We start from the raw sequence: 176,535 nt of genomic DNA, 5'->3' as shown, positions 1-176,535 counted from the left end.
CTAACGCCAACAGCCGTCCGACGGGGGACACCACCGGCTACCTGGCAAACCCGAAGGAGGTGTGAGATGGGAAGTGGATGGCATGAATGGCCGCTGATGATCTTCACCGTTTTCGGGCAGTGCGTGGCCGGCGCGTTAATCGTGATGGGCTTCGTCTGGCTTAAGGAAAATGATGACAAGGCCAGAATGCGCATCGTGCGCAGCCTGTTTTTTCTCTGGCTGGTAATGGGTATTGGGTTTATGGCTTCGGTGCTGCATCTTGGCTCCCCGCTGCGTGCCTTCAACTCGCTTAACCGCGTGGGCGCGTCAGCGCTGAGTAATGAGATCGCGGCGGGTTCGCTCTTCTTTGCCGTGGGCGGTTTCTGGTGGCTGGTGTCGGTTATCGGTAAAATGCCCCCAGCTTTGGGCAAAATCTGGCTGGTTGTCAGCCAGCTTCTGGGTATCGTTTTTGTCTGGGCGATGACCCGGGTCTATCAGATAGAGACTGTCCCGACCTGGTATACGGGTTACACCACGCTGAGCTTCTTCCTGACGATGGTCCTTGCTGGTCCTCTGCTGGCCGCGCTGCTGCTACGCGTCGCAAACGTGACATTCAAAGGTACTCTTGCCGCGTCTGTCAGCGTACTGGCAATTATCGTCTGCGTGGCGGTCGTCGTGTTGCAAAGCAATACGCTGGGGACGATACAGAGTTCCATCCAGCAGGCCAGCGCCCTGCTGCCAGATTATGGTTCGCTTCAGGTATGGCGCATCGCGTTGCTGGCGGCGGGTTTAGGCTGCTGGATCTGCCCGCTTATTCGTCGTCAGGAGCCAAAAACGCTCGGCCTGTTTGCAGGTGTCGTTCTGGTGGCGCTGGGTGAACTGATTGGCCGTGGGCTATTTTATGGTCTGCATATGACCGCAGGGTTAGCAATTGCAGGTTAACACAGGTGCGCGGGGCTACCCGCGCGCAAGTAAGGAAAGTTGTAATGAATGATGTCTCACACCGCGAATCGTTCGCGTTCAGCGCCCGGGTACTGGGCGCGCTGTTTTATTTCGCCCCAGACAGCGAGCAGACCGCGCCGCTGGTGAGTGCCCTGACCGCAGGTGACTGGGTTCAGGACTGGCCGCTGGCGGAGGAAAACCTGCTGCCTGTCGCCAGTATGTTTAAGACCCCATCGGATGAAGTGTTGAAAGACGCCTGGCAGCGTCTGTTTATTGGCCCGTATGCCCTGCCCGCCCCTCCGTGGGGCTCGGTCTGGCTTGATCGCGAGTCAGTGCTGTTTGGCGATTCGACCCTCGCGTTGCGTCAGTGGATGCGTGAAAACCATATCGCCTTTGAGATGCAGCAGAATGAGCCTGAAGATCATTTCGGAACGTTGCTGATGCTGGCGGCATGGCTTGCCGAGAACGGTCGCGAAACAGAACGCGACCAGCTTCTGGCCTGGCATCTGCTGCCATGGAGCACGCGTTTCCTTAGCGTATTCGTTGAAAACGCGGCCCATCCGTTCTACACCGCGCTGGGTAAACTTGCCCAGCTGACGCTGGCGGAATGGCAGTCCACTTTGCTGATCCCGATTGCCGAAAAAACGCTGTACCGATAACAGCACCTGGCTTGTCCACCCGTTGTGCAGGCCAGGCTCGCACATTTTTGCTGCAACACAACGTCACAACTGCTATACTGTATATAATTACAGTATATGGGGGTGCACAATGGCTGTTGAAACAAAATTTGTTGTCGTAAGAAAAGGTGAAGAGAAAATGACTTTTGCCAGTAAGAAAGAGGCTGACGCTCACGACAAACTGCTCGATATGGCAGAAGCGTTCACTGACTGGCTGTTGCAAAGCGGAATGCAGATGGATGAAACGCAGGCGGAGAACCTTGGTCTGTATCTCGCCGAGCAGAAAGAGTCCGTGCAGCATATCCTGCGTACCAGCAAGCTTCCCGAGCTCAATGCTGCAACGGATAAAACAGCATCAGATGCGGATAGCAGCAAAAAAATCCGGGCCGTCAAAGCCGCCTGATCGTCAGAACGACTCATCACCTGTCATGCCGCCGCGGGCCGGAAACGGCTCGCGGCTTCATCATGCATTATTTCGATCTTCTCGAAAACAATGCGATTGAACATTTTAATCTGTTCTGGCGTAAAATTTGGTTACAGCATTTCCTCTCGTCAGACGTATGTTAAAAACACGTGAATCACACGTTCGGCGCCTCTGAATGGTGTGGTAAATTATCACATAACTCTTGCAACTCGTTGATCATCCTGGCTACATGGAAGCCATCACAAACAGAATGATGGACCTGAACGGCGAAAGGCAACAAGACTTTTTCATCCTGGTTATAGTATTTTCCAAACGTGAACATGGGCGCAAAAAAATTCCGCATGTTAGCGACGTTGACGTTAAAACTGCTAAAACTGACCCACGGAATATCAGATATGAAAAATATATTCTCCCGGGACTCTTCTTTGGGCCAGTAGGCAAGATTATCACCATAGCGAGAAACGTCTTCTGCATAAACGTTCTGAAAGTGATGAATATTCCCGTCGAAGTGACTCCATAATGATGAAAACGTCTCCGTCTCTTTATGGAAAAGGGTATAGCTGGGATGCACCTCATTCCATATTACAAGCTCATTATCCTTCATGGCCATACGGAATTCCGGATGCCGGTTTACGACGTGAGAAATAAGGGAAATAATCGCAGGATAAAATTTCCAGCCAACCTCTTTGATATGCTTTAGCAGCACGGTAATGTCCAGCTGAACCGTTTGGTTAAATGTAGATTGAGCAAAGCCCTGAAATACTTCAAAGTGTTCCTTTCTTGCCCAACGTGATAAGTCAACTACCGTATATTCTGGCGTTATTTTTGTCATTTCAGAGCCTTAGTTGAGCTGCGCTATATAAAATAGTAGCGTATCACAAACGCAGGGGCTGTATAGACCGTAGCGAAGAGGCACCCTAAATTTTCAGCGTATCAATCACCGCTCTCAGCGCCGGGGATACGTTGCGGTGTGGATAATAGAGGTACAGTCCGTCCATCCGCAGGCTGTAGCGCTGTAAGACGCGTATAAGCGTGCCACGCTCCAGATCGTCAGCCACCAGCTCAACCGGGACATAGGCCAGCCCGAGTCCCAGCCGGGCCGCTTCGGCCTCCATGTAGCTGTCGGAAAAGGCCCATTGCCCCTCCGGGCGGTGAGTCACTCGCTTCCCATCCTGCACAAGCTCCCATTGATAGTGGTTACCGTCGGCGAACTGGTAGGCAATGCAGGGATGAGCATCCAGATCGGCGGGCGTCTGCGGAAAACCATAGCGCCGAAAATGCGCCGGAGCGGCAACCACAGCCATCTCCATATCGGGCGTGATGCGCACGGCAATCATCCGGCCCCAGCCGGACGCCAGCGTCGAATGAAAATATTCACCAAACTGTCCGCCGTGCTGCTATGCGCATCATTAAGTTGAGTTAAAACAATGAATTAGTAAGAAACACGAAATCCTGACGCCCGCGTTTCGATGGTGACAACCTGAGATAAGACCTTCGCCGAGAGCGATAAAGTCGACCACCGCAAGGTGACGTTCGAGAACCGATACGGGATCACCCTGGCTGGCGATCTGTACATTCCCAGGAACAGCGGCGACCAGATGCTGGCTTCTCTTCTCGTCGTTGTGAATTACATCTATGTCTACACTGAATCAAATCCCATCCCGCTCCAGCGAGCATGCATACTGGGCCGGTATTTATGCCCGCCAGTCTGCTCGCGTCATCAGCAATAAAGCATTATATTAACAAGGTTATTTTCTTTAATTACAAAACCTCGCACTCCTCCCGTTGAAATAATAATTAAGCAATATCCTGGTCAGCCAGCGACATCGCTTTGTTAGCTTGAGCGTTCAGGCAAAGCTCAAACCGGAGGTATTCTTTGCTGATTAAATTAAAGAAAGAACGAACGCATCAGGAGGATCGTCGTCTTGCCCTCTGGCTGGCGACCTCCGCGGGACTGCTGAATGCCATTGCGCTGGGCGCGTTCGGCTTTTTTCCCTCGCATATGACGGGCAATACCTCGCAGCTATCCAGCGAAGTTTCCTCCACCGATCTCAGCGATATTCTTTTCTTCGGCACCATTATTCTTTCGTTTGTCTCAGGTGCCATCGCTGCGCGGATTATTGTTATCTGGGGGATTATCCATAACATCAGGCTGGTATTCAGCCAGGTTCTGTTTGTTGAAGGGCTATTACTGGCAGGGGTATCCCTGTACGAAATGTATTTTCACTCCTTTGCCACGAATCAGGAGATTATTATTTTCCTGTGCGGGTTGATGGGAATTCATAATTCCACCTCCACTCAGCTATCCGGTGGACGGGTAAGATCCACACACATCACCGGCACGCTGACCGATGCGGGCATTTCGCTGGCCTCCGTTATGGTCGCCATGATGCGCCGGGATTATTCCAAAGATACGGCCGCGCAAAAGAGTCAGCTCAAAACCCATTTAACTACCCTTTTCTCCTTTATCAGCGGAGGTATCGCGGGGCTGATCCTGTTCAGAGAGTTTGGATTCCACGCGATGCTGGCGCTGGGCCTGCTGCTGGTAGTCGTCGCCGCCTTCTCTATCGTCCGCATCTCGTGGCGGGTACGAAAAGTGCGCGCCGCGCTTAGTCGACAGGTTTAATCAGCACGCCTTACGTGACATTGTCACGTAAGGCGTGCTTCTTTAAGACTATTCTGCCTGCCCACTGACAGCCCTTATGCCATAAGGCTTCACCCAGGTTGTCACTAATTTCATAGGGTTACTGTTTTACCCCCTTCGCTGGAACCCTTCCGTTTCGCTTGCTATAGGTGAAGTACCCCTGCCGAAACATGGCATAACAACAGGCAACCGGTGGTTGCTATAACGCATGCGCACAGGGAGACACACCGCAATGCACCCATTACTTAAACGTTCGCTGCTTTTTGTCGGCGCGATTATCGTGGTTCTCGCTCTCCTCACCTGGGGAATTGGACTGGAGACGATTAAGGCGCGCCAGGTTGACCTGATCTACCTCGGGCAACAGCACCTGATTCTGGTCTTTTCATCAATGTTCTTTGCCCTGCTGGTGGGCATTCCAAGCGGTATTTTGCTGAGCCGTCCAGCCGCGCGTGGTATCGCCGAATATGTGATGCAAATCTTTAACGTGGGTAACACCCTGCCGCCGCTGGCCGTTCTGGCGCTGGCGATGGTGGTGATTGGCATCGGTGATAAACCGGCCATTATCGCCCTCTTTCTGGCCTCTCTGCTGCCGATTGTGCGTAACACCTATGCCGGGCTGTGCTCTGTTCCCGCGTCGTTGCTGGAAGCGGCAAACGGTATCGGCATGACCAAATGGCAGCGCCTGCGTCAGGTTGAGATCCCTAACGCGTGGCCGGTGATGCTTTCTGGTATTCGCATTGCCACTGCGATTAACGTCGGTACCGCACCGCTGGCATTCCTGATTGGCGCCAGCAGCTACGGCGAGCTGATTTTCCCTGGGATCTATCTGAATGACTTTCCGACGCTGATCCTGGGCGCGGCGGCCACCGCCCTGTTCGCCCTGATTCTGGATACGCTGCTGGCGGCACTGGGTCGACTACTGAGCCCGCATCTCGCGCGATAATTATAACAAGGAGCTTCTATGAGACTGTTTTCCGGCCTGACGGCGCTATGCGCCGCCGCGCTCTTCACCAGCCAGGCGCTCGCCGCGCCGCTGATCCTGGCAACCAAGAGCTTTACCGAGCAGCACATTCTCTCGGCCATGACCGTGCAGTATCTGCAAAAGAAAGGGTTTCAGGTGCAGCCGCAGACCAATATTGCAACGGTGATTTCCCGTAACGCGATGATCAACAGGCAGATTGATATGACCTGGGAGTACACCGGCACGTCGCTGATCATCTTCAACCACATCAACAAACGCATGTCGCCACAGGAGTCATACGAGACGGTGAAACGCCTCGACGCGAAGCACGGTCTGGTGTGGCTTAAACCTGCCGATATGAACAATACCTATGCCTTTGCCATGCAGCGCAAGCGCGCCGAGGCTGAACATATCAATACCATGTCTGAGATGGTGGCAAAGATTGAGCAGATCCGTAAAACCGATCCGGATAACAACTGGCTGCTGGGCCTTGACCTGGAATTTGCCGGACGCAGCGACGGGATGAAACCGTTGCAGGCGGCCTACAAGATGGAGCTGGACCGCCCGCAGATCCGCCAGATGGATCCGGGCCTGGTCTATAACGCGGTGCGCGACGGGTTTGTCGATGCGGGGCTGATCTACACCACCGACGGGCGCGTAAAGGGCTTCGATCTTAAAGTGCTGGAAGACGATAAAGGCTTCTTCCCGAGTTATGCCGTGACGCCAGTTGTTCGAAAAGACACGCTGGAGGCTAACCCGGGGCTGGAGGAGGCGCTGAACACCCTCTCAGCCCAGCTCAATAACGACGTTATCACCGACCTGAATAAGAAGGTGGATATCGACCATCAGTCACCGCAGCAGGTCGCCCGTGATTTCCTGCGTAGCAAACAGTTGCTGTAGGAGGCGCTATGGAGACGATTCACTATATTCTCGACAACTGGGACTATCTCTTAACCCTGACGCTGCAACACCTGTGGCTGGTGGCACTCGCCGTCGGCCTGGCGATTATTATTGGCGTGCCGCTGGGCATTTTAATTGTCCGCCATAAATGGCTGGCAACGCCGGTGCTGGGGATTGCCACCATTGTGCTCACCATCCCGTCAATTGCGCTTTTCGGCCTGATGATCCCGCTCTTTTCGCTGATCGGTCAGGGCATTGGCGCCCTGCCCGCGATTACTGCGGTGTTCCTCTATTCGCTGCTGCCGATTGTGCGTAACACCCATACGGCGCTCGACAGCCTGCCCCCCGGCCTGCGAGAAGCGGGACGCGGCATCGGCATGACCTTCTGGCAGCGTCTGCGCTGGGTGGAAATCCCGATGGCGCTGCCGGTGATTTTTGGCGGCATCCGCACCGCCGTGGTAATGAACATCGGCGTCATGGCGATTGCCGCCGTGATCGGTGCGGGCGGGCTGGGCCTGCTGCTGCTTAACGGTATTGGCGGGAGTGATATTCGTATGTTGATTGCGGGCGCGCTGATGATTTGTCTTTTAGCGATTGTGCTCGACTGGTTGCTGCACCGTTTGCAGGTGGTACTGACTCCGAAGGGGATTCGATAATGATAAAACTGGAAAACCTCACCAAACAATTTTCACAGAAACACGGCCAGACGTTTAAGGCCGTCGACAACGTCAACCTGAACGTGCCTGAAGGGGAAATGTGCGTGCTGCTCGGCCCGTCCGGCTGCGGGAAAACCACTACCCTGAAGATGATCAACCGTCTCATTACGCCAAGTAGCGGGACAATCCTGATTAACGGCGAAGACACCAGCGGAATGGACACCGTGACCCTGCGCCGCAACATTGGCTACGTGATCCAGCAGATTGGCCTGTTCCCGAACATGACCATCGAAGAGAACATTACCGTCGTGCCGCGCATGCTGGGCTGGGACAAGGCACGCTGTAAATCCCGTGCCGAAGAGCTGATGGATATGGTGGCAATGGATCCGCATAAATTCCTTCACCGCTATCCGCGCGAAATGTCCGGCGGGCAGCAGCAGCGTATCGGCGTCATCCGCGCGCTGGCAGCCGATCCTCCGGTCCTGCTGATGGATGAACCGTTCGGTGCAGTCGACCCGATCAACCGTGAGGTGATCCAGAACCAATTCCTTGAGATGCAGCGCAAGCTGAAAAAGACCGTGATGCTGGTGAGCCACGATATTGACGAAGCGCTGAAGCTGGGCGACCGTATTGCCGTCTTCCGTCAGGGGCGTATCGTGCAGTGCGCCAGCCCGGACGAGCTGCTGGCGAAACCCGCGAATGAGTTTGTTGGCTCGTTTGTTGGTCAGGACCGGACGTTGAAACGCCTGCTGCTGGTATCGGCGGGCGACGTCACCGACCAGCAGCCTACCATTACGGTACGCGAATCGACGCCGCTGCCGGAGGCCTTCGCCACCATGGATGACAACGATATTCGCGCCATTACCGTGGTTGATGAGCACGGCAAACCGCTCGGCTTTGTGAAGCGCCGCGAAGCGCGTAACGCCAGCGGCAGCTGCGGGGATATTCTGCATCCGTTCCGTATGACCGGTAAGGCCGAGGATAACCTGCGCGTGGTGCTTTCTCGCCTGTATGAGAGCAACACCAGCTGGATGCCGATTGTGGACGAGGACGGACGCTATAACGGCGAGATATCCCAGGATTATATTGCGGAGTATTTGAGTTCAGGGCGTACGCGCCGGGCATTAAATATTCATAGCGAGAGTTAAGCATTCAGGCCGGGTACTGCCCGGCCATTTTCCGCACGCATACCTTTTGCTAACCTCCCGATTTCCCGCCACAATATTGTATCGTCCCCGTTAAATCACGACTTCATGCAACGTCTTCACGCTTACCCCGACATCCGCGCGATGTTTCGCCGTCTCCTGATTGCTACCGTCACCGGCGTGCTGGCGGCGCTGGCCGTTGCGGTGTTCCGCCACAGCATGTATCTGCTGGAGTGGCTATTTCTCAGCAACGAAAGCGGAAGTCTGGTGAACGCCGCAGCCGCGTTATCGCCCTGGCGGCGGGCGCTGACGCCTGCGCTAGGTGGTCTGGCCGCGGGAGTGCTACTGTGGGGATGGCAGCGCATGACGGCACAACGTCCCCACGCCCCGACCGATTATATGGAAGCGCTGGAAACAGGTGACGGCCAGTTTGATTACGGCGCCAGCCTGGTGAAATCCCTCGCGTCGTTGCTGGTGGTCGCCAGCGGCAGCGCCATCGGCCGTGAAGGTGCCATGATCCTGCTCGCCGCCCTCGCCGCCTCCTTTTTTGCACAACGTTGTACGCCAAAATCCGAATGGAAACTGTGGATCGCCTGCGGTGCCGCCGCCGGGATGGCCAGCGCCTATCATGCGCCGCTGGCGGGCAGCCTGTTTATCGCAGAGATCCTGTTTGGCACGCTGATGCTGGCCTCCCTCGGCCCGGTGGTGATTGCCGCTGTAGTGGCCCTGCTGACCACGCGCCTGTTAAGTCCCGGCGCGAATACGCTATATGATGTCCATCTCAGCGAGATGCTTACGGCGGTGGATTATTTCCTGATCGTTGGCGTGGGTCTGCTGGCTGGCGTTTGCGGCCCGCTGCTGATGTGGCTGATGGCGGCCAGCCACAGGCTGTTTCTGCGTCTCAAACTCTCACCGCCGTGGCAGCTGGCGCTGGGTGGTCTGATCGTCGGGCTGCTGTCGCTGCTGACGCCGAAAGTATGGGGGAATGGCTATAGCGTGGTTCAGGCGTTTTTGCAGTCGCCGCCGCTGCTGTCGGTGATTGCTGGCGTCTTTATTTGCAAGCTGCTGGCGGTACTGGCAAGCAGCGGGTCCGGCGCGCCGGGAGGCGTGTTCACGCCAACCTTGTTCGTTGGTATGGCAACGGGAATGCTGTTTGCGCAGATCTTTGCGCTGTGGTTTCCTGGCTCTGAGACGGCGATCCTGCTTGGGCTGGCGGGAATGGCGACGCTGCTCGCCGCCACAACGCATGCGCCAATCATGTCGGCCTTGATGGTCTGTGAGATGACCGGGCAGTATTTTTTACTTCCCGGTTTGCTGGTTGCCTGTGTTGTGGCGTCGGTATTGTCGAGAACGCTACGCTACGACTCGATCTACGGCCAGCATACCGCCGAAAGCCGAGAGATCGATATAGTGCGCTAATTCGCGCTGCTCTGCGCGGGGCAGATAAGGCAGTTCGCCTACCAGCGGGCCAGGCAGCTTTTTGCTCAGCACGTCGATGATTTCAGCGTAGTGCGCAAGGCCCGGGTTAATACGATTCGCCACCCAACCAATCAGCGGCAGGCCGTCATTAGCGATAGCCTGCGCCGTCAGCAAGGCATGGTTGATGCACCCTTCCTGGATGCCCACGACCATAATCACCGGCAATTGCTCCTGCACCACCCATTCGGAAAGGGGACGTAAATCGTTCATCAGGCTGCGCCAGCCACCGGTCCCTTCAACGACAACGTGGTCAAGCTTTTCACTCAGATTTGCCAGGCCATCAGAAAGCAGGCTGTAGTTGATAAGCCCACTGTGAGCGACGCTGCTTTCCTCTTCGCTTAACGCGATAGGATTGACGGCATCATAAGGCAGTTCCAGAGACGAGACGCTTTGCAGAACCAGGGCGTCCTTATTGCGCAGCCCTTCTGGCGTCTCTTTACTGCCTTTTGCAACCGGCTTGTATCCTGCAACGCGTTTACCGCTTGCCGCCAGGGCCTGGAGTAACGCGCGGGATACGACTGTCTTCCCGACAGACGTATCCGTACCAGTGATAAAGAAACGCTTAAGCATGACTCATTCCACCTCTTGGGTATGCTTCAAAATATAAACCAGGTAAATAATTCAGTGGGGAAAGTCTACGGGATGCGTGCGCTACCGGGCTTGAGATAGCGCAATTTTTCGTACATCTCTGGAAAAGAGTTAGCCCTGTAGCAAACGAATCAGTAACGAGCCGTTGTACATCGCATCTTTTACCAGCGCGGCGCCGGCCATCGTGCCCTGGTTGGAAAATTGCGTACTTTCGACCACGATGTTTTTACTGTACGCGGGAAGCGCCTGCTGATTGATGCAGGCGGAAATCGCCGGAAAGAGGATATCCGCCGCCTGGCTGAGCGGGGAGCCGATCAGTATTTTTTGCGGGTTAAACAGGTTCACCATAATGGCCAGAATGCGCCCGACATTATTGCCCACGCCGGTAATAATGTCCTTCGCCAGCAGATCGCCCTGCCTTGCCGCTGCGCACAGTGCCTCGACGCTCAACGGTTGACCGTGCAGCGTGGAGCTCATCGACTGGCTGAGCCGCACTTGCGCCAGCTCCAGCACGCTTTCGACGCTGGCAATCGTCTCCAGACAGCCATGGTTACCGCAGTAGCAGCGTTTTCCGTACGGATCGACCTGCGTATGGCCGATCTCCACCAGGCTACTGCTGCCAGCATGCAACAGACGCCCGTCGGTGATCACACCAGCGCCAACGTTATGATCAATCACCACCTGAATTACGTCGCGCGCGCCCCGGGAGGCACCAAACAATGCCTCCGCCATCGTCCAGGCGCTGATATCATGCTGAATGTAGACCGGCACACCGGTGTGGTTTTCCAGCACGTCGCCCAGCGGCATCTCTTTGACGTTTTCATAAAACGGCATGCGGTGAACAATGCCATTTTCGGTATCAATAATTCCCGGCAGGGTGATCGCAATCGCCGTTAAACGTTCAAGACGCTGCTGGTGACGAATAAAGAACTGGTCGATGTGGGTCAGAATGGCATCGAGAAGTGGTTGCTCTGCATTAAGCGGGAGTTCCAGCCGGTCCTCCACCACCAGCTTGCTGCTGAGGTCGCGCAGCGCGAGGAAGATTTCCCCGCGGCTAATCCGCAGCGACAGGTAGTGCCAGGCTTCCGTTTCCACCACCAGCCCTACCGCCGGACGGCCACGGCTGCCCGGCTCCTGAATTTCTGTCTCCTGAACCAGATGGGCTTCCAGCATTTCGCGGACAATCTTGGTAATACTGGCGGGTGCCAGTTGTGCCAGGCGAGAAAGATCGATACGCGAAACCGGACCAAGCTGATCAATCAGGCGATAAACGGCACCCGCGTTGGTCTGCTTGATCTGATCGATATGCCCTGGCTGACTATCAGCAACCACCTCGTACTCCCTTATTTTCGAGCTTCGAAATAAACTGAGGGCTATGGTGAAGCACTTCAATGGCTGACGTCAAATTTTTACTTAGCCATGTGATTTACTGCACATTTTCGCCCACTTTTCCCTATAAATAATGCCCGCGAGAAGCGGTAATTAATTGTTCTTTGAAACGCTGTGCCGCATGGCTCTGTTCATGATGTTTAGACCACACCAGCCACATCTCTGAGACTGCATCCTGCTCGGCTATCTTCACCCAGCGCATTTCCGCCAGTTGTACCCGTTTAAATGAGGCCGGGAGAATCGATACGCCAAGCCCTGCGGCAACGAGACCAATGATCGTCATGGCTTCCCCCACCTCCTGCGCGATAGTCGGGACAAGGCCATATCGCCGCATCAAACCAAGAATATCGTCATACAACCCGGTACCCACCTGTGGGTCAAAAAAGACAAACGGCTCTTTCGCCAGTTCAGCCAGCGAGACGCTGTGCTGCGCGGCGAGCGGATGATCCCGGGGGATCATCGCCATCAGCGGTTCGCGGAGGATCACCTGCCACGCCAGGGTATCAGGCAACTGCGTGTTACGCATCAGCCCCAGGTCGAGCGATCCTTCGTTAAGCGGCGATATCTGCTCCCGGGTATTTATTTCGCGCGTCTGAATATGCACATCCGGAAAGTTACGGCGAAACGAGGATAGCGTTTGTGAAACAGCGCTGATAAAGGGGGCCGATGAGGTAAACCCGATGCGCAGCTCCCCCGTCTCCCCAAGATAAAGCCGTTCCGCTCTGGCGGCGGCGTCCTCCACCATACTCAGGATCTGCCGGCTATCGGCGAGAAACTGTTTTCCCGCCGCCGTCAGGCTCACGCTGCGGTTGGTTCGCGCCAGCAGACGCGCCCCGACCTGCTGCTCCAGGATCTGTATCTGCTGGCTTAGCGGTGGCTGAGAGATATTCAGCCTTGCCGCCGCACGACCAAAATGCAGCTCTTCGGCGACGGCGACAAAATAGCGTAGATGGCGCAGCTCGATATTCATATTTTTAAAGTATCATTTGAGATTATTAATATATTAGACAGAATATTTACATTTTCCTACCCTAATCTTGTGGTCATACCCGTCACCAGAAACCACGGGGATGTTTAAGCAAGGATTATGTGTGAGCCGTACAACGACCGTTGATATCGCGCCGGCCAGCGACATTGATGATTTACCCGCAGCACCGCAGCCGGTTCAGTTTATTAAACGTGGTACCCCCCAGTTTATGCGCGTCACGCTGGCGCTCTTCTCAGCGGGTCTCGCCACTTTCGCCCTGCTCTACTGCGTTCAGCCGATCCTGCCGGTCCTGTCGCATGAATTTGGCGTGTCGCCAGCCAGCAGCAGTATTTCGCTCTCCATTTCAACCGGGATGCTGGCGATCGGTCTGCTGTTCACCGGGCCACTTTCGGATGCCATCGGGCGTAAGCAGGTTATGGTAACGGCGTTAATGCTGGCCTCCGTGTGTACCTTGTTGTCCACCATGATGACCAGCTGGCACGGCATTCTGATCATGCGCGCGCTGATTGGGTTATCCCTGAGCGGCGTGGCGGCGGTCGGGATGACCTATCTCAGCGAGGAGATCCACCCGAGCTTCGTGGCCTTCTCCATGGGGCTGTATATTAGCGGGAACTCTATCGGCGGGATGAGCGGACGCCTGCTCAGCGGTGTGTTTACTGATTTCTTTAACTGGCGCATTGCGCTGGCCGTTATCGGCTGCTTCGCCCTCGCTTCGGCGCTGATGTTCTGGAAAATCCTGCCGGAATCGCGCCATTTCCGCCCGACCTCCCTGCGTCCGAAAACGTTATTTATCAACTTTCGCCTGCACTGGCGCGATCAAGGGCTGCCCCGTTTGTTCCTGACCGGTTTCCTGCTGATGGGCTCGTTCGTGACGCTGTTCAACTACATTGGCTATCGTCTGATGCTTTCACCGTGGCATCTTAGCCAGGCATTAGTGGGTTTGCTCTCTGTGGCATATCTCACCGGGACATGGAGTTCGCCAAAAGCGGGCGCCATGACCGCGCGCTTCGGCCGTGGTCCGGTGATGCTGGTAACCACCGCCGTGATGCTGTTCGGACTGCTGATGACGCTTTTCTCTTCCCTGTGGCTGATTTTTGCCGGAATGCTGCTCTTCTCTGCGGGCTTCTTTGCCGCGCATTCCGTTGCCAGCAGCTGGATTGGCCCACGCGCGCGCCGCGCTAAAGGTCAGGCTTCGTCACTGTATCTGTTCAGTTACTATCTTGGTTCCAGCATAGCCGGTACGCTCGGCGGGGTGTTCTGGCATAACTACGGCTGGAACGGCGTGGGCGGATTTATCGCGCTGATGCTGTGCGCGGCACTGCTGGTGGGCGCGAGCCTGCATAAACGACTGCATTAACATTCAGCCCTCTTCGTGTTTAAATCGAGCCGATGCTAATTTTTGTCATCGGCTGATTCAGACACGAGGACTTCATGAAAAACAATAACTATCAACAACTCACCCGCACCTTCCAGCGCCTCTCCCGCTTCTCTCACCTCTCCTCCATCGCCAGCTGGGACATGTTTACCATGATGCCGCCAGGCGGCAGCGCCGCGCGCGGTGAAGCGCTGGCGGAGATGAGCGTCCTGCAACATCAGATCCTGACCGATAAAAAAGTGGGTGAATGTCTGGCGGCGGCGGCAGACGAAGATCTGAACGACGTTGAGCTGGCCAACCTGCGTGAAATGACGCGCTACTACCAGCAGGCAACTTTACTGCCGGAATCGCTGGTGGAGGCCAAATCGCTGGCGGGCAGCAGGTGTGAACACGCGTGGCGCACTCAGCGTCCGGCCAACGACTGGCAGGGCTTTTCAGCCAACCTGAAAGAGGTGGTGAAACTCAGTCGTGAAGAAGCCCGCCTGCGCGCTGAGGCTAAAGGCTGCACGCCTTACGACGCGCTGCTGGATATCTTTGAACCCGACATGACCAGCGCTCGCCTGGATGTGCTGTTCGGCGATCTGAAGTCCTGGCTACCGGAGTTGCTGGCAAAGGTTGTGGAAAAACAGGCTCAACGATCGTTCGTTCCGCCACAGGGTCCCTTCCCGACCGCCACGCAGCGCGAGCTGGGCCTGGAAGCGATGAAAATGCTTGGCTTCGATTTTAACGGCGGTCGTCTGGACGTTAGCGCCCACCCGTTCTGCGGCGGCGTGCCGGAAGATGTGCGTATCACCACGCGTTACGATGAAGATGAACTGCTCAGCGCGCTTTTCGGCGTGATCCACGAAACCGGACATGCCCGCTACGAGCAAAACCTTCCGCGAGCATGGGCCGGTCAGCCCGTTGCGCTGGCGCGCTCTACGGCGATCCATGAATCCCAGAGCTTGTTCTTTGAAATGCAGCTAGGCCGCAGCGACGCTTTCCTGAAGCATCTGCTTCCGGCGGTTCATGCCCGTTTCGGCAGCCAGGCGGCATTCAGCGAAGAGAATTTCATTGCCTGGAACCAGCGCGTGAAGCCGGGCTACATCCGCGTTGATGCGGATGAAGTGAGCTATCCGGCGCATGTGGTGCTGCGCTATGAGATCGAGCGCGCGCTAATCAATGGCGAAATTGAAGTCGATGATATTCCCGCGTTATGGGATGAGAAAATGCAGGCCTGGCTTGGGTTATCCACCAAAGATAACTATCGCAACGGCTGTATGCAGGATATCCACTGGACCGACGGCGGTTTTGGCTACTTCCCGTCTTACACGCTGGGGGCAATGTATGCGGCACAGCTGTTCCATGCCGCCAAAACTGCGCTGCCCGGGTTGCAGATATCCATTGCCGGGGGCGATTTCTCAGCACTGTTTGACTGGCTGCGTCAGAATATCTGGCAGCACGGCAGCCGTTTCAGCACATCGCAGCTCATCACCCAGGCCACGGGCGAAGACCTGAATATCCGCTACTTCCGCGAACACCTGACGTCCCGCTATCTGTAACCGAACGCGCCGGGGGTCCACCCCGGCGTTGTACATACGGTTACACGCCGATACCAATCACTCACGGAAACCCCGAATTTACAGGGATATAGTTATTTCAACGGCCCCGCAGTGGGGTTAAATGAAAAACCAAATTCGAGGGTATGAAAATGAAAAAAGTATTAGCTCTGGTTGTTGCCGCTGCTATGGGTCTGTCTTCCGCTGCATTCGCGGCTGAAACTACCGCCACCGCAGCGCCTGCGGCTTCCACCGCTGCTCCGGCCAAAACGGTTCACCATAAAAAACATCACAAAGCGGCTAAACCAGCGGCAGAACAGAAAGCGCAGGCCGCTAAAAAGCACCACAAAAAAGCGGCTAAACCAGCGGTAGAGCAGAAAGCACAGGCGGCTAAAAAGCATCACAAAAAAGCAGCAAAACACGAAGCGGCTAAACCTGCTGCACAGCCAGCAGCGTAAGAGTACAAGCTTAACCGTGCCCTTCGGGGCACGTTGGTAAACCGGCGCTGAACGGGTTTGCGGTCAGCGCCGTTTTTTTATCCGGAGGGCGTATGCTGCGGCGCTATCGGTTTGAGTTCATTCTTATCCTGCTAATTTTATGCGCGCTCATCGCCAGCCACTTTTATCTTTCCTGAATGTAGCACGCTGATTTTACTCCCACTTTCTCGCCGTCGCGTCTATAGTATTTTTATAGGGATCACTTTTAATAATCATAATTACCCCCCACCAGAGTGTGATATGCGTAAATCTGTTGTGTTGTTACTGGGAACGTTTAGCCTTTTTGCTGGCTTTTCACATGCGGATGATGGCGACGATGACGCCATTAGCGCCAAAGAGGTAAAGACGCTGTTTTTTGGTCATGACGATCGTACGCGTGTCACCGATCCTACCGAATCGCCCTGGGATGCCATCGGGCAACTGGAAACCGCCAGCGGCAATTTATGTACTGCAACCCTCATTACGCCACGCCTTGCGCTGACGGCGGGTCATTGCCTGTTAATGCCGCCTGAAGGCAAACCGGATAAAGCGATCGCCCTGCGCTTTGTGTCGCAAAAAGGAATATGGCGCTACGAAATTCACGGTATTGAGGGGCGGGTGGATCCGTCGCTTGGCAAACGCCTGAAACCGGATGGTGATGGCTGGATTGTGCCGCCCGGGGCGGCCTCCTGGGATTTCGGGCTGATCGTTTTACGTTATCCGCCGTCCGGGATCACCCCGCTGCCGCTCTTTGATGGCGATAAAGCCGCGCTCACCGCCGCCCTGAAAGCCGCCGATCGAAAAGTAACGCAGTCAGGCTACCCTGTTGATCACCTCGATTCGCTGTACACCCATACGGACTGCGTGGTGACGGGTTGGGCGCAAAACAGCGTGCTGTCGCATCAGTGCGATACGCTACCGGGTGATAGCGGATCGCCGCTGATGTTAAAAACCGATAACGGCTGGCAGCTGATTGGCGTTCAAAGTTCTGCGCCAGCGGCGAAAGACCGCTGGCGCGCCGATAACCGGGCGTTGTCGGTGACCGGTTTTCGCGACCGGCTGGAAGCCCTGGCGCAGCAGTAGGTCACTCAGGCCAGTTTAATCATGATCATGCCGGCGAGCAGTAATACCAGCCCTATCCAGCCTTTATTGTTTAAACGCTGCCCGAACATAATCCAGCCTGCCGCCAGGGTGGCGGCAATACCGAAGCCACCCCACAGCGCATAGGCCACGGACAGATCGATGCCTTTCACCGCCTGCGACAGGGCGCTAAACGCCCCCAGAACCGCGGCAATCGATAACAGGCCGTAGGCTTTGCGACGAAAACCGTCGGAGAACTTCAGAAAGACGTTCGCAATAATTTCCAGAACGATGGCGAAAGCCAGCCAGGCCGCGTGGATCCATTCAAACTGCTGCATGGGTCTGCTCCTTCTGCTGTTTTGCCGGTTTGCGTGTACCCGATTTAATCAGCACGATACCCGCGACCAGGGTCGTCAGCCCGGCAATTTTCATTGTCGTCAGGGTTTCATCAAATAACATGACGCTAAACAGCGTAATCAATAAAATACCAACACCTTCCCACAATGCGTATGCCACGCCCAGCGCGATTTTTTTAACCGCGAAAGAGAGGAAAATATAGGAAAGCGTAATCATGACCAGCATCAAAATAAAACCGGTGCTGCCATCACTCACGCTCGCCCATTTCATCGACAAGGTGCCGGTAATTTCAGCGACGATCGCCAGAGCTAATAAAATCCAGTAAAACATGTTTTTTCTCCTGCTTAAGAATATAATCCATCGAGGCTCACTGCGGACAGCAAACCAAAAAATTGGGAATTAAATCAGTTAGCTAAGCGCATAGCGCCAGCTCAGGCAGAAGACGTGACTATAGGGCGGAACGCCAGTGTTGCTCACCAGAAAGCAGGCAGAGGGAGGTTGAAAACAGAGCAGAGTTGTTCGTAAAATACGTCCTGAACAAATTGTCCATAAAATTACAATTATCCGCGGTGTTGCTTCTCGTCTTTGCGGATGAAAATTGTCCTCGGTAGTTGAACACGCCTGATTTGTATCATAAGCCAGGAATTTACTCAAAGCCTTTTCATTTCTTTACCCAGTCTGTTTGATTTTGGTTAGTTTTTTTAATCCGCTTTCCCCTCTATTATAAATAAAAAACTGTTCAGGAACGTCCATGGCCAAACCTATTATCACCCTCAACGGGCTTAAGATCGTCATCATGCTGGGCATGCTGGTGATCATTCTGACCGGCGTTCGTTTTGCGGCCGATATCATCGTGCCTTTTATCCTGGCGCTTTTTATCGCGGTGATCCTCAATCCACTGGTGCAGCGAATGGTGCGTCTGCGCATCCCGCGTGTGCTGGCGATAAGCCTGCTTATCAGTATTATTATCGTTGCGATGGTGCTGTTAGTCGCCTATCTGGGAACCTCCCTGAACGAGCTGGCGCGGACGCTACCGACATACCGCTCTTCCCTGGCGACCCCGCTGCTGCAAATTGAACCCTGGCTGCAACGCGCGGGTATCGAAGTCTCGGTTGAGGAACTGCTTAAATACATCGATCCGAATGCCGCCATGACGATTGTCACCAGCCTGCTGGCACAACTCTCCAACGCCATGACCTCAATTTTCCTGCTGTTCCTGACGGTTGTGTTTATGCTGCTGGAAGTTCCACAGCTGCCTGCAAAGCTCCAGCACATCATGGTGCGTCCGGTAGAGGGAATGGGCGCCATTCAGCGCGCGCTCGACAGCGTTTCACGCTATCTGGTGCTGAAAACGGCCATCAGCCTGGTGACGGGATTAGTGGTCTGGGGGATGCTCGCCGCGCTGGATGTGCGTTTTGCCTTCGTCTGGGGGCTGCTGGCCTTTGCGCTCAACTATATTCCTAACATCGGCTCCGTGCTGGCGGCGATCCCCCCTATCCTTCAGGTGCTGGTTTTCAGCGGTTTGTATGATGCCCTGATTCTGCTGGCAGGCTATCTGGTGATTAACCTTGTCTTCGGGAACATTCTTGAACCACGGATAATGGGGCGCGGGCTGGGGCTTTCAACCCTTGTAGTGTTCCTGTCCCTGATTTTCTGGGGCTGGCTGCTCGGGCCTGTCGGCATGCTGCTCTCCGTTCCGCTGACAATTATTGTCAAAATTGGCCTCGAGCAGACCGCCGGTGGACAAAGTATCGCTGTACTGCTGAGCGACATGAGCCATAAGGCCGATTAATTGTCCATCGACAGCATGGGCTTGCCCGTTCTTCCCGCTTCGCGATAGTTGCCTACTGCCCGCTGCCATTCCGACAGCGGGTAGAGGGTGACATCGCTGCACTGACTGGCGCGCAGTTTAGGCCAGATGCGCCGAAACTCCGCCTGCCACGCCTCAGCGCTCAGCGCGTCCAGATAGTTACGAATGTGAAACCACGCCACGCGCGGCAACGGCCGCTGCTGCCGGAAGGTCTGCCCGGAGAGCAGCCCGTAGCAGACAAAGGTGCCGGTTTCGGGCATCACGCTCAGGATCGTCTCCGCCAGGCTGCCGCCCGTGGCGTCGTACACCACGTCTGCGCGCGCGGCGGCAGCGTTGACGGCGGCCATATCGTGTTGCGCAATCGGGACGATCCCCTTTTCAGCCAGACGTTGAGCGTGCACGGGCGAGCGATGGATCCCGTAAACCGCCTCTGCACCCGCCTGGCGTGCCCATTGCCCGAGCAGAACGGCGCAGTCAGAACCGGCAGCGGTGAGCAGCACCGTTTTCCCGACCGGAGGATAGCGGTCCAGCATCATCTGTGCGGCAAGCGGATTGATATACGCCCGCGCGGCAAGAAGCGAGTCGACGTCGTCCGGGACGGGAACCGCATACGCCGCCGGGCAGTCGACATAGCGCTGCCAGGTTCCCTGCCCCCGTAACGGCAGGACCCGCTTGCCCAGCAGCGCCGGATAAGCGGCGGGCGTTTCGGTCACTATTCCGACCCCTTCATAACCGGCTATCGCAGGCAGCGGCGTGCGATGGCGATATGCCCCGGTGATGGGGATGAGATCGGAGGCGTTCACCGGAGAAAAAAGCATGCGCACACGTATCTCTCCCGGCTGTCGCGGGGACAATGGTGTGGTTTCCGCTTGCAGTACCGATTCAGGCTCACCAAACCGGCGATACCAGAGGGCCAGATTACGCATTGCGATCGCGCCATCCCATTTCCGGTGCGACATGTTTCAGGATGGACTCGATCACATGTGCGTTGTATTCCACGCCCAGCTGATTCGGCACGGTAAGCAACAGCGTATCCGCTTCCGCGATCGCTTCATCCTTTTTCAACTGTTCAATCAGCTTGTCTGGCTCTGCGGCATAGCTGCGTCCGAAAATGGCCCGCGTTTTCTCATCCAGATAACCCACGCTGTCGCTCTCATTGCGGCTTGAACCGAAATACATCCGGTCGCGTTCGTCCATCAGGGCAAAAATACTGCGGCTGACCGAAACGCGTGGCTGACGGGTATGCCCTGCCTCAGCCCAGGCCTGTCGGTAGGCACGGATCTGTTTTGCCTGCTGAATATGGAACGGCTCGCCGGTTTCATCATCTTTCAGCGTTGAGCTTTGCAGGTTCATCCCCAGTTTTGCCGCCCATACTGCCGTTGCATTAGAGCCAGCCCCCCACCAGATACGATCGCGTAAGCCTTCTGAATGCGGCTCCAGACGCAACAATCCCGGCGGGTTTGGGAACATCGGCTGTGGGTTAGGCTTCGCAAACCCTTCACCGCGTAATACATCAAGCAGTACCTCAGTGTGGCGGCGCGCCATATCAGATTCGGTTTCCCCTTCCTGCGGCACGTAACCAAAATAACGCCAGCCATCAATCACCTGCTCCGGGGAACCCCGGCTGATACCAAGCTGTAATCGCCCGCCGGAGATGAGGTCTGCCGCGCCAGCATCTTCCGCCATATACAGCGGATTTTCATACCGCATGTCGATCACGCCCGTCCCGATTTCGATACGTTTGGTTTTCGCGCCTATTGCCGCCAGCAAGGGGAATGGCGAACTGAGCTGGCGGGCAAAGTGGTGCACACGGAAATAAGCCCCGTCCGCGCCCAGCTCTTCAGCTGCGACCGCCAGATCGATGGACTGTAGCAGCGTGTCAGCCGCGGTTCGCGTGCCGGACTGGGGTGACGGCGTCCAGTGACCAAACGACAAAAATCCAATCTTTTTCATAGTGGAGTATCCTGATAAAGCATTGCGTTATCCCTACTCTACGCATTAACGGATGAGAATAAATGGTGATTATTTAACGGAATGCTTCAAATAAACTGACAGAAATACGCAAATCGCAGGCTGCCTTCCCTCAGAGGAGGCATTCTCCTGACATCTCATAATGGGATATAGTGTGAACTATTCTCTTTTTAACAGGTAACATCAGCAATGGCTCTGATCCCCAAAAACTACGCACGGCTGGAAAGCGGCTACCGTGAAAAAGCGCTAAAAATCTACCCCTGGGTTTGTGGACGCTGCTCGCGTGAGTTTGTTTATTCAAATCTTCGTGAACTCACGGTTCACCATATCGACCACGATCACACCAATAACCCGGAAGATGGCAGTAACTGGGAGCTGTTGTGCCTGTTTTGTCACGATCACGAGCACTCAAAGTACACCGAAGCGGATCAGTATGGCACCACCGTTGTCGCGGGTGAGGATGCGCAAAAAGACGTGGGTGTCGCCACGTTTAACCCCTTTGCCGATCTCAAGGCGATGATGGACAAGAAGAAGTAATATCGACGGCTTCACTGCCCATACCTGCCGTATGGGCACTTATATTCCTTAAACATTTCATTAAATACCCTTTCCGCCAGATTTGCCTCGCCGCCATTCTGGACATAACCCTCGCCCTCCTGCACCCGTACGACGTCACTCCTCGTTCCCCCTTGATCTTTGCTATCAATATACAATACTGTATATAAATACAGTATTTATTAACGGTGATCATAATGCAGTTTTTCACCCCACCTGGCGATACCAGAGCGAGCTGACCATGTTTGCACTGTGTGATGTGAACGCTTTCTATGCTTCCTGTGAAACGGTTTTTCGCCCGGACCTGAAGGGACGACCGGTGGTCGTGTTGTCCAATAACGATGGGTGCGTCATCTCTCGCTCCGCTGAAGCCAAACCCTTTGTGAAAATGGGTGAACCGTACTTCAAACAGAAAGATCGCTTCAGGCATCATGGCGTGGTTTGTTTCAGCAGTAATTATGAACTTTACGCGGATATGTCCAACCGGGTAATGAACACGCTTGAAGAGATGTCGCCTCGTAGCGAAATATACTCCATTGATGAGATCTTTTGCGATCTTACCGGGGTGCGTAATTGTCGCGATCTTTCCGATTTTGGGCATGAAATGAGAGCGACCGTACTGCAACGCACCCATCTGACCGTCGGGGTGGGCATCGCACCCACAAAGACGCTGGCGAAACTGGCAAATCACGCGGCAAAACGCTGGCAGCGCCAGACGGGAGGCGTTGTTGATTTATCCAATGTGGATCGTCAGAGAAAGCTGATGGCGGCGCTACCCGTCGAAGACGTTTGGGGGGTAGGACGTCGCATAGCGAAGAAGCTTGAGATGATGGGGATTAAGACCGTCCTGCAACTGGCAGACACCGATATCCGGTTCATAAGAAAACATTTCAATGTCGTGCTGGAGAGAACGGTGCGTGAATTACGGGGCGAACCGTGTCTTGAACTGGAAGAGTTTGCCCCGGTAAAGCAAGAAATCGTCTGTTCGCGCTCGTTTGGCGAACGCATCACCGAATATGACGATGTACGCCAGGCCATCTGTAGTTATGCCGCCCGGGCAGCAGAAAAACTTCGCAATGAGCATCAGCATTGCCGCTTTATCTCCGTATTTGTTAAAACCTCGCCCTTCGCGCTTAACGAGCCATATTATGGCAATAGCGCGTCGGTAAAACTGCTCACCCCAACCCAGGATAGCCGGGATATTATCGGCGCATCAGTTCGTTGTCTGGATGCGGTCTGGAAGAACGGCCATCGGTACCAGAAAGCCGGAGTGATGCTGGGAGATTTTTATAGCCAGGGCGTCGCGCAACTTAATCTGTTTGACGACAACGCCCCCAGGAAAAACAGCCAAAAGTTAATGGATGTATTAGACCATCTGAATGCTGAAAATGGCCGTGGCACGCTTTACTTCGCGGGACAGGGTATTCAGCAGCCGTGGCAGATGAAACGGGAAATGCTTTCACCCCGCTACACAACCCGCTTTGCGGATCTCCTCACTGTTAAGTGATATTAACAATTGCTGCTAAGTTGTAAATTTCTCCTTGCCGGACCGGACAAATCGGTTATCGTGCCAGGCAACTTTCACAGCAATAAAAGACAGTGGGATGCGCTATGGCGATTTTTGATGGTCACAATGACCTGTTGCTTAATTTATGGCTTCACCATCGCCAGGATCCGGTAACGGCCTTCTTCTCCGGCATTGAAAACGGACACCTCGATTATCCGCGCATGCAGCAAGGCGGATTTTCCGGCGGGCTGTTCGCGCTGTTCGTGCCGCCGCAGGAGTATATCGCCCGCATGGCGCCACAATACGCCTGCGAGCCGTGGCAGCCGGTCGACATTCTCTGGCAGCAGCTGACGATCCTTAAGCAGCTTGTCGCCCACTCCGACGGCCGGGCGCGATTGTGCCTGAGCGCGGCGGATATCGAACGCTGCCGTCAGGATAAGGTGCTGGCGATGGTAGCGCATATTGAGGGCGCGGGCGGTTTTGACGGCGAGGGAGGCGATCTACAGGCTTTCTATGCCGCCGGGGTGCGTAGCATTGGGCCTTTCTGGAACATTGCTAACCGTTTTGGCACCGGCGTTAACGGGGCGTTTCCCGGCAGCCCGGACAGCGGCCCAGGGCTTACCGCAGAGGGTATCGCCCTCATTAAGCACGCTAACGCCCTGAACATGCTGATTGACGTTTCGCATATGAATGAAAAGGCGTTCTGGGATACCGCTCGTCATTCCTCATCACCGCTGGTCGCCACCCACTCCAACGCCCATACGCTGTGCCCGCAACCGCGCAATCTGACCGATCGGCAGCTGCTGGCTATCCGCGACAGCGGCGGCGTGGCTGGCGTCAATTTCGGCAACGCGTTTCTGCGCGCCGACGGTAAACGCGATAGCGATACCCCGCTGAGCACGATTGTTCGCCATATCGACTATCTTATTAACATCATGGGTGACGATCATGTCGCGCTGGGCTCCGATTTTGACGGCATTACGTTGCCTGATGATTTACACGATGTGAGTGGTTTACCACGGCTAATCAGCGCGTTGCGTGACAGCGGCTATGATCAATTTGTGCTGAATAAGCTGCTGTGGGGTAACTGGCAAAAGGTATTGCAAAATGTTTGGCAACAATAGGTTACGTTGTAAACATTAAGTTAATTCCTTACATCTTTCGGGTTGAGCTTTGCCCTCCTGTGACGCATTATTTGATGACCATCACAAAACTGGCACAAACAATGGCGTTGGTGCTGCATTTTTAAAGAGGAAAAAACGATGTGGAAGAAACCTGCTTTTATTGATTTACGTCTTGGCCTGGAAGTGACCCTGTACATTTCCAACCGCTAATCGCTCTGCCCGCCATCCGTGCGGGCATTTTTGTTTGACTACCTGGCCCATCTTCATGTTTATAAAAGTCCTCGGTTCCGCCGCTGGCGGTGGTTTCCCCCAGTGGAACTGTAACTGCGCCAACTGTCAGGGTTTGCGCGACGGTACCCTTCAGGCGACCCCTCGCACCCAGTCGTCGATCATCGTCAGCGATAACGGCAAAGAGTGGGTGCTGTGTAACGCCTCCCCCGATATCAGCCAGCAGATTGCCCATACGCCAGAACTGAATAAGAAAGAGGTTCTGCGCGGCACGCATATTGGCGGCATTATTCTCACCGATAGCCAGATTGACCACACCACCGGGCTGCTCAGCCTGCGCGAGGGGTGCCCACATCAGGTATGGTGTACGCCGGAGGTGCATGAAGATCTTTCCAGCGGATTCCCGATTTTTACCATGCTCCGGCACTGGAACGGTGGCCTGATTCACCACCCGATCGCGCCGCTCACCGCCTTTAGCGTGGAAGCCTGCCCTGATTTGCAGTTTACCGCTGTCCCCATCGCCAGTAACGCACCGCCCTATTCGCCGTGGCGCGACCGCCCGCTGCCGGGGCATAACGTGGCGCTGTTTATCGAAAACCGCCGCAACGGTCAGACGCTGTTCTACGCACCGGGTCTCGGTGAACCCGATGACGCTATCCTGCCGTGGCTCAAAAAGGCGGACTGTCTGCTGATTGACGGCACCGTCTGGCAGGACGATGAACTCCAGGCCACCGGCGTCGGGCGCAATACCGGCCGCGACATGGGCCATCTGGCGCTCGGCGATGAACACGGCATGATGGCGCTGCTGGCCTCGCTGCCGGCAAAGCGCAAGATTCTGATCCACATTAATAACACCAACCCGATCCTTAACGAGCAGTCGCCGCAGCGTCACGCCCTTGCGCAGCAGGGAATAGAAGTGAGCTGGGACGGGATGAACATCACGCTTCAGGACTAACTATGCACATTCGCGAAACGCTCTCGCCGCAAGAGTTTGAGCACGCCCTTCGGGCGAAAGGCGCCTACTATCATATTCACCATCCGTACCATATCGCGATGCATAACGGCGAGGCCAGCCGCGAGCAGATCCAGGGCTGGGTGGCGAACCGGTTTTACTACCAGACGACGATCCCACTGAAAGACGCGGCAATTATGGCGAACTGCCCGGATCCGCACACGCGTCGCAAATGGGTGCAGCGGATCCTCGATCACGACGGCAGCAACGGTCATGACGGCGGTATCGAAGCCTGGCTACAGCTGGGCGAAGCCGTGGGGCTCAGCCGCGAGGACTTAATCAGCGAACGCCACGTGCTGCCCGGCGTCCGTTTCGCCGTCGACGCTTACGTTAACTTCGCCCGCCGCGCCAACTGGCAGGAGGCTGCATGCAGTTCGCTCACCGAACTGTTCGCCCCGCAAATCCATCAGTCGCGTCTCGACAGCTGGCCACAGCACTACCCGTGGATCAAAGAGGAAGGCTATTTTTATTTCCGCAGCCGCCTCAGCCAGGCCAGCCGCGACGTTGAACATGGTCTGGAGCTGGCGAAGCGTTATTGCGATAGCGCGGAAAAGCAGAATCGGATGCTGGAGATCCTTCAGTTCAAACTCGATATCCTGTGGTCGATGCTCGACGCGATGACCATGGCCTACGCGCTACAGCGTCCGCCTTATCACACGGTCACCGACAAAGCGGCCTGGCACACAACCCGACTGGTATAAGCATGCAAAAAAACTCCATCGTCGCCTTTCGTCGCGGCTATCGCCTGCAATGGGAAGCCGCTCAGGACAGCCATGTCATCCTCTATCCGGAAGGCATGGCTAAACTCAATGAGACCGCCGCCGCGATCCTCGAACTGGTCGATGGCCAACGCGACGCGGCGGCCATCATTGCCATACTCAACGAACGGTTCCCGGAAGCCGGCGGCGTGGATGACGACGTCGTAGAATTCCTGCAAATCGCTTATCAACAGAAGTGGGTTATTTTCCGTGAGCCAGAATAAACCTGCCGTCAATCCACCGCTGTGGCTGCTGGCGGAGCTGACCTATCGCTGTCCGCTACAGTGTCCTTACTGCTCTAACCCGCTGGACTTCGCCCGGCAGGATCAGGAGCTGACCACTGAACAGTGGATTGAGGTTTTCCGCCAGGCGCGGGCGATGGGCAGCGTGCAGATAGGTTTTTCCGGCGGCGAACCGTTGACGCGTAAGGATCTGCCGGAGCTGATCCGCGCCGCCCGCGATCTCGGTTTTTATACCAACCTGATCACCTCGGGAATTGGCCTGACGGAAAGCAAGCTCGACGCATTCAGCGAGGCCGGTCTGGACCATATCCAGATTAGCTTCCAGGCCAGCGATGAAGTGCTCAACGCTGCGCTGGCGGGGAATAAAAAAGCCTTCCAGCAGAAGCTGGCGATGGCCAAAGCGGTTAAAGCGCGCGATTACCCGATGGTGCTGAATTTCGTCCTGCACCGGCATAATATCGATCAGATCGATAAAATCATCGAACTGTGCATCGAGCTGGACGCCGACGACGTAGAACTTGCCACCTGCCAGTTCTACGGTTGGGCGTTCCTTAATCGTCAGGGGCTTCTGCCGACGCGGGAACAGATTGCCCGCGCGGAACGCGTGGTTGCCGAATATCGGCAAAAAATGGCCGCCAGCGGCAATCTGACCAACCTGCTGTTCGTCACCCCCGATTATTACGAAGAGCGGCCAAAAGGCTGTATGGGCGGCTGGGGGGCGATTTTCCTCAGCGTGACCCCGGAAGGCACGGCGCTGCCCTGCCACAGCGCGCGCCAGCTGCCGGTGGATTTCCCGTCGGTGCTTGAGCAGAGTCTGGAATCCATCTGGTATGACTCTTTCGGCTTCAACCGCTATCGCGGGTTTGACTGGATGCCGGAGCCGTGCCGCTCCTGCGATGAAAAAGAGAAAGACTTCGGCGGCTGCCGCTGCCAGGCCTTTATGCTCACCGGGAATGCGGATAACGCCGATCCGGTGTGCAGCAAATCGCCGCATCATCATAAAATCCTCGAGGCGCGACGCGAAGCAGCCTGTAGTGATATGAAGATCGGTCAGCTTCAGTTTCGCAACCGAACCCGTTCTCAGCTTATCTATAAAACCCGGGAACTGTAACGATAATGACCATCCGCATCGTGGAACTGGCAGGCGGTTTACGCGCAACGCTGGTGCATCAGCCGCAGGCGACACGCGCGGCGGCGCTGGCGCGCGTGAGTGCCGGAAGCCATCACGAGCCACCACGCTTCGCCGGTCTTGCGCATTTGCTTGAGCACCTGCTGTTCCGCGGTAGCGAGCGCTATCGGGGCGATGATCGACTCATGGCCTGGGTCCAGCGCCAGGGCGGCAACGTCAATGCCACCACGCTGGCTCGCCACAGCGCTTTTTTCTTCGACGTTGCCGCCGATAACCTGTCCGACGGCGTCGCGCGACTGCGGGATATGTTGCAGGCGCCACTGCTTTCCCGGCAGGACATCCAGCGCGAAGTGGCGGTCATTGATGCGGAAAACCGGCTTATCCAGCAGCATGATCCCGCCCGGCGCGAAGCCGCGGCGCGCCACGCGATGGAACAACCGGAGGTTTTTCGCCGTTTTCAGGTGGGTAGCCATGATTCTCTGGGGCAAGACACGGGATCGCTGCACGCCGCGTTGCGCGGATTTCATCGCCGCTATTATGGGGCCAGACACCTGCAATTGTGGCTACAGGGACCGCAAACGCTGGATGCGTTAGCCGAGCTTGCCCATACGTTTGCGACAGGTTTTGCTTCAGGTGGCGTGCCTGAAGCCGCCCCCCCGTTACGCCTTAGCGCTGAAGCAGATTATCAGCTGGCAGTGACGGAGCGACCCGCGCTGTGGCGCTGTCCGTTGCTCCGAAAAAGTGACAACGTCACCTTGCTTCGGGAATTTTTGCTGGACGAGGCCCCCGGAAGCCTGATTGACGGGCTGCGGGCGCGCGGGCTGGCAGAAGAGGTATCGCTGGACTGGCTTTATCAGGATGACGATTACGGCTGGCTGGCGCTAACGCTTGACGGCGAACGGCCCGAGGCCATAGACGCGCAAATCACGCGCTGGCTGCGGGCCCTACAGCAAACGACACAAGAGCAACAGCGGCATTATTATCGGCTGGCACAGCAGCGCTTTAGCGCCCTGTCGGCCCTTGACCAGCTTCGCCAGCGGGCGTTTGGTTTTGCGCCCGGCGCGGCGCCGGTTGATTTTTCCGCCTTCTGTGCCGACTTACTGGCGGCGCCCACCTCATATCTGGCCTGCAAAAAAATGGAAGCCGCCGGGACAATTTCCAGCCAGGGATTTGCCCTGCCGCTTAGCCACTGGCGTCGCCAACCGGTTGCGGATGAGAGCCCCATCGCGTTTTCCTTCTACCCGCAGGCTGCCCAATATTCTGCCCCAGCCCTGACGCCAGAAGCCGTTCCGCTGCTGCATTTACCGGCGCAGGCACAACCGCCGACGTTGATCCTCCGCAAGCCTTTTTATTCGCGCGTAAGCGAGTCACAGGGGGTGGCGATCGGCAAACAATTACGCCCTCTTCTGGCTGAAATGCGCCATATCGGCGGCAGCGGCGAGTGGCAAACGGTTGACGGTAGCTGGCAGCTAACCCTGCGGCTTCCTGACGCCGTGGTGATGGCGGAACCCATCATCGGGGCGATAATCGATCGCCTCTCCCGCCCCACACCGGCTATTACGCCTGCGCCAGATGGCATTGCGATCCGTCAGTTGCTTAAGCAATTGCCTGAACGACTGGCATCGGAACCGTCACGGAATGGCTGGCTGGCGGCGTTAGCTGGCGGCAGCGCCGGACACGCGCACGGGTTAGCCCGGCAGCTTGGCCTGCTCCGGGCGCCGGTTAACGCTAAGCCGTTGCCGTTAAGCGATTGTCCCGGCGGGGTCGAACACATTCCGCACGCCAGCGCGGATTCGGCGCTGCTGGTGTTTATTCCCCTGCCGCCGGGTGCGTCGCTCGCCGCGCTGCGGCTGCTGGCGTTATGCTGCGAACCGCGATTTTTCCAGCGCCTGCGCGTGGAACAGCAGATTGGCTACGTGGTCAGCTGTCGTTATCAGCGTATTGCCGATCGCGATGGCCTGCTGCTGGCGTTACAGTCGCCTGATCGTTCTCCCGTGAACCTGTTGGGTTGCTGCAAACCATTTTTGCGAGAGCTGACGCTGTGCGATGAATCCGAGTTCAGCCTATTGCGACAGCAGCTGGCGACGCAGATCCGCTCACCGATGGATGCCAGCGCCACGGCAGTGGCCGCCCTGCGCCAGCGCTATGGTTTGCCGGTGTTAACGCCGCAGGCTATTGATGCCCTGCAACCTGACGAGATAGTCGCGCTATGGCGCGAGATGACTCGCCGTCGCCGACGCTGGCGGGTGCTTTTCACGGGCTGACCGGAACCGCAGCTTTCTTCCTGTGCGTGGTTTTTAGTCAAAAAAAAGCCCCGTACTACGACGGGGCCAGGCTGCTTATTTCGCTGTTATTTATCCAGCGCGTAGGCAATCACGTAGTCACCACGATCCGGCGACTGTCGTGCACCGCCGGCAGAGATCAGAATGTACTGTTTGCCGGTTTTCGGTGATACATAGCTGATAGGTCCGCCCTGGCTACCCACCGGGAGACGCGCTTTCCACACTTCTTCCCCCGTAGAGGAATCAAAGGCGCGCAGGTAGTAATCCTGGGTTCCCGCAATGAAGACCAGACCGCCCTGCGTGGCCAGCGTACCGCCCAGCGTCGGCATACCGACAGGCATCTGCATACGCATTTTTACCCCAAACGGACCGGTATCCTGAACGGTACCGACCGGCACCTGCCAGACGATTTTCTGTGTTTTCAGGTCAATCGCAGAGAGAGAGCCAAACGGTGGTTTCTGGCACGGAATACCCAGCGGTGACATGAAACGGTTTTTGTTGACCGAATACGGCGTTCCTTTCATCGGAACAGCGCCCATACCGGCGTTCACGGCTTCACCGCCCGTGTTTGCCACTGCGCTTTGCGGATCTTGTTTAATCAGCTGGACCCACAGACCCAGACGCATGTCGTTGACGAAGATGTACTGGTTGTTCGGATCCGTGGACAGACTACCCCAGTTCATTCCCCCCAGCGAGCCCGGGAAGCTCAGGGAAATATCGGTTCCCGGCATCGTGTACAGACCGTCATAACGCATTGATTTGAAGCTGATACGACAGGCCAGCTGGTCAAACGGCGTCGCCCCCCACATATCCGATTCTTTCAGGGTTTCCGCGCCAATCTGCGGCATCCCCACAGAGCGCGGCTGCGTTGCCGGGTACTGTTCACGTGGAATATCCGCTGGTTTTACCGGAACCTCTTTCACTTCAGTGAGCGGTTTACCCGTCAGGCGATCAAGAACATAAATTTGCCCCGCTTTGGTGCCCACCACCACCGCGGGCTTGTTGCCCTCTTTTGTCGGGAAATCAACCAGGCTCGGCTGCATCGGGATATCGAAATCCCAGAGGTCGTTATGCACGGTCTGGTATACCCACTTCTCTTTCCCGGTAGTCGCATCCAGCGCGAGGATTGAGGTGGCGTATTTATGATCTTCCGGAATACGGTCAGCGCCCCACAGGTCGACGGAGGAACTCCCCATCGGGATAAACACGGTATTCATCGACGCATCCCAGGACATAGGGGCCCAGGAGTTTGCAGAGCTACGTTTGTAGTGTTCGCCCGGCTTCAGAACATAGTTCGGATCCGGATTACGCGGGTCGAACGCCCAGCGCAGCTGGCCGGTGATCACGTCATAACCACGTATAACACCTCCCGGCATATCGGTGCTGACGTTATCCGCAACGCGGCCACCAACGACAACCGTCGTACCCGCCAGCGTCGGGGCCGACGTCAGCACGTAGGTGGGATCTGACGCGTCGCCCATCCCTTCATGCAGGTTAACGCTGCCGTTAGTACCGAAGTCCGGGCAGAATTTGCCGTTATCGGCGTCTAACGCGATCAGCTTACCGTCAATGGTATTCATCAGGATACGGCGCTGGCATGCAGCGCCCGGTGCGACCTGCGCTGGCAGAACCGGCGTGGAGCCCGCTACCGTTGGCTGTGCCAGCGGTTTGGTGGCATCAAAGTATGCCAGGCCACGGCAGCGCATCCAGATTGCAGACTTGGCGTTGATTTCCGCTTTCCAGATCTCTTTCCCGCTATCGGCATCCACGGCGATCACGTTGTTATGCGGCGTACAGAGGAAGACACGATCGCCAACCTGTAGCGGCGTTTGCTGATCTTCTGCGCCATTGCCGTCCGGACTTTCCGGTACGTCACCGGTATGGTAGGTCCAGACCGGTTTCAGGTTTTTCACGTTGTCACGGGTTATCTGGTCCAGCGCCACAAAGCGACTACCGCCGGCCGTATTACCGTAGTGATCCCAGTTCTGCTGTTTCGCATCATCTTTTACCGGTACCAGCGGACGTTTTTCACCGCTAAACGGCACGGTCGGATGGGGTTGAAACATCTGAACAAAGGTGACGCCCATGGCGATAATAAGGACCGCGCAGACCCCCAGGGCCCCTTTTGCGCAGGACGGTTTTCCTTCACGTTTACGCAATGCAGGCCAGGTGGCAGCTGCCAGCACCATCAGCCCGGCGGGTACCATTAAACGGGAAACCAGCGGCCAGAAGTCGAGCCCGGCATCGAAAAATGCCCAAATCAGGGTGCCAAGAAACACCAGGGCAAACAGCCCCACGGCAGAGGACTTGCGGCGGAAGAACTGAATCGCAGAGAGCAGAGTGATAACCCCGGCGATGAGAAAATACCAACTCCCCCCCAGGGAAACCAGTTTAAAACCGCCGATAGCAAAAAAGAGCCCCGTTACAAGAAGTATCACACCCACCAGCAGGCACCACGGGCCTAACCAGCCGGATGAGCGGGGATTATTGTCTGACATAAAAATGAATCTCCTGATTACTTTATAACAGCAGGGTTTTATTGACTGCCACGATGCTAAAACCCTGCGTAACATCAATTGTTCGTGTGCGAATCATAAATTAAAATTATAATGTAGACAAAATGTATTCTGTCGGAAGAAAAGAAAACTCACTAAAGTGCAGGAACATAACAAAATAAAAAAAATGGGATATCACTCTGTAATTCGCCAATACCAGAATATTTGACCAGTCAGTTCCGGCTTATGCGATGAATATCAGGTTTGCCGACAAGACAGCCCAGGTGCCGTAAGATTTTTGCATGATGAGAATTAACTTATTGCCTATTAATTAAGCTTCACAAACACGATCAGCTCGCGGATTTCACGATATACGTCACTACACCAAAGATATCGAGCGTATCGTCGCTGCCGACAATAATCGGTGAATAGGCGCTGTTCATGGGGTTGAGTTGAATATTGGGACGCAGCTGGAGGCGCTTCACGGTAAATTCGCCCTCTACCGCCGCAATCACGATATCGCCATGCTCAGGCTTGCGGGAACTGTCCACCACCAGCAAATCACCGTTATTGATCCCCCCTTCTATCATCGAGTCACCGGCGGCTTTGACAAAGTAAGTGGAGCTGGGATGGGCCACTAATAACTCGTTTAAATCGATACGCCGCTCTACATAATCCGCTGCCGGGCTGGGGAAGCCGCACTGTACTAAGTCGCTGAAAAGTGGAATAGCAACGATTTCACGCAACTCTGCGGGTCTTAAAAAGATCATGATAAACACCTCCATACTGTTTTTATATACAGTAGTTTTAACTGAGGTATCGATCAAGCCATGTCAGCGTAAGCGGCTGGCTACGCCTTAACCGCTTCGCTTATAACCCCCTATAGCAATGAAGATTATTTGTTTTGTAAATTTTTACGCACAGACAAGCGTAACGCGTCATAAAACATCACTACGCAATGACTTTCAAATGACTATAAAAACAAAACAAAGTAACCACAAATCACTCCACATACACTATACGTTGACTTTATATTTAGACTAGCGCATATTTTACAGCACAAATTAACAAGACAATTTTTGGAGGACGTTTTCTATGCCCGCCCGTGATTATCCCGATAAGCGTGTTGCTCGCGGTGTCGCAAAGGAGGCCGAACTCAGGATGTTAAGTGCGCGCATCGATCCTGCGCTGATGGAGTACATCCGCATTACTGCGTATGAAACACGGAAAAGTAAGCAGGAAATCGTGGCGGAAGCGTTAGCGCTTCACCGCCAAAGAAGTCAGATTGGATCATAAACAGCAAAAGCCCGAAAAATCCTCCGGGCTTTTGCTGGTATCGGGATTACCCCACCAGAGAATTTAACGTCTCCAGCGCCTCAGGCGGCAATACCAGATCGACTGCCGCCAGGTTTTCACGCAGATGCGCCACCGATGAGGTTCCCGGGATCAAGAGGATATTTGGCGAGCGTTGCAGCAGCCATGCCAGCGCCACCTGCATCGGCGTCGCGCCCAGTGAATCCGCCACCGCCTGTAGTCCGGAAGATTGCAGTGGCGTGAAACCACCCAGCGGGAAGAACGGCACCCAGGCAATCCCCTGCTGCGCCAGCGAATCAACCAGCGCATCGTCACCGCGATTCACAACGTTGTACATGTTCTGTACGCACACCACGGAAACCATCTTATGCGCTTCAGCAACCTGCGAAGCGGTGACGTTGCTCAGCCCAATATGACGAACCAGCCCCTGCTGTTGCAGCTCCGCAAGGGTGCTCAGCGGCGCGGCAATCGAGCCTTCCGCCGGTCCGTGGGCGCTAAACATGATCCGCAGGTTAACCACGTCCAGCACATCCCGCTTCAGGTTACGCAGGTTATCATGCACCGCCTGCGTCAGCTCCTGCGCGGAAAACGCCGGCAGCCAGGAGGCATCCTCGCCGCGTCGGGCTCCGATCTTGGTCACAATCGTAAGGTCGTCCCGGTACGGATGAAGCGCCTCGCAGATAAGCTGGTTGGTCACATGAGGTCCGTAAAAATCGCTGGTATCAATGTGATTCACACCCAACGCCACCGCTTCACGCAGCACCGCCAGCGCCGCATTTTTATCTTTTGGCGGACCAAAAACGCCAGGCCCGGCAAGCTGCATCGCGCCATAGCCAAATCGTTTAACCGTACGCGTTCCGAGCGTGAACGTTCCGCTTTTATCTATGCTGCTCATGCTGACCTTCCTCATAAAAATGATCCGGATTTACAACAGGTTCCGCAACGAAACCATTAGTTAAGCAATAGTAAAATTAAAGTTTAAATTCGCTACGACGATAGTATTGATGTAACCCTGCCTCTTCTCTTACGGATGACCGCCATGCTGAAAAATCTGCACGTGATTACCGGTATTATCTTTGCCCTCACCATATTCTGTCTGCTGCAAGTTGTCACGGGAGGGTTGTTCTACTCTGCCGTTAACAACGATCGTCACAACTTTCAGAACTCCGGGTTACTCAATGCCCAACAGGAAAGCCTGAGCGACAGCGTTAACACGCTGGTGAAAACGCGCGTTACCGTTACCCGCGTGGCGATCCGCTACCTGAAAAACCAGCGCGATCCGGCCTCTCTCGCGGCGATCAACACGCTGCTGGGCACCGCCAACGGTTCGCTGGCCAAAGCCGAAGACTATTACAAAAACTGGCAGGCTATTCCGCAGGTGAAGGGCCAGCATGCCGCGCTCACCGAAGAGATGCAGAAAGCCTGGAAGCAAATGCACGAGGTGATGCGCTTGTCCATTGAGTATCTGCGCGCCGATAACTATCAGGCCTATGGCGACCTGGACGCCCAGCAGGCGCAGGATGAGATGGAGGCGGTCTATACCCGCTGGCGCGCTGAAAACAACGTTCTGCTGAAAGCCGCCGCCGAAGAGAACCAGAGCAGCTTTACCCAGATGCAGTGGACGCTGGCGGCGATCTTCCTGACCGTGATCGCCGTGCTGGTGGTGATCTGGCAGGGTTTACAGCACCTGCTCCTGAAACCGCTCAACGCCATCATGAACCATATTCGCACCATCGCGAGCGGCGATCTGACGCAAAATGTCGCGATTACCGGGCGCAACGAGATGGGCCAGCTGGCTGCTGGTCTGCACGAGATGCAGCAGTCGCTGGTGAGCACCGTCAGCGCCGTGCGCGGCAGCACAGATTCTATCTACACGGGCGCAGGAGAAATTGCCGCCGGAAGTAACGACCTTTCCGCCCGAACCGAGCAGCAGGCAGCCTCGCTGGAAGAGACCGCCGCCAGCATGGAAGAGCTGACTGCCACGGTGAAACAGAACTCGGATAACGCCCGCCAGGCGACGCTGCTGGCGAAGAATGCGTCTGAAACCGCCGCACGCGGCGGTCAGGTGGTGGATAACGTGGTGCGTACCATGAATGACATTGCCGACAGTTCTCAGCAAATTGCGCATATCACCGGCGTTATCGATAGTATTGCCTTCCAGACCAATATTCTCGCGCTCAACGCGGCGGTTGAAGCCGCCCGTGCCGGGGAACAAGGTCGCGGCTTTGCGGTCGTGGCAGGTGAAGTACGGACGCTGGCCAGCCGCAGCGCGCAGGCGGCAAAAGAGATCAAAGGGCTTATCGAGAACTCTGTCAGCCGGGTGAATACCGGCTCGGAACAGGTGAGCGAGGCGGGTGCGACCATGAAAGAGATCGTCGCGGCCGTGACGCGCGTAACCGATATTATGGCTGAGATTTCCTCGGCGTCTGACGAGCAGAGCCGCGGTATAGAGCAGGTCAGCCTGGCGGTCTCGCAGATGGACAGCGTCACGCAGCAAAACGCCGCGCTGGTACAGGAGTCGGCAACGGCGGCGGCGGCGCTGGAAGATCAGTCTGAACAGCTGCGTCAGGCCGTGGCGGCATTCCGGCTGAACGCTCAGGCATCGCCGGCGGCTCGCCCTAAAAACGTGAAAACGCCCGTACTGCTGCGCCCGTCAGCGGCAGGCGCGAATACAGCTGACGCGAACTGGGAAACCTTCTGAGTGACAGGCGGGCATATCGCCCGCCTTCATGATTAGCGGCTGCGCTTGGCGTGGCGTTCCCAGTTATCTCGCTTCGCATCCTCTGACTTACGCAACGAGACATAGCATGCTCCGCTGCCGCCGTGATGCGGCTGCGCTTCGCAAAAGGCCTGTACTTCGTCGAACTCGGTCAACCAGCGCGCAAGATAGCTGCGCACTACGTTAGGGTGCGACTGCTGTTCACGCCCTTTACCATGCACGATGATCAGGTTGCGTAGCCCGTCACGTCCGGCCTGGCGAATAAAGGAATAGACCAGCTGGCGGCATTGCTCCGCAGGCTGGCGTAACAGCGTTAAGCTGGCCTGACGGGAATATTTGCCGGAACGCAGCTTATCAAATACCCCCTGCTGTACCCCTTCACGCTGGAACATCAGCGGCTCGTCAAGGGGCAACAGTTCCAGAAACCCCAGCGTCAGAAAGTTATCGAGCTGCTCAGTATCTATTTCCTGACGCGCCCGCGTGTTGCGGCTCTGCTGCCAGTGAATATCCGCGCAGCGTTTGAGCGGCTGGACATCCTCCATGGCGTCAAGAAAAAGTGATTTGTCGTCAGGGTTCATGGAAATCCTCCGGCTACATCTGAGTGATGTACTATACCTGCGCCCGTTGCGGGTCTCAATCACCCGGGCACGGGTACAAATAATGGCTTAAGGAACAGATAATCGCAGACGCAATAAATTTAATCTAACCTTAACTTAAATTTCAGCCGTAATTAATTAAATAAATACGTTAAAAAATCGTGAAATCAATCACTCAACGTCCTTCTCTTTTAAGAAAAAGCTGTTATAACTTAATAAACCTGCCCAATGGATAATGCATGTAGGATCCGCGAAAGGATGCACGACTGTGTGTTCTGTGGAGTCTGTCTGATGTCGGGCAGACTCTATTTTTTATTGTTGTTATTTTTATTAAATTAATTTCCTGGCCTCTCTTCGAAACTGCGTGATTAATGATTCGGCAAGCGGTGTCTGGCGAGAATCACGACGCTGAATTAAATAATATGCCGCTTTAGGCAGGGTTTCGACAACCGGCAGCATTATCAGACGGTGCGCCAGAAGCGGATCGCAGCCCAGCTCCTGCGGTAAAATGCTGATGAAATCGCTTTGTGCGACGAGGCTAATACAGGAGGAAAAGGTCTCACAGACAACGCCAATTCGCGGTATTTGAGAGCGATGGTTAAAAGTATCCTGCAACTGCTTATAATAACTTCCCCGGGGCGTAGGCATCGTCCAGTTATATTGCAGAAGCTCATTAATTGAGGTCGCCCCTGTCGCCGGATGTCCTGCCCGACAAAATACGGCAAAAGGCTTTTCGAACAGCTTTTCAAACGTAAATTCGTGATCGTACGGCCCCTGATAATAGGTATTGATGGTAAAGTCCAGCTCACCCTGACGTAATTCATTAATCATCGACACCAGCTGGCCTTCCATAATCCGAACGTTGACCTGAGGATGCTGCGCATGAAAACGCGTAATGACGGCTGGCATCAGGCTGCGTGAAATGCTGGCTCCCATCCCAATATTGATCTGCCCGGCGAGTTCGCCCTGCCGCTGGCGGATGTCATCCTGCGCCGCGCGTAGCTCTTCCAGAATCAAATTAGCGCGGTGATAAAATCCTTCCCCGCACTCGGTCAGCGCGACGCCTTTACTCCTGCGCACAAACAGCTGGGCCGCCATACCCTCCTCCAGCTCTTTAATGGATTTGGTCAGCGCGGGCTGCGAAAGATTAAGCGTCCGGCTGGCGCCGCGAATACTGCCCTGTCGCGCCACCTCGACAAACGCCCTGATTTGATGAAATTTAATCTGAAATGACATAACGCAACCGATAACCGTTGTTTATCAGAGTAAAGAAACTGTCATCTACTTTAATGGAAACGGATGTGCGAGGGTAATTCCTGAACGGTTAAAACTGTGAAAAAACGATTAGTGATAAGTAAAAACTATCACAGCGTGAAGCAGTTCACATATTTTAATGATGACAGGAAAAGATATGAACGCACTGGCGCAGTACATCCAGACATTAGCCCCACAACTGAGCGCATGGCGTCGCGATTTCCACCATTTCGCGGAATCCGGTTGGGTGGAGTTTCGCACTGCGGCAAAAGTGGCGGAGATCCTCGCCTCACTGGGTTACGAGCTGGCGATGGGTCGCGACGTGGTCGACGCCGAAAGCCGTATGGGACTGCCCGATGACGCCACCCTTTCGCGAGAGTTTGCCCGCGCCCGGGCGCAGGGCGCGCCGGAGAAATGGCTGGCGCCGTTTGAGGGCGGGTTCACCGGCATTGTCGCGACCCTGAATACCGGCCGCCCGGGCCCAACCCTGGCGTTTCGCGTGGACATGGACGCCCTTGATTTAAGCGAAGCGCTCGACGACAGCCATCGCCCGTTCCGCGACGGGTTTGCCTCCTGCAATCCGGGAATGATGCACGCCTGTGGCCACGACGGGCATACCACCATTGGTCTGGGGCTCGCGCAGGTGCTTAAGCAGTATGAAGCGCAGCTCAACGGCACCATCAAACTGATCTTCCAGCCTGCCGAAGAGGGTACGCGCGGCGCGCGCGCTATGGTCGCCGCAGGCGCGCTGGACGGCGTAGACTACTTTACCGCCATTCATATCGGAACCGGCGTTCCGGAAGGGACAGTGATCTGCGGCAGCGATAACTTCATGGCGACCACCAAATTTGACGTGCGCTTTACCGGAGTCGCCGCACACGCTGGCGGTAAACCGGAAGAGGGCCGTAACGCCCTGCTTGCTGCTGCCCAGGCCGCTATCGCGCTGCATGGCATCGCGCCACACAGCGAAGGCGCGTCCCGGGTTAACGTCGGGGTCATGCAGGCGGGCAGCGGACGCAACGTGGTTCCGGCTGATGCGTTACTTAAGGTTGAAACCCGCGGCGAAAGCGAGGCCATTAATCAGTATGTCTTTGAGCGCGCGCAGGCGGTAATTACCGGCGCGGCGGCGCTCTATGGCGTAACAGCCGGGATAAACCTGATGGGGGCGGCGACCTCCAGCGTCCCTTCCCCGGCCTGGGTCGATTATCTGCGCGAGCAGGCAAGCCAGGTGCCCGGTGTGACTCATGCCATTAATAAGGTCAAAGCGCCTGCGGGCTCCGAAGACGCCACGCTAATGATGGCCCGCGTGCAGCAGAACGGCGGCATGGCCTCGTATATGGTTTTCGGCACCCAGCTGAGCGCCGGACATCACAACGAAAAATTCGATTTTGATGAGCAGGTGATGAACGTTGCCATCGAAACGCTGGCGCGAACTGCGCTTAATTTCCCGTGGACGCGAGGTGTGTAATGCAGGAGAACTACGCTTTTATCGCTGATGCCATCGACACGCGATGTCAGACGTTTACCGATATTGCCGACGACATCTGGGATCATCCCGAAACGCGCTTTGAAGAGTTCTGGTCCGCCGAACGCCTCGCCAGCGCGCTGGAAGCCGAGGGCTTTACCCTGACGCGGGAAGCCGGAGGCATTCCCAACGCCTTTATTGCCAGCTACGGCAGCGGCAAGCCCGTTATCGCCCTTCTGGGCGAATACGATGCCCTGGCCGGGCTAAGCCAGCAGGCACACTGCGCGACGGCGCAATCCGCCACCCCGGGGGCGAACGGCCACGGCTGCGGGCATAACCTCTTAGGCACGGCTGCCTTTGCCGGGGCGGTGGCGGTGAAAAGCTGGCTGGAACAGCACGGCGGCAGCGGAACGGTGCGTTTTTACGGCTGTCCCGGCGAGGAAGGCGGCTCCGGTAAAACCTTTATGGTGCGTGAAGGATTATTTGACGACGTGGACGCTGCCGTGACATGGCACCCGGAAGCCTTTGCCGGGATGTTTAACGTCAGCACGCTGGCCAATATTCAGGCCGCCTGGCGGTTTAAGGGGATCGCCGCCCATGCCGCTAACTCCCCACATCTGGGACGCAGCGCGCTGGATGCCGTGACGTTGATGACCACCGGCACAAACTTCCTCAACGAACACATCATTGAAAAAGCGCGCGTTCATTACGCCATCACCGATACCGGCGGAATTTCGCCTAACGTGGTGCAGGCCCAGGCCGAGGTGCTGTACCTGATCCGCGCCCCGGAGATGGCCGATGCGCAGCAGATCTACGCGCGCATCGAGAAAATCGCCCAGGGCGCGGCGATGATGACCGAAACCACCGTCGAGTGCCGCTTTGATAAAGCCTGCTCCAGCTATCTGCCGAACCGAACGCTCGAAGCGGCGATGTACCGCGCATTGCAGCATTACGGCACGCCGGCCTGGACGGAAGAGGAACGCGAATTTGCCCGTAAAATCCGCGCTACGCTCACGGCAAACGATCTGCAAAACAGCCTGAAAAACATTGCCGCAACGGGGGCCGAAGAGGGAAAAGCGTTTGCCCGACGCCATCAGGAGACGTTGCTGGTGGATGAAGTTGCCCCTTATGCCATCACCGATAACGTGCTGGCAGGCTCCACCGATGTGGGGGATGTCAGCTGGAAGATGCCTGTCGCACAGTGCTTTAGCCCCTGTTTTACCGTGGGCACCCCGCTGCATACCTGGCAATTAGTGGCGCAGGGGCGTACCTCTATTGCCCATAAAGGCATGTTGCTGGCCGGAAAAGTGATGGGCGCGACCGCGCTGCATCTGCTTCAGGATGCCGACCTGTTGCGAAAATGCCGGGAAGAGTTCGAACAACACATAACAGAAAAACCGTACGAGTGTCCGATCCCGCAGGGCGTGACACCGTCACCTTTAAAATAAAAAAACACAACACAACAACACAACAACAGTCCCGAGGAACGCCCATGAGTATGTCTTCCATACCTTCGCATTCCCCATCCGGTAAGCTCTATGGCTGGGTTGAAAGGATCGGCAATAAAGTGCCGCACCCTTTCCTGCTTTTTATCTATTTAATTGTCATCCTGATGGTCGCGACGGCCGTGCTGTCCGCCTTTGAGGTGAGCGTGCGCAGCCCGGCCGACGGCAGCATGGTGGCAGTGAAAAACCTGCTCAGCGTTGAAGGGTTGCACTGGTTTTTGCCGAACGTGATTAAAAACTTCAGCGGTTTTGCGCCGCTGGGCGCCATCCTGGCGCTGGTGTTAGGCGCGGGACTGGCCGAGCGCGTGGGTCTCCTGCCCGCGCTGATGGTCAAAATGGCCTCGCACGTCAGCGCGCGTTATGCCAGCTATATGGTGCTGTTTATTGCCTTCTTCAGCCATATCTCGTCCGACGCGGCACTGGTGATCATGCCGCCGATGGGGGCGCTGATTTTCCTCGCCGTTGGTCGTCATCCTGTTGCGGGCCTGCTGTCGGCGATTGCGGGCGTCGGCTGTGGGTTTACCGCTAACCTGCTTATCGTGACCACCGATGTGCTGCTCTCCGGCATCAGCACAGAGGCAGCCAGCACCATCGATGCGACCATGCACGTCAGCGTGATCGACAACTGGTACTTTATGGCCAGTTCAGTGATTGTCCTGACGATTGTCGGGGGTCTGATTACCGATAAAATCATTGAGCCGCGCCTGGGTAAATGGGAAGGCCGGAGCGATGAAAAGCTGGAGACGCTGAGCAAAGAGCAGCAGTTCGGCCTGCGCGTAGCCGGGATCGTCTCGCTGGCGTTCATTGCGGTGGTGGCGCTGATGGTGGTACCGGAAAATGGCGTGCTGCGCGATCCGATCAAACACACCGTACTGCCCTCGCCGTTTATTCAGGGCATTGTGCCGCTGATAATTCTCTTCTTCTTCGTCGTTTCGCTCGCGTACGGCATCGCCACCGGCAAAATCCGCCGTCAGGGAGATCTGCCGCACCTGATGATCGAGCCGATGAAGGAGATGGCGGGTTTTATCGTGATGGTGTTCCCGCTGGCGCAGTTTGTCGCCATGTTTAACTGGAGCAACATGGGCAAGTTTATGGCCGTGAGCCTGACGGACGCGCTGGAGGCGGCGGGGTTGAGCGGTGTTCCGGCGTTTGTCGGCCTGGCGCTGCTGTCGTCCCTGCTGTGCATGTTTATTGCCAGCGGGTCGGCTATCTGGTCGATTCTGGCGCCCATCTTTGTCCCCATGTTTATGATGCTCGGCTTCCATCCGGCGTTCGCCCAGATCCTGTTCCGTGTCGCCGATTCCTCGGTGATCCCGCTGGCGCCCGTGTCACCCTTCGTTCCGCTGTTTTTAGGCTTCCTGCAACGCTACAGACCGGAGGCTAAGCTGGGTACCTACTATTCGCTGGTTCTGCCCTATCCGCTTATCTTCTTAGGGGTATGGCTGGTGATGCTGGTGGCGTGGTATCTTGTCGGCCTGCCGATTGGACCGGGTGTTTACCCGAGGCTGAACTAAGGAGTACTGATGCTGAGATTACTCGAAGATAAGATTGCGACGCCGCTGGGGCCGCTGTGGGTTATCGCGGATGAAGCGTTCAATCTGCGCGCGGTTGAATGGGAAGAGCACAGCGACCGGATGGTTGAGCTGCTCAACATCCATTATCGCGCCGAGGGATACGAGCGTGTTACTGCCCGTAATCCTAGCGGGCTGAGCGATAAACTGACGGCCTACTTCGAGGGCGATCTCAGCATTATTAATACCCTGCCAACCGCCACGGCGGGCACCCCTTTCCAGCGCGAGGTGTGGCAGGCGCTGCGTAATATTCCCTGCGGGCAGGTGATGCACTACGGTCAGCTGGCAGAACAGCTTGGTCGTGCCGGCGCGGCGCGCGCGGTCGGTGCGGCAAATGGCTCTAACCCCGTCAGCATTGTGGTGCCTTGCCATCGCGTGATTGGGCGCAACGGCACCCTCACCGGCTATGCCGGGGGCGTACAGCGCAAAGAGTGGCTGCTGCGTCACGAAGGGTATTTTCTGCTGTAATTCCCAGGCTTTTTGTGCTTAATTTTCTTCCTGTTAGGTTCATAATCCTTAATCATTCTGTGGAATTTCAAGGAGATGGCAACACGCTGCCGTCTCTTGTCTTTATTGGGGGTTTGCCAGACTTACGTCCTTACCAAAAAGATGTTAAAATTGACCAATATCAATTAAGGCTTGAGCAAACCTATGATCCCGGAAAAGCGAATTATACGACGCATTCAGTCTGGCGGTTGTGCTATCCATTGCCAGGATTGCAGCATCAGCCAGCTCTGTATCCCGTTTACTCTGAATGAGCACGAACTCGATCAGCTTGACAATATCATCGAGCGCAAAAAGCCTATTCAGAAAGGGCAGACGCTGTTTAAGGCGGGAGACGAACTGAAGTCGCTCTATGCTATCCGTTCTGGCACCATCAAAAGCTACACCATTACCGAACAGGGCGACGAGCAGATCACCGGCTTCCATCTGGCAGGCGATTTAGTCGGCTTTGACGCCATCGGCAGTGGCCATCACCCGAGCTTTGCTCAGGCGCTGGAAACCTCTATGGTCTGCGAAATTCCGTTTGAGACGCTGGACGATCTGTCCGGTAAGATGCCGAACCTGCGTCAGCAGATGATGCGTCTGATGAGCGGTGAGATCAAAGGCGATCAGGATATGATCCTGCTGCTTTCTAAGAAGAATGCCGAAGAGCGTCTGGCCGCCTTTATCTATAACCTCTCCCGCCGTTTCGCGGAACGTGGCTTCTCCCCGCGTGAATTCCGTCTGACCATGACGCGCGGTGATATTGGTAACTATCTGGGCCTGACCGTGGAAACCATCAGCCGTCTGCTGGGTCGCTTCCAGAAGAGCGGAATGCTGGCGGTTAAAGGTAAGTATATCACCATCGAAAACGGTGAAGCGCTGGCCATTCTGGCGGGTCACTCACGTAACGTGGCATAACTCTCCCGGATATCTTATGCCAGGTCGATAAATTTTCATGATTATTGATCTGGCAAAAACTTCCCCCCTGTTTCATTCAAGATATATAGGTTACTCTTTTACTTACAGACTGTGGTGACAGTAGTAAGGAGACCTGTATGGCAAAGTATCAAAACATGCTGGTGGCTATCGATCCTAATCAGGACGATCAGCCGGCATTACGACGTGCTGTGTATTTACATCAACGGATTGGTGGCAAAATTAAAGCCTTTTTGCCGATTTATGACTTCTCATACGAGATGACCACCCTTCTGTCGCCTGACGAGCGCACCGCTATGCGTCAGGGAGTGATCAGCCAGCGTACCGCGTGGATCCGCGAGCAGGCGAAGTATTACCTGGAAGCGGGCGTACCGATTGATATTAAAGTAGTCTGGCACAACCGCCCCTTCGAAGCCATTATTCAGGAAGTGGTGGCCGGTGGGCATGACCTGCTGCTGAAAATGGCGCACCAGCATGACAAACTGGAATCCGTGATTTTCACTCCAACAGACTGGCACCTGCTGCGCAAATGCCCTTGTCCGGTATGGATGGTGAAAGATCAGCCGTGGCCTGAGGGCGGGAAAGCCGTCGTGGCGGTCAATCTGGCCAGCGAAGAGGATTATCACAATTCGCTGAACGAGAAACTGGTGAAGGAGACGCTTCAGCTTGCCGACCAGGTTAACCATACTGAAGTCCATCTGGTGGGCGCCTATCCGGTTACGCCAATCAATATCGCCATCGAGCTGCCTGAATTTGACCCGAGCGTGTATAACGATGCGATTCGCGGTCAGCATCTGCTGGCCATGAAAGCGCTGCGCCAGAAATTCAGTATCGATGAGAACATGACCCACGTAGAAAAAGGGTTACCGGAAGAGGTTATTCCGGATCTGGCGGAGCATTTGCAGGCCGGGATTGTGGTGCTGGGCACCATCGGCCGGACCGGTATTTCTGCCGCGTTCCTGGGAAATACCGCCGAGCAGGTGATCGACCATCTGCGCTGCGACCTTCTGGTCATCAAACCGGATCAATATCAGACGCCGGTTGAGCTGGACGATGAGGAAGACGATTGACCCCAAAATGAAAGCCCGCCGGTAACGGCGGGCTTTTTTTATTGCGCTTCGCTCAACCGTTGCGCAGATGCCTCGTCGCCGGCATTCATCCAGGGCGCGTGCAGAACCATGCTCGGTAGCGCCAGCTTGATCTCCTGCTGGTTCAGCCCCTCCAGGATACGAATATTGATCTCCTGCTGAATATCCATGTACTTGTTGTAATCCGCCGTATTAACAATATGAACCACCTCGAAGGTCAGGCGATCGCGATCGAAGCCCAGGAAATGGGCGCGGTCAAACTTCGTTTCCCCGACGTCGGTAATGATCTGTTTGACCATCTCACCCACTGAACGCAGTTTTTCCGGCGCCGTGTCGCTGGCGACTCCGAAGGTAAAAACAATCCGCCGCGTTTGCATCCGCTTATAGTTATGCAGCGTCTGTTGCAGCAGGATGGCGTTCCCGCAGACAATCTGCTCCCCGCTCAGGCTGCGGATACGGGTGGTTTTCAGACCAATGTGCTCTACCGTCCCGGCGACATCGTTAAACACCACAAAATCGCCGATTTCGAACGGCTTATCAAAACCGATGGAGAGCGATGCAAACACGTCGCTCAGGATCGTTTGCACCGCGAGGGCGATAGCAATACCCCCTACCCCAAGGCTGGCAACCAGAGCAGTGATGTTGACGCCCGCGTTAGCAAGAATAGACAGCAGCATCACTGACCAGACAATGGCACGGAGGATAAGCCCCGTGATCACCAGCGTCACCGGGTTTTTATGGCTTCCCGGCGCCAGCATGACGTGACGAAGCCACGACACCACCCCCTGATCCATCCACAGCGCCACCTGGATAGCGAAGACCAGGAACCAGGCGTGGCTCACGGTACCAAAGAGATGATCCGGTAAGTCGACGAAACGCAGGCTGAACAACAGCGCCACGACAAAAAGCAGGACGCGGCTGGTGCGGTTAAGCATATCCGTCAGGATAAAGCGCATCCGGTTGGTGCTGGGGTGCTTGTCGCCCCAGGTGGTGATCCCTTTCTTAACGAAGGCGATCAGGCGCGTCAGCAGCCAGTACACCAGCAGAGTCACAAAGACCACCGTGGCGACGCCGATCCAGAAAGACGGCGTCATCATCAGCTCGATGATGTCGAAGCGGGACAAAAATCGCATTACACCTCCTCGTATTACACAAAGGGTAAAGTATAGACAGAGGAGAAAAGCTGGCCGCAGAAATAAGAAAACCGCCCCAGGGGGCGGTTTGTCAGGATGAAGCGAAATTACAGCGCTTTCAGGATCGCATCCACGCTGGCCTTGGCGTCGCCAAACAGCATGTGGGTGTTATCTTTAAAGAACAGCGGGTTCTGCACGCCAGCATAGCCGGTGTTCATAGAGCGTTTGAAGACAATAACGTTCTGCGCCTTCCACACTTCGAGAACAGGCATACCCGCAATCGGACTACGCGGATCGTCCTGCGCCGCCGGGTTAACGGTGTCGTTGGCGCCAATCACCAGCACGGTGTCGGTGTCGGCGAAATCATCGTTGATCTCGTCCATTTCCAGCACGATGTCGTAAGGCACCTTCGCTTCCGCCAGCAGCACGTTCATGTGGCCTGGCAGACGCCCCGCCACCGGGTGAATACCAAAGCGAACCTTGATACCGCGCGCGCGGAGTTTCTCGGTGATTTCCGCCACCGGATACTGCGCCTGCGCCACCGCCATGCCATAGCCTGGGGTGATGATGACGGAATGCGAGTTTTTCAGCATCTCTGCGGTGTCTTCCGCGCTGATTTCACGGTGTTCACCCACTTCCTCATCAGAACCGGTTGATGAACCGTCAGAACCGAAGCCACCCGCGATGACGCTGATAAACGAACGGTTCATCGCCTTACACATGATGTAAGACAGGATCGCACCGGAAGAACCGACCAGCGCACCGGTGACAATCAGCAGGTCGTTGCTCAGCATAAAGCCTGCCGCCGCCGCCGCCCAACCGGAGTAGGAGTTCAGCATGGAAACGACTACCGGCATATCTGCTCCGCCGATAGACGCCACCAGATGCCAGCCGAACGCCAGCGCGATGATGGTCATCACCAGTAACGCCAGCACCTGCAAGCCTACGCTTTCGGTACGCACGAAGACCACCAGCAGCACAAAGGAAACGACCAGCGCCGCCAGATTCAGCTTGTGGCGGTTAGGCAGCATCAGCGGTTTGGAAGAGATCTTCCCGCGCAGCTTGCCGAACGCCACAATCGACCCGGTGAAGGTCACCGCACCGATGAAGATGCCGAGGAACACTTCGGTCAGATGGATGTTCACCAGAATCGGCTCCAGGCCCGGTTCGTGGTACAGGTAGCTGTTGAAGCCCACCAGCACCGCCGCCAGACCCACGAAGCTGTGCAGAATAGCAACCAGCTCCGGCATCTCGGTCATTTCAACGCGTTTCGCCAGACGAATACCAATCGCGCCGCCGATGATCATCGCCACCAGGATCCACGCCACGTTGCCGGTGTCCGGCCCAAAGATGGTGGCAATCAGCGCAATCGCCATACCGGCGATACCGAAGTTATTTCCCTGCTGAGACGTTTCGTGTTTGGAAAGCCCCGCCAGACTGAAAATAAACAGGATTGCAGCAACAATGTATGCGGCTGTAACTAATCCTCCAGACATATGCTACCCCTTAGCCTTTACGAAACATTTTCAGCATGCGCTGAGTCACGGTGAAACCACCGAAAATATTGATACTGGCGATCAGCACCGCAATGAAGCTCAGGAAGCTGATCCAGCCGCCATGACCAATTTGCAGCAATGCCCCGACCACGATAATCCCGGAGATGGCATTGGTGACCGACATCAGCGGGGTATGCAGCGCATGGGAAACGTTCCACACGACGTAGTAACCCACCACGCAGGAGAGCGCGAAGACGGTGAAGTGGCCAAGGAACTCTTTTGGCGCGACGTCCGCCAGCCAGCCAAACAGGATTATGACCAGCGCCATGATGGCGTATTTGCGCCACGGCGACGCAGGTTTTGCTGGCTCCGCGGGCTCTGGTGCCGCTTTCGGCGCAGCCTGAGGTTGAGCGGAAACCTGAATCGGCGGTGCAGGCCAGGTGATTTCCCCTTCACGCACCACGGTAACGCCACGCACCACCACATCATCAAAATCAACGGTAATGTTGCCGTCTTTCTCTTTGCAGAGCAGCTTCAGCAGGTTAACGAGGTTCGTGCCGTACAGCTGAGAGGACTGGGTTGGCAGACGCCCTGGCAGGTCGGTATAACCGATCACCTTCACGCCGTTCGCGGTCGTCGTGACCTGATTTGGCACGGTATACTCACAGTTACCGCCGTTTTGCGCCGCCAGATCGACTATAACGCTGCCCGGCTGCATGGAATCCACCATCTCACGGGTGATCAGCTTCGGCGCCGGTTTACCCGGAATAAGCGCGGTGGTGACAATGATGTCCACCTCTTTTGCCTGCGCCGCAAAGAGCGCCATTTCCGCCTTAATAAAGGCTTCAGACATGACCTTCGCGTAACCATCACCGCTGCCCGCTTCTTCCTTGAAGTCCAGCTCAAGGAATTCGGCGCCCATACTCTGCACCTGCTCCTTCACTTCCGGCCGGGTATCAAACGCGCGAACAATAGCGCCCAGGCTGTTTGCGGCCCCGATAGCGGCAAGACCTGCCACACCGGCACCAATCACCATCACCTTCGCCGGTGGAACTTTACCTGCCGCCGTAATCTGACCGGTAAAGAAGCGACCAAACTCATGCGCAGCTTCGACAATGGCGCGATAGCCGGCAATGTTCGCCATGGAGCTCAGCGCATCCAGAGACTGCGCGCGCGAAATACGCGGCACGGAGTCCATCGCCATCACGGTGACACCGCGTGCCGCCAGCTTCTCCATCAACTCCGGGTTTTGGGCTGGCCAGACAAAGCTCACCAGCGTAGTGCCCGCGTTCAGCAGTTCAATTTCACTCTCTTCCGGTGCGTTTACCTTCAGAATGATGGGTGATTGCCAGACCTCAGCACCGTCCACGACGTCCGCGCCAGCCTGAGTAAAGGCCTCGTCATCGAAACTCGCCAGTGTGCCCGCGCCGCTTTCAATCGCGACGGTAAAACCCAGTTTAAGCAGTTGCTCCACCGTTTTTGGTGTTGCCGCTACGCGGGTTTCATTGGCTAACCGTTCTTTTGGTACCCCAATACGCATAGTTTTCCCTTCCATCGGTTTTTGATGATGGTTTGTCGATAATTGCCCGCGGTTTGTATCAATTTTCACCATCGAGATAACGACGGAGAATGATTAACCCCGGAAAATAAAACAGTAACAAACTTTCTATAACCTACTGAAAATAGCGCCCGTGATCTACCGCCAGAAAACACTATTTCTTACTTTATCTGTGAAAAATAAGCGATCGGGGTTACTGACAGAGATATTTACCTTAAATTCGCCTTCAGGACCGATAAATCGCGCAAGCGAAGCGGTAAAAACATGATATAGCGCCATATTAGAACAACTCATTAACATTAAATTAACTTGTAAAAGTCATATGCTTAATCAGTTTTGCTTGTGAAACGCCTGTTTTTTCCACATATCACAAAATGTTATCGAATCAGGTCCTTTGGTGAGCACAGGCTGTGAAAAATGCCGCAGACAGCGACGGGTGTTAAATGCCATAATCGGGACCGTCTCAAATTAACAACAACACCAGTACATGGTTTGCGCAAGGCGAAGGATTATTTTTATGAAGCTTAAGAACACACTCCTGGCGTCCGCACTTCTTTCCGCGACCGCCCTGTCTGCGAATGCCGCGACAGAGTTGACGCCGGAGCAAGCGGCAGCGTTAAAACCTTTTGACCATACGGTCATTGTGGGTCGCTATAACTCTATTGGCGATGCCGTCGCCGCCGCATCAAAAGCCGCCGATAAAAACGGCGCTGCCTCGTTTTACGTTGTTGACCAGTCCGATCAGGGCAACAGCGGCAACCAGCGCGTGACGATTGCGCTGTACAAAGAGAATGCCCCAAAAGCAGATGAACAGAAAAACCGCGTGATTAACGGCATTGTTGAACTGCCGAAAGATCAGGCTGTTCAGCTGGAACCGTATGACACCGTGACCGTTCAGGGCTTCTACCGCAGCCAGCCTGAAGTTAACGATGCCATCACCAAAGCCGCGAGAGAAAAAGGCGCTTACGCGTTCTATATCGTGCGTCAGGTTGATGCCAACCAGGGCGGAAACCAGCGCATCACCGCCTTCATCTATAAGCAAGATGCGAAAAAACGCGTAGTACAAAGCCCGGATGCCATTCCAGCGGATTCAGATGCGGGACGTGCCGCGTTAGCGAAAGGCGGTGAAGAAGCGAAGAAAGTGGAAATTCCGGGCGTTGCAACCTCGGCGGCACCAAGCGCTGAAGTGGGTCGTTTCTTTGAAACCCAATCCACCAAAGGCGGTCGTTATACCGTTACGTTACCAGACGGCACGAAAATTGAAGAGCTGAACAAAGCCACTGCCGCGCAGATGGTTCCGTTCGACAGCATCAAGTTTACGGGCAACTATGGCAACATGACGGAAATCTCCTATCAGGTGGCGAAGCGTGCTGCGAAGAAAGGCGCGAAGTATTACCACATCACCCGTCAGTGGCAGGAACGTGGTAACAACCTGACCATCAGCGCCGATCTGTACAAGTAACAAAACGGTTTCATAAAGGCGGCGCAGTGCCGCCTTTTTTGTTACTTTTTTTCTGATTTCTGCCACACGTCATTGCATGCATCCTTCACACTCCGTAAAATCCCGCGCCTTAGCGTGATCCACCATTTTTATGCGCCTTAGCGAAATAATTATTCTGGATTTGGACTTTTCATAACAGGAAGCCAATGGAAAAGAAACTTGGCCTGAGTGCGTTAACTGCACTTGTATTAAGCTCAATGCTGGGCGCGGGCGTATTCAGTTTGCCGCAGAACATGGCGGCCGTCGCCAGCCCGGCCGCATTACTGATTGGCTGGGGCATTACCGGTGTCGGGATTTTGCTGCTGGCATTTGCCATGCTGCTGCTGACCCGTATCCGACCGGATCTGGACGGCGGAATATTCACTTACGCCCGGGAAGGTTTCGGCGAGCTGATCGGCTTCTGCTCCGCCTGGGGTTACTGGCTGTGCGCGGTGATCGCCAACGTCTCCTATCTGGTTATCGTCTTCTCAGCGCTCAGCTTCTTTACCGATACGCCCGAACTGCGCCTGTTTGGCGACGGTAATACCTGGCAGTCCATCGTCGGCGCCTCGGTACTGCTGTGGATTGTTCACTGGCTGATTTTGCGCGGCGTCCAGACCGCGGCCAGCATTAACCTCGTGGCAACGCTGGCCAAGCTGGTGCCGCTTGGCCTGTTCGTCGTGCTGGCCTTCCTCGCCTTCCGTCTCGATGTCTTTACGCTCGATTTCAGCGGCATTGCGCTGGGCGTTCCCGTCTGGGAACAGGTGAAAAATACCATGCTGATCACCCTGTGGGTGTTCATCGGCGTTGAAGGTGCCGTCGTAGTCTCTGCCCGCGCGCGTAACAAGCGCGACGTGGGACGCGCCACGCTGCTGGCCGTACTGGCGGCGCTGGGCGTTTATCTGCTGGTGACGCTGTTGTCGCTCGGCGTGGTGGCACGCCCTGAACTGGCGGAAATGCGTAACCCGTCCATGGCCGGGCTGATGGTGAAAATGTTGGGTCCCTGGGGAGACGTGATTATCGCGGCGGGTCTGATTGTCTCCGTTTGCGGCGCCTATCTGAGCTGGACCATTATGGCAGCGGAAGTGCCGTTCCTGGCCGCCACGCATAAAGCGTTCCCGCGCCTGTTTGCCCGTCAGAACAAAAACAGTGCGCCATCGGCCTCTTTGTGGCTCACCAACATCAGCGTGCAGGTCTGTCTGGTGCTGATCTGGCTCACAGGATCGGACTATAACACGCTGCTGACCATCGCCTCCGAGATGATTCTGGTACCCTATTTCTTAGTGGGCGCATATCTGTTAAAAATTGCGACCCGCCCGGCACACTATGCGGTAGGTGTCGGCGCCTGTATTTACGGTCTATGGTTGTTGTATGCTTCCGGACCGATGCATCTGCTGCTGTCCGTGGTGCTCTACGCACCGGGCCTGCTGGTGTTTATCTACGCTCGCCGTACGCATCAGCTTGATAATGCCCTTAAGCGCCGCGAAATGGCGTTGATAGGTTTGCTGTTAGTCGCTGCCGTACCGGCAACGTGGATGTTAATGGGATAGCGTCGCCTGTCCCATTGTTGAACTGAAAAGGAGATTACGATGGGACACACGCAGCAACGCCCAATATTGATCACTGGCGCAGGCCGTCGCATCGGCCTCGCCCTCGCCCATCACTTTCTCAACCTTCGCCATCCGGTTATCGTCAGTTACCGCACGGAATATCCCTCCATTGAAGGTCTACGAAATGCCGGAGCAGTCTGCATTCAGGCGGATTTCTCCACGGATGAAGGTATACTCGCCTTCGCGGACAAAGTGAAATCGACCACCCACGGGCTGCGGGCGGTTATTCACAACGCCAGTACCTGGCTTCCCGAAAAAGCAGGACATTCACTCAGCGAAACGCTCGCCTGCATGATGCAGATCCACGTTAATGCGCCTTATCTGCTCAACCATGCCCTACAGGATCTGCTGCGCGGACACGGTCATGCCGCAGGCGACATTATCCATTTCACCGATTACGTGGTAGAGCGAGGAAGCGACAAACACATCGCCTATGCGGCCAGCAAAGCCGCCCTGGATAATATGACCCGCTCTTTCGCACGCAAGCTGGCGCCCGAGGTAAAGGTCAACGCGATTGCTCCGGCGATGATTTTATTTAACGAAGGCGATGATGCCGAGTATCGTCAGCAGGCGCTCAACAAGTCGTTAATGAAAATTGCGCCCGGTGAGAAAGAGGTGATCGACCTGATCGATTATCTGCTGACCAGCTGTTACGTCACGGGCCGAACGTTTGCCGTGGACGGTGGCCGCCCGCTGCGCTAGTGAAAGCGGCTCCAGAAGAAGATAAGCACCCAGGCGCTGAGGCTCCAACAGACCACCGCCCCGCCCAGCGCCAGGGGCAGACGCAGAAAACCGGTGAAGTACCACAGCGACAGCAGATAGATAAAATACGGGATGATCGACCACATCCCGAACACAATGGTGGCGCGCAGCGCCTCAATACCCCGCTCAGAGGCCACAATATAGTGCGCGATTAACGCAAAGGTGGGAAACAGCGGGATCAGCCCGGCAATGTAGTAGTTCTTCGTTTTAGCCAGCACCCCAATCAGCAGCACGACCAGCGCACCCAGCGTGGCTTTTATCACCAGCCCCATTCTTTTCCCTTAACAATCAAATAACATTCCCGTGCAGGATAACGGAAGTCCGGCTAATTTTGAAAGATTAATGGAAGGTTAAGATTGCGCGGTGTATGTTGACGTTTTTTGCGATGACAGACGTTGTATGAATAAGATTGTTTATGTTGAAGATGAACCCGAGGTGGGACAACTGATCGCCGCTTATCTGGGTAAACATGATATGGAAGTGGTTGTCGAGCCTCGTGGCGATCGCGCTGAAGACGTCGTGACCCGCGAAAATCCGGACCTGGTGTTGCTGGACATCATGCTGCCCGGAAAAGATGGTATGACGCTATGCCGGGATCTGCGCACGAAGTGGGACGGTCCGATCGTGCTGCTGACCTCTCTCGACAGCGATATGAATCATATTCTGTCGCTTGAGATGGGCGCGAATGACTACATCCTGAAAACCACGCCGCCGGCAGTCCTGCTTGCCCGTTTGCGCCTCCATCTGCGTCAGCGTGCCAGCGGCGCGGAGCGTGAAGCGTCTGCCCCCTCTTTAACGCCGCACAAAGCGATGCGCTTCGGCACGCTTTCTATCGACCCGGTCAACCGACAGGTTATGCTTTCCGGGGAGCTGATTGCGCTCTCAACCGCAGATTTTGACCTGCTGTGGGAGCTGGCAACCCATGCCGGTCAAATTATGGACCGGGATGCATTACTGAAAAATCTGCGCGGCGTAAGTTACGACGGAATGGATCGTAGCGTTGATGTGGCGATTTCGCGTCTGCGTAAAAAACTGCTGGATAACGCCACGGAACCTTACCGCATTAAAACCGTACGCAATAAGGGCTATCTGTTTGCACCGCACGCCTGGGAAACCTGAAAAAAGGAACAAAACAGGAATATTCGAAAAATAACTCACGATGCATCGGAATTTTTATCAGTACCCGTCGAAAGTTATCGATTATATGCATCGTCAGTTATAAAATACCACTTGTTCTCATTCCTTCCTTGTATGCTATTTCGCTGGGCATTTTTCGCCTAAACAAAAGTATTCCTAATGTATTTCAGTGCTGTAGTACAATATATATTCAGCAGTGCAGGCGCCATCATCGATCAAAAATCCGTCACTTAAAAGCACATTGGGCTAAAAATAATCTTTACAATTGCTTTAATCATTATCTTATCCTTTTGAAAACAAAGGGGATAGTGGCGAACGTATAAATAATATCGATCTTTTTCAATAGCTTACGTGTTTGCAGATATCTAATTCTCATGCTAAACCTTATACTCTCTCAATTATTTAATGAAAGAGGTATAGCAATGTCATGGAGAGTCATTAGCTCGGTAATTTGTCCTAACACGGGAATCGTTTATTCAAGCATCTTGGGCCTCAAGTTCTTGAAACTCATTATTTGGTATGAAAGCGATGTCTATTTGTACCCCGGTGACAGAATATATCCGACAAAAAATGGCGTCTTCATTAATGGTGTGTTCAAGCCTATATCGATATATAACATATCACCTTATAACGAGATGTTGTGGAGTGAAATTAAAAACAAGATGGCATGCCCATACAACCGAAACCAGCAAGAAGAGATATGCACATACGCGGTGCATTGCAACGCGCGGAAATGCCCGCATGGGTTTACCACGAATCCACTGATTGTCAGCACAGCTAAATCCAGACATTAACGAAGTTCGATAATGCTCAGGTTACAACGCTAATTATTTCTGTCGCACCGTTTGTGCCGGATCCCTCTCGCTGGTTAACGCGATTAAATAAAGCCACCCGCAGGTGGCCTTTGTCATTGTTATTACGGATCAATAATACGCAATCGTAAATAAACGCGTTTAACTGAAACGTAAACGGATTTTCCGGGCATTGATGGAATAAAGCGATGCCGCGCTGAAATACCTCTCGACAATTACCCTTTTCAACTCATCATGCCTGACTTGCGCCCATGGCGACCCTGCTGGTAAAAGACGTGTAGTGAAGCCCCTGTTTCGGTGAGATTAATGAAAAAGCTGTTTGTGCAGTTTTACCTTCTGCTGTTTGTCTGCTTTCTGGTGATGACCATGCTGGTCGGGCTGGTCTACAAATTCACCGCAGAGCGCGCGGGCAGACAATCCCTCGACGATCTGATGAAAAGCTCGCTCTACCTGATGCGTAGCGAGTTGCGAGAAATACCACCTCATGACTGGGCGCGCACGTTAAAAGAGCTGGATCTGAATCTGTCGTTTGATCTGCGTATCGAACCCATGAAGGATTTTGATTTAGCGCCGCCTGCGATGCAGCGTCTGCGCGATGGAGACATCGTCGCGCTGGACGAGAAATATACCTTCATTCAGCGTATTCCGCGCAGCCATTATGTCCTGGCCGTCGGGCCGGTGCCCTATCTCTATTACCTGCACCAGATGCGCCTGCTGGATCTCGCCCTGCTGGGCTTTATTGCCATCTCGCTCGCTTTCCCTGTATTCATCTGGATGCGACCGCACTGGCAGGACATGCTGAAACTGGAATCCGCCGCACAGCGTTTTGGGGAGGGTCATTTAACTGAACGCATACATTTCGACAGTGGTTCCAGTTTTGACCGGCTCGGTATTGCCTTTAACCAGATGGCCGATAACATCAACGCCCTGATTGCCAGCAAGAAGCAGCTGATCGATGGCATTGCGCATGAACTGCGCACTCCGCTGGTACGCCTGCGTTATCGCCTGGAGATGAGCGAGAACCTCACCGGGGCGGAATCGCAGGCGCTCAATCGGGATATTGGCCAGCTTGAAGCGCTGATTGAAGAGCTGCTGACCTATGCCCGCCTCGATCGGCCTCAGACGGAGTTGCACCTCAGTACACCGGATCTCCCCGTCTGGCTACAGACGCATATTAACGATATGCAGAGCGTTAACCCTCAGCGAAAACTGCTGACAGCCATTACCCCCGGCGCGTACGGCGCACTGGACATGCGCCTGATGGAACGCGTGCTGGATAATCTGATGAACAACGCCATGCGCTACAGCGAAACGACGCTGCGCATAGGTTTAGATTTGCAGGGAAGCCAGGCGATTCTGTGTGTGGAAGACGATGGCCCCGGCATTGAGCCGGCGGAGCGTGAAAAAGTTTTTGAGCCGTTTGTGCGCCTCGATCCCAGCCGCGACCGGGCTACCGGCGGCTGTGGTCTGGGGCTGGCTATTGTCCGTTCTATTGCCCAGGCGATGGGCGGTTCGGTTCGCTGCGAAGCGAGCGAGCTGGGTGGGGCCCGGTTCGTCTTTAGCTGGCCGATCTATCACAACATTCCCCTTCCCGTACCTGCCTGACCTAAACCGCACGCTGGCCTGACCCGGCGTGTTGTGCTATATCAATAGTATGTTGTAACTAATTAAGGGCTGCCATGACAACTTACGATCTCATCGAAAGGCTTAACACCACATTTCGGGAAATAGAGCAGGCGTTACTGACCCTCACGGGGCAACTTCAGGACTGCCGCCTGCTGGCCGCCCGCGTCTTTTCCCTGCCCGAGGTGGCAAAAGGCGCAGAACACGACCCGCTGAACACCATTGAGGTGACGCAGCATGTTGGCAAGGCGGCGCTGGAAATGACGTTGCAGCACTATCGTCGCCTTTTCATCCAGCAGCAGTCCGAAAATCGCAGCAGTAAGGCCGCCGTTCGCCTGCCCGGCGTCATCTGCCTGCAAACGGATGCCGCAACGCGTGAAGGAATTGAGGCGCAGATTACGCATATCAATACGCTGAAAGCCGCCTTTGAGAGGATTGTAACCGTTGAGTCCGGGCTGGCACCGGCTGCCCGTTTTGAATGGGTGCATCGCCAGCTTCCGGGGCTGATCACCCTGAATGCCTACCGCACGCTGACGGTACTGCGCCATCCCGCCACGCTGCGCTTCGGCTGGGCCAACAAGCACATCATTAAAAATTTCGCGCGGGACGAGATCCTGGCGCAGCTGGAAAAAAGCCTGAAATCGCCGCGAACGGTCGCCCCGTGGTCGCGGGAACAGTGGATTGAACGGCTGGAGCAGGAGTACCACAGCATTGCCTCCCTGCCAGCTGATACCCGTCTTAAAATAAAGCGTCCGGTGAAGGTGCAGCCTATCGCCCGTGTCTGGTATGCCGGTCAACAAAAGCAGGTGCAATACGCCTGCCCGACGCCGCTGATTGCGCTCTATGATGCCGATCAGGGTGCGGTGGTGCCGGATATCGGGGAACTGCTGAACTACGATGCTGAAAACGTTCAGCATCGCTATAAACCCCAGGCGCAGCCGCTACAGCTGATTATTCCGCGGCTGCACCTGTATGTGGCGCAGTGATTATCTGAGGCTGCCCACCATCGCTTCCGGTCGGACCCAGGCATCAAACTCGGCGTCCGTCAGGTAGCCCAGCGCCAGCGCAGAGGCTTTCAGGGTAAGCCCCTCTTTGTGCGCTTTTTTAGCGATTTCGGCCGCTTTGTCATAACCAATATGGGTGTTCAGCGCCGTTACCAGCATCAGAGACTCATTCAGCAGCTGGCTGATTCGCTCGCGATTAGGCTCAATGCCCACCGCGCAGTGCTCGTTAAAGCTCTCCATGCCATCGGCCAGCAGACGAATCGATTGCAGTACGTTGTGGATCACCATCGGACGATAGACGTTAAGCTCGAAGTTACCCGACGCGCCGCCCATGTTAACCGCCACGTCATTACCCATCACCTGACAGCACAGCATGGTCATGGCTTCGCACTGCGTCGGGTTCACTTTGCCCGGCATAATGGAGCTGCCCGGCTCGTTTTCCGGAATGCTGATTTCGCCGATGCCGCAGCGCGGGCCGGAGGCCAGCCAGCGCACGTCGTTGGCGATTTTCATCAGCGAGGCCGCCAGCCCTTTCAGCGCGCCATGGGTATGCACCAGGGCATCACAGGTCGCCAGCGCTTCGAATTTATTCGGAGCGGTAACAAACGGCTGCCCGGTAATCTTCGCGAGCTCTTCGGCCACGCGCACCGCGTACTCGGGATGGGTGTTTAAGCCAGTGCCCACCGCCGTCCCGCCGAGCGCCAGCTCCGCCAGATGCGGCAGGCTGTTGTCGATATGCTTAAGGTTGTGCTCCAGCATCGCCACCCAGCCGGAGATCTCCTGGCCGAGCGTCAGCGGCGTGGCGTCCTGAAGGTGCGTACGACCAATTTTAACGATGTCGCGGAAGGCCTGCGCTTTCTCGTTAAGCGTAGATTTAAGCACGTTGAGCTGCGGGATAAGCTGCTCGCGGATTGCGATGACGGCCGCCACGTGCATGGCCGTCGGGAACACGTCGTTGGAACTCTGGCTTTTGTTCACGTCATCGTTCGGGTGGATCTTGCGCTCCATGCCGCGTAGGCCGCCAAGCAGCTCGCTTGCGCGGTTCGCCAGCACCTCGTTCATGTTCATGTTGCTCTGGGTGCCTGAGCCGGTCTGCCAGATGGCAAGGGGGAATTCGTCGGGATGTTTGCCCGCCAGCACTTCGTCGGCGGCATTGATGATGGCGGTGGCTTTATCGGCATCCAGCAGGCCCAGATCCTGATTGACTTTGGCGGCAGCGCGTTTGGTCAACGCCAGCGCCTGGATTAGCGAGACGGGCATTTTCTCTGTCGAAATGCGGAAATGCTCCAGCGAACGCTGGGTTTGTGCGCCCCATAGCTTGTCGGCCGGGACGTCGATGGCGCCCATGGAGTCTTTCTCGCGGCGATGCATTGTCATTACTTACTCCTTGATAACAAAGATGGGATTGCTCACATGCTTAAGAGATAAGTATTGATGACTTCTGAGAAACGTTATGGCGCTTTGTGCGCTCTTTTTGATGTCGGGTGGTGGCTGCGCCTTACCCGACCTACGAGAATGTAGGCCGGGTAAGCGTCAGCGCCACCCGGCAATTTACAGAATTACTTCACACACGCCGAACACTGGGAAGACTGGATCTGTTTGAAGAAGTCGTTACCTTTGTCATCCACGAGGATGAACGCCGGGAAGTCTTCCACTTCAATTTTCCAGATCGCTTCCATACCCAGTTCCGGGTACTCCACGCACTCAAGGCTCTTGATACTGCCCTGCGCCAGCACCGCCGCCGGGCCACCGATGCTACCGAGGTAGAAGCCGCCGTGCTTGTGGCACGCGTCCGTCACCTGCTGGCTGCGGTTGCCTTTCGCCAGCATGATCATGCTGCCGCCGTTGGCCTGCAACTGGTCGACGTAGGAGTCCATACGGCCCGCCGTGGTTGGGCCTAACGAGCCGGAAGCATATCCATCAGGCGTTTTTGCCGGACCTGCGTAGTAGATCGGGTGATCTTTAATGTACTGCGGCAGCCCTTCGCCGTTGTCCAGGCGCTCTTTCAGCTTCGCATGGGCGATGTCGCGGCCCACGATAATCGTCCCGTTCAGGGAAAGGCGCGTCGAGACCGGATACTGCGAAAGCTGCGCCAGAATCTCTTTCATCGGACGATTCAGGTCCACGCGAACCGCTTCCCCCTCGCCCGCTTTACGCAGTTCTTCAGGGATGTATTTGCCCGGGTTGTTCTCCAGCTTCTCGATCCAGATGCCGTCGCGGTTGATCTTCGCTTTGATGTTACGGTCCGCTGAACAGGAAACGCCCATCCCCACCGGACAGGAAGCACCGTGGCGCGGCAGGCGGATCACGCGAATGTCATGCGCGAAGTATTTGCCGCCAAACTGCGCGCCCAGCCCCAGGTTCTGCGCTTCGGCCAGCAGTTCCTGCTCAAGCTGCACGTCGCGGAACGCCTGACCATGTTCGTTACCTTCCGTTGGCAGGCCATCGTAGTATTTGGTTGAGGCCAGCTTAACGGTTTTCAGGGTGCTTTCGGCAGACGTACCGCCAATCACAAATGCGATATGGTACGGCGGGCAGGCCGCGGTGCCGAGGGTACGCATCTTCTCGACCAGGTAGTTCTTCAGCTTGCCCGGGGTAAGCAGCGCTTTGGTTTCCTGGTAAAGATAGGTTTTGTTGGCTGAACCGCCGCCTTTGGCGATGCAGAGGAATTTGTACTCGTCACCGTCGACGCTGTAGAGGTCAATCTGCGCAGGCAGGTTAGTGCCGGTGTTCACCTCTTTGTACATATCCAGCGCCGCGTTTTGCGAATAGCGCAGGTTGTCTTCGGTGTAGGTATTGTAAACGCCGCGCGCCAGCGCCGCTTCGTCACCGCCGCCGGTCCAGACGCGCTGGCCTTTTTTACCGGTGATAATCGCCGTGCCGGTGTCCTGGCAGGTCGGCAAAATGCCTTTCGCCGCGATATCAGAGTTACGCAGGAATTGCAGGGCAACGTACTTATCGTTCTCGCTGGCTTCCGGGTCGCTCAGGATATCAGCAACCTGCTGCTGATGCGCCGGACGGAGCATAAAGGAAGCATCATGGAAGGCTTGCTGCGCCAGCAACGTCAGCGCCTGCGGGTCAACTTTGAGGATCTCCTGCCCTTCAAACTCAGAGACAGTAACGTAATCGCGGGTTAAAAGATAATACTCGGTCTGATCCTGACTTAGGGGGAAAGGATCCTGATAATGGAAGGGTTTATTCGACATTGTTCTCTCACTTACTGCTTCGGTCTGTTTATTCAGGGCAGATGTTCCGCTGCCCGGCTTAAAAGCGAGTCAGCTTATCCTACACAATTTTTTAACAAAAACTGAGACTAGTACGACTTTTTACATCCGCAGGTTACTTCCATTCGGTTTATTGCTTTAATACGCGGAGTTAATTCCACATATGAATCAGGGCTTGATAATGCAAAAACTCATCAACTCAGTGCAAAACTACGCCTGGGGAAGTAAAACTGCGTTAACGGATCTCTACGGTATCGCCAACCCGGACAACCTGCCGATGGCAGAGCTGTGGATGGGCGCACACCCGAAGAGCAGCTCAAAAATTGAAGATGCCAGCGGTCAGGTTCGTAGCCTGCGTGACGTCATCGACGCCGACAAAGCCGCACTGCTCGGCGATAAAGTGGCGAATCGTTTTGGTGAGCTGCCGTTTCTGTTCAAGGTATTGTGCGCCGACCAGCCGCTCTCCATTCAGGTTCACCCGAACAAAAAAGCCTCTGAACTGGGCTTTGCCAAAGAAAATGCCGCCGGTATTCCGTTAGACGCCGCAGAGCGTAACTACAAAGATCCTAACCACAAGCCGGAACTGGTTTTCGCCCTCACCCCTTTTCTGGCGATGAATGCCTTCCGCGAGTTTTCCGAGATCATCTCCCTGCTGCAACCGGTCGCCGGGGCTCACAACGCGATCGCCCACTTCCTGGAAAACCCGAACGCAGAAGCCTTGAGCGAGCTGTTTGCCAGCCTGCTGAATATGCAGGGCGAGGAAAAATCACACGCGCTGGCGGTGCTGAAAGCCGCGCTGAACAGCCAGCAGGGTGAGCCATGGGACACCATTCGCGTAATTTCCGCGTTTTATCCGGACGACAGCGGTCTCTTCTCTCCGCTTCTGCTGAACGTGGTGAAGCTCAACCCGGGCGAAGCGATGTTCCTGTTCGCTGAAACCCCGCACGCCTACCTCAACGGCGTGGCACTGGAGGTGATGGCTAACTCCGATAACGTACTGCGCGCGGGCCTGACGCCAAAATACATCGACATCCCTGAGCTGGTTGCCAACGTGAAGTTTGTGGCGAAACCTGCTGCGGAGCTGCTTACTCAGCCGGTGAAAAACGGCGCAGAGCTGGACTTCCCGATTCCGGTTGACGATTTTGCCTTCTCCCTGCACGACCTCAGCGCAGACGAAACCGCCATTGCACAGGAGAGCGCCGCGATCCTGTTCTGTGTGGAAGGCGAAGCGACGTTGCACAAAGATAGCGAGCGTCTGGTGCTCAAACCGGGTGAATCCGCCTTTGTCGCAGCAAACGAGTCGCCTGTCCGGGTGAGCGGCACCGGTCGCCTGGCGCGTGTTTTTAATAAGCTTTAGGGACTTACTGAATTTTTTAACAACTCTTGCTAAGCTAGTAACAGGCGTTGTAACACCAGGCGGTTTTAACCGCCTGGTTTCATTTTAGGGATAATCGCAATGAAAAAATCGGTCGTAGCGGTAGGAGTGATTGTTGCTTTAGGCGTGATCTGGACGGGTGCTTCCTGGTATACCGGGAAACAGCTGGAAAGCCGTCTGGCAGAGATGATGACGCAGGCAAACAGCGAGATTAAGCGCAGCGCGCCTGAAGCAGGTCTGGAGCTGAGCTATCAGAACTACCAGCGTGGCGTGTTTACCAGCCATATGCAGGTGGTGGTGAAGCCGGTTGCGGGTAATCAGAACGCCTGGCTGAAACCGGGCCAGAGCGTGGTGCTGGATGAAGTGGTCAGCCACGGTCCGTTCCCGCTGGCGCAGTTGAAAAAGTTTAACCTGATCCCCTCTATGGCATCCGCCAGAACCGTACTGGTGAATAACGAGGTGACGAAGCCGATTTTCGATATGGCGAAAAATGAGTCGCCGTTTGAGATCAATACCCGCATCAGCTATGCCGGTGATACGCATTCCGACATCGACCTGAAAGCCCTGAATTACGAACAAGGCACTGATAAAGTCGCCTTCAGCGGCGGTAATTTCCAGCTTGATGCCGATCGCGACGGCAAGAATGTCTCCCTGACCGGCGATGCCGCCAGCGGCCTGGTGAATTCAGTCAATGAATATAACCAGAAGGTGCAGCTTACCTTCAACAACCTGAAAGCCAGCGGCAATAGCCGTATGACTGATTTTGATGAGCGTATCGGCGACCAGAAACTGAGCCTCGATAAGATCGCCATTGCGATCGAAGGCAAAGAGATGGCGGTGCTTGAAGGCATGGATCTGGACGGTAAGTCTGACGTGTCCAAAGACGGTAAAAGCATCAACACCCAGCTGGATTACAGCTTGAAAAGCCTGAAAGTACAGAATCAGGATCTGGGTACCGGTAAGTTGTCCCTGAAAATCGGCAACATTGACGGCCAGGCGTGGCACGAATTCAGTCAGAAATACAGTAAAGAGAGCCAGGCTCTGCTGACCGATGCCGCCCTGCAACAGAACCCACAGGCTTACCAGCAGCAGGCGATGACGGTGCTGTTTAATAACCTGCCGATCCTGCTGAAGGGCGAGCCGGTGATTACCGTTGCGCCCCTGAGCTGGAAAAACGGCAAAGGCGAAACCAACTTCAACCTGTCGCTGTTCCTGAAGGATCCGGCAGCCACGACCGGCGAGCCGCAGACCCTGGCGCAGGAAGTTGACCGCAGCGTGAAATCGCTCGACAGCAAGCTGACCATCCCGATGGATATGGCAACCGAGTTCATGACGCAGATTGCGAAACTCGAAGGGTATGGTGAAGAAGATGCAGGTAAACTGGCAAACCAACAGGTGAAAGGCCTGGCGGCGATGGGCCAGATGTTCCGCATCACGAAGGTGGAAGACAACACCATTTCCACCAGCCTGCAATATGCTAATGGCCAGGTGACGCTCAACGGCGACAAAATGCCGCTGGAAGAGTTTGTCGGTATGTTTGGTATGCCGACGCTGGGCATGCCTGAACCGGCCGAACCGGCTGCGCCGCCGGCAGTACCGCAGCAGTAAACGAAAAACCCCTCGCATGAGGGGTTTTTTATTGCCGGGTGGCGCTGACGCTTACCCGGCCTCCGATCCTGAGCCGTTGTAGGCCCGTGCAAGCAAAGCGTTTACTTCACCGTCACTAAGCGCGCAGCCACAATCTGATGCCCGGCCTGCACGTCCGTATTTTCAATGCGCTGCATAATTCGTTCTGCCAGGGTGTACCCCATTTCACGAGCCGGCGTCGTCGCCCAGACGATGGGGAGATCGTCTAACGCATTTTCACCGACATCTGCAAACGCCCCCAGCGCCACCTGATGGCCGAAGAACGTTTCTACCCCGCCCTCACCGCTCTGGCGTCCGGCGCGGATCAAACCGAACCACGCCCCCATCGCAATAACGTCGTTATAGCAAATCACCGCGCTGATCGTCGGGCTGTTGCGAAGCAGCGTGCCGATGGCTTCCGCGGCTTTTTTCTGTCTGGATTCACACTCCACCACCCATTCGCTGTGAAACGGCAGGCCATATTTGATGAGCGTGGAGCAGTAACCGCCCACCCGCTCGGCACGCGTCAGGGACGAGCTTTTACCGCCGAGCCAGGCGATGCGCTGATGGCCGCGATGAATAAGATGCTCGGTCAGCATTTGCGCGGCCTGCATGTTATCTGGCCGAAGGGTATCGGCTTCGTCGAGATAGCTGGCGCGCGACGCAAACACCAGCGGTACGCCTTTCTGCGCCGCGCGCTCACACAATGCACTGCCCACGCCGGACGCGCCGGCCACGATCACCCCATCCACCCCTTGCGTCAGCAGCAAATCCAGCCTGGAGAGCAGTTGCTCCGGTTCGCGCCCACCGTGGAGCAGGAAAACCATTCGCCCCTGCGCTTCAAGCGCCTCGGTCAGCCCGGCGGTCAGTTCTGCATAAAACGGCGACGCGAGATCGCGAACGATCAGCCCTATCACCCCGCTTTGCCCACCGCGCAGCGCCGACGCCTGGCGATTACGCACAAAGCCCAACTGCTCAACGGCCTCGTTGACGCGCTGACCCGTTGCAGGAGAGATGCGCCCCTTCCCGCTTAATACCAGCGAAACGGTGCTGACGGAAACCCCCGCCGCCAGCGCGACATCGTTGATGGTGATCTTTTTCGCTACAGCCATGTGGTGGCGTGACTCCTTGATAATGAGATCGCTAAAACGTTTTATCAATACGTTATCTTTATACTACCAGTAAAAGCCTGAGAATGTGATTTAGCGCGCACTAAAGTTTGATAAAACGTTTTATCTTCTCGCCCCATCGAGGTCGTTAAATCTCTTTCTACCATTTAAGGAGTCGTTTTATGACGACGAAAGCAGCACAAAAAATATCGCTGTGGGAGTTTTTCCAGCAACTGGGTAAAACCTTTATGCTGCCCGTGGCGCTTCTCTCTTTTTGCGGGATTATGCTGGGGATCGGCAGCTCGTTAAGCAGTCATGACGTCATTACTCTGATCCCTTTCCTGGGAAATCCGGTACTTCAGGCGATCTTCATCTGGATGAGCAAGGTCGGGTCGTTTGCCTTTAGCTTCCTGCCGGTAATGTTCTGTATCGCCATTCCTCTGGGTCTGGCGCGCGAAAACAAAGGCGTGGCGGCGTTTGCGGGCTTCGTTGGCTATGCGGTCATGAACCTTGCGGTTAACTTCTGGCTGACCGCCAAAGGGATCCTGCCGACGACCGACGCGGCGGTACTGAAAGCCAATAACATTCAGAGCGTGATTGGTATTCAGTCCATCGATACCGGGATCCTTGGAGCCGTGATCGCGGGGGTGATTATCTGGATGCTGCACGAGCGCTTCCACAACATCCGCCTGCCCGATGCGCTGGCCTTCTTCGGCGGGACCCGCTTTGTGCCAATCATTACGCTGGTTGTGATGGGTCTGTTTGGTCTGATCATCCCTCTGATTTGGCCGATTTTTGCCATGGGGATCACCGGGATTGGCCGCATTATCAACGGCGCGGGTGATTTCGGCCCGATGATTTTCGGTACGGGTGAACGTCTGCTGCTACCGTTTGGTTTACAGCACATCCTGGTTGCCCTGATCCGCTTTACGGAAGCAGGCGGCACCATGGACGTTTGCGGTCATTCCGTTAGCGGCGCGCTGACCATCTTCCAGGCCCAGCTGAGCTGCCCGACCACTCACGGCTTCTCTGAAAGTGCGACGCGTTTCCTTTCTCAGGGTAAAATGCCTGCCTTCCTCGGCGGCCTGCCGGGTGCTGCGCTGGCGATGTACCACTGTGCCCGTCCGGAAAATCGTCATAAAATTAAAGGCCTGCTGATCTCCGGCGTTATTGCCTGCGTGGTGGGCGGTACGACAGAACCTATCGAGTTCCTGTTCCTGTTCGTGGCACCGGTACTGTACCTCATCCACGCCGTACTGACGGGCCTGGGCTTTACCGTGATGGCTGTGCTCGGTGTGACCATCGGTAACACCGACGGTAACGTGATTGACTTCGTGGTATTCGGTATCCTGCACGGCCTGTCCACCAAGTGGTATCTGGTGCCGGTTGTGGCCGCCATCTGGTTCGCGGTTTACTACGGGATCTTCCGCTTCGCCATCACCCGCTTCAACCTGAAAACGCCTGGCCGCGATACCGATACGGCCACCAGCGTTGAACAGGCGGTGGCCGGTACCGTTGGGAAATCCGGATATAACACGCCGGCTATTCTGGCGGCGCTGGGCGGTGCGGATAATATTACCTCTCTGGATAACTGCATCACCCGCCTGCGTTTGTCGGTGGCGGACATGTCCAAAGTGGATACCAACGCACTTAAAGCTAACCGGGCTATTGGCGTAGTACAGTTAAATCAGCACAATTTGCAGGTCGTCATTGGCCCGCAGGTACAGTCAGTGAAGGATGAGCTGGCAACCCTGATGCGAACCGTCGAAGCCTGATGCCTCGCCCCCCCTCGTCATGAGGGGGTTTTACTTTACGGAGCACCGTCATGTTTGATTTTTCAACCGTCGTGGATCGACACGGCACCTGGTGTACCCAGTGGGATTATGTCGCTGACCGTTTTGGCGCTGCCGACCTGCTGCCCTTCACCATCTCTGATATGGATTTCGCCACCGCCCCCTGCATTACCGATGCGCTGCACCAGCGAATAAACCACGGGGTGTTTGGTTACAGTCGCTGGAAAAATGACGAATTTCTGGCCGCCGTGGCGCACTGGTTCCGGCAACGCTTTAACAGTCAGATTGATACCGAAACCGTGGTGTATGGGCCGTCGGTCATTTATATGGTCTCGGAGCTGATCCGCATCTGGTCCTCGCCTGGCGACGGCGTGGTGATCCATACCCCGGCTTATGATGCGTTTTACAAAGCGGTCGACGGCAACCAGCGTAACGTTGTTTCCGTGCCGATGCAGAAAACAGCGCACGGCTGGGACGGCAATATGGCCGCGCTGGAAGCGGCGCTGGCAAAACCGGAAAACACGATTCTGCTGCTGTGTAGCCCGCAAAACCCGACCGGCAAAGTCTGGACGCGGGACGAGCTGGCCACAATGGCGGCGCTTTGCAGACGATACGATGTGGCGGTAATCAGCGACGAAATTCATATGGATATGGTATGGGGAACGCATCGCCATACGCCCTGGAATGAGGTGGCGAGTGGCAAATGGGCGCTGCTGACCTCGGGTTCCAAAAGCTTCAACATTCCGGCGCTGACGGGCGCCTGGGGGCTTATCGCCGATGACGCCAGCCGTAACGCCTATCTGAATGCATTAAAAGGTAGGGACGGACTCTCTTCCCCTTCCGTGCTGGCGCTGACCGCGCATATTGCTGCTTACCGACAGGGCGAACCCTGGCTGGACGCGCTGCGGACCTATCTCGAAGAGAATCTGCGGTATGTTGCTCGCGAATTAAACAGTGCTTTTCCGACACTCAACTGGCAACCGCCCGAGGCAACCTATCTGGCCTGGGTCGATCTCAGCCCGCTTGGCATTGATGACAAGACGCTGCAAAACGTGCTGATTGAACAGCAAAAAGTGGCCATCATGCCGGGATATACCTATGGAGCCGAAGGGAAAGGCTACGTTCGTCTGAACGCGGGTTGCCCCCGTAGTAAGCTTGAACAGGGCGTTCAGCGCCTCATCGCGGGCATCAACACGCTGCTGTAAATTATTTGCGCAACGGAATATTCCCTTGCGCAAATAGCTTTTTACCCCGTTTTGTTTTTATAATATGGCGCACTTTAACCAGCAAAGAGTGCGACCATGATTGATACACGCCTGCCTTTAACTGATATTCACCGCCACCTCGACGGAAACATTCGTGCCCAAACCATTCTCGATCTTGGTCGCCAGTTCAATTTAACCCTCCCTGCCGAAACGCTTGAAACCCTGATCCCCCATGTTCAGGTCACGTCGAACGAACCGGATCTGGTGAGCTTTCTGAGCAAGCTCGATTGGGGCGTGAAGATGCTGGCCTCGGTCGATGCCTGTCGCCGTGTCGCCTTTGAAAACATCGAAGATGCCGCGCGCAACGGCCTGCACTATGTCGAACTGCGTTTCTCCCCGGGCTATATGGCGATGACCCACAATCTCCCCGTAGCGGGCGTGGTTGAAGCGGTCATTGAAGGCGTGCGTGAAGGCTGCAAAACCTTTGACGTTCAGGCGCGTTTGATCGGCATTATGAGCCGTACCTTCGGTGAAGCGGCCTGTCTTCAGGAGCTGGAAGCATTACTGGCGCATCGCGACCAGATCACCGCCATCGACCTCGCCGGTGACGAGCTGGGCTTCCCGGGCAGCCTGTTCCTGTCTCATTTCAACCGCGCACGTGATGCAGGATGGCATATTACCGTTCATGCAGGCGAAGCCGCGGGGCCGGAAAGCATCTGGCAGGCCATTCGTGAACTGGGTGCGGAACGTATTGGTCACGGCGTGAAAGCCATTGAAGATCGCGCGCTGATGGATTTCCTCGCCGAACAACGTATTGGAATCGAATCCTGCCTGACCTCCAATATTCAGACCAGTACAGTGGCATCGCTGGCGCAACACCCGCTGAAAACCTTCCTTGAACACGGGGTGCTGGCTTCACTGAACACGGACGATCCGGCGGTTCAGGGCGTGGATATTATTCACGAATACAACATCGCCGCGCCGCAGGCCGGGCTGAGCCGCGAGCAGATCCGTCAGGCGCAAATCAACGGGCTGGAGATCGCCTTCCTGACGCCTGAAGAGAAACAGGCGCTGCGCGATAAAGTTGCTCAGTAGTCCTCTTTACTGCCGGGTGGCGCTGCGCTTACCCGGCCTACAAAAGCGTTTGGCACTTATGCCAGACAGAGCGTTGCGCGATGTTTGGCAGATTCGATCCCCAGCTCAATGAGCTCCATAATCTGGATTGCCTGGCTTGCGGGAACCGGATTTTCACCTGAACCGTTCAGTGCGTCACGAATGGCGGCGTAATACGCCGGATAGTTCCCCGGCAGGGTCAATACCGTCTCTTCAACCAGCGCCTCACCCTCCGCACGCGTCACCACCCCGTCGCGCATGTCGTAGCCCCAGTCCTCCTGCGGTAAGCGTTCGCCATTTTTGAGGCGCTCTTCCTGCGGATCCAGGCCGAACTTCACATAGCTGCCGCGCGCCCCATGAATGATATAGCGGGCCGATTCCGCCGCCGCAAGCATTGTCCCGTGCAGCACAATGCGCCGCTGCGGATAACTCAAAATGGCATGGAAATAGTCGGTGGTCTGCGCCCCCGGCCTGAGCTGCGCTAAATCGACCGTCATGCTTACGGGCAGACCAAACAGATGAACGGCCTGATCGAGAAGATGCGGCGCTAAGTCATACCAGATGCCGCTGCCCGGTCCCGCCTGCTCGCGCCAGCGATCTCGCACCTGCGGACGATAACGATCGAAGTGCGACTCAAAAAAGGCAATTTCGCCGAGCGTGCCTTCGTTGAGCAGCGCTTTGACCGTCAGGAAATCGCTGTCCCAGCGCCGGTTGTGAAAGACCGATAATAACCGACCAAGACTTCGCGCCAGCGCATCCAGCTCGCGCGCCTGTGACAACGTCACGGTGAAGGGCTTATCGACAACAACATGTTTGCCTGCCTCCAGCGCCGCTTTCGCCAGGGGGAAATGAGTGTCGTTAGGGGTAGGAATGACAATAAGGTCAATATTAGGATCGTTAAACAGATGCTTAGGCTCCGTTACCACCGGCACGGCTGGCCAGTCGGCGCGGACCTTAGTCTCATCGCTGCTTGTGATGGCCGCCAGTTCCATTCCCGGCGTGCCGGCAACCAGCGGTGCATGAAAGGTTTTGCTTGCGTACCCGTAGCCAATAAGACCGACGCGGATGTTTTCACTCATCGTTTGCCCCCTCGCTGTGCGCTTATTTATCACTGGCCTTGTGCTTAACGCACACATTAATAATGTGCCCTGTGAGTTAAAATAGCATTTCACGACAGCGTTTTTTGTTACCTCGCATTAAAGTGCGCATAGGGGGCCGGGGAATCGTTCCCAAAGCGCTTGCTCTGAAGAAAAGGGCGCTGTAACATTTGTCATCTGTATTTATGGATAAATTACAAACACAAATTATGACGTCAATAATTAATCGAATCATTGAATTAGCGGGATGGATTGTCCTTGGGGTTTCAGTCGTGTTGCTCGGCATTGCCAGCCATATCGATAACTACCAGCCGCCGGAGCCTGTGACTGTCGCACAACAAAAGTAAGCCGTGTCGTCATAAAGCGTGACACATTACGTCATGGAACATATTGCCAGCCGTAATGAACGGGGTTACCCTTCTCTTTCAGGCATCTCCTGATGCCTGATTCTTCGCAAAGAAAACTCCTAATTTCGTCGCGTTACCCGAGTGGACAGTTTACGTCTTTATTAATCCGTTTATTATTCGAACGCATTACCTTTATGGGTATTACCCTTTTATATGGAAACTTATTAATATGACAGTTCAGGACTATTTATTAAAATTTCGCAAGATCAATTCCCTTGAAAGCCTGGAAAAACTGTTTGACCATCTGAACTACACGCTGTCGGATAATCAGGACATCATCAATATGTACCGCGCTGCTGACCATCGTCGCGCCGAACTGGTCTCTGGCGGTCGTCTGTTCAATGTGGGGGAAGTGCCTAAATCCGTATGGCGTTACGTTGTATAAGAAAGTAGCCTTCGGCGTGAAATGTTATATACTCTCCGCCCTGCAAATTTCTGTATAACATTTCGCGCAGACTATGGGAGAGCGTATGACCGCATTGCCTGGAGAGAGAATTGGGGGCTGGTTAATCGCCCCGCTGGCATGGCTGCTGGTGGCATTATTAAGCGCTTCACTGGCGCTGTTGCTTTACACCACCGCACTGGTTACGCCTCATGCTATCCAGACACTGATGTCCCAGAGTGCGCTCAATATTGCGACGTGGTTTGTGTCGTTCGTTTTCGCGATCGCGATGTGGTACTACACGCTGTGGCTGACTATCGCCTTCTTCAAACGCCGCAAAAGCGTGCCAAAGCATTACATTATCTGGCTGCTGGTCTCCGTGCTGCTGGCTGTCAAAGCGTTCGCTTTCTCGCCTGTGTCTGACGCGCTGGCGGTTCGCCAGTTACTGTTTCCGCTACTGGCGACGGCGCTTCTGGTCCCTTATTTCAAGCGTTCGACGCGCGTTAAGAAGACCTTTGTCAACCCGTAATAACCTTACAGTTAACCTGTTGTGGCCTGTTGTCGTTTATCCGATAATAGGCGGCTATTTTATTTCAGGCTAAATAATGACCGATTACTTACTGCTCTTTGTCGGAACTGTGCTGGTGAATAACTTCGTACTGGTGAAGTTCCTTGGCCTGTGCCCGTTTATGGGCGTCTCCAAAAAGCTGGAGACGGCAATGGGCATGGGGCTGGCAACCACCTTCGTGATGACGATGGCCTCCATTTGCGCATGGCTGATTGATACCTGGATCCTAATCCCGCTCGACATGCTCTACCTGCGCACTTTGGCCTTTATTCTGGTCATTGCGGTCGTGGTGCAATTTACCGAAATGGTGGTGCGGAAAACCAGCCCTGCCCTGTATCGCCTGTTGGGTATTTTTCTGCCCCTCATCACCACTAACTGTGCGGTGCTGGGCGTGGCGCTACTGAATATCAACCTTGGGCATAATTTCCTGCAATCGGCGCTGTATGGTTTTTCCGCCGCGGTCGGTTTTTCTTTTGTTATGGTCCTGTTCGCCTCGATTCGCGAGCGTCTGGCCGCGGCGGATATTCCCGCGCCGTTTCGCGGTAACGCCATCGCTCTGGTGACCGCAGGTTTAATGTCTCTGGCCTTTATGGGCTTTAGTGGTCTGGTGAAGTTGTAATGAGTGCTATCTGGATTGCCATCGCGTCCATCAGCGTGCTGGGACTCGTCTTTGGCATCATTCTGGGTTACGCCTCCCGCCGGTTTGCGGTGGAGGACGATCCGGTGGTTGAAAAAATTGATGAACTTTTACCCCAGAGCCAGTGCGGGCAGTGCGGCTACCCTGGCTGCCGCCCTTACGCTGAGGCGGTGGGCGTGCAGGGAGAAAAGATCAACCGCTGCGCGCCGGGTGGCGAAGCGGTCATGCTTAAAATAGCTGCCCTGCTGAACGTCGATCCCCAGCCTGTCGACGGCGATGAACAGGCCCAGGAGCCTGTTCGTGCCCTTGCTGTTATCGACGAAGCCAACTGCATTGGCTGCACAAAATGTATTCAGGCGTGTCCTGTTGACGCCATTGTGGGCGCAACGCGCGCGATGCATACCGTTGTGGCGGATCTGTGCACCGGCTGTAATCTCTGCGTGGCGCCCTGCCCGACGCAGTGTATAGAACTGCGCCCGGTTGAAACGACTACCGAAAACTGGAAGTGGGACCTTCAGACCATTCCGGTTCGCAATATTCCTGTGGAACAACATGCTTAAGTTATTTTCTGCCTTCAGAAAAGAGAAGATCTGGGATTTCGACGGCGGCATTCATCCGCCTGAGATGAAATCGCAGTCTAACGGCACGCCGCTGCGCCAGATCCCGCTGGCGACCCGTTACGTTATGCCCCTGAAACAGCATATCGGCGCGGAAGGCGAATTGTGCGTGAAAGAAGGCGATAGCGTTCTTCGCGGCCAGCCGCTGACCTTTGGTCGCGGACGGATGTTGCCGATACATGCCCCGACTTCCGGTAAGGTGGTGGCTGTTGCCCCCCATACCGTTGCCCATCCGTCGGCGTTGTCTGAGCTGAGCGTGATCATTGAAGCCGATGGTGAAGACCGCTGGATCGAGCGTGACGGCTGGAGCGACTACCGTTCCCACAGCCGTGAAGCGCTGATTGAACGCATTCATCAGTTCGGCGTGGCGGGTCTGGGGGGCGCAGGCTTCCCGACCGGCGCTAAGCTTCACGGCGGCGGCGATAAAATCGAAACGCTGATCATCAATGCCGCCGAGTGCGAACCGTACATCACCGCCGATGACCGTCTGATGCAGGACTGTGCCGCGCAGGTGGTGGAAGGTATTCGCATTCTTGCGCATATCCTGCAACCCCGCGAAGTGCTGATCGGTATTGAGGACAATAAACCGCAGGCCATTTCGATGCTGCGTGCGGTTCTGGCGGACAGCCATGATATCGCCCTGCGCGTGATCCCGACCAAATATCCGTCCGGCGGGGCAAAACAGCTGACGCAGATCCTGACCGGCAAACAGGTCCCCCACGGAGGCCGTTCGTCCGACATCGGCGTGCTGATGCAAAACGTGGGGACCGCCTACGCGGTGAAACGTGCGGTGATTGACGGCGAGCCATTGACCGAGCGCGTCGTCACACTGACCGGCGAGTCCGTCTCCCGTCCCGGCAACATCTGGGCGCGTCTGGGTACGCCGGTGCGTCATCTGCTGGAACAGGCTGGCTTCTGCCCGGGTAGCGATCAACTGGTCATTATGGGCGGCCCGCTGATGGGCTTTACCCTGCCGTGGCTTGATGTGCCGGTGGTGAAGATTACCAACTGCCTGCTTGCCCCTTCCCTGACGGAGATGGGCGAAACGCAGGAAGAGAAAGGTTGCATACGCTGTAGCGCCTGTGCGGACGCATGCCCGGCAGATTTACTGCCGCAGCAGTTGTACTGGTACAGCAAAGGCCAGCTGCACGATAAAGCCCAGGCGCATAACCTGGCTGACTGTATTGAATGCGGTGCCTGCGCCTGGGTCTGCCCAAGCAATATTCCGCTGGTGCAGTATTTCCGTCAGGAGAAAGCTGAAATCTACGCCATCTCCATGGAAGAAAAACGTGCCGCTGAAGCGAAGGCCCGCTTTGAAGCGCGCCAGGCGCGACTGGAGCGCGAGAAACAAGCCCGTCAGGAACGCCATAAGCAGGCTGCCGTGCAGCCTGCGGCGAAAGATCAGGATGCCATTAACGCAGCCCTGGCCCGCGTACGCGAGAAGAAAGCCACCGCCGCCCAGACGGTTGTGATCGCTCCGGGAGAAAAACCGGACAACAGCGAAGCGATTGCAGCCCGCGAAGCGCGGAAAGCCGAAGCACGCGCGCGTCAGGCGGAGAAAGCGCAAAACGCCAAACCGGAAGCCGACATCGACCCGCGTAAAGCGGCGGTGGAAGCGGCTATTGCCAGGGCAAAAGCCCGCAAAGCCGGTCAGCAGACAGTGGTGGTTGAACAGGAAGCGACGGATCCGCGCAAGGCGGCCGTTGAAGCCGCTATCGCCCGCGCCAAAGCACGTAAAGCGGCACAGCTACAACCTGCCGAAGAGAGTGAAGCCCCTGTCGATCCGCGTAAAGCCGCCGTTGAAGCGGCCATCGCCCGTGCCAAAGCACGAAAAGCGGCACAGCAGGACGAACTGCCTGCGGCCGCTAATGACGATCCACGCAAAGCCGCAGTCGCCGCCGCGATTGCGCGCGTTCAGGCAAAGAAAGCCGCGCAGCAAGCCGTTAACGAGGATTAAATGGTTTTCAGAATTGCAAGTTCCCCTTATACCCATAACCAGCGCCAGACATCGCGTATTATGATGCTGGTGTGCCTGGCCGCGCTGCCAGGTATTGCCGTACAGTGTTGGTTTTTCGGCTGGGGTACGCTTTTCCAGTTAGTTCTGGGTTGCGCCAGTGCCGTCGCAGCGGAAGCCGCGATCCTGAAGCTGCGCAAAATGGAGGTGACTCGCATCCTGAGCGATAACTCCGCCCTGTTGACCGGCCTGTTGCTGGCCATCAGCATTCCCCCGTTCGCCCCGTGGTGGATGGTGATATTGGGAACGGTGTTTGCGGTGATCATCGCCAAACAGCTGTACGGCGGGCTGGGCCATAACCCGTTTAACCCGGCGATGATTGGCTACGTAGTACTGCTGATCTCCTTCCCGGTACAGATGACCAGCTGGCTGCCGCCGCATGAGATCGCCGCCACGGTGCCCGGCTTTATGGATGCCCTGCACGTTATCTTTACCGGCCACACCGCGCTGGGCGCAGATATGAACGCGCTTCGCATGGGCGTGGACGGCATCAGTCAGGCCACTCCGCTCGATACCTTCAAAACCTCCCTGCGTGCCGGACAAAGCGTGGAGCAGGTGATGAAATCGTCTATTTACAGCGGCGTACTGGCAGGTGCTGGCTGGCAGTGGGTCAATCTGGCCTACCTGTTGGGTGGCGCGTTCCTGCTGCAACAGAAGGCGATCCGCTGGCATATTCCGGTGAGCTTCCTGGTGACGCTGGCCGTCTGCTCGACGCTCGGCTGGGTTATCTCACCTGAGTCACTGGCCAGCCCGCAGCTCCATCTGCTCTCCGGCGCGACCATGCTCGGGGCATTCTTTATTCTGACCGATCCGGTCACCGCCTCTACCACCAACCGTGGTCGTCTGATTTTCGGCGCGCTGGCAGGCTTGCTGGTCTGGCTTATTCGCAGCTTTGGCGGCTATCCGGACGGCGTGGCATTTGCCGTGCTGCTGGCTAACATCACCGTTCCGCTCATCGACTACTACACGCGTCCACGCGTGTACGGTCATCGCTAAGGGTCGCGCCATGCTCAAGACAATGCAAAAACACGGCGTCACGCTGGCGATCTTCGCCGCCGCCCTCACCGGGCTGACCGCGCTGGTAAATGAACTGACGAAAACCACCATTGCAGAGCAGGCAATGAAGCAGCAAAAAGCGCTGTTCGATCAGGTGATCCCATCCGATCTCTACGATAATGACCTGCAAAAAAGCTGCTTTGTCGTGCAGGCTCCGCAGCTTGGTAAAGGACCCCATCGCGTTTATATTGCCCGCAAGGGCGATAACCCCGTGGGCGCCGTCATGGAAGCCACCGCGCCGGACGGTTACTCCGGTGCGATTCAGCTGCTGGTGGGCAGCGATTTTTCCGGCACCGTACTGGGTACGCGCGTGACGGAACATCACGAAACGCCGGGCCTTGGCGACAAAATTGAAACACGCTTAAGCGACTGGATCTTACACTTCGCCGGAAAGATGATTCATGGCGAGGACGATCCTGCTTTCGCGGTGAAAAAAGATGGCGGCGAATTTGACCAGTTCACGGGCGCCACGATTACCCCGCGCGCGGTGGTCAACGCCGTAAAGCGCGCCGGGCTGTATGCCGAAACGCTGCCCGCGCAGATCAATCATCTTTCCACCTGTGAGGAGTGACCATGAGCCAGGTTAAAGAGGTTATCGTCCAGGGTCTCTGGAAGAACAACTCCGCGCTGGTGCAGCTGCTTGGGCTATGTCCGCTGCTGGCGGTGACGTCTACCGCCACCAACGCGCTCGGGCTGGGGCTGGCGACCACGCTGGTGCTGACCCTGACTAACTTTTCCATTTCTGTTTTGCGCCGCTGGACGCCGTCAGAAATCCGTATTCCGATTTATGTCATGATCATTGCGTCGGTGGTCAGCGTCGTGCAAATGCTGATTAACGCCTACGCATTTGGCCTGTACCAGTCGCTCGGGATCTTCATTCCGCTTATCGTGACTAACTGTATTGTCGTAGGCCGCGCTGAAGCCTTCGCGGTGAAAAACAATCCGGCCATATCCGCGCTGGATGGGTTTTCCATCGGCATGGGCGCGACTGCCGCCATGTTCGTCCTCGGCTCTCTGCGTGAAATTTTGGGCAACGGTACGCTCTTCGACGGTGCGGACGCGCTGCTTGGCGGCTGGGCGAAGTCGCTGCGTATTGAGGTGTTCCATACGGACACTCCGTTCCTGCTGGCCATGCTACCTCCTGGCGCCTTCATTGGCCTTGGGATGATGCTGGCGTTAAAATACCTGATTGATGAAAAACGTAAACGCCGCGCCGCTGAACGCAGCGTACAGGAAGGGATCCCCGAGAAAGCAGTATGAATAAAGAGAAACGCATTGCGATCCTGACGCGCCTGTGCGATGAGAATCCTCATCCAACGACAGAGCTGAACTTTAACTCGCCGTTTGAACTGTTGATCGCGGTGCTGCTCTCTGCACAGGCGACGGACGTGAGCGTCAATAAAGCCACTGCCTTGCTCTACCCTGTCGCCAATACGCCGCAGGCCATGCTGGAGCTGGGCGTTGAAGGTGTGAAATCCTATATCAAGACCATTGGCCTGTTTAACAGCAAGGCCGAAAACGTCATTAAGACCTGCCGGATCCTGCTGGAGAAGCACGGCGGTGAAGTCCCTGAAGATCGCGCCGCGCTGGAAGCGTTGCCGGGCGTCGGGCGTAAAACGGCAAATGTGGTGCTGAACACGGCGTTTGGCTGGCCGACCATCGCCGTGGATACCCATATCTTCCGCGTCTCAAATCGCACCCGTTTCGCGCCGGGTAAAAACGTGGAAGAGGTTGAAGAGAAGCTGTTAAAAGTCGTTCCTGCGGAATTTAAGGTGGACTGCCACCACTGGCTGATCCTGCACGGACGGTATACCTGTATTGCCCGTAAGCCACGCTGCGGTTCCTGCATTATCGAAGATCTCTGCGAATACAAAGAAAAAGTCTATCCCTGAGCGTAAACCACCTTACTTCTTACCTGTTCAAGCCCTTAGAATTAACAAGGGCTCTGATATCTTCTCGATTGACCATAAATTGCCCTCTCTTTCTCCTTTACGCATTGTCGATTCTTCGGTCATTTAACACTCAAACAGGTTAATAGTTTTTTCATCACCAAAAATTTCTATACATCTGTGATCGCGATCACTCTGATAACCTGATGTTGGATTTTTGTTGTTAAAACCCGCCCAACCCCTTTGTCAGACAAGATTTCGTCTATTCAACACCGCACATAAGACCAGTCATTTTTCAGAACATGGGCTATATCACTGCCAATCACCCGAAATAGCAGAACATATCGCCATACAGCCATTAAACAGGGTCGATCACAGTCAAAAAAACCACTAATTTTCAACCAATGAAATTTAAAGCTGCATAACATTTGCGTGAACCGATGATTATACCGCCAGAGTTATATGTAACAGATTATTACAAACGTATTGCCAGATGGGGCTGGATAGTGAACATTACCCGCCGTTTCCCCTCCCAATATAACTATAAAGCGGATGTACTACGGTCATCACGCTATGAACACCCCCGTTAATATGGGATGTAAAAAAAGAGGTATATGTGTCTACTGCAAACAATAAACCAACAGATGAGAGCGTAAGTCTTAACGCTTTCAAACAGCCTAAAGCGTTCTATCTCATTTTCTCTATCGAATTATGGGAACGTTTTGGCTACTACGGCCTGCAAGGGATCATGGCGGTTTACCTGGTTAAACAGCTGGGTATGTCTGAAGCCGATTCCATCACGCTATTCTCTTCCTTCAGCGCCCTGGTGTATGGCCTCGTCGCTATCGGCGGCTGGTTAGGCGATAAAGTCCTCGGTACTAAACGAGTCATTATGCTGGGCGCCGTTGTTCTGGCGATTGGCTATGGGCTGGTTGCCTGGTCCGGGCACGATGCAGGTGTGGTTTACATGGGCATGGCTACCATCGCGGTAGGTAACGGCCTCTTCAAGGCGAACCCATCTTCCCTGCTCTCTACCTGCTACAGCAAAGATGACCCACGTCTGGACGGTGCATTTACCATGTACTACATGTCCATCAACATCGGCTCCTTCTTCTCTATGCTGGCAACCCCATGGCTGGCCGCAAAATTCGGCTGGAGCGTAGCGTTTGCGCTGAGCTTCGTGGGTATGCTGATCACCGTTGTGAACTTCCTGTTCTGCCGTAGCTGGGTTAAAGACTATGGTTCAAAACCAGACTTCGAACCCGTGCACATGGGCAAACTGCTGGCAACCATCGTCGGCATCGTGATCCTGGCCGCTGTCGCCACCTGGCTGCTGCATAACCAGGGCGTTGCACGTGCCGTACTGGGCGTGGTTGCGCTGGGTATCGTGATTATCTTCGCGAAAGAAGCCTTCGCGATGCAGGGTGCGGCACGTCGTAAGATGATTGTGGCGTTCATTCTGATGCTGGAAGCGATCATCTTCTTCGTTCTGTACAGCCAGATGCCAACGTCTCTGAACTTCTTCGCTATCCGCAACGTTGAGCACTCCATCCTCGGTATCGCGTTCGAGCCGGAGCAGTATCAGGCACTGAACCCGTTCTGGATCATGATTGGTAGCCCGATTCTGGCCGCTATCTATAACAAGATGGGCGACCGTCTGCCAATGCCGCACAAGTTCGCTATCGGTATGGTGCTGTGCTCTGGCGCATTCCTGGTGCTGCCGCTGGGGACGAAATTCGCGACCGACGCGGGTATCGTTTCTGTTAACTGGCTGATCCTGAGCTATGCGCTGCAATCCATCGGTGAACTGATGATCTCCGGTCTGGGTCTGGCGATGGTTGCGCAGCTGGTCCCTCAGCGTCTGATGGGCTTCATCATGGGTAGCTGGTTCCTGACTACCGCTGGCGCGGCCATCATCGCAGGTAAGATTGCGAACCTGATGGCGGTACCAGACAACGTTACCGACCCGCTGGTTTCCCTGAATGTCTACGGCACCGTGTTCATGCAAATTGGTATCGCGACCGCCGTGATTGCCGTACTGATGCTGCTGACCGCACCTAAACTGAATCGTATGACGCAGGACGACGACAAATCCGCTAAAGCGATTAAAACCGCGAACGCGTAATGTCATCGGGAAACGACTGAACAGAAGCCGCTAATTGATTAGCGGCTTTTTTTTTATCCGAACGCGCACTAACATAGCTGGAACCTCAGCAAAAAGGAGTTACCGATGAAACTGTTCTATAAACCGGGCGCCTGCTCTCTTGCTTCCCATATTACGCTTCGCGAGAGCGGTAAAGATTTCACGCTGGACGGCGTTGACCTGATGAAAAAGCGCCTGGAAAACGGGGATGACTTTTTTGCGATTAACCCAAAAGGGCAGGTTCCGGCCCTGCTGCTGGATGATGGCACCCTGCTGACCGAAGGGGTGGCGATTATGCAATTCCTGGCGGACAACGTACCGGATCGTCAGCTCCTTGCCCCCACCGGCAGCATTGCGCGTTATAAGACGCTGGAGTGGCTGAACTATATTGCCACCGAACTGCACAAAGGCTTTACGCCCCTGTTCCGCCCGGACACGCCAGAAGAGTACAAACCTACCGTGCGCGCGCTGCTGGAGAAAAAGTTGCAGTACGTTAACGACGCGCTGAAAGACGACCAGTGGATCTGTGGCTCGCGTTTCACTATCGCCGATGCCTATCTGTTTACCGTTCTGCGCTGGGCGCGCGCGGTTAAGTTGAACATGGAAGGATTAGACCATGTCGCATCGTATATGACGCGCGTGGCGGAGCGTCCTGCGGTGGCGGCGGCGCTGAAAGCGGAAGGGTTGAATTAACGGAGCGGCCTGAGGAGCCGGGTGGCGCTGACGCTTACCCGGCCTACAAATTCCGTAGGCCCGCGCAAGCGCAGCGCCGCCGGGCAGTGTCTATAGCTGCGTTGCGCTAAAATAGTGCTCCGGCTTCGCGATGCGATCCTGTGCCGCGACGACCTGGAGCTCATATTCCTGCATCGTCTTCGTCGCAATCATGATTTCATAAACGGCTGCGGTGACGTGCTCCAGCGCATCGCGCAGGCTCGCACCCTGCAATAGCTTCACCAGCAGCAAACCGCTGGTCACATCCCCGACCCCGACAGGCTGACGTGTACCGAAATCCACCAGCGGTCGACTGATATGCCAGGCTTCATCCTTCGTCACCAGCAGCATCTCAAAACGGTCCTGGCTCAACCCTGCGCATGCCAGGTGTTTCACCAGCACAATCTCTGGCCCCTGGGCGATCAGCTCGCGAGAGGCGCTTACAGCCTCTTCTACGCTGTTGACCGGATGCTCGCACAGGATCTCCAGTTCAATCAGGTTGGGGGCAATAATATCGCTGGCGGGCAATGCATGACGGACATGAAACTCCGCAACGCCCGGCGCTACGATGCAGCCTTTTTCAGGATGTCCCATCACCGGATCGCAGAAATATTTCGCCGCGGGGTTTGCCGCTTTCACCTGGCGCACAATGCCGAGGATATGTTCCCCCTGCTCCGCCGAACCCAGATAGCCGCTCAGTACGGCATCGCAGCGTTTAAGCTGGTCGATATCCGCAATCCCCTGAACGATTTCCGTCAGATGCGACGGCGGCATTACGCAGCCGGTCCATTTACCGTACTGGGTGTGATTCGAAAACTGGACGGTATTAAGGGGCCAGACGTTAACGCCGAGGCGGCGCATCGGGAATTCCGCAGCGCTGTTGCCAGCATGTCCAAACACAACGTGGGACTGAATGGCGAGGATGTTCTTCATGTTGTACTTACCAAACCCTGTCAAAACAAAAGGGGCGTGGTTTCCCACGCCCCTGCATACTTTTAATTACTTCCAGCAGACCAGGCAGTAATTTTTCTTACCGCGACGCAGCAGCGTGTAGCGACCATAGAGACGGTCGTTCTCGGTAAAGGTATATTCCGGATCGGCCTGTTTTTCGCCATTAATGGTGATCGCGTTAGAGGCGATGGTTTTACGCGCCTGACCGCGAGACGGCTGGAGCTCGGAGTCCACCAGCGCCTGCATCAGATCGGCGCCTTTTTCCATCTCCACCATCGGTACGCCATCCTGCGCCAGCTGTTCGAAATCCGCTTCGCTTAAATCGCTCAGGGTCCCGTTGAACAGGCTCGCCGTAATGCGTTTCGCCGCCGCCAGACCTTCTTCGCCGTGAACCAGTTTGGTTACTTCGTCCGCCAGCACGTACTGGGCGCGTGGTGCTTTACCGCTGTTCTTGTCTTCTTCTTCCAGCGCATTGATTTCTTCGATATTCATAAAGGTGAAGAACTTCAGGAAGCGATAAACGTCGGCATCCGCCGTGTTGATCCAGAACTGGTAGAATTTATACGGGCTGGTTTTCTTCGGATCCAGCCATACCGCGCCGCCTTCGGTCTTACCGAACTTGGTACCGTCTGCTTTGGTGATCAACGGCACGGTCAGACCAAACACCTGATTCTGGTGGAGGCGACGGGTCAGATCGATACCGGAGGTGATGTTACCCCACTGGTCGGAACCGCCAATTTGCAGAGATACGCCGTGCAGCTTGTTCAGGCAGGCGAAGTCATACCCCTGCAACAGGTTGTAGGAGAACTCGGTGAAAGAGATACCTTGGTCGTCACGGTTAAGACGCTGCTTCACTGCTTCTTTGTTAATCATCTGGTTAACAGAGAAGTGTTTGCCGATGTCACGCAGGAACGTCAGCACGTTCATGCCACCAAACCAGTCGTAGTTGTTCGCCGCAATCGCAGAGTTATCACCGCAGTCGAAATCCAGGAACGGTGCAACCTGTTTACGGATCTTATCCACCCACTCCTGCACGGTGTCTTCGGTATTCAGCTTACGCTCAGCGGCTTTGAAACTTGGGTCGCCAATCAGACCGGTCGCGCCGCCAACCAGAGCGACAGGCTTATGGCCGGCCATCTGGAAGCGTTTCAGGCATAACAATGGAACAAGATGCCCCAAATGCAAGCTGTCAGCGGTGGGATCGAAGCCGCAATAGAGCGCGATCGGGCCTTGCGCCAGTCGCTCTGCTAACGCTTCCTCGTCCGTCACCTGGGCCACGAGGCCCCGCTCTTGCAATTGTTTAATCAAGTTACTGCTTGCCATCAAATTCTCCATGTATAAACGACTGCACCTTTGCCGGTACACGACTTTTCGCCTGATGCGAAAGGACCATAGAATAAAGCGCCAGCGCGGTGTGCGCTAGCGCTTAAATCAACAAATTTTGGGGATTACGGTGCCAGTCTGTCGATTTTCCAGCCACCGTTGTCGCGCTGGTATAAAAAGCGGTCGTGGAGACGGTGTTCACCGCCCTGCCAGAATTCCATCTGCTCAATGGGGATGCGGAACCCGCCCCAGAAACTCGGCAGCGGTACTTCACCCTGCTGAAACTTCTGTTTGAGTTCGAGGAATTTACTCTCCAGCACGCCGCGGGCTGAGATTCGGCTGGACTGTTTAGAGACCCAGGCACCGATCTGACTGTCGCGCGGGCGGCTGTGGAAATATTTCACCACTTCAAGCGTAGAGAGGCGCTCCGCCGTGCCGGTAACCATCACCTGGCGCTCAAGCATATGCCACGGGAAGAGCAGGCTAATACGCGGATTATTTTCAAGGTGATGCGCTTTACGACTGCCCAGGTTGGTGTAGAACACCAGCCCTTTCTCGTCATAATGCTTGAGAAGAACGATGCGTTGATACGGCTGACCATTTTCATCAACCGTGGCAACGACCATTGCCGTCGGGTCAGCCAGTTTCGCTTCGCAGGCCTGCTTCAGCCAGCGTTCAAAAAGCACCAGCGGTTCGGCGGGAAGATCCTGGCGTCGCAGACCGCCTTTGGTGTATTCACGGCGCAGATGCGCAATTTGCTGTATTTCGTCGTTATCTGACATGGCGTTAGCTGAAAGTGAGATTGGGTGGCGCTATTGTGCGCGCCCCCTTCAAAAATCTCAACGCTTCGGATTTTGAAGCTGACAATTGTTCAGCACAATGCGGTCACGCTTGTAGACGGTGGCGCTGTCGCCTTTCGACCAGTAGACGTAGATCCCGTCTGAGTAGCGCGCTCCGGAGGCCGACATTCCCTGCTTCAGCGTCAACAACTTATTGTCATAAACAAAGCTGGCTTCCTGACGCGGGTTGTTCAGCTTCACCGTCAGCGGTTTTTCATCACAACGATATTCCAGCGTATCGGTTTGCATACGCTCAACGAACTGGTTATAGACGCTGCATCCGGTCATAAGAAAAGGTACAGCAATGAGAAGAAGTTTTTTCATGGGTAGATTCCGAAGACTATCCTGGTCCTGGAGGGCCTAACCGCCCTCCTGTTTTTCCCTATTTTACGGGTTACGCCTCCCGCTGAATTTCAGTTAACTCTGATTATGGCGCGGGTTTGCGGGGAAAATGGCCCCGAGGACGCTCGCCTCCCGCGCACCGGTTACGGAGGGTAAATTACCCGGCAGACCGGCAACCGTACGCCAGGCAAGCCAGGCGAAGGCCAGCGCTTCCATATCGTCTCCGCTGATCCCGGCTTCATCAGTGGTCGTGACTTCGGTGCCCGGCAGCAAGGCGGCGAGGCGTGCCATCACCAGCGGGTTTCGGCTTCCGCCTCCGCATACCAGCAAGCGCTCACACCCGCCGCTCAGCAACACCTGTTCAGAGATCGACACCGCGGTGAGCTCCGTCAGCGTAGCCTGCACATCCTGAGGCGCAAGGCCGGGGAAGCGCGCCAGCTGACGTTCAAGCCAGCCGTAGTTGAAATATTCCCGCCCCGTGCTTTTTGGCGCAGGCAGAGCAAAGAAAGGATCGCTTAACAGGGTTTGCAGCAAGGGAAGGATCACTTTCCCCTGGCTGGCCCACTGCGCGTCTTTGTCATAGGCTTTACCGCTCTGACGCCAAATCCAGGCATCCATCAGCATATTACCGGGTCCGGTATCGTACCCCCGCACGGGCTGCCCGGGAATAAGCATCGACAGGTTGGCGATCCCGCCGATGTTCAGAACCATCCTGCGCTCTACCGGGTGCGCCAGCAGCGCCTGATGAAATGCCGGAACCAGCGGCGCCCCCTGCCCGCCGAGGGCCATATCACGACGACGGAAATCACCCACCACCGTTACGCCGGTTTTTGCCACAATCTGGTTGTTATCGCCAATTTGCATCGTGTGCGGCGCCTCGCCGACAGGTTCATGCCAGACGGTCTGCCCATGGCAGCCTATTGCCACGATATCCTGCGGGTGGAGTCTTTCCTGCTGCATCAGGGCCAGTACCGCATCAGCAAACAGCGCCCCCAGACGCACATCCAGTTGGCCCAGTTGGGAAAGCGTCAGCTGTTGCCCCTGGCAGATGTTCAGGATCTCTTCTTTTAACGAGACCGGAATTGGCCAGGTCAGGCTTGCCTGCTGCGCCACCATGTTTTCATCAATGGCGGCCAGAACGACATCCACACCGTCAAGACTGGTACCAGACATCACACCGATATAGCGACCCGATTTCATGCGCTTTCCTTACGTTACATGGGCTAAGTGCAACCACTCCATCATAAATAACGCGGCTTTGCTATGCGGTGATAATAATTTTTAACAATCTCAGACCTGTAGCACAGGCGATGTTTGTTTATGTCCCGTTAAGCCCTGTTCAGGTAAAATTTATTTATTCGGCATGCAAAGATATGAACTGTGGTCAGGAATGCCATATAATTTAGCCATGACGGATGCCCCAACCGGGCGTTTTTTGGTGAACAGGAGAGTCAAATGATTTTACGTGTACTGGGCGTTTCGCTGATTGGTTTAACACTGGCGGGTTGTGTGAATGACAGTTCACTCTCCGGCGACGTATATAGTGCTTCTGAAGCTAAACAGGTACAGAACGTGACATACGGTACTATCGTTAATGCCCGTCCTGTTCAGATTCAGGGTGGCGATGACACGAACGTGGTGGGCGCAATCGGCGGTGCTGTGCTGGGTGGTTTCCTGGGTAATACCATTGGCGGCGGCACCGGACGTTCTCTGGCGACCGCAGCGGGCGCAGTTGCAGGCGGCGTAGCGGGTCAGGGCGTTCAGGGTGCGATGAACAAAACTCAGGGCGTTGAGCTGGAAATCCGCAAAGACGATGGCAGCACTATTATGGTTGTGCAGAAACAGGGTAACACCCGCTTCTCTGCTGGCCAGCGTGTTGTTCTTGCAAGCAACGGCAGCCAGGTCACCGTCTCCCCGCGTTAATATCCTGATGGATGTGGTCTTTCAGACCGCATCCATTTACCAAAATCATCATTTCCAATAATATATTGGCACAATATATTCACATGGTGAATTATTCATTTCACCCGTTCTTGTCCGTGCGCAAAGTATTTTTTATTTCCCTCGCTTAGACTCTTCGCAATCTCTTTTTCCTTTTTTAATTTTTAAATTCTCTATGCTTGCGATCTGTCGATTTGTAAAGAACCGCTTTGTGGCCTTCGCGCTTGGGTGTATTGTTATCATTGCCGTATTACAAGGTTTTTTTATAAAACTTGTTGAATGGGTTCCTTCGTTTTCACCTTTGTTTTTCCCTACGCTGACGATATTTCTTCTGGTGTTCCATCTGTTTATTGCCTGTTTTATGGCAATGAAATACTGGTGCGACAAAAGGCGATTATATCTTGTTCCCATTGCCCTGGCCTTTGCCGGTTCGGCGTTACTGATGGTGGGGACACTGGCCAGCTTCCCGGCCTGGCTTGATCTCTATCAGTTCAACGAAGCGAACTATAACGACGCCATGATTTTCTACATGTTCCGCCACTTTTTAATGGCGGTGCTGATGATCGTCGCAGCATTACTGTATACCCTGCGCAATTCTGCGCTCTCACGAAGCGCCCATGTTGGTATCGTTGTCGGCGCCTCGCTCTTTACGGGCTGTATGCTTGGGCTGGCATTGTTCTATTCCAGCCATTCAACCCTGCTCACACTGGACCTGGTGGATAATGAAACCCGACAGTTTATGGTTCTCTGGAGCCAGGCGATCAATATCATTTTGATCGTCCTGTGGGTAGTAACGTTAATCACCCTGTTGGCCATTACCCGCGTGAGGAATTTGTTTTGGGTCGGCGGCAATTTTTTATGTGTCTGTTATATCGTCACTCTGCTCATGCTATTGTTAGGCGGACACGCTGAAGATATTTCATGGTACCGGGCACGGTTATTCGAAACTGTCGCTACGTTAATGATTATTTTCATCTTACTTTCCGACGTATTTAATTTGTATCGTGACTCGCATGTAAAATATCAGCAGTCTTATCAAAATTCCATCCGCGACCCCCTCACCCGTCTTTATAATCGCAGCTATTTCTATGATTCATTAAATCACGCGCTAAACACGGCCACGGTGACACATCCGGTGTCGGTGGTCGTGAGCGATCTTGACCGTTTTAAACGCATTAACGACTGCTACGGTCATTTGCAGGGGGATAGGGTTTTACAGTTTGTCTCAAACCTGTTGACCGATTCGGTGCGACCGCAGGATATCGCGGCGCGGATCGGCGGCGAAGAGTTTGTGCTCATGCTGACAAATACACCGTCCGATGTCGCGCATCAGGTTGCCGAACGTATTCGCCTCAAGTTGAGCGGGTTTGACAAGGCCAGCAGCGGTGGGCAGCTTCCGGAACCGATTACCATTAGTATGGGAGTATTAACCGCTACCTCGCCGGAAACCAGCGCTGAAACCTGTGTGGAAAGCGCGGATAAAGCCATGTACGAGGCAAAAGAGACGGGCCGCAACCGGGTGGTGGTGTTCAGAACATGACAAAGGCCTTGCACGAGCAAGGCCAGTGAACAACGTCAGTCGCGCGACTGTAAATCGTGGATGTTTTGCTCAAGACGGGCGATGAGTCCGATCAGCATCTCCAGCTCAGCGGGTGAAATACCGGCCAGGATCTCCCCTCGCGTTTTACTGATGACGGTTTCCATCTCAGTAATAATCGGGGCCGCTTTTTCCGTCAATTTGATCCGCTTGGCGCGACGGTCGCTGGCGCAGGTTTGTCGGGAGATGAGTCCCTTCTCTTCCAGCTGGTCAAGGGTACGCACCAGGGAAGGCTGTTCAATACCAATCGCTTTTGCCAGTTGGATCTGTGACTGATCGGGCGGAAGCTGATGGATGTTGTGCAGCGTAACCCAGTGCGTCTGTGTGAGTTCCAGAGGTTTCAGGCGATGGTCAATCAGAGCACGCCAGATGCGTACCAACCTTGCCAGATCAGAACCTAATGGCGATTCCAATTTCATCTCCTTATAATTAGCTTGCTAAGTGATTATAGTGATTTTAGAATAGTTTGCAGTATTTGTATTGCCAAAACAAATGCAATCACGGTATTCATCATTCCTTAAAGGATGATTTACACTGAACGGTAATGCGCCATCGCATTGAAATCTGCCATTGTGGCCCTCATTCCACCGCAAAGGATCGCTGCTTGTGACGTTGTTTTCCTTCTCCGCAGGGTTGCCCCTCCAGGATCTGATTGTTGGCGCATCGGTCTACTTTCCGCCACTGTTTAAAGCCGTGATGGTCGGTTTTGTGATCTGGCTCATTGCGCATCGTCTGCTGCGCGACTGGATGTATTCCGGTGAAATCTGGCACCCGATGTTAATGGATCTCTCCCTGTTTACCCTCTCCGTCTGTCTTGGCCTTGCCGTGTTAACCGTGTGGTGAGAATAGCATTGAAAACGTTAAAATATTTTTCCACTCTTTTCGTCTTAGCGCTGGCGCTTATCGCCGGCTGGTGGCTCTGGAATTATTACATGCAGTCGCCCTGGACGCGTGACGGCAAGATCCGCGCAGAACAGGTCAGCATCACGCCACAGGTGTCCGGCAGTATCAGCGCGCTGCTGGTGAAGGACAACCAGTTCGTTCATGCGGGTGATGTGTTATTCCGCATCGACGAGACCCCTTTTCACATTGCGGTGCTCAATGCCCAGGCGCAGCTCGCAAAAGCTCAATCCGATCTGGCAAAAGCCAATAACGAAGCCGAACGTCGCCGACATCTGTCGAGGAATTACATCTCTGCGGAAGATCTCGATACCGCCAATATCAATGTAAAAGCCATGCAGGCCAGCCTGAAGGTTGCAGAGGCAACGCTGAAACAGGCCGAGTGGCAACTGACCCAGACCGTTGTCAAAGCTCCGGTGGATGGATGGATCACGAGCCTGTCGACCCGTGTGGGGGATTACGCCACCACAGGCCAGCCGGTCTTTGCCCTGGTCGACAGCCGCTCTTTCTATGTTGTAGGTTATTTTGAAGAGACCAAGCTGCGCCATATCCGCGAGGGAGCGCCTGCCCGAATCACGCTTTACAGCGGCGCAGAAACGTTACAGGGTCACGTTAGCAGCATAGGTCGGGCAATTTACGATCAGAGCGTGGAAACCGATTCTGGCCTGGTGCCCGACATCAAACCCAACGTACCGTGGGTGCGTCTGGCTCAGCGGGTGCCTGTTCGCGTCGAGTTTGATCAACTGCCGAAAGACATTACCCTGGTCTCTGGCACAACCTGCACCGTCGCCATCGGATCGCGATGATGAACCTGGGAGCTCTCTCCTGGCGCAATACGCCGTGGATAAAAGCGACACGGCCGCAGTGGCGTTACGCGCTGCGTAACGGCATCGCCATGTGCCTTGCGCTTACGGTTGCCTATTATCTGAATCTGGATGAGCCTTACTGGGCGATGACCTCTGCGGCGGTCGTCAGCTTCCCTACCGTCGGGGGCGTTATCAGTAAAAGCCTCGGGCGCGTGGCAGGTAGCCTGCTGGGGGCAACCGCCGCACTGCTTCTTGCCGGCCATACTCTGAACGATCCCTGGCTCTTTTTGTTAAGCATGTCGGCATGGCTGGGGCTGTGTACCTGGGCCTGCGCTCATTTTACCAATAACGTTGCCTATGCGTTTCAACTGGCGGGTTACACCGCGGCCATTATCGCCTTTCCGGTCGTCAACGTGCTGGATACCACCGAGCTGTGGGATATCGCCCAGGCACGCGTGTGTGAAGTGATGGTCGGCATTCTGTGCGGGGGCGTCATGATGATGATCCTGCCCAGTACCTCAGATGGCACTACGCTTATCACCGCCCTTAAAACGATGCACGCACGTTTGCTGGAACATGCCAGCCTGCTCTGGCAGCCTGACAGCAGCGATGACATCCGCCTCGCGCACGAAAAGGTCATCGGCCAGATCCTGACCATGAACCTGTTGCGCATCCAGGCTTTCTGGAGCCACTACCGTTTTCGTCGCCAGAACACGCTTCTGAACTATTTACTGCACCAGCAATTGCGGATGACGAGCGCGATCTCGAGCCTTCGTCGGATGTTGCTGAACTGGCCTGCACCGCCAGCCCATACCCGGGAGATTATCGAGGCGCTGCTCGCTGCCCTTGCGCGTTCGGATGCCGATATTTATACCGTGGCCCGCATTATCGCGCCGCTCGCCCCAGCGGATGAATATGACTACCGGCATCGCGCCTTCTGGCAGCGTCTGAACTATTTCTGCCGCCTGTATCTGCGCAGCAGCCGCTGGTTAAAAGCCGTCGAGAATGCCACGCCCGTCACCGAATTTTCCGTTCCCGGTAGTCCTGCTCTGGCGCGGCATACCGACGCAATGGAGGCGCTGTGGAGCGGTTTTCGTACGTTTTGCGCGTTGACGGCCGTAGGCGCATGGGCCATCACCACGCAATGGGATGCGGGCAGTGCGGCCCTGACGCTTGCGGCAATCAGCTGCGTGCTCTATTCCGTCGCCGCTTCCCCCTTTAACTCCCTGACGCTTCTGCTGCGTACGCTGGTGCTGCTGTCGCTGTTCAGCTTCGTGGTGAAATTTGGTTTGATGGTGCAGATAACCGACCTCTGGCAATTTCTGCTGTTTCTCTTCCCGCTATTAACCACCATGCAGTTGCTCAAACTGCAAATGCCTAAACTGGCCGGTCTGTGGGGTCAGTTAATTGTTTTTATGGGCTCATTTATCTCTGTAACGAATCCACCGGTTTACGATTACGCTGATTTTCTCAACGACAACCTGGCGAAGATCCTCGGCGTGGGGCTGGCGTGGCTGGCTTTCGCCGTGCTACGCCCGGGCTCGGACGCGCGTAAAAGCCGCAGGCATATTCGGGAGTTGCGCAGGGGTTTTGTCGATCAGCTGAGCCGCAGGCCGCATCTGCGCGAAAGCGAGTATGAATCGCTGGTTTACCATCATGTCAGCCAGCTGAACAACAGCCAGGATTCACTCTCCCGTCGCTGGCTACTGCGCTGGGGCGTGGTGCTGCTAAACTGTTCGCACGTGGTGTGGCAGCTGCGCGCCTGGGAGACGCGTTCCGATCCGCTGTCGCAGGTCCGTGATAACTGTATTTCCATGCTCCGCGATGTGATGAGCGAGCGCGGGGTGCAGCAGCGCCCCCTGAGCGTCACGCTCGCCGAGCTTCAGCGTATTTGCGACACGCTGGCGCACCATCATCAGCCTGCGGCCCGCGATCTGGCATCCATTATCTGGCGGCTGCACTGCTCCCTGTCACAGCTTGAACAGGCGCCGCCACCCGGAACGATTGGCGATCAGATCACCCCGCAGGCATAGCGCGCCCCGCCGCCGCCAAGCGGTTCAGGTTGATCGGACATGTTATCGCCGCCCACGTGGACCATCAGCGCCTTGCCTTTGACCTCGTCAAGCTTTTTGAGTCGTGGCGCCACAACCGGATCGGTGGCTTTACCATCGTTATTTACCACCAGCACCGGCAGATCGCCGAGGTGCCCCATCCCTTCCGGGCCTTCATGCTTACCGGAGTTCTGCGGGTCGAGATGCCCCCCTGCGGCTTCCGCAGCTGTTGGTTTCCCCTCTTTCATCGCGGGTTGACAGCTGCCTTTAGCATGAACGTGAAAACCATGTTCGCCGGGTGGAAGAGCCTTGAGATCGGGAGCAAATTCCAGCCCTTTATCGGTTTCGGTGATTTTCACCGTCCCGATGGACTGACCTACCCCCTGAGAAGTGACGAGATTCATTTCAACGTCCTCGCTGGCTGCCTGCGCCCCTGCGCAAACAACCAGCGTGACCATTGCCAGAGCAAAACGCTTCATATGACCTCCACGGGTTATTTTTTGCACCTTAAGTCTATACCAGAGGCGCAGATTTCACCGGAAAGTCAGGTTCAGGCGTGCTCAGGGTACGTCGTAGCCCAGCGCCGCCTTACGAATGCGGAACCACTGCTGACGCGTCATATCCAGCTCCTCAGCAACAAGCGCAGCGCGGACACGCTCAATTTTGCCGGAGCCAATAATTGGCAGCGGTTTAGACGGCAGGCGCAGGATCCAGGCGTAAACCACCTGCTCGATACTCTCCGCATTCAGTTCGCGCGCCACCGTTTCAAGCTCGTTACGCAGCGGCTGGAATGCCTCATCGTTAAACAGACGGCCGCCTCCCAGGCAAGACCATGCCATTGGACGGATGCGCAGCTGTTGCAGTTGGTCGAGCGTGCCATCCAGCAGCAGCGGCTGATGAACAGGCGAGATCTCCACCTGATTCGTCGCCAGCGTAAACGGCAGGCGAGACTGCAATAGCGCAAACTGTGCCGGGGTGAAGTTAGACACGCCAAAATGGCGCACTTTGCCGCTCTGGTGCAGCGTCAGGAAGGCTTCCGCGACCTCATCCGCATCCATCAACGGATCGGGACGGTGGATCAGCAGCAGGTCGATACGATCGGTGGCCAGGTTGACCAGTGACTGCTCGGCGCTTTTAACGATATGCGCGCTGTCAGTGATGTAATGTCCAAGCGCATGCTCCGGTTTTGCTGTGGTGGCAATACCGCATTTGGTCACAATCTCCATTCGTTCACGCAGCCCCGGCGCACGCTTCAGCGCTTCGCCAAAGGCGGCCTCGCACTGATAGCCGCCATAAATATCAGCATGATCGACGGTGGTGATCCCGAGATCGAGATGCTCTTCTATAAAGTCCGCCAGCTGGACCGGAGACATATTCCAGTCCATGAGGCGCCAGTAGCCCATAACGAATCGGGAGAATTCCGGGCCCTGTGGGGCAAGGGTAATACGCTGAACCATAACATTTTCCTCAAGGAAGTCATGTCACCAGTATACGCAATTACCCTGCTAAAACAGTGAAGGTTGCTGAGGTTCTTCGGGTTCAACCGCTTTGTTTGCACGAATTTTACGCAGCAGACGCTGTCGGCAAAGCCGTAAGACCTCCTGCTTTTGCGCGTCGCTGAAATTTTGCCAGTTAAAACGTTCATCGCGCGTGCGCATGCAGCCACGACAGTATCCTCGTTCATCAACCTGGCAAATACCCCGGCACGGGCTCTGGACAGGGAAAAATTCCAGTTGCTCTGCCACACCTACCTCCAGAACGTCATTATTCCCTACAGTGAAGACCCTAAATGGCTTGCATGCAAGGATGTCTGCCACAAACAGGACATTAAGGTTTCGCTAATCTTCCCTTCTTATACTCGCCGCATTGATATAACGAATGGTCTGCTCATCATGTGGTTCGCAAAAAAGTTACACTGTAACGATATAAAATTTACTCTGGGCTGTGCACTTTTCTTTACCGTACTGAATGCACTGTTTATCCAGCGCAGCTGGTCAATTATTGCGCCTGCGCATCTGCACGATGTCCTGTTTGCTGCCAGCGTGCCGCTGGTACTGTTCTGCGGCTGGGTGATTGTCTTCAGCCTGTTAAATATCCCCTATATTCGTAAGCCGCTCCTGATTGTCCTGACCCTGGGATGTGCCGCCGCGACCTGGTTTATGTATACCTATGGCGCGGTTATCGATCAGAACATGATTGTGAACGTGTTCGAGACTAATTCTCAGGAAGCGACAGCCCTGGTGACGCCGCAGATGATCCTGTGGCTGGTCGTAGCGGGTCTGGTTCCATCTGTTGTGTTAGCCCTGACGCGCATTCGCACCGGAAAATGGTGGTATGCCCTCCTGACGCGCTTCGCCGCTATGCTGGGTGCGCTGCTGGTGATCATCCTGGTCGCGTCAGTGTTCTATAAAGACTATGCTTCGCTGTTCCGCAATAACAAAAGCATCGTAAAAATGGTCACCCCGGCGAATTACGTGAGCGCCGTGGTGAAATACAGCAAAATGCGCTGGTTTGCCGGCGACCAGACGCTGGTCCGCATTGGCGAAGATGCTCATAAAGGCGCGCTGATTGCCAGCCAACGCAAGAAAACCGTGCTGGTTGTGGTGGTGGGCGAAGCCTCCCGCGCTGCAAACTACTCGTTAAATGGTTACCCGCGTGAAACCAACCCCGAGCTGAAAAAGCAGGATGTCATCAACTTCCCGCGGGCCTCCTCCTGTGGCACGGAAACCGCTGTTTCCGTCCCCTGCATGTTCTCCGGCATGACGCGGAAAAAATATGACGCGGACCTCGCCCATCATCAGGAAGGTCTGCTTGATGTGCTTAACCACGCCGGGTTCAACCTGCTGTGGCGCGACAACGACGGCGGATGTAAAGGCGCCTGCGACCGCGTGCCGCACACGGACATGACCCAGTGGAAACTGGATCAGCTCTGTAAGGACAAATCCTGTATCGACGACGTTAACCTGTACCGCCTGGACAACGTGCTGGATGGAATAAAGCTGGATACGGTTCTGGTTATTCACCTGATGGGCAGCCACGGTCCGGCTTATTACAAACGCTACCCTGATAGCTTCCGCAAGTTCACCCCAACCTGCGATACCAATGAAATTCAGGATTGCGATCATCAGTCGCTGATCAATACCTATGACAACACGATTCTGTATACCGACAGCGTCGTCAGCCGAACCATCGACGCACTGAAAGCCCGGCAGGCCAACATGAACACGGCGCTCATTTACCTCTCCGATCACGGTGAATCGCTGGGCGAAAGCGGAATTTACCTGCACGGTACGCCGTATATGCTGGCCCCGGAGCAGCAAACGCATATTCCTTTTATGTTCTGGCTCTCCCCGGATTATGCGAAAAACTTCGGCGTAAACATGGATTGCCTGCGTGACCATGCCGCAAAAGAGGCGGTTTCACAGGACAATTTATTCGCCACCGTTCTGGGCATGATGGACGTGAAATCAGCGGTTTATCAGCCGCAGCTGGATATTCTGTCGCAGTGTCGTCGCTAAGCGGGCTTGCATTAGACCGAACGGTCTATTAGAGTAAGGGCATGAGCAGACACACTGAACACGATACACGAGAACATTTGCTGGCTACCGGCGAGCGCCTTTGCATGCATCGCGGGTTTACCGGGATGGGGCTTAGCGAGTTGTTAAAAACCGCTGAAGTACCTAAGGGATCGTTTTATCACTATTTTCGTTCCAAAGAGGCGTTCGGCGTTGCCATGCTGGAGCGGCACTACGCCAGCTACCATCAGCGCCTGGCAGCCCACTTCGCCAGCGGTGAAGGTGACTACCGGGATCGTGTTCTGAACTACTATCAGGAAACGCTAACGCAGTTCTGTCAGCAGGGCATCATCAGCGGCTGCCTGACGGTAAAACTGTCTGCCGAAGTGTGCGATCTCTCCGAAGATATGCGCACCGCCATGGATAAAGGGGCCAGCGGCGTGATTGCCCTGCTGGCTCAGGCGCTGGAGAGCGGGCGCAATGAAAAAACGCTCTCCTTCTCCGGCGATCCGCTCACGCAGGCACAGGTGCTCTATTCCCTCTGGTTAGGCGCCAACCTGCAAGCAAAAATGTCTCGCAGCGCCGTGCCGCTCGAAAGCGCGCTGGCGCACGTGAAAAACTGTATAACCGCGCCTGGCGTGTAGCCCGCGTTTTTATTTACCCTTTTACTAGTCGACTGGTCTACTCAGGAGCCATTATGTCCGCTGAAAAGCTGTTTACCCCACTGAAAGTGGGTGCCGTTACTGCCCCAAACCGCGTGTTTATGGCCCCACTCACCCGTCTGCGCAGCATCGAGCCGGGCGATATCCCAACGCCATTGATGGGTGAGTATTATCGTCAGCGCGCCAGCGCGGGCCTGATTATTTCCGAAGCCACGCAGATTTCTGCCCAGGCAAAAGGCTACGCCGGTGCGCCGGGTCTGCACAGCCCGGAACAGATCGCCGCGTGGAAAAAAATCACCGCAGGTGTTCATGCTGAAGATGGCCGTATTGCGGTTCAGCTGTGGCACACCGGTCGTATCTCACACAGCAGCATCCAGCCTGGCGGTCAGGCGCCGGTTTCTGCTTCTGCCCTGAACGCCAATACCCGCACTTCCCTGCGCGATGAAAACGGTAATGCGATCCGCGTTGACACCACCACGCCACGCGCGCTGGAGCTAGACGAGATCCCGGGTATTGTGAATGATTTCCGTCAGGCCGTCGCCAACGCTCGTGAAGCGGGCTTCGACCTGGTTGAGCTGCACTCTGCGCACGGTTACCTGCTGCATCAGTTCCTGTCCCCTTCTTCCAACCAGCGTACCGACCAGTACGGCGGCAGCGTTGAAAACCGCGCGCGTCTGGTGCTTGAAGTGGTGGATGCTGTCTGTAATGAGTGGAGCGCAGACCGCATTGGTATTCGTGTCTCCCCGATCGGTACTTTCCAGAACGTCGACAACGGTCCGAACGAAGAAGCAGACGCGCTGTATCTGATTGAAGAGCTGGCGAAACGTGGTATCGCCTATCTGCACATGTCCGAGCCGGACTGGGCAGGCGGCAAGCCTTATAGTGAAGCCTTCCGCCAGAAAGTGCGCGAGCGCTTCCACGGCGTGATTATCGGGGCGGGCGCGTATACGGCAGAGAAAGCTGAAGATCTGATCGGGAAAGGCCTGATCGACGCCGTGGCCTTTGGCCGTGACTACATTGCTAACCCGGATCTGGTTGCCCGTTTGCAGAAGAAAGCCGAACTGAACCCGCAGCGCCCTGAAAGTTTCTATGGCGGCGGCGCGGAAGGTTATACCGACTACCCTTCACTGTAATCCCGCTTTGTACATTGATAGCGGCGACCTTTCGCCGCTATACTAAAACATCGTTTCTGTTCAAAAAGATAATCCATTCCACTGGTTAATGAGGAAATTATGCGCCTACTTCACACCATGCTGCGCGTTGGCGACCTGCAACGTTCCATCGATTTCTACACTAACGTTCTGGGCATGAAGCTGCTGCGCACCAGCGAAAATCCGGAATATAAATACTCTCTGGCGTTTGTCGGTTACGGCCCGGAATCTGATGAAGCGGTCATCGAGCTGACCTACAACTGGGGCGTGGACAGCTATGAGCTGGGTACGGCTTACGGACACATCGCGCTGGAAGTGGATAACGCCGCCGAAGCCTGCGAACGTATCCGCAGCAATGGCGGTAACGTCACCCGTGAAGCCGGTCCGGTTAAAGGCGGTACCACCGTCATTGCGTTTGTGGAAGATCCGGACGGTTATAAAATCGAACTGATTGAAGCCAAAGACGCTGGTCGCGGTCTGGGCAATTGATCCCGCAGGGCGCACTATGCGCCCGTTGTTTTGCTGCATCCCCTCTCAAAATTTGCCATAATGCGCACTGCTTTTTCCCCCTTGTAAGAGACCCTGATGTCCGATAACGCTCAATTTACCGGTCTGTGCGACCGTTTTCGTGGTTTTTATCCCGTTGTCATTGATGTTGAAACAGCCGGATTTAACGCTAAAACCGATGCGCTGCTTGAGATTGCCGCCATCACGCTGAAGATGGATGAACAGGGCTGGCTTGTACCGGACACCACGCTGCATTTCCACGTTGAACCCTTTGAAGGGGCAAACTTACAGCCAGAGGCGCTGGCCTTTAACGGTATCGATCCGACAAACCCGCTGCGCGGGGCGGTAAGCGAATACGAGGCGCTGCACGCCATATTCAAAATGGTGCGCAAAGGCATGAAAGAGAATGACTGTAGCCGCGCCATCATGGTAGCCCACAACGCTACGTTCGATCACAGCTTCACCATGGCTGCCGCCGAGCGCGCCTCGCTGAAGCGTAATCCATTCCATCCGTTTGTGACCTTCGACACCGCCGCGCTGAGCGGCCTGGCGCTGGGGCAAACCGTGCTCTCGAAAGCCTGCATCACGGCGGGTATTGCGTTTGACGGTACCCAGGCGCATTCCGCGTTATACGATACCGAGCGTACGGCGGAGCTGTTCTGTGAGATCGTCAACCGCTGGAAACGTCTGGGCGGCTGGCCGCTGCCGATGGGCGACGAGGCCGATCTTCAATCGTAGGTTGGGTTATCAACAGCCCCACAGGACAAAAAAAAGCGACCAACATAATGTGGTCGCTTTTTTATAGCCGCAGAAAACTTATTCTGCGTCCGGCTCTTCGGTTTTATACTTCGCCGCAGTCTCTTTGATCAGCTGTTGCAGTTCGCCGCGCTGATACATTTCAATCAGGATATCGCATCCGCCAACCAGTTCACCATCAACCCACAGCTGTGGGAAGGTCGGCCAGTTTGCGTATTTTGGCAATTCAGCGCGAATGTCCGGGTTTTGCAGGATATCAACGTAAGCAAAACGCTCACCACAGGCGGACAGCGCCTGAACCGCTTGCGCGGAGAAGCCGCAGCTTGGCAGCTTCGGAGAACCTTTCATGTACAGGAGAATCGGGTTTTCAGCGATCTGGCGCTGAATTTTTTCAATAGTGGTGCTCATGTCTTGCTTCCTTTAACTTCTGTTACGGCATCAGTCTGACATTGTAGCGGGTCAGGCCGACATCGGAAAATAACATTTTTGTCACGTCTAATTATTTTATCGCTTATCGCATAAAGTTGCATTGCTAATGTCGTTTATCGCCAGACGGGGTGCGGTTTTGCTTAAGGAGCGAACAGGAGTGCGTCAGAATGGTGAATTTTTTTGCACTTGCTAACGAAACATAATTTTTGAATGAAAAATGCTATTAACTTCTTCTGATTTTATGGATTAGAATCGACAGGTTTTGTAAATCTCACGCGGGTATGCATTGTGGCCTGCATTTATCAGGGGACTGCCCAGTGGCGCGGATAACTAAAATCTCGATGACGCTCTGTGCTTTACTGTTTACCACACTCTCATTTACGCCAGCGGCGAACGCCTCTGAACAGGCGCGGCATTCTGCTGTACAAAAAACGCATCTGGCAAAATCCACAGAACGTAAGAAAAAAACCACCAGTAAAACAGTAAAGAAGAAAACCACCGCTCAGACCAAAAAGACCGCCTCCAGTAAAACCAAAACTCTCCGTTCCGGCACGCACAAAACCACCCGAACAACCGCCAGCCTGGTGAATGAAAAATGCACCGTCCGCAAAGGCCATAAAACGAAATGCGCAAAAGTGACGAAGCTGGCTGACGTGCATAAAGCGCGTATGCAGAAAGCGCAAAAAACGGCGATGAACAAACTGATGGGGCAAATAGGTAAGCCGTATCGCTGGGGTGGCACCTCTCCGCGCACCGGTTTTGACTGTAGTGGGCTGGTTTATTATGCCTATAAAGATCTGGTGAAGTTTCGCATTCCACGCACCGCCAATGAGATGTACCATCTGCGCGACGCCGCCCCTGTAAACCGTGGCGAACTGCAAAATGGCGACCTGGTGTTCTTCCGCACCCAGGGACGCGGTACGGCCGATCACGTTGGGGTGTATGTGGGTAACGGTAAATTTATCCAGTCACCGCGCAGCGGTCAGGACATTCAGATCACCTCTCTCAGCGAAGATTACTGGGTGCGCCACTATGTGGGTGCGCGCCGCGTGATGACGCCAAAAACCATCCGCTAGCCCCTGCCCTGCCGCCTCTGTGGCAGGGTAAGTTCCTCTTTTGCATACCCTTTCAATTTGCTATTCTGTCCTTGTTGTCTATAGGGTTATTGGCAACGTATAAAACTATAAGGAGAGAAGCAATGTCGTTCGAATTACCTGCACTACCGTATGCAAAAGACGCCCTGGCCCCGCATATTTCCGCGGAAACCCTGGAGTACCATTACGGCAAGCATCACCAGACCTATGTCACCAACCTGAATAACCTGATCAAGGGCACCGATTTTGAAGGCAAAACGCTGGAAGAGATCGTGCGCAGTTCAGACGGCGGCGTATTCAACAACGCCGCACAGGTGTGGAACCACACCTTCTACTGGCACTGCCTGGCCCCGAATGCAGGCGGAGAACCTGACGGTGAGCTGGCGGCAGCGATTAACGCCGCGTTCGGCAGTTTCGCGGATTTTAAAGCGAAGTTTACTGACGCAGCCGTTAAAAACTTTGGCTCCGGCTGGACCTGGCTGGTAAAAGAGGCTGATGGCAAACTGGCTATCGTTTCCACTTCTAATGCGGGTACCCCTCTGACCACCAGCGCCACGCCGCTGATGACCGTGGACGTATGGGAACACGCCTATTACATTGATTACCGTAATGCGCGCCCGAACTACCTGGAACACTTCTGGGCACTGGTTAACTGGGAATTTGTTGCGAAGAACTTCGCCGCGTAAGAGACACGCAGAAGGGGCAGCCCTTCTGCGTTTTTGTTTATTCCGCCGTACACACCGCTTGAGGCTGTTTACGACCAGACATTATCACCAGCAGCAGGCCGAGTGCGGCAATGATCGCCCCCATCACCGGCACAAAGCTGTAACCCAAACCACCGGAGATCACCGCCCCGCCCGCTGCGGCCCCCAGCGCATTGCCCAGGTTAAACGCACCGATATTCACCGATGAAGAGAGCCCCGGCGCTTCGTGTGCAACGCGCATTACGCGCATCTGCAACGGTGGCACCACGGCAAAGGTTGCGGCGCCCCACACCACCATGGCAATCGCGGCACCCACTTCGTTACGCGCCAGCCACGGAATCGCCACCATGATGACAATCAGCAGCGTTAAAAAACCTTTCAGCGTCCCACTCACGGAGCGGTCGGCAAATTTCCCGCCGAGATAGTTGCCAATCGAGAACCCGACACCAATCAGCACCAGCATCGCGGTAACAAAGAGTGGCGTTGCGTGGGTTATGTCGTGCAGCACCGGGGAGATATAGGTGTAGAGCGTAAACATCGCCCCGGCCCCCAGCACCGTGGTGAGCAGCGCGGACAACACCTGAGGACGCATCAGCACCGCCAGCTCTTTACGTACTTCCGGACGTTCTCCAGCACTTCCTTTCGGCAGTGAGAAGAACAGCGCAACCATCGCGACCACGCCCAGTCCGGCGGTTGCGAGGAAAGACATACGCCAGCCGATGGCTTCTCCCAGCCAGGTGGCGGCGGGAACGCCGCCGATATTAGCGATGGTGAGGCCCATAAACATAGTGGCTACCGCGCTGGCCTGCTTATGTTTTGGCACCACGCTGGCAGCAACAACCGAGCCCAGTCCGAAGAAGGCGCCATGGTTGAGGCTGGTAAGAATGCGCGAAAGCATCAGAGTGGTGTAATCGGGCGAAATCGCGGAAAACACATTGCCGAGAGTGAAAATCGCCATCAGGAAAATCAGCGCATTGCGGCGCGCACGGTGCGAAAGCAGCAGCGTCATGAGCGGCGCGCCCACCATCACGCCGATCGCGTAGGCGCTAATTAACATACCGGCCGCAGGGATAGATACGTCCACCCCCCGGGCGATAACAGGCAATAACCCCATCGGGGAGAATTCAGTGGTGCCAATCCCAAAGGCGCCAATCGCCAGGGCCAGCAGGGGAAAATTGATTTTCATGAAGAGACTCCGGATACCGTGCCATAACCCGGCACAGAACTAAGAAGTCAAAAGCATGACATCAATCACAAAAAATGAGAAGTTAACATTTTGGCAAAAGATTTTTGCCGGAGAGGTAACAATAGCGGCAAGAGAGGGAGAAGGTTCTCCCTCCGCCTGAATCAGTGCAGTGCAGCGGTTAAACCACCGGCAACAATCAGAGCAAGAACAACAATGGTGGTAAACAGCGAAAACTTCAGATCGGTACTCATCAATTTTTCTCCTTTTATTCACCCTACGAAAAGTGAGCTTGCTCATTTTTACACAGTTCAGGTCAAAAATCTTCCAGGATTTAAACGGATATCCACTTTACCTCTTCCCCTTTTCATCAAGATAGGACAAAATTCCACGCTAAATTTATTAGCGTACCGGCCACTGACCCCCTCCTGACGTCCTGTGTCGTTTTCCCGGCGTGTCGCAACTCATGTTTGCGTAATAAGGGTGAGAGAAGGCAAACGTTTACCTTCAATTTTTTCAGGAGCTTAGGATATGGTCTGGAGTGACATTTAATGGCAACAATTAAAGACGTAGCAAAACGCGCAAACGTTTCCACTACAACCGTATCACATGTTATTAACAAAACGCGTTTCGTCGCTGAAGAGACGCGTAATGCCGTCTGGGCGGCAATCAAAGAACTGCACTACTCGCCAAGTGCCGTCGCCCGCAGCCTGAAGGTTAATCACACCAAATCGATTGGCCTGCTGGCCACCAGCAGTGAAGCGGCCTATTTTGCTGAAATCATCGAAGCCGTTGAAAAAAACTGCTTCCAGAAAGGCTATACCCTGATTCTGGGCAATGCGTGGAACAACATTGAAAAACAGCGCGCTTACCTGTCAATGATGGCGCAAAAGCGCGTCGACGGCCTGCTGGTAATGTGTTCTGAATACCCTGAGTCGGTCCTTTCCATGCTGGAAGAGTATCGCCACATTCCGATGGTGGTCATGGACTGGGGCGAGGCGCGCGCAGACTTCACCGACTCCGTTATTGATAACGCCTTTGAAGGCGGCTACATGGCGGGGCGTTATCTGGTAGAACGCGGTCATCGTGAAATTGGCGTGATCCCGGGTCCTCTGGAGCGTAACACCGGTGCTGGCCGTCTGGCCGGTTTCATGAAAGCGATGGAAGAGGCGCTGATCACCGTGCCGGAAAACTGGATTGTTCAGGGCGACTTCGAGCCGGAGTCAGGCTATCGCGCCATGCAGCAGATCGTCTCCCAGCCGCATCGCCCTACCGCGGTGTTCTGCGGCGGTGACATCATGGCGATGGGCGCGCTATGCGCGGCAGATGAACTTGGCCTGCGCGTCCCCCAGGATATCTCGGTGATCGGCTATGACAACGTGCGCAACGCCCGCTTCTTTACCCCGGCGCTGACCACCATTCACCAGCCGAAAGATTCGCTGGGTGAAACGGCCTTCAACATGCTGCTGGACAGGATCGTCAACAAGCGTGAACAGTCCCAGTCCATTGAAGTTCACCCGCGCCTGATAGAACGCCGTTCCGTTGCGGACGGTCCGTTCCGCGACTACCGTCGTTAATCACTTTCCGGGGCCAGCTATGCTGGTTCCCGCAACCACTCCCGGTTCAGCGTTTCGCTGTCTCCCAGATAATCCAGCAGCCAGGCCATCGCGGGCGAGACGTCGTTTTGCTGCCACGTCAGACAGCATGCGGCATCCGGGAAGGGGTTTTCCAGCGTCAGAGCGACCCACTCTCCCGCGTCGATGCGCGGGCGCGCAAAATGTACCGGCACCATGCCAACGCACAGCCCCGCGCTCAGACAGGTGGCTGACGACTCCCAGTCCGGCGCGACCACGCGGCGCTGATTATCCAGCAACCAGGTAATGCGCTTGGGCAGCGAGCGGGAGGTATCTTCCAGCACCAGCGAGGGCCAGTTGCGTAATGTGTCATCGCTCAGCGGCCCTTCCAGCGCTGCCAGCGGGTGATCGCGCGCGACCACGCAGGTCCAGCTCAGCATGCCCATGTCGCGAAACGCGTAGCGCCCACCAACCGGGATCGCCTGGGTTGCACCAATCGCCATCTCCGCCCTGCCGTCCGCCAGCGCATCCCAGACGCCGTTGAACACTTCCTGCGAAACACGCAGTTCGACGTCGGAAAAATGACGATAGAAATCGACGATCATCTGCCGGGTCCGCTCCGGCTTAACAATGTTATCCACCGCGATAGCGAGATGCCCGCGCCAGCCGTTGGCGATCTGCTGGCACTGCTCACGGGTGATCTGCATTTTTTTGATGACAGACCGCCCTTCCTTCAAAAACCACGCTCCGGCAGGCGTGAGCTCCACGTCGCGATGACGCCGCTCGAACAGCGGCACCGCCAGCCACGCTTCCAGCTGACGCACCGTGTAACTGATCGCCGAGGGAACGCGATGCAGCTCCTGGGCAGCGCCGGTAAAGCTGCCGTTACGCGCCACGGCATCAACCACTTCAAGGGAATAATCTGACCACATCTTTAGCCTGCAAATTTTTTGAATGCACCCGCCAAATATTAGCGTTTCACAAGCCGCTTTGCACTCCCTACACTCTGCGCCAACGTACACCTGCCTCCTCAGGAGAAAAAAAGTGCAACCCAGGAAAGGATTTTTAGTCTGGCTCGGCGGCTTAAGCGTGCTGGGCTTTTTGGCGACCGATATGTATCTGCCCGCGTTCGCCGCGATGCAGGAAGATTTGCAAACCCCTGCCGCCGCCATCAGCGCCAGTTTGAGTTTGTTCCTCGCCGGTTTTGCTTTTGCGCAATTGCTGTGGGGGCCGCTCTCGGATCGTTTTGGCCGTAAACCCGTCCTGTTGTTGGGGCTGGCGATTTTTGCCGCAGGCTGTCTGGGCATGCTGTGGGTCCGCGATGCCGCCTGGCTGCTGGCGCTGCGCTTTATTCAAGCGGTCGGTGTCTGTGCCGCTGCGGTGACCTGGCAGGCGCTGGTAACCGATTACTACCCCGCCTCGCGCACTAACCGCATATTCGCCACCATTATGCCCCTGGTCGGCCTGTCGCCGGCGCTTGCCCCGTTACTGGGCAGCTGGATCCTGGCGCATTTCGACTGGCAGGCCATTTTCGCCACGCTCTTTGCTATTACGCTGGTCCTGATGCTGCCCGCGTTCGGGCTTAAACCGGCGCATAAAAAAGAGACGCATCCGGACGCGAAGCCCATCACCTTTACCTCTTTAGTGCGGTCGAAAGCCTATCGCGGTAACGTGCTGATTTATGCCGCCTGCTCTGCCAGCTTCTTTGCCTGGCTGACCGGTTCGCCGTTCATTCTGCATGACATGGGCTACAGCCCGGCGGCTATCGGCCTGAGCTATGTACCACAGACCATCGCCTTCCTGGTGGGTGGCTATGGCTGTCGCGCCGCGCTGCAAAAATGGGAAGGCCAACAGATGCTGCCCTGGCTGCTGGTGCTGTATGCGCTAAGCGTGATTGCGACCTGGGCTGTCGGCTTTATTCCCGGCGCCGGGCTTGCAGAAATTTTGATTCCGTTCTGCGTCATGGCGATCGCTAACGGGGCCATCTACCCTATCGTTGTAGCCCAGGCGTTGCGTCCATTTCCGCAGGCGACAGGCCGCGCTGCCGCGCTGCAAAATACCCTGCAACTTGGCCTGTGCTTCCTGGCAAGTCTCGTGGTCTCTGCGTTGATTGCAACCCCGCTGCTCACCACTACCAGCGTGATGCTGATCACCGTTGCGCTGGCGGGATTGGGTTATCGCATGCAGTCCTCCGCGCTTCGCGAGCAGAATGACAATGCACAAACCGAAACGTCGCACGCCTGATTGCGCGGGAAACTATGTTAAAAACCAGTGATTAGGTAGCTAACAATTTTCTGTTGAATCACCAAATTTTGCGGCCTATACTGAATTTGGTTCGATTAAATACGATAAATATTAAGTGTTAACGGGAGCCGGAGCGCTCCCGTTTTACCATGGAAGGCATTTCGGCAAGGGTTATCTCCCTTCCTCTGTTCTACGTCGGATATTAGCCTCGCGGGCATTTACCGTGAGATTTCTCACAAACCAAAAAAGCGTCTACGCTGTTTTAAGGTTCTGATCACAGCAAGGTGATGGAGAAGCTATGAGTTCATCGTGTATAGAAGAAGTCAGCGTTCCGGACGATAACTGGTCCCGGATCGTCAGTGAACTGTTGGGACGTGCGGGCATTACGATTAATGGCTCATCCCCCTCCGATCCCCAGATAAAGCATCCCGATTTTTTCAAACGCGTGTTACAGGAGGGATCGTTAGGGCTGGGTGAAAGCTATATGGACGGCTGGTGGGAGTGTGAGCGGCTGGATATGTTCTTCTCCAGCGTATTACGCGCCGGTCTTGAAAAACAGCTCCCTCGTCATTTCAAAGATACCTTACGTATCGCCTCCGCCCGCCTGTTCAATCTGCAAAGTAAAAAACGGGCATGGATCGTCGGTAAAGAGCATTACGACCTTGGTAACGATTTGTTCAGCCGTATGCTCGATCCTTTAATGCAGTACTCCTGCGGATACTGGAAAAAAGCGACGACCCTGGAAGAGGCGCAGCAGGATAAGCTGCAACTGATCTGCGATAAATTGCAGTTACAGCCCGGTATGCGTGTGTTGGACATCGGCTGTGGCTGGGGTGGTCTTGCCTGGTTTATGGCGAAAAATTACGGCGTCAGCGTAGTCGGCGTCACGATTTCGGCTGAACAGCAGAAGATGGCGCAGGAACGCTGTCTGGGACTGGATGTTGATATTCGGCTTCAGGACTACCGCGACCTGAATGAGCAGTTCGATCGTATTGTTTCCGTAGGTATGTTCGAGCACGTGGGGCCGAAGAACTACAAGACCTACTTTGAGGTCGCCGATCGTAACCTGAAGCCTGACGGAATTTTCCTGCTACACACCATCGGCTCTAAGCGCACCGATAACAATGTGGACCCCTGGATCAACAAATATATCTTCCCGAATGGCTGTTTACCCTCTGTTCGCCAGATTGCGAACGCCAGCGAACCGCATTTTATTGTGGAAGACTGGCATAACTTCGGCGCAGATTACGACACGACTCTGATGGCCTGGCATGAACGTTTCCAGGCTGCATGGCCTGAAATCGCCGACAACTATTCGGAACGATTCAAACGGATGTTTAGCTATTATCTGAATGCCTGTGCGGGCGCGTTCCGTGCGCGGGATATACAGCTGTGGCAGGTGGTGTTTAGTCGTGGGATTGAGCACGGCTTGCGGGTGGCTCGCTGAAAAATTAACCCCGGTTTCCCGGGGTTAATTTTTATTCTTCTTCCACGGTCTTTATTATCGCCGCCTCTTTCGCCGCCAGCACGCGCTCAACGGTATCCACGACCGCCTGGGTCTGCGGATCAATTTCGATATTTACGCGCTGCCCCAATTTTTTTGCGCCAAGCGTAGTACGTTGCAGCGTTTCAGGAATTAAATGCACGCAAAAACGCGTTGGCGTCACTTCACCGACGGTCAGACTAATCCCATCGATGCCAATAAATCCTTTATAAAGGATGTATTTCATTAATGACGGATCCTGCACCTTGAACCAGATTTGACGGTTATTTTCCGAGGTCACGATTTTCGCCACTTCTGCGGTGGTCATAATATGGCCCGACATCAGATGCCCACCAATCTCATCGCTGAATTTCGCCGCGCGTTCAACGTTGATGATATCTCCTACCACCAGCTCACCCAGGTTAGTGATGCGCAGCGTCTCTTTCATTAAATCAAAGCTAATCTGATTACCGTTAATTTCGGTCACCGTCAGGCAGCAGCCGTTATGCGCTATCGACGCCCCGGTTTCAATGCCGTCGAGCATATATTCAGGCAGCTCAACCACGTGAGTGCGGAAATTCGGTTTTTCATCAATGGACACCACTTTGGCAGTGCCCTGCACAATACCAGTAAACATGCTTACAGCTCCTGTTCATTCCGAACGGCGATGACACCGTATAATCCCACCACAATAACAGTTGAAAAAACAGGTTGCCAGTGATGCGCAATTTCTGGCGATTTTTTCACTAGATAATTAGTTAAACCCCGCTACAATAGCTGGCATCCCTCTGTTTTTTCTTCTTGCTGCCAGTAACGGCGGCCTTTTTAGTCTCTCAAATAACTACAATACAAAGGTGTTCACGTGCAGAAGTATATGATCGAAGCGCGTCAGTTATTGGCACTGGCCATACCGGTGATCGTCGCGCAGGTAGCCCAAACCGCAATGGGATTTGTGGATACGGTAATGGCCGGTGGTTACAGCGCCACCGATATGGCCGCCGTGGCGATCGGAACCTCAATCTGGCTCCCGGCCATTCTGTTTGGTCACGGCCTGCTGCTGGCGCTAACGCCCGTCATCGCACAGCTTAACGGCTCCGGTCGACGTGACCGCGTGGCCCATCAGGTGCGCCAGGGCTTCTGGCTGGCCGGGTTCGTCTCCGTCCTGATTATGATCGTCCTGTGGAACGCCGGGTATATTATTCGCGCCATGCATAATATCGACCCGGCGCTGGCGGATAAGGCGGTCGGTTATCTGCGCGCCCTGCTCTGGGGCGCGCCCGGCTATCTGTTCTTCCAGGTGGCACGTAACCAGTGTGAAGGGCTGGCAAAAACCAAGCCGGGCATGGTGATGGGCTTTATCGGCTTGCTGGTGAACATTCCCGTGAACTATATCTTCATTTACGGTCATTTTGGCATGCCGGAACTCGGCGGCGTGGGCTGCGGCGTGGCGACGGCAGCGGTGTACTGGGTGATGTTCGGAAGCATGCTCACCTACTTTAAGCATGCGCGATCCATGCGCGACATTCGCAACGACACCACCTTTAGCACGCCTGACTGGTCGATGTTGACCCGCCTGACACAGCTGGGTCTGCCCATTGCGCTGGCGCTGTTCTTTGAAGTGACGCTGTTTGCCGTCGTCGCCCTGCTGGTCTCGCCGTTAGGGATTATTGATGTGGCAGGCCACCAGATCGCGCTGAACTTCAGCTCTTTGATGTTTGTTCTGCCGATGTCGCTGGCGGCTGCGGTGACGATTCGCGTGGGCTTCCGTCTGGGGCAAGGTTCTACGCTGGATGCGCAAACGGCTGCCCGCACCGGGCTGGGCGTCGGCGTCTGCATGGCGGTCTGTACCGCCCTCTTTACCGTGCTGTTGCGTGAGCAAATTGCCCTGCTCTATAACGACAACCCGGAGGTAGTGACTCTGGCCTCGCACCTGATGCTGCTGGCGGCCATTTATCAGATATCTGACTCCATCCAGGTTATTGGCAGCGGCGTGCTGCGTGGGTATAAAGATACGCGTTCCATCTTCTTTATCACCTTTATCGCTTACTGGGTGCTGGGTCTGCCGAGTGGTTACATTCTGGCGCTCACGGATCTGGTGGTGGATCGCATGGGGCCAGCCGGATTCTGGATGGGCTTTATCATCGGCTTAACGTCTGCGGCCATTATGATGATGCTGCGCATGCGTTTCCTGCAACGTCAGCCCTCTACGGTTATTTTGCAGCGCGCTGCACGTTAATGACCCTGTAGCCGCCGGCTGGCGGCTACTTTCTCTTCACTTTGCGCGGTAATGAAGCAATCGCGTGAAATCAGAGAGAAAAATGCATTTTCCCTCTTGCCACCTTGGTGCTGTGCCGCTAATATTCGTCCCCGTTGTCACCGACAACACAATGCGTTCATAGCTCAGTTGGTTAGAGCACCACCTTGACATGGTGGGGGTCGTTGGTTCGAGTCCAATTGAACGCACCATCTTGCGTCTGTAGCTCAGTTGGTTAGAGCACCACCTTGACATGGTGGGGGTCGATGGTTCGAGTCCATTCAGACGCACCAATCTGTTTTCTCTCACATTTCATTCCCGTTCAGCCTCATGCAGAGGCAGCAAACCTTTTAAGCACATCGAAAGTGACCTCCAGCCCGCGCGTACAGGGAAAAGCGGAATGGCATAAGCCATTTTTATCCGTCCAGGCAAAGCATTGACGACTTCAAAAAATGGAGCTGGAGGCGGTCCTGGTACAATAGCAAGAGGTCGTTACAGCATTCGCGACTTAAATAGCCAGTGGCCAGAAAAGCGCCCCATCAGGTTAGCAAAACGCCCGGCGTTTGCCGGGCGTGAAAACAACGTCAGTCAACGATTACGGCTTATGTTCAATCGCCGGGTTGTTGTTGATAGCGATGCGCTGCGGTTTCTCTTCTTCCGGGATATCCTGGTGTAATTCAATTGCCAGTAAGCCGTTTTCCAGCGAAGCGCCGGTCACTTTCACATGCTCCGGCAGACTATAGCTGGCCCGGAAGTCGCTGCGGCTGATACCCCGATGGATCCACCCTTCTTCGCCGTTTTCGGTTTTCTCCTCTTCACGTTTACCGCTGATATTCAGCTGACCGCCAACGGTTTCAATTTCCAGTTCGCTCTCTTTCCAGCCCGGCACGCTGAGCGTCAGTTCATAGCGGTTATCGCCCAGCCGCCGGATATTGTAAGAAGGCGTGGAGGGCAACGGCGTACTGCCGGTTAGCTGGCTAAAAAGGCGATCGATACGGTTAAAACGGTCCGCAAACAGAGAGTCGGAGAGATCGTTCAACACGGGAAAGGTTCTGAGAGTCATCATGTACCTCCTGAACAGTAAAAAAGAATATTCAAAAAGTTCATGTCTTATGGGCAGGTGTTCCTTACCCGCTTTCTATATGAGGTTATCGCAAAATATTTCAACCTCAGGAGCCTGCAAAAATGTAGCTGGAACTTAAAAAAGCAACGGGCCGTTAAGCCCGTTGTTCGTTACATCATCGCAGTTCTATTACTCTCGCCCGCTCAGCCTGCTTTCGGTAGTGGTCATATCGCTCCCGGAACCATGCCTGCTGTTTATTACTCATATTGCCGGTCACGGCATCGATATCAACTGGCTGGCCCAGGGCGTACATACGGGCAAAACTGCGTGCCAGAAAATCAAAATTCTTTAATGCGTTTATATCTTGTCGCTTCATTAGCATATCCCTTCAGTCGCTGTGGTTACTGTTCAAGGTCATATGCTTTTCTGATCTCAGTATCCGCCTGAAAAAGATCGATTTTTGAGCGATGTGTGCGCATCCATCTGCCAGTGTTCACATTTCAGGAGCGACAAAACTCTTCAGCCCTGGTCATGATTTTCCCTCCCTTTTATCACTCATGCAGAAAACCTAAACGCCAGCCATGCAGTAAGTTCGCCACGTATCCGGAAGGTGCGAACGGCGTGCTTTAATGCCAATCGCCAGTATTGAAATACCGCCCATTTTCATCACTTACCTGGACTGGCTCAAACAGCAGAATGCGGCCCGCCTTGCCCGCTATAACGTCGACAGTGAGAAGCTGCACGACCGGCAATTTCTGCCCCGTATTCTGCTGGGTGAATATTTCCACGACCGGTTTCTCGCTGTCGCTGCCGAGGCGAAAAAGGCTGGGTTTCATATCGAGGTTCACCCCAACGCAGAAGTCACTGATATTAAGGCTGATGCAGACGGCGTGGCCCTTTCAGTAAACAATGCCCCTTTCTCAAGGCGGTTTGATCTTGCGGTTGTTGCCACCGGCCACGTCTGGCCTGATGAAGATGAAACCACCCGCGCATATTTCCCAAGCCCATGGTCAGGGCTGATGGACGCGGAGATCCGAGCCTGTGAGGTGGGGATCATGGGTACATCCCTCAGCGGGCTGGACGCTGCAATGGCGGTTGTGATGCAGCATGGCCGGTTTAGCGGGAAGCAGTTCGTTGTCAATAAAGGCAGCGAAGGGCTAAAAATCATGCTGATGTCCCGCACGGGCGTTCTGCCGGAGGCCGATTTTTACTGCCCTATCCCTTATGAACCACTGTCGGTGTTAACGGATTGTGTGGTGGCAAGCGAAATCGACAAAGGCGCGGGTGGGCTGCTTGACCGCATCTTTGCGCTGATGGTGAAAGAGCTTGAGCTGGCCGATCCGCGATGGTGTCAGGCGATAGCGCTCGGCACGCTGAATGCCGACACGCTCCGTGATGCCTGGTTTGAGGATCGTAAAAAGCATGGTCCTTTCACCTGGGCCGAAGCGAATCTGAAAGAAGTGGAGCGCAACAAGCGCGAAAAACGCACCGTTGCCTGGCGCTATACCGTGCTTCGTCTGCATGAAGTGGTACAGGCCATCGTCCCTTCACTCAATGAGCATGACAGAGAGCGGTTTAAATCCGGGCTGGAGCGTGTGTTCATCGATAATTATGCCGCCATTCCACCGCAGTCTATCCGCCGGTTACTGGCGCTGCGCGAGGCAGGGATCATTAGCGTGGTCGCACTCGGTGATGATTACGACCTGGATATCGGCAGCGATCAGACCGTCATCACCACGGCAAAAAAAAGTTACCGCTTCGACGTGTTTATCGACGCGCGCGGACAAAAGCCGCTCAGAAACAAGGACATTCCCTTTCCCACCCTGCGTAAACAGCTTGCGGGAACCGGCGATGACGTCCTGGACGTGGGGGAAGACTATACGTTGCTGGCGCCTGCATCACTGCGGGGGCGTATCGCTTTTGGGGCAATCCCCTGGCTGATGCACGATCATCCGTTTGTTCAGGGTTTGTCTGAGTGCGCTGAAATTGGTAAAGCGATGGCGAAAGCGGCTGGAAAACCTGCGTCGGGCGTGCGAAGGAAGTTACCTTACATGGAGTTTTAACAGGGCTTCCCTGCCCTGCGGTGTCGGATTACTCGAAGAAGACTTCCGGGTTTTCCGACAACGACACGAACGATTTAGTGTTCTTGTCCAGGGCAAGGATTTTGCCGCTTTCGATGTCATATACCCAGCCGTGCAGGCGAATGGCATTGTTGCGCAGGCCTACCGCCACCGACGGATGGGTCTTGATGTTGCTCAGCTGCGCAAAGACGTTTTCCTGCACCATCGCATTCACTTTATCGATTGGCTTATCCCAGGTTTTCTTCTCCACCACCGCTTTTGCCGCATCAGAATAGCGCAGCCAGTGGGAAACGGCCGGCATCGGCTCCAGATCGGCGTTGTCAGCAATCGCCTTCATCGCGCCGCAGTTGGAGTGGCCGCAAATAACGATATCGGTCACGCCCAGGGCCACGACCGCATATTCGATGGTCGCAGAGACACCGCCAGGCTCCGGCCCGAACGGAGGCACAATGTTGCCCGCGTTTCGAATGACAAAGAGCTGTCCTGGCTCCTGTTGCGTAACCAGTTCCGGAACCAGACGGCTGTCGGAGCAGGAGATAAACAGCGCTTTGGGATTCTGACTGGACGCTAAACTACGAAAAAGCTCTTTACGTTGCGGGAAAATCTCTTTTTGAAAGCTGAGAAAACCTTCAATGATATGTTGCATAGCCATTTCTCTTTTATCTGTTTTAGTTTAGGTATGATCGCGATCACACTCGTAAAATTTAACCACCGCGTCTTAGCGGAGACAAGCAATATATTTCTGGCCCGACCGCTGCACGATCTCATCTGCGTTCACCGGGATGTTCTGCCCTTCAAAGGCCCCGTACAGGCGCTGGTACGTTTTCCCGGTCAGTCGGCCGATCACCGACTCAACGGTGCGGGCAGGCAGCGGCAGCATATTCGGATAACTCCACATAAACGACACGGCGTCTTTTCCGGGTGTAACCTGCAAAATATCACCGGCCAGCAGCACACCGTCGCCTGACTGCCAGTGCAGCACCGTGCCGCCTGCAAAATGCCCGCCAAGCCTTAGCAGAGTCACCAAAGGCATAATCTCCAGGGCGTCCTCCTCCCAGAAGCGTATCGCCGGGCTGTCACGCATCACCCACTGCCGATCGCTGGCGTGGAGGTAGATCGGCGCGTTAAACGCGGCGGCCCACTCCTGCATGGTGGTGTAGTAATGCGGGTGCGAAATCGCGATCGCGCTGATGCCCCCGAGCGCGTCAACTAACGCTCTGGTCGCCGGGTCAAGATTGGCGATGCAGTCCCACAGAACATTGCCCTGTGGCGTACGCAGCAGAAGCGCGCGCTGGTTGATGGCAAAAGCGGGAACGGTTTTGATGCTGAACAGCTGCGGCTCCAGCTGTTGCCATTTGTTGGTGTGCGTGGTCGTAAGGCTGTCGAAGTCCGTCCATGCCTGGCCCGTCACCGGGACATACTGGCGCTCATCGTCGCAAATCGGGCAGTTTTTGGGCTGTTCATCGTAAGCGGTACCGCAGGTTTTACAGAGTGTAATCATCGGCTTTCCTCAGCAATAAAGCACTGAGTATGGCAGGGATTATCCATATGTGCTGAGGGGTGCCTGGCCCGCTTTTTTTGACTTATACTGTGCCAGTATCAAAAACTGAATAACGCAGGTGGCACATGGAAATTGATCTCGATAACTTAGTCTTTAACGGGCTGGATGAAGCAGAAGAGCGCAACGCGGAACGTCTCGACGATGCGGATAAAAAAGCCCAGGCGATTGTCGCCGATGACGACTGCGGCGATGCCTGCAAGATCTGAAGAAAAAGCACCGGGCTCCCCGGTGCTTTTTTTATGGATGCCTTTTGCTACCCGATATCAGATCTCCGGCGTTTTGCTAAACCCGGTCAGCATCAGAATCAGGCTTTGTGGAGATGACCCCGTCTCAAACTGATAGTGATTTCCCTGACGATCGCCACCGATATACCACGAAATTTCGGTCTTCCCTTCTGCCAGCGCCTTACGCACCGCTTTATCCACGTCCACCATCCGGTATTCGCGGGAGTGGTTCAGGTAAAGCACCGCATCCGAGCGGTAGTTGCAGGACGGTCGTGAATGCCAGCTTACGGTGGCCGGATCCCAGTCGTTACTCGCCGGATAGAAGAAGATTTGATCCGCGCCGTTGGTTTCCACTTTCCCGCCAAAAATTCTTACGCGGTATTTAAACTGGGCAGGATCCTGTCCGGCAGGCAGCGGTGGAATGTGGAACTTCACCAGCGACAATGTTTCGCTGTTTTTCGTGCGTCCACCGTTCTTCCAGTTATCCTGCACCAGTAAGACCTGGGGATCGGGCTGTGAAAGTGCGGGTTCCATGCTGCTGAGCCAGACGTTGGCCTTCGCTTTTGAATAACCATACGGCACGGTGGTGCCGCAATCCATTCCGCGGTTCATGCACAGGTCGGTCATAAAGCGCGCGGCATCTTCCGTCCAGCCGTTCATGAAGTCAGCATGTGCCGTATACAGGCTACCCCACCGCTCTTCACGCTCACTGCCATGCATGATGGGGTCGAGGGAAAGCTGGACTTTACTGGTATCCAGAGAGCTAATTGTCGGGAGCACGTACGCAATATTCATGTTCACCGTCGGGATCTTCACCGGGAAGGCGGACGGACACTGTCCTTTCGTATCGTAGGTGGCGTTAGCCAGGCCGTGGGCGGGCTTCAGGTTGACCCCGTCCCAGCAGTTCGGGAACTGAATGCCGATATTAAACTGCACGGCATCCTTCGCCTTGCGTAAGCCGCAGACTTCACCCGTTCTGGTGGTGTAACCCTTGCCATTGGCGCATAAAAAGGTGATATGCGGATTTTGCGCGGTGCCGTGGTGATCGCCCGCCAGCAGCGACAGCCCCGCCGGGAACGGGTGCAGCGGCCAGGCGTCAACGTTCGATGCTTGATAATAGGTTTTTTGATAGGCGGGTTTGACCACCGTTCCGTCCGGCAATTTTAGCGACGGAGCCCAGTAGGCCGAGCTGTCTGCTTTGTTATCGCAGGTGGTCTTTTCCTGGGTACGCAGCGATTCACAGCTGGAGTAAGCATCCGTATGCACGTTACCAAAAAAATCGTGCAGCATAGCCTCGTTGGGCATGCCGAACATCATAATGGCATCATCGCCGAGGGTGTGGGAATAACTGCATACAACATGTGCCTGTGGACCAGCGTGTGCCGCCTGCATGGTAAGCAGAAGTGCGGTGGCAGAAAGCGCGGGGGTTAATACTGTCCGTTTCATTATTATCTCCATCTGTGAAAGGAGATAGTGGTAACAAAACGGCCATCAATTACCGAGGATTAGCCTGGGTATTTTTCCCTTCATCCTCGCTTTACAGGCACCACGCACAACTCATTCCAGTACATTTCGCGCGTCCGGCGCAGTTCAGCGTGACGTTTTATCATGGAACCACTCCGGGTCGATGTTGGCTACGTCCACGCCATACAGGCTGGCGACAGGCAGTATTGACTCAAGAACACGTTGCGCGCTGTTCTCCGCATTCGCTGGTCGGGGCGCAAAAAACCGCCGTAACGTGCTTATCCATTTTTTCATCGTCATTACCCTTCTCGCTTAACCTGTCCTCAGTTAAACACCCAAATTGCGCCGGGGGGAAATATCAAAATCCACTGTCGATGTGCAGGATCTGCAAATAGCGCCCCACCGTCTGCTCTCTTCTTTAACACCTTGTTCACTCATGCTTTTTTTCTCATAGCAAAGAACGATTTCTTATTTGGCGATAGCTTTCCCTTATGGGAGCGTAACGGGGTAAAACAAAAACAACGGGATGGCGTATGACTATGGCTGCAAAAATGAAAGGGTTTAAAAAACGGGCGCAGGTTCTGGGATTAGTGGCAGCCTGGGGCCTGGTTTCAGCGCAGGCGCAGGCCGATCGGCTGGCGGATATCAAGGCAGCAGGCGTGGTGAAAGTGGCCACATTTGATGCTAATCCACCCTTTGGCTCGATTGATGCCAAAACGCATGAGATCGTGGGTTACGATGTGGACTTCGCCAAAGCGCTGGCGAAATCGCTCGGCGTCAAGCTTGAACTGGTCGCCACCAATCCGGCTAACCGCATTCCGCTGCTACAGTCCGGAAAAGCGGATCTCATCGTGGCGGATATCACCATCACCCCGGAACGCGCACAGGTCATTGATTTCTCGACGCCTTACTTCGTCACCGGCCAGCAGTTCCTGGTCCCGGTAAAATCACCGGACAAGCTTGATGACTATAGCCGGGCACGCATTGGCGCCGTAAAAGGTACGACGGGTGAACAGGCGCTGCACCAGCGTTTTCCGCAGTCCCGCGTCCTCTCTTACGATGACATCCCGCTGGCGCTGACGGCACTGCGCAATGGCAACGTGCAGGCCATTACCCAGGACAGCACCATTCTGGCTGGTCTGCTGGCGCAGGCGCCGGATAAAGCCGACTTCAAAATCCTGCCCGACCTGCTCAGTAAAGAAGAGATTGGCGTGGGGGTGAAAAAGGGTGAAACGGCGCTGCTGAAAGCCGTTAACGATGAGCTGGTTAACCTGGAGAAAAACGGCCAGGCGGCAAAAATCTATGACGTCTGGTTCGGTCCAGGCACCCCTGCTCCACAGCCTCGTAACTTTAAAATAGAAGCCCGGTAATATGCTCTCAGGTTTATTTTCGCACTCCGCGGCCAATGCCGCGGATTTTTCACGTCTGGAACAGGCCAGCGTTGAGTTTCGCCATGTGGACAAACGCTACGGCGACCATCCGGTTTTAACCGACATTAATCTCACCATCATGCCGGGTGAAGTGGTTGCCATTCTCGGCCCTTCGGGTTCCGGAAAATCGACCCTGATTCGGCTTATCAACCAGCTTGAAAGCCTGAGCGGCGGGGAGATTCTGGTCGACCACAAGCCGACCGGACAGCTTTCCGGCAGCAGGCTACGTCAGTTACGCAGCCGCGTCGGGTTTGTGTTCCAGCAGTTCAATCTCTATGCCCACCTTACCGCCAGCCAGAACATCACCCTGGCACTGGAGCACGTTCACGGCTGGAAACACCTGCCCGCCCAGGAGCGCGCGCTGGCGCTGCTGGAGAAGGTCGGCATGCTGGAGAAGGCGCACCGCTACCCTGCTGAACTTTCCGGCGGACAACAGCAGCGCGTGGCGATTGCCCGCGCTCTGGCCTCGTCGCCGCAAATCATTCTCTTTGACGAGCCAACGTCGGCACTCGACCCGGAGATGATTGGCGAAGTGCTGTTGGTGATGAAAGCCCTTGCCCACAGCGGGATCACCATGATTGTCGTCACCCATGAGATGCAGTTCGCCCGGGAAATTGCCGATCGAATCGTCTTTATCGACGGTGGACACATTCTGGAAACCACGCCCCCGGCGCAATTTTTCAACCAACCGTCGCATCCGCGTGCGAGGCGGTTCCTGCAAAAAGTGCTGGATCCGCTGCATCAGGAGCAACCGTAATGCCCGCTCTGGACTGGCAGGGGGTGCTGGCCGGACAGCCCCTGCACTGGCTCCTCTCCGGATTTCTCACCACTCTGTGGGTGACGCTGGCGGGGATTATGCTGGCCAGCCTGCTCACCTTGTTCTTTATGCTTTTGCGGCTTTCCGGGGGACGTTTCGGGACATTGATCGTCAGCGGCTGGGTATCGCTGTTTCGCAATACGCCGCTGCTGGTACAGCTGCTGTTCTGGTATTTCGCCGCCTGGAACGGGTTGCCGCAGGGGCTGCGTGACGCGGTGAACGCAGACCACAGCTGGTCCATTCTGCCCGGTGACGTCTGGTGGTTTACGCCTGAATTTTTATGCTCCACCTGGGGGTTAGGCGTATTTACCTCGGCGTTTTTAATTGAAGAAGTCGAATTGGGGCTCCGTTCCGTACCTGCCGGGCAACGGGAGGCGGCGCTCGCCCAGGGATTTTCCTCATGGCGTCTGTTTCGCTACATTCTTCTGCCACAGGGGCTCGCTAACGCCTGGCAACCCGTCGTTGGCCAGTACCTTAACCTGATGAAGCTCTCCTCACTCGCGAGCGGAATTGGCTTCGCCGAACTGACCTACCAGGTCCGCCAGATAGAAAGTTACAACGCCCATGCCCTGGAAGCCTTTACCGTCGGTACGGTGCTCTACTTACTTACCGGGATGGTGACGGGGAGCGTGCTGGTGCGCCTCGGCCCCCATTCAGGGAGGAAAAATCATGATCCCCGGATTTAACGTTATTGTCGAAAACCTGGATTATCTGCTTTGGGGACGTGCGATTGCGGGAGAACCCGGCGGCGTACTGCTCTCACTGCTGATGGCCGCTGGCGCCGCCGCGCTTGCCCTGCCCGGCGGGATTGTGCTGGCATGCGTCGCCTGGCGCTATCCCGGCGTGGTGCGCAGTGCGCTGTTTGCGTGGGCAGAGTTGATTCGCGGGATCCCCCTGATCTTCGTAATATTCTGGATGTGGTATCTGCTGCCGCTGATAACCGGCAGGGATCTCCCTGGCGCGACGACCGTCACGCTGGCGCTGGCCTGGTTTACCGCGGCTGCGGTGATGCATTCGGTATTAGCCGGACTGAGAGCCCTACCGTCGGGCCAGAATGAGGCCGCGCTTTCTCAAGGGTTCAGTACGCAGCAAACGCTGTGGCGCGTGCTGCTGCCGCAGGCGCTGAGAAATATTCTGCCGTCGCTGGTGGGGATTTTTATCAGCCTGCTGAAGGATACGTCGTTGGCGTTTATCGTGAACGTTCCTGAACTGACCACGGTGGCGGGACAGGTCAACAACCGGGTGCAAATTTACCCGGCGGCCATTTTTATCTTTACGGGTGTGATCTATTACCTGCTCTGCTGCTCGCTTGAGCTGCTCGCGAAGCGCTGGCGCGTTAGCCGGCCAGCGCTTTAACCACCGTTTCCATCGCTTTGGTGGTCAACTCACTGCGCTTAACGCGCTGGTTCGCCAGCGCGGTACGCAGTACGCCCGCAATGACAATATGTTTCGGCTCCTGCCCTAAATCACGCATTTCGAGAACGACCTTGCCTACCACCCGACACATCTCCTGGTACAGCGCTTCGTCTTTGGTCACATTGCCCATTGCCATCACTCCGTTGCCCTAAACCGTCAGCTTAAATCATTCGTCGGCTGGATACAAAAAAGAAGCCCGGCGTGTTGTTCGCCGGGCTTCGTCTGGAAAATCAGTCGATTAGTTGTTAACCGGGATGACTGCGCCTTTGTATTTGGTGCGGATCCAGTCCTGAATCTCTTTGGAGTGCAGCACGTTCACCAGCGCGACGATATCCTTCTTCTTCTCGTCACCGCGATGAACGGTAATGATGTTGGCGTACGGGTTATTCTCACCGCTTTCAACCGCAATTGGATCGTGGACCGGATCCAGGCCAGCATCAATCGCGTAGTTGGCGTTGATCACCACCGCAGCACCTTCGTCGTTGTTGTACATCTGCGGCAGCAGAGACGCTTCGACGTTAGGGGTAAATTGCAGCTTTTTCGGGTTCTCCACGATATCGCTGATGCGCGCGGTCACTTTATCGATGCCCGGCTTCAGCTTGATCACGCCCTCTTTTTCGAAGATAGAGAGAATACGCCCTTCCTCGGAAACCGCATCACGCATGATGATTTTGCCGCCTTCCGGCAGATCCTTCAGCGATTTGTATTTTTTTGAATAGATACCGATCGGCTCAATGTGGATTGCGCCCGCACTGACAAAATCATAATCCTTATCGCCCGCGTGATCTTTCAGCACGCTGTTCAGGTAAGGGATGTGCTGGAAATAGTTGGCGTCAATGTCATGCCCCGCCAGCGCAGTGTTTGGCAGTATGTAGTCCTGGAAGGGTTTAATCTCCAGATCGATCCCCTGCTTCGCCAGAATCGGCTTAGCCTGCTCCAGAATTTCCGCGTGGGGGGTATTGGACGCCCCCACGGTGAGCGTGTCCGCCCAGGAGGCAAAGCTCAGGGCGCTCAGGGTTGCGGCGGCGATCAGTGTCAGTGTCTTTTTCATGATGTGGTTCCTGTGTGTATTTATTAGCGTTTATCTAACAGTGAAGTAATGGCATCGCCGCAGAACTGGATAATGAACACGATGATCAGAATGGTCACCGTTGCCACCAGCGTGACGTCACCATGGTTGCGCTGGAAACCTTCCAGATAAGCCAGATTTCCCAAACCGCCGGCACCTATCACCCCTGCCATTGCGCTGTAGCTCACCAGCGCAATCAGCGTCACCGTCATACCTGAAACCAGTGCGGGTGAGGATTCCGGCAATAAAACCCGAAACACTAACGTGCTCAGCCGCGCGCCCATCGAACGCGTGGCCTCAATGACCCCTTTGTCCACTTCTCGCAGGGCAATCTCGACCAGACGGGCGTAGAACGGCGCCGCGCCCACAATCAGGGCGGGCAGCGCGGCGTTAGCGCCAAGAATGGTCCCCACAACGGTCTTGGTGAACGGGATCAGCAGAACAATGAGAATAATGAACGGAATCGAGCGGAACACGTTCACCACAATCGACATCACGCTGTAGACCGTGCGGTTGTGGAATAACCCGCCGCGGGCGGTTAGAAACAGCGCCAGACCGAGCGCGATCCCCAAAACAAACGTCGCCACGCCGGAAAGCGCAGTCATGTAGAGCGTCTCCTGGGTTGCAGCCCAAAGTTGATCCCACTTCAGGTGCGGAAAGAGTTGTTCAGCCATGCTTGATTACCTCGCCTTCAATATCGCTTTGCTTCAGGTCGGCGAGGATATTGTTCAGTTGTTCATCCGATGCCACCACGTGCACCCAGAGCTGGCCGAAAACACCGTGGGCGGTTTGCGTCATTTTGCCGTGCAGAATGTTAAACGGCAGGCCGTAGCGCAGGGTTAGTTCACCGACGATCGGCCTGTGCGTGCTGTGCCCGGTGAAGGTCAGCCTGATTACCGTGCCTTCCAGATCGTTTGCCAGTTCGGTATTGAAGGTCTCTTCCTCCGCGTACTGGCTCACCTGGCGGACAAACTGCCGGGTGATCGGCTGCTGCGGATGCGTAAACACGCTCAGTACGTCCCCCTCTTCCACCACCTTACCGTTCTCCATAACCGCCACGCGGTCGCAGATTTTGCGCACCACGTGCATCTCATGCGTAATGAGTACGATGGTCAGGTTAAAGCGACGGTTAATGTCCAGGAGCAGATCGAGGATCTGATCGGTGGTTTGTGGATCCAGCGCCGAGGTGGCTTCATCACACAGCAGTACGTCCGGATGATTGGCCAGCGCGCGGGCAATGCCCACACGCTGTTTTTGCCCGCCGCTCAGCTGCGACGGGTAAGCATTCTCGCGTCCCTTCAGGCCGACCAGCTCCACCAGCTCGGCAACGCGAGCCTGAATTTGCGCTTTTGGCACACCGGCAATTTGCATTGAAAAGGCGATGTTTTCCTTCACCGTGCGCGACCAGAGCAAATTAAAGTGCTGGAACACCATGCTGATTTTCAGGCGTGCCTGACGCAGCGCTTCTCCCTTCGCGGCGGAGATATCCTGACCGTTAATGGTGACGCTGCCGGCGCTGGGCTTTTCCAGACCGTTCAGCAGACGGATCAGCGTACTTTTCCCGGCCCCGCTGTAACCGATGATCCCGTAAATCTGTCCCTGTTCTATCGTCAAGTTGACGTTATCAACGGCTGTCAGCGCCAGCTTCCCGTTGTCAAAGACCTTCGAAATATTGCTGAGTACGATCATTCTTATTCGTTATCCGTTACGCATATAGCGGTTTAGCAGTATGGATGTCCAAAAGATAGTAAACAGCCGTTATCAGCTTTTAAATGACCAAAAAAGAATTTCTTATAATTCTGCGGAATAAGCAGCGAACTGGCGGGTGAAAAAGCATTTAGATGAATATCAGCAATAATTATCTGCCATTTGCATATCAGGTCACACTCACCCGGCGAAATCGGTTAATTTTGCAGCACTTTATGCGGATTTAGCCATCCTCACATCCGGACAACTTTACGTCTTGCTGTCTTTCCATCTGAAAACACAAGGATTATTCCTTTCTGTTCTTAAACCTGGTGAAACGTTCTTTATTGAGAAAATTTCATGGTTCTATCATCCGGTCATCACCTCTTCACAGGACATGACCATGACGCTTTACCACTCCGTCACCGAACTGATTGGCCGTACGCCGCTCATCCAGCTGCACAAGCTGGACACCGGCCCCTGCTCGCTGTTTCTGAAGCTGGAAAACCAGAATCCCGGCGGCTCGATTAAAGACCGCGTCGCGCTGTCGATGATTAACGAAGCCGAGCGTACGGGCCAGCTAAGGCCCGGCGGCACCATTATTGAAGCTACGGCGGGGAACACCGGCCTGGGGCTGGCGTTGATTGCGGCGCAGAAGGGCTACTCGCTGATCCTGGTGGTGCCGGACAAAATGAGCCGCGAGAAGATTTTCCACCTGCGCGCGTTAGGGGCGCAGGTCGTGCTGACCCGCTCGGATGTGAACAAAGGGCATCCGGCCTATTATCAGGATTATGCCCTGCGGCTGGCGAATGAACTGCCAGGCGCGTTTTATATCGACCAGTTCAGTAACGCGGCCAATCCGCTGGCGCATCGCACCACTACCGCACCGGAACTGTTTGAACAGCTTGACGGCCAGATCGATGCCATCGTCGTCGGCGTGGGGTCCGGCGGTACGCTGGGCGGCTTACAGGCGTGGTTTGCAGAACATTCGCCGCAGACGGAATTTGTGCTTGCCGATCCGGCCGGGTCGGTACTGGCGGACCAGGTTGAGACCGGACGCTATCACGATGCCGGCTCGTGGCTGGTTGAAGGGATTGGCGAAGACTTTATTCCTCCGCTGGCGCACATCGAGGGGGTTAACCGCGCCTGGCGCATTACCGATCGCGAGGCGTTCACCACCGCCCGCGATCTGCTAAAAACGGAAGGGATCCTGGCAGGCTCCTCCACCGGCACGCTGCTGGCGGCAGCGCTGAAATATTGCCAGGCGCAGACTACGCCAAAACGTGTGGTCACCTTCGCCTGCGACAGCGGCAATAAATACCTCTCGAAGATGTTCAATGACGACTGGATGCGCCAGCAGGGGCTGATTTCGCGTCCGCAGGCAGGCGATCTCTCGGACTATATTGCCCTGCGCCACGATGAAGGCGCGACGGTGACTGCCGCCCCGGACGACACGCTTTCTACCGTGCTGGCCCGCATGCGCCTGTACGACATCTCTCAACTGCCGGTGCTCGATGACAACAAGGTCGTCGGCATCATCGACGAGTGGGACCTGCTGCGACACATCGGGGGAGATGCCGATCGCTTCTCCCTCCCCGTGACGGCGGCCATGACGCGTCAGGTTGAATATCTGGATAAGCAGGCCCCGGAGAGCGCCCTGTACGCCATCTTTGACCGTGGCCTGGTGGCGATTATTTATGACGAAAACCGCTTTCTGGGTTTGATCACACGCAGTGACGTACTCACCGCCTGGCGTAACCGCCTGACAAAATAAAAGGAGCAAAAGATGAAAAACCTGGCCACCCTCAGCGTTCACAGTGGTGAGTATCACGACCCGCACGGCGCCGTGATGCCGCCAATTTACGCCACGTCGACGTTTGCGCAACCGGCACCGGGTGAACATACCGGCTACGAATACTCCCGGAGCGGCAACCCAACCCGCCATGCGCTGGAGACCGCCATCGCCGAACTGGAAGGCGGCACGCGCGGGTACGCCTTCGCGTCAGGGCTGGCGGCCATTTCCACCGTGCTCGAACTGCTGGATAAAGACAGCCATATCGTCGCCATTGACGACGTGTATGGCGGTACGTATCGCCTGATCGAAAACGTGCGCAAGCGCAGCACCGGGTTACAGGTGAGCTGGGTTAAGCCGGACGATGTAGCCGGACTTGAGGCCGCCATTCGCCCGGACACGCGCATGATCTGGGTGGAAACGCCAACGAACCCGCTGCTGAAACTGGCCGACCTGGAGGCCATCGCGGACATTGCCCGGCGCCATAATGCGATCAGCGTGGCGGATAATACCTTCGCCTCCCCGGTCATTCACCGGCCGCTGGAGGCGGGGTTCGACATAGTGGTCCACTCCGCCACCAAATATCTCAACGGTCATTCAGACGTGGTTGCCGGGCTGGCTGTTGTGGGGTCGAATAAGGATCTGGCGGAGCGTCTGGGCTATCTGCAAAACGCGATTGGCGGCGTTCTGGATCCGTTCAGCAGCTTCCTGACGCTGCGGGGCATTCGCACCCTCTCACTGCGCGTTGAGAAGCACAGCGCCAATGCGCTGGCGATTGCGCAATGGCTGGAGCAGCATCCGCAGGTAGACAGCGTGTTCTATCCCGGGCTGGCATCACATCCCCAGTATGCGCTGGCCCGCAGACAAATGGCGCTGCCGGGCGGCATGATCTCCGTTGTGATTAAAGGCGATGCGCAGCGCGCGACAGAGGTGATCCGTCATCTTACGCTCTTTACCCTGGCGGAAAGCCTTGGCGGTGTGGAGAGTCTGGTGAGCCAGCCCTACAGCATGACCCACGCCTCCATTCCACTGGCGCAGCGTCTTGCAAACGGCATTGTGCCGCAGCTTATCCGCCTGTCGGTGGGGATTGAAGATGCGAAGGATCTGATCGCCGACCTTAAACAAGCGCTGAAAAAGTGAGCAAAAAACGGCGGGCGTTGCGCCTGCCGTCATAAGATGACATTAGGCCTTAACGCCTTGATAACAAACTTATGTGAATCTGCACAGATTGTTTTTGAAACGCTGTTTCCATTTTCCTTTTTACTGTAAATCAGCGTATAATGCGCGCCAAATCCCTGGTGAATGGTTTCAGCGCTTGGAATACAAAAAACAACGTACAACTTCTCCTCTCCTTCGTTGGGCTGGCACTCAGGCACACTTTCTTCTGCACGCTCATTTGATGTCACCTATTCTTAGTGCGTGTCATATACTCTTTCGCAACACAGGTTTGACTCCGCGGCGGTGCGCCCCCGGAGCGAGATTTCCATATCCTTCCCAACTTAAAGACTAAGACTGTCATGAAAAAGACGAAAATTGTTTGTACTATCGGCCCGAAAACCGAATCCGAAGAGATGCTGAGCAAAATGCTGGATGCCGGCATGAACGTGATGCGTCTGAACTTCTCCCACGGCGACTATGCTGAACACGGCCAGCGTATCCAGAACTTGCGCAACGTGATGAGCAAGACCGGGAAAAAAGCGGCAATCCTGCTCGACACCAAAGGTCCTGAAATCCGCACTATCAAACTGGAAGGCGGTAACGACGTTTCCCTGAAAGCGGGCCAGACCTTCACCTTCACCACCGACAAATCCGTTGTGGGTAATAACGAAATCGTTGCCGTGACCTACGAAGGCTTCACCAGCGACCTGTCTGTTGGCAACACCGTGCTGGTAGATGACGGCCTGATCGGCATGGAAGTGACCGCTATCGAAGGTAACAAAGTTATCTGTAAAGTGCTGAACAACGGCGATCTGGGCGAAAACAAAGGCGTCAACCTGCCGGGTGTGTCCATTGCTCTGCCAGCGCTGGCTGAAAAAGACAAACAAGACCTGATCTTCGGCTGCGAACAAGGCGTGGACTTCGTTGCTGCCTCCTTTATCCGTAAACGTTCTGACGTGGTTGAGATCCGTGAGCACCTGAAAGCGCACGGCGGCGAGAACATCCAGATCATCTCCAAGATCGAAAACCAGGAAGGCCTGAACAACTTCGACGAAATCCTCGAAGCGTCTGACGGTATCATGGTAGCGCGTGGCGACCTGGGCGTTGAAATCCCGGTTGAAGAAGTGATCTTCGCGCAGAAGATGATGATCGAGAAATGTGTTCGCGCGCGTAAAGTGGTTATCACCGCAACGCAGATGCTGGACTCCATGATCAAAAACCCACGCCCTACCCGCGCTGAAGCAGGCGACGTTGCGAACGCCATCCTCGACGGTACCGATGCCGTTATGCTGTCTGGCGAATCTGCAAAAGGGAAATACCCTCTGGAAGCGGTCAGCATCATGGCGACCATCTGTGAGCGTACCGACCGCGTGATGAAAAGCCGTCTGGATTACAACAACGACAGCCGTAAACTGCGCATCACCGAAGCCGTGTGCCGTGGTGCGGTAGAAACCGCCGAGAAACTGGAAGCCCCGCTGATTGTCGTGGCGACCCAGGGCGGTAAATCTGCGCGTGCCGTGCGTAAATACTTCCCGGATGCGACCATTCTGGCGCTGACCACCAACGAAACCACCGCGCGTCAGCTGGTGCTGAGCAAAGGCGTAATCCCACACCTGGTGAAAGAGATTGCCTCTACCGATGATTTCTATCGTCTGGGTAAAGAAGTGGCTCTGGAACTGGTTGATTGTGGCCTGGCTCAGAAAGGCGACGTGGTGGTTATGGTTTCTGGCGCGCTGGTTCCAAGCGGCACCACCAACACGGCATCTGTCCACGTGCTGTAATATTTCACGAACAAATTATTGTTTTGTTAAAAAGCGTCCTTCGGGGCGCTTTTTTATTCCCGCCTTTAACCAGAACTATTCAAAAAGCAAATCGGGTTTTTCTATTTAATCGCGATTTATCTAAGATGAATCCGATGAAAAATGCCTTTTTTAACATAGCTTTTTCGTCAAAATTGCCGATTTCGTTGCTTCTTTGAGCGAACGATCAAAAATAGGCGTAATCCCATCAAAAAAATATTCTCAACCCAAAAAACTTTGTGTAATACTTGTAACGCTACATGGAGATTAACTCAATCTAGAGGGTATTAATAATGAATCGTACTAAACTGGTACTGGGCGCGGTAATCCTGGGTTCTACTCTGCTGGCAGGTTGCTCCAGCAACGCTAAAATCGATCAGCTGTCTTCTGACGTTCAGACTCTGAACGCTAAAGTTGACCAGCTGAGCAACGACGTGAACGCAATGCGTTCCGACGTTCAGGCTGCTAAAGACGACGCAGCTCGCGCTAACCAGCGTCTGGACAACCAGGCTACTAAATACCGTAAGTAATAGTACCTGTTAATAAAATGGCGCACATTGTGCGCCATTTTTTTTGCCTTCGTCAAACCTCTACTGAAGCGCTTTCTCTCCCTCGTCTTCCGCCACCGCCGCTGAGACACGACTGTTCTGAACCGACAGGACAGAATTGCTGGCTGACGAACCATTGCCTGTTGAAACGGCAACCGGGATCCCGGCTCTGCGCGCCAGGGCTTTATCGATAAGCGTTTTATCGCTACCTGACTCCGCTGCAAAAGCGGTAAACGCCGCCGAGTGCGTGAACGGCACCGTCTGTGGGTTTTCGCCCTCTGCCTGCGCCAGCGGCCTGTGCACTTCGATATAACGTTTGCCGTCCGGCTCGATGGAGAACTTCACCGGCTCATTGATAATCTGCACCCGCGTGCCGACGCGCACTTGCTCAAACAACGCTTTGATATCCGGCGCGTTCATCCGCATACAGCCCGAGCTGACCCGCAGCCCTACGCTGTCCGGCGCGCTGGTGCCATGAATAAGATATTCCCCATTCCCGATACCCAGACGAAGCGCAAAGCGCCCCAGCGGGTTATTTGGCCCTGCGGGTACCACAGGCGGCAGTTTAATTCCCTGGGCCAGTGAGCGCGCTCTGATGCCCGCTGTGGGGGTCCAGGTAGGGTTAGGGATTTTCTGACTCACACGGGTGGTGCTGACCGGTGTTTCCAGCCCAAGCTGACCAATACCCAGCGGATAGACCTGCACGATATTTTTGCCAGGCGGATAGAAGTAAAGACGCAGCTCCGCCAGATTCACCACAATGCCCTCACGCTCGGTGTCCGGCAGTAGCATCTGGGAAGGGATCGTAATGACCGTTCCTGGCGCAGGATTCACCGGTGCAATGGTATTATTGGTTTCAAGGATGAGCTGTGCGGCGGTATTAAACCGACGAGCGATAGACTGAAGTTTATTGTCCCCTTCCTGAATGGTGTATGTCTGGTTTTGCCCAATCAGGCGGCTGCCTGCGGGCGGTAAAGGATAATCAACCGCCCTGGCTGAATTAACAGCACTGAGCGAACCAAGGAGTAATAGAGTTATTAGAGACGCGCGCTTCATGCTGAGATTCCTTATTCACTGACCAAACGTCAGAAAGCTGAAAAACCAGCGAGGTGGAAACCACCCCGCGAAACAGAATGAATGCTGTTCTGTCAGTTTAGCTAAGGATTGCGGCTTTGGCGCGTATGGCGCGGATCATCGCTTCCAGTCCCTGTGATCGGGACGGGGTGAGGTGTTGGGTTAAGGCCATTTTTTCAAACCACGGGCGAACGTCAAAGGCGACAATATCCTGCGCCGACATCTGGTGATAAAGAATAAATACGACGGCAATAAGCCCCTTCACAATGGCGGCATCGCTGTCACCCTGTAATTGAATTACGCCTTCATCCGTCTGCTGCATCAGGATCCAGACCTGGCTCTGGCAGCCCTGAATGATGTTGTCCGGGTTATGCGCCTCTTCGCTGAGCGGCGGCAGGCGCTGACCCAGTTCGATGATATAAAGGTATTTCTCTTCCCAGTTCGCGCAACGCCCAAAGTTGCGCAGCAATTTATCTCTGTCCGGCAAATCTGCCATCTCTCGCCTCTCCGTTAGCCAAGCAGCTGGTGAATACGTTTTAGTCCCGCCACCAGTCTGTCGACCTCTTCCGTTGTGTTGTACATCACCAGCGATGCGCGGCACATAGCCGGTACCTGATAATACGCCATCAGCGGCATCGCGCAGTGATGCCCGGTACGTACGGCGACGCCGTAATTATCAAGGAAACTGCCCACATCATAGGCGTGATGCTTGCCGAGGTTGAAGGCTATCACACCCAGACGGTCAGCAGGGCCATATAAGGTCAGGTCCGGGACGCTGACCAGCTCCTGCAAGGCGTAATGCATCAGCAGCTGTTCGTACTCCTGAATCGCCGCCAGCCCCGTTTCAGAGACGTAGCTAATGGCCGCGCCCAGCCCGATGATCCCGCCCGTGTTGGGCGTACCCGCCTCGAAGCGCCAGGGCGCACGGGCGTAGGTTGTGCCGTCCGTCAGGCTGACGGTGGCGATCATTGACCCGCCCCCTTCCCACGGCGGCATGGCCTGGAGAATGTCCTCTTTCACATACAACACGCCGATGCCCGTCGGGCCATACAGCTTGTGCCCGGAGAAGACGTAGAAATCGCAGTCCAGGGCCTGAACGTCAACCGCATGGTGCATCACCGCCTGGGCACCATCAATCAACACTTTCGCACCAACCTGATGGGCTTTGTCGACGATCAGCGCCACCGGATTTTCCGTGCCCAGCACGTTTGAAACGTGGGTCACCGCCACCAGCCGCGTTCTGTCGTCCAGCAGAGCGTCCAGCTTTTCCAGCTGGAGCGTGCCGTCTTCATTCAGGGGGATCACCCGCAGTTGCGCCCCCACACGCTCGCAGAGCATCTGCCAGGGCACGATGTTGGCGTGGTGCTCCATCTGGGTGATGATGATGTTATCCCCCGCGTGCACCTGCGCATTGCCCCAGCTGTTAGCCACCAGGTTGATCCCTTCGGTGGTGCCACGCACGAACACCAGCTCTTCCGGCGAACGCGCGTTGAGGAAGGCTGCAACCTGCGTGCGCACGTTTTCCATGCGCTGGGTCGCCTCGGCGCTCAGGGTGTGGATCCCACGATGTACCGCCGCATAACCGTGGCGGTAAAACTCGGCTTCCGCATCCACCACCTGATTCGGTTTTTGCGCGCTGGCCGCACTGTCGAGATAGGCCAGCGGCAGACCGTTCACTTCACGGGTCAGTACCGGAAAATCTGCCCGGACTTTCTCTACGGGAAATGTCATGCTTCGCCTCCAGGCAGTCGCTGACCGATACGGGCCAGCACCTGCTGTTTAAGTCCGCCATCGGGCAGCGCTTCCGTCAGCTCAGCCGCAAAGGCGTAAATAATCATCTTTTGCGCGGCCTGCTGGTCTATCCCGCGCGAGCGCAAGTAGAACATCTGCTCATCGTCAATACGCCCGACCGTCGCGCCGTGGCTGCATTTCACGTCGTCCGCATAGATTTCCAGCTGTGGTTTGGTGTCCACCTCTGCCAGACGTCCCAGCAAGAGGTTATTGTTGGTCATCTGCCCGTCAGTTTTGATGGCGTGCTGCGCCACGTTTATCAGGCCGTTAAACACCGCACGTCCTTTGTCGCTGACGATGGTTTTGTGCAGCTGACGGCTGTTGCAGTAGCCTTTGTTATGCTCAAGCCAGGTGCGCGTGTCGCACACTTCTGACTTCACCGGCATCGCCAGGCTGTTAATACGCAGCGTAGTGTTTTCACCGTTCAGCTGGGTGCTGGTATTGTGGCGCAGCACCGCGCCGCCAAGCAGGAAGCTATGGCTGTACGCCGCGGCATCCTGGCCCAGCAGAATATCGTTGTGGGCGAAGTGGTGACTGAGCGGATTCTCAAACGCCAGCTTGATGTGGTGCAGCTGGGCATTGGCCGCCACGTTCATCGTCAGACGCGAACCGGTAAAATGACGGGTGTCGTTAAGGCTGACGTAATGCTCGATCACCGTCGCCTCCGCCCCTTCTGCCAGCTCAAGATGGTGGCGATAGTGGGCGGTGTTAATCTCATCACCCGCAACGCCCTGGGTGATATGCATCAGCAGCAGCGGTTTCGCCGGACGCTGGTTACGTTTAACGCGAATATGGGTGACAGATTGCGACAGGCTCTCTGTCAGGTGCAGGAAGACTTCAGGCTGAACGGGCGCGTTCAGCGACTGACGTTCATCGTTAATGACGATATCGAACCCGCTCTCCTGTACGCTGTCGCTGAGTTCCTCACGAAACTGCCCGTCTACAAACACCAGACGCACGGCATCCACACTCAGCGCCAGCACATCGCGCTGACCGGGGCTGACCTGCGCCAGACGGGTGACAAACTCGCCGTTCAGCAGGCCATCCAGCGGGGTATATTTCCAGTTCTCATGTTTACGCGTCGGTAAACCGAGACGCAGCATCTGCTGGAGATGGTGCTGAGCCTGTTCAGAGCGCGCTCCAGCCTGCGCTTCAAACAGCCGGTGCCACTGCTGAAGTGCATTACTGCTGTTCGGTAAGCCAGCCATAACCCTGCTCCTCCAGTTGTTTAACCAGCGTAAAGTCACCGGATTTCACAATGCGTCCCTGGTAAAGCACGTGGACATAGTCCGGTTTGATGTAGTCCAGAATTCGCTGGTAATGTGTCACGATGATAAATGAGCGGTTGCCGTCACGCAGGGAGTTCACCCCGTCGGCAACGATCTTCAGGGCATCGATATCCAGCCCTGAATCGGTCTCATCGAGAATGCACAGCGCTGGCTCCAGAACCGCCATTTGCAGAATATCGTTACGTTTCTTCTCACCGCCGGAGAAACCCACGTTTACCGAGCGGGTCAGCAGATCTTCCGGCATTTTCAGCAGCTTGATCTTCTCTTCCATCAGATCCTGGAAGTCAAAGCGATCCAGCGCCTCAAGGCCGCGATACTTGCGCACCGCGTTCAGCGCGGTTTGCAGAAAGAACTGGTTGCTGACGCCCGGAATTTCCACCGGATACTGGAAGGCCATAAAGATGCCCTCGCCGGCACGCTCTTCCGGCGACATCTCCAGCAGATCTTTGCCGTTAAACTCAACGGAGCCGCTGGTAACTTCATAATCTTCGCGTCCTGCCAGCGTCGCTGAAAGCGTACTTTTCCCGGAGCCGTTTGGCCCCATGATGGCGTGAACTTCACCGGGTTTGACGTCAAAATTGAGGCCACGCAGGATCTCTTTCTCTTCCACGCTAACCTGTAAATCTTTAATGCTTAACATGTGCTTTCCTTAACCGACGCTGTGTTCAAGACTAATGGCGAGGAGTTTCTGGGCTTCAACGGCAAATTCCAGCGGCAGTTCAGAGAACACGTCCTTACAGAAGCCGTTAACGATCATTGAAATCGCATCTTCTTCACTGATCCCGCGTTGCAGGCAGTAGAAAAGCTGATCTTCACCAATACGTGACGTAGTTGCCTCATGCTCAAGCTGGGCGCTGTTATTGCGGCATTCGACATACGGGAAGGTATGCGCCCCGCAGTCCGCGCCAATCAGCATGGAGTCACACTGGGTGAAGTTACGCGCGTTGGTTGCCGTCGGCATGATTTTCACCAGCCCGCGATAGCTGTTCTGGCTGTGACCGGCAGAGATCCCTTTGGAGATGATGGTCGATTTGGTGTTTTTACCGATGTGGATCATCTTGGTGCCGGTATCGGCCTGCTGATGACCGCTGGTCAGCGCCACGGAGTAAAACTCACCGATGGAGTTGTCGCCGCGCAGAATACAGCTCGGGTATTTCCAGGTAATGGCGGAGCCGGTTTCTGACTGCGTCCAGGACATTTTGCTGTTTTCGCCTTCGCACAGCGCACGCTTGGTGACGAAGTTCAGAATACCGCCGGTGTTACCATCGCCCGGGAACCAGTTCTGTACCGTAGAGTACTTCACTTCCGCATCTTTATGGATGATGACCTCCACCACCGCCGCGTGCAGCTGGTAGCTGTCGCGCACAGGAGCGGAGCACCCTTCGATGTAGCTAACGTAGCTGCCTTCATCGGCCACCAGGATGGTGCGTTCAAACTGGCCGGTTTTTTCCGCGTTGATGCGGAAATAGGTCGAGAGCTCCATCGGGCAGCGCACGCCTTTCGGCACGTAGATAAAGGTACCGTCTGACGCCACCGCCGCATTCAGTGCCGCGAAGAAGTTATCGTTACTGGGTACCACGGTGCCAATGTACTTTTTCACCAGCTCCGGGTGATCGTGAATGGCTTCCCCGAAGGAGCAGAAAATAATCCCCTGCTCCGCCAGTTTTTCACGGTAGGTGGTTGCCACCGAGACGGAGTCAAAAATGGCGTCTACCGCCACCTCTTTGCCTTCGCGCACGGGCACGCCGAGCTGATTAAACGCCTCTTCCACCTCTTTACTCAGGAAGCTGTTCTCGGCACCGGTTTGCTGTACCGCGCCGGGTTGCGAGGCACAGGTATCATCACAGCTGCCGCAGGAGGGCGCGGAGTAGTAGCTGTAATCCTGATAGTTCAGCTTATCGTAATGCGCTTTCAGCCAGTGGGGTTCTTCCATCTCCAGCCACGCGCGGAATGCGCTCAGGCGAAACTCCAGCATCCACTCCGGCTCGTTACGTTTCGCCGAAATGGCGCGCACGACCTCTTCGTTGATGCCTTTCGCCAGTTCATCGGTTTGCAGCTGCGTGAAGAAACCCTCTTTATAGTTGAGGTGTCCGCCGCTCCAGGTGTTTACATCACTCGTTGCTTCAGTATTACGAGACATAGTACCGCCTATACCCCAAAGCTTTCGCCGCAGCCGCATTCGTTCTGGGCTTTCGGGTTATGAAATTTGAATAACTGGTTTAAACCTTCCCGAACGTAGTCGACTTCGGTTCCATCGATAAACGGCATCGCCTGTAGTGCGACGTATAACTTTGCACCGTCGGTTTCAAAGACCAGATCGTCCTTTTCAGGTTCGGTTACGGTATCCAGCACGTAGCCAAATCCCGCGCAGCCAGTCTGCTTAACGCCTAAGCGTACGCCGAGGATGTCGGGATTTTTTGCCACCAGCTCATGAATATGCGCCGCCGCCGCGGGCGTCAGCGTTAAGCCACGCCAGGCAAAATCGGCCGGATTGAAGGTTTCTGAATGCAGTTCCATAGGTCCACCTCATCTGATAAGCCACCAGGGCATAACACCATGTTAGTGATAACGATTATCACTTCAACCCCCTGCGAGCAGGGGCTTTGGGCTAAACCGCCCTTTTTGGCTACTTTCATTAAGCATAGACCCTGTAACGGGATGCGGATGGGATGGTTAGATTTGTTCAATGCATTGATAAATAATGCATTTCATAAGAAAGGCGGTAAGGTGGCGGGCAATGATAAAAATTGTATTGGAAATACCTATTTTTAAGATAGCTAAAGTACACCCAGGCGCCATATACATTTTTTACGTATGCCTCCCCCTTAAGACAGGTTCTTTTTAATCCTTTTTTGCCTTACCTGGGCGCGCATAAAGACGTTTGATGGATAAGTTAACCATTATTTATCAGTCTGATAGTGGTTAAATTCCGATCATGATTAATTACATAAACTCATCCCTTTTCGGCGTAATGTTTCCCTTGTTAACCATTTATTCAATAAGGGATTAAATTATGTGGAGTGCCCATAAAGCCGCAGTTCATGCTCGCCAGCATGCAGGTCAGTATAGCCAGAAAAGATGTGCAGAATTTGTTTCGAAATCCATTCGCGCCGGCGGTGCTAATCTACAGAACACGCATTATGCTAAGGATATGAAAAGCAATTTAATTCTGGCGGGTTTCCACCAGGTTTACGGTGAGCCTGTTGAGGGCGATGTGGCGGTGATCCAGCCCACTGCGCACCACCCATATGGCCACGCTTGCATCTATGGTGGGAACGGCGTCTGGTACTCTGATTTTGTTCAGCGAACAATGTATCCGGGAAAGGAATACCGGGAATTAAAGCCAGCATATGCAATTTACAGGCATGACTGACATGAAAAAAATAATTCTGGCGATCCTGCTTCTGCCCACTCTCGCATCCGCTGCACAGAAGTTCCCCCCTGAGGTATCCGCTGCCCTTCAGTTTAATAAGTGGTACATCTCGCAAATTATTATCGGGAAAGAGCCCCTGAAAAACTATGAAGCGCTGAGGCCATATGTAACCCGCGAAACTATCAGCAAACTCAAAGCCATGGATAAGCTGGATCCAGATGAATATGACGTGCCTGACGTCGATATGTTCATCAAGGCTCAGGGATATGAAGATGACTGGGACATCGTCAGTGCGCGGGCGCTGGATTACGATGCCGCCTGTATGCAGGTTTATATCTCATTCGGGAAAAAGCGGGATCACACCGTGATTGACTGCATGGTCAAGGAAGATGGCGCGTGGAAAGTTGAATCCGTGGCTAGCATGAATATTTCAGACAACCTGATGATGGAATAAACCGACGATATGACAGGGGTACTGATGCTATGCATCTTCGCGGATACCCCTGTCGTATCGCCAGAAGGCAAAATCCCGCACTGGCGGTTTACCGTTGGCCCCCTTAACATCAGTGATGGATCGAAACGGCGAAACCCTGTTCACGCCAGTGGTCGAGCTGCTCCTGTTGACGAGGCGTAGGCGCTTTACCGGTCCAGACGAAGATTTTTTGCCCGGGGAAGAGTTCCGGACGCGGAGAATCAATCGGCTCAGCCAGCACGTCGATATGCCAGCCTTTGTAGGCAAGACGGGCCGCTTCCAGCCACAAATGCGTACGGTCGTCGCACTCCCACCCAATCAGCAGCGCATCCTTACCTGCTTTTTTTCGCGACTCACCCAGGCTTGCAACGGCAAACTCAATCAGGACACCGTCCAGCAGGCTCGCCATGTGACGCACCGTATTCTGGTCCTGGTTCATTCGCTGCCGCACAGGGGTGATGATGTTATCTATCAGAACATCCATCGCATGGTCACGGCGGAACTCGCCGATTTTAGCGCGCAGTTTTGCCGGGCTGGCATAGCGCAGAACGGTTAACATCTCTTCCTGAAACGATGCCCAGTTCCCCTGAGTCATCACTTCTGTATTTTCAAGAAGCGCTTTTACTTTACCGACCGAAACACCCGTTTTCATCAGGCGTTTGATCTCTTCGATACGCAGGATATCTTCATCGTCAAACTGACGATGGCCCCCTTCGCTTCGCTGCGGCTTCAACAATCCATAACGGCGCTGCCAGGCACGCAACGTAACGGGGTTGATACCGCATCGTTCGGCCACTTCGCCGATACTGTAATAGGCCATTAACTCCCTCACGCACAATACTTCCATACCTAACCAAACCAACCTTATCAGATTGTACAAATCATTTGTATAACTAACTCCTCGTTCTGAGACAAGTGAATGGCTCAAAGAACCACTCACTCGTTAATATATTGTTGTATAAATTTAGCCGTACGTACAGGTCACTTTTAACAGTTACGTACAGGTTTTTTATAAATCGTACTTTTTCTCGGGCCAGGCAATCGCCGGAATGCCCCCCAGACGCGGGCTGGCGAAAAGGTGACCCTGGAACTGAGAAATCCCGGCAGATTCCAGCCACATCCACTCTTCAGCTAGCTCTACGCCTACCGCACAGAACAGAATTTCCAGGGAGGCGCAGCATTTAATGATTGACTGAATGATTGCCTGACGCGGGCCGCTCTTGTGCACGTTAGCAATCAAATCACGGTTGATCTTGATTCTGTCCGGCTGGAACTGGGCCAGCAGTTGCAGACCGGCGAATCCCGCGCCAAAGTGATCGATGGCCACGCTGATCCCGGCGCTTTTAAGCTGTCTGACCGCGCTGGTGAACTCTTCGAAGCGCGAGATCGCCTCGCTCTCGGTGAACTCGACCACAATTTGCTCCGGCACAAAACCGTTCGCCTCAATTGCCGTCAGTAAAAAATCGACGGCGCCAGGAACATTGACCAGCGTCATCGGCAACAGATTAATGGACAACGTTTGAGTCTGTAGGCCCAGCGCGCTGGCCATCGACAAAGCCACCTGCTTACTCTTCAGATCCGATTCGTACAGCGCCTCACGCGACAGGTTGGCAAAGTAGCTTTCCGGGGACTCACCGGACGGCGTGCGGATCAGGGCTTCCCAGGAAACCACCTGCTGCATAAACGGATCGACGATAGGTTGAAATGCGAAACTACAGTCCGCGCCCTTTGCCACTACCGTTGGCTGGGAGGATAATGGCGTGTTTTCGGTGACAAACTCCCAGGCGTCAGCCGGAGGCAGCTCAAAGTAGTTGGCTTTTTCAGTGGCCTCAACGAAGGTGCGGAAAAATTGTAGGGCGCGATCGTTATAGGTCAGCTGATAGCGGGTTGTGCCTTTATCGAGTACCTTTTGTAGCACTTCGTCGGTGTCGTACTGACGAAGGTCAAAGAGCTCCATACCTACGTTGCCAAAACGTCTTGAAGGCCCGTGATCGCTTAATAATTCGACCACGTTGTGATGCCGTGGGTCACGGCAGATGAGCTGATAGATCTCCTTAACGTTATCAGCGGGCCCTTCAAGTAACTGAAAGAAGTGTGTGCCGTTAAACAGCAAAATCCCCGTCACATCGAACTGGCGATTTCTACAATTTGCAGCAGCGACCATGTCTTCCAGCGCTTTCACTGGAACGTCCTCGCAGATATGACTGCGGTAAATAATGGTTGTGAGCATGCTAATCCTGAAGATTGAGGGGGTGACCACGAAAACACGTGGGGAGAACTCTGTTATAGCACATTAATTACCCAATAAATAATTTACATCTCAACAATTTACATGACTTCTTTGCGCCTTTTCCGGGCTTGTACAACTCTGCAACGCCACTTCGAATTGTACAATATATTTTGTGAATTTAGCAGTAAGCTGTATACATATAACCATATGATAAATATATACTTTATCAAATATATTATAAAATATTTAAAAAATTGTACATTTTTAATGTACAGATTTGAAAATTATGTATACCTTAAATGTAACGTTACTGATTACGAAAATTTACAGGAGCGAAACATGCAGCAGAACGGACACCTCGCAGACACAGCAACAGCAATTGCGCAGTACTTCGAAAAAGCCGCGCTTCCAACCCAACAGGAAACATTGGGTCAGGTTGTTGTTGAAATCCTTAGCGACGGGCGGAATCTGAATCGCAAATCGCTCTGCACAAAACTGTTAAGTCGCCTTGAAAAGGCCAATGGCCCGGAAGAGGAGCATCATTATCACATGCTTCTTGGCCTGCTCTTCGAACGTTAATGTTATGAACAGCAGTGATGCGGACAGACTGATCGACCAGCTTATTGGAGAAGCCGCTCTTTCACTTTTGAAGGAGCGCGGTCCTGTAACGACCGAGGGTTTGGTTCAGCGTCTGCGTAACATGCAAGCCTGTGAGACGGATCCCCAGCGGCGGGAGACATTAGCGAGGGTGATAGCTGAAATCAGCTCTGGCACGGTCGCTTTTAAAGGTCGCAGAACCGCACAAGGACGAATTCAGAGAGAGGGATCTCTCAAAAATAACCGAGACAATGTAGTGCCGTTATTTGGAAATGGAAAACCGTCCGATCCCAAAAAGATACATTGACTACAACTTTACAGCTACGGTGAGAACAAATGAGACAAAATATTCAGCTTCAACCCGAATACCACTCCGCCTTTTTAGATAGCGCGTTGTCGGAGTATTTCCGTCACGCAGGCGATCGCTTTGCTGAAGAGTCTGCCATTTTTTCGACTGCGGTTCGTTGTGTTCTTGCTTCCGAAGGTCATCTGACCAACAAAGCGATCATTCTCTGGCTGATCCAGACGCTGGAATCCACCGACGATGTCGTTAAGGCGGATGTGATCCGCAAGACGCTGGAAATTGTCGTCGGTTACACCATGGACGATCTTTAACGCCTCACTCTTCCCATCTCTTCGGATAGCGTGTCATCGTCAATTCTGACGAACGGACTGACGATGACACGCCCTCTCTCCCCTAACGCCCTGTTAATCAAGCACGCCGAATTTGGCATGGATCCTGCTTAGTCCGCTAAGGGACTGGGCTTTCCAGTAAACATTGCTTCATTTCTTAACAGGTCTGTTATTGATGAAAAAAATCGCCAGCGTCTGCCCCTACTGCGGTGCAGGCTGCAAACTTAACCTCGTCGTTAAAAATAACCGGATTATCCGTGCCGAAGCCGCTGATGGCGTAACTAATCAGGGCACGCTTTGCCTGAAAGGGTTCTACGGCTGGGACTTTCTTAATGATACTCGGCTGCTTACCCCCCGCCTGACGCAGCCCATGATCCGCTACAGCAAAGGGGAGGCCTTTACCCCTGTTACCTGGGAAGAGGCCATTCGCTATACCGCTTACAGGCTTAAAAGCATCAAAGATCAGTACGGCCCTCGGTCCATTATGACCACGGGTTCCTCGCGGGGAACGGGCAATGAGACCAACTATGTGATGCAAAAATTTGCCCGTGCGGTGCTGAATACTAACAACGTCGACTGCTGCGCCCGCGTCTGTCACGGTCCGTCCGTTGCCGGTTTACAGGAGACCCTCGGCAACGGCGCCATGAGCAATTCCATTAACGATATTGAAAACTCAAAATGCCTGCTGGTATTCGGCTATAACTGCGCCGACTCTCACCCCATCGTCGCCCGACGCGTGCTTAAAGCACGTGAAAATGGCGCTAAAATCATTGTCTGCGATCCGCGTCATATTGAAACGGCACGCATTGCCGATCTTCATCTTCAGTTAAAAAATGGCAGTAACATGGCGCTGGTCAATGCCTTTGGCTATGTCCTGCTTGAAGAGGAACTGTACGACAAAAACTACGTTGCTCGCTTTACAGAAGGGCTTGAGGCGTACCGACTGACGGTAAAAGATTACGCACCCGAGCAGGTTGAACATCTGACGGGGATCCCCGCGCGGGATGTTCGTCAGGCAATGCGCATGTTCGCAGCGGCGCCTTCAGCAACGGTGATGTGGGGTATGGGCGTCACGCAGTTTGGTCAGGCGGTCGATGTGGTGAAAGGTCTCTCCAGCCTGGCACTGCTGACCGGCAATCTGGGCCGCCCTGCCGTCGGCGTGGGGCCGGTTCGCGGGCAAAATAACGTTCAGGGCGCCTGCGATATGGGTGTTCTGCCCAATATGTTCCCCGGCTACCAGGACGTCACTGATCCGGCGGTCAGACTGAAATTTGCCGATGCGTGGAAAATCAATGTCAACCGGATGGACGATCGCGTCGGAACGCGTATCACCGAAGTGCCGCATCTCGCGCTGGAAGGTAAGATCAAAGCGTATTACATCATGGGGGAAGATCCGCTTCAGACAGAAGCCGATCTGGGTCTGGTCCGCCGCGGCTTTGAGGCGCTCGATTTTGTGGTGGTTCAGGACATCTTTATGACCAAAACGGCAGAGCTGGCTGACGTGCTGCTCCCTGCCACCTCATGGGGAGAACACGCCGGTGTGTTCACCTGTGCCGATCGCGGCTTTCAGCGTTTCGGCAAAGCCATTGAGTCCAGCGGCAATGTCAGGCGCGACTGGGAGATCATCAGCCTGCTGGCCACGGAAATGGGCTATCCCATGCATTACGAGGATAACCAGCAGATCTGGGACGAAATGCGCGAGCTGTGCCCCCTCTTCTACGGCGTGACCTACGAAAAAATGGGCGAGATGGGTCATGTGCAGTGGCCCTGTCCAACCCTCGATCATCCCGGCACTCCCTACCTGTACAAGGATAATCAGTTCGACACCCCCACTGGCAAAGGCCAGCTATTTGCCGCCCCCTGGCGCGCCCCGGCGGAGACACCGGATGCGGATTACCCGCTGGTACTGTGCACAGTGCGCGAAGTGGGCCACTACTCCTGCCGCTCCATGACCGGGAACTGCGCCGCGCTGCAAAGCCTGGCCGACGAGCCGGGCCGGGTGCAAATTAACCCGGCCGACGCGGATGAACGGGGGATTGCCGAAGGCCAGCTGGTCTGGGTACGTTCACGCCGGGGTAAAGTGATCACCCGCGCCAGCATCAGCGAGCGCATCAATGCGGGAGCAATCTATATGACCTACCAGTGGTGGATTGGCGCCTGTAATGAGCTGACGCAGGATAATCTCGACCCGATCTCCAGAACGCCGGAAACGAAGTATTGCGCCGTGCAGCTTGAGGCAATCGAGGACCAGCGCTGGGCGGAGGATTTTGCGGCTTCCGCGTACCAGACCATGAAGACGCGGTTGATCGCTGCGGTTAACGTTTAAATGCTTGCCGGGTGGCGGCTATCGCTGCCCGGCCAGCTATCCGCTGCCGTTTCAGGCTATTTGTTGTGCATAATTATTTTCCAGGTAATCGCGAAGCAGGTTCGGCCGGTTCTTTTTCTCCATCAGCCTTCTCAACAGTACGATCAGCTCGTAATCGCTTCGCAGATTAAATTTTTGCATCATCATATATTTATGGGTAAAGACCGTTTTTTCGCTCATCTCCAGCGCCTGAGCGGTCTGCACTACCGACAGCCCTCGGTAAAAATTGACCAGAATACGAATTTGTTGCCGGGATAACCCTTTATGCTGGCAGTCGAAACAGGTCTTTTTATTCCAGGTGTAACCCGGTAATTGCGTCGTGAACCACGCAATAAACAGAACGCCGCTAATACGATCAAGCGATGCCCGGCGAGGAAGAAAAATAATGTCCTGAAAGCAGGAAGGCAGCGCCGAAAAGCGCAGCTCATCGTCGACGAGACCTATCACAATTCCTTTTTGCCGGGCCAGTAATTCCGGAAAACAGGTCAGCGTTTCCCCCTGACATAATGAAAGAACAATAATATCGGCCTGGCTGACGTTTTCATTGGTCAGCGCCAGGTGAAAAGTGATGGAGCGATGAAAGTTATGCTTAAAAAAATCTTCGAAAAAGCTCTGTAGCCCAGCCTGAAAAAACAGATCCGTTTCCTGAATCAGAATATTTAACATAGTTCACACCAACGTCTTTAAAAAAGGCTTATCACCGGCATTCAGTTGTACTGCATCGTCATCACCACAACCGCGCGGATGCTTCCCGGCGTGGCGCCCCCCGTCATGGATTTTACCGAGGCCAGCATAGCTAATGTCGCGGTTCTGTCCGCGGCAATGGTCTGGGTCATGCTGGAGCCTGTTCCTTTAAGCGCACCGGTTTGGGCATCGCGCATGGCTATCGCCACATGTGTGGCCGAACCGCTGTTCATAAAATAGTCCGCGCCCGCCTCAGGATCGGGGCTGCCGGTGAAAGCGACGGTCACACTCTGCGTTCCCGTTGGGCACTGGGTAAACAGCAGACTGAAAGGCACCGGATCCGATGTTGAGCCCGGCGTCGCCATATTGGTTGCCTGAATATTGCCCAGATTGACATCGAGATTGTTATTGCCGCCATTAAATATGCATGGCGACGCCACGATATTTCCCGTCACACCGATGTTGACGCTATCAGCGGAGCATACCTTCCCGCTGAGTAAGGCAAGTAACAGCAGTGTCCTGCATCTTATTTTCATCTTCTTACCTGCTACTAGTAGGTCAAATTCAGAGTGGCGGAGGCATTCGCTGAACCTGACTCCACGCGGGTTAACGTCTGGTAATATCGGGCCGTTAATGGCAACGTCTCTTGCCCCCCGGCAGACTGTCGCAAAAATAGTCGGCTGTTCATCGCCAGCGGTGCACCGTTATAGATTAGCTGCACCCCCACCCCTTTTGCAGTGCCGGCATTTCCCTGCCCGGTTAAGGCCATCACGCTGGTATTGGCGCTGTCCGGATTCTGTATTCCACTGAGCGAGACCGTAATATTGGTTCCGGCGGCGCAGGTTAAGCCCAGGTTTTGCGTGTTCTGTGCTCCCGCTGGCGTGGTGCCCACCACGGTGCCGAACGCCGAAGCGGGAATATCCCCTATCGGAAACGTCAGCTGGGCCGTATTCACCGTGCACGCCAGGGCATTGATGTTGCCGGAGGTGAGCTGCGTGGTCAGACCGTCACGGTAGAGGCCGTCGCTTCCCTGAAGCGTCACGACGCCAATCACCCCCGGGGTTAATGCCCCCGATGAGACCGGGCCGGTCACCACCAGCTCAATCCTCCCGCCGTACCAGTCCACATAGGAGGTCTGCGCATTGTACGAGAACGTATTGCTCGGGTTTTCAAAATAGCCGTTGGAGGAAAAGCGTATCCCTATCCCGCTGACGTTCGTGTTGTAAACATGGTTGCCGTAGCTGCTCAACGTGGCGCTGTTGTAGCGCATGCTGAATCCCAGCATCAGCGGATTCGTACACCCGGTAAGATAGGAGCCTGTGGCTGACGCCGCGCCGGAAAATACCACCGTGCCGACAGGCGCATCGCGCTGCACGTTGATCGTCCCCACGGACAGGGTGGAAAGCTGCGGGATGATGGTGGTGCAGGTACCGGCACGAGCGATACTTCCCGCCGCGAGCAAACAGAGCAGCAGCATCGAGTTAAGACATTTCATGTTAGCGTTCCTGACGGCAGGTGGCGCGCATATCAGCGATCCCACCGTACATTGAGTGATTCGGCAGCGTGAAATCAGCGCGGCATTGCTGGCTGGATTGACTTCCCCATGTGGCGACTAACGTTCCCTGCTCGCGCATCCCGGTTAAATAGACCTGACCGCGATCGCCGACAATAAAACTGCCGCTTTCATCACCCACAAGGGTGACCACCGCCCCAAACGGAACGGCGCGGTCGTTGTCGGTCAAGGTCATCAGCACCCGGCGACCTGACTTCGGCAGATAATCGGCTCTCACCACCGCTCCCCGCGTCGGCGTCACCGTGCGGGTGTTGATCTCCAGCTCGACATCGTCCGGCATCGTTTCCGGGTCGAGGGTGAGATCGTTTTTCCGGTAGACAGAAAGGTTGCTCACGACCGTATATCCGCGAAAATCTGTCCGTACACCGGGCTGATTGCGGATATCCACGTCGTAGGCGCCTGGGGCTTTGATTAAGACGCTGGTCTCCCCCAGCGGCTGGGAAAGCGTGATGCCATCAGCATGGGCGAGAATGCCGCCTTGCAGCCCGTAATTCAGGCGTTCACTGTTTTTGTCATAACCATAACCTGCCGTGACTTCGCCATAGGTGCCTTTATAGTCCGCGTTCACGTTGCCGGTATTCCCCACGCCCTCTGTGCCATATCCCTGCTGGACGTTCCAGCTCAGGGCACGGTTCTCGAGTGCCACCCCGTTCAGGCCGACGTTATGCGTCGTCCCGTTATTGCTGCTGGCGTTCATGCCATAGTTAGCCCATGTCTGCGGCAAAAATTTATCCAGCGGAATGCTGACGTTGAACGACAGAAGCTGGTCGTGGTCAGCGTTTTTTTGGCTTTTGCGGTTTTCTGACGCTGAGCGGACATTTTTGCTGTAGGTCCATGTCAGGCCATAGCTGATGTTGTGCCAGTAGTTGCTATAGCCGACGCTCCACGAAGCCATCGACTTACCGTCATTCCAGTAATCTTCCCGCGCCGCACTGAGGGTAAGCGCGCCCAGGTTGTCCCCCAGCGTCTGGCTCATCGTCAGCTCGGCACGGTTACGTCGCCTGTCCTGAAGCGCGCTGCTGTCGCCGTACGAACCGAGGACGTCCTGCATCCCGTAATAGCCGCGGGTCGAGTAGCGATACCCGGCAATCGAAAAGTTGGTTCCGGTAGTGATAAAATTCTTGCTGTATCGGGCCCGCCACGACTGACCGCTTGTTTTCGCGGTATGCTCCGGCGTTGACCAGCCCTGAGTGACGTCTGCGGATACAGCCCCGAGATCGCCCATATTCTTGCCCATCCCCAGAGCCGCCGACTGGTACTTATCTGCCCCCTGGACGCCGCTATAGAGCGTGATCCCGTGAGGGAGGCCGTAAATTCCGGTCAGTTGCCCAAAGGGGGTTTTCTCCACGCTACGGTTATACGAGCGATACTGCCCGGCGGTAAGGGCATATTTCAGTCGCCCCTCCCGTTGCAGGACCGGCAGCGAAGCGTACGGCAGGGTGAAATGTTGCTCACTGCCATCGGCTTCGACGATCGTGACATCAAGATCGCCCGCGCCGCCGGTGGAATACATATCCGCGATCTCAAACGCGCCCGGCGCCACGTAGCTTTGGTAGATTTGATAGCCATTCTGACGCACCACGACCTGCGCGTTAGTTCGCGCAATACCGCGCACCACCGGCGCATAGCCTTTCAGGGAATCCGGCAGCATATCGTCGTCGGACGCCAGCTGGACGCCGCGAAACGGCATGCTGTCAAAGACATCGGCAGGCGCGGAACTGTCTCCGAGCGTAAGCTGGGCTTGCAGGGGAATAATCGCGCGCTGCATCAAGGTGTAGACGTTGTCCCACTTATCCTGGCCGGACGCATCGCGGGACCAGGTGGTGTAGTTGCGTAACCGCCAGGGACCGACGTTGATCCCCGGCCGCAGGTTTGCATACTGGCTGTCGCTGCGGGTGCCTGCCCCGCTTCTTGCCCGGCTGTTTGCCCCGCTCAGGCTGTAGTTGAGCATGGCCGCGGTAATGCCTTCATCCCACATATCCGGCGGAACGTAACCTCTCGCTGGCAGGTCTATGGCCGCCTGTGGGATGCTGATCGCCAGGCGCTGGGCGCCAAACTGGAAATCCGCGCTGGCCTGTGGAATCGCCCTGAGATCGGCGCATTCTCCTTCCCCGGCGTCGAGCTGCGGGAAAAGCGCCGTTTTCACGCCCCACGCTTTTAACTGCCCGATACTCAGGCACGGCTGCAACGTTTCACTGCCGTTAGCATCCTTCACTGCCATGAAACGAATATCCCGCGTTTCCAGCAGCCGATCGTCAAGAATAATATCAACATGGTATGTCCCGGGCGCCTGCGAGCCGGATTCAAAGGCAGATAAATCCGCTTTCCCCATTCCGGGATTATCCAGCTCTACCAGTTCCGTATTAAACGTCTCACTGGCATACAGTGTGGGAGAGACACCAGCAAGCGCGAGGGCAATAAATATTGCCAGGCGCGCAGGCTGCATTGTATTCAATGCCGTTGTCATGACGAGCACCTGATTAACGCGTAAGGATCACAAACTGGCCCGGTGTAATTCACCAGGGCTGCCATAATCGTTAATGACTTTAAACGTCAGCGTATTGCCACTGGTTCCATTCGGTAACGGGAAACGGGCTGTGCCCGAAGGCATCACATACGTGACATCGTCAAGTTTCTTATTACCCAACGTAATTTCATTGAAATTGATAACGTACGGCGTTGGATTATTAACCAGAAGGGTATTTCCCGCACGACGCCAGGTTAATTTATTGGCCTGCTCCTCGGGGGTAGACGCACGAAGAGCCTCTGGTCGATAAATTAATTTGATGCGCGTTTTGACGGCAATTTGCAGCGAGTTCATCTGCTTAGAGGCTGACGGAATAGCTTTGATGTTCAGCCAGAATAAACTCTCCTGCCCTTGAGGCAGAGAGCCTGTCATGACAATACGCTCGAGGTTTTTTTGTCCGCCGTCCAGCCGATACAGCGGAGGAGTAATAATAAAAGGCGCTTTACCCGATTGTTCATCCTGAACATCTATCTACGACTGAATTAAATAAGGACCGTTATCAGGATTCGTAATATTTATTGACGCTTCTTTTTTAGCCCCATCAAAAATAACACGGGTGCCGCCAATAATTACTCCTGCACTGGCGGATGTTAACGTCAGCGGTAACAGCGCCATAACCAGGCCCGTTGTGGTGATAAAACGCATTTTTTTACCTCATAAAACAAGGGGCCAGGCGGCCCCCTGCTAATTACTGCCATTGACTTAGTTGTACACCACAGAGAAGTTCGCGACCGAGTTAGCCGGGCCCGCGGTAACGGATGCCGCGGTGGAAATATACTGCGCGTAGAAGCTCAACGTATTATCAGCCGTACTGCTGAGTGCGTAGGTATAGCTGTTGCTGCCGTGCAGCGGCAGATCGGCTTTATCTGCCGTCATCAGGTTAATCGCCACCCCGGTAGCCGCTCCCGCCACGGACGTATCAATCGCCAGCAGGCTGGCGTTGGTTAAATCCGGCGTGCCATCAAAACGGACTTTTGCATTGGTGACCGTTACCGGACAGTTTTTCAAAATAATATTAAACTGCGTCGCAGCCGTTCTCGCCCCGGTTGTCGGGAATTCCGTTTTATAATAATCGCCCAATACCACCACCTGATTCTGGGATGCCACATCAACGTCGCAGGCAGAATCCAGAATATTTCCGTTAAAATTAACGGTACCGGCCGCTGCCAATGCATTGGTCATAGTGAGTACAGAACCTGCCGCTAACATTGCCATCATCAATTTTTTATTCATAATTTTATATCCCGTATTACTCTATTTATTACCGACATTCAGTTGCAGAAATTAAACCCCTTCCGACGAGTCAAAATTTATACAACTCCTTTTCCGCATACAATCAATTTTGAGGTCTAGCTGTAGACCCTCTTTTAACAAATAAAAAACATATTCACTCGGGAATAGCTTAAGAATAATGTCCACAGTCTACTTTTAGACCTGAACAAAAAAAGTTGCAATTTCAATTAATTAACACTTAAAAAAAGATAAGTCTATAATTAGACTCGCTGCTAACATTCCCTGACCTGCTGTTTTTTAAGATAATTCTTTATGCCGATCAAAAAATGATCGCATCAGTCAGTGAGGTCTCAAATGAATACCCGATTCGCGCCTGAGTCAGAAATTGATAAATCAACAGTGCTCGGCGCTAAGCCTTTTAAGCACATTGAAAAAATAATCGATAATGTTTTGCCGCATGCGGAGAGAGGCATTATTGCCAGAGGAGAAATTATCCATTATTGCTCCGGCGATACCCGTCAATGCTTTTTACTGTTGCATGGCAGCGTGGCGTTGCACCGTCGCGGGGACGGTATCGTCTTAAATTCTGAATCTGCGCCATTTATACTCGGCGTGAGCAGCCAGTTATCGTCTGAGCACCTGTACGTCAGAGCGCTGGAAACCTCAGAGGTGGCCAGCGTTTCGCTGGCGCGTTTCAATCATGTTGTCGCACAACAGAATTTATGGGAGCACTTCTCAAACCTGCTGATCTATACCGCATCGCGCGTTTACGAACATTGCGCCCAGATATCGCAAATGTCGGCTTATGACATTATCCGCTTTCAGCTGGTTGAGTTGATGCAGGAGCCTGAAGCCATTAGACAAAACATTACCGCCGCAGCCTATATCAAAAGCCGCACCTATCTTTCACGCAGCGGCATTATGCGGATCCTCGCGGAGTTGCGGACGGGGAAATACATCACCATGGAGCGTGGCGTTCTAGTAGAGATCCATCACTTACCCCGTAAATACTGAGGCTGTATTTATCTCTGGAGAAGGTGGAAAAGAAGAGCGACACTATAGAGAATACAGTCTCTTTCCAGGTTAACGCTATGTCTTCTGACAAACCATCGCATCGCGGATCTCCCTATGCTCAGGAACTGATTTCTCATTTACAGCCGCACTGCACCACGCATAAAACCGATCCCGGCGAGCAACTTAATCTCCAGGTAAACGGGCAGAGCATGTGTTATTTAATTCTTGACGGCACGGTCGCCATATACAGAAGAAGCGACGACATGATGCTTTCGACGGCGCGCAGTCCCGCCCTGTTTGGCCTCGCTAACCTGACGGACATCTATTTTACCGACTACCTTCGAACGGTAACGCCTTGCCTGATTGGTGTGCTCACGACCGATCGGGTGGCTGAAATTATCAAAGAGAAGGCGCTGTGGGGGCTGCTTTCTAATCATCTGATGTTTGTCTATAACCGGCTTTATCACAACGTCATGCCGAAAGGCGCGCCAACCGCGTACGAGATGATTCGCCAGCAGCTCGTGCTGCTGATGCAGGAAGATGACAGCTACCGACGTAGCGTGACGGCGGAAAGGTATATCAGGGATAAAACCCAGCTTTCCCGCAGCGGCGTAATGCGGATCCTGGCTGACCTGAAAACGGGCGGGTTCATCGAAATGGAAGAAGGCCGGCTGATTAAAATTAATAAACTGCCTGCCAGATACTGACTGTCAGACACAAAAAAGGCCGCGCTTGCGGCCTTTTCTTCACTGCTTAATGGACGTGAACGCCCAACCGCCAGGCAAAGTAGATCTCTTCTTTCAGTTCGTTTGAAGAGAGCGCCAGCAAATCCGTAAATTCCAGCTCAAGCTGTTTCAGCTTTTTCAGGTACTGCGCGGGAGACAGATTGCTTTTATCGCGACGTAAATATTCAATTGCCAGCTGTATTGGGGTTATTTCAGTATCCATGATGTCCTCGCTTATGTTCAAAACGTGACCAGTATATCACAATCAGGCGGCTAATTTTTGACCAAAAGCAAGACATCCGGCAACTTTACACAACGGCCGTCGTCAGCCTTGATGAACAACACAGGCGATCCTGCTCGTCCAGGATATCAATCTGCCACACCTGATGGCGGCTTCCAGCATGCAGCGCCCGGCAGACGCCGCGCACGCGCCCGCTGCGAACGGAGCGGATGTGGTTGGCATTGACCTCCAGACCCACCACCTTCTGCTCTCCTTCCGTACACAGGTAGCCCGCCACCGATCCCAGCGTTTCGGCCAGCACGACGGACGCGCCGCCGTGTAACAGGCCAAACGGTTGATGAGTACGGCAGTCTACCGGCATCGTCGCTTCCAGTTCGTTGTCGCCAATGCGCGTGAACTGGATGTCCAGCAAACCGACCATGTTCTCCGCGCCCATGGCATTTAAGGCCTCCAGCGTGACCGCACGTTTCCAGATCATCCGATAATCTCCAGTAAAGCCTGCAATGGATGGCGGACGCCGTTACCTTCCACCCGTTTCACCTGGCTGCGGCAGGAGTAGCCCGTCGCCAGACAGCGGTTGCGTGGCAGGCGCTGCATCGCCTGATGCCATGACAGCTCGTAAATGCCGAGCGAATTAGCGTGGTTTTTGACTTCATGGCCGTAGGTTCCGGCCATACCGCAGCAGCCCACGTTGACGCTTTCCAGCTTCGCGCCAAACCGGGAGAAGATAGAAGCCCACTGGGCAGGCGCCGTCGGCAGCGCCGTCACTTCGGTGCAGTGCCCAAACAGGTACCAGGATTCTCCGCTGACCTCCTGAGGGGGCGTTTGCGTCAGCACCGCAGGCAGCCACTCGTGTACCAGTAAGACCTGAAAATCACCGCGCTTATCGCCGAGCGTCTGCTTATATTCGTCCCGGTAACAGAGCACCAGCGCCGGATCGACGCCCACCATCGGCATGCCGAGCTGCGCCACGCGATTCAGAAAATCTGAAGTTTTCTGCGCGGTTTTCGCAAAGCGGGTGAGGAAGCCTTTAATGTGCTGCGCCTTGCCGTTCGGCGAGAACGGCAGCACCACCGGCTGGTAGCCGATTTTCTCGGCCAGTCGGACAAAATCGGTCACCACCTGCGCATCGTAATAGCTGGTAAACGGATCCTGCACCACCAGCACCACCTTCGCTTTCTGCTCAGGGCTTAATGCTTCCAGTTGTTCCAGGGTCATATTCGCCGAGCGGTGCCCCACCAGCCGACGCTGGAGCGATGGCACCGACAGCAGCGGCAGATCCACCATGCCGATATGTTTTTCAGACAGTTTTCGCACCAGTGGCTGGTTGATAAAGAAGTTAAAGGTTTTTGGCGCACGGGCCATCAGCGGCGCGTAACTCTCCACCGTCGCTACCAGATGATCGCGCATCGGGCGTAGATAACGCGTGTGGTACAGCTGGAGGAAGCGGGAACGGAATTCCGGTACGTCAATTTTAATTGGGCACTGGGTTGAACACGCCTTACACGCCAGGCAGCCGGACATCGCCTCTTTCACCTCATGCGAGAAATCGTATTCGCCTTTGTTCGCATGCCAGCTGTTGCGGGTGCGTTCGATAAGCCCGCGCAGGCTGGCGCGTTTTTCCGGCAGCTCCTGTTCCAGCTTGAGCGGGTCAACGCCGCGGTCGGCCAGCAGGCGCAGCCATTCGCGCACCAGCGTGGCACGCCCTTTTGGGGAGTGGATGCGGTTGCTGGTGATTTTCATCGACGGACACATCGGGCTTTTCACATCGAAGTTAAAGCACAGCCCGTTGCCGTTACACTCCATCGCGCCGCGCCAGGAAGCGCGTACCGCAATCGGAATTTGGCGGTCATAGGTGCCGCGCTTAACGGCATCCACCTGCAACATCGGCGCATCAACGCCCTCCGGCGGGCAGATTTTTCCCGGATTGAGGCGGTTATCAGGATCGAACGCGGCCTTCACCTTACGCAGCTCGGCGTAGAGCTGTTCGCCAAAAAAGGCCGGGCTGTACTCGGCGCGGAACCCCTTGCCGTGCTCGCCCCACAGCAAACCGCCGTATTTGGCCGTCAGGGCCACAACCTCGTCGGAGATCGCCTTCATCAGGATCTCCTGCTGCGGATCGCACATGTCCAGCGCCGGGCGCACGTGCAGCACGCCCGCGTCAACGTGCCCGAACATGCCATAGCTCAGACCATGGCTGTCGAGCAGCGCGCGAAACTCCACGATATAATCCGCCAGATGTTCCGGTGGCACGCAGGTATCTTCCGCAAACGGAATCGGCTTCGCCGCCCCTTTCGCGTTGCCGAGCAGCCCCACCGCCTTTTTACGCATCGCGTAGATTCGCTCGATGCCGGAGAGATCGTTACACAGCTGCCAGCCAATGACGCCGCCTTCCCCCTGCGCAATCAGCTCGTCCAGACGCTGGCAGAGCGTGTTTACCTGGCTCTCAATCAGCTCTGCGTCATCCCCGGCGAACTCGACGATGTTCAGGCCGAGCATCTCTTTATCCGGCACGTCGGTAATCAGTTCGCTCACCGAATGCCAGACAATATCCTCCCGGGCCAGGTTCAGGACTTTTGAATCGACGGTTTCCACCGACAGCGCCCGCGCCTCCACCATAAACGGTGCATTACGCAGCGCGGAGTCAAAGGAGTTGTATTTGACGTTCACCAGACGGCGCACCTTTGGCAACCGGGTGATATCCAGACGCGCTTCGGTGATGAAGGCCAGCGTCCCTTCTGACCCGGTCAGTACGCGGGTAAGATCAAACTGGCTCATATCGTCATTGAAGACATGTCGCAGATCGTAGCCCGTCAGGAAGCGGTTTAGCTTCGGGAATTTGTCAAGGATCAGCTCGCGATTTTCGCGGCAGCGCTCCAGCACGGTGCGATAAATCCGTCCGCTGGTGGTGCTCTCTTTTGCCAGCGTTTCGGCCAGCTCGATCGGCATCGGTTGGGTATCGAGGATATCGCCCCCCAGCAGCACCGCCCGCACACCCATAACGTGGTCGGAGGTTTTGCCGTAGACCAGTGAGCCCTGCCCCGAGGCATCGGTGTTGATCATCCCGCCAATGGTCGCGCGGTTACTGGTGGAAAGCTCCGGCGCAAAAAAATAGCCGTAAGGTTTCAAAAACTGATTCAACTGATCTTTGATCACCCCCGCTTCCACACGCACCCACCCCTCTTCCGGGTTGATCTCAATGATGCGGTTCATATAGCGGGACATATCAATGATGATGCCCTGGTTCAGCGCCTGCCCATTAGTACCCGTCCCGCCGCCACGCGGGGTAAAGACCAGGGAGCTGAAACGCTCCTGCGACGCCAGACGGGCGATGAGCGCCACATCGGCGGTAGAGCGCGGGAAAACGACGGCATCGGGAAGAAGCTGGTAAATACTGTTATCGGTCGCCATCGTCAGCCTGTCGGCATAATCGGTAGCGGTGTCACCTGTAAAACCCTGTTGCTCCAGTGCCTGCAAAAAATTAAGCACCAGCTGAACGACGCCCGGTGCCTGAGAAATCTGTGGGATCATTGCTGTCGACCCTAATGAGAATAGTGTGAAATCGTTTGCGTTGTGTCTGGAAAGTTTTATCACATTTTTTTCTTATGTGCTTCGTAGAATTACGGGCAAAATCCGCCTGTCAAAAATCGCTGAAATCACTAATGATTAGAGAGATGCGGTTTATATTCCCATCAGCCTTGCTGGTGTTCATTTAAGGAAAGTTTCGTTTATGGTCAATCTTCGTCAGCCCAGGGATGTCGCGCAGATACTGCTGTCGGTGCTGTTCTTAGCCATTATGATTATTGCGTGTCTGTGGATCGTTCGTCCTTTCGTGCTCGGATTTGCCTGGGCCGCGACCGTCGTCGTCGCCACCTGGCCTTTACTCTTACGTTTGCAGAAACTGCTGTTTGGTCGCCGCGGCCTGGCCGTGCTGGTGATGACGTTGCTGTTGTTCCTGCTGTTTATTATTCCCATTGCACTACTGGTTAACAGCCTGGTTGACAGTAGCGGCCCGGTTATTCGCGCGGTCACCAGCGGTGATATGACGCTGCCGGATCTCGCGTGGCTGAACAGTATTCCTGTTGTGGGCGCAAAACTGTACAGCGGCTGGCACAGCCTGCTGGAGATGGGCGGTAGCGCCCTGATGGCCAAAGTGCGTCCGTACATCGGCACAACCACCACCTGGTTTGTGGGGCAGGCTGCGCACATCGGTCGCTTCATGATGCACTGTACGTTGATGCTGGTCTTCAGCGCCCTGCTGTACTGGCGCGGCGAGCAGGTTGCGCTGGGGGTACGTCATTTCGCCACCCGACTGGCAGGTAAACGCGGCGATGCGGCCGTGCTGCTGGCAGCCCAGGCCGTCCGCGCGGTGGCGCTCGGCGTGGTGGTCACAGCGCTGGTGCAGGCGGTGCTTGGCGGAATCGGGCTGGCGATTTCCGGCGTACCTTATGCCACCATTTTCACCGTCGTCATGCTGATGACCTGTCTGGCGCAGCTCGGTCCGCTGCTGGTGCTGGTTCCCTGCATTATCTGGCTTTACTGGACGGGGGATACGACCTGGGGCACGGTGCTGCTGGTCTGGAGTTGCGTGGTGGGCACCATGGATAACGTGATCCGTCCCCTCCTCATCCGCATGGGCGCTGACCTGCCGCTGATTCTGATCCTGTCCGGGGTAATCGGGGGGTTAATTGCCTTCGGCATGATTGGCCTGTTCATCGGTCCGGTTCTGCTAGCGGTGACCTGGCGTCTCTTCTCCGCCTGGGTGCATGAAGTACCGCCGCCGGGAACCGATCCAGACGTCATCTTAAGCGAACTTGAAGAGCTGGAAGATAAGAACGCGCAGTAAGAACGGATGCCGGGTGGCGCTAACGCTTACCCGGCCTACACTCTCCACAGCAATACTTAAACGTTGCTAAACTATTTATTCTCTGCACACTGGTCAGACCCGCCTTTTCCTGCCTAAAACCGTCATTCTCTTCAAGAAATCTTTACCTGCCTTTAACTATTGAGACGAATCCGATCGACTCAAAATCCTGGCATGCCTACTATTAAGACACGGTTATAAATCAACACCTTGATTTATAAGCATGGAAATCCCCTGAGTGAAACAACGAATTGCTGTGTGTAGTCTTTGCCCATCTCCCACGATGGGCTTTTTTTTATCCTTTTTACGCCAGTGTAATGTCACAGCGACTAAGCATCCGCCAATCCCCCGCCAGTACCCGCGTCTTTCCGCTTACCTGCACGTTCACCACCGCGCGAATATCCGCCGAGGACGCGCCAACCTGTAGCTCAAACTCCCCTGGCTCGACAATTCGCTTTCCGTCCCGGCGGGTGAAATTAAACATCTCCACCGGCAGGGTAAAGGTCAGCGTGGCGGTTTCTCCCGGTGAAAGCGTAACGCGCTGGAACGCTTTCAGCTCCTGAAGCGGACGCACCTGCGTGGCGACCTTATCGCGTACGTACACCTGTACCACTTCGCTGCCGCTGCGCTCGCCGGTGTTGGTGATATCGACGCTTAACGCCACCTCTCCGTCGATCGGGACGCGGCTTTCAGCCAGGCGGGCCGCGCCCCAGCGAAACTGCGTCCAGCCGAGACCGTAACCGAACGGGTAAAGTGCGCCGAAATGGAACGCAAACGGCGTGCCGCCGCTTTTCAGCTTGTGGTTATAGTAGTACGGCATCGCCCCGGCGTTTTTCGGCACGCTCACTACCAGCCTGCCCTGCGGCTCCGCGCGGCCGGTTAAGACATCGGCAATCGCCCAGCCCCCTTCCTGCCCCGGCGCCCAGGCCATCATCAGCGCGGCCACCTTCTCTTCCAGCCCCTGAAGGTTATAAGGACGCCCGCCCGTCATGACGACAATCACCGGCTTACCGGTTGCCACCAGCGCCTCCAGCAGCTGTTGCTGCACGCCTGGCAGATCCAGCGAGTCGGTATCCGATCCTTCCCCCACGGTGCCGCTCTGGAACAGCCCGGCAAGGTCGCCCACGCAGGCCACCACCACGTCACTCTCTTTTGCCGCGCTCACGGCGTCGGGGATCAGATCCATACGTTGTGAAACCGGCGATTGCTGCATCGGTTTACCGCCGCTGTCGCCCGGAAATACCGGCGCCCCCGCCATCCGTTTTTCGATAATGTGGCACCCTTTCGCGTAACGAACCTGCGATGCGCCAAGATACTGATCCAGCGCCGCGCGCGGCGTCGTTACCTGTGAGGTCTCTTCAACCATATCGCTGATGATCAGGTGAACCGGGAAGCTGTAGCCGCTCAGCAGCGCCAGCGGATCGTCAGCCGTCGGCCCCACCACCGCTACACGGGGTTTTCCGCCGAGAGGTAATATGCCGTTGTTTTCCAGCAGCGTGATCGATTTTGTTGCCACCTCGCGCGCCACCTGCCGGGTCGCCTCACTCTGCAAATCGATGCCGTCTTCGTCGGCGTACGGTTTTTCAAACAGCCCGAGACGGAATTTTTCACTTAGCACGCGCGCCACAATCTCATCCACTTTCGCCATTGAGATAAGCCCACGCTCTACCGCTTCTGCCAGATGACGCGCGCAGTCATCCTTCGGTAATTCCACGTCCAGCCCGGCGTTAAACGCCAGCGCCGCCGATTCCGCTGGATCGTGAGAAATTCCGTGGTGCTGGTGCAGCAGGCTGACGCCGCCGTAATCCGCCACGATAATGCCGTCGAAGCCCCACTGTTCACGCAGCACGGTAGTGAGCAGGAAATGGTCGCTGTGCCCTGGCTGATTATCAATGTCGTGATAGGCTGGCATCACCGAACCGGCGTTGGCCAGCTTCACCGCCATCTCAAACGGCAGCAGGAAGGTATCGTTTAGCTCGCTGAAACCGAGATGGACCGGCGCATGGTTGCGCGCCCCTTCGCTGAAGGAGTGGCCGACGTAATGTTTCAGGGTCGCCAGCAGATCGCGCTTATCGCCCTGCAACCCCTTCACGTACGCCGTCGCCATCACCCCTACCAGCCAAGGATCTTCCCCAAATGTCTCTTCCGTCCGTCCCCAGCGCACATCGCGCGAGACATCCAGCACCGGGGCCAGCCCCTGCTGGCACCCGACGGATCGGGCCTCTTTGCCAATCTGCTCCGCTGCGCGCTGTACCAGCTCCGGGTCCCAGGTGGAACCGTAGTTTAGCGACGACGGGAACAGGGTTGCATCTTTGCACAGCAGCCCCACCAGACACTCCTCATGAAACAGCGCCGGAATGCCGAGCCGGGTCTCCTCCATCATCATGCGTTGCAGGCGGTTGGCGGCACGCACGCCGGTTTTTGCATTAACAATGTGCGTGCCGAGCGGACGGGTGATCTGCCCGACGCCGAGCTTCAGCCTTTCGTTGAGGGACGCCTGTTCGCTCACGCCAGCGAATTCATCGCTCAGATCGCTGCGCTCGCGGTGGTTGCCGTGTTCATCGAGGATCAGCCAGTACGCGTGCATCTGGGCAAATTTCTCTTCCGGCGTCATACGCGCCAGTAAATCAGCGACACGCTCGTGTACGGGACGTCCCGCGTCCTTGTAGATCGCAGTCATGGTTTACTCCTGTAGTGCGGATTGGGTTGCCGGGCTGAGCTGCCCAGCATCGTTTCGACTATCGCGTTTGCTGGCCAGCTCGCGGGCGATGCTGTCCACCAGCCGGCTGTTAAGTTTGTAGATAGCAAGGAGCGCCACCATGCAGAGGAACAGCGCGCAGGGGATCAGGGTGAACAGGGCATTGATGGTTGCAAGAACATGAGGCGCCTGGTTTGCCTGACCCGGAGCGTAATCCACCATGCCAAGCACCCAACCGACCACCGCCCCACCCAGCGCCAGCCCAAACTTGATGGCAAACAGGGCGGTAGAAAAGACCAGCCCGTCCAGGCGGCGGCCGCTACGGTGTTCTTCGTAGTCCACCACATCGGAGAACATGGTCCATTGCAGCGGCGTGGTCAGGTTCTGAATAAAGCTAAACACAATATTCAGACCGAATATCAGCCACACCTGCGAAGGCGGAATGAAGAAAATCAGCGCGCCAAAAATAACGAAAGATATAATGGTCCACTGATAGGCACGCACCCGGTCAAATTTCCCCAGCAGGCGTTCAGATAATAATGCGCCGCTTAAGGAGGCCACCATGCCGGAAACAATAAAGGCAAAAACCAGTTCCGGACGTAACAGAACATAGTTAACGTAATACATGGTCGCAGAGCCACGCGTCACGACGGCGGTTAACAGTAAAATATTAAACAGAAAAACTATTCGCCACTGGCTATTGGCGGCCAGCAGTTTTAAATCCGTCAGCATCGAACCGGAGGTGTCATTGCGCGGCGAGTAACGCTCCCGGGTCATAAAGAAGCAGCAGAAGAATAAAACAATGCCCAGCAGCCCCATCAGGCTCATGGCATAGAAATAGCCTTTTTGCACATTCCCCTGGCCTAATAATGAGACCAGCGGCAGCGCGATGACCGTTACAATCAACCCGCCGATAAACGACAGGCCAAAGCGCCAGGATTGCAGCGAGTGGCGTTCGCGCGGGTCGAGCGTCAGCGCGCCGGGCATGGCACAGTAAGGGACGTTAATCGCAGAATAGATCAGACTCAGGATGGCATAGGTTACGCAGGCATAGACAATTTTCGCCGTCTGCCCGGCATCCGGTACGTAGAAGGTAATCAGGCAGCTCACGCCAAACGGAATGGCAAACCAGAGCAGCCAGGGACGAAAACGACCGTGGCGGGTCTGAGTGCGGTCCACCAGCGCGCCAATGCACGGGTCGACAAACGCATCGACCACGCGCACCACTAAAAACATGGTGCCCATAATGGCGGCAGGCAAACCGAATACGTCCGTATAGAAATAAGCGAGAAATAACGTTGCCGTTTGCCAGACCAGCGCGCTGGCCATATCGCCGAGGCCATAACCTATTTTATCTTTGGTACGTAATACAGAGGAGATTGTCATTGTTATTTGCCTTTTTATCAGGTTAAAACGTATTTCAACCAGTCGCGCATCATCCCGACGGATGTACGCGGTAAGGCTCAAGTATTAGCAACACCCTGCCCGCTAACAATTGTCTAAATTAACAGATAAATTATGATATTTGGTTTTTTGCTTTATTTGTGATGGTGAGCATATTCGCAGGAAAATAAAAAAGGCGAGGACAGATATCCTCGCCTTTTTCAGATTATGCAGGTTTTACTTGTTCAGCTCTGCCAGGCTCAGCCAGGTCTGCACCACGGTGTCCGGGTTCAGGGAGAGGCTATCAATTCCCTCGTCCATCAGCCAGGCCGCAAAGTCTTCATGGTCAGAAGGACCCTGGCCGCAAATCCCGACATATTTACCCTGTTTCTTCGCCGCGCGGATGGCCATGGAGAGCAGCGCTTTCACCGCCTCGTTACGCTCATCGAACAGCTCAGAGACAACGCCGGAGTCGCGGTCCAGGCCGAGCGCCAGCTGCGTCATGTCATTCGAGCCAATGGAGAAGCCGTCGAAGTGCTCCAGGAACTGCTCGGCCAGCAGGGCATTGGACGGAATTTCACACATCATGATGATCTTCAGCCCGTTCTCGCCGCGCTTCAGCCCCTGACGCGCCAGCTCATCTACCACCGCCTTCGCCTGATCCACGGTACGGACGAACGGGATCATGATTTCCACGTTGGTCAGCCCCATGTCGTTGCGCACGCGTTTTACCGCCTCGCACTCCAGCGCGAAGCAGTCGCGGAAGCTTTCCGACACGTAGCGTCCGGCGCCGCGGAAGCCCAGCATCGGGTTCTCTTCTTCCGGCTCGTAGCGTTCGCCGCCCACCAGGTTGGCGTATTCGTTCGACTTAAAGTCCGACAGACGCACGATCACGCGTTTCGGGTAGAAGGCCGCGCCGAGCGTGGCGATCCCTTCCGTCAGACGACCAACATAGAACTCTCTCGGCGAGTCATAACCTTTCATCATCTCGCGGATTTCGTTTTGCAGTTTTGCGTCCTGGTCGTCGAACTCCAGCAGCGCACGCGGGTGCACCCCGATCATACGGTTAATAATAAATTCCAGACGCGCCAGGCCCACGCCTTCGTTCGGCAGGCAGGCGAAGTCAAACGCGCGGTCCGGGTTGCCGACGTTCATCATGATCTTCAGCGGCAGATCCGGCATGGTATCCACGCTGGAGCTTTTCACGCTGAAGTCGAGGATATCAGCATACACGTAACCGGTATCGCCTTCGGCACAGGAGACCGTCACGTTCTGGTCGTCCTTCATGCGTTCGGTCGCGTCACCACAGCCGACTACCGCCGGGATCCCCAGCTCACGGGCAATGATTGCCGCGTGACAGGTACGGCCACCGCGGTTGGTGACGATGGCAGCCGCTTTCTTCATGATCGGTTCCCAGTCCGGGTCGGTCATGTCGGTCACCAGCACGTCGCCGGGCTGAATGCGGTTCATCTCGCTAATGTCGTGGATCACTTTCACCGGACCGGCACCGATGCGGTGGCCGATTGCGCGGCCTTCCGCGACAATTTTGCCCTGCGCGTGCAGGGTGTAGCGCTCCATGACCTGACCGCGTGAACGGACGGTTTCCGGACGCGCCTGCACGATAAACAGCTTGCCGGTGTGTCCGTCTTTGGCCCACTCGATGTCCATCGGACGGCCATAGTGTTTTTCAATCTGCACCGCCTGCTTCGCCAGCTCTTCCACTTCGGCGTCGGTCAGGGAGAAGCGATCCCGCTGCTCCTGCGGCACATCTTCAATGGTGACCTGCTTGCCATGTTCTTGCGTCGGGGCATAGATCATGCGGATTTTTTTCGAGCCCATGGTGCGGCGTACCACTGCCGGACGGTTAGCCGCCAGCGTAGGCTTGTGCACATAGAATTCGTCAGGGTTCACCGCCCCCTGCACCACCATCTCGCCCAGACCCCATGCGGAGGTGATAAACACCACCTGGTCGAAGCCGGATTCAGTGTCGATAGAGAACATCACGCCGGAAGAGCCCACGTCGGAGCGCACCATGCGCTGTACGCCTGCGGAGAGCGCGACGCCGCGGTGGTCATAGCCCTGATGGACGCGATAGGAGATGGCGCGGTCGTTGAACAGGGAAGCAAACACATGCTTCACCGCCACCAGTACCGCCTCGTAACCCTGGACGTTGAGGAAGGTTTCCTGCTGCCCGGCGAAAGAGGCATCCGGCATATCTTCTGCGGTAGCGGAAGAGCGCACGGCAAAGGAGGCCTGCGCGTCGTCAGCGGAGAGCTGGTTGTAGGCGTCATGGATGGCTTTTTCCAGTTCCGGCTGGAAAGGTGTGTCGATAATCCACTGGCGGATTTGCGCGCCGGCTTTGGCAAGCTCGGTGACATCATCAATATCCGTTTTATCCAGCAGGTCGTAAATGCGCTGGTTTACACCGCTCTGGTCTAAAAACAGGTTAAACGCATCGGCGGTTGTGGCAAATCCGTTAGGTACGGAGACACCCATACCGGACAGATTTGTAATCATTTCACCCAGGGAGGCATTTTTGCCCCCAACTCTGTCTACATCATTCATGCCGAGTTGGTTATACCAAAGCACCAGCGGTGACGAGCCATTGTTGGACATCGAAACAATCCTTTTGTGATATTTGATCGGAGTAAGAAACACCTGACTACGTATTTATACTGGCATATTTATTTCCGCTAAAAAAACGGTGAATCGTGTAAGCAATTTAAATTTTCAACTTTTCGGACAGTTTCCCGGCATTCGCTAACCCGATGATTCCTATAGATTCCGGCAAAAACCATAGAAATAAAGCCGCTATTCGGAAAATGAAATCCACTTTTCAGGAAAATCAAAAACACCATTTCATTTTAAATTCAGATAAGTTCTTTGCTGTGAAATTAACTTTTTTAATTTATGCTTTCAGGCAATTACGTACGCTATTCAGGGTGGATAAAATGGATAATGCTGTCGATCGCCACGTTTTTTATATTTCTGATGGGACGGCGATTACCGCCGAGGTGCTGGGACACGCGGTGATGTCGCAGTTTCCGGTATCGATAAACAGCATCACGCTGCCGTTCGTGGAAAATGAGAGCCGGGCCAAAGCGGTCAAGGACCAGATCGACGCTATTTACCAGCAGACCGGCGTTCGTCCGCTGGTGTTCTATTCCATTGTGATCCCTGAGATCCGCAATATCATTCTGCAAAGCGAGGGCTTCTGTCAGGACATCGTGCAGGCGCTGGTTGCCCCCTTGCAAAGCGAACTGAAGCTCGACCCGACGCCGATCGCCCACCGTACCCACGGGCTGAACCCCGGTAACCTGACCAAATACGATGCGCGTATTGCTGCTATTGACTACACCCTGGCGCACGACGACGGGATCTCGCTGCGCAATCTCGACCAGGCGCAGGTGATTTTGCTCGGCGTGTCGCGCTGCGGTAAAACCCCCACCAGCCTATACCTGGCAATGCAGTTTGGCATTCGCGCCGCCAACTACCCCTTTATTGCCGATGATATGGATAACCTGGTGCTGCCCGCCGCGCTCAAGCCGCTCCAGCATAAGCTGTTTGGGCTGACCATCAACCCGGAACGACTGGCGGCGATCCGCGAAGAACGTCGCGAGAACAGCCGCTACGCCTCGATGCGCCAGTGCCGAATGGAAGTTTCTGAAGTCGAAGCGCTGTACCGGAAAAATCAAATTCCCTGGCTGAACAGTACCAACTATTCAGTAGAAGAAATTGCCACCAAGATCCTCGATATCATGGGGCTAAATCGCCGCATGTACTAATATGCTAGTACATTAATCCAGTTTCAGTTATTATCATGCCATCCTCGGGGCGACGAGCCCCGAACTTGAAATCAGCAGGGATTGGTTTAAGGTGATGCCCATCACTTCCCGGTAGTCTGCCGATGAAGCAAAAAATTTCTGAGACATTCCATGAACAAAACCGACGAACTGCGCACCGCGCGCATTGATAGCCTGGTCACACCGGCTGAACTGGCCCGGCTGCATCCCGTTTCCGCCGAGGTGGCGGACCATGTGACGGCCTCCCGTCGCCGCATCGAAAAAATTCTCAATGGTGAAGACAAACGTCTTCTGGTGGTGATTGGCCCCTGCTCCATCCACGACCTGGACGCGGCAATGGATTATGCACAACGCCTTCAGACGCTGCGCGGCACGTATCAGGATCGCCTGGAGATCGTGATGCGTACCTACTTTGAAAAGCCGCGTACCGTCGTGGGCTGGAAAGGATTGATTTCCGATCCGGATCTGAACGGTAGCTACCGGGTGAATCACGGTATTGCGCTGGCGCGCAAGCTGCTGTTACAGGTTAACGAGCTGGGCGTGCCGACTGCCACCGAATTTCTGGATATGGTGACCGGACAGTTTATTGCCGACCTCATAAGCTGGGGCGCGATTGGCGCGCGTACCACCGAAAGTCAGATCCACCGTGAAATGGCGTCGGCGCTCTCCTGTCCGGTGGGCTTCAAAAACGGAACGGACGGCAATACCCGAATTGCCGTAGATGCCATCCGCGCGTCACGCGCCAGCCATATGTTCCTCTCCCCGGATAAAAATGGCCAGATGACCATCTACCAGACCAGCGGCAACCCGTTCGGACATATCATTATGCGTGGCGGTAAAAAACCGAATTACCATGCAGAAGATATTGCCGCCGCTTGCGAAACGCTGGCGGAATTTGACCTGCCGGAGCATCTGGTGGTGGATTTCAGCCACGGCAATTGTCAGAAACAGCACCGCCGCCAGCTGGACGTCTGCGAGGAAGTTTGCCAGCAGATCCGCAGCGGCTCGACCGCCATTGCAGGAATTATGGCGGAGAGTTTTATCAAAGAAGGCACGCAGAAGATCGTCGCCGGACAGCAAATGGTCTACGGCCAGTCAATCACCGACCCGTGCCTGAGCTGGGAAGACAGCGAACGGCTGCTGGAGATGCTGGCTTCAGCCGTGGACACGCGCTTTTAAAATCCTGCCGGGTGACGCTGCGCTTACCCGGCCTACGGTACGTGCCCTTCTCCCTCTCCCCGTGGGAGAGGGTCGGGGTGAGGGCGTCAGACCGCATCTCTCCCCCAAATTTGATCCCGTCACACAATTTTCACAAAAACGCTTGCTGTGAATTTGCAGTTTATTGATAATGATTATCATTGTTACATTGATTGTTATTTATAAACATTATGTCACCGACCGATAACAGCGCGGCAACGCCAACAAAAACACACACAGCGCCGTCCCCTGCTCCCACCGATCGCCGAATCGACAGTAAAAGCCTGTTGGGTGAGGAGGGACGGGTCATTATCGAGCATGACGGCCAGCACTACCTGCTGCGCCAGACCAATGCCGGAAAACTGATCCTGACTAAATAAACCAGACAACACATTCGCCAGCCACCCAGGTGATCCCCAGGCAGCCAGCGCTTTTCAATTCTTATGGAGAGTTGCTATGCCACACCTGCAATCCGCGTCTTTACGCCCGTCTCTTCTGGCGCTGGCGATTGTCAGCACCCTGCCGGGCGTTACGTTTGCCGCTGCAGACGAGATCACCGTCACCGCCACCGGCAATGCCCGCAGCGCCTTTGAAGCCCCCATGATGGTGAGCGTGATTGACGCCACCGCGCCGGAAAACCAGACCGCCAGCTCCGCCGCCGACCTGCTGCGCAAGGTGCCCGGTCTGACGCTGGACGGCACCGGGCGCACCAACGGTCAGGACGTTAACCTCCGTGGCTATGACCGCCGTGGCGTGCTGGTGCTGGTGGATGGCGTGCGCCAGGGCACCGATACCGGACACCTGAACAGCACGTTCCTCGATCCGGCGCTGATCAAACGTATCGAAGTGGTGCGCGGCCCTTCCGCCTTGCTGTACGGCAGCGGCGCGCTGGGCGGCGTAATTTCGTATGACACCGTCGACGCCAGCGATCTGCTGGATGCAGGTAAAAACAGCGGCTATCGCGTATTTGCTACCGGTGCAACGGGCGATCACAGCATCGGGATGGGCGCCAGCGCCTATGGCCGCACCGATACCCTGGACGGTGTGGTCTCCTGGTCCAGCCGCGATCGCGGCGACATTCGCCAGAGTGACGGCGCGAGGGCGCCAAACGACGAATCCATCAACAATATGCTGGCGAAAGGCAGCTGGAAAATCGATCCGGCGCAGACGCTGAGCGGCTCTCTGCGCTACTACAATAACGACGCGCAGGAGCCGAAAAATCCGCAGACCACGGATGCCAGCAGCAGTAACCCGATGACCGATCGTTCCACCATTCAGCGCGATGCCCAGCTTGGCTACCGCATTGCGCCAGCCGGAAACAACTGGCTGAACGCCGATGCGAAAATTTACTGGTCCGAAGCGCGGATCAACGCCCAGAACATCGACGCCAGCGGTGAGTTCCGTAAGCAGACCACCAAAGGCGGCAAAGTCGAAAACCGCACCCGCCTGTTCAGCGACTCCTTCGCCTCGCACCTGCTGACCTACGGCGGGGAATACTATCGTCAGGAGCAACACCCTGGCGGCGCGACCACCGGCTTCCCGGACGCTAAAATCGACTTCAGCTCCGGCTGGTTGCAGGATGAGATTACCCTGCGCGACCTGCCGGTAACGCTTCTCGGCGGGACGCGTTACGACAACTACCGCGGCAGCAGCAGCGGTTACGATGACGTGGATGCGGATAAGTGGTCATCACGCGCCGGGTTAACCGTGAGTCCAGCCGACTGGCTGATGCTGTTCGGCTCTTACGCCCAGGCCTTCCGCGCGCCAACGATGGGCGAGATGTATAACGACTCGAAGCACTTCTCTATCGGCAGCTTCTACACCAACTACTGGGTGCCGAACCCGAACCTGCGTCCGGAAACTAACGAAACCCAGGAGTTCGGTTTTGGGCTACGTTTTGACGATCTGCTGCTCGCCAACGACGCGCTGGAGTTCAAAGCCAGCTACTTCGACACCAAAGCGAAAGATTACATCTCCACTACCGTCGATTTTGCGGCGGCCACCACCATGTCCTATAACGTACCAAATGCCAAAATCTGGGGCTGGGACATGATGGCGACCTACGCGACCAGCCTGTTCAACCTGGACGTGGCCTACAACCGCACGCGCGGGAAAGATACCGACACGGGCGAATACATCTCCAGCATCAACCCGGACACCGTCACCAGCAAGCTGGATATCCCGGTGGCGCAAAGCGGATTCTCCGTGGGCTGGATCGGCACCTTCGTCGAACGTTCAACGCACATCAGCAGCAGCTACAGCGAGCAGCCTGGCTACGCAGTGAATGATTTCTACGTCAGCTATAAAGGTCAGCAGCAGTTCAAAGGCATCACCACCACCCTCGTGCTGGGGAACGCCTTCGACAAAGCCTACTGGTCACCGCAGGGCATCCCGCAGGATGGCCGCAACGGCAAGATCTTCGTCAGTTATCAATGGTAATTCCCTTCGGGGCAACGATTCAGAAGGATAAGATTATGGGTCACTACACACGCTGGCTTGAGCTTAAAGAAGAACATCCGGGTAAGTACGCCCGTGATATCGCCGGATTAATGCACATCAGCGAAGCAGAGCTGGCATTTGCGCGCGTTGGACACGACGCCTGGCGGCTGCGCGGTGAAATCCGTGAGATTCTGGCGGCGCTGGAGTCGGTGGGGGAAACCAAATGCATCTGCCGTAACGAATACGCCGTTCATGAACAGATCGGAGCGTTTACTAACCAGCACCTCGGCGGCCACGCCGGGCTGGTGCTAAATCCGCGTGCGCTGGATCTGCGTTTGTTCCTCAACCAGTGGGCGAGCGCGTTTCACATAAGTGAAACGACCTCCCGCGGCGAACGTCAGAGCATTCAGTTCTTCGATCATCAGGGCGACGCTTTACTTAAGGTCTACACCACGGATCACACCGACGTTGCCGCCTGGGGCGACGTGCTGACCCGTTTTATCATTGCCGATAACCCCGCTCTGGCGCTAAAGGCTGTCGAGGCTCCTGCGCATTCCGACGGTGCTGATGCAGGCTCGGTGGAGAAAGAGTGGCGCGCCATGACCGACGTGCATCAGTTCTTTAGCTTACTGAAGCGCCATAACCTGAGCCGCCAGCAGGCGTTTCGTCTGGTGAGTGACGATCTGGCCTGTAAGGTGGATAACAGCGCGCTGGCACAGCTGCTGGAGACGGCGCGACAGGACAGAAACGAAATCATGATCTTCGTCGGCAACCGCGGCTGCGTGCAGATTTTCACCGGTGTGGTGGAAAAACTGACGCCCATGAAAGGCTGGCTGAACATCTTCAACCCAACCTTTACCCTGCATCTGCTGGAGGAGACTATCGCCGAGACGTGGGTAACGCGTAAACATACGGCGGACGGACACGTTACCAGTCTGGAGCTGTTTGCGGCGGATGGCACTCAGATCGCCCAGCTCTATGGGCAGCGTACCGAAGGCGAGCCTGAGCAGAGCCAGTGGCGTCGCCAGATTGACGCCCTGACGCCAGAAGGGCTGGCCGCATGAAAAACTGGTTTGCACTGCTCTGCGCCCTGCCGCTGGTCGCCGTCGCCGCGCCGGAGAGAATTGTCGCCCTCGGCGGCGATGTGACGGAGATCGTCTACGCCCTCGGCGCGGAGTCTTCCCTGGTTGCGCGCGACAGTACCAGCCAGTGGCCGCAGGCGACAAACGCGCTGCCTGACGTGGGGTATCTTCGCCAGCTGAATGCGGAGGGGATTTTGTCCGTACGCCCGACGCTGGTGCTGGCGAGTGACCAGGCGCAGCCCTCTCTGGCGCTGAAACAGGTTGAACAGAGCCACGTCCGGGTGGTTACCGTTCCCGGCACGCCTGACCTGCGCGCGATTGACGAAAAAGTACGGGTGATAGCTCAGGCGACGCATCATGAGGCGCAAGGGGAAACCCTGCGCAACTCGCTGCGTCAGGCGCTGGCGGCACTGCCCTCAACACCGCTCAACAAGCGGGTGCTGTTTATCCTCAGCCACGGCGGAATGACCGCAATGGCGGCCGGGCAACAGACCGGTGCGGATGCGGCAATACGCGCCGCCGGGTTGCAGAACGCCATGCAGGGCTTTACCCGCTATCAGCCGCTTTCCCAGGAGGGGGTGATAGCCAGCCAGCCGGATCTGGTGGTGATTTCGCAGGAGGGCCTTAACGCGCTGGGCGGCGAAGAAAATCTGTGGAAACTGCCCGGTCTGGCGCAAACGCCAGCGGGACGAAGCAAGCAGGTGCTGGCTATTGATGACATGGCTCTGCTGGGCTTCAGCGTCCGCACGCCGAAAGCCATACAACAGCTGCGTGCCAGAGCGGAGCAACTGCCCTGATGTCCCGGCGCATCACATTATCGTTATGGCTTCTGGCGGGGTCGCTTACCGTCATGACGATCATGGCTACCGGTTTTGGGGCGTTACGCCTGCCGGTGAACGTGCTGTGGAGCGGCAGCGATGAGACGCTACGCCAGATCTGGCTCACCATCCGTCTGCCCCGCGTGCTGCTGGCGCTGGTGATTGGCGGGTCGCTGGCTGCGTCATGCAGGGGCTGTTCCGCAATCCGCTTGCCGACCCGGGCCTGCTCGGGATCAGCAGCGGTGCGGCGCTGGCCGTCGCCCTGTGGGTGGTGCTCCCGCTTGCGCTGCCCGCGCTGGTGATGCTTTACGCCCCTATGCTGGCGGCATTTTTTGGAGCGCTGGCAGCCACAGGCGTGATCTTCCTGCTCAGCAAGCAGCATGACACCTCTCTGTCACGTCTGTTGCTGGTGGGTATCGCCATCAATGCCCTGTGCGGTGCGGCAGTGGGTGTGCTTTCGTGGGTCAGCAATGACGCCCAGCTGCGTCAGCTTTCACTCTGGGGAATGGGAAGTCTTGGTCAGGCGCAGTGGTCCACGCTGCTCGCCGTGACCTCGCTGATGGTGCCTGCCGCTCTGGCGATCTGGCGCTGTGCCAGTGCGTTAAATTTACTGCAACTGGGTGAAGAGGAAGCGCATTACCTTGGCGTGGACGTTGCCCTTGTACAGCGAATATTACTGTTATGCAGCGCCCTGCTGGTCGCTGCGGCTGTCGCCGTCAGCGGCGTGATTGGCTTTGTCGGACTCGTGGTGCCGCACCTGATGCGCATGTGGTTGGGCGCCGATCACCGGGCAACCCTCCCCGGCACGGTACTCGCGGGCGCGTTACTGCTGCTGGTGGCGGATACGGTCGCGCGCACCCTGGTCGCCCCGGCAGAAATGCCGGTCGGCCTGCTCACCAGTATCCTTGGCGCTCCCTGGTTCTTATGGCTCATTTTTCGTCGTGGAGAACAGCATGGCTGAACGTTATACGGCTGCAAATCTGACTTTTACCCGGTCTGGCCGCACGCTGACAGATAACGTTTCGCTGTCACTGTCGCAGGGAGAGCTGGTTACATTGATCGGCCCCAACGGCGCGGGGAAATCCACGCTGCTGCGGCTGCTGACCGGCTATCTGAAACCCGACAGCGGAGGCTGTTCGCTGGCGGGAAAAGCGCTGGATGAATGGCATCCGCAGACGCTGTCGCGCTATCGGGCGGTGATGCGCCAGCAATCTCAGCCTGGATTTGACTGGCAGGTGGAGGAGATCGCTGGAATGGGGCGTGCGCCCTGGACGCGTCACCCGGAACCGTCAATTGTGCGTGAGGTGTTGCAGCTGACCGGTTGCCTGCCGCTGGCCGGCAGGCGCTATCATGCCCTCTCGGGGGGCGAGCAGCAGCGCGTCCAGCTCGCCCGCGCGCTGGCGCAGCTGTGGCGTGACGGAACGCCGCGCGGCTGGCTGTTTCTCGACGAACCCACTTCCGCGCTGGATCTCTACCACCAGCAGCATCTGCTGCGCCTGTTGAAATCGCTGACCCGTCAGGGCCATCTTCACGCCTGCGTGGTGCTGCACGATCTCAATCTTGCCGCATTATGGTCGGACCGGATCCTACTGTTACACAACGGCAGGATTGTTTCTCAGGGCATACCGGAGAAGGTTTTGCAGGCCGACGCGCTGGCACGCTGGTACGGTGCGCAGGTGCACGTCGGCAGACATCCGGCGCACGCCGCGCCGCAGGTTTTTCTCGCCCCTTAGCTTGAGCAGCTCACTTCCAGCCGCTTGCCCCAGTCCGGCGGGCGGCTGACATAGTCATCCTCCCGGTCGGCAAACGGCGTGCGCAGGGCGATATGTAGCCGATGCAGCTCGGTATAGTCCCCCTGCTCTGCCTGCTCAATGGCCCGCTGCGCCAGCCAGTTGCGCAATACCATCGCCGGGTTAACCGCCTTCATCCGCGCCTGGCGGGTATCGTCATCAATTTGTTCCTGCTGTAAACGCGCCCGGTAAGCGGCAAACCAGTCATCAAACGCCTGTCGATCGACGAACTCGTCGCGCAGCGGTGACGCGGCGCTCTGCTGCGCTGTCTGACTCAGCATACGGAAGGTTCGGGTATAGTCGCTGCCTTCACGCGCCATGATGGCAAACAGCCCATTCAGCAGCGCGTTATCGCCTTTTTCCTGCGTCATCAGCCCCAGCCTGGTGCGCATTAACACACCGTATTCCCGCAGCAGGACCTCCTGATAGCTGTCCAGCGCATCGTTCAGGGCATCAACGTCGATAAACGGCGACAGGCTTTGTGCAAGCCGCTGAAGGTTCCACAGCCCCACCGCAGGCTGGTTGTCGAAACGGTAACGCCCCTGATAGTCCGAATGGTTACAGATGTAACCCGGCTGATAGTCACCAAGGAAGCCGTACGGACCGTAGTCAAACGTCAGCCCTAACAGGGACATGTTGTCGGTGTTCATCACCCCGTGGGCAAAGCCGACGGCCTGCCAGCGGGCAATCATTGCGGCGGTGCGCGCAACAATATCACGGAACCAGAGAACATAGCGGTCCGGCTCGTTTTGCAGGTGCGGCCAGTGACGACGAAGAGCGTAATCGGCAAGCTGGCGGACTTTATCCGGCTCGCGGCGATAGTAGAAGTGTTCAAAATGACCGAAACGCAGATGGCTTTCCGCCACGCGGACCAGCATCGCTCCCTGCTCCATCGTTTCGCGGGCCACCGGCGTGTCGCTGGTGACAATGGACAGCGCACGTGAGGTAGGGATCCCCAGAGCGTGCATCGCCTCGGAAGCCAGACCTTCACGTATGGTTGAACGCAGCACCGCGCGGCCATCTCCCATGCGTGAGTATGGGGTTAGCCCTGCCCCTTTCAGGTGCCAGTCGAGCGTTTCGCCATTCGGCAGAACTTGTTCACCCAGCAGGATACCGCGGCCATCGCCGAGCTGTCCCGCCCAGACGCCAAACTGATGTCCGCTGTAGACCTGAGCCAGCGGCTTCATGCCCGGAAGCAGCGTTTCGCCGCCCCAGACGCCGGCGCCTTTTTCTGGCTGAAAAAGCGTCGAAGGGATGCCAAGCGAATCCGCTAATGCATCGTTATGCCAGATAAGACGCGCGTTTTGTAAAGGCGTTGGCTTAAGCGCGGTGTAAAAGCCGGGTAATTCATCGTGCCAGTGAGCAGTAAAAGACAGGGTCATAAGTCCTCCTGCTTTAAGTGTAGAGGGTTTCCCTGGACGTAAACACGGGCGAAGAAAGGGGTTATTGCTGTACGAGAGTCGTGACCCGCTCTGCCGGGACGGCAGGCCACAGGCTTCCCTGCATTGCACCAAAATTGAATGGCAGCACGCGTTGTAAGATGCCGTGATCGTCAATTCCCGAGACCATGACCGACTGACAGTGCGGCGCGATCTGCCAGAGAATAGCGCGCATAAAAGGCTCAAACGAGAGTGCCGAGACACGCTGCTGGATAAAGTTTTTATCCAGAACCACCCGTTTGAACAGACCATCATAAACCGGCTTAAGGGACGCAGCCCCTGCACCGAAGTTAGCCAGCACTAAGGGGAAATGGATCGCCATTCTTGCCAGACAGGGATCGTCTTTCCCGTTATTTAAACCTGGATAGTTCTCATTAACAGTAAACTCAAGAAACGGATATCGTTCAAGGATTGAAACAGCGTTCTCATTAGTTAATAAAAACTCAACAATTGCAGGTGTAATATTGATCCATGCAATTAACTGATGCTGAATAAAAAATAGCTTACAGGTATCGAGTAATTGTAGTTTCTCCTGAAACAGCGCTAATTCATCTTCCTGAGAAAGATGGGGGATAACCAGTTCAGTCGGGATCCGTACGTCCGCACCCACGCCAGTAAAGTTAACCAAAATCTCTAAACCTTTAAGCAAACCTGCACTATCACGCGCCGGAAGGAGTAAAAGTTCAGACTGGTAAGCATTATCTAGCGTAATAATCATCGCGCTTGTCCTGCATTAAAGATGAGAGAGAACATCCTGGAGCAATTGCAGGCACAATTCCACTGTCTTGATTTTAATAAGATTAATTTCATTCTTTCCGTATTAATTTTCAGATTTTTCCCTGAATCTTAATTAATTTTATCCTGGTTATTGAATAATAGCCAGTTTTAGATAAAACAGGCACATGCGGACATAAATAATTGGGCAAAAAATTTAACTTTAATCAACCCGCAAGAAAAGCCTGACGTCTATTTTCACCGCCAGGCCCTCCGCACTGCATTTTTATGCAGCGGTTAAATACGTCTGGCCTGCCAGAAGTTTTTACGCCAGTAAACATTATCCAGAGAGGAGCGCATCACGCCACGGCTGGTCGAGGCATGAATGAACTGATTATCGGTGTCATAAATGCCGACATGAAGGCCGCTTTCACCGGAGCCCGTTTTAAAAAAGACCAGATCGCCGGGCAGGAGTTCGTCTTTATCAATTTCAGTACCGATTTTCGCCTGCATACGCGTTTCTCGCGGAAGCTGGAGGTCAAATTTATCGCGGAAGGTCATCAGCACGAATCCTGAGCAATCCACCCCGCCCCGGCTCATGCCGCCGTAGCGATAAGGGGTGCCGCGCCAGTTGCTGAGCTGATCGTTCAGGCTGGCAATGACCGTAATGGAATCGGAAAGCCGTGGGTTGGGCGGAGGTGCATGATGGCTGCTGCATCCTGCAAGAAATAGCGCCGCAACAAGGAGAAACCAGAATCGCATTTCAGACGAATCCTCTGCTTTTTTTGTTCTTTCGGTAATTTAGCGTGCATCTATGCGACTGTGCAAGAAAGGTTATTCCTGCGCCGTGGAAATGAGCATCTTGTGGCCTTCAATATCCAGCCTCCGGAACGACATGTGGTAAGCGCTCGCAAGATTGGCGGCCGTCAGCACGTTGTCGCGCGTTCCGCTGGCAATCAGTTTGCCACGCGCCAGCAACCACACCCGATGCGCGTGGCGCAACGTATGGTTTAAATCATGGCTGCTCATCACAATGGCGATCCCCTTGCGACATAGCGCGCTGAGCAGGGTATCCAGCGCTGCCTGTTGGGCAACGTCCAGCCCGCTCATCGGCTCGTCCAGCAGCAGCATCCGCCCGTGAGGATTTCCCGCCGGATGGATCTGAAGGATAACGGCGGCCAGACGCACGCGCTGCCACTCGCCGCCGGAAAGCTGATTTGCCTGCCGGGTGAGCTTATCGTCTAACCCGAGCGCCGCAGCAACCTCGTTGAGCAAGCCCACCTGATTTTTATCAGACAGATGCAGCGTCAGGTAGTGCCAGACGGGCATCGCAAAGGGCGGAACCTGCTGCTGAACCAGGTAGCTTCGACGGGAGGCAAGTGTAGCGGGTAGCCAGTCGACGAGCGATTGCCCGAGAAAGGTTATCTCTCCTTCCCCGGTGGTCAGCCCCGCCATACGCGCCAGCAGCGTGCTTTTTCCGGCGCCGTTTGGCCCAACCAGGTGAAGGATTTCACCTGCGTTGACTGCGGCAGTCACAGGCTCAAGACGTCCCTTCCCGGCAACGTCCGTGAGCTGCATCAGCAGCGTCATTATTTCGCCAGCGCCAGCTTGATTGATTCCATCACGATAGGATCTTCCGGCGTCATGTCAGGCGAAAAACGCTGCACGACCTGACCGTCACGTCCAATCAGGAATTTTTCGAAGTTCCACAGAATATCGTCCGGATAGAGCGGCGCGCGGCCTTTACTCGCCATACGCTCATAGAAACCACTCTCTTCAGGCGCAACGGCGGTCGGCGCCGCGGCCACCAGTTTGGCATACAGCGGATGACGATTTTCCCCGTTCACGTCAATTTTGCTGAACATCGGGAACGTCACGCCATAGGTTGTGCTGCAAAAGGTCTTAATTTCCTCTTCGCTGCCCGGCTCCTGGCCCAGGAACTGGTTGCACGGGAAGCCGAGTACGGTAAAGCCGTCTTTTTCCCAGGCTTGATGAATGTTTTCCAGCTGTTCATACTGCGGCGTAAGGCCACATTTCGACGCCACGTTCACGATGAGCAGCACCTTGCCCTTGTAGCCTTCCAGCGTGGTTTTCTCGCCGTCAATGGTCGTCACTTCGGTATTCAGAATATCAGACTGCATAGCATTCCCTCAGGTTGACTTACAGGTTGTGTTTTAACGTCCAGCTTTTAATAGTAGCCAGATAAAGACCGGCGCGCCCAGCGTTGCGGTCACCACGCCTATGGGCAACTCAGCGGCCGTCAGGGCGAGTCGGGCGATGATATCGGCAACCAGCAGCGTTGCCGCCCCGGCAACCGCCGAGGCTGGGAGCAGGGTTCGGTGGTCCGTCATGCCGCACAGACGCAGCATATGCGGGATCACCAGCCCAATAAAGCCAATCGCCCCCGCCAGCGCCACGCTTACGCCCACCATCCAGCCGATGGCGATAACCAGCACGTTGCGCCAGAATCCAATCGGCATCCCGAGCTGGCGAGCAGACGTTTCGCCCAGCGCGAGAATATTCAGCGGCTGCGCCTGGAAAACCATCCACAGGATAACCGGGATCAGGAGCACCATCAGCCACCCCTGACGCCAGTCGACGCCACCAAATCCCCCCATCATCCAGTACATTAACTGGCGCAGATCGAAGGAGGTGGAGAAGTAGACGGCCCAGGTCATCAGCGCACTACAGATGATCCCCAACGCTACCCCGGCAAGCAGCAGCCGGCTGGTGGATAAATGGCGACGAGCAAAGCGCAGAAGGATAAGGGTTATCAACAGCGCGCCTAGGATGGCGCTGAGGCTAATCCCCCAGGCGGAGAGCTCGCCTCCCCCCAGCATCACGGCGGCGATAAGCCCGACGCCTGCACCATTCGAGACCCCGAGAAGCCCGGGTTCTGCCAGAGGGTTTTCAAATAATGCCTGCATGATCGTACCGCACAGCGCCAGCGCAGCGCCGACTAAAAGGACAGCCAGCGTCCGCGGCAGGCGGATCTGCCAGACAAAGAGCTGCCCTTCAGGCGTAAACCAACTTTCCGGCCCCAGCCACCGATCGCCCGCGCACAGGCTGACGGTGGTGGCGACAATCAACAGCACCCCGAGCAGACACAGGCGGCGGAGATCGGAGCGGTGCTGAAGTCGGGCAAAATCAAGCATAGACGATAGGTTATCCGGTTGAGATATCATTGATTTTACGGCGGGTTTAGCAAATAGCGCAAAGAAAAAAGGCCGCGTGAGCGGCCTTTTTAGTTAGTTCATATTACTCTGCTTTGGGCGTTGCGTTTTCGACACGGCTTTTTAACTTCTGTCCGGGTCTGAAGGTCACCACGCGGCGGGCTGTAATGGGAATATCTTCCCCCGTCTTCGGGTTACGGCCCGGACGTTGGTTTTTGTCTCGCAAATCAAAATTGCCAAAGCCGGAGAGTTTAACCTGCTCACCATTTTCCAGAGCACGACGGATCTCTTCGAAAAACAGCTCTACCAGCTCTTTGGCATCCCGTTTGCTAAGCCCAAGCTTATCAAACAGATATTCTGACATTTCAGCTTTTGTAAGCGCCATAGGTTCAATCCCTCAATGATGCCTGGAATCGCTCTTTTAATGCCTCTACACATTTGGCGACGGTAGCGGCAATCTCCTCTTCTTCGAGTGTACGGCTGGTATCCTGAAGGATAAGGCTAATAGCGAGGCTCTTGAAACCTTCTGCTACGCCCTTGCCGCGGTACACGTCAAATAAGTTTACGCCAACTACCTGATTTACGCCAACTTTCTTACATTCGGCCAAAATATCTGCTGCGGGCACATTTTCAGCGACCACAACCGCGATATCACGGCGGTTTGCCGGGAAGCGTGAGACGTCCTGCGCCTGAGGAATGACGCGGTCTGCAACCGGGTTCCACTCCAGTTCGAATACGATGGTACGGCCATTCAGATCCAGCTTACGTTCCAGTTCCGGGTGAACAACCCCAATGAAACCAACACGTTTGCCGTCTAAATAGATCGCCGCACTCTGACCCGGATGCAGGGCTGGAATCGCTTCTGCGCGGAATTCAATTTCGGATAATTTACCGGTCAGATCGAGAATTGCTTCCAGATCACCCTTCATATCGTAGAAATCAACCGTCCCTTTTGCCAGGTCCCAGTGCTCTTCATAGCGGTTACCGCTGATGGCGCCGGCCAGCATGAGATCCTGACGGATGCCTAAATTCGCCTGAGTATCCGGTACAAAGCGCAAACCGCTTTCGAAAATACGTACACGGTTTTGCTGACGGTTCTGGTTATAAACGATAGTGCCCAGCAGTCCCGTCCACAGGGACAGACGCATCGCTGACATCTCGCTGGAAATCGGGCTTGGCAGGATCAGCGCTTCCTGACCCGGGTGGATCAGCTGTTGCAGCTTAGGATCAACGAAGCTGTAGGTGATCACTTCCTGGTAGCCTTTGTCGTTCAGCATGGTTTTCACACGCTTCAGAGACAGATCGGCTTCGCGATGGCTGCCCATCACCAGACCCGCCTGCACCGGCTCGTCAGGGATGTTGTTGTAGCCGTAAACGCGGGCCACTTCTTCCACCAGATCTTCTTCGATCTCCATGTCGAAACGCCAGGATGGCGCAACGGCTTTCCACTCGTCCTGACCTTCTGTGACTTCGCAGCCCAGACGCGTCAGAATGTCGGTCACCTGCGCATCGGCAACGTGGTGACCAATCAGGCGATCCAGCTTGCTGCGGCGCAGGGTAATGGTCGCACGCTTCGGCAGTGTCGCTTCGTTGGTCACATCAATTACCGGACCCGCTTCACCGCCGCAGATATCGATCAGCAGGCGAGTTGCACGCTCCATCGCTTTGTATTGC

172 protein-coding genes, 2 tRNA genes, 1 other RNA gene and 6 pseudogenes (1 of these 181 only partly in view) are annotated in these 176,535 nt (G+C 55.3%); 105 read left to right on the top strand and 76 right to left on the bottom strand.

Annotated elements, in window-relative coordinates; all coding sequences use genetic code 11:
• The 4 genes and pseudogenes from ACOTXD_RS12930 to ACOTXD_RS12915 form a co-directional block, all read left to right on the top strand.
• A pseudogene (locus ACOTXD_RS12930) lies at positions 1 to 65 on the top strand (dimethyl sulfoxide reductase subunit B); the annotation flags it as partial.
• Position 66: 1 nt separating this feature from the next.
• A complete protein-coding gene (locus tag ACOTXD_RS12925) occupies positions 67 to 921 on the top strand; it encodes a dimethyl sulfoxide reductase anchor subunit family protein (protein ID WP_032609102.1) in 855 nt (284 codons plus the stop codon).
• Between the two features lie 44 nt (positions 922 to 965).
• Complete coding sequence (gene dmsD, locus ACOTXD_RS12920; RefSeq protein WP_061856146.1) at positions 966 to 1,580, top strand: Tat proofreading chaperone DmsD; 615 nt, start codon at positions 966 to 968, stop codon at positions 1,578 to 1,580.
• A 109-nt stretch (positions 1,581 to 1,689) separates the two neighbouring features.
• Complete coding sequence (locus ACOTXD_RS12915; protein WP_032634159.1) at positions 1,690 to 2,001, top strand: YebG family protein; 312 nt, start codon at positions 1,690 to 1,692, stop codon at positions 1,999 to 2,001.
• A gap of 175 nt (positions 2,002 to 2,176) precedes the next feature.
• Here the strand turns inward: ACOTXD_RS12915 and catA are convergent, their stop codons facing one another.
• Both catA and ACOTXD_RS12905 read right to left on the bottom strand, forming a co-directional pair.
• On the bottom strand, positions 2,177 to 2,854 hold the full coding sequence (gene catA / locus ACOTXD_RS12910) for a type A chloramphenicol O-acetyltransferase (RefSeq protein WP_022651054.1): 678 nt from the start codon (positions 2,852 to 2,854) through the stop codon (positions 2,177 to 2,179).
• Positions 2,855 to 2,939: 85 nt separating this feature from the next.
• Positions 2,940 to 3,387: pseudogene (locus ACOTXD_RS12905) on the bottom strand (LysR substrate-binding domain-containing protein); the annotation flags it as partial.
• A 62-nt stretch (positions 3,388 to 3,449) separates the two neighbouring features.
• Here ACOTXD_RS12905 and ACOTXD_RS12900 point away from each other — a divergent pair.
• The 7 genes and pseudogenes from ACOTXD_RS12900 to clcB all read left to right on the top strand — a co-directional run.
• Positions 3,450 to 3,641: pseudogene (locus tag ACOTXD_RS12900) on the top strand (alpha/beta hydrolase); the annotation flags it as partial.
• Between the two features lie 257 nt (positions 3,642 to 3,898).
• On the top strand, positions 3,899 to 4,648 hold the full coding sequence (locus ACOTXD_RS12895; protein WP_060580353.1) for a YoaK family protein: 750 nt from the start codon (positions 3,899 to 3,901) through the stop codon (positions 4,646 to 4,648).
• Positions 4,649 to 4,898: 250 nt separating this feature from the next.
• The gene (gene osmY / locus ACOTXD_RS12890; RefSeq protein WP_003857442.1) at positions 4,899 to 5,609 is read left to right on the top strand and encodes an osmoprotectant ABC transporter permease OsmY; all 711 of its coding nucleotides are present in this window, start codon (positions 4,899 to 4,901) and stop codon (positions 5,607 to 5,609) included.
• A gap of 18 nt (positions 5,610 to 5,627) precedes the next feature.
• Entirely contained in the window at positions 5,628 to 6,527 is a 900-nt protein-coding gene (gene osmX, locus ACOTXD_RS12885; RefSeq protein WP_023324570.1) for an osmoprotectant ABC transporter substrate-binding protein OsmX, read from the top strand.
• 8 nt (positions 6,528 to 6,535) lie between these two features.
• Positions 6,536 to 7,183, top strand: a complete 648-nt coding sequence (gene osmW / locus ACOTXD_RS12880) for an osmoprotectant ABC transporter permease OsmW (protein WP_006808875.1) — start codon at positions 6,536 to 6,538, stop codon at positions 7,181 to 7,183.
• Positions 7,183 to 8,331 carry an osmoprotectant ABC transporter ATP-binding protein OsmV gene (gene osmV, locus ACOTXD_RS12875; protein ID WP_003857446.1) on the top strand — a complete coding sequence of 383 codons (1,149 nt, stop codon included), beginning with the start codon at positions 7,183 to 7,185 and terminating at the stop codon, positions 8,329 to 8,331. Before osmW ends, osmV begins: the two co-directional genes overlap by 1 nt.
• 105 nt (positions 8,332 to 8,436) lie before the next feature.
• Positions 8,437 to 9,747: a voltage-gated ClC-type chloride channel ClcB gene (clcB, locus tag ACOTXD_RS12870; RefSeq protein ID WP_058674980.1), complete on the top strand. Its 1,311-nt coding sequence runs from the start codon at positions 8,437 to 8,439 to the stop codon at positions 9,745 to 9,747.
• Here clcB and bioD read toward each other — a convergent pair.
• The 3 genes from bioD to ACOTXD_RS12855 all read right to left on the bottom strand — a co-directional run bounded on the left by bioD (position 9,682) and on the right by ACOTXD_RS12855 (position 12,754).
• Complete coding sequence (gene bioD, locus ACOTXD_RS12865) at positions 9,682 to 10,377, bottom strand: dethiobiotin synthase (RefSeq protein WP_032658279.1); 696 nt, start codon at positions 10,375 to 10,377, stop codon at positions 9,682 to 9,684. The two genes, clcB and bioD, sit on opposite strands and share 66 nt — an antisense overlap.
• Positions 10,378 to 10,506: 129 nt before the next feature.
• Positions 10,507 to 11,727, bottom strand: a complete 1,221-nt coding sequence (gene mlc, locus ACOTXD_RS12860; protein WP_003857451.1) for a sugar metabolism global transcriptional regulator Mlc — start codon at positions 11,725 to 11,727, stop codon at positions 10,507 to 10,509.
• Between the two features lie 121 nt (positions 11,728 to 11,848).
• A complete protein-coding gene (locus tag ACOTXD_RS12855) occupies positions 11,849 to 12,754 on the bottom strand; it encodes a LysR family transcriptional regulator (protein WP_015570629.1) in 906 nt (301 codons plus the stop codon).
• 121 nt (positions 12,755 to 12,875) lie between these two features.
• Here ACOTXD_RS12855 and ACOTXD_RS12850 point away from each other — a divergent pair, with 121 nt between their 5' ends.
• From ACOTXD_RS12850 to ACOTXD_RS12830, 5 genes are all read left to right on the top strand, one after another.
• A complete protein-coding gene (locus tag ACOTXD_RS12850) occupies positions 12,876 to 14,129 on the top strand; it encodes an MFS transporter (RefSeq protein ID WP_058674981.1) in 1,254 nt (417 codons plus the stop codon).
• A 74-nt stretch (positions 14,130 to 14,203) separates the two neighbouring features.
• Positions 14,204 to 15,688 (top strand): carboxypeptidase M32, encoded by a 1,485-nt coding sequence (locus ACOTXD_RS12845; protein WP_061856147.1) that lies wholly within the window; start codon positions 14,204 to 14,206, stop codon positions 15,686 to 15,688.
• A gap of 149 nt (positions 15,689 to 15,837) precedes the next feature.
• Positions 15,838 to 16,143, top strand: coding sequence for an acid resistance repetitive basic protein Asr (gene asr / locus ACOTXD_RS12840; protein WP_003857459.1), 306 nt, complete (start codon positions 15,838 to 15,840; stop codon positions 16,141 to 16,143).
• Positions 16,144 to 16,235: 92 nt separating this feature from the next.
• Positions 16,236 to 16,319, top strand: a complete 84-nt coding sequence (locus ACOTXD_RS12835) for a hypothetical protein (protein ID WP_057979992.1) — start codon at positions 16,236 to 16,238, stop codon at positions 16,317 to 16,319.
• 103 nt (positions 16,320 to 16,422) lie between these two features.
• Positions 16,423 to 17,244, top strand: a complete 822-nt coding sequence (locus tag ACOTXD_RS12830; RefSeq protein WP_003857461.1) for a trypsin-like serine peptidase — start codon at positions 16,423 to 16,425, stop codon at positions 17,242 to 17,244.
• A 5-nt stretch (positions 17,245 to 17,249) separates the two neighbouring features.
• On the opposite strand, the gene mdtI is transcribed toward ACOTXD_RS12830, so the two are convergent.
• From mdtI to ACOTXD_RS12815, 3 genes are all read right to left on the bottom strand, one after another.
• Positions 17,250 to 17,579: a multidrug/spermidine efflux SMR transporter subunit MdtI gene (gene mdtI, locus ACOTXD_RS12825; protein WP_003857463.1), complete on the bottom strand. Its 330-nt coding sequence runs from the start codon at positions 17,577 to 17,579 to the stop codon at positions 17,250 to 17,252.
• Complete coding sequence (gene mdtJ, locus ACOTXD_RS12820; protein ID WP_003857465.1) at positions 17,566 to 17,928, bottom strand: multidrug/spermidine efflux SMR transporter subunit MdtJ; 363 nt, start codon at positions 17,926 to 17,928, stop codon at positions 17,566 to 17,568. The genes mdtI and mdtJ overlap by 14 nt, the downstream gene beginning before the upstream one ends.
• Positions 17,929 to 18,046: 118 nt before the next feature.
• Positions 18,047 to 18,217: a hypothetical protein gene (locus ACOTXD_RS12815; RefSeq protein ID WP_421766422.1), complete on the bottom strand. Its 171-nt coding sequence runs from the start codon at positions 18,215 to 18,217 to the stop codon at positions 18,047 to 18,049.
• 132 nt (positions 18,218 to 18,349) lie between these two features.
• Between ACOTXD_RS12815 and ACOTXD_RS12810 the strand changes: the two genes are divergently transcribed.
• Entirely contained in the window at positions 18,350 to 19,390 is a 1,041-nt protein-coding gene (locus tag ACOTXD_RS12810; protein WP_003857467.1) for an AI-2E family transporter, read from the top strand.
• On the opposite strand, the gene ACOTXD_RS12805 is transcribed toward ACOTXD_RS12810, so the two are convergent.
• Positions 19,387 to 20,334: a zinc-dependent alcohol dehydrogenase family protein gene (locus ACOTXD_RS12805; RefSeq protein WP_045337356.1), complete on the bottom strand. Its 948-nt coding sequence runs from the start codon at positions 20,332 to 20,334 to the stop codon at positions 19,387 to 19,389. The two genes, ACOTXD_RS12810 and ACOTXD_RS12805, sit on opposite strands and share 4 nt — an antisense overlap.
• On the bottom strand, positions 20,327 to 21,361 hold the full coding sequence (locus ACOTXD_RS12800) for an LLM class flavin-dependent oxidoreductase (RefSeq protein WP_003857470.1): 1,035 nt from the start codon (positions 21,359 to 21,361) through the stop codon (positions 20,327 to 20,329). Before ACOTXD_RS12800 ends, ACOTXD_RS12805 begins: the two co-directional genes overlap by 8 nt.
• 207 nt (positions 21,362 to 21,568) lie before the next feature.
• Between ACOTXD_RS12800 and yajD the strand changes: the two genes are divergently transcribed.
• The 9 genes from yajD (at position 21,569) to pqqF (ending at position 30,198) form a co-directional block, all read left to right on the top strand.
• Complete coding sequence (gene yajD / locus ACOTXD_RS12795) at positions 21,569 to 21,916, top strand: HNH nuclease YajD (protein ID WP_003857471.1); 348 nt, start codon at positions 21,569 to 21,571, stop codon at positions 21,914 to 21,916.
• A 259-nt stretch (positions 21,917 to 22,175) separates the two neighbouring features.
• Positions 22,176 to 23,441 carry a Y-family DNA polymerase gene (locus ACOTXD_RS12790; RefSeq protein ID WP_003857473.1) on the top strand — a complete coding sequence of 422 codons (1,266 nt, stop codon included), beginning with the start codon at positions 22,176 to 22,178 and terminating at the stop codon, positions 23,439 to 23,441.
• A 104-nt stretch (positions 23,442 to 23,545) separates the two neighbouring features.
• The gene (locus ACOTXD_RS12785; protein WP_003857474.1) at positions 23,546 to 24,565 is read left to right on the top strand and encodes a dipeptidase; all 1,020 of its coding nucleotides are present in this window, start codon (positions 23,546 to 23,548) and stop codon (positions 24,563 to 24,565) included.
• A 138-nt stretch (positions 24,566 to 24,703) separates the two neighbouring features.
• Entirely contained in the window at positions 24,704 to 24,775 is a 72-nt protein-coding gene (gene pqqA, locus ACOTXD_RS12780) for a pyrroloquinoline quinone precursor peptide PqqA (protein ID WP_002905689.1), read from the top strand.
• A gap of 55 nt (positions 24,776 to 24,830) precedes the next feature.
• Positions 24,831 to 25,748, top strand: a complete 918-nt coding sequence (pqqB, locus tag ACOTXD_RS12775) for a pyrroloquinoline quinone biosynthesis protein PqqB (RefSeq protein ID WP_003857504.1) — start codon at positions 24,831 to 24,833, stop codon at positions 25,746 to 25,748.
• Between the two features lie 2 nt (positions 25,749 to 25,750).
• The gene (gene pqqC, locus ACOTXD_RS12770; RefSeq protein WP_003857506.1) at positions 25,751 to 26,506 is read left to right on the top strand and encodes a pyrroloquinoline-quinone synthase PqqC; all 756 of its coding nucleotides are present in this window, start codon (positions 25,751 to 25,753) and stop codon (positions 26,504 to 26,506) included.
• Between the two features lie 2 nt (positions 26,507 to 26,508).
• A complete protein-coding gene (gene pqqD, locus ACOTXD_RS12765; protein WP_022651047.1) occupies positions 26,509 to 26,787 on the top strand; it encodes a pyrroloquinoline quinone biosynthesis peptide chaperone PqqD in 279 nt (92 codons plus the stop codon).
• The gene (pqqE, locus tag ACOTXD_RS12760) at positions 26,774 to 27,916 is read left to right on the top strand and encodes a pyrroloquinoline quinone biosynthesis protein PqqE (protein ID WP_045347992.1); all 1,143 of its coding nucleotides are present in this window, start codon (positions 26,774 to 26,776) and stop codon (positions 27,914 to 27,916) included. Before pqqD ends, pqqE begins: the two co-directional genes overlap by 14 nt.
• A 5-nt stretch (positions 27,917 to 27,921) precedes the next feature.
• The gene (gene pqqF / locus ACOTXD_RS12755) at positions 27,922 to 30,198 is read left to right on the top strand and encodes a pyrroloquinoline quinone biosynthesis protein PqqF (RefSeq protein WP_061856150.1); all 2,277 of its coding nucleotides are present in this window, start codon (positions 27,922 to 27,924) and stop codon (positions 30,196 to 30,198) included.
• A gap of 86 nt (positions 30,199 to 30,284) precedes the next feature.
• Here pqqF and ACOTXD_RS12750 read toward each other — a convergent pair whose 3' ends face one another.
• Together ACOTXD_RS12750 and ACOTXD_RS12745 are read right to left on the bottom strand one after the other, a co-directional pair.
• Complete coding sequence (locus tag ACOTXD_RS12750; RefSeq protein WP_003857512.1) at positions 30,285 to 32,714, bottom strand: glucose/quinate/shikimate family membrane-bound PQQ-dependent dehydrogenase; 2,430 nt, start codon at positions 32,712 to 32,714, stop codon at positions 30,285 to 30,287.
• A 347-nt stretch (positions 32,715 to 33,061) separates the two neighbouring features.
• A complete protein-coding gene (locus tag ACOTXD_RS12745) occupies positions 33,062 to 33,481 on the bottom strand; it encodes a translesion error-prone DNA polymerase V autoproteolytic subunit (protein ID WP_061856151.1) in 420 nt (139 codons plus the stop codon).
• Positions 33,482 to 33,806: 325 nt separating this feature from the next.
• Between ACOTXD_RS12745 and ACOTXD_RS12740 the strand changes: the two genes are divergently transcribed.
• Positions 33,807 to 34,007 (top strand): hypothetical protein, encoded by a 201-nt coding sequence (locus tag ACOTXD_RS12740; RefSeq protein WP_003857516.1) that lies wholly within the window; start codon positions 33,807 to 33,809, stop codon positions 34,005 to 34,007.
• Positions 34,008 to 34,053: 46 nt separating this feature from the next.
• Here ACOTXD_RS12740 and ACOTXD_RS12735 read toward each other — a convergent pair whose 3' ends face one another.
• A complete protein-coding gene (locus tag ACOTXD_RS12735) occupies positions 34,054 to 34,920 on the bottom strand; it encodes an aldo/keto reductase family oxidoreductase (protein ID WP_061856152.1) in 867 nt (288 codons plus the stop codon).
• 144 nt (positions 34,921 to 35,064) lie between these two features.
• Between ACOTXD_RS12735 and tcp the strand changes: the two genes are divergently transcribed.
• Positions 35,065 to 36,726 (top strand): methyl-accepting chemotaxis citrate transducer, encoded by a 1,662-nt coding sequence (gene tcp / locus ACOTXD_RS12730; protein WP_050871154.1) that lies wholly within the window; start codon positions 35,065 to 35,067, stop codon positions 36,724 to 36,726.
• A gap of 32 nt (positions 36,727 to 36,758) precedes the next feature.
• Here tcp and smrA read toward each other — a convergent pair whose 3' ends face one another.
• Positions 36,759 to 37,322 carry a DNA endonuclease SmrA gene (gene smrA, locus ACOTXD_RS12725; protein WP_003857522.1) on the bottom strand — a complete coding sequence of 188 codons (564 nt, stop codon included), beginning with the start codon at positions 37,320 to 37,322 and terminating at the stop codon, positions 36,759 to 36,761.
• A gap of 348 nt (positions 37,323 to 37,670) precedes the next feature.
• Positions 37,671 to 38,576 carry a LysR family transcriptional regulator gene (locus tag ACOTXD_RS12720; protein ID WP_003857524.1) on the bottom strand — a complete coding sequence of 302 codons (906 nt, stop codon included), beginning with the start codon at positions 38,574 to 38,576 and terminating at the stop codon, positions 37,671 to 37,673.
• 175 nt (positions 38,577 to 38,751) lie between these two features.
• On the opposite strand from ACOTXD_RS12720, the gene ACOTXD_RS12715 reads away from it, so the two are divergent.
• The 6 genes from ACOTXD_RS12715 to uspE all read left to right on the top strand — a co-directional run bounded on the left by ACOTXD_RS12715 (position 38,752) and on the right by uspE (position 45,627).
• Entirely contained in the window at positions 38,752 to 40,062 is a 1,311-nt protein-coding gene (locus tag ACOTXD_RS12715) for a M20 family metallo-hydrolase (protein WP_032658257.1), read from the top strand.
• Positions 40,062 to 41,507: a M20 family metallopeptidase gene (locus ACOTXD_RS12710; RefSeq protein ID WP_003857528.1), complete on the top strand. Its 1,446-nt coding sequence runs from the start codon at positions 40,062 to 40,064 to the stop codon at positions 41,505 to 41,507. Before ACOTXD_RS12715 ends, ACOTXD_RS12710 begins: the two co-directional genes overlap by 1 nt.
• 44 nt (positions 41,508 to 41,551) lie before the next feature.
• The gene (gene abgT / locus ACOTXD_RS12705; RefSeq protein ID WP_022651040.1) at positions 41,552 to 43,078 is read left to right on the top strand and encodes a p-aminobenzoyl-glutamate transporter; all 1,527 of its coding nucleotides are present in this window, start codon (positions 41,552 to 41,554) and stop codon (positions 43,076 to 43,078) included.
• Positions 43,079 to 43,087: 9 nt separating this feature from the next.
• Complete coding sequence (gene ogt / locus ACOTXD_RS12700) at positions 43,088 to 43,603, top strand: methylated-DNA--[protein]-cysteine S-methyltransferase (RefSeq protein WP_061856153.1); 516 nt, start codon at positions 43,088 to 43,090, stop codon at positions 43,601 to 43,603.
• Between the two features lie 183 nt (positions 43,604 to 43,786).
• Positions 43,787 to 44,539 (top strand): fumarate/nitrate reduction transcriptional regulator Fnr, encoded by a 753-nt coding sequence (gene fnr, locus ACOTXD_RS12695; RefSeq protein WP_000611906.1) that lies wholly within the window; start codon positions 43,787 to 43,789, stop codon positions 44,537 to 44,539.
• Between the two features lie 137 nt (positions 44,540 to 44,676).
• Positions 44,677 to 45,627: a universal stress protein UspE gene (gene uspE / locus ACOTXD_RS12690; RefSeq protein ID WP_003857535.1), complete on the top strand. Its 951-nt coding sequence runs from the start codon at positions 44,677 to 44,679 to the stop codon at positions 45,625 to 45,627.
• A gap of 38 nt (positions 45,628 to 45,665) precedes the next feature.
• Here uspE and ACOTXD_RS12685 read toward each other — a convergent pair whose 3' ends face one another.
• The 3 genes from ACOTXD_RS12685 to pntA form a co-directional block, all read right to left on the bottom strand.
• The gene (locus ACOTXD_RS12685) at positions 45,666 to 46,778 is read right to left on the bottom strand and encodes a mechanosensitive ion channel family protein (RefSeq protein ID WP_003857538.1); all 1,113 of its coding nucleotides are present in this window, start codon (positions 46,776 to 46,778) and stop codon (positions 45,666 to 45,668) included.
• A 107-nt stretch (positions 46,779 to 46,885) separates the two neighbouring features.
• Complete coding sequence (pntB, locus tag ACOTXD_RS12680; protein WP_003857541.1) at positions 46,886 to 48,274, bottom strand: Re/Si-specific NAD(P)(+) transhydrogenase subunit beta; 1,389 nt, start codon at positions 48,272 to 48,274, stop codon at positions 46,886 to 46,888.
• A gap of 10 nt (positions 48,275 to 48,284) precedes the next feature.
• Entirely contained in the window at positions 48,285 to 49,814 is a 1,530-nt protein-coding gene (gene pntA, locus ACOTXD_RS12675; protein ID WP_003857543.1) for a Re/Si-specific NAD(P)(+) transhydrogenase subunit alpha, read from the bottom strand.
• Positions 49,815 to 50,349: 535 nt separating this feature from the next.
• On the opposite strand from pntA, the gene ydgH reads away from it, so the two are divergent.
• From ydgH to folM, 3 genes are all read left to right on the top strand, one after another.
• Positions 50,350 to 51,294, top strand: coding sequence for a DUF1471 family protein YdgH (gene ydgH, locus ACOTXD_RS12670; protein WP_000769339.1), 945 nt, complete (start codon positions 50,350 to 50,352; stop codon positions 51,292 to 51,294).
• Positions 51,295 to 51,479: 185 nt separating this feature from the next.
• Positions 51,480 to 52,862 (top strand): amino acid permease, encoded by a 1,383-nt coding sequence (locus ACOTXD_RS12665; protein WP_003857548.1) that lies wholly within the window; start codon positions 51,480 to 51,482, stop codon positions 52,860 to 52,862.
• A 39-nt stretch (positions 52,863 to 52,901) separates the two neighbouring features.
• A complete protein-coding gene (gene folM / locus ACOTXD_RS12660; RefSeq protein WP_003857550.1) occupies positions 52,902 to 53,624 on the top strand; it encodes a dihydromonapterin reductase in 723 nt (240 codons plus the stop codon).
• Here the strand turns inward: folM and ACOTXD_RS12655 are convergent.
• A complete protein-coding gene (locus ACOTXD_RS12655; RefSeq protein ID WP_003857551.1) occupies positions 53,621 to 53,956 on the bottom strand; it encodes a GlpM family protein in 336 nt (111 codons plus the stop codon). The two genes, folM and ACOTXD_RS12655, sit on opposite strands and share 4 nt — an antisense overlap.
• Positions 53,957 to 54,083: 127 nt before the next feature.
• Between ACOTXD_RS12655 and rstA the strand changes: the two genes are divergently transcribed.
• The 4 genes from rstA (at position 54,084) to tus (ending at position 58,242) form a co-directional block, all read left to right on the top strand.
• On the top strand, positions 54,084 to 54,803 hold the full coding sequence (rstA, locus tag ACOTXD_RS12650) for a two-component system response regulator RstA (protein ID WP_003857553.1): 720 nt from the start codon (positions 54,084 to 54,086) through the stop codon (positions 54,801 to 54,803).
• 392 nt (positions 54,804 to 55,195) lie between these two features.
• Complete coding sequence (gene iraM / locus ACOTXD_RS12645; RefSeq protein ID WP_058659747.1) at positions 55,196 to 55,615, top strand: anti-adapter protein IraM; 420 nt, start codon at positions 55,196 to 55,198, stop codon at positions 55,613 to 55,615.
• 324 nt (positions 55,616 to 55,939) lie between these two features.
• On the top strand, positions 55,940 to 57,238 hold the full coding sequence (gene rstB / locus ACOTXD_RS12640; RefSeq protein WP_061856155.1) for a two-component system sensor histidine kinase RstB: 1,299 nt from the start codon (positions 55,940 to 55,942) through the stop codon (positions 57,236 to 57,238).
• A 74-nt stretch (positions 57,239 to 57,312) separates the two neighbouring features.
• Positions 57,313 to 58,242, top strand: coding sequence for a DNA replication terminus site-binding protein (gene tus / locus ACOTXD_RS12635; protein WP_003857559.1), 930 nt, complete (start codon positions 57,313 to 57,315; stop codon positions 58,240 to 58,242).
• On the opposite strand, the gene fumC is transcribed toward tus, so the two are convergent.
• Both fumC and fumA read right to left on the bottom strand, forming a co-directional pair.
• On the bottom strand, positions 58,243 to 59,637 hold the full coding sequence (fumC, locus tag ACOTXD_RS12630; RefSeq protein ID WP_045897796.1) for a class II fumarate hydratase: 1,395 nt from the start codon (positions 59,635 to 59,637) through the stop codon (positions 58,243 to 58,245). It abuts the gene before it with no gap.
• 182 nt (positions 59,638 to 59,819) lie between these two features.
• Positions 59,820 to 61,466 (bottom strand): class I fumarate hydratase FumA, encoded by a 1,647-nt coding sequence (fumA, locus tag ACOTXD_RS12625; RefSeq protein ID WP_023314046.1) that lies wholly within the window; start codon positions 61,464 to 61,466, stop codon positions 59,820 to 59,822.
• A 199-nt stretch (positions 61,467 to 61,665) separates the two neighbouring features.
• On the opposite strand from fumA, the gene manA reads away from it, so the two are divergent.
• Together manA and ACOTXD_RS12615 are read left to right on the top strand one after the other, a co-directional pair.
• Positions 61,666 to 62,841 (top strand): mannose-6-phosphate isomerase, encoded by a 1,176-nt coding sequence (manA, locus tag ACOTXD_RS12620; RefSeq protein ID WP_003857564.1) that lies wholly within the window; start codon positions 61,666 to 61,668, stop codon positions 62,839 to 62,841.
• A gap of 99 nt (positions 62,842 to 62,940) precedes the next feature.
• Complete coding sequence (locus ACOTXD_RS12615) at positions 62,941 to 64,467, top strand: YdgA family protein (protein ID WP_023324553.1); 1,527 nt, start codon at positions 62,941 to 62,943, stop codon at positions 64,465 to 64,467.
• 101 nt (positions 64,468 to 64,568) lie between these two features.
• Here ACOTXD_RS12615 and ACOTXD_RS12610 read toward each other — a convergent pair whose 3' ends face one another.
• Positions 64,569 to 65,597, bottom strand: coding sequence for a Mal regulon transcriptional regulator MalI (locus ACOTXD_RS12610; RefSeq protein ID WP_061856158.1), 1,029 nt, complete (start codon positions 65,595 to 65,597; stop codon positions 64,569 to 64,571).
• Between the two features lie 179 nt (positions 65,598 to 65,776).
• On the opposite strand from ACOTXD_RS12610, the gene malX reads away from it, so the two are divergent.
• The 3 genes from malX (at position 65,777) to add (ending at position 69,687) form a co-directional block, all read left to right on the top strand.
• Positions 65,777 to 67,369: a maltose/glucose-specific PTS transporter subunit IIBC gene (gene malX, locus ACOTXD_RS12605; RefSeq protein WP_023324552.1), complete on the top strand. Its 1,593-nt coding sequence runs from the start codon at positions 65,777 to 65,779 to the stop codon at positions 67,367 to 67,369.
• A 50-nt stretch (positions 67,370 to 67,419) separates the two neighbouring features.
• Entirely contained in the window at positions 67,420 to 68,592 is a 1,173-nt protein-coding gene (locus tag ACOTXD_RS12600; RefSeq protein ID WP_126501168.1) for a MalY/PatB family protein, read from the top strand.
• Positions 68,593 to 68,688: 96 nt separating this feature from the next.
• The gene (gene add, locus ACOTXD_RS12595; RefSeq protein ID WP_015570661.1) at positions 68,689 to 69,687 is read left to right on the top strand and encodes an adenosine deaminase; all 999 of its coding nucleotides are present in this window, start codon (positions 68,689 to 68,691) and stop codon (positions 69,685 to 69,687) included.
• Positions 69,688 to 69,743: 56 nt separating this feature from the next.
• On the opposite strand, the gene ACOTXD_RS12590 is transcribed toward add, so the two are convergent.
• Positions 69,744 to 70,784, bottom strand: coding sequence for an oxidoreductase (locus tag ACOTXD_RS12590; protein ID WP_003857576.1), 1,041 nt, complete (start codon positions 70,782 to 70,784; stop codon positions 69,744 to 69,746).
• 239 nt (positions 70,785 to 71,023) lie between these two features.
• On the opposite strand from ACOTXD_RS12590, the gene blr reads away from it, so the two are divergent.
• The 12 genes from blr (at position 71,024) to gstA (ending at position 81,208) form a co-directional block, all read left to right on the top strand.
• Positions 71,024 to 71,149, top strand: coding sequence for a division septum protein Blr (blr, locus tag ACOTXD_RS12585; protein ID WP_151884424.1), 126 nt, complete (start codon positions 71,024 to 71,026; stop codon positions 71,147 to 71,149).
• A 229-nt stretch (positions 71,150 to 71,378) separates the two neighbouring features.
• Complete coding sequence (gene ydgT, locus ACOTXD_RS12580; RefSeq protein ID WP_000217941.1) at positions 71,379 to 71,594, top strand: transcription modulator YdgT; 216 nt, start codon at positions 71,379 to 71,381, stop codon at positions 71,592 to 71,594.
• A gap of 85 nt (positions 71,595 to 71,679) precedes the next feature.
• Positions 71,680 to 72,120 (top strand): DUF2569 domain-containing protein, encoded by a 441-nt coding sequence (locus tag ACOTXD_RS12575; RefSeq protein ID WP_015570663.1) that lies wholly within the window; start codon positions 71,680 to 71,682, stop codon positions 72,118 to 72,120.
• A gap of 76 nt (positions 72,121 to 72,196) precedes the next feature.
• Positions 72,197 to 72,778, top strand: a complete 582-nt coding sequence (rsxA, locus tag ACOTXD_RS12570) for an electron transport complex subunit RsxA (RefSeq protein WP_003857582.1) — start codon at positions 72,197 to 72,199, stop codon at positions 72,776 to 72,778.
• A complete protein-coding gene (gene rsxB / locus ACOTXD_RS12565; RefSeq protein WP_003857583.1) occupies positions 72,778 to 73,356 on the top strand; it encodes an electron transport complex subunit RsxB in 579 nt (192 codons plus the stop codon). Before rsxA ends, rsxB begins: the two co-directional genes overlap by 1 nt.
• Positions 73,349 to 75,370 (top strand): electron transport complex subunit RsxC, encoded by a 2,022-nt coding sequence (gene rsxC / locus ACOTXD_RS12560; protein ID WP_003857585.1) that lies wholly within the window; start codon positions 73,349 to 73,351, stop codon positions 75,368 to 75,370. The genes rsxB and rsxC overlap by 8 nt, the downstream gene beginning before the upstream one ends.
• Positions 75,371 to 76,423, top strand: a complete 1,053-nt coding sequence (gene rsxD, locus ACOTXD_RS12555) for an electron transport complex subunit RsxD (RefSeq protein ID WP_182384544.1) — start codon at positions 75,371 to 75,373, stop codon at positions 76,421 to 76,423.
• Between the two features lie 10 nt (positions 76,424 to 76,433).
• A complete protein-coding gene (gene rsxG, locus ACOTXD_RS12550) occupies positions 76,434 to 77,054 on the top strand; it encodes an electron transport complex subunit RsxG (protein WP_003857590.1) in 621 nt (206 codons plus the stop codon).
• Between the two features lie 2 nt (positions 77,055 to 77,056).
• The gene (locus ACOTXD_RS12545; RefSeq protein ID WP_003857592.1) at positions 77,057 to 77,743 is read left to right on the top strand and encodes an electron transport complex subunit E; all 687 of its coding nucleotides are present in this window, start codon (positions 77,057 to 77,059) and stop codon (positions 77,741 to 77,743) included.
• Entirely contained in the window at positions 77,740 to 78,375 is a 636-nt protein-coding gene (nth, locus tag ACOTXD_RS12540; protein ID WP_421766421.1) for an endonuclease III, read from the top strand. The genes ACOTXD_RS12545 and nth overlap by 4 nt, the downstream gene beginning before the upstream one ends.
• Before the next feature lie 613 nt (positions 78,376 to 78,988).
• Positions 78,989 to 80,497: a dipeptide/tripeptide permease DtpA gene (gene dtpA / locus ACOTXD_RS12535; RefSeq protein WP_003857596.1), complete on the top strand. Its 1,509-nt coding sequence runs from the start codon at positions 78,989 to 78,991 to the stop codon at positions 80,495 to 80,497.
• A gap of 105 nt (positions 80,498 to 80,602) precedes the next feature.
• Complete coding sequence (gene gstA / locus ACOTXD_RS12530) at positions 80,603 to 81,208, top strand: glutathione transferase GstA (RefSeq protein ID WP_003857598.1); 606 nt, start codon at positions 80,603 to 80,605, stop codon at positions 81,206 to 81,208.
• Positions 81,209 to 81,298: 90 nt separating this feature from the next.
• On the opposite strand, the gene pdxY is transcribed toward gstA, so the two are convergent.
• The 5 genes from pdxY to anmK all read right to left on the bottom strand — a co-directional run bounded on the left by pdxY (position 81,299) and on the right by anmK (position 85,881).
• The gene (gene pdxY / locus ACOTXD_RS12525) at positions 81,299 to 82,159 is read right to left on the bottom strand and encodes a pyridoxal kinase PdxY (RefSeq protein ID WP_061856162.1); all 861 of its coding nucleotides are present in this window, start codon (positions 82,157 to 82,159) and stop codon (positions 81,299 to 81,301) included.
• 66 nt (positions 82,160 to 82,225) lie between these two features.
• Positions 82,226 to 83,500, bottom strand: a complete 1,275-nt coding sequence (gene tyrS, locus ACOTXD_RS12520) for a tyrosine--tRNA ligase (protein WP_023313971.1) — start codon at positions 83,498 to 83,500, stop codon at positions 82,226 to 82,228.
• A gap of 125 nt (positions 83,501 to 83,625) precedes the next feature.
• The gene (gene pdxH / locus ACOTXD_RS12515) at positions 83,626 to 84,282 is read right to left on the bottom strand and encodes a pyridoxamine 5'-phosphate oxidase (RefSeq protein ID WP_126501169.1); all 657 of its coding nucleotides are present in this window, start codon (positions 84,280 to 84,282) and stop codon (positions 83,626 to 83,628) included.
• Positions 84,283 to 84,339: 57 nt separating this feature from the next.
• Positions 84,340 to 84,663, bottom strand: a complete 324-nt coding sequence (gene mliC, locus ACOTXD_RS12510; protein WP_048208778.1) for a C-type lysozyme inhibitor — start codon at positions 84,661 to 84,663, stop codon at positions 84,340 to 84,342.
• A gap of 93 nt (positions 84,664 to 84,756) precedes the next feature.
• Positions 84,757 to 85,881 (bottom strand): anhydro-N-acetylmuramic acid kinase, encoded by a 1,125-nt coding sequence (gene anmK, locus ACOTXD_RS12505; protein WP_022650944.1) that lies wholly within the window; start codon positions 85,879 to 85,881, stop codon positions 84,757 to 84,759.
• Between the two features lie 255 nt (positions 85,882 to 86,136).
• On the opposite strand from anmK, the gene slyB reads away from it, so the two are divergent.
• Both slyB and ACOTXD_RS12495 read left to right on the top strand, forming a co-directional pair.
• Positions 86,137 to 86,604 (top strand): outer membrane lipoprotein SlyB, encoded by a 468-nt coding sequence (gene slyB / locus ACOTXD_RS12500; RefSeq protein WP_003857604.1) that lies wholly within the window; start codon positions 86,137 to 86,139, stop codon positions 86,602 to 86,604.
• A gap of 193 nt (positions 86,605 to 86,797) precedes the next feature.
• Positions 86,798 to 88,162 carry a GGDEF domain-containing protein gene (locus ACOTXD_RS12495; RefSeq protein ID WP_061856163.1) on the top strand — a complete coding sequence of 455 codons (1,365 nt, stop codon included), beginning with the start codon at positions 86,798 to 86,800 and terminating at the stop codon, positions 88,160 to 88,162.
• 35 nt (positions 88,163 to 88,197) lie between these two features.
• On the opposite strand, the gene slyA is transcribed toward ACOTXD_RS12495, so the two are convergent.
• A complete protein-coding gene (gene slyA / locus ACOTXD_RS12490) occupies positions 88,198 to 88,638 on the bottom strand; it encodes a transcriptional regulator SlyA (protein WP_006808997.1) in 441 nt (146 codons plus the stop codon).
• A gap of 187 nt (positions 88,639 to 88,825) precedes the next feature.
• Between slyA and ACOTXD_RS12485 the strand changes: the two genes are divergently transcribed.
• The 3 genes from ACOTXD_RS12485 to ACOTXD_RS12475 are packed head-to-tail and all read left to right on the top strand — an operon-like array spanning position 88,826 to position 91,958.
• Positions 88,826 to 89,062: a DUF1656 domain-containing protein gene (locus tag ACOTXD_RS12485; protein ID WP_003857607.1), complete on the top strand. Its 237-nt coding sequence runs from the start codon at positions 88,826 to 88,828 to the stop codon at positions 89,060 to 89,062.
• Positions 89,063 to 89,064: 2 nt separating this feature from the next.
• On the top strand, positions 89,065 to 89,925 hold the full coding sequence (locus ACOTXD_RS12480) for an HlyD family secretion protein (RefSeq protein WP_032610212.1): 861 nt from the start codon (positions 89,065 to 89,067) through the stop codon (positions 89,923 to 89,925).
• Positions 89,925 to 91,958 (top strand): FUSC family protein, encoded by a 2,034-nt coding sequence (locus ACOTXD_RS12475; RefSeq protein ID WP_003857609.1) that lies wholly within the window; start codon positions 89,925 to 89,927, stop codon positions 91,956 to 91,958. The genes ACOTXD_RS12480 and ACOTXD_RS12475 overlap by 1 nt, the downstream gene beginning before the upstream one ends.
• Here ACOTXD_RS12475 and sodC read toward each other — a convergent pair.
• The 3 genes from sodC to ACOTXD_RS12460 form a co-directional block, all read right to left on the bottom strand.
• Positions 91,937 to 92,455 carry a superoxide dismutase [Cu-Zn] SodC gene (gene sodC, locus ACOTXD_RS12470; RefSeq protein WP_023313963.1) on the bottom strand — a complete coding sequence of 173 codons (519 nt, stop codon included), beginning with the start codon at positions 92,453 to 92,455 and terminating at the stop codon, positions 91,937 to 91,939. The two genes, ACOTXD_RS12475 and sodC, sit on opposite strands and share 22 nt — an antisense overlap.
• Before the next feature lie 81 nt (positions 92,456 to 92,536).
• A complete protein-coding gene (locus ACOTXD_RS12465; protein WP_023313962.1) occupies positions 92,537 to 93,433 on the bottom strand; it encodes an aldo/keto reductase in 897 nt (298 codons plus the stop codon).
• Positions 93,434 to 93,481: 48 nt separating this feature from the next.
• A complete protein-coding gene (locus ACOTXD_RS12460; protein ID WP_003857614.1) occupies positions 93,482 to 93,721 on the bottom strand; it encodes a DUF1289 domain-containing protein in 240 nt (79 codons plus the stop codon).
• A 147-nt stretch (positions 93,722 to 93,868) separates the two neighbouring features.
• Here ACOTXD_RS12460 and eptA point away from each other — a divergent pair, with 147 nt between their 5' ends.
• From eptA to rnt, 5 genes are all read left to right on the top strand, one after another.
• The gene (eptA, locus tag ACOTXD_RS12455) at positions 93,869 to 95,494 is read left to right on the top strand and encodes a phosphoethanolamine transferase EptA (RefSeq protein ID WP_061856164.1); all 1,626 of its coding nucleotides are present in this window, start codon (positions 93,869 to 93,871) and stop codon (positions 95,492 to 95,494) included.
• Between the two features lie 41 nt (positions 95,495 to 95,535).
• On the top strand, positions 95,536 to 96,135 hold the full coding sequence (locus ACOTXD_RS12450; protein ID WP_003857618.1) for a TetR/AcrR family transcriptional regulator: 600 nt from the start codon (positions 95,536 to 95,538) through the stop codon (positions 96,133 to 96,135).
• Positions 96,136 to 96,188: 53 nt separating this feature from the next.
• Positions 96,189 to 97,286 carry an alkene reductase gene (locus ACOTXD_RS12445; protein ID WP_015570682.1) on the top strand — a complete coding sequence of 366 codons (1,098 nt, stop codon included), beginning with the start codon at positions 96,189 to 96,191 and terminating at the stop codon, positions 97,284 to 97,286.
• Positions 97,287 to 97,385: 99 nt separating this feature from the next.
• Complete coding sequence (gene gloA / locus ACOTXD_RS12440) at positions 97,386 to 97,793, top strand: lactoylglutathione lyase (protein WP_003857623.1); 408 nt, start codon at positions 97,386 to 97,388, stop codon at positions 97,791 to 97,793.
• Positions 97,794 to 97,889: 96 nt separating this feature from the next.
• Positions 97,890 to 98,549, top strand: coding sequence for a ribonuclease T (rnt, locus tag ACOTXD_RS12435; protein ID WP_003857625.1), 660 nt, complete (start codon positions 97,890 to 97,892; stop codon positions 98,547 to 98,549).
• Between the two features lie 78 nt (positions 98,550 to 98,627).
• Here rnt and grxD read toward each other — a convergent pair whose 3' ends face one another.
• Complete coding sequence (gene grxD, locus ACOTXD_RS12430; protein ID WP_003832760.1) at positions 98,628 to 98,975, bottom strand: monothiol glutaredoxin 4; 348 nt, start codon at positions 98,973 to 98,975, stop codon at positions 98,628 to 98,630.
• Positions 98,976 to 99,313: 338 nt separating this feature from the next.
• Between grxD and ACOTXD_RS12425 the strand changes: the two genes are divergently transcribed.
• Positions 99,314 to 100,072, top strand: coding sequence for a C40 family peptidase (locus tag ACOTXD_RS12425; RefSeq protein WP_022650940.1), 759 nt, complete (start codon positions 99,314 to 99,316; stop codon positions 100,070 to 100,072).
• 122 nt (positions 100,073 to 100,194) lie between these two features.
• Positions 100,195 to 100,776 carry a superoxide dismutase [Fe] gene (gene sodB / locus ACOTXD_RS12420; RefSeq protein WP_003857629.1) on the top strand — a complete coding sequence of 194 codons (582 nt, stop codon included), beginning with the start codon at positions 100,195 to 100,197 and terminating at the stop codon, positions 100,774 to 100,776.
• Positions 100,777 to 100,813: 37 nt separating this feature from the next.
• On the opposite strand, the gene ACOTXD_RS12415 is transcribed toward sodB, so the two are convergent.
• Together ACOTXD_RS12415 and ACOTXD_RS12410 are read right to left on the bottom strand one after the other, a co-directional pair.
• Positions 100,814 to 101,980, bottom strand: a complete 1,167-nt coding sequence (locus ACOTXD_RS12415; protein ID WP_003857631.1) for an MFS transporter — start codon at positions 101,978 to 101,980, stop codon at positions 100,814 to 100,816.
• A gap of 161 nt (positions 101,981 to 102,141) precedes the next feature.
• Entirely contained in the window at positions 102,142 to 102,231 is a 90-nt protein-coding gene (locus ACOTXD_RS12410; RefSeq protein ID WP_003857632.1) for a YnhF family membrane protein, read from the bottom strand.
• A gap of 297 nt (positions 102,232 to 102,528) precedes the next feature.
• Here ACOTXD_RS12410 and purR point away from each other — a divergent pair, with 297 nt between their 5' ends.
• The gene (purR, locus tag ACOTXD_RS12405) at positions 102,529 to 103,554 is read left to right on the top strand and encodes an HTH-type transcriptional repressor PurR (RefSeq protein WP_003857634.1); all 1,026 of its coding nucleotides are present in this window, start codon (positions 102,529 to 102,531) and stop codon (positions 103,552 to 103,554) included.
• A 17-nt stretch (positions 103,555 to 103,571) separates the two neighbouring features.
• On the opposite strand, the gene punR is transcribed toward purR, so the two are convergent.
• On the bottom strand, positions 103,572 to 104,483 hold the full coding sequence (gene punR, locus ACOTXD_RS12400) for a DNA-binding transcriptional activator PunR (RefSeq protein ID WP_003857638.1): 912 nt from the start codon (positions 104,481 to 104,483) through the stop codon (positions 103,572 to 103,574).
• Positions 104,484 to 104,595: 112 nt separating this feature from the next.
• Here punR and punC point away from each other — a divergent pair, with 112 nt between their 5' ends.
• Both punC and cfa read left to right on the top strand, forming a co-directional pair.
• A complete protein-coding gene (gene punC, locus ACOTXD_RS12395) occupies positions 104,596 to 105,795 on the top strand; it encodes a purine nucleoside transporter PunC (protein WP_061856167.1) in 1,200 nt (399 codons plus the stop codon).
• 298 nt (positions 105,796 to 106,093) lie between these two features.
• Positions 106,094 to 107,242: a cyclopropane fatty acyl phospholipid synthase gene (gene cfa / locus ACOTXD_RS12390; RefSeq protein ID WP_003857641.1), complete on the top strand. Its 1,149-nt coding sequence runs from the start codon at positions 106,094 to 106,096 to the stop codon at positions 107,240 to 107,242.
• Between the two features lie 31 nt (positions 107,243 to 107,273).
• Here cfa and ACOTXD_RS12385 read toward each other — a convergent pair whose 3' ends face one another.
• On the bottom strand, positions 107,274 to 107,915 hold the full coding sequence (locus ACOTXD_RS12385) for a riboflavin synthase (RefSeq protein WP_003857643.1): 642 nt from the start codon (positions 107,913 to 107,915) through the stop codon (positions 107,274 to 107,276).
• Between the two features lie 225 nt (positions 107,916 to 108,140).
• Between ACOTXD_RS12385 and mdtK the strand changes: the two genes are divergently transcribed.
• The 3 genes from mdtK (at position 108,141) to ACOTXD_RS12370 (ending at position 109,825) form a co-directional block, all read left to right on the top strand.
• Positions 108,141 to 109,514, top strand: coding sequence for an MdtK family multidrug efflux MATE transporter (mdtK, locus tag ACOTXD_RS12380; protein WP_061856168.1), 1,374 nt, complete (start codon positions 108,141 to 108,143; stop codon positions 109,512 to 109,514).
• Between the two features lie 153 nt (positions 109,515 to 109,667).
• Positions 109,668 to 109,744 (top strand) — tRNA-Val (locus tag ACOTXD_RS12375).
• Between the two features lie 4 nt (positions 109,745 to 109,748).
• A tRNA-Val gene (locus ACOTXD_RS12370) sits at positions 109,749 to 109,825 on the top strand.
• Between the two features lie 302 nt (positions 109,826 to 110,127).
• Here the strand turns inward: ACOTXD_RS12370 and ACOTXD_RS12365 are convergent.
• Together ACOTXD_RS12365 and glgS are read right to left on the bottom strand one after the other, a co-directional pair.
• Positions 110,128 to 110,598, bottom strand: coding sequence for an Hsp20 family protein (locus ACOTXD_RS12365; RefSeq protein WP_003857647.1), 471 nt, complete (start codon positions 110,596 to 110,598; stop codon positions 110,128 to 110,130).
• 172 nt (positions 110,599 to 110,770) lie between these two features.
• Complete coding sequence (gene glgS, locus ACOTXD_RS12360; protein WP_022650936.1) at positions 110,771 to 110,971, bottom strand: cell surface composition regulator GlgS; 201 nt, start codon at positions 110,969 to 110,971, stop codon at positions 110,771 to 110,773.
• Positions 110,972 to 111,212: 241 nt separating this feature from the next.
• On the opposite strand from glgS, the pseudogene ACOTXD_RS12355 reads away from it, so the two are divergent.
• A pseudogene (locus ACOTXD_RS12355) lies at positions 111,213 to 112,658 on the top strand (FAD-NAD(P)-binding protein); the annotation flags it as partial.
• A gap of 28 nt (positions 112,659 to 112,686) precedes the next feature.
• Here the strand turns inward: ACOTXD_RS12355 and ACOTXD_RS12350 are convergent.
• Positions 112,687 to 113,322 (bottom strand): carbonic anhydrase, encoded by a 636-nt coding sequence (locus ACOTXD_RS12350; RefSeq protein ID WP_003857662.1) that lies wholly within the window; start codon positions 113,320 to 113,322, stop codon positions 112,687 to 112,689.
• A gap of 72 nt (positions 113,323 to 113,394) precedes the next feature.
• Complete coding sequence (locus ACOTXD_RS12345; RefSeq protein WP_003857664.1) at positions 113,395 to 114,177, bottom strand: MBL fold metallo-hydrolase; 783 nt, start codon at positions 114,175 to 114,177, stop codon at positions 113,395 to 113,397.
• 125 nt (positions 114,178 to 114,302) lie between these two features.
• Between ACOTXD_RS12345 and ACOTXD_RS12340 the strand changes: the two genes are divergently transcribed.
• The gene (locus tag ACOTXD_RS12340; RefSeq protein ID WP_003857665.1) at positions 114,303 to 114,443 is read left to right on the top strand and encodes a hypothetical protein; all 141 of its coding nucleotides are present in this window, start codon (positions 114,303 to 114,305) and stop codon (positions 114,441 to 114,443) included.
• A gap of 57 nt (positions 114,444 to 114,500) precedes the next feature.
• On the opposite strand, the gene ACOTXD_RS12335 is transcribed toward ACOTXD_RS12340, so the two are convergent.
• Together ACOTXD_RS12335 and ACOTXD_RS12330 are read right to left on the bottom strand one after the other, a co-directional pair.
• Positions 114,501 to 115,907, bottom strand: a complete 1,407-nt coding sequence (locus ACOTXD_RS12335; protein WP_061856169.1) for a DUF1996 domain-containing protein — start codon at positions 115,905 to 115,907, stop codon at positions 114,501 to 114,503.
• 144 nt (positions 115,908 to 116,051) lie between these two features.
• Positions 116,052 to 116,219 carry a hypothetical protein gene (locus ACOTXD_RS12330; protein WP_032609053.1) on the bottom strand — a complete coding sequence of 56 codons (168 nt, stop codon included), beginning with the start codon at positions 116,217 to 116,219 and terminating at the stop codon, positions 116,052 to 116,054.
• 245 nt (positions 116,220 to 116,464) lie between these two features.
• Between ACOTXD_RS12330 and ACOTXD_RS12325 the strand changes: the two genes are divergently transcribed.
• From ACOTXD_RS12325 to ACOTXD_RS12310, 4 genes are read left to right on the top strand one after another with little or no spacing between them, the layout of a single operon-like run.
• Entirely contained in the window at positions 116,465 to 117,295 is an 831-nt protein-coding gene (locus tag ACOTXD_RS12325) for an ABC transporter substrate-binding protein (RefSeq protein WP_048241858.1), read from the top strand.
• A 1-nt stretch (position 117,296) separates the two neighbouring features.
• Positions 117,297 to 118,112 carry an amino acid ABC transporter ATP-binding protein gene (locus ACOTXD_RS12320; protein ID WP_061856170.1) on the top strand — a complete coding sequence of 272 codons (816 nt, stop codon included), beginning with the start codon at positions 117,297 to 117,299 and terminating at the stop codon, positions 118,110 to 118,112.
• Positions 118,112 to 118,858 (top strand): amino acid ABC transporter permease, encoded by a 747-nt coding sequence (locus tag ACOTXD_RS12315; protein ID WP_061856171.1) that lies wholly within the window; start codon positions 118,112 to 118,114, stop codon positions 118,856 to 118,858. Before ACOTXD_RS12320 ends, ACOTXD_RS12315 begins: the two co-directional genes overlap by 1 nt.
• Entirely contained in the window at positions 118,842 to 119,528 is a 687-nt protein-coding gene (locus tag ACOTXD_RS12310) for an amino acid ABC transporter permease (RefSeq protein ID WP_003857674.1), read from the top strand. The genes ACOTXD_RS12315 and ACOTXD_RS12310 overlap by 17 nt, the downstream gene beginning before the upstream one ends.
• Here ACOTXD_RS12310 and fumD read toward each other — a convergent pair.
• From fumD to ACOTXD_RS12290, 4 genes are all read right to left on the bottom strand, one after another.
• A complete protein-coding gene (gene fumD / locus ACOTXD_RS12305; protein WP_003857676.1) occupies positions 119,509 to 119,718 on the bottom strand; it encodes a fumarate hydratase FumD in 210 nt (69 codons plus the stop codon). The two genes, ACOTXD_RS12310 and fumD, sit on opposite strands and share 20 nt — an antisense overlap.
• A 108-nt stretch (positions 119,719 to 119,826) precedes the next feature.
• Positions 119,827 to 120,639 (bottom strand): MetQ/NlpA family ABC transporter substrate-binding protein, encoded by an 813-nt coding sequence (locus tag ACOTXD_RS12300; protein ID WP_003857677.1) that lies wholly within the window; start codon positions 120,637 to 120,639, stop codon positions 119,827 to 119,829.
• A 23-nt stretch (positions 120,640 to 120,662) separates the two neighbouring features.
• Positions 120,663 to 121,331, bottom strand: coding sequence for a methionine ABC transporter permease (locus ACOTXD_RS12295; protein ID WP_045332075.1), 669 nt, complete (start codon positions 121,329 to 121,331; stop codon positions 120,663 to 120,665).
• Positions 121,324 to 122,346, bottom strand: coding sequence for a methionine ABC transporter ATP-binding protein (locus ACOTXD_RS12290; RefSeq protein WP_022650926.1), 1,023 nt, complete (start codon positions 122,344 to 122,346; stop codon positions 121,324 to 121,326). The genes ACOTXD_RS12295 and ACOTXD_RS12290 overlap by 8 nt, the downstream gene beginning before the upstream one ends.
• A 400-nt stretch (positions 122,347 to 122,746) precedes the next feature.
• On the opposite strand from ACOTXD_RS12290, the gene ACOTXD_RS12285 reads away from it, so the two are divergent.
• The 5 genes from ACOTXD_RS12285 (at position 122,747) to lpp (ending at position 127,622) form a co-directional block, all read left to right on the top strand.
• Complete coding sequence (locus tag ACOTXD_RS12285; protein WP_022650925.1) at positions 122,747 to 124,117, top strand: pyridoxal-phosphate dependent enzyme; 1,371 nt, start codon at positions 122,747 to 122,749, stop codon at positions 124,115 to 124,117.
• A 12-nt stretch (positions 124,118 to 124,129) separates the two neighbouring features.
• Positions 124,130 to 125,275, top strand: coding sequence for a trans-sulfuration enzyme family protein (locus ACOTXD_RS12280; RefSeq protein ID WP_061856172.1), 1,146 nt, complete (start codon positions 124,130 to 124,132; stop codon positions 125,273 to 125,275).
• Between the two features lie 73 nt (positions 125,276 to 125,348).
• A complete protein-coding gene (locus tag ACOTXD_RS12275) occupies positions 125,349 to 125,645 on the top strand; it encodes a hypothetical protein (protein ID WP_418249985.1) in 297 nt (98 codons plus the stop codon).
• Positions 125,646 to 125,652: 7 nt separating this feature from the next.
• Positions 125,653 to 127,074: a pyruvate kinase PykF gene (gene pykF, locus ACOTXD_RS12270; protein ID WP_003857687.1), complete on the top strand. Its 1,422-nt coding sequence runs from the start codon at positions 125,653 to 125,655 to the stop codon at positions 127,072 to 127,074.
• 311 nt (positions 127,075 to 127,385) lie between these two features.
• Positions 127,386 to 127,622 carry a murein lipoprotein Lpp gene (lpp, locus tag ACOTXD_RS12265; RefSeq protein WP_001082307.1) on the top strand — a complete coding sequence of 79 codons (237 nt, stop codon included), beginning with the start codon at positions 127,386 to 127,388 and terminating at the stop codon, positions 127,620 to 127,622.
• Positions 127,623 to 127,682: 60 nt separating this feature from the next.
• Here the strand turns inward: lpp and ldtE are convergent, their stop codons facing one another.
• From ldtE to sufA, 7 genes are all read right to left on the bottom strand, one after another.
• Positions 127,683 to 128,696, bottom strand: coding sequence for a L,D-transpeptidase LdtE (gene ldtE / locus ACOTXD_RS12260; protein ID WP_061856173.1), 1,014 nt, complete (start codon positions 128,694 to 128,696; stop codon positions 127,683 to 127,685).
• Between the two features lie 97 nt (positions 128,697 to 128,793).
• A complete protein-coding gene (gene sufE, locus ACOTXD_RS12255; protein WP_015570705.1) occupies positions 128,794 to 129,210 on the bottom strand; it encodes a cysteine desulfuration protein SufE in 417 nt (138 codons plus the stop codon).
• Between the two features lie 14 nt (positions 129,211 to 129,224).
• Entirely contained in the window at positions 129,225 to 130,445 is a 1,221-nt protein-coding gene (gene sufS / locus ACOTXD_RS12250) for a cysteine desulfurase SufS (protein ID WP_061856174.1), read from the bottom strand.
• Positions 130,442 to 131,713 carry a Fe-S cluster assembly protein SufD gene (gene sufD, locus ACOTXD_RS12245; RefSeq protein ID WP_045346418.1) on the bottom strand — a complete coding sequence of 424 codons (1,272 nt, stop codon included), beginning with the start codon at positions 131,711 to 131,713 and terminating at the stop codon, positions 130,442 to 130,444. The genes sufS and sufD overlap by 4 nt, the downstream gene beginning before the upstream one ends.
• Positions 131,688 to 132,434 carry a Fe-S cluster assembly ATPase SufC gene (gene sufC / locus ACOTXD_RS12240; RefSeq protein WP_003857736.1) on the bottom strand — a complete coding sequence of 249 codons (747 nt, stop codon included), beginning with the start codon at positions 132,432 to 132,434 and terminating at the stop codon, positions 131,688 to 131,690. Before sufC ends, sufD begins: the two co-directional genes overlap by 26 nt.
• Positions 132,435 to 132,443: 9 nt before the next feature.
• On the bottom strand, positions 132,444 to 133,934 hold the full coding sequence (sufB, locus tag ACOTXD_RS12235; protein WP_003857739.1) for a Fe-S cluster assembly protein SufB: 1,491 nt from the start codon (positions 133,932 to 133,934) through the stop codon (positions 132,444 to 132,446).
• An 8-nt stretch (positions 133,935 to 133,942) separates the two neighbouring features.
• Entirely contained in the window at positions 133,943 to 134,311 is a 369-nt protein-coding gene (gene sufA / locus ACOTXD_RS12230; RefSeq protein ID WP_003857741.1) for a Fe-S cluster assembly scaffold SufA, read from the bottom strand.
• Positions 134,312 to 134,807: 496 nt separating this feature from the next.
• On the opposite strand from sufA, the gene ACOTXD_RS12225 reads away from it, so the two are divergent.
• Both ACOTXD_RS12225 and ACOTXD_RS12220 read left to right on the top strand, forming a co-directional pair.
• The gene (locus ACOTXD_RS12225; RefSeq protein WP_017693570.1) at positions 134,808 to 135,167 is read left to right on the top strand and encodes a hypothetical protein; all 360 of its coding nucleotides are present in this window, start codon (positions 134,808 to 134,810) and stop codon (positions 135,165 to 135,167) included.
• A gap of 1 nt (position 135,168) precedes the next feature.
• Positions 135,169 to 135,621 (top strand): DUF3828 domain-containing protein, encoded by a 453-nt coding sequence (locus tag ACOTXD_RS12220; RefSeq protein WP_061856175.1) that lies wholly within the window; start codon positions 135,169 to 135,171, stop codon positions 135,619 to 135,621.
• A 109-nt stretch (positions 135,622 to 135,730) separates the two neighbouring features.
• On the opposite strand, the gene ACOTXD_RS12215 is transcribed toward ACOTXD_RS12220, so the two are convergent.
• Entirely contained in the window at positions 135,731 to 136,459 is a 729-nt protein-coding gene (locus ACOTXD_RS12215) for a MerR family transcriptional regulator (RefSeq protein ID WP_003857744.1), read from the bottom strand.
• Between the two features lie 189 nt (positions 136,460 to 136,648).
• On the bottom strand, positions 136,649 to 137,869 hold the full coding sequence (locus ACOTXD_RS12210) for a diguanylate phosphodiesterase (protein ID WP_003857746.1): 1,221 nt from the start codon (positions 137,867 to 137,869) through the stop codon (positions 136,649 to 136,651).
• A gap of 339 nt (positions 137,870 to 138,208) precedes the next feature.
• Here ACOTXD_RS12210 and ycgZ point away from each other — a divergent pair, with 339 nt between their 5' ends.
• The 4 genes from ycgZ to fdhF all read left to right on the top strand — a co-directional run bounded on the left by ycgZ (position 138,209) and on the right by fdhF (position 141,425).
• Complete coding sequence (gene ycgZ, locus ACOTXD_RS12205) at positions 138,209 to 138,448, top strand: regulatory protein YcgZ (RefSeq protein ID WP_003857747.1); 240 nt, start codon at positions 138,209 to 138,211, stop codon at positions 138,446 to 138,448.
• A gap of 4 nt (positions 138,449 to 138,452) precedes the next feature.
• Positions 138,453 to 138,773 (top strand): hypothetical protein, encoded by a 321-nt coding sequence (locus tag ACOTXD_RS12200; protein WP_032658210.1) that lies wholly within the window; start codon positions 138,453 to 138,455, stop codon positions 138,771 to 138,773.
• Between the two features lie 29 nt (positions 138,774 to 138,802).
• Positions 138,803 to 139,081: a biofilm/acid-resistance regulator YmgB/AriR gene (locus tag ACOTXD_RS12195; RefSeq protein ID WP_003857748.1), complete on the top strand. Its 279-nt coding sequence runs from the start codon at positions 138,803 to 138,805 to the stop codon at positions 139,079 to 139,081.
• Positions 139,082 to 139,274: 193 nt separating this feature from the next.
• The gene (fdhF, locus tag ACOTXD_RS12190; RefSeq protein ID WP_061856774.1) at positions 139,275 to 141,425 is read left to right on the top strand and encodes a formate dehydrogenase subunit alpha; all 2,151 of its coding nucleotides are present in this window, start codon (positions 139,275 to 139,277) and stop codon (positions 141,423 to 141,425) included.
• Between the two features lie 51 nt (positions 141,426 to 141,476).
• Here fdhF and ACOTXD_RS12185 read toward each other — a convergent pair whose 3' ends face one another.
• The 6 genes and pseudogenes from ACOTXD_RS12185 to ACOTXD_RS12160 all read right to left on the bottom strand — a co-directional run bounded on the left by ACOTXD_RS12185 (position 141,477) and on the right by ACOTXD_RS12160 (position 147,481).
• The gene (locus tag ACOTXD_RS12185) at positions 141,477 to 142,130 is read right to left on the bottom strand and encodes a helix-turn-helix transcriptional regulator (RefSeq protein WP_061856775.1); all 654 of its coding nucleotides are present in this window, start codon (positions 142,128 to 142,130) and stop codon (positions 141,477 to 141,479) included.
• Positions 142,131 to 142,171: 41 nt separating this feature from the next.
• Entirely contained in the window at positions 142,172 to 142,684 is a 513-nt protein-coding gene (locus ACOTXD_RS12180) for a fimbrial protein (protein WP_022650916.1), read from the bottom strand.
• A 14-nt stretch (positions 142,685 to 142,698) separates the two neighbouring features.
• Positions 142,699 to 143,643 (bottom strand): fimbrial protein, encoded by a 945-nt coding sequence (locus ACOTXD_RS12175; RefSeq protein ID WP_421766420.1) that lies wholly within the window; start codon positions 143,641 to 143,643, stop codon positions 142,699 to 142,701.
• A 1-nt stretch (position 143,644) separates the two neighbouring features.
• A complete protein-coding gene (locus ACOTXD_RS12170) occupies positions 143,645 to 146,188 on the bottom strand; it encodes a fimbria/pilus outer membrane usher protein (protein WP_126501171.1) in 2,544 nt (847 codons plus the stop codon).
• 27 nt (positions 146,189 to 146,215) lie between these two features.
• Positions 146,216 to 146,893 (bottom strand): annotated as a pseudogene (locus ACOTXD_RS12165) (molecular chaperone).
• A 57-nt stretch (positions 146,894 to 146,950) separates the two neighbouring features.
• Positions 146,951 to 147,481: a fimbrial protein gene (locus ACOTXD_RS12160; protein ID WP_022650915.1), complete on the bottom strand. Its 531-nt coding sequence runs from the start codon at positions 147,479 to 147,481 to the stop codon at positions 146,951 to 146,953.
• Between the two features lie 354 nt (positions 147,482 to 147,835).
• On the opposite strand from ACOTXD_RS12160, the gene ACOTXD_RS12155 reads away from it, so the two are divergent.
• Both ACOTXD_RS12155 and ACOTXD_RS12150 read left to right on the top strand, forming a co-directional pair.
• On the top strand, positions 147,836 to 148,495 hold the full coding sequence (locus ACOTXD_RS12155) for a winged helix-turn-helix transcriptional regulator (RefSeq protein ID WP_003857763.1): 660 nt from the start codon (positions 147,836 to 147,838) through the stop codon (positions 148,493 to 148,495).
• Positions 148,496 to 148,572: 77 nt separating this feature from the next.
• Positions 148,573 to 149,202, top strand: a complete 630-nt coding sequence (locus ACOTXD_RS12150; RefSeq protein ID WP_032609042.1) for a helix-turn-helix domain-containing protein — start codon at positions 148,573 to 148,575, stop codon at positions 149,200 to 149,202.
• Between the two features lie 46 nt (positions 149,203 to 149,248).
• Here the strand turns inward: ACOTXD_RS12150 and ACOTXD_RS12145 are convergent, their stop codons facing one another.
• The 3 genes from ACOTXD_RS12145 to ydiJ form a co-directional block, all read right to left on the bottom strand.
• Entirely contained in the window at positions 149,249 to 149,443 is a 195-nt protein-coding gene (locus ACOTXD_RS12145; protein WP_047653618.1) for a YdiH family protein, read from the bottom strand.
• 85 nt (positions 149,444 to 149,528) lie between these two features.
• Positions 149,529 to 149,939 (bottom strand): 1,4-dihydroxy-2-naphthoyl-CoA hydrolase, encoded by a 411-nt coding sequence (menI, locus tag ACOTXD_RS12140; RefSeq protein WP_003857767.1) that lies wholly within the window; start codon positions 149,937 to 149,939, stop codon positions 149,529 to 149,531.
• Positions 149,936 to 152,992, bottom strand: a complete 3,057-nt coding sequence (gene ydiJ, locus ACOTXD_RS12135; protein WP_061856776.1) for a D-2-hydroxyglutarate dehydrogenase YdiJ — start codon at positions 152,990 to 152,992, stop codon at positions 149,936 to 149,938. The genes menI and ydiJ overlap by 4 nt, the downstream gene beginning before the upstream one ends.
• Before the next feature lie 199 nt (positions 152,993 to 153,191).
• On the opposite strand from ydiJ, the gene ydiK reads away from it, so the two are divergent.
• The gene (gene ydiK / locus ACOTXD_RS12130) at positions 153,192 to 154,307 is read left to right on the top strand and encodes an AI-2E family transporter YdiK (protein ID WP_015570721.1); all 1,116 of its coding nucleotides are present in this window, start codon (positions 153,192 to 153,194) and stop codon (positions 154,305 to 154,307) included.
• 209 nt (positions 154,308 to 154,516) lie between these two features.
• Positions 154,517 to 154,624, top strand: an RNA gene (gene rprA / locus ACOTXD_RS12125) — antisense sRNA RprA.
• Positions 154,625 to 154,629: 5 nt separating this feature from the next.
• On the opposite strand, the gene ACOTXD_RS12120 is transcribed toward rprA, so the two are convergent.
• The 3 genes from ACOTXD_RS12120 to ppsA all read right to left on the bottom strand — a co-directional run bounded on the left by ACOTXD_RS12120 (position 154,630) and on the right by ppsA (position 161,022).
• Positions 154,630 to 157,005: a glycoside hydrolase family 3 N-terminal domain-containing protein gene (locus tag ACOTXD_RS12120; protein ID WP_061856777.1), complete on the bottom strand. Its 2,376-nt coding sequence runs from the start codon at positions 157,003 to 157,005 to the stop codon at positions 154,630 to 154,632.
• A gap of 3 nt (positions 157,006 to 157,008) precedes the next feature.
• Positions 157,009 to 158,409, bottom strand: coding sequence for an MFS transporter (locus tag ACOTXD_RS12115; protein WP_003857776.1), 1,401 nt, complete (start codon positions 158,407 to 158,409; stop codon positions 157,009 to 157,011).
• 234 nt (positions 158,410 to 158,643) lie between these two features.
• Entirely contained in the window at positions 158,644 to 161,022 is a 2,379-nt protein-coding gene (ppsA, locus tag ACOTXD_RS12110; protein ID WP_023305974.1) for a phosphoenolpyruvate synthase, read from the bottom strand.
• 335 nt (positions 161,023 to 161,357) lie between these two features.
• Here ppsA and ppsR point away from each other — a divergent pair, with 335 nt between their 5' ends.
• The 8 genes and pseudogenes from ppsR to ACOTXD_RS12070 all read left to right on the top strand — a co-directional run bounded on the left by ppsR (position 161,358) and on the right by ACOTXD_RS12070 (position 169,478).
• Positions 161,358 to 162,191, top strand: coding sequence for a posphoenolpyruvate synthetase regulatory kinase/phosphorylase PpsR (gene ppsR, locus ACOTXD_RS12105; RefSeq protein ID WP_017384644.1), 834 nt, complete (start codon positions 161,358 to 161,360; stop codon positions 162,189 to 162,191).
• 150 nt (positions 162,192 to 162,341) lie between these two features.
• A complete protein-coding gene (aroH, locus tag ACOTXD_RS12100; protein WP_045336613.1) occupies positions 162,342 to 163,388 on the top strand; it encodes a 3-deoxy-7-phosphoheptulonate synthase AroH in 1,047 nt (348 codons plus the stop codon).
• Between the two features lie 209 nt (positions 163,389 to 163,597).
• The gene (gene hemP, locus ACOTXD_RS12095) at positions 163,598 to 163,786 is read left to right on the top strand and encodes a hemin uptake protein HemP (RefSeq protein WP_015570723.1); all 189 of its coding nucleotides are present in this window, start codon (positions 163,598 to 163,600) and stop codon (positions 163,784 to 163,786) included.
• A gap of 76 nt (positions 163,787 to 163,862) precedes the next feature.
• Positions 163,863 to 165,845 (top strand): TonB-dependent hemoglobin/transferrin/lactoferrin family receptor, encoded by a 1,983-nt coding sequence (locus ACOTXD_RS12090; RefSeq protein ID WP_022650912.1) that lies wholly within the window; start codon positions 163,863 to 163,865, stop codon positions 165,843 to 165,845.
• A gap of 35 nt (positions 165,846 to 165,880) precedes the next feature.
• Positions 165,881 to 166,909, top strand: a complete 1,029-nt coding sequence (gene chuS / locus ACOTXD_RS12085) for a hematinate-forming heme oxygenase ChuS (protein ID WP_061856803.1) — start codon at positions 165,881 to 165,883, stop codon at positions 166,907 to 166,909.
• Entirely contained in the window at positions 166,906 to 167,724 is an 819-nt protein-coding gene (locus tag ACOTXD_RS12080; RefSeq protein ID WP_045332102.1) for a heme/hemin ABC transporter substrate-binding protein, read from the top strand. The genes chuS and ACOTXD_RS12080 overlap by 4 nt, the downstream gene beginning before the upstream one ends.
• Positions 167,724 to 168,706, top strand: a pseudogene (locus tag ACOTXD_RS12075) (FecCD family ABC transporter permease). The gene ACOTXD_RS12080 and the pseudogene ACOTXD_RS12075 overlap by 1 nt, the downstream one beginning before the upstream one ends.
• Complete coding sequence (locus tag ACOTXD_RS12070; protein ID WP_061856780.1) at positions 168,699 to 169,478, top strand: heme ABC transporter ATP-binding protein; 780 nt, start codon at positions 168,699 to 168,701, stop codon at positions 169,476 to 169,478. Before ACOTXD_RS12075 ends, ACOTXD_RS12070 begins: the two are co-directional and overlap by 8 nt.
• On the opposite strand, the gene selO is transcribed toward ACOTXD_RS12070, so the two are convergent.
• The 8 genes from selO to pheT form a co-directional block, all read right to left on the bottom strand.
• Positions 169,475 to 170,917, bottom strand: coding sequence for a protein adenylyltransferase SelO (gene selO / locus ACOTXD_RS12065; protein WP_061856781.1), 1,443 nt, complete (start codon positions 170,915 to 170,917; stop codon positions 169,475 to 169,477). The genes ACOTXD_RS12070 and selO overlap by 4 nt on opposite strands.
• A gap of 61 nt (positions 170,918 to 170,978) precedes the next feature.
• A complete protein-coding gene (locus ACOTXD_RS12060) occupies positions 170,979 to 171,692 on the bottom strand; it encodes an EAL domain-containing protein (RefSeq protein WP_003857794.1) in 714 nt (237 codons plus the stop codon).
• 293 nt (positions 171,693 to 171,985) lie between these two features.
• A complete protein-coding gene (locus ACOTXD_RS12055) occupies positions 171,986 to 172,450 on the bottom strand; it encodes an NlpC/P60 family protein (protein WP_003857796.1) in 465 nt (154 codons plus the stop codon).
• Positions 172,451 to 172,522: 72 nt separating this feature from the next.
• Complete coding sequence (gene btuD, locus ACOTXD_RS12050; RefSeq protein ID WP_022650906.1) at positions 172,523 to 173,278, bottom strand: vitamin B12 ABC transporter ATP-binding protein BtuD; 756 nt, start codon at positions 173,276 to 173,278, stop codon at positions 172,523 to 172,525.
• Positions 173,278 to 173,829, bottom strand: coding sequence for a glutathione peroxidase (locus ACOTXD_RS12045; protein ID WP_045346439.1), 552 nt, complete (start codon positions 173,827 to 173,829; stop codon positions 173,278 to 173,280). Before ACOTXD_RS12045 ends, btuD begins: the two co-directional genes overlap by 1 nt.
• A 33-nt stretch (positions 173,830 to 173,862) precedes the next feature.
• Positions 173,863 to 174,843 (bottom strand): vitamin B12 ABC transporter permease BtuC, encoded by a 981-nt coding sequence (gene btuC / locus ACOTXD_RS12040; protein ID WP_022650904.1) that lies wholly within the window; start codon positions 174,841 to 174,843, stop codon positions 173,863 to 173,865.
• A 103-nt stretch (positions 174,844 to 174,946) separates the two neighbouring features.
• Positions 174,947 to 175,246 carry an integration host factor subunit alpha gene (ihfA, locus tag ACOTXD_RS12035; protein ID WP_003857805.1) on the bottom strand — a complete coding sequence of 100 codons (300 nt, stop codon included), beginning with the start codon at positions 175,244 to 175,246 and terminating at the stop codon, positions 174,947 to 174,949.
• Between the two features lie 4 nt (positions 175,247 to 175,250).
• Positions 175,251 to 176,535 carry the 3' portion of a phenylalanine--tRNA ligase subunit beta gene (gene pheT, locus ACOTXD_RS12030; RefSeq protein WP_045346440.1) on the bottom strand. It continues 1,103 nt past the right edge of the window, so only the last 1,285 of its 2,388 coding nucleotides appear in the window; the start codon falls outside the window, past its right edge — the gene reads right to left on this strand; it ends in the stop codon at positions 175,251 to 175,253.

This window comes from Enterobacter cloacae complex sp. CDL013, assembly GCF_049238805.1.
Taxonomy (GTDB): Bacteria; Pseudomonadota; Gammaproteobacteria; order Enterobacterales; family Enterobacteriaceae; genus Enterobacter; species Enterobacter hormaechei_C.
The sequence above is the reverse complement of the archived record's forward strand: the minus strand, read 5'-3'. Positions and strand labels throughout refer to the sequence as shown.

Bases quoted from the DNA above. Each gene is read 5' to 3' on its own strand.
- ACOTXD_RS12925 (WP_032609102.1), top strand. From the start codon at position 67: ATGGGAAGTGGATGGCATGAATGGCCGCTGATGATCTTCACCGTTTTC.
- dmsD (WP_061856146.1), top strand. From the start codon at position 966: ATGAATGATGTCTCACACCGCGAATCGTTCGCGTTCAGCGCCCGGGTA.
- ACOTXD_RS12915 (WP_032634159.1), top strand. From the start codon at position 1,690: ATGGCTGTTGAAACAAAATTTGTTGTCGTAAGAAAAGGTGAAGAGAAA.
- catA (WP_022651054.1), bottom strand. From the start codon at position 2,854: ATGACAAAAATAACGCCAGAATATACGGTAGTTGACTTATCACGTTGG.
- osmY (WP_003857442.1), top strand. From the start codon at position 4,899: ATGCACCCATTACTTAAACGTTCGCTGCTTTTTGTCGGCGCGATTATC.
- osmX (WP_023324570.1), top strand. From the start codon at position 5,628: ATGAGACTGTTTTCCGGCCTGACGGCGCTATGCGCCGCCGCGCTCTTC.
- osmW (WP_006808875.1), top strand. From the start codon at position 6,536: ATGGAGACGATTCACTATATTCTCGACAACTGGGACTATCTCTTAACC.
- osmV (WP_003857446.1), top strand. From the start codon at position 7,183: ATGATAAAACTGGAAAACCTCACCAAACAATTTTCACAGAAACACGGC.
- clcB (WP_058674980.1), top strand. From the start codon at position 8,437: ATGCAACGTCTTCACGCTTACCCCGACATCCGCGCGATGTTTCGCCGT.
- bioD (WP_032658279.1), bottom strand. From the start codon at position 10,377: ATGCTTAAGCGTTTCTTTATCACTGGTACGGATACGTCTGTCGGGAAG.
- ACOTXD_RS12855 (WP_015570629.1), bottom strand. From the start codon at position 12,754: ATGAATATCGAGCTGCGCCATCTACGCTATTTTGTCGCCGTCGCCGAA.
- ACOTXD_RS12845 (WP_061856147.1), top strand. From the start codon at position 14,204: ATGAAAAACAATAACTATCAACAACTCACCCGCACCTTCCAGCGCCTC.
- asr (WP_003857459.1), top strand. From the start codon at position 15,838: ATGAAAAAAGTATTAGCTCTGGTTGTTGCCGCTGCTATGGGTCTGTCT.
- ACOTXD_RS12835 (WP_057979992.1), top strand. From the start codon at position 16,236: ATGCTGCGGCGCTATCGGTTTGAGTTCATTCTTATCCTGCTAATTTTA.
- ACOTXD_RS12830 (WP_003857461.1), top strand. From the start codon at position 16,423: ATGCGTAAATCTGTTGTGTTGTTACTGGGAACGTTTAGCCTTTTTGCT.
- mdtI (WP_003857463.1), bottom strand. From the start codon at position 17,579: ATGCAGCAGTTTGAATGGATCCACGCGGCCTGGCTGGCTTTCGCCATC.
- mdtJ (WP_003857465.1), bottom strand. From the start codon at position 17,928: ATGTTTTACTGGATTTTATTAGCTCTGGCGATCGTCGCTGAAATTACC.
- ACOTXD_RS12810 (WP_003857467.1), top strand. From the start codon at position 18,350: ATGGCCAAACCTATTATCACCCTCAACGGGCTTAAGATCGTCATCATG.
- ACOTXD_RS12805 (WP_045337356.1), bottom strand. From the start codon at position 20,334: ATGCGTAATCTGGCCCTCTGGTATCGCCGGTTTGGTGAGCCTGAATCG.
- ACOTXD_RS12800 (WP_003857470.1), bottom strand. From the start codon at position 21,361: ATGAAAAAGATTGGATTTTTGTCGTTTGGTCACTGGACGCCGTCACCC.
- yajD (WP_003857471.1), top strand. From the start codon at position 21,569: ATGGCTCTGATCCCCAAAAACTACGCACGGCTGGAAAGCGGCTACCGT.
- ACOTXD_RS12790 (WP_003857473.1), top strand. From the start codon at position 22,176: ATGTTTGCACTGTGTGATGTGAACGCTTTCTATGCTTCCTGTGAAACG.
- ACOTXD_RS12785 (WP_003857474.1), top strand. From the start codon at position 23,546: ATGGCGATTTTTGATGGTCACAATGACCTGTTGCTTAATTTATGGCTT.
- pqqB (WP_003857504.1), top strand. From the start codon at position 24,831: ATGTTTATAAAAGTCCTCGGTTCCGCCGCTGGCGGTGGTTTCCCCCAG.
- pqqC (WP_003857506.1), top strand. From the start codon at position 25,751: ATGCACATTCGCGAAACGCTCTCGCCGCAAGAGTTTGAGCACGCCCTT.
- pqqD (WP_022651047.1), top strand. From the start codon at position 26,509: ATGCAAAAAAACTCCATCGTCGCCTTTCGTCGCGGCTATCGCCTGCAA.
- pqqF (WP_061856150.1), top strand. From the start codon at position 27,922: ATGACCATCCGCATCGTGGAACTGGCAGGCGGTTTACGCGCAACGCTG.
- ACOTXD_RS12750 (WP_003857512.1), bottom strand. From the start codon at position 32,714: ATGTCAGACAATAATCCCCGCTCATCCGGCTGGTTAGGCCCGTGGTGC.
- ACOTXD_RS12745 (WP_061856151.1), bottom strand. From the start codon at position 33,481: ATGATCTTTTTAAGACCCGCAGAGTTGCGTGAAATCGTTGCTATTCCA.
- ACOTXD_RS12740 (WP_003857516.1), top strand. From the start codon at position 33,807: ATGCCCGCCCGTGATTATCCCGATAAGCGTGTTGCTCGCGGTGTCGCA.
- ACOTXD_RS12735 (WP_061856152.1), bottom strand. From the start codon at position 34,920: ATGAGCAGCATAGATAAAAGCGGAACGTTCACGCTCGGAACGCGTACG.
- tcp (WP_050871154.1), top strand. From the start codon at position 35,065: ATGCTGAAAAATCTGCACGTGATTACCGGTATTATCTTTGCCCTCACC.
- smrA (WP_003857522.1), bottom strand. From the start codon at position 37,322: ATGAACCCTGACGACAAATCACTTTTTCTTGACGCCATGGAGGATGTC.
- ACOTXD_RS12720 (WP_003857524.1), bottom strand. From the start codon at position 38,576: ATGTCATTTCAGATTAAATTTCATCAAATCAGGGCGTTTGTCGAGGTG.
- ACOTXD_RS12715 (WP_032658257.1), top strand. From the start codon at position 38,752: ATGAACGCACTGGCGCAGTACATCCAGACATTAGCCCCACAACTGAGC.
- ACOTXD_RS12710 (WP_003857528.1), top strand. From the start codon at position 40,062: ATGCAGGAGAACTACGCTTTTATCGCTGATGCCATCGACACGCGATGT.
- abgT (WP_022651040.1), top strand. From the start codon at position 41,552: ATGAGTATGTCTTCCATACCTTCGCATTCCCCATCCGGTAAGCTCTAT.
- ogt (WP_061856153.1), top strand. From the start codon at position 43,088: ATGCTGAGATTACTCGAAGATAAGATTGCGACGCCGCTGGGGCCGCTG.
- fnr (WP_000611906.1), top strand. From the start codon at position 43,787: ATGATCCCGGAAAAGCGAATTATACGACGCATTCAGTCTGGCGGTTGT.
- uspE (WP_003857535.1), top strand. From the start codon at position 44,677: ATGGCAAAGTATCAAAACATGCTGGTGGCTATCGATCCTAATCAGGAC.
- ACOTXD_RS12685 (WP_003857538.1), bottom strand. From the start codon at position 46,778: ATGCGATTTTTGTCCCGCTTCGACATCATCGAGCTGATGATGACGCCG.
- pntB (WP_003857541.1), bottom strand. From the start codon at position 48,274: ATGTCTGGAGGATTAGTTACAGCCGCATACATTGTTGCTGCAATCCTG.
- pntA (WP_003857543.1), bottom strand. From the start codon at position 49,814: ATGCGTATTGGGGTACCAAAAGAACGGTTAGCCAATGAAACCCGCGTA.
- ydgH (WP_000769339.1), top strand. From the start codon at position 50,350: ATGAAGCTTAAGAACACACTCCTGGCGTCCGCACTTCTTTCCGCGACC.
- ACOTXD_RS12665 (WP_003857548.1), top strand. From the start codon at position 51,480: ATGGAAAAGAAACTTGGCCTGAGTGCGTTAACTGCACTTGTATTAAGC.
- folM (WP_003857550.1), top strand. From the start codon at position 52,902: ATGGGACACACGCAGCAACGCCCAATATTGATCACTGGCGCAGGCCGT.
- ACOTXD_RS12655 (WP_003857551.1), bottom strand. From the start codon at position 53,956: ATGGGGCTGGTGATAAAAGCCACGCTGGGTGCGCTGGTCGTGCTGCTG.
- rstA (WP_003857553.1), top strand. From the start codon at position 54,084: ATGAATAAGATTGTTTATGTTGAAGATGAACCCGAGGTGGGACAACTG.
- iraM (WP_058659747.1), top strand. From the start codon at position 55,196: ATGCTAAACCTTATACTCTCTCAATTATTTAATGAAAGAGGTATAGCA.
- rstB (WP_061856155.1), top strand. From the start codon at position 55,940: ATGAAAAAGCTGTTTGTGCAGTTTTACCTTCTGCTGTTTGTCTGCTTT.
- tus (WP_003857559.1), top strand. From the start codon at position 57,313: ATGACAACTTACGATCTCATCGAAAGGCTTAACACCACATTTCGGGAA.
- fumC (WP_045897796.1), bottom strand. From the start codon at position 59,637: ATGACAATGCATCGCCGCGAGAAAGACTCCATGGGCGCCATCGACGTC.
- fumA (WP_023314046.1), bottom strand. From the start codon at position 61,466: ATGTCGAATAAACCCTTCCATTATCAGGATCCTTTCCCCCTAAGTCAG.
- manA (WP_003857564.1), top strand. From the start codon at position 61,666: ATGCAAAAACTCATCAACTCAGTGCAAAACTACGCCTGGGGAAGTAAA.
- ACOTXD_RS12615 (WP_023324553.1), top strand. From the start codon at position 62,941: ATGAAAAAATCGGTCGTAGCGGTAGGAGTGATTGTTGCTTTAGGCGTG.
- ACOTXD_RS12610 (WP_061856158.1), bottom strand. From the start codon at position 65,597: ATGGCTGTAGCGAAAAAGATCACCATCAACGATGTCGCGCTGGCGGCG.
- malX (WP_023324552.1), top strand. From the start codon at position 65,777: ATGACGACGAAAGCAGCACAAAAAATATCGCTGTGGGAGTTTTTCCAG.
- ACOTXD_RS12600 (WP_126501168.1), top strand. From the start codon at position 67,420: ATGTTTGATTTTTCAACCGTCGTGGATCGACACGGCACCTGGTGTACC.
- add (WP_015570661.1), top strand. From the start codon at position 68,689: ATGATTGATACACGCCTGCCTTTAACTGATATTCACCGCCACCTCGAC.
- ACOTXD_RS12590 (WP_003857576.1), bottom strand. From the start codon at position 70,784: ATGAGTGAAAACATCCGCGTCGGTCTTATTGGCTACGGGTACGCAAGC.
- ydgT (WP_000217941.1), top strand. From the start codon at position 71,379: ATGACAGTTCAGGACTATTTATTAAAATTTCGCAAGATCAATTCCCTT.
- ACOTXD_RS12575 (WP_015570663.1), top strand. From the start codon at position 71,680: ATGACCGCATTGCCTGGAGAGAGAATTGGGGGCTGGTTAATCGCCCCG.
- rsxA (WP_003857582.1), top strand. From the start codon at position 72,197: ATGACCGATTACTTACTGCTCTTTGTCGGAACTGTGCTGGTGAATAAC.
- rsxB (WP_003857583.1), top strand. From the start codon at position 72,778: ATGAGTGCTATCTGGATTGCCATCGCGTCCATCAGCGTGCTGGGACTC.
- rsxC (WP_003857585.1), top strand. From the start codon at position 73,349: ATGCTTAAGTTATTTTCTGCCTTCAGAAAAGAGAAGATCTGGGATTTC.
- rsxD (WP_182384544.1), top strand. From the start codon at position 75,371: ATGGTTTTCAGAATTGCAAGTTCCCCTTATACCCATAACCAGCGCCAG.
- rsxG (WP_003857590.1), top strand. From the start codon at position 76,434: ATGCTCAAGACAATGCAAAAACACGGCGTCACGCTGGCGATCTTCGCC.
- ACOTXD_RS12545 (WP_003857592.1), top strand. From the start codon at position 77,057: ATGAGCCAGGTTAAAGAGGTTATCGTCCAGGGTCTCTGGAAGAACAAC.
- nth (WP_421766421.1), top strand. From the start codon at position 77,740: ATGAATAAAGAGAAACGCATTGCGATCCTGACGCGCCTGTGCGATGAG.
- gstA (WP_003857598.1), top strand. From the start codon at position 80,603: ATGAAACTGTTCTATAAACCGGGCGCCTGCTCTCTTGCTTCCCATATT.
- pdxY (WP_061856162.1), bottom strand. From the start codon at position 82,159: ATGAAGAACATCCTCGCCATTCAGTCCCACGTTGTGTTTGGACATGCT.
- tyrS (WP_023313971.1), bottom strand. From the start codon at position 83,500: ATGGCAAGCAGTAACTTGATTAAACAATTGCAAGAGCGGGGCCTCGTG.
- pdxH (WP_126501169.1), bottom strand. From the start codon at position 84,282: ATGTCAGATAACGACGAAATACAGCAAATTGCGCATCTGCGCCGTGAA.
- mliC (WP_048208778.1), bottom strand. From the start codon at position 84,663: ATGAAAAAACTTCTTCTCATTGCTGTACCTTTTCTTATGACCGGATGC.
- anmK (WP_022650944.1), bottom strand. From the start codon at position 85,881: ATGAAATCGGGTCGCTATATCGGTGTGATGTCTGGTACCAGTCTTGAC.
- slyB (WP_003857604.1), top strand. From the start codon at position 86,137: ATGATTTTACGTGTACTGGGCGTTTCGCTGATTGGTTTAACACTGGCG.
- ACOTXD_RS12495 (WP_061856163.1), top strand. From the start codon at position 86,798: ATGCTTGCGATCTGTCGATTTGTAAAGAACCGCTTTGTGGCCTTCGCG.
- slyA (WP_006808997.1), bottom strand. From the start codon at position 88,638: ATGAAATTGGAATCGCCATTAGGTTCTGATCTGGCAAGGTTGGTACGC.
- ACOTXD_RS12475 (WP_003857609.1), top strand. From the start codon at position 89,925: ATGAACCTGGGAGCTCTCTCCTGGCGCAATACGCCGTGGATAAAAGCG.
- sodC (WP_023313963.1), bottom strand. From the start codon at position 92,455: ATGAAGCGTTTTGCTCTGGCAATGGTCACGCTGGTTGTTTGCGCAGGG.
- ACOTXD_RS12465 (WP_023313962.1), bottom strand. From the start codon at position 93,433: ATGGTTCAGCGTATTACCCTTGCCCCACAGGGCCCGGAATTCTCCCGA.
- eptA (WP_061856164.1), top strand. From the start codon at position 93,869: ATGTGGTTCGCAAAAAAGTTACACTGTAACGATATAAAATTTACTCTG.
- ACOTXD_RS12450 (WP_003857618.1), top strand. From the start codon at position 95,536: ATGAGCAGACACACTGAACACGATACACGAGAACATTTGCTGGCTACC.
- ACOTXD_RS12445 (WP_015570682.1), top strand. From the start codon at position 96,189: ATGTCCGCTGAAAAGCTGTTTACCCCACTGAAAGTGGGTGCCGTTACT.
- gloA (WP_003857623.1), top strand. From the start codon at position 97,386: ATGCGCCTACTTCACACCATGCTGCGCGTTGGCGACCTGCAACGTTCC.
- rnt (WP_003857625.1), top strand. From the start codon at position 97,890: ATGTCCGATAACGCTCAATTTACCGGTCTGTGCGACCGTTTTCGTGGT.
- grxD (WP_003832760.1), bottom strand. From the start codon at position 98,975: ATGAGCACCACTATTGAAAAAATTCAGCGCCAGATCGCTGAAAACCCG.
- sodB (WP_003857629.1), top strand. From the start codon at position 100,195: ATGTCGTTCGAATTACCTGCACTACCGTATGCAAAAGACGCCCTGGCC.
- ACOTXD_RS12415 (WP_003857631.1), bottom strand. From the start codon at position 101,980: ATGAAAATCAATTTTCCCCTGCTGGCCCTGGCGATTGGCGCCTTTGGG.
- ACOTXD_RS12410 (WP_003857632.1), bottom strand. From the start codon at position 102,231: ATGAGTACCGATCTGAAGTTTTCGCTGTTTACCACCATTGTTGTTCTT.
- purR (WP_003857634.1), top strand. From the start codon at position 102,529: ATGGCAACAATTAAAGACGTAGCAAAACGCGCAAACGTTTCCACTACA.
- punR (WP_003857638.1), bottom strand. From the start codon at position 104,483: ATGTGGTCAGATTATTCCCTTGAAGTGGTTGATGCCGTGGCGCGTAAC.
- cfa (WP_003857641.1), top strand. From the start codon at position 106,094: ATGAGTTCATCGTGTATAGAAGAAGTCAGCGTTCCGGACGATAACTGG.
- ACOTXD_RS12385 (WP_003857643.1), bottom strand. From the start codon at position 107,915: ATGTTTACTGGTATTGTGCAGGGCACTGCCAAAGTGGTGTCCATTGAT.
- ACOTXD_RS12365 (WP_003857647.1), bottom strand. From the start codon at position 110,598: ATGATGACTCTCAGAACCTTTCCCGTGTTGAACGATCTCTCCGACTCT.
- glgS (WP_022650936.1), bottom strand. From the start codon at position 110,971: ATGAAGCGACAAGATATAAACGCATTAAAGAATTTTGATTTTCTGGCA.
- ACOTXD_RS12350 (WP_003857662.1), bottom strand. From the start codon at position 113,322: ATGCAACATATCATTGAAGGTTTTCTCAGCTTTCAAAAAGAGATTTTC.
- ACOTXD_RS12345 (WP_003857664.1), bottom strand. From the start codon at position 114,177: ATGATTACACTCTGTAAAACCTGCGGTACCGCTTACGATGAACAGCCC.
- ACOTXD_RS12340 (WP_003857665.1), top strand. From the start codon at position 114,303: ATGGAAATTGATCTCGATAACTTAGTCTTTAACGGGCTGGATGAAGCA.
- ACOTXD_RS12335 (WP_061856169.1), bottom strand. From the start codon at position 115,907: ATGAAACGGACAGTATTAACCCCCGCGCTTTCTGCCACCGCACTTCTG.
- ACOTXD_RS12330 (WP_032609053.1), bottom strand. From the start codon at position 116,219: ATGAAAAAATGGATAAGCACGTTACGGCGGTTTTTTGCGCCCCGACCA.
- ACOTXD_RS12325 (WP_048241858.1), top strand. From the start codon at position 116,465: ATGGCTGCAAAAATGAAAGGGTTTAAAAAACGGGCGCAGGTTCTGGGA.
- ACOTXD_RS12320 (WP_061856170.1), top strand. From the start codon at position 117,297: ATGCTCTCAGGTTTATTTTCGCACTCCGCGGCCAATGCCGCGGATTTT.
- ACOTXD_RS12315 (WP_061856171.1), top strand. From the start codon at position 118,112: ATGCCCGCTCTGGACTGGCAGGGGGTGCTGGCCGGACAGCCCCTGCAC.
- ACOTXD_RS12310 (WP_003857674.1), top strand. From the start codon at position 118,842: ATGATCCCCGGATTTAACGTTATTGTCGAAAACCTGGATTATCTGCTT.
- fumD (WP_003857676.1), bottom strand. From the start codon at position 119,718: ATGGGCAATGTGACCAAAGACGAAGCGCTGTACCAGGAGATGTGTCGG.
- ACOTXD_RS12300 (WP_003857677.1), bottom strand. From the start codon at position 120,639: ATGAAAAAGACACTGACACTGATCGCCGCCGCAACCCTGAGCGCCCTG.
- ACOTXD_RS12295 (WP_045332075.1), bottom strand. From the start codon at position 121,331: ATGGCTGAACAACTCTTTCCGCACCTGAAGTGGGATCAACTTTGGGCT.
- ACOTXD_RS12290 (WP_022650926.1), bottom strand. From the start codon at position 122,346: ATGATCGTACTCAGCAATATTTCGAAGGTCTTTGACAACGGGAAGCTG.
- ACOTXD_RS12285 (WP_022650925.1), top strand. From the start codon at position 122,747: ATGACGCTTTACCACTCCGTCACCGAACTGATTGGCCGTACGCCGCTC.
- ACOTXD_RS12280 (WP_061856172.1), top strand. From the start codon at position 124,130: ATGAAAAACCTGGCCACCCTCAGCGTTCACAGTGGTGAGTATCACGAC.
- pykF (WP_003857687.1), top strand. From the start codon at position 125,653: ATGAAAAAGACGAAAATTGTTTGTACTATCGGCCCGAAAACCGAATCC.
- lpp (WP_001082307.1), top strand. From the start codon at position 127,386: ATGAATCGTACTAAACTGGTACTGGGCGCGGTAATCCTGGGTTCTACT.
- ldtE (WP_061856173.1), bottom strand. From the start codon at position 128,696: ATGAAGCGCGCGTCTCTAATAACTCTATTACTCCTTGGTTCGCTCAGT.
- sufE (WP_015570705.1), bottom strand. From the start codon at position 129,210: ATGGCAGATTTGCCGGACAGAGATAAATTGCTGCGCAACTTTGGGCGT.
- sufS (WP_061856174.1), bottom strand. From the start codon at position 130,445: ATGACATTTCCCGTAGAGAAAGTCCGGGCAGATTTTCCGGTACTGACC.
- sufD (WP_045346418.1), bottom strand. From the start codon at position 131,713: ATGGCTGGCTTACCGAACAGCAGTAATGCACTTCAGCAGTGGCACCGG.
- sufC (WP_003857736.1), bottom strand. From the start codon at position 132,434: ATGTTAAGCATTAAAGATTTACAGGTTAGCGTGGAAGAGAAAGAGATC.
- sufB (WP_003857739.1), bottom strand. From the start codon at position 133,934: ATGTCTCGTAATACTGAAGCAACGAGTGATGTAAACACCTGGAGCGGC.
- sufA (WP_003857741.1), bottom strand. From the start codon at position 134,311: ATGGAACTGCATTCAGAAACCTTCAATCCGGCCGATTTTGCCTGGCGT.
- ACOTXD_RS12225 (WP_017693570.1), top strand. From the start codon at position 134,808: ATGTGGAGTGCCCATAAAGCCGCAGTTCATGCTCGCCAGCATGCAGGT.
- ACOTXD_RS12220 (WP_061856175.1), top strand. From the start codon at position 135,169: ATGAAAAAAATAATTCTGGCGATCCTGCTTCTGCCCACTCTCGCATCC.
- ACOTXD_RS12215 (WP_003857744.1), bottom strand. From the start codon at position 136,459: ATGGCCTATTACAGTATCGGCGAAGTGGCCGAACGATGCGGTATCAAC.
- ACOTXD_RS12210 (WP_003857746.1), bottom strand. From the start codon at position 137,869: ATGCTCACAACCATTATTTACCGCAGTCATATCTGCGAGGACGTTCCA.
- ycgZ (WP_003857747.1), top strand. From the start codon at position 138,209: ATGCAGCAGAACGGACACCTCGCAGACACAGCAACAGCAATTGCGCAG.
- ACOTXD_RS12200 (WP_032658210.1), top strand. From the start codon at position 138,453: ATGAACAGCAGTGATGCGGACAGACTGATCGACCAGCTTATTGGAGAA.
- ACOTXD_RS12195 (WP_003857748.1), top strand. From the start codon at position 138,803: ATGAGACAAAATATTCAGCTTCAACCCGAATACCACTCCGCCTTTTTA.
- fdhF (WP_061856774.1), top strand. From the start codon at position 139,275: ATGAAAAAAATCGCCAGCGTCTGCCCCTACTGCGGTGCAGGCTGCAAA.
- ACOTXD_RS12185 (WP_061856775.1), bottom strand. From the start codon at position 142,130: ATGTTAAATATTCTGATTCAGGAAACGGATCTGTTTTTTCAGGCTGGG.
- ACOTXD_RS12180 (WP_022650916.1), bottom strand. From the start codon at position 142,684: ATGAAAATAAGATGCAGGACACTGCTGTTACTTGCCTTACTCAGCGGG.
- ACOTXD_RS12175 (WP_421766420.1), bottom strand. From the start codon at position 143,643: ATGAAATGTCTTAACTCGATGCTGCTGCTCTGTTTGCTCGCGGCGGGA.
- ACOTXD_RS12170 (WP_126501171.1), bottom strand. From the start codon at position 146,188: ATGACAACGGCATTGAATACAATGCAGCCTGCGCGCCTGGCAATATTT.
- ACOTXD_RS12160 (WP_022650915.1), bottom strand. From the start codon at position 147,481: ATGAATAAAAAATTGATGATGGCAATGTTAGCGGCAGGTTCTGTACTC.
- ACOTXD_RS12155 (WP_003857763.1), top strand. From the start codon at position 147,836: ATGAATACCCGATTCGCGCCTGAGTCAGAAATTGATAAATCAACAGTG.
- ACOTXD_RS12150 (WP_032609042.1), top strand. From the start codon at position 148,573: ATGTCTTCTGACAAACCATCGCATCGCGGATCTCCCTATGCTCAGGAA.
- ACOTXD_RS12145 (WP_047653618.1), bottom strand. From the start codon at position 149,443: ATGGATACTGAAATAACCCCAATACAGCTGGCAATTGAATATTTACGT.
- menI (WP_003857767.1), bottom strand. From the start codon at position 149,939: ATGATCTGGAAACGTGCGGTCACGCTGGAGGCCTTAAATGCCATGGGC.
- ydiJ (WP_061856776.1), bottom strand. From the start codon at position 152,992: ATGATCCCACAGATTTCTCAGGCACCGGGCGTCGTTCAGCTGGTGCTT.
- ydiK (WP_015570721.1), top strand. From the start codon at position 153,192: ATGGTCAATCTTCGTCAGCCCAGGGATGTCGCGCAGATACTGCTGTCG.
- ACOTXD_RS12120 (WP_061856777.1), bottom strand. From the start codon at position 157,005: ATGACTGCGATCTACAAGGACGCGGGACGTCCCGTACACGAGCGTGTC.
- ACOTXD_RS12115 (WP_003857776.1), bottom strand. From the start codon at position 158,409: ATGACAATCTCCTCTGTATTACGTACCAAAGATAAAATAGGTTATGGC.
- ppsA (WP_023305974.1), bottom strand. From the start codon at position 161,022: ATGTCCAACAATGGCTCGTCACCGCTGGTGCTTTGGTATAACCAACTC.
- ppsR (WP_017384644.1), top strand. From the start codon at position 161,358: ATGGATAATGCTGTCGATCGCCACGTTTTTTATATTTCTGATGGGACG.
- aroH (WP_045336613.1), top strand. From the start codon at position 162,342: ATGAACAAAACCGACGAACTGCGCACCGCGCGCATTGATAGCCTGGTC.
- hemP (WP_015570723.1), top strand. From the start codon at position 163,598: ATGTCACCGACCGATAACAGCGCGGCAACGCCAACAAAAACACACACA.
- ACOTXD_RS12090 (WP_022650912.1), top strand. From the start codon at position 163,863: ATGCCACACCTGCAATCCGCGTCTTTACGCCCGTCTCTTCTGGCGCTG.
- chuS (WP_061856803.1), top strand. From the start codon at position 165,881: ATGGGTCACTACACACGCTGGCTTGAGCTTAAAGAAGAACATCCGGGT.
- ACOTXD_RS12080 (WP_045332102.1), top strand. From the start codon at position 166,906: ATGAAAAACTGGTTTGCACTGCTCTGCGCCCTGCCGCTGGTCGCCGTC.
- ACOTXD_RS12070 (WP_061856780.1), top strand. From the start codon at position 168,699: ATGGCTGAACGTTATACGGCTGCAAATCTGACTTTTACCCGGTCTGGC.
- selO (WP_061856781.1), bottom strand. From the start codon at position 170,917: ATGACCCTGTCTTTTACTGCTCACTGGCACGATGAATTACCCGGCTTT.
- ACOTXD_RS12060 (WP_003857794.1), bottom strand. From the start codon at position 171,692: ATGATTATTACGCTAGATAATGCTTACCAGTCTGAACTTTTACTCCTT.
- ACOTXD_RS12055 (WP_003857796.1), bottom strand. From the start codon at position 172,450: ATGCGATTCTGGTTTCTCCTTGTTGCGGCGCTATTTCTTGCAGGATGC.
- btuD (WP_022650906.1), bottom strand. From the start codon at position 173,278: ATGACGCTGCTGATGCAGCTCACGGACGTTGCCGGGAAGGGACGTCTT.
- ACOTXD_RS12045 (WP_045346439.1), bottom strand. From the start codon at position 173,829: ATGCAGTCTGATATTCTGAATACCGAAGTGACGACCATTGACGGCGAG.
- btuC (WP_022650904.1), bottom strand. From the start codon at position 174,843: ATGCTTGATTTTGCCCGACTTCAGCACCGCTCCGATCTCCGCCGCCTG.
- ihfA (WP_003857805.1), bottom strand. From the start codon at position 175,246: ATGGCGCTTACAAAAGCTGAAATGTCAGAATATCTGTTTGATAAGCTT.